200 protein-coding genes, 1 other RNA gene and 2 pseudogenes (2 of these 203 running past the window's edge) are annotated in these 228,916 nt (G+C 64.1%); 123 read left to right on the top strand and 80 right to left on the bottom strand.

Annotation, left to right across the window (positions count from 1 at the left end; all coding sequences use genetic code 11):
- From fliF to MKK04_RS18980, 31 genes are all read left to right on the top strand, one after another.
- Positions 1–636: the 3' portion of a flagellar basal-body MS-ring/collar protein FliF gene (gene fliF / locus MKK04_RS19130; protein ID WP_207829745.1), read on the top strand. Its footprint begins 1,143 nt before the window's first position; the window shows 636 of its 1,779 coding nt (coding positions 1,144–1,779); its start codon lies off the left edge, out of view; it ends in the stop codon at positions 634–636.
- Positions 629–1,648, top strand: a complete 1,020-nt coding sequence (fliG, locus tag MKK04_RS19125; protein ID WP_013973604.1) for a flagellar motor switch protein FliG — start codon at positions 629–631, stop codon at positions 1,646–1,648. Before fliF ends, fliG begins: the two co-directional genes overlap by 8 nt.
- Before the next feature lie 161 nt (positions 1,649–1,809).
- The gene (fliH, locus tag MKK04_RS19120) at positions 1,810–2,604 is read left to right on the top strand and encodes a flagellar assembly protein FliH (protein WP_207829747.1); all 795 of its coding nucleotides are present in this window, start codon (positions 1,810–1,812) and stop codon (positions 2,602–2,604) included.
- Complete coding sequence (gene fliI, locus MKK04_RS19115; protein WP_207829750.1) at positions 2,594–3,949, top strand: flagellar protein export ATPase FliI; 1,356 nt, start codon at positions 2,594–2,596, stop codon at positions 3,947–3,949. The genes fliH and fliI overlap by 11 nt, the downstream gene beginning before the upstream one ends.
- A 6-nt stretch (positions 3,950–3,955) precedes the next feature.
- Positions 3,956–4,408, top strand: a complete 453-nt coding sequence (fliJ, locus tag MKK04_RS19110; protein WP_233693723.1) for a flagellar export protein FliJ — start codon at positions 3,956–3,958, stop codon at positions 4,406–4,408.
- A gap of 350 nt (positions 4,409–4,758) precedes the next feature.
- On the top strand, positions 4,759–5,064 hold the full coding sequence (locus MKK04_RS19105; protein ID WP_013973600.1) for an STAS domain-containing protein: 306 nt from the start codon (positions 4,759–4,761) through the stop codon (positions 5,062–5,064).
- 8 nt (positions 5,065–5,072) lie between these two features.
- Entirely contained in the window at positions 5,073–6,764 is a 1,692-nt protein-coding gene (locus tag MKK04_RS19100; RefSeq protein WP_233693722.1) for a fused response regulator/phosphatase, read from the top strand.
- Positions 6,765–6,812: 48 nt separating this feature from the next.
- Complete coding sequence (locus tag MKK04_RS19095) at positions 6,813–7,160, top strand: Hpt domain-containing protein (protein ID WP_207829760.1); 348 nt, start codon at positions 6,813–6,815, stop codon at positions 7,158–7,160.
- Positions 7,161–7,232: 72 nt separating this feature from the next.
- Complete coding sequence (locus MKK04_RS19090) at positions 7,233–8,504, top strand: flagellar hook-length control protein FliK (protein ID WP_241105887.1); 1,272 nt, start codon at positions 7,233–7,235, stop codon at positions 8,502–8,504.
- A 156-nt stretch (positions 8,505–8,660) separates the two neighbouring features.
- Entirely contained in the window at positions 8,661–9,158 is a 498-nt protein-coding gene (gene fliL, locus MKK04_RS19085) for a flagellar basal body-associated protein FliL (protein WP_207829775.1), read from the top strand.
- 9 nt (positions 9,159–9,167) lie between these two features.
- The gene (fliM, locus tag MKK04_RS19080) at positions 9,168–10,136 is read left to right on the top strand and encodes a flagellar motor switch protein FliM (protein ID WP_207829787.1); all 969 of its coding nucleotides are present in this window, start codon (positions 9,168–9,170) and stop codon (positions 10,134–10,136) included.
- 47 nt (positions 10,137–10,183) lie between these two features.
- On the top strand, positions 10,184–10,654 hold the full coding sequence (gene fliN, locus MKK04_RS19075) for a flagellar motor switch protein FliN (protein WP_207829790.1): 471 nt from the start codon (positions 10,184–10,186) through the stop codon (positions 10,652–10,654).
- A 12-nt stretch (positions 10,655–10,666) separates the two neighbouring features.
- Positions 10,667–11,101, top strand: coding sequence for a flagellar biosynthetic protein FliO (gene fliO / locus MKK04_RS19070; protein WP_207829801.1), 435 nt, complete (start codon positions 10,667–10,669; stop codon positions 11,099–11,101).
- Entirely contained in the window at positions 11,101–11,868 is a 768-nt protein-coding gene (fliP, locus tag MKK04_RS19065) for a flagellar type III secretion system pore protein FliP (protein ID WP_207829813.1), read from the top strand. The genes fliO and fliP overlap by 1 nt, the downstream gene beginning before the upstream one ends.
- 21 nt (positions 11,869–11,889) lie before the next feature.
- Positions 11,890–12,159, top strand: coding sequence for a flagellar biosynthesis protein FliQ (gene fliQ / locus MKK04_RS19060; RefSeq protein WP_063912833.1), 270 nt, complete (start codon positions 11,890–11,892; stop codon positions 12,157–12,159).
- Between the two features lie 7 nt (positions 12,160–12,166).
- On the top strand, positions 12,167–12,943 hold the full coding sequence (gene fliR / locus MKK04_RS19055; RefSeq protein WP_025340075.1) for a flagellar biosynthetic protein FliR: 777 nt from the start codon (positions 12,167–12,169) through the stop codon (positions 12,941–12,943).
- Positions 12,944–12,945: 2 nt separating this feature from the next.
- Complete coding sequence (gene flhB, locus MKK04_RS19050) at positions 12,946–14,088, top strand: flagellar biosynthesis protein FlhB (protein WP_207829815.1); 1,143 nt, start codon at positions 12,946–12,948, stop codon at positions 14,086–14,088.
- 218 nt (positions 14,089–14,306) lie between these two features.
- Positions 14,307–16,436 (top strand): flagellar biosynthesis protein FlhA, encoded by a 2,130-nt coding sequence (flhA, locus tag MKK04_RS19045; protein WP_063912829.1) that lies wholly within the window; start codon positions 14,307–14,309, stop codon positions 16,434–16,436.
- 11 nt (positions 16,437–16,447) lie between these two features.
- Positions 16,448–17,758, top strand: coding sequence for a flagellar biosynthesis protein FlhF (gene flhF, locus MKK04_RS19040; RefSeq protein WP_233687578.1), 1,311 nt, complete (start codon positions 16,448–16,450; stop codon positions 17,756–17,758).
- 93 nt (positions 17,759–17,851) lie between these two features.
- Entirely contained in the window at positions 17,852–18,685 is an 834-nt protein-coding gene (gene fleN, locus MKK04_RS19035) for a flagellar synthesis regulator FleN (RefSeq protein WP_207829841.1), read from the top strand.
- Positions 18,682–19,422, top strand: coding sequence for an RNA polymerase sigma factor FliA (fliA, locus tag MKK04_RS19030; RefSeq protein ID WP_063912826.1), 741 nt, complete (start codon positions 18,682–18,684; stop codon positions 19,420–19,422). The genes fleN and fliA overlap by 4 nt, the downstream gene beginning before the upstream one ends.
- 118 nt (positions 19,423–19,540) lie before the next feature.
- Positions 19,541–19,915, top strand: coding sequence for a chemotaxis response regulator CheY (locus MKK04_RS19025; protein ID WP_207829844.1), 375 nt, complete (start codon positions 19,541–19,543; stop codon positions 19,913–19,915).
- A 20-nt stretch (positions 19,916–19,935) separates the two neighbouring features.
- Entirely contained in the window at positions 19,936–20,724 is a 789-nt protein-coding gene (locus MKK04_RS19020) for a protein phosphatase CheZ (protein WP_207829847.1), read from the top strand.
- Positions 20,725–20,736: 12 nt separating this feature from the next.
- The gene (locus MKK04_RS19015; protein WP_233687579.1) at positions 20,737–22,971 is read left to right on the top strand and encodes a chemotaxis protein CheA; all 2,235 of its coding nucleotides are present in this window, start codon (positions 20,737–20,739) and stop codon (positions 22,969–22,971) included.
- A 46-nt stretch (positions 22,972–23,017) separates the two neighbouring features.
- Positions 23,018–24,151, top strand: coding sequence for a protein-glutamate methylesterase/protein-glutamine glutaminase (locus MKK04_RS19010; protein ID WP_207829857.1), 1,134 nt, complete (start codon positions 23,018–23,020; stop codon positions 24,149–24,151).
- Positions 24,151–24,891 carry a flagellar motor protein gene (locus MKK04_RS19005; protein ID WP_063912822.1) on the top strand — a complete coding sequence of 247 codons (741 nt, stop codon included), beginning with the start codon at positions 24,151–24,153 and terminating at the stop codon, positions 24,889–24,891. Before MKK04_RS19010 ends, MKK04_RS19005 begins: the two co-directional genes overlap by 1 nt.
- A 3-nt stretch (positions 24,892–24,894) precedes the next feature.
- On the top strand, positions 24,895–25,752 hold the full coding sequence (motD, locus tag MKK04_RS19000; RefSeq protein WP_207829866.1) for a flagellar motor protein MotD: 858 nt from the start codon (positions 24,895–24,897) through the stop codon (positions 25,750–25,752).
- A gap of 222 nt (positions 25,753–25,974) precedes the next feature.
- Positions 25,975–26,763, top strand: a complete 789-nt coding sequence (locus MKK04_RS18995; RefSeq protein ID WP_063912820.1) for a ParA family protein — start codon at positions 25,975–25,977, stop codon at positions 26,761–26,763.
- Entirely contained in the window at positions 26,763–27,656 is an 894-nt protein-coding gene (locus MKK04_RS18990) for a CheW domain-containing protein (RefSeq protein WP_241105886.1), read from the top strand. Before MKK04_RS18995 ends, MKK04_RS18990 begins: the two co-directional genes overlap by 1 nt.
- 41 nt (positions 27,657–27,697) lie before the next feature.
- A complete protein-coding gene (locus MKK04_RS18985) occupies positions 27,698–28,177 on the top strand; it encodes a chemotaxis protein CheW (RefSeq protein WP_119143286.1) in 480 nt (159 codons plus the stop codon).
- Position 28,178: 1 nt separating this feature from the next.
- Positions 28,179–28,574 (top strand): DUF2802 domain-containing protein, encoded by a 396-nt coding sequence (locus MKK04_RS18980; RefSeq protein ID WP_207829878.1) that lies wholly within the window; start codon positions 28,179–28,181, stop codon positions 28,572–28,574.
- A gap of 11 nt (positions 28,575–28,585) precedes the next feature.
- Here MKK04_RS18980 and MKK04_RS18975 read toward each other — a convergent pair.
- From MKK04_RS18975 to fliK, 3 genes and pseudogenes are all read right to left on the bottom strand, one after another.
- Positions 28,586–31,338: pseudogene (locus MKK04_RS18975) on the bottom strand (dermonecrotic toxin domain-containing protein).
- 69 nt (positions 31,339–31,407) lie between these two features.
- Complete coding sequence (locus MKK04_RS18970; RefSeq protein ID WP_207829897.1) at positions 31,408–31,746, bottom strand: EscU/YscU/HrcU family type III secretion system export apparatus switch protein; 339 nt, start codon at positions 31,744–31,746, stop codon at positions 31,408–31,410.
- A complete protein-coding gene (fliK, locus tag MKK04_RS18965; RefSeq protein WP_207829899.1) occupies positions 31,743–33,299 on the bottom strand; it encodes a flagellar hook-length control protein FliK in 1,557 nt (518 codons plus the stop codon). The genes MKK04_RS18970 and fliK overlap by 4 nt, the downstream gene beginning before the upstream one ends.
- A 267-nt stretch (positions 33,300–33,566) precedes the next feature.
- Here fliK and ccmA point away from each other — a divergent pair, with 267 nt between their 5' ends.
- The 16 genes from ccmA (at position 33,567) to MKK04_RS18885 (ending at position 45,435) form a co-directional block, all read left to right on the top strand.
- The gene (ccmA, locus tag MKK04_RS18960) at positions 33,567–34,199 is read left to right on the top strand and encodes a cytochrome c biogenesis heme-transporting ATPase CcmA (RefSeq protein ID WP_207829901.1); all 633 of its coding nucleotides are present in this window, start codon (positions 33,567–33,569) and stop codon (positions 34,197–34,199) included.
- On the top strand, positions 34,196–34,864 hold the full coding sequence (gene ccmB / locus MKK04_RS18955; RefSeq protein WP_064491604.1) for a heme exporter protein CcmB: 669 nt from the start codon (positions 34,196–34,198) through the stop codon (positions 34,862–34,864). Before ccmA ends, ccmB begins: the two co-directional genes overlap by 4 nt.
- 46 nt (positions 34,865–34,910) lie before the next feature.
- Positions 34,911–35,678: a heme ABC transporter permease gene (locus MKK04_RS18950; protein ID WP_012273476.1), complete on the top strand. Its 768-nt coding sequence runs from the start codon at positions 34,911–34,913 to the stop codon at positions 35,676–35,678.
- Positions 35,675–35,851, top strand: a complete 177-nt coding sequence (ccmD, locus tag MKK04_RS18945; RefSeq protein ID WP_013973562.1) for a heme exporter protein CcmD — start codon at positions 35,675–35,677, stop codon at positions 35,849–35,851. Before MKK04_RS18950 ends, ccmD begins: the two co-directional genes overlap by 4 nt.
- Positions 35,848–36,303 (top strand): cytochrome c maturation protein CcmE, encoded by a 456-nt coding sequence (gene ccmE, locus MKK04_RS18940; protein WP_019096399.1) that lies wholly within the window; start codon positions 35,848–35,850, stop codon positions 36,301–36,303. Before ccmD ends, ccmE begins: the two co-directional genes overlap by 4 nt.
- Positions 36,304–36,314: 11 nt before the next feature.
- On the top strand, positions 36,315–38,288 hold the full coding sequence (locus MKK04_RS18935) for a heme lyase CcmF/NrfE family subunit (protein ID WP_015271186.1): 1,974 nt from the start codon (positions 36,315–36,317) through the stop codon (positions 38,286–38,288).
- Complete coding sequence (locus MKK04_RS18930; RefSeq protein WP_063912812.1) at positions 38,285–38,821, top strand: DsbE family thiol:disulfide interchange protein; 537 nt, start codon at positions 38,285–38,287, stop codon at positions 38,819–38,821. Before MKK04_RS18935 ends, MKK04_RS18930 begins: the two co-directional genes overlap by 4 nt.
- On the top strand, positions 38,818–39,306 hold the full coding sequence (locus tag MKK04_RS18925; RefSeq protein WP_233687583.1) for a cytochrome c-type biogenesis protein: 489 nt from the start codon (positions 38,818–38,820) through the stop codon (positions 39,304–39,306). Before MKK04_RS18930 ends, MKK04_RS18925 begins: the two co-directional genes overlap by 4 nt.
- Positions 39,299–40,489 (top strand): c-type cytochrome biogenesis protein CcmI, encoded by a 1,191-nt coding sequence (ccmI, locus tag MKK04_RS18920; RefSeq protein ID WP_233687584.1) that lies wholly within the window; start codon positions 39,299–39,301, stop codon positions 40,487–40,489. Before MKK04_RS18925 ends, ccmI begins: the two co-directional genes overlap by 8 nt.
- A gap of 12 nt (positions 40,490–40,501) precedes the next feature.
- On the top strand, positions 40,502–40,915 hold the full coding sequence (locus MKK04_RS18915; RefSeq protein WP_144174388.1) for a hypothetical protein: 414 nt from the start codon (positions 40,502–40,504) through the stop codon (positions 40,913–40,915).
- A 617-nt stretch (positions 40,916–41,532) separates the two neighbouring features.
- Positions 41,533–41,790, top strand: coding sequence for a hypothetical protein (locus MKK04_RS18910; RefSeq protein ID WP_241105885.1), 258 nt, complete (start codon positions 41,533–41,535; stop codon positions 41,788–41,790).
- Positions 41,791–41,841: 51 nt separating this feature from the next.
- Positions 41,842–42,780, top strand: coding sequence for a 2-hydroxyacid dehydrogenase (locus tag MKK04_RS18905; protein ID WP_233687586.1), 939 nt, complete (start codon positions 41,842–41,844; stop codon positions 42,778–42,780).
- A 51-nt stretch (positions 42,781–42,831) separates the two neighbouring features.
- Positions 42,832–43,620 carry a PhzF family phenazine biosynthesis protein gene (locus MKK04_RS18900; protein WP_241105884.1) on the top strand — a complete coding sequence of 263 codons (789 nt, stop codon included), beginning with the start codon at positions 42,832–42,834 and terminating at the stop codon, positions 43,618–43,620.
- Positions 43,621–43,714: 94 nt separating this feature from the next.
- A complete protein-coding gene (locus MKK04_RS18895) occupies positions 43,715–44,122 on the top strand; it encodes a GFA family protein (protein WP_207829946.1) in 408 nt (135 codons plus the stop codon).
- Positions 44,123–44,196: 74 nt separating this feature from the next.
- Positions 44,197–44,535, top strand: coding sequence for an FKBP-type peptidyl-prolyl cis-trans isomerase (locus MKK04_RS18890; RefSeq protein ID WP_003254365.1), 339 nt, complete (start codon positions 44,197–44,199; stop codon positions 44,533–44,535).
- Between the two features lie 237 nt (positions 44,536–44,772).
- Entirely contained in the window at positions 44,773–45,435 is a 663-nt protein-coding gene (locus MKK04_RS18885) for a histidine phosphatase family protein (RefSeq protein WP_233687588.1), read from the top strand.
- Between the two features lie 154 nt (positions 45,436–45,589).
- Here the strand turns inward: MKK04_RS18885 and MKK04_RS18880 are convergent, their stop codons facing one another.
- The 3 genes from MKK04_RS18880 to MKK04_RS18870 form a co-directional block, all read right to left on the bottom strand.
- The gene (locus MKK04_RS18880; protein WP_207829951.1) at positions 45,590–46,318 is read right to left on the bottom strand and encodes an aspartate/glutamate racemase family protein; all 729 of its coding nucleotides are present in this window, start codon (positions 46,316–46,318) and stop codon (positions 45,590–45,592) included.
- A 16-nt stretch (positions 46,319–46,334) separates the two neighbouring features.
- Complete coding sequence (locus MKK04_RS18875; RefSeq protein WP_241105883.1) at positions 46,335–47,867, bottom strand: NCS1 family nucleobase:cation symporter-1; 1,533 nt, start codon at positions 47,865–47,867, stop codon at positions 46,335–46,337.
- 557 nt (positions 47,868–48,424) lie between these two features.
- Positions 48,425–48,862, bottom strand: a complete 438-nt coding sequence (locus MKK04_RS18870; protein WP_063913077.1) for an Lrp/AsnC family transcriptional regulator — start codon at positions 48,860–48,862, stop codon at positions 48,425–48,427.
- Between the two features lie 134 nt (positions 48,863–48,996).
- Between MKK04_RS18870 and MKK04_RS18865 the strand changes: the two genes are divergently transcribed.
- Positions 48,997–49,893, top strand: coding sequence for a DMT family transporter (locus MKK04_RS18865; protein WP_024087447.1), 897 nt, complete (start codon positions 48,997–48,999; stop codon positions 49,891–49,893).
- A 145-nt stretch (positions 49,894–50,038) separates the two neighbouring features.
- Positions 50,039–50,965: a class I SAM-dependent methyltransferase gene (locus MKK04_RS18860; RefSeq protein ID WP_087503272.1), complete on the top strand. Its 927-nt coding sequence runs from the start codon at positions 50,039–50,041 to the stop codon at positions 50,963–50,965.
- Positions 50,966–51,089: 124 nt separating this feature from the next.
- Here MKK04_RS18860 and MKK04_RS18855 read toward each other — a convergent pair whose 3' ends face one another.
- Positions 51,090–52,091: a sulfate ABC transporter substrate-binding protein gene (locus MKK04_RS18855; RefSeq protein ID WP_046615020.1), complete on the bottom strand. Its 1,002-nt coding sequence runs from the start codon at positions 52,089–52,091 to the stop codon at positions 51,090–51,092.
- Positions 52,092–52,290: 199 nt separating this feature from the next.
- Entirely contained in the window at positions 52,291–53,112 is an 822-nt protein-coding gene (locus tag MKK04_RS18850; protein ID WP_207829957.1) for an ion transporter, read from the bottom strand.
- Between the two features lie 161 nt (positions 53,113–53,273).
- Between MKK04_RS18850 and MKK04_RS26725 the strand changes: the two genes are divergently transcribed.
- A complete protein-coding gene (locus tag MKK04_RS26725; protein ID WP_207829959.1) occupies positions 53,274–54,044 on the top strand; it encodes an RHS repeat-associated core domain-containing protein in 771 nt (256 codons plus the stop codon).
- Positions 54,045–54,059: 15 nt separating this feature from the next.
- Here MKK04_RS26725 and MKK04_RS18840 read toward each other — a convergent pair whose 3' ends face one another.
- The 6 genes from MKK04_RS18840 to gcl form a co-directional block, all read right to left on the bottom strand.
- The gene (locus tag MKK04_RS18840; protein ID WP_241105882.1) at positions 54,060–54,935 is read right to left on the bottom strand and encodes an urea transporter; all 876 of its coding nucleotides are present in this window, start codon (positions 54,933–54,935) and stop codon (positions 54,060–54,062) included.
- Between the two features lie 187 nt (positions 54,936–55,122).
- Positions 55,123–56,538: a pyruvate kinase gene (gene pyk / locus MKK04_RS18835; RefSeq protein WP_207829964.1), complete on the bottom strand. Its 1,416-nt coding sequence runs from the start codon at positions 56,536–56,538 to the stop codon at positions 55,123–55,125.
- Complete coding sequence (locus tag MKK04_RS18830) at positions 56,535–57,809, bottom strand: glycerate kinase type-2 family protein (RefSeq protein ID WP_233686986.1); 1,275 nt, start codon at positions 57,807–57,809, stop codon at positions 56,535–56,537. Before MKK04_RS18830 ends, pyk begins: the two co-directional genes overlap by 4 nt.
- 243 nt (positions 57,810–58,052) lie before the next feature.
- Positions 58,053–58,946, bottom strand: a complete 894-nt coding sequence (locus tag MKK04_RS18825) for a 2-hydroxy-3-oxopropionate reductase (RefSeq protein WP_207829968.1) — start codon at positions 58,944–58,946, stop codon at positions 58,053–58,055.
- Between the two features lie 177 nt (positions 58,947–59,123).
- Complete coding sequence (gene hyi, locus MKK04_RS18820; protein WP_085625472.1) at positions 59,124–59,906, bottom strand: hydroxypyruvate isomerase; 783 nt, start codon at positions 59,904–59,906, stop codon at positions 59,124–59,126.
- A gap of 54 nt (positions 59,907–59,960) precedes the next feature.
- Positions 59,961–61,736, bottom strand: coding sequence for a glyoxylate carboligase (gcl, locus tag MKK04_RS18815; RefSeq protein WP_207829970.1), 1,776 nt, complete (start codon positions 61,734–61,736; stop codon positions 59,961–59,963).
- Positions 61,737–61,993: 257 nt separating this feature from the next.
- On the opposite strand from gcl, the gene MKK04_RS18810 reads away from it, so the two are divergent.
- Complete coding sequence (locus tag MKK04_RS18810; RefSeq protein ID WP_241105881.1) at positions 61,994–62,434, top strand: GlcG/HbpS family heme-binding protein; 441 nt, start codon at positions 61,994–61,996, stop codon at positions 62,432–62,434.
- A 122-nt stretch (positions 62,435–62,556) separates the two neighbouring features.
- On the opposite strand, the gene MKK04_RS18805 is transcribed toward MKK04_RS18810, so the two are convergent.
- The gene (locus MKK04_RS18805; RefSeq protein ID WP_013973538.1) at positions 62,557–63,168 is read right to left on the bottom strand and encodes a TetR/AcrR family transcriptional regulator; all 612 of its coding nucleotides are present in this window, start codon (positions 63,166–63,168) and stop codon (positions 62,557–62,559) included.
- Between the two features lie 132 nt (positions 63,169–63,300).
- On the opposite strand from MKK04_RS18805, the gene MKK04_RS18800 reads away from it, so the two are divergent.
- Positions 63,301–64,215, top strand: a complete 915-nt coding sequence (locus tag MKK04_RS18800) for a DUF808 domain-containing protein (RefSeq protein ID WP_241105880.1) — start codon at positions 63,301–63,303, stop codon at positions 64,213–64,215.
- Between the two features lie 241 nt (positions 64,216–64,456).
- On the opposite strand, the gene MKK04_RS18795 is transcribed toward MKK04_RS18800, so the two are convergent.
- From MKK04_RS18795 to puuE, 8 genes are all read right to left on the bottom strand, one after another.
- A complete protein-coding gene (locus MKK04_RS18795) occupies positions 64,457–65,392 on the bottom strand; it encodes an IS110 family transposase (RefSeq protein ID WP_241105879.1) in 936 nt (311 codons plus the stop codon).
- 259 nt (positions 65,393–65,651) lie between these two features.
- Positions 65,652–66,434 carry an outer membrane protein OmpK gene (locus MKK04_RS18790; RefSeq protein WP_025340033.1) on the bottom strand — a complete coding sequence of 261 codons (783 nt, stop codon included), beginning with the start codon at positions 66,432–66,434 and terminating at the stop codon, positions 65,652–65,654.
- Positions 66,435–66,785: 351 nt separating this feature from the next.
- The gene (locus MKK04_RS18785) at positions 66,786–67,571 is read right to left on the bottom strand and encodes an outer membrane protein OmpK (protein ID WP_075045891.1); all 786 of its coding nucleotides are present in this window, start codon (positions 67,569–67,571) and stop codon (positions 66,786–66,788) included.
- A gap of 137 nt (positions 67,572–67,708) precedes the next feature.
- Positions 67,709–69,064 carry a nucleobase:cation symporter-2 family protein gene (locus tag MKK04_RS18780; protein WP_207829976.1) on the bottom strand — a complete coding sequence of 452 codons (1,356 nt, stop codon included), beginning with the start codon at positions 69,062–69,064 and terminating at the stop codon, positions 67,709–67,711.
- A gap of 210 nt (positions 69,065–69,274) precedes the next feature.
- Complete coding sequence (locus MKK04_RS18775; RefSeq protein ID WP_207829978.1) at positions 69,275–70,603, bottom strand: urate hydroxylase PuuD; 1,329 nt, start codon at positions 70,601–70,603, stop codon at positions 69,275–69,277.
- A gap of 59 nt (positions 70,604–70,662) precedes the next feature.
- On the bottom strand, positions 70,663–71,166 hold the full coding sequence (locus tag MKK04_RS18770; RefSeq protein WP_241105878.1) for an ureidoglycolate lyase: 504 nt from the start codon (positions 71,164–71,166) through the stop codon (positions 70,663–70,665).
- A gap of 49 nt (positions 71,167–71,215) precedes the next feature.
- A complete protein-coding gene (gene uraD / locus MKK04_RS18765) occupies positions 71,216–71,731 on the bottom strand; it encodes a 2-oxo-4-hydroxy-4-carboxy-5-ureidoimidazoline decarboxylase (protein WP_207829980.1) in 516 nt (171 codons plus the stop codon).
- The gene (gene puuE, locus MKK04_RS18760; RefSeq protein WP_207829982.1) at positions 71,731–72,657 is read right to left on the bottom strand and encodes an allantoinase PuuE; all 927 of its coding nucleotides are present in this window, start codon (positions 72,655–72,657) and stop codon (positions 71,731–71,733) included. The genes uraD and puuE overlap by 1 nt, the downstream gene beginning before the upstream one ends.
- A gap of 397 nt (positions 72,658–73,054) precedes the next feature.
- Here puuE and uraH point away from each other — a divergent pair, with 397 nt between their 5' ends.
- Positions 73,055–73,408, top strand: coding sequence for a hydroxyisourate hydrolase (gene uraH / locus MKK04_RS18755; RefSeq protein WP_003259496.1), 354 nt, complete (start codon positions 73,055–73,057; stop codon positions 73,406–73,408).
- A gap of 60 nt (positions 73,409–73,468) precedes the next feature.
- On the opposite strand, the gene MKK04_RS18750 is transcribed toward uraH, so the two are convergent.
- Both MKK04_RS18750 and MKK04_RS18745 read right to left on the bottom strand, forming a co-directional pair.
- Positions 73,469–74,236: an RHS repeat-associated core domain-containing protein gene (locus MKK04_RS18750; RefSeq protein WP_207829985.1), complete on the bottom strand. Its 768-nt coding sequence runs from the start codon at positions 74,234–74,236 to the stop codon at positions 73,469–73,471.
- Between the two features lie 199 nt (positions 74,237–74,435).
- Positions 74,436–75,785 (bottom strand): NCS2 family permease, encoded by a 1,350-nt coding sequence (locus MKK04_RS18745; RefSeq protein WP_207829987.1) that lies wholly within the window; start codon positions 75,783–75,785, stop codon positions 74,436–74,438.
- A gap of 282 nt (positions 75,786–76,067) precedes the next feature.
- Between MKK04_RS18745 and MKK04_RS18740 the strand changes: the two genes are divergently transcribed.
- Together MKK04_RS18740 and aqpZ are read left to right on the top strand one after the other, a co-directional pair.
- The gene (locus tag MKK04_RS18740; protein WP_207829990.1) at positions 76,068–76,823 is read left to right on the top strand and encodes a GntR family transcriptional regulator; all 756 of its coding nucleotides are present in this window, start codon (positions 76,068–76,070) and stop codon (positions 76,821–76,823) included.
- A gap of 232 nt (positions 76,824–77,055) precedes the next feature.
- The gene (aqpZ, locus tag MKK04_RS18735) at positions 77,056–77,754 is read left to right on the top strand and encodes an aquaporin Z (protein ID WP_063912782.1); all 699 of its coding nucleotides are present in this window, start codon (positions 77,056–77,058) and stop codon (positions 77,752–77,754) included.
- On the opposite strand, the gene guaD is transcribed toward aqpZ, so the two are convergent.
- From guaD to xdhA, 4 genes are all read right to left on the bottom strand, one after another.
- Complete coding sequence (guaD, locus tag MKK04_RS18730; protein ID WP_087499863.1) at positions 77,751–79,055, bottom strand: guanine deaminase; 1,305 nt, start codon at positions 79,053–79,055, stop codon at positions 77,751–77,753. The genes aqpZ and guaD overlap by 4 nt on opposite strands.
- Positions 79,056–79,065: 10 nt before the next feature.
- Positions 79,066–79,911: a xanthine dehydrogenase accessory protein XdhC gene (xdhC, locus tag MKK04_RS18725; protein ID WP_063912780.1), complete on the bottom strand. Its 846-nt coding sequence runs from the start codon at positions 79,909–79,911 to the stop codon at positions 79,066–79,068.
- A 118-nt stretch (positions 79,912–80,029) separates the two neighbouring features.
- A complete protein-coding gene (xdhB, locus tag MKK04_RS18720) occupies positions 80,030–82,429 on the bottom strand; it encodes a xanthine dehydrogenase molybdopterin binding subunit (protein ID WP_207829993.1) in 2,400 nt (799 codons plus the stop codon).
- A complete protein-coding gene (gene xdhA, locus MKK04_RS18715; RefSeq protein WP_207829995.1) occupies positions 82,422–83,876 on the bottom strand; it encodes a xanthine dehydrogenase small subunit in 1,455 nt (484 codons plus the stop codon). Before xdhA ends, xdhB begins: the two co-directional genes overlap by 8 nt.
- Positions 83,877–84,143: 267 nt before the next feature.
- On the opposite strand from xdhA, the gene MKK04_RS18710 reads away from it, so the two are divergent.
- From MKK04_RS18710 to ffs, 5 genes are all read left to right on the top strand, one after another.
- Positions 84,144–84,803: a GntR family transcriptional regulator gene (locus MKK04_RS18710; RefSeq protein WP_063912777.1), complete on the top strand. Its 660-nt coding sequence runs from the start codon at positions 84,144–84,146 to the stop codon at positions 84,801–84,803.
- A 3-nt stretch (positions 84,804–84,806) separates the two neighbouring features.
- On the top strand, positions 84,807–88,295 hold the full coding sequence (gene smc, locus MKK04_RS18705) for a chromosome segregation protein SMC (RefSeq protein WP_241105877.1): 3,489 nt from the start codon (positions 84,807–84,809) through the stop codon (positions 88,293–88,295).
- A gap of 206 nt (positions 88,296–88,501) precedes the next feature.
- Positions 88,502–89,392, top strand: a complete 891-nt coding sequence (gene zipA, locus MKK04_RS18700; RefSeq protein WP_063912775.1) for a cell division protein ZipA — start codon at positions 88,502–88,504, stop codon at positions 89,390–89,392.
- Positions 89,393–89,630: 238 nt separating this feature from the next.
- Positions 89,631–91,961 (top strand): NAD-dependent DNA ligase LigA, encoded by a 2,331-nt coding sequence (gene ligA, locus MKK04_RS18695; protein ID WP_241105876.1) that lies wholly within the window; start codon positions 89,631–89,633, stop codon positions 91,959–91,961.
- 280 nt (positions 91,962–92,241) lie between these two features.
- An RNA gene (gene ffs, locus MKK04_RS18690) (signal recognition particle sRNA small type) lies at positions 92,242–92,338 on the top strand.
- Between the two features lie 28 nt (positions 92,339–92,366).
- Here the strand turns inward: ffs and MKK04_RS18685 are convergent.
- Entirely contained in the window at positions 92,367–92,786 is a 420-nt protein-coding gene (locus tag MKK04_RS18685) for a helix-turn-helix domain-containing protein (RefSeq protein ID WP_241105875.1), read from the bottom strand.
- A gap of 82 nt (positions 92,787–92,868) precedes the next feature.
- Here MKK04_RS18685 and MKK04_RS18680 point away from each other — a divergent pair, with 82 nt between their 5' ends.
- On the top strand, positions 92,869–93,357 hold the full coding sequence (locus tag MKK04_RS18680; protein ID WP_207830004.1) for a DUF2938 domain-containing protein: 489 nt from the start codon (positions 92,869–92,871) through the stop codon (positions 93,355–93,357).
- A 163-nt stretch (positions 93,358–93,520) separates the two neighbouring features.
- On the opposite strand, the gene MKK04_RS18675 is transcribed toward MKK04_RS18680, so the two are convergent.
- Positions 93,521–94,288: a substrate-binding periplasmic protein gene (locus MKK04_RS18675; protein WP_241105874.1), complete on the bottom strand. Its 768-nt coding sequence runs from the start codon at positions 94,286–94,288 to the stop codon at positions 93,521–93,523.
- A 122-nt stretch (positions 94,289–94,410) separates the two neighbouring features.
- On the opposite strand from MKK04_RS18675, the gene dnaX reads away from it, so the two are divergent.
- The 3 genes from dnaX to recR all read left to right on the top strand — a co-directional run bounded on the left by dnaX (position 94,411) and on the right by recR (position 97,790).
- Positions 94,411–96,489: a DNA polymerase III subunit gamma/tau gene (gene dnaX, locus MKK04_RS18670; protein WP_207830009.1), complete on the top strand. Its 2,079-nt coding sequence runs from the start codon at positions 94,411–94,413 to the stop codon at positions 96,487–96,489.
- Positions 96,490–96,553: 64 nt separating this feature from the next.
- The gene (locus MKK04_RS18665) at positions 96,554–96,889 is read left to right on the top strand and encodes a YbaB/EbfC family nucleoid-associated protein (protein WP_003259671.1); all 336 of its coding nucleotides are present in this window, start codon (positions 96,554–96,556) and stop codon (positions 96,887–96,889) included.
- 298 nt (positions 96,890–97,187) lie between these two features.
- Positions 97,188–97,790 (top strand): recombination mediator RecR, encoded by a 603-nt coding sequence (gene recR, locus MKK04_RS18660; RefSeq protein ID WP_003259670.1) that lies wholly within the window; start codon positions 97,188–97,190, stop codon positions 97,788–97,790.
- A gap of 41 nt (positions 97,791–97,831) precedes the next feature.
- Here recR and MKK04_RS18655 read toward each other — a convergent pair whose 3' ends face one another.
- From MKK04_RS18655 to ccoN (MKK04_RS18580), 16 genes are all read right to left on the bottom strand, one after another.
- Positions 97,832–98,380 carry an adenine phosphoribosyltransferase gene (locus MKK04_RS18655; RefSeq protein WP_009683910.1) on the bottom strand — a complete coding sequence of 183 codons (549 nt, stop codon included), beginning with the start codon at positions 98,378–98,380 and terminating at the stop codon, positions 97,832–97,834.
- A 55-nt stretch (positions 98,381–98,435) separates the two neighbouring features.
- A complete protein-coding gene (gene fnrA, locus MKK04_RS18650) occupies positions 98,436–99,170 on the bottom strand; it encodes a Crp/Fnr family transcriptional regulator FnrA (protein ID WP_016711709.1) in 735 nt (244 codons plus the stop codon).
- A 185-nt stretch (positions 99,171–99,355) separates the two neighbouring features.
- The gene (gene hemN, locus MKK04_RS18645) at positions 99,356–100,738 is read right to left on the bottom strand and encodes an oxygen-independent coproporphyrinogen III oxidase (RefSeq protein WP_063912765.1); all 1,383 of its coding nucleotides are present in this window, start codon (positions 100,736–100,738) and stop codon (positions 99,356–99,358) included.
- A 142-nt stretch (positions 100,739–100,880) separates the two neighbouring features.
- Positions 100,881–101,564: a sulfite exporter TauE/SafE family protein gene (locus MKK04_RS18640; protein ID WP_207830012.1), complete on the bottom strand. Its 684-nt coding sequence runs from the start codon at positions 101,562–101,564 to the stop codon at positions 100,881–100,883.
- On the bottom strand, positions 101,557–101,772 hold the full coding sequence (gene ccoS, locus MKK04_RS18635; protein ID WP_087499884.1) for a cbb3-type cytochrome oxidase assembly protein CcoS: 216 nt from the start codon (positions 101,770–101,772) through the stop codon (positions 101,557–101,559). The genes MKK04_RS18640 and ccoS overlap by 8 nt, the downstream gene beginning before the upstream one ends.
- Positions 101,751–104,225 (bottom strand): heavy metal translocating P-type ATPase, encoded by a 2,475-nt coding sequence (locus tag MKK04_RS18630; RefSeq protein WP_241105873.1) that lies wholly within the window; start codon positions 104,223–104,225, stop codon positions 101,751–101,753. The genes ccoS and MKK04_RS18630 overlap by 22 nt, the downstream gene beginning before the upstream one ends.
- A gap of 150 nt (positions 104,226–104,375) precedes the next feature.
- Positions 104,376–104,900: a FixH family protein gene (locus MKK04_RS18625; RefSeq protein ID WP_207830018.1), complete on the bottom strand. Its 525-nt coding sequence runs from the start codon at positions 104,898–104,900 to the stop codon at positions 104,376–104,378.
- 15 nt (positions 104,901–104,915) lie between these two features.
- Positions 104,916–106,331: a cytochrome c oxidase accessory protein CcoG gene (ccoG, locus tag MKK04_RS18620; RefSeq protein ID WP_207830021.1), complete on the bottom strand. Its 1,416-nt coding sequence runs from the start codon at positions 106,329–106,331 to the stop codon at positions 104,916–104,918.
- A gap of 322 nt (positions 106,332–106,653) precedes the next feature.
- A complete protein-coding gene (ccoP, locus tag MKK04_RS18615; RefSeq protein WP_207830023.1) occupies positions 106,654–107,631 on the bottom strand; it encodes a cytochrome-c oxidase, cbb3-type subunit III in 978 nt (325 codons plus the stop codon).
- Positions 107,628–107,825, bottom strand: coding sequence for a cbb3-type cytochrome oxidase subunit 3 (locus tag MKK04_RS18610; RefSeq protein ID WP_241106816.1), 198 nt, complete (start codon positions 107,823–107,825; stop codon positions 107,628–107,630). Before MKK04_RS18610 ends, ccoP (MKK04_RS18615) begins: the two co-directional genes overlap by 4 nt.
- A 5-nt stretch (positions 107,826–107,830) precedes the next feature.
- Positions 107,831–108,439, bottom strand: coding sequence for a cytochrome-c oxidase, cbb3-type subunit II (gene ccoO, locus MKK04_RS18605; protein WP_207830025.1), 609 nt, complete (start codon positions 108,437–108,439; stop codon positions 107,831–107,833).
- Positions 108,439–109,881, bottom strand: a complete 1,443-nt coding sequence (gene ccoN / locus MKK04_RS18600; protein WP_063912758.1) for a cytochrome-c oxidase, cbb3-type subunit I — start codon at positions 109,879–109,881, stop codon at positions 108,439–108,441. The genes ccoO (MKK04_RS18605) and ccoN (MKK04_RS18600) overlap by 1 nt, the downstream gene beginning before the upstream one ends.
- Before the next feature lie 457 nt (positions 109,882–110,338).
- Positions 110,339–111,277, bottom strand: a complete 939-nt coding sequence (ccoP, locus tag MKK04_RS18595) for a cytochrome-c oxidase, cbb3-type subunit III (RefSeq protein WP_207830027.1) — start codon at positions 111,275–111,277, stop codon at positions 110,339–110,341.
- Entirely contained in the window at positions 111,274–111,468 is a 195-nt protein-coding gene (locus tag MKK04_RS18590; RefSeq protein ID WP_063912756.1) for a cbb3-type cytochrome oxidase subunit 3, read from the bottom strand. Before MKK04_RS18590 ends, ccoP (MKK04_RS18595) begins: the two co-directional genes overlap by 4 nt.
- 5 nt (positions 111,469–111,473) lie before the next feature.
- On the bottom strand, positions 111,474–112,082 hold the full coding sequence (gene ccoO / locus MKK04_RS18585) for a cytochrome-c oxidase, cbb3-type subunit II (RefSeq protein ID WP_207830029.1): 609 nt from the start codon (positions 112,080–112,082) through the stop codon (positions 111,474–111,476).
- 13 nt (positions 112,083–112,095) lie between these two features.
- A complete protein-coding gene (gene ccoN, locus MKK04_RS18580) occupies positions 112,096–113,520 on the bottom strand; it encodes a cytochrome-c oxidase, cbb3-type subunit I (RefSeq protein ID WP_233693699.1) in 1,425 nt (474 codons plus the stop codon).
- 50 nt (positions 113,521–113,570) lie between these two features.
- Between ccoN (MKK04_RS18580) and MKK04_RS18575 the strand changes: the two genes are divergently transcribed.
- Positions 113,571–114,263, top strand: coding sequence for an alpha/beta family hydrolase (locus MKK04_RS18575; RefSeq protein WP_233693698.1), 693 nt, complete (start codon positions 113,571–113,573; stop codon positions 114,261–114,263).
- Between the two features lie 113 nt (positions 114,264–114,376).
- Here the strand turns inward: MKK04_RS18575 and ppnP are convergent, their stop codons facing one another.
- Both ppnP and MKK04_RS18565 read right to left on the bottom strand, forming a co-directional pair.
- A complete protein-coding gene (gene ppnP, locus MKK04_RS18570; protein ID WP_003259920.1) occupies positions 114,377–114,661 on the bottom strand; it encodes a pyrimidine/purine nucleoside phosphorylase in 285 nt (94 codons plus the stop codon).
- A 73-nt stretch (positions 114,662–114,734) separates the two neighbouring features.
- Positions 114,735–115,286 (bottom strand): exonuclease domain-containing protein, encoded by a 552-nt coding sequence (locus MKK04_RS18565; RefSeq protein ID WP_207830033.1) that lies wholly within the window; start codon positions 115,284–115,286, stop codon positions 114,735–114,737.
- A gap of 173 nt (positions 115,287–115,459) precedes the next feature.
- Here MKK04_RS18565 and MKK04_RS18560 point away from each other — a divergent pair, with 173 nt between their 5' ends.
- Positions 115,460–116,260 (top strand): substrate-binding periplasmic protein, encoded by an 801-nt coding sequence (locus tag MKK04_RS18560; protein WP_207830034.1) that lies wholly within the window; start codon positions 115,460–115,462, stop codon positions 116,258–116,260.
- 63 nt (positions 116,261–116,323) lie between these two features.
- Positions 116,324–117,337, top strand: coding sequence for a GNAT family N-acetyltransferase (locus tag MKK04_RS18555; protein WP_207830038.1), 1,014 nt, complete (start codon positions 116,324–116,326; stop codon positions 117,335–117,337).
- Between the two features lie 115 nt (positions 117,338–117,452).
- Here the strand turns inward: MKK04_RS18555 and MKK04_RS18550 are convergent, their stop codons facing one another.
- Positions 117,453–117,983, bottom strand: a complete 531-nt coding sequence (locus MKK04_RS18550; RefSeq protein ID WP_207830039.1) for an RNA polymerase factor sigma-70 — start codon at positions 117,981–117,983, stop codon at positions 117,453–117,455.
- Positions 117,984–118,353: 370 nt separating this feature from the next.
- On the opposite strand from MKK04_RS18550, the gene MKK04_RS18545 reads away from it, so the two are divergent.
- Positions 118,354–131,307 carry a non-ribosomal peptide synthetase gene (locus tag MKK04_RS18545; protein ID WP_241105872.1) on the top strand — a complete coding sequence of 4,318 codons (12,954 nt, stop codon included), beginning with the start codon at positions 118,354–118,356 and terminating at the stop codon, positions 131,305–131,307.
- Between the two features lie 286 nt (positions 131,308–131,593).
- Here the strand turns inward: MKK04_RS18545 and dsbG are convergent, their stop codons facing one another.
- From dsbG to dsbD, 3 genes are read right to left on the bottom strand one after another with little or no spacing between them, the layout of a single operon-like run.
- Complete coding sequence (gene dsbG, locus MKK04_RS18540; RefSeq protein ID WP_207830044.1) at positions 131,594–132,352, bottom strand: thiol:disulfide interchange protein DsbG; 759 nt, start codon at positions 132,350–132,352, stop codon at positions 131,594–131,596.
- 1 nt (position 132,353) lies between these two features.
- Positions 132,354–133,190, bottom strand: coding sequence for a TlpA disulfide reductase family protein (locus MKK04_RS18535; RefSeq protein ID WP_207830046.1), 837 nt, complete (start codon positions 133,188–133,190; stop codon positions 132,354–132,356).
- Positions 133,190–134,905, bottom strand: coding sequence for a protein-disulfide reductase DsbD (gene dsbD, locus MKK04_RS18530; RefSeq protein ID WP_207830048.1), 1,716 nt, complete (start codon positions 134,903–134,905; stop codon positions 133,190–133,192). The genes MKK04_RS18535 and dsbD overlap by 1 nt, the downstream gene beginning before the upstream one ends.
- A gap of 217 nt (positions 134,906–135,122) precedes the next feature.
- Here dsbD and MKK04_RS18525 point away from each other — a divergent pair.
- From MKK04_RS18525 to MKK04_RS18505, 5 genes and pseudogenes are all read left to right on the top strand, one after another.
- Positions 135,123–135,263: pseudogene (locus MKK04_RS18525) on the top strand (XdhC family protein); the annotation flags it as partial.
- A gap of 23 nt (positions 135,264–135,286) precedes the next feature.
- Positions 135,287–135,856: a nucleotidyltransferase family protein gene (locus tag MKK04_RS18520; protein ID WP_207830050.1), complete on the top strand. Its 570-nt coding sequence runs from the start codon at positions 135,287–135,289 to the stop codon at positions 135,854–135,856.
- A 113-nt stretch (positions 135,857–135,969) separates the two neighbouring features.
- Entirely contained in the window at positions 135,970–136,653 is a 684-nt protein-coding gene (locus tag MKK04_RS18515) for a response regulator (RefSeq protein ID WP_013973469.1), read from the top strand.
- Entirely contained in the window at positions 136,650–137,972 is a 1,323-nt protein-coding gene (locus MKK04_RS18510; RefSeq protein ID WP_233693696.1) for an ATP-binding protein, read from the top strand. The genes MKK04_RS18515 and MKK04_RS18510 overlap by 4 nt, the downstream gene beginning before the upstream one ends.
- Before the next feature lie 216 nt (positions 137,973–138,188).
- On the top strand, positions 138,189–139,580 hold the full coding sequence (locus MKK04_RS18505; protein WP_233686964.1) for an aspartate aminotransferase family protein: 1,392 nt from the start codon (positions 138,189–138,191) through the stop codon (positions 139,578–139,580).
- Positions 139,581–139,835: 255 nt separating this feature from the next.
- On the opposite strand, the gene MKK04_RS18500 is transcribed toward MKK04_RS18505, so the two are convergent.
- Positions 139,836–140,957 carry a cupin-like domain-containing protein gene (locus MKK04_RS18500; RefSeq protein WP_207830061.1) on the bottom strand — a complete coding sequence of 374 codons (1,122 nt, stop codon included), beginning with the start codon at positions 140,955–140,957 and terminating at the stop codon, positions 139,836–139,838.
- Positions 140,958–141,099: 142 nt separating this feature from the next.
- Between MKK04_RS18500 and MKK04_RS18495 the strand changes: the two genes are divergently transcribed.
- Positions 141,100–142,068: an alpha/beta hydrolase gene (locus MKK04_RS18495; protein WP_233686962.1), complete on the top strand. Its 969-nt coding sequence runs from the start codon at positions 141,100–141,102 to the stop codon at positions 142,066–142,068.
- 37 nt (positions 142,069–142,105) lie between these two features.
- Here MKK04_RS18495 and pvdN read toward each other — a convergent pair whose 3' ends face one another.
- A complete protein-coding gene (gene pvdN / locus MKK04_RS18490) occupies positions 142,106–143,392 on the bottom strand; it encodes a pyoverdine-tailoring periplasmic protein PvdN (RefSeq protein ID WP_207830067.1) in 1,287 nt (428 codons plus the stop codon).
- A gap of 17 nt (positions 143,393–143,409) precedes the next feature.
- The gene (gene pvdM / locus MKK04_RS18485) at positions 143,410–144,756 is read right to left on the bottom strand and encodes a pyoverdine-tailoring dipeptidase-like protein PvdM (RefSeq protein ID WP_063912737.1); all 1,347 of its coding nucleotides are present in this window, start codon (positions 144,754–144,756) and stop codon (positions 143,410–143,412) included.
- A gap of 238 nt (positions 144,757–144,994) precedes the next feature.
- Here pvdM and pvdP point away from each other — a divergent pair, with 238 nt between their 5' ends.
- A complete protein-coding gene (gene pvdP, locus MKK04_RS18480) occupies positions 144,995–146,614 on the top strand; it encodes a pyoverdine maturation tyrosinase PvdP (protein ID WP_233693693.1) in 1,620 nt (539 codons plus the stop codon).
- Between the two features lie 124 nt (positions 146,615–146,738).
- On the opposite strand, the gene MKK04_RS18475 is transcribed toward pvdP, so the two are convergent.
- The 3 genes from MKK04_RS18475 to MKK04_RS18465 are packed head-to-tail and all read right to left on the bottom strand — an operon-like array spanning position 146,739 to position 151,283.
- Positions 146,739–148,142: an efflux transporter outer membrane subunit gene (locus MKK04_RS18475; protein ID WP_241105871.1), complete on the bottom strand. Its 1,404-nt coding sequence runs from the start codon at positions 148,140–148,142 to the stop codon at positions 146,739–146,741.
- 3 nt (positions 148,143–148,145) lie between these two features.
- On the bottom strand, positions 148,146–150,110 hold the full coding sequence (locus MKK04_RS18470; protein WP_207830074.1) for a MacB family efflux pump subunit: 1,965 nt from the start codon (positions 150,108–150,110) through the stop codon (positions 148,146–148,148).
- A complete protein-coding gene (locus tag MKK04_RS18465; protein WP_241105870.1) occupies positions 150,111–151,283 on the bottom strand; it encodes an efflux RND transporter periplasmic adaptor subunit in 1,173 nt (390 codons plus the stop codon). It lies immediately after the preceding gene.
- A 481-nt stretch (positions 151,284–151,764) separates the two neighbouring features.
- Here MKK04_RS18465 and MKK04_RS18460 point away from each other — a divergent pair, with 481 nt between their 5' ends.
- The 5 genes from MKK04_RS18460 to MKK04_RS18440 all read left to right on the top strand — a co-directional run bounded on the left by MKK04_RS18460 (position 151,765) and on the right by MKK04_RS18440 (position 155,081).
- On the top strand, positions 151,765–152,241 hold the full coding sequence (locus MKK04_RS18460) for a sigma-70 family RNA polymerase sigma factor (protein ID WP_207830078.1): 477 nt from the start codon (positions 151,765–151,767) through the stop codon (positions 152,239–152,241).
- 168 nt (positions 152,242–152,409) lie between these two features.
- Positions 152,410–152,889, top strand: coding sequence for a histidine kinase (locus MKK04_RS18455; protein ID WP_207830080.1), 480 nt, complete (start codon positions 152,410–152,412; stop codon positions 152,887–152,889).
- A gap of 72 nt (positions 152,890–152,961) precedes the next feature.
- On the top strand, positions 152,962–154,287 hold the full coding sequence (locus tag MKK04_RS18450) for an MFS transporter (protein WP_241105869.1): 1,326 nt from the start codon (positions 152,962–152,964) through the stop codon (positions 154,285–154,287).
- Between the two features lie 94 nt (positions 154,288–154,381).
- On the top strand, positions 154,382–154,678 hold the full coding sequence (locus MKK04_RS18445) for a type II toxin-antitoxin system MqsR family toxin (protein ID WP_241105868.1): 297 nt from the start codon (positions 154,382–154,384) through the stop codon (positions 154,676–154,678).
- Position 154,679: 1 nt separating this feature from the next.
- Positions 154,680–155,081, top strand: coding sequence for a type II TA system antitoxin MqsA family protein (locus MKK04_RS18440; protein WP_207830085.1), 402 nt, complete (start codon positions 154,680–154,682; stop codon positions 155,079–155,081).
- 71 nt (positions 155,082–155,152) lie between these two features.
- Here MKK04_RS18440 and MKK04_RS18435 read toward each other — a convergent pair whose 3' ends face one another.
- Positions 155,153–156,835 carry an electron transfer flavoprotein-ubiquinone oxidoreductase gene (locus tag MKK04_RS18435; RefSeq protein ID WP_272493135.1) on the bottom strand — a complete coding sequence of 561 codons (1,683 nt, stop codon included), beginning with the start codon at positions 156,833–156,835 and terminating at the stop codon, positions 155,153–155,155.
- Between the two features lie 538 nt (positions 156,836–157,373).
- On the opposite strand from MKK04_RS18435, the gene MKK04_RS18430 reads away from it, so the two are divergent.
- From MKK04_RS18430 to MKK04_RS18390, 9 genes are all read left to right on the top strand, one after another.
- On the top strand, positions 157,374–158,123 hold the full coding sequence (locus tag MKK04_RS18430; RefSeq protein ID WP_207830090.1) for an electron transfer flavoprotein subunit beta/FixA family protein: 750 nt from the start codon (positions 157,374–157,376) through the stop codon (positions 158,121–158,123).
- Positions 158,124–159,053 carry an electron transfer flavoprotein subunit alpha/FixB family protein gene (locus tag MKK04_RS18425; protein WP_013973453.1) on the top strand — a complete coding sequence of 310 codons (930 nt, stop codon included), beginning with the start codon at positions 158,124–158,126 and terminating at the stop codon, positions 159,051–159,053.
- A 188-nt stretch (positions 159,054–159,241) separates the two neighbouring features.
- Positions 159,242–160,063: a substrate-binding periplasmic protein gene (locus tag MKK04_RS18420; RefSeq protein ID WP_207830092.1), complete on the top strand. Its 822-nt coding sequence runs from the start codon at positions 159,242–159,244 to the stop codon at positions 160,061–160,063.
- Positions 160,064–160,072: 9 nt separating this feature from the next.
- The gene (locus MKK04_RS18415; protein ID WP_063912724.1) at positions 160,073–160,426 is read left to right on the top strand and encodes a DUF4398 domain-containing protein; all 354 of its coding nucleotides are present in this window, start codon (positions 160,073–160,075) and stop codon (positions 160,424–160,426) included.
- Positions 160,423–161,235: an OmpA family protein gene (locus MKK04_RS18410; RefSeq protein WP_207830094.1), complete on the top strand. Its 813-nt coding sequence runs from the start codon at positions 160,423–160,425 to the stop codon at positions 161,233–161,235. Before MKK04_RS18415 ends, MKK04_RS18410 begins: the two co-directional genes overlap by 4 nt.
- Before the next feature lie 200 nt (positions 161,236–161,435).
- Complete coding sequence (locus MKK04_RS18405) at positions 161,436–162,878, top strand: aminotransferase-like domain-containing protein (RefSeq protein ID WP_063912722.1); 1,443 nt, start codon at positions 161,436–161,438, stop codon at positions 162,876–162,878.
- Positions 162,879–162,941: 63 nt separating this feature from the next.
- Positions 162,942–163,433 (top strand): hypothetical protein, encoded by a 492-nt coding sequence (locus tag MKK04_RS18400; protein ID WP_241105866.1) that lies wholly within the window; start codon positions 162,942–162,944, stop codon positions 163,431–163,433.
- A 130-nt stretch (positions 163,434–163,563) separates the two neighbouring features.
- Entirely contained in the window at positions 163,564–163,818 is a 255-nt protein-coding gene (locus MKK04_RS18395) for a YkgJ family cysteine cluster protein (RefSeq protein ID WP_046615097.1), read from the top strand.
- A 33-nt stretch (positions 163,819–163,851) separates the two neighbouring features.
- Positions 163,852–164,457, top strand: a complete 606-nt coding sequence (locus MKK04_RS18390) for an START domain-containing protein (protein ID WP_207830098.1) — start codon at positions 163,852–163,854, stop codon at positions 164,455–164,457.
- Positions 164,458–164,632: 175 nt separating this feature from the next.
- Here the strand turns inward: MKK04_RS18390 and gltA are convergent, their stop codons facing one another.
- Positions 164,633–165,922 carry a citrate synthase gene (gltA, locus tag MKK04_RS18385; protein WP_013973445.1) on the bottom strand — a complete coding sequence of 430 codons (1,290 nt, stop codon included), beginning with the start codon at positions 165,920–165,922 and terminating at the stop codon, positions 164,633–164,635.
- A gap of 352 nt (positions 165,923–166,274) precedes the next feature.
- On the opposite strand from gltA, the gene sdhC reads away from it, so the two are divergent.
- The 11 genes from sdhC to MKK04_RS18330 all read left to right on the top strand — a co-directional run bounded on the left by sdhC (position 166,275) and on the right by MKK04_RS18330 (position 180,417).
- Positions 166,275–166,661 carry a succinate dehydrogenase, cytochrome b556 subunit gene (gene sdhC, locus MKK04_RS18380; protein WP_012315350.1) on the top strand — a complete coding sequence of 129 codons (387 nt, stop codon included), beginning with the start codon at positions 166,275–166,277 and terminating at the stop codon, positions 166,659–166,661.
- The gene (gene sdhD, locus MKK04_RS18375) at positions 166,655–167,023 is read left to right on the top strand and encodes a succinate dehydrogenase, hydrophobic membrane anchor protein (RefSeq protein ID WP_003254214.1); all 369 of its coding nucleotides are present in this window, start codon (positions 166,655–166,657) and stop codon (positions 167,021–167,023) included. The genes sdhC and sdhD overlap by 7 nt, the downstream gene beginning before the upstream one ends.
- A 3-nt stretch (positions 167,024–167,026) precedes the next feature.
- Positions 167,027–168,799 carry a succinate dehydrogenase flavoprotein subunit gene (gene sdhA / locus MKK04_RS18370; RefSeq protein ID WP_063912719.1) on the top strand — a complete coding sequence of 591 codons (1,773 nt, stop codon included), beginning with the start codon at positions 167,027–167,029 and terminating at the stop codon, positions 168,797–168,799.
- An 11-nt stretch (positions 168,800–168,810) separates the two neighbouring features.
- Positions 168,811–169,515 carry a succinate dehydrogenase iron-sulfur subunit gene (locus MKK04_RS18365; protein WP_063912718.1) on the top strand — a complete coding sequence of 235 codons (705 nt, stop codon included), beginning with the start codon at positions 168,811–168,813 and terminating at the stop codon, positions 169,513–169,515.
- A gap of 245 nt (positions 169,516–169,760) precedes the next feature.
- Positions 169,761–172,592: a 2-oxoglutarate dehydrogenase E1 component gene (locus tag MKK04_RS18360; RefSeq protein WP_063912717.1), complete on the top strand. Its 2,832-nt coding sequence runs from the start codon at positions 169,761–169,763 to the stop codon at positions 172,590–172,592.
- 42 nt (positions 172,593–172,634) lie between these two features.
- Positions 172,635–173,855 carry a 2-oxoglutarate dehydrogenase complex dihydrolipoyllysine-residue succinyltransferase gene (odhB, locus tag MKK04_RS18355; protein ID WP_063912716.1) on the top strand — a complete coding sequence of 407 codons (1,221 nt, stop codon included), beginning with the start codon at positions 172,635–172,637 and terminating at the stop codon, positions 173,853–173,855.
- A 93-nt stretch (positions 173,856–173,948) separates the two neighbouring features.
- Positions 173,949–175,385, top strand: a complete 1,437-nt coding sequence (gene lpdA / locus MKK04_RS18350) for a dihydrolipoyl dehydrogenase (RefSeq protein ID WP_013973439.1) — start codon at positions 173,949–173,951, stop codon at positions 175,383–175,385.
- Between the two features lie 172 nt (positions 175,386–175,557).
- Positions 175,558–176,724 carry an ADP-forming succinate--CoA ligase subunit beta gene (sucC, locus tag MKK04_RS18345; protein WP_003254205.1) on the top strand — a complete coding sequence of 389 codons (1,167 nt, stop codon included), beginning with the start codon at positions 175,558–175,560 and terminating at the stop codon, positions 176,722–176,724.
- Entirely contained in the window at positions 176,724–177,608 is an 885-nt protein-coding gene (gene sucD / locus MKK04_RS18340; protein ID WP_004376004.1) for a succinate--CoA ligase subunit alpha, read from the top strand. Before sucC ends, sucD begins: the two co-directional genes overlap by 1 nt.
- Before the next feature lie 481 nt (positions 177,609–178,089).
- The gene (gene brnQ, locus MKK04_RS18335) at positions 178,090–179,403 is read left to right on the top strand and encodes a branched-chain amino acid transport system II carrier protein (protein WP_015271095.1); all 1,314 of its coding nucleotides are present in this window, start codon (positions 178,090–178,092) and stop codon (positions 179,401–179,403) included.
- A gap of 264 nt (positions 179,404–179,667) precedes the next feature.
- Positions 179,668–180,417 (top strand): DUF599 domain-containing protein, encoded by a 750-nt coding sequence (locus tag MKK04_RS18330; protein WP_207830100.1) that lies wholly within the window; start codon positions 179,668–179,670, stop codon positions 180,415–180,417.
- A 68-nt stretch (positions 180,418–180,485) separates the two neighbouring features.
- Here the strand turns inward: MKK04_RS18330 and MKK04_RS18325 are convergent, their stop codons facing one another.
- On the bottom strand, positions 180,486–180,797 hold the full coding sequence (locus MKK04_RS18325; protein ID WP_063912714.1) for a hypothetical protein: 312 nt from the start codon (positions 180,795–180,797) through the stop codon (positions 180,486–180,488).
- Between the two features lie 153 nt (positions 180,798–180,950).
- On the opposite strand from MKK04_RS18325, the gene MKK04_RS18320 reads away from it, so the two are divergent.
- From MKK04_RS18320 to MKK04_RS18305, 4 genes are all read left to right on the top strand, one after another.
- A complete protein-coding gene (locus MKK04_RS18320) occupies positions 180,951–181,427 on the top strand; it encodes a PaaI family thioesterase (RefSeq protein WP_063912713.1) in 477 nt (158 codons plus the stop codon).
- Entirely contained in the window at positions 181,424–181,906 is a 483-nt protein-coding gene (locus tag MKK04_RS18315; protein ID WP_207830103.1) for a PaaI family thioesterase, read from the top strand. Before MKK04_RS18320 ends, MKK04_RS18315 begins: the two co-directional genes overlap by 4 nt.
- Positions 181,907–181,976: 70 nt before the next feature.
- Complete coding sequence (htpG, locus tag MKK04_RS18310; protein ID WP_207830106.1) at positions 181,977–183,881, top strand: molecular chaperone HtpG; 1,905 nt, start codon at positions 181,977–181,979, stop codon at positions 183,879–183,881.
- A 78-nt stretch (positions 183,882–183,959) separates the two neighbouring features.
- The gene (locus MKK04_RS18305; RefSeq protein ID WP_207830109.1) at positions 183,960–184,685 is read left to right on the top strand and encodes a dienelactone hydrolase family protein; all 726 of its coding nucleotides are present in this window, start codon (positions 183,960–183,962) and stop codon (positions 184,683–184,685) included.
- 31 nt (positions 184,686–184,716) lie between these two features.
- Here MKK04_RS18305 and MKK04_RS18300 read toward each other — a convergent pair whose 3' ends face one another.
- The gene (locus tag MKK04_RS18300; RefSeq protein WP_207830111.1) at positions 184,717–185,580 is read right to left on the bottom strand and encodes a pirin family protein; all 864 of its coding nucleotides are present in this window, start codon (positions 185,578–185,580) and stop codon (positions 184,717–184,719) included.
- A gap of 117 nt (positions 185,581–185,697) precedes the next feature.
- Here MKK04_RS18300 and MKK04_RS18295 point away from each other — a divergent pair, with 117 nt between their 5' ends.
- Positions 185,698–186,696 carry an amidohydrolase family protein gene (locus tag MKK04_RS18295; RefSeq protein WP_207830113.1) on the top strand — a complete coding sequence of 333 codons (999 nt, stop codon included), beginning with the start codon at positions 185,698–185,700 and terminating at the stop codon, positions 186,694–186,696.
- Positions 186,697–186,872: 176 nt separating this feature from the next.
- Here the strand turns inward: MKK04_RS18295 and fabB are convergent, their stop codons facing one another.
- From fabB to MKK04_RS18270, 5 genes are all read right to left on the bottom strand, one after another.
- On the bottom strand, positions 186,873–188,093 hold the full coding sequence (gene fabB / locus MKK04_RS18290; protein WP_013973429.1) for a beta-ketoacyl-ACP synthase I: 1,221 nt from the start codon (positions 188,091–188,093) through the stop codon (positions 186,873–186,875).
- 11 nt (positions 188,094–188,104) lie between these two features.
- Entirely contained in the window at positions 188,105–188,620 is a 516-nt protein-coding gene (gene fabA / locus MKK04_RS18285) for a 3-hydroxyacyl-[acyl-carrier-protein] dehydratase FabA (RefSeq protein WP_003251509.1), read from the bottom strand.
- 207 nt (positions 188,621–188,827) lie between these two features.
- Positions 188,828–190,759 (bottom strand): ATP-binding protein, encoded by a 1,932-nt coding sequence (locus MKK04_RS18280; protein ID WP_241105865.1) that lies wholly within the window; start codon positions 190,757–190,759, stop codon positions 188,828–188,830.
- Positions 190,756–191,646 carry an ABC transporter substrate-binding protein gene (locus tag MKK04_RS18275; RefSeq protein WP_207830116.1) on the bottom strand — a complete coding sequence of 297 codons (891 nt, stop codon included), beginning with the start codon at positions 191,644–191,646 and terminating at the stop codon, positions 190,756–190,758. Before MKK04_RS18275 ends, MKK04_RS18280 begins: the two co-directional genes overlap by 4 nt.
- A complete protein-coding gene (locus MKK04_RS18270; protein WP_207830118.1) occupies positions 191,646–193,793 on the bottom strand; it encodes a TonB-dependent receptor plug domain-containing protein in 2,148 nt (715 codons plus the stop codon). Before MKK04_RS18270 ends, MKK04_RS18275 begins: the two co-directional genes overlap by 1 nt.
- Before the next feature lie 221 nt (positions 193,794–194,014).
- Between MKK04_RS18270 and MKK04_RS18265 the strand changes: the two genes are divergently transcribed.
- From MKK04_RS18265 to MKK04_RS18205, 13 genes are all read left to right on the top strand, one after another.
- Positions 194,015–195,040: an NAD(P)H-dependent glycerol-3-phosphate dehydrogenase gene (locus tag MKK04_RS18265; RefSeq protein WP_063912705.1), complete on the top strand. Its 1,026-nt coding sequence runs from the start codon at positions 194,015–194,017 to the stop codon at positions 195,038–195,040.
- A 36-nt stretch (positions 195,041–195,076) separates the two neighbouring features.
- Positions 195,077–195,424 (top strand): DUF4389 domain-containing protein, encoded by a 348-nt coding sequence (locus MKK04_RS18260; RefSeq protein WP_027592856.1) that lies wholly within the window; start codon positions 195,077–195,079, stop codon positions 195,422–195,424.
- Positions 195,421–195,879 carry a phosphohistidine phosphatase SixA gene (gene sixA / locus MKK04_RS18255; RefSeq protein ID WP_063912704.1) on the top strand — a complete coding sequence of 153 codons (459 nt, stop codon included), beginning with the start codon at positions 195,421–195,423 and terminating at the stop codon, positions 195,877–195,879. The genes MKK04_RS18260 and sixA overlap by 4 nt, the downstream gene beginning before the upstream one ends.
- Before the next feature lie 301 nt (positions 195,880–196,180).
- The gene (locus tag MKK04_RS18250) at positions 196,181–196,969 is read left to right on the top strand and encodes an alpha/beta fold hydrolase (RefSeq protein WP_207830120.1); all 789 of its coding nucleotides are present in this window, start codon (positions 196,181–196,183) and stop codon (positions 196,967–196,969) included.
- Positions 196,966–197,820 carry an alpha/beta hydrolase gene (locus tag MKK04_RS18245; protein ID WP_207830122.1) on the top strand — a complete coding sequence of 285 codons (855 nt, stop codon included), beginning with the start codon at positions 196,966–196,968 and terminating at the stop codon, positions 197,818–197,820. Before MKK04_RS18250 ends, MKK04_RS18245 begins: the two co-directional genes overlap by 4 nt.
- Positions 197,821–197,929: 109 nt before the next feature.
- Positions 197,930–198,724 (top strand): DUF4892 domain-containing protein, encoded by a 795-nt coding sequence (locus MKK04_RS18240; RefSeq protein WP_233686955.1) that lies wholly within the window; start codon positions 197,930–197,932, stop codon positions 198,722–198,724.
- 12 nt (positions 198,725–198,736) lie between these two features.
- Complete coding sequence (locus MKK04_RS18235) at positions 198,737–199,789, top strand: AI-2E family transporter (RefSeq protein ID WP_207830128.1); 1,053 nt, start codon at positions 198,737–198,739, stop codon at positions 199,787–199,789.
- Positions 199,790–199,964: 175 nt separating this feature from the next.
- Positions 199,965–200,054 (top strand): K(+)-transporting ATPase subunit F, encoded by a 90-nt coding sequence (gene kdpF, locus MKK04_RS18230; protein ID WP_003251485.1) that lies wholly within the window; start codon positions 199,965–199,967, stop codon positions 200,052–200,054.
- Between the two features lie 9 nt (positions 200,055–200,063).
- Positions 200,064–201,758, top strand: coding sequence for a potassium-transporting ATPase subunit KdpA (gene kdpA / locus MKK04_RS18225; RefSeq protein ID WP_241105864.1), 1,695 nt, complete (start codon positions 200,064–200,066; stop codon positions 201,756–201,758).
- A gap of 9 nt (positions 201,759–201,767) precedes the next feature.
- Positions 201,768–203,822 (top strand): potassium-transporting ATPase subunit KdpB, encoded by a 2,055-nt coding sequence (gene kdpB, locus MKK04_RS18220; RefSeq protein WP_241105863.1) that lies wholly within the window; start codon positions 201,768–201,770, stop codon positions 203,820–203,822.
- A 10-nt stretch (positions 203,823–203,832) separates the two neighbouring features.
- Positions 203,833–204,384: a potassium-transporting ATPase subunit KdpC gene (kdpC, locus tag MKK04_RS18215; RefSeq protein WP_241105862.1), complete on the top strand. Its 552-nt coding sequence runs from the start codon at positions 203,833–203,835 to the stop codon at positions 204,382–204,384.
- Between the two features lie 155 nt (positions 204,385–204,539).
- Positions 204,540–207,194, top strand: a complete 2,655-nt coding sequence (locus tag MKK04_RS18210) for a sensor histidine kinase (protein ID WP_207830988.1) — start codon at positions 204,540–204,542, stop codon at positions 207,192–207,194.
- The gene (locus MKK04_RS18205) at positions 207,191–207,886 is read left to right on the top strand and encodes a response regulator (RefSeq protein WP_207830990.1); all 696 of its coding nucleotides are present in this window, start codon (positions 207,191–207,193) and stop codon (positions 207,884–207,886) included. The genes MKK04_RS18210 and MKK04_RS18205 overlap by 4 nt, the downstream gene beginning before the upstream one ends.
- A 159-nt stretch (positions 207,887–208,045) precedes the next feature.
- Here MKK04_RS18205 and MKK04_RS18200 read toward each other — a convergent pair whose 3' ends face one another.
- Both MKK04_RS18200 and MKK04_RS18195 read right to left on the bottom strand, forming a co-directional pair.
- The gene (locus tag MKK04_RS18200) at positions 208,046–208,951 is read right to left on the bottom strand and encodes a LysR family transcriptional regulator (protein ID WP_241105861.1); all 906 of its coding nucleotides are present in this window, start codon (positions 208,949–208,951) and stop codon (positions 208,046–208,048) included.
- Positions 208,952–209,314: 363 nt separating this feature from the next.
- Complete coding sequence (locus tag MKK04_RS18195; RefSeq protein WP_241105860.1) at positions 209,315–212,245, bottom strand: aminotransferase; 2,931 nt, start codon at positions 212,243–212,245, stop codon at positions 209,315–209,317.
- 208 nt (positions 212,246–212,453) lie between these two features.
- Here MKK04_RS18195 and MKK04_RS18190 point away from each other — a divergent pair, with 208 nt between their 5' ends.
- Positions 212,454–212,912: a hypothetical protein gene (locus tag MKK04_RS18190; protein WP_207831272.1), complete on the top strand. Its 459-nt coding sequence runs from the start codon at positions 212,454–212,456 to the stop codon at positions 212,910–212,912.
- Here the strand turns inward: MKK04_RS18190 and MKK04_RS18185 are convergent.
- The 9 genes from MKK04_RS18185 to gloB form a co-directional block, all read right to left on the bottom strand.
- Positions 212,909–213,475: an HD domain-containing protein gene (locus MKK04_RS18185; RefSeq protein WP_241105859.1), complete on the bottom strand. Its 567-nt coding sequence runs from the start codon at positions 213,473–213,475 to the stop codon at positions 212,909–212,911. The two genes, MKK04_RS18190 and MKK04_RS18185, sit on opposite strands and share 4 nt — an antisense overlap.
- A 64-nt stretch (positions 213,476–213,539) precedes the next feature.
- A complete protein-coding gene (locus MKK04_RS18180; protein ID WP_063912691.1) occupies positions 213,540–214,109 on the bottom strand; it encodes a helix-turn-helix domain-containing protein in 570 nt (189 codons plus the stop codon).
- 225 nt (positions 214,110–214,334) lie between these two features.
- Positions 214,335–215,945 carry an ABC transporter ATP-binding protein gene (locus MKK04_RS18175; protein ID WP_063912690.1) on the bottom strand — a complete coding sequence of 537 codons (1,611 nt, stop codon included), beginning with the start codon at positions 215,943–215,945 and terminating at the stop codon, positions 214,335–214,337.
- 1 nt (position 215,946) lies between these two features.
- Entirely contained in the window at positions 215,947–216,966 is a 1,020-nt protein-coding gene (locus MKK04_RS18170; protein WP_063912689.1) for an ABC transporter permease, read from the bottom strand.
- 1 nt (position 216,967) lies between these two features.
- Entirely contained in the window at positions 216,968–218,041 is a 1,074-nt protein-coding gene (locus tag MKK04_RS18165; protein WP_009686399.1) for a microcin C ABC transporter permease YejB, read from the bottom strand.
- A 1-nt stretch (position 218,042) separates the two neighbouring features.
- Positions 218,043–219,878, bottom strand: a complete 1,836-nt coding sequence (locus tag MKK04_RS18160) for an extracellular solute-binding protein (protein ID WP_241105857.1) — start codon at positions 219,876–219,878, stop codon at positions 218,043–218,045.
- A complete protein-coding gene (locus MKK04_RS18155; RefSeq protein ID WP_233686949.1) occupies positions 219,875–221,704 on the bottom strand; it encodes an extracellular solute-binding protein in 1,830 nt (609 codons plus the stop codon). Before MKK04_RS18155 ends, MKK04_RS18160 begins: the two co-directional genes overlap by 4 nt.
- 278 nt (positions 221,705–221,982) lie before the next feature.
- Complete coding sequence (locus MKK04_RS18150) at positions 221,983–223,413, bottom strand: lytic transglycosylase domain-containing protein (RefSeq protein WP_207830999.1); 1,431 nt, start codon at positions 223,411–223,413, stop codon at positions 221,983–221,985.
- 100 nt (positions 223,414–223,513) lie between these two features.
- The gene (gloB, locus tag MKK04_RS18145) at positions 223,514–224,293 is read right to left on the bottom strand and encodes a hydroxyacylglutathione hydrolase (RefSeq protein ID WP_233686948.1); all 780 of its coding nucleotides are present in this window, start codon (positions 224,291–224,293) and stop codon (positions 223,514–223,516) included.
- Between the two features lie 85 nt (positions 224,294–224,378).
- On the opposite strand from gloB, the gene MKK04_RS18140 reads away from it, so the two are divergent.
- The 4 genes from MKK04_RS18140 (at position 224,379) to MKK04_RS18125 (ending at position 228,847) form a co-directional block, all read left to right on the top strand.
- A complete protein-coding gene (locus tag MKK04_RS18140; protein WP_207831006.1) occupies positions 224,379–225,152 on the top strand; it encodes a class I SAM-dependent methyltransferase in 774 nt (257 codons plus the stop codon).
- Positions 225,153–225,165: 13 nt separating this feature from the next.
- Positions 225,166–225,612 (top strand): ribonuclease HI, encoded by a 447-nt coding sequence (gene rnhA / locus MKK04_RS18135; protein WP_016711609.1) that lies wholly within the window; start codon positions 225,166–225,168, stop codon positions 225,610–225,612.
- A 51-nt stretch (positions 225,613–225,663) separates the two neighbouring features.
- Positions 225,664–226,422, top strand: a complete 759-nt coding sequence (gene dnaQ / locus MKK04_RS18130) for a DNA polymerase III subunit epsilon (RefSeq protein ID WP_063912683.1) — start codon at positions 225,664–225,666, stop codon at positions 226,420–226,422.
- Positions 226,423–226,597: 175 nt separating this feature from the next.
- On the top strand, positions 226,598–228,847 hold the full coding sequence (locus MKK04_RS18125) for an Orn/Lys/Arg decarboxylase N-terminal domain-containing protein (protein WP_233693794.1): 2,250 nt from the start codon (positions 226,598–226,600) through the stop codon (positions 228,845–228,847).
- On the opposite strand, the gene MKK04_RS18120 is transcribed toward MKK04_RS18125, so the two are convergent.
- Positions 228,831–228,916 carry the 3' portion of a hypothetical protein gene (locus MKK04_RS18120; RefSeq protein ID WP_207831012.1) on the bottom strand. Its footprint extends 133 nt past the window's final position, so 86 of the gene's 219 nt are visible here — the last part of the coding sequence; the start codon falls outside the window, past its right edge; the stop codon is at positions 228,831–228,833. The genes MKK04_RS18125 and MKK04_RS18120 overlap by 17 nt on opposite strands.

Raw genomic sequence — 228,916 nt, 5'->3', positions numbered from 1 at the left:
TCGGACAAGCGCCAGCAAAGCACCAAGAACTTCGAGCTGGACCGTTCCATCAGCCACACCCGCCAGCAGCAGGGGCGCATGACCCGCCTGTCGGTGGCGGTGGTGGTGGACGACCAGGTCAAGATCGACCCGGCCACCGGCGACACCACCCGTGCGCCGTGGGGCGCCGAGGACCTGGCACGCTTCACCCGCCTGGTGCAGGATGCGGTCGGCTTCGATGCCAGCCGTGGCGACAGCGTGACGGTGATCAACGTGCCATTCGCCGCCGACCGTGGCGAAGAGATCGCCGACATCGCCTTCTACCAGCAGCCGTGGTTCTGGGACATCGTCAAGCAGGTGCTGGGCGTAGTGTTCATCCTGGTGCTGGTGTTCGGTGTGCTGCGGCCGGTGTTGAACAACATTACAGGGGGCGGCAAGCAGGCTGCCCCGGACAGCGACATGGAGCTGGGCGGCATGATGGGTCTGGATGGCGAACTGGCCAACGACCGCGTCAGTCTGGGTGGCCCGACAAGCATTCTGCTGCCTAGCCCGAGCGAGGGTTACGAGGCACAGCTCAACGCAATCAAAGGCCTGGTGGCCGAAGACCCGGGCCGCGTTGCCCAGGTCGTGAAAGAGTGGATCAACGCCGATGAGTGATAACCGAGCCGTTACCGCCAAGCTGAGCCGCGTCGACAAGGCGGCGATCCTCCTGCTTTCGCTGGGCGAGACCGATGCGGCCCAGGTGCTGCGGCACATGGGGCCCAAGGAAGTGCAGCGGGTGGGCGTGGCCATGGCGCAGATGGGCAATGTGCACCGTGACCAGGTCGAGCAAGTGATGAGCGAGTTCGTCGAAATCGTCGGCGACCAGACCAGCCTGGGCGTGGGCTCCGATGCCTACATCCGCAAGATGCTCAACCAGGCCCTGGGCGAGGACAAGGCCAACGGCCTGGTCGACCGCATCCTGCTCGGTGGCAACACCAGTGGCCTGGACAGCCTCAAGTGGATGGAGCCGCGCGCCGTGGCCGACGTGATCCGCTACGAGCACCCGCAGATCCAGGCCATCGTGGTCGCCTACCTCGACCCCGACCAGGCCGGCGAAGTGCTGAGCAACTTCGACCACAAGGTGCGCCTGGACATCGTCTTGCGCGTGTCGTCGCTGAACACCGTGCAACCGGCGGCATTGAAGGAGCTGAACCAGATCCTCGAGAAGCAGTTCTCGGGCAACTCCAACGCGGCGCGTACCACCCTGGGCGGCATCAAGCGTGCTGCCGACATCATGAACTTCCTCGACAGCTCGGTGGAAGGTGCACTGATGGACGCGATCCGCGAGATCGACAGCGACCTGTCGGAGCAGATCGAAGACCTGATGTTCGTCTTCAACAACCTGGCCGATGTCGACGACCGTGGCATCCAGGCGCTGCTGCGCGAAGTGTCGTCCGACGTGCTGGTGGTGTCGCTCAAGGGCGCCGACGAGCGGGTCAAGGACAAGATCTTCAAGAACATGTCCAAGCGTGCCTCGGAGCTGCTGCGCGACGACCTGGAGGCCAAGGGGCCGGTACGGGTCAGCGATGTGGAAACGGCGCAGAAGGAAATCCTCACCATCGCCCGCCGCATGGCCGAGGCCGGCGAGATCGTGCTCGGCGGCAAGGGCGCCGAGGAAATGATCTAAGGTATTCGCGATCTGAAGACCGACGCCGCCCCTTGTGGGAGCGGGTTTACCCGCGAAGGCGTCGGACCTGGCGATAGAGGTTGTCGCTGCCGACGCTTTCGCGGGTAAACCCGCTCCCACAGGGACCGTGTCGGCTGAACATGGTTTGAGAACATGACAGCATGCCCACCAAAGAACATCACCCCAGCGACCTGATCCGTGCCCGCGACCTCGAGGGCGTGGACGTGTGGGCGCTGCCCAGCTTCGACCCGGAACCGGAGCCTGAACCCGAACCAGAGCCGGAACCCGAGGTCATCGAGGAAGAAGTCGAGGAAGTGCCGCTGGAAGAAGTCCAGCCGCTGACCCTGGAAGAACTCGAGGCCATCCGCCAGGAAGCCTACAACGAAGGCTTCGCCACCGGTGAGCGCGAGGGCTTCCACAGCACCCAGCTCAAGGTTCGCCAGGAAGCCGAAGAGGCCCTGAAAGCCAAGCTGGAAAGCCTTGAACGGCTGATGGCCAACCTGATGGAGCCGATCGCCGAACAAGACACGCAGATCGAGAAAGCCCTGGTCCACCTGGTGGCGCACATGACCCGCCAGGTGATCGGTCGCGAACTGCGGGGCGATTCCAGCCAGATCACCCAGGTACTGCGCGAAGCGCTCAAGCTGCTGCCCATGGGCGCGGACAATATCCGCATCCACCTCAACCCGCAGGATTTCGAGCTGGCCAAGGCCCTGCGCGAACGCCATGAGGAAAGCTGGCGGCTGCTGGAAGACAGCGCGCTGCTACCGGGCGGTTGCCGCATCGAGACCGCCCACAGTCGCATCGACGCGACCATGGAGACTCGCATCGAGAAGGCCGTGGCGCAACTGTTCGACCAGTTGCACGACCATTCGCTGCACCCGGCGGCACCGGACATGTCGATAGACCTGGACACCCCGCCAGACCGCACCGTGGACAGCCCAGATGCACCTTGAGCGCACCAGTTTCGGCAAGCGCCTGGGCAGTTATGCCGAGGCCATCGAACTGCCGGTCCAGCCCATCGTCGAAGGCCGCCTGCTGCGCATGGTCGGCCTCACCCTGGAAGCCGAAGGCTTGCGCGCCGCAGTCGGCAGCCGCTGCCTGGTGATCAATGACGACAGCTACCACCCGGTGCAGGTCGAAGCCGAAGTCATGGGCTTTGCCGGGCCCAAGGTATTCCTCATGCCCGTCGGCAGCATCGTCGGTATCGCCCCCGGCGCCCGTGTGGTGCCGCTGGATGACGGCGGTCGCCTGCCCATGGGCATGAGCATGCTCGGCCGGGTGCTCGACGGCGCTGGCCGCGCGCTGGATGGCAAGGGCGGGATGAAGGCCGAGGACTGGGTGCCGATGGACGGCCCAGTGATCAACCCGCTGAACCGCGACCCCATCAGCAAGCCGCTGGACGTTGGCATTCGCAGCATCAATGGGTTGTTGACCGTCGGTCGCGGCCAGCGTCTGGGCCTGTTCGCCGGTACCGGTGTGGGCAAGTCGGTGTTGCTGGGCATGATGACCCGCTTCACCGAAGCCGAGATCATCGTCGTTGGCCTGATCGGTGAGCGGGGCCGCGAGGTCAAGGAATTCATCGAGCATATTCTGGGTGAAGAAGGCCTCAAGCGCTCGGTGGTGGTGGCTTCGCCCGCCGACGATGCGCCGCTGATGCGCCTGCGCGCCGCCATGTACTGCACACGTATTGCCGAGTACTTCCGCGACAAGGGCAAGAACGTGTTGCTGCTGATGGACTCGCTGACCCGTTTCGCCCAGGCCCAGCGGGAAATTGCCCTGGCCATCGGCGAACCGCCGGCTACCCGGGGTTACCCGCCGTCGGTGTTCGCCAAGCTGCCCAAGCTGGTGGAGCGGGCGGGCAATGGCGAGCCGGGGGGTGGTTCGATCACCGCGTTCTACACCGTCTTGTCCGAGGGCGATGACCAGCAGGACCCGATTGCCGACTCGGCGCGCGGCGTACTCGATGGCCACTTCGTACTGTCGCGCCGGCTGGCCGAGGAGGGTCATTACCCGGCCATCGACATCGAAGCCTCGATCAGCCGGGTCATGCCCCAGGTGGTCGATGCCGACCATCTGCGCCAGGCGCAGAAGTTCAAGCAGTTGTGGTCGCGCCTGTCGCAAAGCCGCGACCTGATCAGCGTGGGCGCCTATGTGGCCGGAGGCGACCCGGAAACCGACCTGGCCATTGCCCTGCAATCGAAGCTGGTGGATTTTTTGCGCCAGGGCCTGCGCGAAAACGTGGGCATGGCGCAAAGCCGCGAACAGTTGGGGGCGATCTTCACGCCCCCGGCAGGCTGATAGGCCGTGGCGCTGCCCGGACGCGCCGCGCGCCTGGCGCCGGTGGTGGACATGGCCGAGGAGGCCGAGCGCAAGGCAGCCCAGCGCCTCGGGCATTTCCAGCAGCAGGTGGCCACAGCCCAGGCCAAGCTGGCCGAGCTCGAGCGGTTTCGTGAGGATTACCAGCTGCAGTGGATCAACCGTGGCGGGCAGGGGGTCAATGGCAGCTGGCTGGTCAATTACCAGCGCTTCCTCGGGCAGCTGGAAACGGCCATGACCCAGCAGCGCCAGAGCCTGGTCTGGCACCAGAACAACCTCGACAACGCACGCGGCACCTGGCAGCAGGCCTACGCCCGGGTCGAAGGCTTGCGCAAGCTGGTGCAGCGCTACCTGGACGAAGCCCGGCGCGCCGAAGACAAGCGCGAGCAGCGGCTGCTCGACGAGCTGTCGCAGCGCCTGCCGCGGCAAGCTCACCTATAGGTTTGTCACGGGCCTTGCAGCGCCTGTGAGATCGCGCGCCGCCCGCGCGGCGCATCGCGAGCAAGCTCGCTCCTACATCTGTTTCGGGCCAGTTATTCCTGAGGCAGAGGCGCGCGGTCCTTTTGGTGGCCACCTCGATATTGTGCCGGACAAACAAGGCGGTCGCGCGCGCCGGTACAGGTGTTACTGGCCCGAAACAGATGTAGGAGCGAGCTTGCTCGCGAAGCGCCGCGCGGGCGGCGCTCGACCTTGCAGGCGCTGCAAAGCCTATGACGAATACTTGCCACCCCTATTACCGCCTGCTAAACCTTTAAGGAGTTGCATCCGCCATCATCGAAGGAATCGCTAGCATGGCAGTCGAGACTGATTTTTCGCAGGACGGGAAAAAACTGACGATCAAGATCAAGGGGCGTTTCGATTTCGGCAAGCATCAGGAATTCCGTGACGCCTACGAACGCCAGCCCAGCCGGCCCGATTCGGTGGTCGTCGACCTGAAGGACACCACTTACCTCGACAGTTCCGCACTCGGCATGCTGCTGTTGCTGCGCGACCACGCGGGCGGCGATGAGTCGGATGTGCGCGTGGTACATGCCAGCTCCGATGTGCGCAAGATCCTCGCCATCTCCAATTTCGAAAAACTCTTCGATATCAGTTGAGCGCCGACATGCCGGCCGAACAGGCGTTGACCGTGCTGGTCGCCGAAGACGGTGCCGCCGACCGCATGCTGCTGGCGCAGATCGTCCGCCGACAGGGCCATCAGGTATTCACCGCGGAAAACGGCGAGCAGGCGGTGGCGCTGTTCATCGAGCGGCGCCCGCAGCTGGTGCTGCTGGATGCGCTGATGCCGGTGATGGATGGTTTCGAGGCGGCGCGGCAGATCAAGGCCCTGGCCGGCGAGGCGCTGGTGCCGATCATTTTCCTGACCTCGCTGAATGAGGAGGAGGGCCTGGTGCGCTGCCTGGAGGCCGGTGGCGATGACTTCATGGCCAAACCTTACAGTGCGGTGATCCTTGGTGCCAAGATCCGCGCCATGGACCGCCTGCGCCGGTTGCAGGCCACCGTGCTGGAGCAGCGCGACCAGATTGCCCGGCACCACCACCACCTGCTCAACGAGCAGCGAGTGGCCAAGGCGGTGTTCGACAAGGTGGCCCACTCCGGGTGCCTGACCGCGCCCAACATCCGCTACCTGCAATCGCCCTATGCGCTGTTCAATGGTGACCTGATGCTGGCCGCGTTCACCCCGTCCGGCGACATGCGCGTGCTGCTCGGCGATTTCACCGGCCACGGCTTGCCGGCGGCGGTAGGGGCCATGCCGTTGGCCGACGTGTTCTACGGCATGACCGCCAAGGGCTACGGCATGGCGCAGGTCCTGCGCGAGATGAACGCCAAGCTCAAGCGCATCCTGCCGGTGGACATGTTCTGTTGTGCGCTGCTGCTCAACCTCAGCATGCAGCGCGGTTCGGTGGAAGTGTGGAACGGTGGCATGCCTGACGGCTATCGCCTGGCGGTGGATGGCCAGGTGCTGTCGGCGCTGAGTTCACGACACCTGCCGCTGGGCATTCTGGATGCCGAGCGTTTCGATGACAGCACCGAGGTGTTGCCGTTGGCGCCCGGCGAGCGCCTGCTGCTGCTGTCGGACGGCGTGCTCGACACTGCCGACGACCAGGAGCGCTTGTTCGGCGTGCAGCGCCTGCGCAGGGTGCTGGCCGACAACCGTGACCCGGTACGGCTGTTCGACGAAGTGATGCAGGCCCTGGAGCGCTTTGGCGGGCGACCGCGCGATGACATCAGCCTGTGCGACATCCGGATGTTCAGCGCCGAGGAGCGGGTGCCGGCGCCAATGATCTACTCTGATAGCGGCCGCTCCAGCCCGCTGGACTGGTCGCTGGGGTTCGAGGTGCGGGGCGAGAGCCTCAAACGCTTCAACCCGGTGCCGTACCTGGTGCAATTGTTGCAAGAGATTCACGGCCTGCGCGCGCGTACCGGCAACCTGCACAGTGTGCTCAGCGAATTGTATTCCAATGCCCTGGAGCATGGTGTGTTGGGCCTGGACTCGCAGCTCAAGTGCGATGGGCAGGGCTTTGCCGACTATTATCAGGAGCGCGCCCGGCGCCTGGGGTTGCTGACCGACGGTTACGTGCGCGTCGATTTCAAGGTTGAACCGCTTGCCGAGGGTGGGCGTCTGAAGATCGAGGTCCGTGACAGTGGTGCCGGGTTCGATGTGCAGCGGGTGCTGTCGCGGCCCGCGCTGGAGCAGGGGCTGAGCGGGCGTGGCCTGAACCTGGTGCGGCGGCTGACCAGCAGCGCGCGCTGGAGTGAGGGCGGGCGCTGCGCGCATGTGGAGTTCGTCTGGTGAGCCGCAGGCTGGCTCGGGCATAATCTGGCTTGATCAAGGAGTGAACAAGTGACTGACATGCATATTGACCACAAGGTGCTCAGTGACCTGCGTGAGGTCATGGAAGAGGGCTACCTGCAGTTGGTGCAGACTTTTCTCGACGACTCCGAAAGGCGCCTGGGCCAGCTGCACGCGGCCAAAAGTGCCGAAGAGCTTGGTTCCGCGGCCCACAGTTTCAAGGGCAGCAGCAGCAACATGGGCGCAGTTGCGTTGGCCAGCCTGTGCCAGCAGCTGGAGGAGCGCGCGCGGCGGCCCCCGCTGTATGGCATCGAGGACTTGATCAACCGTATCGACCAGGAGTTCCTTGAGGTGCAGCGCTTCTACCGAGGTGAGCAGCAACGCATTTCGGCGGGTTGATACACGACTTGGCGCGAGTCTTGCCTGTCTGTGGCTGGATGATTTTTTTGTTTCTGGCGCGGAGACCGCTCGATGCCTGTCGCACCCAACCCATTGCTGCAAGGCAACACTGTTGCCAAGACCTCGCGTTCGGCCAACGCACAGGCCGACAAACCGCTGCAGGCGCCGGGCGACAAGGGTGACGGCTTTGGTCAGGTGATGGCCAGGCAGGGTCGCGACAAAGTCGCCGGGCAGGACGATAAGGTGGCTCAGGCCAGGCCCAAGGACAAACCCGAGGCGGCGCAGGGCGGCAAGAAAGACCCTGCCGACAAGCCCGCGGTTGCCGATGACGGCAAACAATTGCCAGCCGATGACCAGGTCCAGGCCGATACCGGCTTGCGCGATGCCAGCCTGGTGGCCGGCCAGATCACCGACGCCCAGCCAGGCGCACAACTGATCCAGGCCCAGGCCGAGGCGGTGGCACCGGTGCTTCAAGCCGCCACGGCGCAGGTGCAGACGTCGGTCACGGCCGCGCTGCCCGAGGAGCCGGCCGCCGAGGAAGCCTTCGACCCTGACGCCGACCCTTTGGCCAACCTGCCGACCTTGCGTCTGGCGCTGGAGCACAGCGCCCAGGCCAAGGGGGCGACCTCGGCGCATGCCCTGGACCCTGCGCAGGCTCAAGGCGAGGAGGGGCAGGTGGCCGTCAATACCTTGGCGAATCTGGTCGAGCCTGCCGAGGGTGAAAAAGGTGAGCCTGGCGACAGGGCCTTTGGTGCCTTGCTCGAAGATGGCCTGAAGGACACCAAGAGCGCCGGCAGCGATACGCGCGTCGACGATTTCGCCAACCGCCTGGCCAACCTGACCCAGGCCGCCACGGCCAAGACCGCCAATGCCGTGCCGGCCAATGCCAGCCCATTGCATCAGCCGCTGCCGATGAACCAGAACGCCTGGGCCGAGGGCCTGGTCAACCGGGTCATGTACCTGTCCAGCCAGAACCTCAAGTCGGCGGATATCCAGCTGGAGCCGGCGGAACTGGGCCGCCTGGACATTCGCGTCAATGTTGCGACGGACCAGTCGACCCAGGTCACCTTCATCAGCGGCCACGCCGGCGTGCGTGACGCCCTCGACAGCCAGGTGCACCGCCTGCGCGAGCTGTTCGCCCAGCAAGGGCTGGCGCAGCCGGATGTCAACGTGGCCGACCAGTCGCGCGGGCAGCAACAGCAGCAGGGGCAGGCGCAAGGCAGCAACCTGTCCGGGGTGGCGGCGCGCCGGGCCGAGCAGGGGGACACCGAGACGGTCGATAGCGCCCGGCCTGTGGCGCAGCAGGTGGTAGTGGGTGACAGTGCGGTCGATTATTACGCTTGATGTAGGGCTCGGTTTTTTTGGCGCCTGTGAGATCGAGCGCCGCGCGGGCGGCGCTCGATCTCACAGGCGCAACATCCCCCAAGCCAAAATCTGGCATAACACTTGCTCAGCCAAGCCATCCTCCCTTGAACCCCCGATGGACGACGGATTATTGGCATGGCGAAGAGCGAAGCAGTCAAAGACCCCGCCACTAAAGGCAAACTCAAGCTGATCCTGCTGGCCGTAGTGGGCCTGTTGCTGGCGATCGGCCTTTCGGTGGGCGCTACCTGGTTCATCATGCACAAGAGCGAGCCGGCCCCGGCCGCCGAACCTGCAGCCAGCAACGTCAAGCCTGCGGCCATCTACGAAGCGCTGGCCCCGGCCTTCGTGGTCAACTTCAACCAGAACGGTCGCCAGCGCTACATGCAGGTGAGCATCACCCTGCAAGCGCGCAACCAGGCCGACCTGGATGCCCTCAAGGTGCACATGCCGGTGATCCGCAACAACCTGGTGATGATGTTCTCCGGGCAAGGCTTCGACACCTTGGCCGGTAGCCCGGTGGGGCAGGAAATGCTGCGCCAGAAGGCCACCGCGGTGGTCCAGGAAGTGGCGCAGAAGGAAGTCGGCAGGCCGGTCGTCGACCAGTTGCTGTTCACCAATTTCGTATTGCAGTAGGAGTCCGCAATGGCCGTACAGGACCTGCTGTCCCAGGATGAAATCGATGCCCTGTTGCATGGCGTTGACGACGGGCTGGTGCAGACCGAGAGTGCATCCGAGCCTGGCAGCATCAAAAGCTACGACCTGACCAGTCAGGACCGTATCGTGCGGGGTCGCATGCCGACCCTGGAAATGATCAACGAGCGCTTCGCCCGTTACACCCGTATCAGCATGTTCAACCTGCTGCGCCGCTCCGCCGACGTGGCGGTGGGTGGCGTGCAGGTGATGAAGTTTGGCGAATACGTACACTCGCTGTACGTGCCGACCAGCCTCAACCTGGTCAAGATCAAGCCGCTGCGCGGCACCTCGCTGTTCATCCTCGACGCCAAGCTGGTGTTCAAGCTGGTGGACAATTTCTTCGGTGGCGACGGCCGCCACGCCAAGATCGAAGGCCGTGAGTTCACGCCCACCGAGTTGCGGGTGGTGCGCATGGTGCTGGACCAGTGCTTCGTCGACCTCAAAGAAGCCTGGCAGGCCATCATGCCGGTCACCTTCGAGTACATGAACTCCGAGGTCAACCCGGCCATGGCCAACATTGTCGGCCCCAGCGAGGCGGTGGTGGTGTCCACCTTCCACATCGAGCTGGACGGCGGTGGCGGCGACCTGCACGTGACCATGCCGTACTCGATGATCGAGCCGGTGCGGGAAATGCTCGATGCCGGTTTCCAGTCCGACCTCGACGACCAGGACGAGCGCTGGATCAAGGCCTTGCGCGAGGACGTGCTGGACGTGGCCGTGCCGCTGTCTGCCACGGTCGCCCGGCGCCAGTTGAAGCTGCGCGACATCCTGCACATGCAGCCTGGCGACGTGATCCCGGTGGAGCTGCCCGAGCATCTGGTGCTGCGCGCCAACGGCGTGCCGTCGTTCAAGGCGCGCCTGGGCTCGCACAAGGGCAACCTGGCGCTGCAGATCATCGACCCGATCGAACGCCGCTGACGGCGTGCCGGTCGCTCATAACGAATTGAATGCCTGTCGAGGAAACCATGGCTAACGAAAACGAGATCACCTCCCCAGAGGACCAGGCACTGGCCGATGAGTGGGCTGCGGCACTGGAAGAAACCGGTGCAGCCGGCCAGGCTGACATCGATGCACTGCTGGGTGGCGACACCGGTAGCAGCACCGGCGGCGCGGGTCGCCTGCCGATGGAGGAGTTCGCCAGCTCGCCGAAGCCGAGCGAAAACGTCAGCCTGGAAGGCCCTAACCTGGATGTGATCCTGGACATTCCGGTGAGCATTTCCATGGAAGTGGGCAGTACCGAAATCAACATTCGCAACTTGCTGCAGCTCAACCAGGGCTCGGTGATCGAGCTCGATCGCCTGGCCGGCGAGCCGCTTGACGTGCTGGTCAACGGCACGCTGATCGCCCATGGCGAAGTGGTGGTGGTCAACGAAAAGTTCGGCATCCGCCTGACCGACGTGATCAGCCCCAGCGAACGTATCAAGAAGCTGCGCTGAGTGAAGGGCACGATGCGCGCCATCGCGGCCTTCGCCGCGCTGCTCGCCAGCCAGGCTTGCCTGGCCGCGGCTACGCCGGCGGCGACCCCGGTAGCTGCGCCTGGCAGCCTCGGCGGGCAACTGGCGCAGATGGTCTTCGGCCTGCTGCTGGTGGTCGGCCTGATCTTTTTCCTGGCCTGGTTGCTGCGGCGTCTGCAGAGCACGGCGGTCAAGGGCGGGCAGGTGATCGAGATCGTCGGCAGCCGGGCCATCGGCCCGCGTGACCGCCTGCTGCTGGTGCAGGTGGGCAAGGAGCAGATCCTGATCGGCCATACCCCCGGCAGCATCGAGGCCCTGCATGTGCTGGCCGAACCCGTGGAAGTGCCGGAAAGCGCCCGCCAGGCGACGCCGGAGTTTGCCCAGCGGCTGATGGAGCTGATGGGCAAGGACCCTAAGGACAAGTTGTGATGAGCGGCGCGCTGCGTACGTTGTTGAGCTCTTTATTGGGTGTGGCGCTGCTGCTGGTTGCGCCGCTGGCCCTGGCCGCCGACCCGCTGTCGATCCCGGCCATTACCCTGTCCAATACCCCGGACGGGCAGCAGGAATATTCGGTCAGCCTGCAAATCCTGCTGATCATGACGGCGCTCAGTTTCATCCCGGCGTTCGTCATCCTGATGACCAGCTTCACCCGCATCATCATCGTGTTCTCGATCCTGCGCCAGGCGCTAGGCTTGCAGCAGACACCGTCGAACCAGTTGCTCACCGGCATGGCGTTGTTCCTGACCATGTTCATCATGGCCCCGGTATTCGACCGGGTGAACCAGGACGCGCTGCAGCCGTACCTGAAGGAGCAGATGACCGCCCAGCAGGCCATCGACAAGGCCCAGGGGCCGCTCAAGGACTTCATGCTGGCGCAAACCCGGCAAAGCGACCTCGACCTGTTCATGCGCCTGTCCAAGCGCACCGATATCGCCGGCCCGGACCAGGTGCCGCTGACGATTCTGGTGCCTGCGTTTGTCACGTCCGAGCTGAAGACCGCGTTCCAGATCGGTTTCATGATCTTCATTCCGTTCCTGATCATCGACATGGTGGTGGCCAGTGTGCTGATGGCCATGGGCATGATGATGTTGTCGCCGCTGATCATCTCGCTGCCGTTCAAGATCATGCTGTTCGTGCTGGTCGATGGCTGGGCGCTGATCATGGGCACCCTGGCCAGCAGTTTCGGCGGCGTCTGACGCCGTCAAGGAGAGCCGCCGATGACACCTGAAGTTGCTGTCGACCTGTTCCGTGATGCCTTGTGGCTGACCACCCTGATGGTCGCCGTGCTGGTGGTGCCGAGCCTGCTGGTGGGCCTGGTGGTGGCGATGTTCCAGGCTGCCACGCAGATCAACGAACAGACCCTGAGTTTCCTGCCGCGCCTGCTGGTGATGCTGATCACGCTGATCATCGCCGGGCCGTGGCTGGTGCAGAAGTTCATGGAGTACATCACCAGCCTCTATACCAACATCCCGCAGCTGATCGGTTGACGCGGCGATGCTTGAGCTGACCGACACGCAGATCGGCACCTGGGTCGCCACCTTCATCCTGCCCTTGTTCAGGGTGACCGCGGTGCTGATGACCATGCCGATCTTCGGCACTCGCATGCTGCCGGCGCGGGTGCGCCTGTACGTGGCGGTGGCGATTACCGTGGTGATCGTGCCGGCGCTGCCACCCCTGCCGGAATTCGACCCGCTGAGCCTGCGTGGTTTGCTGCTGTGCGCCGAGCAGATCATTGTCGGCGCGCTGTTCGGCCTGGCCTTGCAGCTGCTGTTCCAGGTCTTCGTGATAGCCGGGCAGATCGTCGCGGTGCAGATGGGCATGGCCTTCGCTTCGATGGTCGACCCAGCCAATGGTGTCAACGTCACGGTGATCAGCCAGTTCATGACCATGCTGGTGAGCGTGTTGTTCCTGCTGATGAACGGCCACCTGGTGGTGTTCGAGGTGCTGACCGAAAGCTTCACCACCTTGCCGGTGGGCAACGCGCTGGTGGTCAACCACTTCTGGGAGCTGGCCGGGCGCCTGGGGTGGGTGTTCGCCGCCGGCCTGCTGCTGATTCTGCCGGTGATCGCCGCGCTGCTGGTGGTGAACATTGCCTTCGGTGTGATGACTCGCGCCGCACCGCAGTTGAACATCTTCTCTATCGGTTTCCCGCTGACCCTGGTCATGGGCATGTTCATTTTCTGGGTCGGCCTGGCCGATGTGCTGTCCCACTACCAGGCGTTGGCCAGCGAAGCGCTGCAATGGCTTCGTGAACTGGCGAGGGCGCGCTGAGCATGGCGGAGAGCGAGAGCGGTCAGGACAAGACAGAAGACCCCACCGAGAAACGCAAGCGCGATGCCCGCGAGAAAGGCGAGATCGCGCGCTCCAAGGAGCTGAACACGGTGGCGGTGACCCTGGCCGGCGCCGGTGGCCTGCTGGCGTTCGGTGGCCACCTGGCCGAGACGCTGCTGGAGATGATGCGCATGAACTTCAGCCTGACCCGCGACATCATCGTCGACGACCGGGCCATGGGCGCCTTCCTGCTGGCCTCGGGCAAGATGGCGATATGGGCGACGCAGCCGGTGCTGATCCTGTTGTTCGTGATCTCCTTCGTGGCGCCTATCGCCCTGAGCGGTTTCCTGTTCTCCGGCAGCCTGTTGCAGCCCAAGTTCAGCCGCATGAACCCGTTGTCGGGGATCAAGCGCATGTTCTCGATGCATGCTCTGACCGAGCTGCTCAAGGCGCTGGCCAAGTTCTTCGTGATCCTGGTGGTGGCCGTGGTGGTCCTGGTCAACGACCGCCAGGCCTTGCTGTCGATTGCCAACGAGCCGCTGGAGCAGGCGATCATCCACAGCCTGCAGGTGGTTGGCTGGAGTGCGCTGTGGATGTCGGCCGGGCTGCTGCTGATTGCTGCGGCGGACGTGCCGTTCCAGCTGTGGCAGACGCACAAGAAAATGAAGATGACCAAGCAGGAAGTCCGCGACGAGTACAAGGACAGCGAGGGCAAGCCCGAGGTCAAGCAGCGTATTCGCCAGCTACAGCGCGAGGTGTCGCAGCGGCGCATGATGGCGGCGGTGCCGCAGGCCGATGTGATCATCACCAACCCGACGCACTATGCGGTGGCCCTGCAGTACGACCCGGAGAAGGGTGGGGCGGCGCCGTTGCTGCTGGCCAAGGGTACCGACTTCATGGCCCTGAAGATTCGCGAAATCGGTGTGGAGCACAAGATCCAGATCCTCGAATCGCCGGCCCTGGCGCGGGCGATCTACTACTCCACCGAACTTGAGCAGGAAATCCCTGCCGGGCTGTACCTGGCGGTGGCGCAGGTGCTGGCCTATGTGTTCCAGATCCGCCAATACCGGGCTGGCAAGGGCAAGCGGCCGGAGCCGCTGAAGGATGACCTGCCGATTCCGCCGGACCTGCGCCGCGACAGTTGACCTTGCATCAGGGCTTCTGGCCCTTTCGCGGGTGAACCCGCTCCTACAGGTCCTCAGCAGGCCTTGAAGGCTGTTCGGTCCCTGTGGGAGCGGGTTCACCCGCGAAGAGGTTGGAACAGGCAACATAAATCCCCCGTCGAGCAAAGTTGGAAAGCTTCTTGCAAAGCCAGCGCCAGGCGCCCCCTGTGCGTCAAAGTTTTGCATCAAGAGGACTCGCGGTGGATCGCACTCAGTTAATCAGCAACGCCCGTAACAACCTGGCCGGGCTCGGCCGGGGCAACCTGGGTGTGCCGCTGTTGCTGCTGGTGATGTTGGCAATGATGATGTTGCCGATACCGCCGTTCCTGCTCGACGTGTTCTTCACCTTCAACATCGCCCTGTCGATCGTGGTCCTGCTGGTCTGCGTGTACGCCTTGCGCCCGCTCGACTTCGCGGCGTTCCCCACCATCCTGCTGGTGGCCACGCTGTTGCGCCTGGCCCTGAACGTGGCCTCCACCCGGGTGGTCATGCTGCATGGCCAGGAGGGCCACGGTGCTGCCGGCAAGGTGATCCAGGCCTTCGGCGAGGTGGTGATCGGCGGTAACTATGTGGTCGGTGGCGTGGTGTTCGCCATCCTCATGATCATCAACTTCGTGGTGGTGACCAAGGGCGCCGGGCGTATCTCGGAAGTGAGCGCGCGTTTCACCCTCGACGCCATGCCCGGCAAGCAGATGGCCATCGACGCCGACCTCAATGCCGGCCTGATCGACCAGGCCCAGGCCAAGCACCGTCGTGCCGAAGTGGCGCAGGAAGCCGAGTTCTACGGTTCGATGGACGGTGCCAGCAAGTTCGTCCGCGGTGATGCCATCGCCGGCCTGCTGATCCTGTTCATCAACCTGATCGGCGGCATGCTGATCGGCATGCTGCAGCACGGCATGAGCTTCGGCGACGCCGGCAAGGTGTACGCCTTGCTGACCATCGGTGACGGTTTGGTGGCGCAATTGCCATCACTGCTGCTGTCCACCGCTGCCGCGATCATGGTTACCCGGGCCTCGGGCTCCGAGGACATGGGCAAGCTGATCAACCGGCAGATGTTCGATTCGCCCAAGGCCCTGGCGGTGTCCGGCGCGCTGATGATCGTCATGGGCCTGGTGCCGGGCATGCCCCACGTGGCCTTCCTCAGCCTCGGCCTGCTGGCCGGTGGCGGTGCCTACCTGGTGTGGAAGAAACAGCAGAAAGCCAGGCTGCAGGCGCAGCAGGAGGCGCAGCGCCAGCAGGACCTGCTGCCCTCGCCGCAGCGCGCACTGGAGACCAAGGAACTGGGCTGGGACGACGTCACGCCCATCGACATGATCGGCCTGGAGGTTGGCTACCGGCTGATCCCGCTGGTCGATCGCAACCAGGGTGGCCAGCTGCTGGCGCGGATCAAGGGCGTGCGCAAGAAGCTGTCGCAAGACCTGGGCTTCCTCATGCCCACCGTGCACATCCGCGACAACCTCGACCTGCAGCCCAGTGCCTATCGCCTGACCCTGATGGGGGTGATCCTGGCCGAGGCCGAGATCTACCCGGACCGCGAGCTGGCAATCAACCCGGGGCAGGTGTTCGGTACCCTCAACGGTATTGCCGCACGTGACCCGGCGTTTGGTCTGGAGGCCGTGTGGATCGACGTTGGCCAACGCTCCCAGGCGCAGTCGCTGGGCTACACCGTGGTCGACGCCAGTACCGTGGTGGCCACCCACCTCAACCAGATCCTGCAGAAGCACTGCCACGAGCTGATCGGCCACGAAGAGGTCCAGCAGCTGCTGCAAGTGCTGGCCAAGGCATCGCCTAAACTTGCAGAAGAACTGGTGCCTGGTGTCATTTCCTTGTCAGGCCTGCTCAAGGTGCTGCAAGCGCTGTTGTCGGAACAGGTACCAGTGCGCGATATTCGCAGTATCGCCGAGGCGATCGCGAACAACGCCGGCAAGAGTCAAGATACCGCCGCGCTGGTGGCGGCGGTGCGCGTCGGATTGTGTCGCGCCATCGTGCAAAGCATTGTCGGCGTTGAGTCGGAGCTGCCAGTGATTACCCTGGAGCCAAGGTTGGAACAGATTTTGCTGAATAGTCTGCAAAGGGCCGGGCAAGGTCAGGAAGATGGTGTTCTTCTGGAGCCGAGCATGGCCGAGAAGCTGCAGCGTTCGTTGATCGAAGCGGCCCAGCGCCAGGAAATGCAGGGCCAGCCGGCCATCCTCCTGGTCGCCGGCCCGATCCGTGCCATGCTGTCGCGTTTCGGTCGCCTGGCTGTACCGAATTTGCATGTTCTGGCGTATCAGGAAATACCTGACAACAAGCAAGTCACCATCGTTGCCACCGTGGGCCCTAACGGCTGAGGTAGGGGATAATGCAAGTTAAGCGATTTTTCGCCGCCGATATGCGTCAGGCCATGAAGCTGGTCCGCGATGAGCTGGGCGCCGATGCCGCCATCATTGGCAACCGCCGCATCGCCGGCGGTGTCGAACTGACTGCTGCGCTGGACTACAAGCTGTCCGCCCTGGCCCCGCGTGTGCCCAACGCCGAGCTGGAAGAAGAGCTGCGCAAGACCCATACGCGCATCGCCACTGCCCAGGCCGAGCTGGACCACCGCCCGGACACCAGCGACAACAACCGCCAATTGTTCGCCGGGCAGTCGCTGACCGCCGCCGAGCCGTTGATCGAACCCCATGTCGATGCTCCCGAGGCCGCTGCTGCAGCCCCTGCGTCGGCACCGGTCGACCCGCGCCTGTTCGATGCCATGCGCTCCGAGCTGTCGGGCCTGCGCGAGCTGCTGGAAGTGCAGCTCGGTTCGCTGGCCTGGAATCAGCTGCAGGGCAGCAAGCCGCAACAGGCCACCGTCTGGCGCCGGCTGCAGCGCATCGGCCTGTCCGGGCCGATCGCCCGCGAGCTGCTGGACCTGACCGCCGAGATCGATGAGCCACGCCACGCCTGGCGCATGCTGCTGGCGCACCTGGCGCGGATGATCGAAATCCCCGAGATCGAGCCGATCGAAGAGGGCGGGGTGATCGCCATGGTCGGCCCGGCCGGCATGGGCAAGACCACCACCCTGGCCAAGCTGGCCGCCCGCTACGTGCTCAAGTACGGCGCGCAGAACCTGGCGCTGGTGAGCATGGACAGCTTCCGCATTGGTGCCCAGGAGCAGCTCAAGACCCTGGGTCGTATCCTCAACGTGCCGGTGACCTATGTCGACCCGGGCCAGTCGCTGGCCGCGGCGCTGGAGCCGCTGCTGCGCAAGCGCGTGGTGCTGATCGATACCGCCGGCCTGCAGGCCAGCGACCCGGCCCTGCGCATGCAGCTGGAAACCCTGGCTGGGCGTGGCATTGCCGCGAAGAACTACCTGGTACTGGCCACCACCAGCCAGAAGCAGGTGCTGACCGCCGCCTACCACAGCTACAAGCGCTGCGGCCTGGCCGGCTGCATCCTGACCAAACTCGATGAAACGGCGAGCCTTGGCGACGTGCTGAGTCTTGCCATCAGTCATGAACTGCCAGTGGCCTACCTGACCGATGGGCCGCGCATTCCTGACGACCTGCACCTGCCTCGGGGGCACCAGTTGGTTACCCGTGCGGTCAATGTGCAGCAGCAGGACGAGCCCAGCGAAGAGGCCATGGCCGACATGTTCGCTGATCTCTATCACAACCCACGGCGAGCGGGTTGATGATGAAGCGTGTGCAAGGTAGCTATGCCAAAGGGTACGCAGAATTGCCCTACGTGTGGCCTGAGTCCCAGCGAGACAAGGTAAAGAACAGACATGGGTAGCATGCATCCCGTACAGGTGATCGCCGTGACCGGTGGCAAAGGTGGCGTCGGCAAGACTAACGTTTCAGTGAACCTGTCCCTGGCGCTGGCCGAGCTTGGCCGCAGGGTCATGCTGCTCGACGCCGACCTGGGCCTGGCCAATGTCGACGTGCTGCTGGGCCTTACACCCAAGCGGACCCTGGCCGATGTCATCGAAGGGCGCTGCGAGCTGCGCGACGTGATGCTGCAGGGCCCGGGTGGTGTGCGCATCGTGCCGGCGGCCTCGGGCACGCAGAGCATGGTGCACCTGGCCCCGGCCCAGCATGCCGGGTTGATCCAGGCGTTCAGCGAAGTTGGCGACAACCTTGACGTGCTGGTGATCGACACCGCAGCCGGTATCGGCGACTCGGTGGTCAGCTTCGTTCGCGCCGCCCAGGAAGTGCTGCTGGTGGTATGCGACGAACCGACCTCGATCACCGATGCCTACGCCCTGATCAAGCTGCTCAACCGCGACTACGGCATGAACCGTTTCCGTGTGCTGGCCAACATGGCGCAGAGCCCGCAGGAAGGGCGCAACCTGTTCGCCAAGCTGACCAAGGTCACCGACCGCTTCCTTGACGTTGCCCTGCAGTACGTGGGTGCCGTGCCGTATGACGAGTGCGTGCGCAAGGCGGTGCAGAAGCAGCGTGCGGTCTACGAAGCCTTCCCGCGCTCCAAGTGCGCACTGGCCTTCAAGGCGATTGCCCAGAAGGTCGACAGCTGGCCGCTGCCGGCCAACCCGCGCGGCCATCTGGAGTTCTTTGTCGAGCGCCTGGTGCGGCCCACCAGCGCGGGACCTGTGCTATGAATGCCAGCGGCTTCAAGATGTACAGCCGGGCGTCGAAAGACGCCCAGTACGAGCTGATCGAACGCTATGCCCCGCTGGTCAAGCGCATCGCCTACCACCTGCTGGCGCGGTTGCCGGCCAACGTGCAGGTCGAGGACCTGATCCAGGCCGGCATGATCGGCCTGCTGGAAGTGGCCAACAAGTACGACGCCAGCAAGGGCGCCAGCTTTGAAACCTACGCCGGCATCCGCATCCGCGGAGCCATGCTGGACGAAGTGCGCAAGGGTGACTGGGCACCGCGTTCGGTGCACCGCAACACGCGCATGGTCAGTGACGCGATGCGTGCAGTGGAAGCAAGAACCGGCCGCGACGCTAAAGATCATGAAGTTGCTGCCGAACTCCAATTGAGTCTCGATGATTACTACGGGATCCTGAACGATACCCTGGGCAGCCGCCTGTTCAGCTTCGACGACCTGTTGCAGGACGGCGAGCACGAAGGGCTGCATGAGGATGGCGCCAGTGGCCACGTCGAGCCTGCGCGTGGCCTGGAGGACGAGCGCTTCCAGGTTGCCCTGGCCGAGGCCATCGCCAACCTGCCGGAGCGTGAACGCCTGGTACTGGCGCTGTACTACGACGAAGAGCTGAACCTCAAGGAAATCGGAGAGGTGCTTGGGGTCAGCGAGTCGCGGGTCAGCCAGTTGCACAGCCAGTGTGCCGCGCGCCTGCGCAGCCGCCTGGGGGAATGGCGGGCGCGTTGAGCCCGGAGTCGTTGCAGTCGTTTTCCACGTGCGTTTTCCATGTTGCACCGATTTGATTGAATGCGCGCTCGCAGCCGAGCGCGTTTGAGACTGCTTGGAGGTCTACTTGAACAAAGACATGAAAATCCTCATCGTTGACGACTTTTCGACGATGCGGCGGATCATCAAGAACCTGTTGCGTGACCTGGGCTTCACCAACACCGAAGAAGCCGATGACGGCACCACGGCGCTGCCGATGCTGGAAAACGGCCATTACGACTTCCTGGTGACCGACTGGAACATGCCCGGCATGTCCGGTATCGACCTGCTGCGCAAGGTGCGTGCCAGCGACAAGCTGAAAGGCATGCCGGTACTGATGGTGACAGCCGAGGCCAAGCGCGACCAGATCATCGAAGCGGCCCAGGCCGGCGTCAACGGCTATGTGGTCAAGCCGTTCACCGCCCAGGTGCTCAAAGAAAAGATCGAGAAGATCTTCGAACGCGTCAACGGCTGAGTCACGTCAGGGGGCGCGCCATGGATTCATCACAAACGTCTTTGGGCGAGTTCGAATCGACCCTGAAGAAACATGCCCAGGAGCTGGTCGAAAGCCTGGAGCGGGGCCGTTTCGGCGAGGCGGTGCAGCTGATTCACGAGCTGAACCAGACCCGCGACCGCGGCCTGTACCAGGAAGTCGGCAAGCTGACCCGCGAGCTGCACAGTGCCATCGTCAGTTTCCAGATCGACCCGACCATGCCGCAGGCCGAGGAGGTGTCGCAGATAACCGACGCCACCGAGCGCCTGTCGTACGTGGTCAGGCTCACCGAGGGCGCGGCCAACCGCACCATGGACCTGGTCGAGGAAAGCACCCCGGTGCTCAACGACCTGGCCAGCGAGGCCAAGGCCCTGAGCACCGACTGGCAGCGCTTCATGCGCCGTGAAGTGGCCGCGCCGGAGTTCCGGGAGCTGGTCAAGCGCGTCGACAGTTTCCTGACGCACAGCGCCGAAGGTAATCGCAAGGTCGCCGGCCACCTCAACGACATTCTGCTGGCCCAGGACTATCAGGACCTGACCGGTCAGGTGATCAAGCGCGTCACCAACCTGGTCACCGAGGTGGAAAGCAACCTGCTCAAACTGGTGCTGATGGCCAGCCAGGTCGACCGTTTTGCCGGTATCCAGCATGACCACGATCAACTGCGCGCAGAAAAAGATCTAGAAAAACATCCGACTCGGGGTGAAGGTCCGCAGATTCATGCCGATAAGCGTGAAGACGTCGTGTCCGGTCAGGACGATGTCGATGATCTGCTGTCCAGCCTGGGTTTTTAAGGAGCACCTTTGATGAGCTTCGGCGCCGATGAAGAAATCCTCCAGGATTTCCTGGTAGAAGCCGGCGAAATTCTTGAGCAACTGTCCGAGCAACTGGTCGAGCTGGAAAGCCGGCCCGACGATGCCGACCTGCTCAATGCGATCTTTCGCGGTTTCCACACTGTAAAAGGGGGCGCCGGCTTCCTTCAGCTGAACGAGCTGGTGGAGTGCTGCCATATCGCCGAGAACGTGTTCGACGTCCTGCGCAAAGGTGAGCGCCGGGTCGACGCGGAACTGATGGATGTGGTGCTCGAGGCACTGGACACGGTCAACAGCATGTTTGGCCAGGTGCGCGAGCGTGCCGAAGTGACCGCAGCCACCCCCGAGCTGCTGGCGGCGCTGTCGCGCCTTGCCGAGCCGGGGGGCGCCGAAGCCGTTGAAGCGCCTGCCGCTGCGGCGCCGGAGCCGGTTGTCGAGGCGCCGGCCGAGGAGCAGGACATCACTGACAGCGAGTTCGAGCAGTTGCTCGATTCGCTCGATGCGGTCAAGGCACAAGCTGCGGCCGAGGAGCAGATGCAGGGCGAAACCGTCAGTGGCGAAGGTGACGAAATTACCGACGCCGAGTTCGAGTCGCTGCTTGACCAGTTGCACGGCAAAGGCCAGTTCAGCGCCGAGGTTGCCGCACAGCCGGTTGCCAGCGCGCCGGAAGCGGCCAGCGACGAAATTACCGACGCTGAATTCGAATCGCTGCTGGACCAGCTGCATGGCAAGGGCACCTTCCAGGCCGATGCCTTGCCCGCCGCCAAGGCACCGGCGCCTGCCGCAGCTGACACCAGTGCAGCCGGCGACGAAATCAGCGAACACGAGTTCGAGGCGCTGCTGGACCAGTTGCACGGCAAGGGCAAGTTTGGCGGCGATGTTGCCGCCGTCGATGCCCCGGCTGCGGGCAAGGTGCAAGCGCAGGCTGCGGCCAAGGCCGACAGCCAGCTGGTAGCCAAGCCAGCTGCGGCACCGGCACCGGCACCGGCGGCAGCCAGCAAGCCTGCCTCGGCGCCGCGCGCCCCGGCTCCGGCCGCCGACAAGCATGGCGTCAGCGAAGCAGAAACCACCGTGCGGGTCGATACCGCGCGTCTGGACGAGATCATGAACATGGTCGGCGAACTGGTGCTGGTGCGTAACCGCCTGGTGCGCCTGGGCCTGAACAGCGGCGACGAGGCCATGTCCAAGGCCGTGTCCAACCTCGACGTGGTCACCGCCGACCTGCAGACCGCGGTCATGAAAACCCGCATGCAGCCGATCAAGAAAGTCTTCGGCCGCTTCCCGCGTCTGGTTCGCGACCTGGCTCGCCAGCTGAAGAAAGAGATCAACCTGGAGCTGGTAGGCGAAGAGACCGACCTCGACAAGAACCTGGTCGAGGCCCTGGCCGACCCGTTGGTGCACCTGGTGCGCAACGCCGTCGACCATGGCGTGGAAATGCCCGATGAGCGTGAAGCTTCCGGCAAGGCGCGCACCGGCCGCGTGGTGCTGTCGGCCGAACAGGAAGGCGACCACATCCTGCTGTCGATCTCTGACGACGGCAAGGGCATGGACCCCAACATCCTGCGCGCCAAGGCCGTGGAAAAGGGCCTGATGGACAAGGACGCCGCCGATCGCCTGAGCGAGTCGGACTGCTACAACCTGATCTTCGCCCCGGGCTTCTCGACCAAGACCGAGATTTCCGACGTGTCCGGTCGTGGCGTGGGCATGGATGTGGTGAAGACCAAGATCTCCCAGCTCAACGGCTCGATCAACATCTTCTCGGCCAAGGGCCAGGGCTCGAAGATCGTCATCAAGGTGCCGCTGACCCTGGCGATCATGCCCACCCTGATGGTGATGCTGGGCAACCAGGCGTTCGCTTTCCCGCTGGTCAACGTCAACGAAATCTTCCACCTCGACCTGTCGCGCACCAACGTGGTCGACGGCCAGGAAGTGGTGATCGTGCGTGACAAGGCGCTGCCGCTGTTCTACCTCAAGCGCTGGCTGGTCCAGGGCCAGGTGCACGAAGAGCAGCACGAGGGCCACGTGGTGATCCTGTCGGTCGGCACCCAGCGTATCGGCTTTGTCGTCGATCAACTGGTTGGCCAGGAGGAAGTGGTAATCAAGCCGCTGGGCAAGATGCTGCAGGGCACCCCGGGCATGTCCGGGGCCACCATCACCGGTGACGGTCGCATCGCGTTGATTCTCGATGTCCCGAGCATGCTCAAGCGTTACGCCGCGCGGCGTATTTGATTTCGGTGGCGCACCCTGGCGGGTTGCGCCGCCTAATGGAGTGTTTATGGCAGTCAAGGTCCTGGTGGTGGATGATTCCGGTTTCTTCCGCCGCCGCGTCTCGGAAATCCTCTCGGCAGATCCGACGATCCAGGTAGTGGGTACCGCGACCAACGGCAAGGAAGCAATCGACCAGGCGCTGGCGCTCAAGCCCGATGTCATCACCATGGACTACGAAATGCCCATGATGGATGGCATCACCGCGGTGCGGCACATCATGCAGCGCTGCCCGACGCCGGTGTTGATGTTCTCGTCGCTGACCCACGAAGGCGCCCGTGTCACCCTCGATGCGCTGGATGCCGGAGCAGTGGATTACCTGCCGAAGAACTTCGAGGACATTTCACGCAATCCCGAAAAGGTCAAGCAGCTGCTGTGCGAGAAGGTGCATACCATTTCCCGCAGCAACCGCCGTCTCGGCAGCTACGCGAGCCATGCGCCGGTCGCAGCGCCTGCGCCAGCAAGCAGCAGCCACGCACCCACCAGCAGTTTCGCCAGCCCGGCAGTGGCGCGCTCGCCTGTGCCTGCCCGCGCGGCGGCCCCGGCAGCGGCGCCAGCGCACTCGCCGGCACCCAAGCGAAAGCCTTACAAACTGGTGGCCATCGGCACTTCCACAGGCGGCCCGGTCGCCCTGCAGCGGGTGCTGACCCAACTGCCGGCCAACTTCCCGGCGCCGATCGTGCTGATCCAGCACATGCCGGCGGCCTTCACCAAGGCCTTTGCCGAGCGCCTGGACAAGCTGTGCCGCATCAGCGTCAAGGAAGCCGAGGACGGCGACATGCTGCGCCCTGGCCTGGCCCTGCTGGCCCCCGGCGGCAAGCAGATGATGATCGACGGCCGTGGCGCAGTGAAGATCCTGCCCGGTGACGAGCGCCTGAACTACAAGCCGTGCGTGGACATCACCTTCGCCTCGGCGGCCAAGTCGTATGGCGACAAGGTGCTGTCGGTGGTGCTTACCGGCATGGGCGCCGATGGCCGCGAAGGTGCGCGCCTGCTCAAGCAGGGCGGCAGCACGGTGTGGGCCCAGGATGAAGCCAGCTGCGTGATCTATGGCATGCCCATGGCCATCGTCAAGGCCAACCTGGCCGACGCGGTGTACAGCCTGGACGAAATCGGCAAGCACCTGGTGGAGGCGTGCGTCTGATGGACGTGCTCAGCCTGATCGGCCTGATCCTCGCCTTTGTCGCCATCGTCGGTGGCAACTTCCTCGAAGGCGGCCATGTCGGTGCCCTGATCAATGGTCCGGCGGCGCTGATCGTGCTGGGCGGCACCCTGGCGGCGGCCTTGCTGCAGTCGCCACTGTCGTCGTTCAAGCGTGCCTTGCAGATTCTGCGCTGGATCCTGTTTCCGCCACGGGTCGACCTGGCGGGCGGGGTCGACCGCGTCGTCAACTGGAGCCTGACCGCGCGCAAGGAAGGCCTGCTGGGCCTGGAAGGGGTGGCCGACAGCGAGCCTGACCCGTATGCGCGCAAGGGCCTGCAGCTGCTGGTGGATGGCGCCGAGCCAGAGGCCATCCGCAGCATTCTTGAAGTCGATTTCCTGACCCAGGAAAGCCGTGATATCCAGGCCGCCAAGGTATTCGAGAGCATGGGGGGCTATGCGCCCACCATTGGCATCATCGGTGCGGTGATGGGCCTTATCCACGTGATGGGCAACCTGGCCGACCCGTCGCAGCTGGGTAACGGCATTGCCGTGGCCTTTGTCGCGACCATCTACGGGGTGGCCAGCGCCAACCTGGTGCTGCTGCCGATCGCCAACAAGCTCAAGGCCGTCGTCATGCGCCAGTCGCGCTACCGCGAGATGCTGCTCGAGGGCTTGCTGTCGATTGCCGAGGGTGAGAACCCGCGCTCGATCGAGCTGAAGCTGCAAGGCTTCATGGAGTAACCCATGCGTCGCCGTCGTCATACCGAGGAACACGAAAACCACGAACGCTGGCTGGTGTCGTACGCCGACTTCATCACCTTGCTGTTCGCTTTTTTCGTGGTGATGTACTCGATTTCCTCGATCAACGAGGGCAAGTACAAGGTCATTTCCCAGGCCTTGCTCGGCGTGTTCAACGACCCCGAGCGCAGCATGAAGCCGATCCCCATCGGCGAAGAGCGGCCGCTGAGCGTGCGCCCGGCCGAGCCGTTGGTGAAGGACAGCGAGCAGACCGAGGCGGGCCTGGGGGCGACCAGTGTCGACCCGCTGAAAACCATCAGCGATGACGTGCGCGATGCCTTTGGCGACCTGATCAACAGCGACCAGATGACCGTGCGCGGCAATGAGCTGTGGATCGAGATCGAACTCAACTCATCGTTGCTGTTCGGCAGCGGCGATGCCATGCCCAGCGACAAGGCATTTGCCATCATCGAGAAGGTGGCCGGCATTCTCAAACCGTTCGCCAACCCGGTGCATGTCGAAGGCTTTACCGACAACCTGCCGATCCGCACCGCGCAGTACCCGACCAACTGGGAGCTGTCGTCGGCGCGGGCGGCGAGCATCGTGCGCCTGCTGGCCATGGAAGGGGTCAACCCGGCGCGCATGGCCTCGGTCGGCTACGGCGAGTACCAGCCGGTGGCGAGCAATGACACTGCCGAGGGCCGGGCGCGCAACCGCCGCGTGGTGCTGGTGATTTCGCGCAACCTCGAAGTGCGCCGCAGCCTGACTGGCTCGGGCAGCGCCAATGCCACGCCGGATGCCGCATTGCGCCGGGCTGGCACACAAAGTGCACCGGCAACGCCAGCAACGGTGGCGGGGCAGTGAACCGTCAATTCCCCGACGTTGCTACGAACACAAATTTGAATGCAGTACTGTCCCCTGTGGGAGCGGGTTCACCCGCGAAGAAGGTGACACGGTGCATGGCACCGGCTGGGCCGGTGTTCGCGGGTAAACCCGCTCCCACACTGATCGCGCGAGCTTTCAAATGTTGAGCAAGACAGTTGCCCCAGCAGTGTCCCTGCCAAATCAATAGATAGAGTTTGCTTGATGAGAGTCTGGGCAGTAGCCAATCAAAAAGGTGGCGTCGGCAAGACCACCACTACCATCGCCCTGGCCGGCCTGCTGGCCGAGGCCGGCAAGCGCGTGGTCGTCGTCGACCTCGACCCGCACGGCTCGATGACCAGCTATTTCGGGCACAACCCCGATGCCCTGGAGCACAGCTGCTACGACCTGTTCCTGCACAAGGGCGCGGTGCCCGAGGGCCTGCCCGGGCAATTGCTGCTGCCCACCAGCGACGAACGCATCTCGCTGTTGCCGTCGAGTACCGCGCTGGCGGTGCTGGAGCGCCAGTCACCGGGGCAGAACGGCCTGGGCCTGGTGATCGCCAAGAGTCTGGCGCAGCTGTGGCAGGATTTCGACTATGCCCTGATCGACAGCCCACCCTTGCTCGGTGTGCTGATGGTCAATGCGCTGGCAGCCAGCCAGCAGCTGGTGATTCCGGTGCAAACCGAATTTCTCGCGGTCAAGGGCCTGGAGCGCATGGTCGGTACCCTGGCCATGGTCAACCGCTCGCGCAAGCAGGCGCTGCCGTACCAGATCGTGCCGACCCTGTTCGACCGCCGTACACAGGCTTCGCTGGGCACGCTCAAGCTGCTGCGTGACACCTACGGCCAGCATGTGTGGCAGGGCTACATCCCGGTGGATACGCGCCTGCGCGATGCCAGCCGCAAGGGCGTTACGCCCTCGCAATTCGACAGCAAGAGTCGCGGGCTGATTGCCTATCGGGCGCTGCTCAAGCACCTGCTGACCTACAAGACTGCAGCGCAGGTGGCCTGATGACCCAGACCCGGCAAACCAGCACCCGGCCACAGATGGCCCTGCAGTCGTACCTCGACGGCCTGCTGCAGGAGGCCACCGAAGCCGAAGACCTGTTCGAGGCGCCGGACGCGGCGGACACGTTCGCCGAAGCCGTGCGCGAAGAGCAGGCGCGTGATGCCTTGCAGCAGGCCAGGCCGGCGTCAGCCGAAACAGCCGCCAGCCCTGCACCGCGGCCCTTCGCCGAGCCCAGGCTGGCGGTGCTGCCCAGCGTGATGCCGGTGGAAGCACCGGTGGTGACGGTGGTCGAGCGCGAGGTGGTGGCCGAGGCCAGCATCCCGGTGCTGGTAGAAGAGCAAACAGTGGAACCTGCAGTGCCGCTGGTGGATGTGCACCTGCCGGCACCCAACCTGCCAGTGCCCCCGGCCATGATCGATGGCCGCCCGGCCTGGGCCGCCGAGCCGTTCGAATGCCTGCTGTTCGACGTGGCCGGCTTGACCCTGGCGGTGCCGCTGGTGTGCCTGGGCTCGATCTACACCTTGGCCGGCCAGGAACTGACGCCGCTGTTCGGCCAGCCCGACTGGTTCCTGGGCATCCTGACCTGCCAGGCCGGCAACCTGAAGGTGCTGGACACCGCGCGTTGGGTGATGCCCGACCGCTACCGCGATGATTTTCGCCAGGGCCTGCAATACGTGATTTCCGTGCAGGGCTACGAATGGGGGCTGGCCGTGCACCAGGTCAGCCGCTCGCTGCGCCTGGACCCGTCCGAGATCAAGTGGCGCAGCCAGCGTGGCCAGCGCCCGTGGCTGGCCGGCACGGTGATTGAACACATGTGTGCACTGCTCGACGTCGCCGCACTGGCCGAGCTGATCGCCAGTGGCGCGGTCAAGCAGATGCACGCCAAACAGAAATGACACCGAACACACCGCCGATGGCGGATTTTGAGGGTAGGGGAATGAAAAAGTCGTCTGCACAAGGTTCCGAAGATCCGATCCTGCAGTGGGTTACCTTCCGTCTGGACAATGAGTCCTACGGCATCAATGTGATGCAGGTGCAGGAAGTGTTGCGCTACACCGAAATTGCCCCGGTGCCGGGTGCGCCAAGCTACGTGCTGGGCATCATCAACCTGCGCGGCAACGTGGTGACCGTGATCGACACCCGCCAGCGCTTTGGCCTGGTGCCGACCGAAGTCACCGACAACACCCGTATCGTCATCATCGAGGCCGACAAGCAAGTGGTCGGTATCCTGGTCGACAGCGTGGCCGAGGTGGTGTACCTGCGCCAGTCCGAGATCGAGACTGCGCCGAACGTGGGTAACGAAGAGTCGGCCAAGTTCATTCAGGGCGTGTGCAACAAGAACGGCGAGCTGCTGATCCTGGTCGAACTGGACAAGATGATGACCGAGGAAGAATGGTCCGAGCTGGAGAACATCTGAGTTGATCCTAGAGGTTGCTGTCATCTTTCTGGCGCTGGTCTGGGCGCTGAGCCTGTGGTTTTTCCTCAACTACAGCAAGCGCCAGCGCGAGCTGGCTGCGCAGCAGGCCGAGGGTGATGCCCTGCGTGACCAGCGCATCAAGGACCTGGCCAAGCGCCTGGACGACTACCAGAACGGTACCGTGCGCATGGGCGAGGCGCTGCACGACCTGCGGGTGGCGGTTGCCCCGCTGCCTGACAAGATCCAGCAACTGGAGCAGCGCGACCCGCACAATGTCACCTTCACCCAGGCGGCCAAGCTGGTGGGCATGGGGGCCAGCGTGGCCGAGCTGACCGAAAGCTGCGGCCTGACCCAGGCCGAGGCAGAGCTGATGAGCAAGCTGCATCGCAGCGGCTGATGCTGCAAGGCTCACGTCCTGCTCCAGGAATGGTTGCCGCCTACCTTGGCAAAGCGGTTGAGTGGCAGCAGTTCATGCATGGCCTGCTGGCTGCCAGGCAGGTCGATGAAAGGGTGCTCGTTGATCCGCGGTGTGCCATAGAGGTTTATGACCTGGCGCAGGGTACGTAACCCAGGCAAGTGGCGGTCGACCACATCGCTGAGCATGGCCGGGCCCGTCAGGCGGCTGAGGCGGTTGGCGTAACGGTAGAAGTTTGCCGGGTCATCGGCGAGGCTGGGTTTGCTGTCGTAGAAGTCCGGGTTGGTCTGGAAGCGTGCGAGCATCTCTTCGGAAATGGCTTCCAGCGTCGGGTTGCCGGGGTGGCTACCGATCAGGCTGGTGTTGTACAGGCAGTTCATGCCCATCTTTTCATTGGACATGGGCGGTGCCAGCAACAGGCCGTCGGGCGTTGTGCGCAACTCCACCTGATCGATGGCTTCGCCAGGGCTGCCGGCGGGATGCCCGTCGATGACCTGCGGGTACTCCCCGGGGGCGAGCAGGGTATCGTCCACGTCCATGTACACCCCCCCTTCGTGGTGCAACATCGGGTAGCGCAGCACATCGGATGCCGAGGCATAGTTGGTGGCGATCCCGCCGTTGCCGTCCAGCGCGGCATCGTACTGCGCGTAGTACCTGCTCTGGCGAAAAGCCCTGAAAAACGCCTGCTCCTCCAGTGGCAACACTTGCAGGCCGGGGGCCTGCCGGGCCAGCAGGTGCAGGTTTTCGGCGTAGGCTTCGGGCGCGGCGCTGGAAAGGAACAGCCGCAGGGTATATTCGCTGCCTTTCAGTCGCTCGGCATTCTGGCCCAGGTTGGCCAGCAATTGCGCGCTGAGGCGCTTGTCGCCAACCCACAGGCAGGTGATCCTCTTCGGGATCGGGTAACGGTTGGCAGCCAGCGTCGGGGCATGCACCGGGAGGGGAAGGTCGATACCCAACGCCCGCAGGCTGCGGGTGCGCATGGCGTTGGTGACGGTGCGGGAAACGGGGGCCGGGATCAGGTCCCTGCTGCCAGCGGTGGCCATGTAGCCGACCGGATCGACCTCGTTGAGGTCGTCCTCGCGGATGAAGACGTCCCGTTCCATGTCATAGACCACCCGGTCGCTGTAGCCGTCGATTTGCGCTTCCAGCATGTCGAAGCCGCTGTCATAGCGAGGTACCCGTATGACCGAGTCGGCGATGGCCTGGTCACCTTCGGGCAATGGCATGATCGAGTCCGGGATGTGGAAATAACGGGCACCTTCCGGCGACGGTATACGCGGTGGCGAGACCGGACTCAACGGGTAGCCGATCTGTTCGTTCAACCGTATGGGCGGCACGAATACATCGCTTTTGAACACGAACAAGGCCTTTGCCTGGTTGGCACCTGCCATTGCCAGCGGCAGGGCGTTGAACAGGCCCCAGGTAATATTGCCAATGCCGGCCTGCCTTTGCTGCAGCGTCTTGCCGTTGATTGCCTGGTCAAGCCCCAGGCCCAGTTGCGCGATGCCGCCCATCGCCAGGAGGGGGGCCAGCCCTGGCACCACCAGGCACAAAGGCGCCAGCAGGTTGAGCGTGGTGGTCAGGTAGCCGAGCCAGCGGGCCTTGCTGACCTGGCTGTCGCGGCTAATCAGGAAGTCCGCATCTTCGTAGCTGCGTTGGCGCTGGCGTTCGGCTAGCGCCTGGAACAGGTCACCCTCGATCCTGGGGTTGTACTTGCCGGGCCGGAATTGACGTAGGTGCGGGGTGGCCAGGTACCGTCGTCGTTGAAGAAACCGTGTTCGGGGGGGAGCGAGTGTTGGCTCGGGTAGGCGCCCAGGCCCTCCAGGGCGGTGTCCAGGCCGCTGAAGTCGATGCCTTGCGGAAGGTCGGCGAGGCGGAAATGCTGTTTGAGTGCCTGGCGCCTGGCGGGGTCTTTGCACTGCTGGCCGACCCAGTCCTTCAGGTGGTTTTCGCTGGCGAACTCCAGCAGGGGTGAGCTGTTGCCGGGCACGTATAGCACGGTCAGGTCGCTGGCGGCGTCGTTCAGGTAGAGGATGTCGGTGGCGGCGTAGCCATAGATGTTCAGCGTGCTCTTGCGCAGCTTTGCGCCAGCTGGCATCAACCCTGCGGCTTGCCAGACGAGTCTTCTGGCCGCTTCACCAAGGCTGCCTTCGCCGACCTGCTTGTTGCAGGCCGCGATGAAATTGAGTTTGCAGGCCAGCCGGTGGTCTTGCAGGTGTTCGCCCCAGTAGCGGTCCAGCTGGGCTTTGAATGGCATGTGGAAGTCCAGTGCCTCGATGAAGCGCTGGAAGGCTTCAGCGGCGATCGGCAGGTGGGTCGAGGCGTCATAGCGCTGCGGTGTGGTGCGACGGAATAGCCCATTGAACACCTCGAATGCGGTGCCGTAAGCGTTGAAAGCTGGCGCTGGCAGGGTCTCGACCAGGTGCAGCGGCTGGTCGGGCAGGGTGCCGGCCCAGGGAGCATGGAACAAGGCGCCGAACAGGTCGTTGTTGGACGCTCCCTGCCAGTTGCCCAGCAATGCCTGGGTCAGGCTGACGCATTGGCTGACCGCCGCCAGGTAGCGGGCCGGGCCATCGGGGCGGTAGTGCAGGGTCACGACGTCGATCTGGTCGGGGTCGAGATCAAAGCCCTGCTGCGCCAGCCATTGCCGGATCGCCCGGTTGGCTTCGCGGTCCGGGCGCGGCACGTGGCTCAAGTGGTCGCGGACGTAGCTCACGCCGGCGGTGTTGATGTGGCTTGGAGACATGCGGTTTACCTTGCTCATCGGAGAAAATGGCAAGGCTGAACGGCTGGCGCTGGCGAAGGTGGTAGATAACTACCGGTCGGCTGGTGGCAGCAGGGCGGTAACGGGGGTGATGTCCCGTGGTGCAGCGGGTTCGTCGCTGAAGCCGGCGGGCACCTTGCCGCGCAGCTGCCAGGCAAAGGCGATGATTTCGGCAATGGTCAGGTACAGTGCTTCCGGGATCTGCTCGCCCAGCTCCAGGCGCGCCAGCAGGCGCACCAGCTCGGCGTTTTCGTAGATCGGCACCTCGTGTTCGCGGGCCAGGGCCAGGATGGCTTCGGCCAGCGCGTCGTCGCCCTTGGCGCTGAGGGTCGGGGCCTGCTGGCCATCGTAGCTCAGGGCGATGGCCTGGCGTGTGTGCTTCTGAGTCATGCGTTTTCATCCACCCAGCGTTGTTCTACCCGTGTGCGCGGGCCTTGTGGCGGTATGCCGGGGTGGCATTCCAGGTCGCCAACGTCCAGGCCGCGGGCCAGCAGGCGTTCACGCAGGGCACCGAGCTGGGTGTCGATGAGCCGGGCGGTTTGTTCGCGTTCTGCCCACAGCTGCCCGCTCAGGCGGCCCTGGCTCAGTTGTGCCTGCACCTGCAACGGGCCAAGGGGCGACAGGTCGAAGGCCAGTTCGATACGCCACAAGGCTTGCAGCGGGTCTTGCACGTCGTGCTGGCGGTCGGCCTGCTGTTGTGGCGTTTCCTCGCGCTGCAGCTTGACCTGCAACGGGATGAACTCCTGGCCGTGACGGATCGGCACTTCGGTTTGCCAGGTGGTCTGCAGGTTGCCGTTTTCCAGGGTGCCGGTTTGTTGCAGGCTGCTCATGGCATGGCTTTGCAGGCGCGATACGGCAGCGGCGGCCAGGCGCAGCAGTTGTTGCAGGTCGCCTTCGTCCTCCATGGCCTTGAGCAGGCGCGACGGCAGCGGGAATGCGCCCGGCTGCGGCTTGGGGCTGACCCGTTCGAGCATGCCCAGCGCGCTGCGGGCCAGGGCCGGCATGGTAACGGCCAGGCTGGCGGGCGCCAGGTTGGGCGCCCCGGGTACGCTTGCCGGCGTGATGGTGATCAGCCGCAGCAAGTGGGCCTTGAGGTCGGTGGCGACGCTGGCCGGGAAACCGCCCAGCAGTTTGGCTTCGAGAAAGGCACCGCTGTTGTTCAGGGCCTGCGCCACTGCCTTGGCATCACCCAGTTGCCGGGCTTCTGGCAGGCTCGCCAGCAGGCGTTCGGCGCTGGCTCGCAATTCGCCATCGGCGCCCGGGTCGCGGGCCACCTGTTGCAGGGCATTGAGCAGGCCGGGCAGCGAAGCCTGGCGGTTTTGCTGGGTCAGCAGCTGCTGGGCAATGCTGAGCTGGTCCTGGCGGCCGCTGAGCGGTACGAAACGCAACGACTGGTCGCCCTGCACCAGCGCGCTGAGCAGGCTGCCGACGGCCAGCGGTCGCGGGCTGTCCACGCTCAGGGTTGCGCCCGCCTGGGCACTGTTGAGCAGGCTGACCAGCGCCCGGTAGACGGCGGGCTGGCCGGGTGTTTGGGCCAGCGCCTGGTTGGTCAGGACCTTGCCCTGCAGCAGGGTGCCGACCGGCACCTTGCTGGTGTCCAGGCGGGTGAGGGTGGCGACCTGGCTGGCGCTGGCCTGCTGCAGCATGACCGCCAGGCGATTGCTTTCGGTCTGGCTGACCGTGACCTGGCTACCTTGGGGCAGGGGCTGGCTGGCGCTGGCTTGCAGCTGGGTCTGAGTGCCGTTGGCCTGAATCAGTCGCAGTACCAGCTGGAAGTCCTGGCCCACCTGGCGTAACGACATGACCTCGGCCTGCGCGGTCTCGCCGGGGGCCATCAATCCGGGCTGCGGTTGCGTCAGGCGTAGCAGTTCGCCGGTCATGCCCGCCTTGAGAGCCTGGGGGCTGATCGCGGTTTGTGCGCCGAGACTATTGATTTCAGTCATGATTGTATACAACCTGTCGAACCCGCCCTCTTGGCAGCGCGGCGGTGCGTGTAATAATGCCGACCGTCCGTCGTTGCCAGTATAACGGCAGCGAGGGGGGCGACTTGAGACACAAGGGTTCTGGAGCGGTGTCGTCTGCTTCGCGGGCACGCCCGCTCCCACAGGGTTTTGCGCACCTATCGAGCACTGCGTAAAACCTTGTGGGAGCGGGCGTGCCCGCGAAGCAGACGACACCGCTCCAGAACCCTACAAAGATAAGGCGAAACCGTGACCCTTCACCTCCAAGCCGCGGGCCTGGCCTGCGAGCGCGACTGGCGCCTGCTGTTCGAGCATCTCGCTTTCGAGCTGCGGCCGGGCGACATGCTGCAGATCAGCGGCCCCAACGGCAGCGGCAAGACCAGCCTGCTGCGCCTGCTGGCCGGCTTGATGCAGCCGACGGCCGGGCAGATCCTGCTGGGCGGCAGGCCACTGGCCGAGCAGCGCCACGCCCTGGCCAGCATCCTGCTGTGGATCGGCCACGCCGCCGGCATCAAGGACCTGCTCACCGCCGAAGAGAACCTTACCTGGCTGTGCGCCCTGCACCAGCCGGCCAGCCGCGAGGCAATCTGGGCGGCACTGGCGGCCGTCGGCCTGCGTGGTTTCGAAGATGTGCCCTGCCACACCCTGTCTGCCGGCCAGCAGCGCCGCGTGGCCCTGGCCCGGCTGTACCTGGCCAGCCCGCCGCTGTGGATCCTCGACGAACCGTTCACCGCCCTCGACAAGCAGGGCGTGGCGCAGCTCGAAGCGCACCTGGCGGCCCACTGCGAGCAGGGTGGCACAGTGGTGCTGACCACCCACCACACGCTGGAACGCAAGCCCTCCGGATACCGTGAACTGAACCTGGGGCAATGGGCGGCATGAGCGTATTCATCCTGTTGTTGCGCCGCGAAGCGCGCCTGTTGTTCCGCCGCCCGGCCGAGCTGGCCAACCCGTTGGTGTTCTTCGCTATCGTGGTTGCCTTGTTCCCGCTGGCGGTCGGCCCGGAAAGCCAATTGTTGCAAACCTTGTCGCCGGGCCTGGTCTGGGTGGCGGCACTGTTGGCAGTGCTGCTGTCGCTGGACGGCCTGTTCCGCAGCGACTTCGAGGACGGCTCGCTGGAGCAGTGGGTGCTGTCGCCGCACCCGTTGCCGCTGCTGGTGCTGGCCAAGGTGCTGGCGCACTGGATCTTTTCCGGGCTGGCGCTGGTATTGTTGGCGCCGCTGCTGGCGCTGATGCTGGGGCTGCCGAGCCATTGCCTGCCGGTGCTGCTGGGCTCGCTGCTGCTGGGCACGCCGGTGCTGAGCCTGCTGGGCGCGGTGGGCGCGGCGCTGACAGTCGGTCTGAAGCGCGGCGGTTTGCTGCTGGCATTGCTGATTCTGCCGTTGTATATCCCTGTATTGATCCTGGGCAGTGGTGCGTTGCAAGCGGCGTTGCAGAATATGCCGGCAACCGGCCACCTGCTCTGGCTCGCCAGCCTGACGGCCCTGGCCGTGACCCTGGCACCCTTTGCGATAGCGGCCGGCCTGAAGATCAGCGTCGGCGAATAACGAGTCCCGGGCTTTCAAGCCCGGCCAACACCCTGGATGTACCCTGATGAAAATAAGCTGGACGTGGTTCCACAAGCTGGGCTCTCCCAAATGGTTCTATGCCATCAGCGGCCGCATGCTGCCGTGGCTTGCCGGCGCAGCCGTGCTCCTGCTGCTGGTGGGCATCACCTGGGGCCTGGCCTTCGCTCCCCAGGACTACCAGCAAGGCAACAGCTTCCGCATCATCTACATCCACGTGCCGGCGGCGATGCTGGCGCAGTCCTGCTATGTGCTGCTGGCAGTGGCCGGGGTGGTGGGGCTGGTGTGGAAGATGAAACTGGCCGACGTCGCCTTGCAATGCGCCGCACCGATCGGTGCCTGGATGACCGCCGTGGCGCTGGTCACCGGCGCCATCTGGGGCAAGCCGACCTGGGGTAGCTGGTGGGTCTGGGATGCTCGCCTTACGTCCATGCTCATCCTGCTGTTCCTGTACTTCGGCATCATTGCGCTGGGCCAGGCAATCAGTAATCGTGACAGTGCAGCCAAGGCCTGTGCGGTACTGGCGATTGTCGGTGTGGTGAACATCCCGATCATCAAGTACTCGGTGGAGTGGTGGAACACCCTGCACCAGGGGGCCACCTTCACCCTCACGGAAAAACCGGCGATGCCCGCGGAAATGTGGCTGCCGCTGCTGTGCACGGCGCTGGGCTTCTACTGCTTCTTTGGCGCGGTGCTGTTGCTGCGCATGCGCCTTGAAGTGCTCAAGCGCGAGGCGCGCGCCAGTTGGGTCAAGGACGAAGTATTGAACAGCCTGGGGCGGAGGGCCGCACAATGAGTTTTGCCACCTTCGGTGACTTTCTCGCCATGGGCCACCATGGCCTGTACGTGTGGACGGCCTATGGCATCTGCCTGGCGGTGCTGGCGCTGAACGTCGCCGCGCCCGTGCTGGCCCGCCGTCGCTACCTGCAAGATGAGGCGCGCCGTTTGCGCCGGGAGAACAACCAGTGAATCCGCAGCGCAAGAAACGCCTGTTGCTCATCGTCGGCCTGCTGGTCGGCGTCGGGGTTGCCGTCGGCTTTGCCTTGAGCGCATTGCAGCAGAACATCAACCTGTTCTACACCCCGACCCAGATCGCCAACGGCGAGGCGCCGCTGGACACCCGCATCCGCGCCGGCGGCATGGTCGAGAAAGGCTCGGTGCAGCGTTCGTCCGATTCGCTGGACGTGCGCTTCGTGGTCACCGACTTCAACAAGTCGGTACCGATTACCTACCGTGGCATCCTCCCCGACCTGTTCCGCGAAGGCCAGGGCATCGTCGCCCTTGGCAAGCTCAACGCCGACGGTGTGGTGGTGGCCGATGAAGTACTGGCCAAGCACGACGAGAAGTACATGCCGCCCGAGGTCACCAAGGCCCTGAAGGAAAGCGGCCAGGCCGCCACCGGCGGGGAGGCCAAACCATGAACGCGGCGCTGGTGATCCCCGAACTGGGCCAGCTGGCGATGATCCTGGCGATCTGCTTTGCCGCCGTGCAGGCCAGCGTGCCGCTGCTCGGTGCCTGGCGTGGCGACAGCCTGTGGATGAGCCTGGCGCGGCCGGCGGCATGGGGGCAGTTCGCCTTCCTGGCTTTTGCCTTCGCCTGCCTCACCCATGCCTTCATGACCGACAACTTCTCGGTCGCCTATGTGGCCAGCAACTCCAACAGCGCCTTGCCCTGGTACTACAAGTTCAGCGCCGTGTGGGGCGCCCACGAAGGTTCGCTGCTGCTGTGGGCGCTGATCCTCGGCGGCTGGACCTTCGCCGTGTCGGTGTTCTCGCGGCAGTTGCCGCAGGTGATGCTGGCCCGCGTGCTGGCGGTAATGGGCATGATCAGCGTGGGCTTCCTGAGCTTCCTGATCATCACCTCCAACCCGTTCCAGCGCTTGCTGCCGCAGGTGCCGACCGATGGCCGTGACCTCAACCCGCTGCTGCAGGACTTTGGCCTGATCGTCCACCCGCCGATGCTGTACATGGGCTACGTCGGTTTCTCGGTGGCCTTCGCCTTTGCCATCGCCGCCTTGCTCGGCGGCCGCCTGGACGCCGCCTGGGCGCGCTGGTCGCGGCCCTGGACCATCGTTGCCTGGGCCTTCCTCGGCGTCGGCATTACCTTGGGCTCGTGGTGGGCCTACTATGAACTGGGCTGGGGTGGCTGGTGGTTCTGGGACCCGGTGGAAAACGCCTCGTTCATGCCTTGGCTGGTGGGCACGGCGCTGATCCACTCGCTTGCGGTGACCGAGAAGCGCGGGGTGTTCAAGAGCTGGACCGTGCTGCTGGCAATTGCCGCGTTCTCGCTGAGCCTGCTGGGTACCTTCCTGGTGCGTTCCGGTGTGCTGACCTCGGTGCACGCGTTTGCCGCCGACCCGTCGCGGGGCATTTTCATCCTGATCTTCCTGCTGTTCGTGGTCGGTGGTTCGCTCACCCTGTTCGCCCTGCGCGCACCGGTGGTCAAGAGCCAGGTCGGCTTTGCCCTGTGGTCGCGCGAGACACTGCTGCTGGCCAATAACCTGGTGCTGGTAGTGGCGGCCTCGATGATTCTGCTCGGCACCCTGTACCCACTGGTGCTCGATGCGCTGACCGGGGCCAAGCTGTCGGTCGGCCCACCGTATTTCGATGCCTTGTTCCTGCCGCTGATGGCGCTGCTGATGGTGGTGCTGGGCGTGGGCGTGGTGGTGCGCTGGAAAGACACCCCCGGCAAATGGCTGGCCAGCATGATGACCCCGGTGCTGCTTGGCAGCGCCATCCTTGCGCCGGTGGCGGGCTTTATCGTCGACGACTTCGACTGGCCGACCCTGACCGCCTTCGCCCTGGCTGCCTGGGTGGTGCTGGGCGGGCTACGTGACATACTCGACAAGACCCGCCACAAAGGCCTGCTCAAGGGCCTGCCCGGCCTGGGCCGCAGCTACTGGGGCATGCAGCTGGCGCACCTGGGCCTGGCGGTGTGCGCGCTGGGCGTGGTGCTGTCGAGCAACAACAGTGCCGAACGCGACCTGCGCATGGCGCCGGGCGAGAGCGTGGAGCTGGGCGGCTACCACTTCCTGTTCCAGGGGGCGAGGCACTTCGAAGGGCCGAACTTCATTTCCGACAAGGGCACTGTGGTGGTCAGCCGCGATGGCCGTGAAGTGACCACCCTGCACCCGGAAAAACGCCTGTATACCGTGCAGCAGTCGATGATGACCGAAGCCGGTATCGATGCCGGCTTTACCCGTGACCTGTATGTCGCCCTCGGCGAACCGCTGGAGAACGGCGCCTGGGCGGTGCGCGTACATATCAAGCCTTACGTCCGCTGGATCTGGCTGGGTGGTCTGCTGACCGGCCTGGGCGGGTTGCTGGCGGCCCTCGACCGGCGCTATCGCGTCAAGGTCAAGACCCGGGTGCGTGATGCCCTGGGCGTGTCTGGAGCAGCTGCATGAAGCGTTGGATCATGGTAGTCCCCCTGGCGGTATTCCTGCTGGTGGCGGTGTTCCTCTACAAGGGGCTTTTCCTCAAGCCCGACGAGCTGCCCTCGGCAATGATCGGCAAGCCTTTCCCGGCGTTTTCCCTGGCCTCGACCCAGGGCGACCGTACCCTGACCGAGGCCGACTTGCAGGGCCGCCCGGCACTGGTCAACGTGTGGGCCACCTGGTGCCCGTCGTGCAAGGTCGAGCACCCGTACCTGAACCAGCTGGCCCAGCAAGGCGTGGTGATCCACGGCGTCAACTACAAGGACGACAATGCGGCAGCCCTGAAGTGGCTGGCAGAGTTCCACAACCCCTACCAGCTGGACATTCGTGACGAGCAGGGCAGCCTGGGCCTGGACCTGGGCGTTTATGGCGCGCCGGAAACCTTCCTGATCGATGCCAAGGGCATCATCCGCTACAAGCACGTGGGCGTGGTCGATGCCACGGTCTGGCGTGAGCAGCTGGCGCCGCTGTACCAGGGCCTGGTCGACGAGGCCAAGCCATGAAGCGGGGGTTGGCAGCTGCCATGCTGGGGCTCTTCATGGGGTTGAGCCTGGCTGGCGTGGCCAAGGCGGCCATCGACACCTACCAGTTCCGCGACGATGCCGAGCGTGAGCGCTACCAGCAACTGACCAAGGAACTGCGTTGCCCCAAGTGCCAGAACCAGGATATCGCCGACTCCAATGCGCCAATTGCCGCCGACCTGCGCCGGGAAATCTTCCGCATGCTCGGCGAGGGCAAGAGCAACCAGCAGATCGTCGACTTCATGGTTGACCGCTATGGCGACTTCGTGCGCTACAAGCCGGCGCTCAGCGGGCGCACCTGGCTGCTGTGGTTCGGCCCGGGGATTTTGCTGGCCGGTGGTTTCGTGGTGCTGGCGCTGATCGTGCGCCGGCGCCGCAGTGCGGCCGTGCAGGGCGCCAATGAGTTGTCCGCCGAAGAACGCGAGCGTCTCGCCAAACTGCTGGAAAAAGAACAGACCCATGATTGAATTCTGGCTTAGCGCGGGCCTGCTGCTGCTCGCTGCCCTCAGCTTCCTGCTGATCCCGATCCTGCGTGGCCGTAGCCGTCAGCTGGAAGAAGACCGCACCGCCCTGAACGTGGCCCTGTACCAGGAACGCGTCGCCGAACTGGCTGCCCAGCAGGCCGCTGGCGTGCTCGACGAGGCGCAGATGGCCAAGGGCCGTGACGAGGCCGCCCGTGAGCTGCTGGCCGATACCGAAGGTGCCGAGCCCCCGCGCCAGGGCCACCTGGGCAAGGCCCTGCCGTTGCTGGCGGCGCTGCTGGTACCGCTGCTGGCATTGGGGCTGTACCTGCATTTTGGCGCAGCCGACAAGGTGCAACTGACCCAGGAGTTTGCCGAGGCGCCCAAGTCGATGGAAGAAATGACTGCCCGCCTTGAACGGGTAGTGCAGGCCCAGCCGGATTCGGCCGAGGCCATGTATTTCCTGGGCCGCGCCTATATGGCCGAGCAACGCCCCGCCGATGCTGCGCGTACCTTCGAGCGCGCCGTAGCCCTGGCCGGTCGCCAGCCCGAATTGCTCGGGCAGTGGGCACAGGCGCTGTACTTCGCCGCTGACAAGCAGTGGAGCCCGCAGTTGCAGGCGCTGACTGACGAGGCGCTGAAAGCCGACTCCAACGAAGTGACCAGCCTCGGTCTGCGTGGTATCGCCGCCTTCGAGGGTGAGCGTTACCAGGAGGCCATCGATTACTGGAAGCGCCTGCTGGCGCAGTTGCCGGAAGGCGATGCGTCGCGTGCGGCGTTGCAGGGCGGCATCGACCGTGCTGCCGAGCGCCTGGGTGGATCGCCAGGGCAGGCTACGGCGCCGGTGGCGGCTCGCTTGAAGGTGCGCGTGGAACTGGCGGCGGCGCTGAAGGACAAGGTCAAGCCGGACGACACGGTGTTCATTTTCGCCCGCGCCAGCAATGGCCCGCCCATGCCGCTGGCGGCCAAACGGGTGACCGTGGCGCAGTTGCCGATCGAGGTGGAATTGTCCGATGCTGACGCCATGATGCCGCAGATGAAACTGTCGGACTTTGCCGAAGTCCAACTCGTTGCACGTGTATCACGCGCTGGCCAGCCAACCCATGGCGAGTGGATTGGCCAGGGCACACCACTGCCCAGCGCCACCCAGGCCATTCAGCACCTGACCATCGACAGCCCCGATCCGTAAGAGAGCAATACCATGCACAGCATCGTCCGCCTGACCCTGATCACCCTGGCCCTGGGTTTGTCTGCGTGTACGGTGCATGAGCCGTACGAGCAGCCCGAACCACCGATCGAACGCCTGCCGCCGCAGCCGGGGCCAGCGGTCAAGCCCTTGCCGGACCGGCAGCCGGCCCCGAGCAAGCCTGCGGCTACGCCCAAGCCGATGCCACGTACCTCGGCCAGCTTCGCGCCGCCACCGGGCGGGGCGAGCCATTGGGACCCGAAGCTGGGCGTGTATGTGCTGGAGAAGAAGCCCAATACCTTCTACCGCCAGCGGACCTACTACCGCTTCGACAACGGCTGGAGCTGGTCGCTGAGCCCGGATGGTCCGTGGCAGGAAACTGACAGTAGCGGTGTACCCGGTGGCCTGGGGCGTGCGTTCGCCCAATAACTGCAACGGTGCTTTTGCTTTTGCTTTTGCTTTGCTTCTAAGCGCGCGACAGTTCAGGCGCCGCCGATTGCGACTTCAGGAGGCCGAGCGAAGGGCTTGCGGAGGGAGGTGACGGGCATGGATGCCCGTCAAGCGCTGAGGCCCCATGGATGGGGCCTGCAGCGCGTACTCCCGGGAGCAAGCCCGTAGCGAGGGGACCCCGTAGCGCAGCGGAGGGGCCGGATGATAGGAGCCAGCGTTTTTTGGTTACTTTTTGTCGCGTTTGACAAAAAGTGACCCGCCGTAAGGGCGGAAAGGTGACTTGGCGCCACCCGCTTGAATGAATGTCTACTCGATGTGAATGCCCACATCCAAAAAGCCAAAAAGCCAAAAAGCCAAAAAGCTTAAGCGACGGTTTTGATACAGCGAACAGTCCATTTACGATGGCGACGCTTACTCACCTTTTCGCCCTTACGGCGAGTCACTTTTTGCCAAACGCGGCAAAAAGTAACCAAAAAACGCTGGCTCCCATCATCCGGCCCCTACGCTGCGCTCCGGGGTCCCCTCGCTACGGGCTTGCTCCCGGGAGTACGCGCTGCAGGCCCCATCCATGGGGCCTCAGCGCTTGACGGGCATCCATGCCCGTCACCTCCCTCCGCAATACCTCTGCTCGGCCTCCTGAAGTCGCGAAGATCAAGATCAAGATCAACGGCAAGATCAAGATCAAGATCAAGATCAAGATCAAGATCAAGAGCAAGAGCAAGAGCAAGAGCAAGAGCAAGAGCAAGAGCAAGAGCAAGAGCAAGAGCAAGAGCAAGAGCAAGAGCAAGAGCAAGAGCAAGAGCATGCGCGGAGCTAAGCAGAACAGTGCAGTTTCACCTCGTTATTTCGGTTGACTGTACTGGCCAGTGACTCCGCATAATGCCCCTTCAAGAAAAGGAGGTGGCATGCACAAGACTGTCCTGGTGCTGGTGGAAACCGTCGACGACTACCTGCCCCTGCTGGAGCAGGCCGGCTACCGCTTGATCCGTGCCCCCTCGCCGCAACTTCGGGCCGAGGCCATCCAGCGCCATGCCCATGAAATCGAGGCCGTGCTCACCCGCGGCCCGCTGGGCCTGACTGGCGGCGAAATCGACGCTCTGCCCAAACTGCAGATCATCTGCGTGATCGGTGCCGGCTACGAGCAGGTCGACCTGGCCGCCGCCGCTGCGCGCGGCATCACCGTCACCAACGGCGCCGGGGCCAATGCCGACGCGGTCGCCGACCACGCCCTTGCCCTGCTGCTGGCGCTGTTGCGCGACATTCCCCGCGCCGATGCCAGTACCCGCCGGGGCGAATGGAACCGGGTGATCAGCCCCTCGGTGAGTGGCAAGCGCCTGGGCATTCTCGGCCTTGGTGCGGTGGGGCTGGCGATCGCCAGGCGCGCCCATCTGGGCTTCGCCATGCCCGTCAGCTACCACAGCCGCACGCCGCGCCAGGATGTGCCCTACACCTGGTACGACAGCCCGCTGCACCTGGCCGATGCCGTTGACATCCTGGTGGTGGCCACCCCCGGCGGTGCCAACACTCGCCACCTGGTCGATACCCAAGTGCTCGAGGCACTAGGGGCCGAGGGCTACCTGGTGAATATCGCCCGTGCCAGCGTGGTCGACACCCAGGCCCTGGTGACCGCGCTGCAGCACGGCCGGCTGGCGGGTGCGGCACTGGATGTGTTCGATGACGAGCCGGCTGTGCCCGATGCCCTCAAGGCGCTCGGCAACACCGTCCTCACGCCCCATGTGGCCGGCCAGTCGCCGGAGGCGGCGCGCGACACGGTGGCCCTGGTGCTGCGCAACCTGCAGGCGTTCTTTGCCGGTGAAGCCGTGTTGACCCCGGTACGCCAATAACCCTTTTTCATACATTTGCCTGGCCGTGATCGGGCAACAAGGAGTGTGTGCATGCAACTCGATATCTTCCAGGTCGATGCGTTTTCCACCAAACCGTTCGGGGGCAACCCGGCGGCAGTGATCCCGCTGCAAAGCTGGCTGCCGGACGATGTGCTGCAGCGCATCGCCGAAGAGAACAACCTGTCGGAAACCGCCTACTTCGTGCGCAACGGCGAAACCTTCGACTTGCGCTGGTTCACCCCGACCGTGGAAGTCGACCTGTGCGGCCATGCCACCCTGGCCTCGGCCTATGTGCTGTTCGAACAACTGGGCGAGCAGGCGCAGGTGCTGCGCTTCAACACCCGCAGTGGCGAGCTGCGTGTCAGCCGCAATGCCGATGGGCTGCTGGCCATGGACTTCCCGGCCAAGCAGCCGGTCGCCGTGGACATCCCGCCGGGCCTGTTGCAGGCGCTGGGCCTTAGCCAGGCACAGGCGCTGTACCGCAGTGACGACTATTTGGTAGTGATCGATGACGCCCTGTTGCTCGACACCCTGAAGCCGGACTTCGTTGCGCTGTCGGCCTTCGACGTGCGCGGTATCGCCGTGACGGCGGCAGGCGGTGGCTTTGATTTCGTCACCCGCTGGTTCGGCCCGCGGGTTGGCGTGAACGAAGACCCGGTGACCGGCTCGGCGCACACCTCGCTGGCGCCGGTATGGGCCGAGCGCCTGGGTAAAAACGCGCTGCGCTGCGAGCAGGGTGGGGCGCGCAAAGGTCAGTTGCAGTGCGAAGTGCCGGGTAATGGCCGGGTGATCATCAGCGGGCGGGCGGCGTTGTACCTGCGCGGTACGGTGTACATCTGATTCCCGGGTAACTGTCTTGTGCTGCCTGTGCCGGCCTCATCGCCGGCACAGGCATCTATACTTGCTGGCCCATCCACCGCTCAAGGAGCCAGCCATGGCCCTGGAAAAACACGGCACCTGCCTGTGCGGCGCCACCCGGCTCAAGGTCACCGTCGACAACACCCATATCAGCGCCTGCCACTGCAGCATGTGCCGCAAATGGACCGGCGGCCCGTTGCTGGTGGTGCACTGCAGCCAGCCACCGGTGATCGAAGGGCGCGCCCCCAGCGTGTACGAGTCCTCCGAGTGGGCTCAGCGCGGCTTCTGCGGCCAATGCGGTACGCACCTGTACTACCGGCTCAAGGCCAATGACTTCCATGCCGTGCCGGTCGGCCTGCTCGACGGCGACCAGGAGTGGGATTTCGACCTGCAGATTTTCGTCGAAGAGAAACCCGCCTGGTACTGCTTTGCCAACCAGACCAAGGAACTGACCGGCCAGGAAGCCTTCGAGCAGCTCGGCTGATCAAGACCAGACTTGCCAAACCGTTGCGTACCTGAGAAAACGGCGGCTTTGTTTCCAGCGTTGGAGTATGCCCCGTGAGCCAAGAACTGCAGATCATCGACCTTGTGGAGGGGGATGGCAAAGCCGCCGTCAAAGGCGCCCTGATCACCACCCAATACACCGGCTGGCTGGCCGACGGCAGCGAGTTCGACTCGTCGTGGTCACGTGGCAAACCGTTCCAGTGCGTGATCGGCACTGGCCGGGTGATCAAGGGCTGGGACCAGGGCTTGATGGGCATGCGCGTGGGCGGCAAGCGCAAGCTGCTGGTACCTGCGCATCTGGGCTATGGCGAACGCAGCGTCGGGGCGATTCCGCCGAATTCGGATTTGACCTTCGAGATCGAATTGCTGGAAGTGCTGACGCGGGACGATTGACTGGCCTATTGCAACCCGATGTTCTTGCGCCCTACACAATTCAGCAACACCCATCCTCTAGCGTAAGCCAGGCCCAGGGAACGGCATCCACCTCCAGGGAGGAACCAAACGGGTTCAGGGCACTCTCACCCTCACTCGTTGCCAAGGACGGCATTCACTACAAGGATGCCCCGCCGTGCTGTTGGCGGGGTGATGTGGCGGGTCAACCCGATTTTTCTGCCACACGAGCCTGCCTTGATGAAGTTGCCAACATTCTTCCGCCGTCGTCGCCACTGGTTGCTGAGCCTGGTGCTGACAGCCCTCGCCGTACCGCTGGCGCTGGAGGCTGTCGAAAGCCGTGCGCAGCCGGTGGATGGCACCCAGACCCTGGTATTCCTGCGCCACGCCGAGAAACCGGGCGAAGGGTTGGGCCAGTTGAACTGCCAGGGCCTCAACCGTGCGCTGGACCTGGCTAGCGTGCTTCCCGAGCGTTTTGGCAAGGCCGATTACGTGTTCGCTGCCAACCCCTCGCGGCATGTGGAGGAAGGCAGCAAGGACGAGAGCTACAGCTATATCCGCCCGCTGATGACCATCAGCCCCAGTGCCATTCGCCTGGGCTTGCCGGTAAACATCGACTACGGCGCCAACGACACTGACGAACTGGCCGAAGAGCTGCTGCGCGACAAGTACCGTAACGCGACCGTGTACACCGCCTGGTCGCACGGCTATCTCCCCGACCTGATCAATGCCGTGGCTGGCAAGGCCCTGGGTGAAGAGCGGGTGATCACCGAGGACTGGAGCGGCGACGACTTCGATACCCTCTACGTGCTGACCCTGACCTGGCACGACGGCAAGGCCAGCCTGCTCAGCCGCAACGTGCGCCAGGGCCTGAATGATGGTGCACATAGCTGCCCGACCTGATCCGCTGGTACTGCTCTGCCAGGAAGCCTGAATAATGATGCCGGCCTCTTCGCGGGTAAACCCGCTCCCACAGGTACTGCACAAGCCCCGAGAGCAATGCGGTCCCTGTGGGAGCGGGTTTACCCGCGAAGAGGCCAGGTCAGGCGAAAGATGCCTAACGCCCGAACCGCATCGGCCAACCCACCACTTTCTTCGCCCGTGGCGTGGCATAGGTACGTACCTTGGAGGTACTCAAGCCCATGCGCACCAGCGATTCGGCAATGGTCACCGCTGCGCTCACACCATCCACCACCGGCACGCCGGTGCGCTGGCGGATCTGCTCGTCCAGCCCGGCCATGCCGCCGCAACCCAGGCAGATCACCTCGGCCTTGTCCTCACGCACGGCGCGTTCTGCCTGCTCGACAATCGCCTCCACGGCGCGCTGCGGGTCGGCTTCCAGCTCCAGCACCGCCAGCCCGCTGGCCCGTACCGATGCGCAGCGCTCATACAGGCCGGAGAGCTTCAGGCGGTCTTCGATCAGCGGCACGGTGCGGTCCAGGGTGGTTACCACCGAGTAGGCATGGCCCAGGTACATCGCCGTGCTGGCGGCAGCATCGGTAATGTCCACCACTGGCACATTCAGCAGTTCCTGCAGGCCTTCGCGGCCGTGTTCGCCATAACCCGCCTGGATCACGGCGTCATAGGGGCCCTCATAGGCCAGCACACGGTCCATCACCGCAATGGCGGCCAGGTAACTTTCGAAGTTGCCTTCCACCGACTCGGCACCGAACCACGGGGTGAGGCCGATGATCTCGGTACCGGGTGCGGCCACCGCACGGGCCTGTTCGGCAATGGCTTCGGTGATGGCTTCGGTGGTGTTGACGTTGGCGATCAGAATACGCATGGGCGGTCCTCCCTGACTAATGGCTGCTGTGGTCAACGGCGATGCACTCGCCGCTGACGTCGTGGTATTGGCGTTTGCGTGGTGCGATCAGCAGGTACAGGGCGGCGGCGATGCCGGCACCGATCAGCCAGGAGAATGGCGCCACGCTGTGGAAGTTGGGCACCAGGGCCAGGACGATGGCCAGCAGCGCGGCCGGCACGAAGGCGGCCACCGCGCGCAGGTTGATGCCCTTGGTGTAGTGGTAGGCGCCGGCCGGGTCTTCGCTGTACAGCTGCGGCACGTTGATGCAGCCTTTGCGCAGCAACCAGTAGTCGGACATGATCACCCCGTACAGCGGGCCGAGCAGGGCACCCAGGCCGGACAGGAAGTACACGATCACCAGCGGGCTGTTGTACAGGTTCCACGGCAGGATCAGCACCGCCAGGGTGGCGCTGATCAGCCCGGCGCGGCGGAAGTTCAGGTGGCGTGGTGCCAGGTTGCTGAGGACGAAGGCCGGGGCGACGAAGTTGGCCATGATGTTCACCGCCACGGTGACGATCAGGAAGGCCAGGCAGCCCAGGACCAGGAACGCTGTGCTGGGGATGGCGGCGACGATCTGGGTCGGGCTGTCGATGATCTGGCCGTTGATCCGGAACTGCGCGCCGCACAGCACCACGGTGATCATGGCGAACACCAGGATGTTCACCGGCAGGCCCCAGAAGTTGCCGACGCGGATGGTCTTGCGGCATGGCGAGGAGCGGGCGAAGTCACAGAAGTTCAGCACCAGGGTGCCGTAGATCGCCAGCCACAGTGCGCCGCCGGCAAAGATGTTGCGCCACATCTCGGAGCCGGTCAGCGGTTCGGCCACCGACCAGGCGATGCGGGCGTCGGCCTTGAAGTACATGAACACCGCCAGGGCGGCGACGGTCAGCAAAATCACCGGGCCGGCGAAGGCCTCGTAGCGGCGCACCATCTCCATGCCGTAGGCCAGGATCACCAGTTGCACCAGCCAGATCGACACGAAGCACACCCAGCCCAGGCTCGACAGGCCGAGGATGCTGTCATGGTCGTAGGCTGCCATTTGCGGCCATACGGCGGTGAGCAGCACGCGCAGCACCACCGAAGCCAGGTAAGTCTGGATGCCGAACCAGGCGATGGCGATGACCGCGCGGATCAGCGCCGGGATCTGCGCGCCGTGGATACCGAAGGCGATGCGGCTGATGACCGGGAACGGCACGCCGGTCTTCTGGCCCATGTAGCCGGAGAGGTTCATGAAGAAGTACACCAGCGCCGCGCCGATGGCCAGCGACAGCAGGATCTGCCAGCCACCCAGGCCGAGGGCGAACAAGCCCATGGCGAACGAGTAGTTGGCGATGTTGTGCACATCGTTGGTCCACAGCGCGAAGATGCTGTAGCGGCCCCAGCGACGGCCTTCGACGCGTGTCGGGGCGAGGTCGCGGTTGTGCAGGCGCGGGCTCAGGGCAAGTTCCGGCTGGTGGCCGGCAAGAGGGGAAGCGGGGTGGGTGCTGGCGACGGATAGTTCAGGGGCAAGGTCGAGGCTGGTACTCATTCCGGCGGGCTCCTGATGCACGTGACTGCGATGAGCGGGCATGCGCACGGGCTCGCCATCTCGTCGGTGCAGCGTTGGCATCTCAGGGTTTGGGGCGCGGCGGCCGATGTTGGGTCGGCGTCGCGGGTTCTTGTGTACTTATGTTTTGATTGGTTTGTATACAAAACACGAACACACAAAAGCGAGTTCCATGCCAAGGGAAAAGCAACTTTCAGCTGGTCATAATTTCTAATCTATATATTTCAAGTATAAGTTAATGAAATAAATGGAATATAAGTTGACCAAGTGAACAGATTTAAATTCCTGGCGGGCTTATTAGTTGATCGATTGGTCAAAATTAGTTGTGGGAAGTGTGTAACGTATTGGGGCGCTATTTTGAAAAGTGCACACAAGAATGGCACCTATGGTGACATTCTTGTGTACAAAAATTAGTCAGCTTTTCCCTGTGCCGGCCGCTTCGCGGGCGCGCCCGCACCCACAGGGACCGCACAGCATCCTGGACTGTGGAGATCCTGTGGGAGCGGGCGTGCCCGCGAAGAGGCCGGCACAGGTGAAACTCAGTCCATCGGCGGCAACCGCCGCTTCACCGGGGTCTTCTTGATGATGGCGGTATTGGTCTCGGCCACCGTATAGAGGCGGTCGAGCAGGGTGTCCAGTTGCTCCATCGAGCGTACATGCAGGCGGGCAATGAAGCAGTCTTCGCCAATAACCTTGTCGCACTCGGTGAATTCGGGAATGGCGATGATCTGCCGCTCCACCTCTTGCAACTGCCCCGGTAGCGGGCGGATGCGCACGATGGCCTGCAACTGGTAGCCAAAGGCGCGCGGGTCGATCTCTACGGTGTAACCGCGCAACACGCCGCGCTCCTCCAGGCGGCGCAGGCGTTCGCTGACGCTGGGCGCCGACAGCCCGCTGATTTGCGCCAGGGCCTTGAGCGAGCGGCGCGAGTCTTCCATCAGCGCGTTGATCAGCAGTTGGTCGATGGCATCGGTCATGGTCACCTCGATAAGGTTATTCGCGTGATTTACCTTGATAGTAAAGGCAAGCACCCAGATCTTCCTTCGTTATCCGCTGGAAGGCCGGCCGGCAACCTTTGCATACTGTGTCCATCGTCAACAGGAGGTGTGAGATGGACAGTTCATTGCGTCGTGGCTCGCTGGAAATGGTTGCCGCCATGCTGATTTCCGGGACCATCGGCTGGTTCGTGCTGGTGTCCGGCCAGCCGGTGCTCGAGGTGGTGTTCTGGCGCTGCGTGTTCGGTGCCGTGACCTTGCTGGCGATTTGCGCGGGGTTCGGCTTCCTGCGGCCAGGCGTGATCAGCCGCACCGCATTCCTGCTGGCGATTGCCAGCGGTGTGGCCATCGTCGGCAACTGGGTGCTGCTGTTCGCCTCCTACTCGCGGGCGTCGATTGCCATCGGCACGGCGGTGTACAACGTGCAGCCGTTCATGCTGGTGGGGCTGGCGGCAGTGTTCCTGGGCGAGAAGATCACCTTGGCCAAGGTTACCTGGCTGAGCGTGGCGTTCCTCGGCATGCTGGCGATCGTGAGTGCCCATGGTGCGGGGCAGGGTGGCGGTGAGGATTATTTGCTGGGCATTGCGCTGGCGCTGGGGGCGGCCTTCCTGTATGCCATTGCGGCATTGATCATCAAGCGCCTGAGTGGCACGCCGCCGCACCTGATCGCGCTGATCCAGGTGGCCACGGGTGTGCTGTTGCTGGCTCCGTGGGTGAAGCTGGGCGGGTTGCCGGGTGAAGTGCCGGCGCTGGCCAGCCTGGTGACCTTGGGCATGGTGCACACCGGCTTGATGTATGTGCTGCTGTACAGCGCCATCCAGCGCCTGCCCACGGCGTTGACCGGGGCGCTGTCGTTCATTTACCCGATTGCGGCGATTCTGGTGGACTGGGTGGCGTTCGGGCACCGGCTGGCGCCGCTGCAGTGGCTGGGGGTGGCGTTGATCCTGTTGGCGGCAGCGGGGATGCAGCAGGGGTGGTGGTTCCGGCCAGCGCGGGTTGTGGCCGAGGAATGAGGTGGTCTTGCCGGCCTTTTCGCGGGTAAACCCGCTCCCACAGGTGCTGCACATGCTTCGGGCCTGTGCTGTACCTGTGGGAGCGGGTTTACCCGCGAAAGGGCTCGCAAGGTAGAATGCCGCTTTTGCCTGCCTGCGACCCATGATGACTTCGCCGATCCAGACTCTGGAGCAACACCTGCTCGCCGCCCTCGACCCTGCCCCGCAGGAAACCCGCCGCCTGTTCCACGGCCGTGGTCGCTGCTGGGCGGGCCTGGAGCAGGTCACTGTCGACTGGTTGCAAGGGGTGCTGTCGGTCGCCCTGTTCCGCGAGCCGCCTGAAGGCCAGCTGGCCGAACTGGAGGCCATGCTGCGCACGCTCGCCGAGCGCCCGCAGTGGGCTGGCCAGGCCATCCTTGTCCAGCATCGCTACCTGCCCGACAGCCCGGGCCAGTGGCTGCTGGGCGAGCCGTGCCAGCAGCGCGAGGTGGTCGAGGACGGCCTGACCTACCTGCTGGACCTGGGCGTGCGGCAGAACAATGGCCTGTTCCTCGACATGCGCTATGGCCGGCGCTGGGTGCGCGAGCAGGCGGCAGGCAAGCGCGTGCTGAACCTGTTCGCCTACACCTGCGGTTTCTCGGTGGCGGCGATTGCCGGTGGCGCCGAGCAGGTGGTGAACCTGGACATGGCCAAGTCGGCGTTGTCCCGGGGCCGCGACAACCACCGCCTGAATGGCCACGATGCGTCGCGGGTGGCGTACCTGGGGCACGAGCTGTTCAAGTCGTGGGGCAAGGTGCGCAAGTACGGGCCTTACGACCTGATCATCATCGACCCGCCGACCTTCCAGCGCGGTAGTTTTGTGCTGACCCAGGATTACGCGAAGATCCTGCGGCGCTTGCCGGAGCTGTTGAGCGAGGGTGGGACGGTGCTGGCGTGCGTGAACGACCCGGGCATCGGGCCGGAGTTCCTGATCGAGGGAATGGCGGAGCAGGCGCCTTCGCTGGCATTCGTCGAGCGGCTGGAGAACCCGCCGGAATTTCCTGACGTGGACCCGGCGGGCGGCTTGAAGGCCCTGGTATTCCGCCAGGTTTGATGTTGCCCTTGCCGGCCTCTTCGCGGGCACGCCCGCTCCCACCGGTACCGTGCAAAACCTGAGGGCTGTGGGGTACCTGTGGGAGCGGCTTTAGCCGCGAAGAGGCCGGTAAGGCTTACATCAATTACTGATTGTTGGTGTAGATCTGGTCAAACACCCCACCATCATTGAAGTGGGTCTTCTGCACGGTGCGCCAGTCACCAAAGGTCTTCTCCACCGACAGGAAGTCCACTTTCGGGAAGCGGTCGGTGTACTTGGCCAGTACCGTCGCATCACGCGGGCGCAGGTAGTTCTGTGCGGCGATTTCCTGGGCGGCTGGCGACCACAGGTACTTCAGGTATTCCTCGGCCGCGGCCTGGGTGCCTTTCTTCGCCACCACCTTGTCGACCACGCTGACCGGCGGTTCGGCTTCGGCGGAAACGCTCGGGTAGACCACTTCGAACTGGTCGCGGCCAAACTCGCGGGCGATCATCTCGGCTTCGTTCTCGAAGGTCACCAGCACGTCGCCGATCTGGTTGGTCATGAACGTAGTGGTGGCGGCACGGCCACCAGTGTCCAGCACCGGCGCCTGCTTGAACAGCTTGCCGACGAAGTCCTTGGCCTTGTTTTCATCACCGCCTTGCTTGAGCACATAGCCCCAGGCCGACAGGTAGGTGTAGCGGCCGTTACCCGAGGTCTTGGGGTTGGGCACGATCACCTGTACGCCATCCTTGAGCAGATCGGGCCAGTCTTTCAGCGCCTTGGGGTTACCCTTGCGCACGATGAACACAGTGGCCGAGGTGAACGGCGCGCTGTTGTTCGGCAGGCGGCTTACCCAGTTGTCCGGCACCAGCTTGCCGTTGTCGGCCAGGGCGTTGATGTCGGTGGCCATGTTCATGGTGATGACATCGGCCGGCAGGCCATCGATCACCGCTCGCGCCTGTTTGCTCGAACCGCCGAAGGACATCTGCACGTTGACCTTCTCGTTGTGCTCGGCTTCCCAGTGTTTCTGGAAGGCCGGGTTGTAGTCCTTGTAGAAGTCGCGCATCACGTCGTAGGACACGTTCAGCAGGGTGGGGGCAGCCTGGGCGAAATTGCCCAGGGCAAGGCCTGCGGCGAGCAGCGAGGCGGTGAAGAGTTTTTTCACGTTGCTTCCTTGTTATCGAGAAGGTGTTGGCAGTTTGCCTGCGACTATAGCGGGTGGGTTTGTAGGGTTTAAAGAACAAAAAACACTTTGGTTATGCCACTGCCAGTGCCGGCTTCTTCGCGGGTGAACCCGCTCCCACAGGGACCGCACACCACCTGTGGGAGCGGGTTTACCCGTGAAAGGGCCGGTCCGGGCAACATCATTGCTTGGGAAACAGCACATTCCCACATCGGGAACAGAACGCCGCGCCATGCTCATGGTTCTTCTTGCTGCATGTCGGGCAATCATGCTGCAGCTGCTCCCCGCGCATGGCGTTGGCCAGCTCGGCGGTAAAGATCCCGGTTGGCACGGCAATGATCGAATAACCGGTAATCATCACCAGCGATGACAGCACCTGCCCCAGCGGTGTCTTCGGCACGATGTCGCCAAAGCCCACGGTGGTGAGGGTAACGATGGCCCAGTAGATGCCCTTGGGGATGCTGGTAAAGCCATGCTCAGGCCCCTCGATCACATACATCAAGGTGCCGAACACCGTCACCAGGGTCGATACCGTCACCAGGAACACGATGATCTTCTGCTTGCTGCCGCGCAGTGCCTCCATCAGGTAATGGGCCTGCTTGAGGTACGGGCTGAGCTTGAGCACACGGAAAATCCGCAGCATCCGTATCACGCGGATGATCAGCAGGTACTGGGCGTCGCTGTAGTACAGCGCGATGATCCCCGGCAGGATCGCCAGCAAATCCACCAGGCCATAAAAGCTGAAGGCATAGCGCAGCGGTTTGGGCGAGCAGTACAGGCGGGTGAGGTACTCGGCCAGGAAGATAGCGGTAAAGCCCCACTCGATGCCGGCCAGCAGGCCGGCATAGCCCTGATGCACTTCGTCGATGCTGTCGAGGATGACGGTGACCAGGCTGGCCAGGATGATCAGCAGGAGGATCTTGTCGAAGCGGCGGCCGGCTACGGTGTCGGTCTGGAAGACCATGATGTAGAGGCGTTCGCGCAGGGATTGCGGGGTGGGCATGTGAAGAAGATTCCGGTGGCGTGAAAGTCAAGCCTAGAAGGTCTTTGCCTAGGCTAGCAACGTAACGAAGATCGGAGCCAACCTGGTAGAAATGCCAGTTTCGTTTATCTGCCCTGCGATACAGCATAAGCGTATAGGTGGCGCCGCTTTTGGAGAAGGGAATGAATGATAGGACCGGCTCGGCCCAAAGGACAATCAAGTCATCAGCCTATTCAGTCTATGGCTACTTGGGTAAAGGCATACGTGGTCATCGACTGGGTTACAACGGGCAGTTACTGGATTGCGTAGTGCAGGGGTATCTGCTAGGGAACGGGAATCGAATATACAGCCCGGTTCTGATGCGTTTCTGCAGTCCGGATGTATTGAGCCCTTTCAAGGCCGGAGGGGTAAATGCTTATGCATATTGTGGAGGCGATCCGGTCAATTTCATTGATCCCAAAGGTAGCAACCGATTTGCCAAGAACTGGACGGCTTTCGAACCGGTTTTTAAAAAAATCAACAACACGAAGTTTCGAGTTCAGGGTTTTTCCTATAACCCGGCAGCCCCTGAAGGCAAACGCATCCAGCCGTTTAGGGCAAAGTCGGTGAATGGGATTACTTGGGATCGTCCGGATCCGGATGCAGAGCTCAGTGGACAATTCTATGTAGATAAGGATCGAAGCCTGTTCATCAGTGAGAATTTTGTTCTTGCTGACGATGTTGGTACGAAACCATTGGTACCCACCGAAGAATTAATCAATCAGGGATTCACTCTGCTGGACGTCAATCCCACTCACATAGCACTACGGAAAAATGGCCAAGTGAAACCTGGCTCCAACGTGATTTTCATTAACAGCTCAGGCATGACTGATTACTCGAAACAAGACCTGACCATGCCTGGGCTGGCAGCTGCCATCCGCAAGGGGCGCCCCGGGACACCACCTCTTAGCTAGCAGCCAGCATAATGTTCAGTTGGGGATGCCTTTGCTATTGCGTCGTTCGCCAAACGGTTTGAGGTGGCAGCCCAAGTGCATCAGCCAGCAGGCGGCGACGAAGGGCGCGGTCAGGCCGGGCACCGGTAGCAGCTTGAACAGCGGTTGCAGCAGCAGGGCCAGGGCGATGGCCAGCAGCGTCAGCCACGGCTTTTCACCTTGCCTGCTGAACGCCAGCGCCGCCAGTGCTGCGTTGAAGCCATACAGGCCCAGCCAGGCAGCTTGCGTCTGGTCGGCAAGCAGTGCCACGCCGCCGCCGATGGCCGAACCGATCACTGCCCACATTGCGGCATAGGGGTTGGCGATGAACATGCCGCCGATGATCAGCAAACCGGCCAGGGGCTGGTCGAGCAGGAAGATCTGGCCCACGCCACGCGCCAGGGCATACAGCGGGTCGGCTTCGACGAAGCCGCTGGGCGAGGGGCTGGCGATCAGCAGGGTGGCCCAGCCCAGCAGCACGAAGGGTGCGGTGTAGGCGACCAGCAGTTTGCCGCCGCGCTTGCGCCACTGGTGGGTGATGATGCTGGACAGGCCGCCGGCGGCGATGATCAGTGGCGGCAGGATGGCCGACCAGGGCAGCACGGCGCTGATCAGGATGCCGATCAGCACGCCGTTGTAGCAGTACAGCCCGGCCTGGCGGTCGGCACGGTCGTAGCTGCGTGCCTGGGCGGTGAGCAGGCCGGCCAGGGCGCCGAGCAGGGCGCCGCCGACCAGGTTGGGCGCGGTCAGCAGGATGGCCAGCAGGCAGCACAGGCCGCACAGGGGATTACGCAGCAGCAGCACCTGGCTGAAGCCGTTGAGTAACGCCGTGGCCCAGTCGGGGCACGGGTTGACGAAATTTTTGGTGTACATCGGGGCAGTCAGTGAGGTTGATGGGGCGCGGTGGGCCTCTTTGGGCCTCGGGTTTTCCGCAGTTGGGTGCAACACCACCTACCCTGTGGGAGCGGGCGTGCCCGCGAATGCGTCAGCTCAGGCAACATCGTTGTCCCTGCTGGCCTCTTCGCGGGCACGCCCGCTCCCACAGGCGAGATGCGGTGATTTAGATCAAGGTCTCGATCCGCAGCGTGTTAGTCGAACCTGGCTTGCCGAAAGGCACACCGGCGGTGATCAGCAGGGTGTCGCCGCGGCTGGCCATACCTTGTGCCTGGGCAATCTCCAGCGCGGTGGAAACCACCTCGTCCACCTGGCGCAGGCGGTCGTTGACCACCGAGTGCACGCCCCACGCCACGCTCAGGCGGCGCGCGGTGGCCAGGTTCGGCGTCAGGTTGAGGATCGGTGCCCGTGGCCGCTCGCGTGCCGCGCGCAGGGTCGAGGCGCCCGACTCGCTGTAGTTGACCAGCACCGCCACCGGCAGGATTCCGCTGATACGGCGGATGGCGCAGCTGATGGCGTCCGACACGGTGGCCTCGGCCTTTGGCCGGCCAACATCGAGCTGGGCCTGGTAGTCCGGGCCGTTCTCCACCTGGCGGATGATCTTGCTCATCATCTGCACGGCTTCCAGCGGGTAGTCACCCGAGGCGGTCTCGGCCGACAGCATCACCGCATCGGCACCTTCGGCCACGGCGTTGGCCACGTCGGTGACTTCGGCGCGGGTCGGCGCCGGCGAGAAGCGCATGGATTCGAGCATCTGCGTGGCCACCACCACCGGTTTGCCCAGCTGGCGGCAAGTGCCGATGATGCGTTTCTGGATCTGCGGCACGCTTTCAGCCGGCACTTCCACGCCCAGGTCGCCACGGGCCACCATGATCGCATCCGCAAGTTCCGCGATGGCTTGCAGTTGCTCCACCGCCGATGGCTTCTCGATCTTGGCCATCAGGTAGGCACGGTCACCGATCAGCTGGCGTGCTTCAACAATGTCTTCAGGGCGCTGCACGAACGACAGGGCCACCCAGTCCACGCCCAGCTCCAGGCCGAAGGCCAGGTCGCGGCGGTCCTTTTCGGTGAGCGGGGAGAGGTCGAGCACCGCTTGCGGTACGTTGACGCCCTTGCGGTCGGACAGCTCGCCACCGTTGAGTACTTCGGTGTCGATCGCGTCGCTGTGCTTGGCGGTGACGCGCAGGCGCAGCTTGCCGTCGTCCAGCAGCAGGTCCATGCCCGGCTCGAGGGCGGCGATGATCTCGGGGTGCGGCAGGTTGACCCGGCGGCTGTCGCCCGGGGTGTTGTCCAGGTCCAGGCGCAGGGCCTGGCCGCGTTGCAACTGCACTTTGCCGTCGGCAAAGCGGCCAACGCGCAGCTTCGGCCCCTGCAGGTCCATGAGGATGCCCAGCGGGTAGTTCAGCTGCTGCTCGACTTCGCGGATCCACTGGTAGCGCAGGGCATGGTCGGCGTGCTCGCCGTGGCTGAAGTTGAGGCGGAAGATGTTCACCCCGGCTTCGACCAGTTGGCGGATATCGTCGATGCCTTTGATCGCAGGGCCAAGGGTGGCGAGGATTTTGACTTTTTTATCAGGCGTCATGATTGGGCAGTCTCGAGGATCAGGATGGCGCGGAAGTCGTTGACGTTGGTGCGGGTCGGCTCGGTGACGATCAGCGCATCCAGCGCGGCGAAGTAGCCGTAGCCGTTGTTGTTGTCCAGCTCGTCGCTGGCCGACAGGCCCAGGGCTTCGGCGCGGGCGTAGCTGGCCGGGGTCATGAAGGCGCCGGCGTTTTCTTCCGAGCCATCGATGCCGTCGGTGTCACCGGCCAGGGCGTACACGCCCGGCAGGCCCTTGAGGCTTTCGGTGAGGCTGAGCAGGAACTCGGCGTTGCGCCCGCCACGGCCGTTGCCGCGCACGGTCACGGTGGTTTCGCCGCCAGACAGGATCACGCAGGGCGCTTTCAGCGGCTGGCCGTGCTGGACGATCTGCCGGGCGATACCGGCGTGCACTTTGGCCACTTCGCGCGATTCGCCTTCCAGGTCGCCGAGGATCAGTGGGCTGAACCCGGCCTGGCGGGCTTTGACTGCGGCGGCTTCAAGCGATTGCTGAGGTTTGGCGATCAGCTGGAAGTGGCTGCGGGCCAGTGCCGGGTCGTCGGCCTTGACGGTTTCCGAGGCTGGGTTGTTGAGCCAGTCGATAACGGCCTTGGGCGCTTCGATGTTGTAGCGCTTGAGGATGGCCAGGGCATCGGCCGAGGTGCTCGGGTCGGCCACGGTAGGGCCGGAGGCGATCACCGTGGCGAGGTCGCCCGGCACATCGGAAATGGCATAGGTGTACACCGTGGCCGGCCAGCAGGCCTTGGCCAGGCGGCCGCCCTTGATCGCCGAGAGGTGCTTGCGCACGCAATTCATCTCGCCGATGGTGGCGCCGGATTTCAGCAGCGCCTTGTTGATCTGCTGCTTGTCGGCCAGGGTCAGGCCTTCGGCGGGCAGGGCCAGCAGCGCCGAGCCACCGCCGGACAGCAGGAAGATGACGCGGTCGTCTTCACTGAGGTTGCTGACCAGTTCCAGCACGCGCTTGGCCACGGCCAGGCCGGCGGCGTCGGGGACCGGGTGGGCGGCTTCGACCACCTCGATCTTCTGGCAGTTGGCGCCATGGCCGTAACGGGTTACGACCAGGCCAGAGACTTCGCCCTGCCAGTTTTTCTCGACCACTTCGGCCATGGCGGCTGCGGCCTTGCCGGCGCCGATGACGATGACCCGGCCGCTGCGGTCGGCGGGCAGGTAGGGTTCGAGGACTTGACGGGGGTGGGCGGCGGCGATGGCTGTGTCGAACAGCTCGCGGAGAATTTTTTGCGGATCGACCGACATGGCAGGCTCCCAATTATTGTTGTTCTGCAGAATCAAAAACGCCCCTGGAACTGCCTCCGTGCAGGCCGAACCAGGGGCGGGTGTTGCTCGGTACCACCTTTGAACCTGTGGTCGCAGGTTCAAAGGTGTTGGCTTCTTCGCGGGTAAACCCGCTCCCACAGGGGCCTCACAGAGGCTGAAGACGGCGTAAAACCTGTGGGAGCGGGTTCACCCGCGAAGAGGCCGGTGAAGGCTAAAAATTACTTACTTGTCGTCGCGGATCGAGAAGTTGGCCATGTGCTCCAGGCCTTTGATCAGCGCCGAGTGGTCCCAGTTGCCGCCACCCAGGGCCTGGCAGGTGTTGAACACTTGCTGGGCATTGGAGGTGTTGGGCAGGTTGATGCCCAGTTCCTTGGCACCTTGCAGGGCCAGGTTCAGGTCCTTCTGGTGCAGGTTGATGCGGAAGCCTGGGTCGAAGGTGCCCTTGATCATGCGCTCGGCGTGCACTTCAAGGATTTTCGACGAGGCGAAGCCGCCCATCAGTGCTTCACGTACCTTGGCCGGGTCGGCGCCGTTCCTGGCGGCGAACAGCAGGGCTTCGGCAACGGCCTGGATGTTCAGGGCAACGATGATCTGGTTGGCCACCTTGGCGGTCTGGCCGTCGCCATTGCCACCGACGCGGGTGATGTTCTTGCCCATGGCTTCGAACAGCGGCAGGGTGCGCTCGAAGGCTTTCGGGCAGCCACCGACCATGATGCTCAGGGTCGCAGCCTTGGCGCCGACTTCGCCGCCGGACACCGGGGCGTCCAGGTAGGCAGCGCCGGTAGCCTTGATTTTCTCGGCAAAGGCTTTGGTAGCGGTAGGGGAGATCGAGCTCATGTCGATCACCACCTTGTTCGGACCCACGCCTTCGGCCACGCCGTTGTCACCGAACAGGACGCTCTCGACCTGTGGGGTGTCGGGGACCATGACGATGATGAACTCGGCTTCCTGGGCAACTTCTTTCGGGTTGGCCAGGGCCACGGCACCGGCGGCGATCAGGTCGGCCGGGGCAGCGTCGTGGTGAGTGGAAACGAAGATGCTGTGACCTGCTTTCTGCAGGTTCTGAGCCATGGGCTTGCCCATGATGCCGGTGCCGATGAAACCGATTTTAGCCATGAGAGATTACCTCGTTGTATTTGTTGAATCTCAATGGGGCAGGCTGCACGGGCCCCCTGTGGGAGCGGGTTCACCCGCGAAGCAGGCACCGCGGTGGATGGCACCGGCTTCGCCGGTGTTCGCGGGTGAACCCGCTCCCACAGTGTCCTGCGTCTCGCAGAGGGCTGTGCTTAGCCTTCAGATTGCATTGTGCGTCTTCAGCCAGCCCAGGCCCGCTTCGGTGGTGGTCAGCGGCTTGTACTCCGCGCCCACCCAGCCCTGGTAGCCGATGCGGTCCAGGTGCTCGAACAGGAAGCGGTAGTTGATTTCGCCGGTGCCTGGCTCGTTGCGGCCGGGGTTGTCGGCCAGCTGGATGTGATTGATCAGTTTCAGGTTGGCTTCCATGGTGCGAGCCAGGTCACCTTCCATGATCTGCATGTGGTAGATGTCGTACTGCAGGAACAGGTTGTCGCTGCCCACTTCGGCCTGGATTTCCAGGGCCTGTTTGGTGGTGTTCAGGTAGAAACCGGGGATGTCGCGGGTGTTGATCATTTCCATGACCAGGCGGATCCCGGCGGCTTTGAGCTTGTCGGCGGCGTAGCGCAGGTTTTCCACGAAGGTCTTGCGCACGGTGGCGCAGTCCGGGCCTTGTGGGCGAATGCCGGCCAGGGCGTTGACCTGGGTGTTGCCCAGTACCTTGGCGTATTCGATGGCCTTGTCGACCCCGGCGCGGAATTCTTCGACGCGGTCAGGGTGGCAGGTGATACCGCGCTCACCCTTCGACCAATCGCCCGCCGGCAGGTTGAACAGCACTTGGGTCAGGCCGTTGGCGTCCAGCTGCTGCTTGATTTCGGCTGCGCTGAAATCGTACGGGAAGAGGTATTCGACGCCGCTGAAACCCGCATCGGCGGCAGCCTTGAAGCGGGCCAGGAAGTCCTGTTCGGTGAACAGCATGGACAGGTTGGCAGCGAAGCGAGGCATGAGTTGTCTCCTTGCGATGAAGGCCCCCAGGACATGCCTGGGGGCGTCAGGCGATCAGTCCAGCAGCGAGATGGCGGTTGGCGCGTCGTTGCCGACCAGGGCCAGGTCTTCGAACTCGTTGACCGCGTTGATCTCGGTGCCCATGGAAATGTTGGTCACACGTTCGAGAATCACTTCGACCACCACCGGCACGCGGAACTCTTCGGCCATCTTCTGGGCCTTGAGCAGGGCAGGGGCGATCTCGGCCGGCTCGAACACGCGGATGGCCTTGCAGCCCAGGCCTTCGACCACGGCAACGTGGTCGACACCGTAGGTGGCGGCGTCGGTCGAGTTGATGTTCTCGAACGCCAGTTGTACACAGTAATCCATGTCGAAGCCACGTTGCGCCTGGCGGATCAGGCCCAGGTAGGCGTTGTTCACCAGTACGTGCACGTAAGGCAGGTTGAACTGCGCACCCACCGCCAGCTCCTCGATCATGAACTGGAAGTCGTAGTCACCCGACAGCGCGACCACCTTGCGCTTCGGATCGGCTTTCACCACGCCCAGAGCGGCAGGGATGGTCCAGCCCAGCGGGCCGGCTTGGCCGCAGTTGATCCAGTGGCGTGGCTTGTACACGTGCAGGAACTGCGCGCCGGCGATCTGCGACAGGCCGATGGTGCTGACGTAGCAGGTGTCCTTGCCGAATACCTGGTTCATCTCTTCGTACACGCGCTGCGGCTTGACCGGCACGTTGTCGAAGTGGGTCTTGCGCTGCAGGCTGGCCTTGCGCTGCTGGCAGTCTTCCAGCCAGGCCTTGCGGCACTTCAGCTTGCCGGCGGCTTTCCACTCGCGGGCCACTTCGAGGAACACGTCCAGTGCCTTGCCGGCGTCGGAAACGATACCCAGGTCCGGGGTGAACACACGGCCGATCTGGGTCGGTTCGATGTCCACGTGCACGAACTTGCGGCCTTCGGTGTAGACGTCGACCGAGCCGGTGTGGCGGTTGGCCCAGCGGTTGCCGATACCGAACACCAGGTCGGATTTCAGCAGGGTGGCGTTGCCGTAGCGGTGCGAAGTCTGCAGGCCGACCATGCCGACCATCTGTGCGTGGTCGTCCGGGATGGTGCCCCAGCCCATCAGGGTCGGGATTACCGGTACGCCGGTCAGTTCGGCGAACTCGACCAGCTTGTCGCTGGCGTCGGCGTTGATGATGCCGCCACCTGCAACCAGCAGTGGGCGCTCGGCGTCATTGAGCAGGGTCAGGGCTTTTTCGGCCTGTACGCGGGTGGCGGACGGCTTGTGCACTGGCAGCGGTTCGTAGGCGTCGATGTCGAACTCGATTTCGGCCATCTGCACGTCGAACGGCAGGTCGATCAGTACCGGGCCTGGGCGGCCGGTGCGCATTTCATGGAAGGCCTTCTGGAAGGCGTAAGGCACCTGGCCTGGCTCCAGAACGGTAGTGGCCCACTTGGTGACCGGCTTGACGATGTTGGTGATGTCGACGGCCTGGAAGTCTTCCTTGTGCAGGCGGGCACGTGGAGCCTGGCCGGTGATGCAGAGAATCGGGATGGAGTCGGCGGAGGCACTGTACAGGCCGGTGACCATGTCGGTGCCGGCTGGGCCGGAGGTGCCGATGCACACGCCGATGTTGCCCGGGTTGGCACGGGTGTAACCCTCAGCCATGTGCGAGGCGCCTTCGACGTGACGAGCGAGGACGTGATCGATGCCACCGACTTTCTTCAGGGCCGAGTACAACGGGTTGATGGCAGCCCCCGGGATGCCGAACGCGGTATCTACACCTTCACGGCGCATGACCAGAACGGCTGCATCGATTGCTCTCATTTTGCTCATGGTTTGTGCCTCATCGATTTTGTAATTGTATACAACTTGCTTTGTGCCAGAGTGTATTCACGGCTGGCCGCTCAGGTCAACGGGTTTTCGTCGGCGGATGTCGCTTTCGTTCGAGCGCCCATGAAAAAGGAGGTTTGCGTCATCGCATACGATCGTTTCAAAATATTGTATACAAAAATATCTTTCGTTGTGTTCTATTTGCTCTATCGGCTTTCAACTGCCCTCAGGGCTTCTCACAACAAGAAGAGGACCTTTTCATGAACACTTTGAACCTGAAAGTCGCGGTCAGCCTGGTGAATGCCGCGCTGGCGGCGGGCCGCAAGATCAACGCCGCGCCACTGACCGTGGCGGTGCTGGATGCCGGTGGCCACTTGCTGGCGCTGCAACGCGAGGATGGCGCCAGCCTGATCCGGCCGGAGGTAGCCACCGGCAAGGCCTGGGGGGCGATTGCCCTGGGCAAGGGCTCGCGCTTGCTGGCGCTGGACGCGCAGCAACGGCCGGCGTTTTTTGCCGCGCTGAACGGGCTGGGCGAGCGGCCGGTGGTGCCGGCACCGGGTGGCGTGCTGGTGCGTGATCAGGATGGCAAGGTGCTGGGTGCGGTGGGGATCAGCGGCGATACGTCGGATATCGACGAGCAGTGCGCGATCAGTGCGATCGAGGAGGTGGGGTTGAAGGCGGATGCGGGTGTAGCAGCCTGAGTCTCTATTGCCTGATCCGGCCTATTCGCGGGTGAACCCGCTCCCACAGGATCATCACAGGCTTGAAGCTCGTGGTGTCCCTGTGGGAGCGGGTTCACCCGCGAAGAAGCCAGCGCCGGGGCTCAGGCTACCTCGGGCTCACAGCCCTTGAGCACCATGCGGATGATGGTCTCGGCTGCCGCGTCATAATCGCTGTCGGCCAGCTTGGCCTTGCCGGTCACCGCGGAAATCTGCCAGTCGAAATCGGCATAGGTCTGGGTCGCTGCCCAGATGCTGAACATCAGGTGATGCGCGTCCACATGGGCGATCTGCCCGCGGTCGATCCAGCGCTGGATGCACTCGATGTTATGCCGCGCCTGCTCGTTCAGCTGCGCCACCTGGTTCGGCGACAGGTGCGGGGCGCCGTGCATGATCTCGCTGGCGAACACCTTGGACGCATGCGGCAGGTCGCGGGAAATGCGGATCTTCGAGCGAATGTACGCACTCAGCACTTCTTTCGGGTCGCCGTCGGCATTGAACGGGGTCGACGCCTGCATGATCGGTGCGATGATACTTTCCAGGACTTCGCGGTAGAGGTTGTCCTTGGATTTGAAGTAGTAATACACGTTCGGCTTGGGCAGGCCGGCCTTGGCCGCGATATCGCTGGTCTTGGTGGCGGCGAAGCCCTTGTCGGCGAATTCCTCGCTGGCCGCGCGCAGGATCAGTTCCTTGTTGCGCTCGCGAATGGTGCTCATGGTCAGGGATCTTCCTCGTGTCTGGCCACCTCTAAGAGGGATCGGGCATGGTAGCACCGGGCTTGACGGGCGCTCAAGGCAGCGGCTTTGGGCTAGAATCCTGGACACTTATTCTTCTGGATGCAGGCAAACATGGCAGGAAGCAGTCTACTGGTACTGATCGACGACATTGCCACGGTGCTCGATGACGTCTCGGTGATGACCAAGGTGGCGGCGAAAAAGACCGCAGGCGTGCTCGGCGATGACCTGGCGCTAAACGCCCAGCAGGTCACCGGGGTACGTGCCGAACGCGAGATCCCGGTGGTGTGGGCGGTAGCCAAGGGCTCGATGGTGAACAAGGCCATCCTGGTGCCGGCGGCGCTGCTGATCAGTGCGTTCATCCCCTGGGCGGTGACGCCGCTGTTGATGCTGGGCGGTGCCTACCTGTGCTTCGAGGGCTTCGAGAAGCTGGCGCACAAGTTCTTGCATAGCAAGGCCGAGGATGACGCCGAACATGCAGCGCTCAAGGAGGCAGTGGCCGATGCCAATGTCGACCTGGTGGCATTCGAGAAAACCAAGATCAAGGGTGCGGTGCGTACCGATTTCATCCTGTCGGCGGAAATCATCGCCATTACCTTGGGCATTGTCGCTGACTCACCGTTGAGCCAGCAGATCATCGTGCTGTCCGGGATCGCCATTGTCATGACCATCGGCGTTTACGGGCTGGTGGGTGGCATCGTCAAGCTCGATGACCTGGGGTTGTGGCTGACCCGGAAGGCGTCGCGCCTGGCCCAGGCGGTCGGTAACGGCATCCTGCGAACCGCGCCATACATGATGAAGAGCCTGTCGGTGATCGGTACGGCGGCCATGTTTCTGGTCGGTGGCGGGATTCTGGTACATGGCATCGAGCCGCTGCATCATGCCATCGAGGCGTTCAGCGAAGGGCGTGGCGGGGCATTGACCGTGGCGCTGCTCAACGGCGGTGTCGGGGTTGTGGCCGGTGCGGTGGTGCTGGCGGTGGTGGGTATTGCGGGGAAATTGTGGCGGGCGGTTCGGCCGGCCACTTGAGTGCCTGGCCGGGGCGTTGCCCCGGTTCGCGGGTAAACCCGCTCCCACAGGTGCAGCGCATGCCTTGAATCCGGCGCTGACCCTGTGGGAGCAACTGTCTTGCTCAATTTCTAAAAGCTGGCGCGCCCCCTGTGGGAGCGGGCTTGCCCGCGAACACGGGCGAAGCCCGTGCCATCCTCCGCGGTGTCGTCTCGCGGGTAACCCGCTCCCACAGGATCACGCTGTGATTTGCGCCATGTTTTCATGGCTGCGGTAAGTCATCCCGCCACGGCGTGCCCGTTCTGAGCATCGCATTGAGGCGCACGATGAAGATTCTCATGCAGGCTACAAGCGCAACCTTGGCAAGTTTCCCTCGCCCACGCAGCGCCTCATATCGGGCTTTGAGCGTTGGATTATGTTTCACCGCTACCAGGCACGCCATGTACAGCGCACGCCTGACCTCAAATCGGCCTCCTGAGATAAAGCGCTTGCCCACGGACTTTCCGCTGTCGTGATTGAAGGGGGCCACACCGACCAAAGAGGCTATTTCCCGGGACTCCACGTGCCCCAGTTCCGGCAAGAGCGCTACCAGCTTGGTCGCGGTTACCATCCCGATGCCTTTGACTTCGTCCAGTTTGGCTATCCGTTCATCGCTGAGCACTGTGGCCTGCCGCTTGATCGCTTGCTCCACCAACTTTATCTGCGATGCAAAGTGCTGAAGATTGGTTTTCAGGAAATTGGCGACCATTGCTGACTGGGCCTGCTTCAGGCGCCGCCGATCGTCATCTCGCTGTTGGACCAGGCGATCACGCTGCTGAAGGAGTTCTCGTAACAGGGCCCTTTCAGGGCTTGTTTTCAGGGTTGGCTTGTCAGGAATGACCTCAGCGAAATGGGCCAGCACTGCGGCGTCGATGGCATCGGTCTTGGCCTTGATGCCCAAGGAATCCGCGAACGATCTGGCTCGCTTGGGGTTCACGCGTATGACCTTGTAGCTGGCGTTCTGGAGAAAGCGCATGACATCAAGCTCGTAGCCGCCTGTAGCTTCCAGAAGGATGCGCTTGATGCTGAGCCCTCGAAGGCTCTTCACCAGTTCCTCAAAGCCCGCTGGATCATTGCGCACGCTGATCCTGATGCCCTGGGGCCGCACCAGTGCATCAAGGGAAAGACTGGAAACATCGATACCCAAGAAGGAAGCCATCGCCAAAACCTCCTAGACTCAACAGTGTGAGAGAGCTTTGGCTTGGCCCACGCTTGTGGTTCGAGATTAGGCCCTCATCCAACTGTTCGGGCTCTCGCCAAAGTGGAACGGTGAATGGCAGCTTGTGCTCCCACACGTGCTCAAGGCACCTCTGGCATTCAGCTTGCCATTCACCGCTCTCACTCCAGATTCTAATCCCCTCTCAAGACACAAGCTGGTTTGCCTGCGATGGGCAGCAGCGCGGCCCCAACGCTTCACATCAGAAGTGAACCTTGAGCAGGAAGCTCATGGTGTTCTGGTCGGTGGTGAAGGCATCGCTGTCCTTGATGCCGTACTTGTTCTTCCAGTAGTCGTACTCCACACCCACATACAGCTGCTTCTCGCCCAGGTGCAAGGCCTTGCCCAGGTCATACTTGATCTGCGGGTTGAAGTGCAGGTTGGCCTGGTAGGTACCGCGGCGGTTCTCGTCGTTGTCGACCACCCAGTCCATGAAACCGTCGATCAGCACGTCGGACGAACCGACCGGAATGGTGTACGACCACACCGGGGTGATCTGCCACACGTTGTCGCCGGCGCGGCTGCCGTCGGTGGTGCGGTTGTAGAAGTTCAGCTGGAAGTAGTCGAAGCCAGGGATGTCCAGGTCGAAGCCAGGGCCGATCAGGTACGACTCGGTATCACCTTCGCCGAACTCGTAGGTCATCGCCAGCAGCACGTCCTTGACCGGGCCGAATGCCAGCTTCTGGTCGAAGATCTTGCCGAACGACAGGCGCGGGCTGATTTCGCCATAGTAGGTGTTCGGGCCATTGCCCTCATCTTTCTGGCCCTGGTAGAAGATCTTGTCGACAAAGATGAAGTTATCGCCGTACTTCCAGCCATCGGCGTGCTCGAAGGTGACGGTTTGCTGGATCGACGGGTTGACCTTGAAGTTCTTGCCCCACAGGTAGGTCAGGCTGTTGTTCTGCCATTGCAGCAGGTCGCCGCCGAAGGTGGTGCCACAGGCCAGCAGGCCGCCGGCGAGGATCAGGCTGTTGATGGTACGCATTGCGAGTGTCGCTCCCTTGATTGGTCTATTGTCAGCGTTTGTTTTGGCGCTTTTTTGTCTTTCGAGTCAGCTTTTTTCGATAGGCCACAGCTGTTTGGCAAGGGTTGAGCCAACTTTCCTGGGCTGGCAAAACCTTCCTGCTCGACTTCGTTCTGAACGGATGAAAAGGGTCTTTCAGGCTGGCAACACGTTGGCCAACCGCCCGTATTCATTGACTGAGCGGTCAGTAAACGCAGGCAGAATCCCTCCTGCCCTGATCGAGGGGGCGCGCAGATTACTGGCTTGCGCGCCTTGCCTCAAGTGCTCCGTCCTGGAGCAGAGTGGAACAAACTTGTGCGTTTGGTCAGTTTTTTAGAAGTGCACCTTGATCAGGGCACTGGTGACGCTCTGGTTACTGTCGATGTTGCCTTGGCTGTCGATGCCGTACTTGTCCTTCCAGTAGCTGTATTCGATGCCCACATACAGCTGCTTGGCGCCAAGGTTCAGTGCTTTGCCCAGGTCGTACTTGACCTGTGGGTTGAACTGCAGGTTGGCGTGGTAGGTGCCACGGCGGGTCTGGTCGTTGTCGACCACCCAGTCCATGTAACCGTCGATCAGAATGTCGGATTTGCCCACCGGGATGGTGTACGAGAAGGCCGGGGTGATCTGCCAGACGTTGTCACCGGGGCGGCTACCTTCGGTGTTGCGCAGGTAGAAATTGAGAGTGAAGTAGTTGAAGCCGGGGATATCCAGGTCGAAGCCGGGGCCGATCAGGTAGGCCTCGTTATCGCCTTCGCCACGCTCGTAGGTCATGGCCAGCAGCACATCCTTGATCGGGCCGAACGCCAGCTTCTGGTCGAAGATCTTGCCGAACGACAGGCGCGGGCTGAACTCGCCATAGTAGCTGGTCACGCCTTTGCCAGGGTCGGGTTTGCCGTTGTAGAAGACCTTGTCGACGAACATGAAAGTGTCGCCGTACTTCCATTTGTTGGCGTGCTCGAAGGTTACCGTCTGCTGGATGCGTGGGTTGACCTTGAAGTCCTTGCCGTACAGGTAGGTCAGGCTTTCGCCATGCCACTGCAGCCATTCGCCAGCATGGGCGGGGAGGGTGGCCAGCAGGCTGCTGCCCAGCAAGAGGGACGAGGTGATGCGTTTCATGTTGTGGTTCCCGGACTTATTGTTTTTGTTGGATTTATTTGGCGCGCAGGCGCCCCGGACGGCCCATTCCGGCGGGCCGACGGTGAAGCATTTACGGCGAGGTCAAGGCGGGGGCGACAGCGCGCCGCCCCCTTTGCTCAATGCTGGTGACAGACTTCGTTGTGCACCGCGCGGTCGGCGCCACCGAGGATGTTGAACAGTACGTTCAACACCAGGGCACTGACCGTGGCCATGGCGATGCCACTGTGGGTGATGGGTTCCATCCACTGGGGCATCTGGGCGAAGAACTCCGGTCGCACCACGGGGATCAGCCCGAAGCCGACGCTCACCGCAACCAGCAGCTGGTTGCGACGGTCGCCGATGTCCGCCTCCTGGAGAATCTTGATCCCGGTGGCGGTGACCATGCCGAACATGGCGATGGACGCGCCGCCCAGTACCGCAGGCGGGATCGAGGCAATCAGGAAGGCCGCCTTGGGCAGCAGGCTGAGCAGGATCAGCAGCGCACCGGCCACGATGGTGACGTAGCGGCAGCGCACCCCGGTCATCTGCACCAGGCCGATGTTCTGGGCGAACGAGGAGTGGGTGAAGGTGTTGAAGAAGCCGGCGATGAACGACGCACCGGCATCGCACAGCAGGCCGCGACGCAGCATCCCGGGGGTCACTTCACGATCGGTCACCTTGCCCAGGGCCAGGAACATGCCGGTGGACTCGACGAAGATGATCACCACCACCAGGCACATGGACAGGATCGGCGCCAGGCTGAAGGTCGGCATGCCGAAGTGCAATGGGGTCACCACTTGCAGCCACGGTGCGTCGTTCAGGCCCGACAGGTCGACCATGCCGATGGAACCGGCCAGGATGTAGCCCAGGCCCATGCCCACCAGCACCGACACGTTGACCCAGAAGCCGCGCATGAAACGGTTGATCAGCAGGATTACCGCCAGCACCAGGCCGGCCACCAGCAGGTAGATCGGCGAGCCGAAGGTGTCTGCCTGGTGGCCGCCACCGGCCCAGTTGACTGCCACCGGGAACAGCGACAGGCCAATCGAGGTGATCACCGTGCCGGTGACCAGTGGCGGGAAGAAGCGTACGACCTTGGACATGAACGGCGCGATCAGCATGCCGAAGAACCCGGCGGCGATGGTCGCGCCGAAGATCCCCTGCAGGCCCACGCCGGGCATGCCGGCCATGGCCACCATGCTGCCGACGGCAGCGAAACTGGCACCCATCATCACCGGCATGCGGATGCCCACCGGGCCGATGCCGAATGACTGGATGATGGTAGCGACGCCGGCGACCAGCAGGTCGGCGTTGATCAGGAAAGCGACTTCTTCACGGGACAACCCGGCGGCCTGGCCGATGATCAACGGCACGGCGATCGCGCCGCCGTACATCAGCAGAACGTGTTGCAGGCCAACCAGGATCAGTTGGAACAGGGGCAAGGGCTCGCGCGGCGGCGCAACTGGGATGTACGCCTTGCGTGACTCGGACATGCAGCACCTCGAGTTTTGTTTTTATTCTCGGATCCAAGCGGCAGCGCCAGGCGGCAGGCTCCCGGTGAAGAGAGCCTGGGGTTCCCGCCTGACGCTGAACGCTCGATGCTTGCTTGTTGCGTGAATCTTCAAGTTCGAGGCCGGGATTGCCGGCCTCTTCGCGGGTGAACCCGCTCCCACAGGGAGCGGTGTTATCCCGACCATTGTGTTTCAGTTGACCGGGGCGCCTTTGGCGATCCAGTCGCCGACGAGCTTGCGCTCTTCGGTGGTCATCTGGGTGATGTTGCCCAGCGGCATGATCTGGCTGGCGACCGCTTGCGCCTGGATGCGCGCGGCCTGGGCCTGGATCTGTTGCGGGGTGTCGAACATCACGCCGGCAGGGGCGGCGCTGAACAGTGGGCTGGTCGGCTTCGACGAGTGGCACACGGTGCAGCGTTCCTGGATGACATTGTGGATCTTGTCGAAGCTCTCGCCGCCAGCCTGGGCCGTGGCCTGGGCAGGGGCTGCAGCCGGCGCGGCAGGCGCTGCGGCAGCCTTGGCGGCGTCCTCGGCGCGTTGCTCGGCAGCGGTCTTGCCACCTACTGCGGTCGCGGGCAGTGGCTGGTACTCGATCTTCGCCGCGGCTTGCTCAGGGCTCACGGCCATCGGTTTCGGACCGGTGACGTAGGCCAGGCAGATCATCGCCAGGGCGCCGACCGGCAGGGTCCAGGCGTACTTGTTGCTGTCGTGGCGGGTGTTGAAGTAGTGGCGGATCAGGACCGCGGCTACAGCGATACCGGCCAGGATCAGCCAGTTGTACTGGCTACCGTAGGTGCTCGGGAAGTGGTTGCTGATCATGATGAACAGCACCGGCAGGGTGAAGTAGTTGTTGTGGCGCGAGCGCAGCAGGCCCTTGGCCGGCAGTACCGGGTCGGGCGTCTGGTTGTTCTCGATAGCCGCCACCAGCTGGCGCTGGGCCGGCATGATGATGCGGAACACGTTACCGACCATGATGGTGCCGATGATCGCGCCGGTGTGCAGGTATGCACCACGGCCGCTGAACACCAGGCTGAAGCCCCAGCATGCGGCGATGATCAGCACGAACAGTACGGCACCGAGCAGCGCTGGCTTCTTGCCCAGGGGCGAGTCGCACAGGAAGTCATAGATGAACCAGCCGGCGATCAGCGAGCCGATACCGATGGCCACGCCTTCGGCACCGCTAAGGGTGCTGCCAGGGGCCAGCAGGTACAGGGCCGGGTTCCAGTAGAACACCACGCACAGCAGGGCGATACCGGACATCCAGGTGAAGTAGGCTTCCCATTTGAACCAGTGCAGGTTCTCGGGCATTTTCGGGGGGGCGAGCTTGTATTTCTCCAGGTGGTAGATACCACCGCCGTGAATTGCCCAGAGATCACCCGACAACCCATCGCGCGGGTTGCTTCGGTTCAGGTGGTTCTCCAGCCAGACGAAGTAGAACGATGCACCGATCCAGGCTACGCCGGTGATCATGTGAACCCAGCGAATGCTCAGGTTCAGCCATTCGTGAAGGTGTGCTTCCACAGTATGTACCTCTTGCCGGTCACCCGCTCGGGCAATGCCCTTGAATGACCGACCTTTTCTTATTGGTGGGGATTGAGGATCAGCATCTGTTCCTCGGTGAAGTAATGCTCGTCGCAGTTGTTGCCGGAACCACTGCGATCAACCACCAGGAAGTCATCCCGCTTTTCGATCGTCAGCACCGGGTGGTGCCAGACGCCGCGATGGTAATTAACGCCCTGCCTGCCGTTGCTGCGGAAGGCGCGGACCAAGCCTGATACAGGTGCATCGCCAACGGGCGCGACCACGATCAGAAAGGGGTTGCCGAGCAGCGGGATGAAAGCCTGGCTGCCCAGCGGATGGCGTTCCAGCATGCGCACGGTCAGCGGCATGTCCAGCGCGTCGGCGCGGAAGATGCTGATGATCGCCTTGTCTTCAGGCTCGGCGGTTTGGACCGTGGCGAGCTTGTGGAAGCGCATGGTCGAGCCGTTGTTGATCATGAAGTGGTCGCTGCCGTCGGTTTCGATCACGTCTCCGAAGGGGGCGAAGGCTTCTTTGGTCAGGGGCTCGATCATCAGGGTGCGCATGCGGATATCTCTTCTATTGTTCGTGTTCTGAATAAGGTTCGGCGGTCGCTTACAGCTGCAACAGGCGGAACAGGGCGATCAGGTTGATCTGCGCCAGGGCTTCCTTGAATTCGGCATCGGCATCGTTGTGGATGCGTTTTTCGAAGGAGGCGAGGATCTGGTGCCGGTTGCTGCCCTTGACCGCCATGATGAACGGGAACTGGAACTTGGCCTTGTAGGCATCGTTCAGTTCGGTGAAGCGGGCGAACTCTTCGGCGGTGCACTGGTGGATCCCGGCGCCAGCCTGTTCATTGGTGCTTGATTCGGTCAGCTCGCCCTGGATGGCGGCCTTGCCGGCCAGGTCCGGGTGAGCGTTGATCAGCGCCAGCTGGTCGGCGTGGTTGGCACTGAGCAGGATGTCGCTCATGCGCTGGTGCAGCGCCTCGATCTCGTCCAGCTCGCCCAGCTGGCCCAGGTCATAGGCCCTTTCGGCGACCCACGGCGAGTGCTCGTAGATGTCGGCGAAAGCCTTGACGAAGGCGTCACGGCCCAGGGTGGATGGCTTGAGGGTGTTGAAGGCGGTCATCAGGCATTCTCTTTCTTGTACGGGTGGGTGGCGTGCCAGTGGCGGGCGATGTCCACGCGACGGGCGAACCAGACCTGGTCATGGCTTTTTGCGTAATCGACGAAGCGCTTCAGTGCGGCCAGGCGCGCCGGGCGGCCGACCAGGCGGCAGTGCAGGCCGATGGACAGCATCTTCGGTGCCTCGGCACCTTCGGCGTACAGCACATCGAAGGCGTCCTTCAGGTACTGGAAGAACTGCTCGCCGCAGTTGAAACCCTGTACCTGGGTGAAGCGCATGTCGTTGGTGTCCAGGGTGTAAGGGATCACCAGGTGCGGCTTGCCGGTAGGGTTGTTCGGCTCCCAGTAGGGCAGGTCGTCGTCATAGGTGTCGCTGTCGTACAGGAAGCCGCCTTCCTCCATCACCAGGCGACGGGTGTTCGGGCCGGTGCGGCCGGTGTACCAGCCCAGCGGGCGCTCGCCGGTGATTTCGGTGAGGATGCGGATGGCTTCGAGCATGTGCTCGCGCTCCTGGGCCTCGTCCATGTACTGGTAGTCGATCCAGCGGTAGCCGTGGCTGCAGATTTCATGGCCGGCCTGGGCCATGGCGCGGATCACGTCGGGGTGGCGCTGGGCGGCCATGGCCACGGCGAAGATGGTCAGCGGCACGCCGCTGTCCTTGAACAGCTTCAGCAGGCGCCACACACCGGCGCGGCTGCCGTATTCGTACAGCGATTCCATGCTCATGTTGCGCACGCCCTGCAGTGGCTGGGCGGCGACCATTTCAGAGAGGAATGCTTCGGATTCCTTGTCTCCGTGCAGGATGTTGCGTTCGCCACCTTCCTCGTAGTTGAGGACGAAAGACAGCGCGATGCGAGCGTTGCCCGGCCATTGCGGGTGAGGAGGGTTGTTGCCGTAACCGATCAGGTCGCGAGGGTAGTCAGCGCTCACTGCAGTCTTCCTTCTTGTGCGTTTGTGCGGGGGTGGGCGGGCCGCGTCGGGATGTCGCACCACCGGATGGGCTGATTGTATACAACTTCTGAAATCTTTTGTAAGCCTGTTTTTCCGCATTTCTTCCCTTTTGTCGCCTTGCAGCGACCTGGAAAAACAGTGCAAGAAACCTGCCTGATTGGTCAGCAAATGACATCGGGGTCGGCCAGGTGCCTGCATTTGCGACCGATGGGTCGTTTATGGGCATGAAACCTGGGTCGTGACAGAAGGGATCAAAAAATTGTGTACAATTTTGCGATGGAATGTCTTAATGGGGCATTCCCGCACATCGCAGGCCCTTTGGCGTGATGATGGCCGTGTATTTTTTGCCCACAGATTGAACAAGAGGCGACAAGCAATGGGACGTTTGACCACACACGTACTGGATGCCGCGCATGGCTGCCCGGGCAGCTCGATCAAGGTCGAGCTGTACCGTGTCGAAGGCCAGCAGCTGGAGCTGGTGAACACCGCCCTGACCAACAGCGATGGCCGCGTCGACGCGCCGCTGCTGCAGGGGGACGACTACCGCACGGGTGTTTATCAACTGCAGTTCAGTGCTGGCGACTACTATCGCGCCCGTGGCGTGCAACTGCCGGCCCAGGCGTTTCTGGATGTTGTCGTGCTGCGCTTTGGCATCGACGAGCAGCAGGAGCACTACCACGTGCCGCTGCTGATCTCGCCGTACAGCTATTCGACCTATCGTGGAAGCTAGTTGGTCGCTAGAAGAATCTTCGTAGGTCCTTTGGCCCGCTCTCACACTGGCGGGCTTTTTTTATTGTCGGATTGACGCGGTTTGTCGCGTGAAGTCTTGTGTCAGCATGCTTCCGGTCTTGTAGCTCACATGGTCCAGGACGCCTGCGCCGGCCGCGCCCGCAGCATTGAACAGGGCCCCGGTCAAGGTGCCGGGTTGACGGGTTTTGGCGAAGCCAATGAGCCAGCCTGCAGCGCTGTAACCGTAAAGGGTGGTATTGCTCTGGTCCGACCAGGTCCCGTCTATGTAGTACCGGGCCTGGCGCTCGGTCAGCGAGGCATCACCCCAGGTCGCCAGATTGAAGTTGACGCCGTTTACCGAGTCGTTGAACGGTCGTCTAGCCTGATTGGCGTTTTGCATGAGGGTGGTTCGTTCCAGGGGGAACTCGTGCTGCGGTACTGGCCCTCGCGTCAGTGCATGCTTGCCTGTCGTGTACACATCGCCGACAAACTCTGCGTTCATCTTGCCTGCTGCCGCAGCGCCGCCACCCACTGCAATCTTCAGCGCAGTTTTCACGAGTTGTCGCCATTTCCCGCTTGGGTCCCGCCAGTTGACCGGGTCGTTGCCACAGTAGGCATAGTGGTTTATCCCGCCTCGGTTGAAGGGGGCCTGGGTGTCAGGGCTGTGGAACCTCTGCAGCGTCGGGCTGTACATGCGATGGCCGTTACCCAGCGGGTAAAGACCGCTAATGACGTGTTGAATTTCGCCATTGAAACCCAGCAGGTTGTTGGCGGGCGTAGCGTGACCAAAAGGTGCATAGGCGCGGGCGGACTTTGTCGAATCTCGCATTGGGCCAGCCTCCACTCGTATTCGGTAGCATTTGTATCAAGCCCCTGCGCACCTTGCACCTGACAGAAATATCAGCCTGACGCGGTCAATGTGAGAGCGGCCTTGCGTCGCGAAAGGGCTGCGCAAGGCCGCTCCCACAGGGGGCCGCGCCGAGGAGGACAAAAGGGCGCCGAAGCGCCCTTGTCTGGTGCGGTGAGGGTCAGAGGAACACGAACTTGGCAATGAAGATCGCGCACAGCACCCACAGGCTGGCGGAGATTTCCTTGTACTTGCCGGTACCTGCCTTCAACGCCACATAGCTGATGAAGCCCAGGGCAATACCATCGGCGACCGAGAAGGTCAGCGGCATCATGATCACTGTGACGATCGCCGGAATGCTGTCGGTGGCTTCGTCCCAGTGGATGTGCGCCATGCTGCCCATCATCAGCATTGCCACGTAAATAAGCGCGCCGGCCGTCGCGTAGGCTGGAATCATCCCGGCCAGCGGGGCGAAGAACATCGCGGCGATGAACAGCAGGCCGACCACCACTGCAGTCAGGCCAGTACGACCGCCCGCCGCTACACCCGCAGCACTTTCCACATAGCTGGTCACCGGCGGCACGCCCACCACGGCACCGAACACGCTCGAAGCACTGTCCGCCTTCAACGCCCGCGACAGGTTTTCAATCCGCCCGTCCGGCGCCACCAGGTTGGCCCGCTGGGCCACGCCCATCAGGGTGCCAGCGGTGTCGAACATGTGCACGAACAGGAACGCCAGCACCACGCTGATCATGCTGACGTTGAACACGCCGGCCACGTCCATGGCCATCCAGGTCGGTGCCAGGCTCGGCGGCATCGACATCACACCGCCGAATTTCACCAGGCCCAGGCCCCAGCCGGCCAGGGTGACGCCGATGATGCTGATCAGGATGGCGCCGAATACCCGCTTGTAGCTGAGGATGGCGATCAGCAGGAAGCACACGGCCGCCAGCAGCGGCCCCGGCTCATGCAGCGAGCCCAGCTTGATCAGGGTGGCCGGGCTGTCGACGATGATGCCTGCCGTCTTCAGGCCGATCAGCCCGAGAAACAATCCGACGCCGGCCCCCATGGCATGGCGCAGGCTGACCGGGATGCTGTTGAGCAACCATTCGCGCACTTTCGACAAGGTCAGGAACATGAACAGCACGCCCGAGACGAATACCGCCCCCAGTGCCGTTTCCCAGTTGTAGCCCATGGTGCCGACCACGGTGTAGGTGAAGAAGGCGTTAAGCCCCATGCCCGGCGCCAGGCCCACCGGCCAGTTGGCGTACAGGCCCATCAACAGGCAGCCCAGCGCGGCGGCGATGCAGGTGGCGACAAAGGCGGCACCGTGGTCGATGCCAGCGTCGGCCATGATGTTGGGGTTGACAAAGATGATGTAGGCCATGGTGATGAAGGTGGTCACCCCGGCGATCATTTCGGTTCTGACGGTGCTGCCGTGTTGCTTGAGTTTGAAAATCCGCTCCAGCCAGCTCGTTTCGAGCGGTGGAGCGAGATCCAGCGTAGGGGCTTCGGATTTGCGGCTTTCCACAGCGGGTACTCCTCAAGTCTTTCTTGTTGTTCTGGAGCCGGGGGCCTGCGCAATGCACTTGGCGGCTCCGCGAGGGAAGGCAGACGTCTGACCTGTTTGTTGACTTGTGGGTCAAGAAGTTGCTCGGTGGATTATGCTTTTGTGTACAAAGAATGCAAATACTGTTTTATCTTTTGTGTGCGCAATGCGTCGTACAACGGCTATATAGGTAAAAGGCCACCTGCAGAAACGGCTCAGCCTGTGTACAATGGCGCCATACTTTCCTTCGTGCCTCGAGAGCCCATGAACGAACAGCTGCAACCTCTGAAGAAACCTGCGCGTACCGGCAAGGCTGGCCGCAGTGGTACCCAGGACGACATCGTCTACGCGCATATTTTCGAGGCGATCCTCGAGCAGCGTCTGGCACCGGGCACCAAGTTGAGCGAGGAAGCGCTGGGCGAGATCTTCGGTGTCAGCCGCACCATCATCCGCCGTGCCTTGTCGCGCCTGGCCCACGAAAGCGTGGTGCTGTTGCGGCCGAACCGCGGCGCGGTGGTCGCCAGCCCGACGGTGGAAGAGGCTCGCCAGGTGTTCTTCTCGCGGCGCATGGTCGAACGGGCCATTACCGAACTGGCCGTGCAGCACGCTACCGTCGAGCAGCTCAACGAGCTGCGGCAGATGGTGCGTGAGGAGCGCGACAGCTTTTCCCGTGGCGACCGCGGTGCGGGCATTCGCCTTTCCGGCGAATTCCACCTCAAGCTGGCCGAGGCCGCAGGTAATGCGCCGCTGGTCAGCTTCCAGCGCAGCCTGGTGTCGCAGACCTCGCTGATCATTGCCCAGTACGAAAGCGGCAACCGCTCGCATTGCTCGTATGACGAGCACATGCAGTTGATCGATGCCATCGAGGCGCGCGATGCCGAGCAGGCGGTGAGCCTGATGATGCACCACATGGACCACATCGACAGCAAGCTGAACCTGGACGAGGAGAGTGCCTCGGACGATCTGCATGCGGTGTTCTCGCATCTGCTGAAAAAGCCCAAGGTTTCTGCCAAGGGTTGATCGTTTGCTGAAGTGAAAGTAGTGCGCCGTTGTGGGAGCGGGTTCACCCGCGAACACCGGCGCAGCCGGTGCCATGCACCGTGTCGCCTTGTTCGCGGGTAAACCCGCTCCCACAAGCAGTACGGCCATCTCTCGCAGTTGACCAAACGTCTGCTAAATTCTTGTGAGCAAACCTTCATCAAGCAGTTGGGCTTGCGCGTCCGTTGCGTTCAACTTCTTGAGGAAAGGATTCATGAGCATGTCCCTCGGTAAACGCATGGGGGCCGAACTGGTCGGCACCTTCTGGCTGGTACTTGGTGGCTGTGGCAGTGCGGTACTCGCCGCCAGTTCCCCCGTCGGCATCGGTGTACTCGGTGTCGCCTTCGCCTTTGGCCTCACCGTGCTGACCATGGCCTTCGCCATTGGCCATATCTCCGGCTGTCACCTCAACCCCGCCGTGTCGTTCGGGCTGGTGGTGGGCGGGCGCTTCCCGGCCAAAGAGCTGCTGCCCTACGTGATCGCCCAGGTGATCGGCGCCATCCTGGCGGCGGGCGTGATCTACCTCATCGCCAGCGGCAAGGCAGGTTTCGAGCTGTCTTCGGGATTGGCCTCGAACGGCTACGCCGACCACTCGCCTGGCGGCTACACGCTCGGGGCAGGTTTTGTCAGTGAAGTGGTGATGACGGCGATGTTTCTGGTGGTGATCATGGGCGCCACCGACGCCCGGGCACCGGCGGGCTTTGCGCCGATCGCCATCGGCCTGGCCCTGACCCTGATCCACCTGATTTCGATCCCGGTGACCAACACCTCGGTCAACCCCGCGCGTAGCACGGGGCCGGCCTTGTTCGTCGGTGGCTGGGCCCTGCAACAGCTGTGGCTGTTCTGGGTGGCGCCGCTGATCGGTGCTGCAATTGGCGGCGCGCTGTACCGGGGCCTGGCAAAAGAACCTTAGCGCTGATGCACGCAACGCCCTGCGGCGTAGGTTTCGCGCACAGTGCGGTCGTCACCGAGGGTGGTGAGCACGAACAGGGTTTCTTCGATGCTGTTGGACTGCTGGATGCGGTAGTCCAGCAGTGGTGTGGCCTTGTAGTCCAGCACCACGAAGTCGGCATCGTTACCCGGGCGCAGGCTGCCGATGCGGTCGTCCAGGCGCAGCGCGCGGGCGCCGCCGAGGGTGGCCAGGTACAGTGACTTGTAAGGGTGCAGGCGCGCGCCCTGCAGTTGCATCACCTTGTACGCTTCGTTCAGGGTGTTGAGCAGCGAGAAACTGGTGCCGGCGCCAACGTCTGTGCCCAGGCCCACGTTGACCTTGAAGCGCTCGGCCTGGGGCAGGTTGAACAGGCCGCTGCCGAGGAACAGGTTGGAGGTGGGGCAGAAGGCCACGGCCGAGCCGGTTTCGGCCAGGCGCTGGCATTCGTCATCGCACAGGTGCACGCCATGGGCGAACACCGAGCGCTCGCCCAGCAGCTCGAAGTGGTCGTATACGTCGAGGTACCCCTTCTGCTCAGGGAACAGCGACTTGACCCAATCGATTTCCTTGAGGTTTTCCGACAGGTGCGTGTGCATGTACACGCCCGGGTGCTCCTTGAGCAGTTGGCCCGCCAGTGCCAGCTGTTCAGGCGTACTGGTCGGGGCGAAGCGCGGGGTGACTGCATAGTGCAGGCGGCCCTTGCCATGCCAGCGTTCGATCAGTGCCTTGCTTTCGGTATAGCCGGACTCGGCGGTGTCGGTCAGGTAGTCCGGAGCGTTGCGGTCCATCATTACCTTGCCGGCGATCAGGCGCAGGTCCAGGCGCTCGGCCTCTTCGAACAGGGCATTGACCGATTCCGGGTGCACGCTGCCGAACACCAGGGCGGTGGTGGTGCCATTGCGCAGCAGTTCCTTGAGGAAGATCTTCGCCACCTGGTCGGCGTGATCCTTGTCGGCGAACTGCTTTTCGCAAGGGAAGGTGTAGGTGTTCAGCCAGTCCAGCAGCTGTTCGCCGTAGGAGCCGATCATGCCGGTCTGCGGGAAATGGATGTGAGTGTCGATGAAGCCCGGGGTGATCAGCGCGTCCTGGTAGTGTTCGACCGGGATATCGGCGTCCAGGGTCGGCAGCAGTTCGGCAGCGTGGCCAACGGCGCGAATGCGGCCATCGTCGACCACCAGCAGGCCGTCCTCGAAATATTCATGGGAAGCCTCCAGGCCCACCTCGGCCGGGTCGGCGATGCTGTGCAGGATGGCGGCACGGTAGGCTTTGCGGGTAACGGTCATAACACACTCGTCAAATGGCTTGGCTGCGCCGGGAGGGCGGCAGCAACTGGGCAATGGGGCCGGCATTGGCGGCAGCGTCGTGCTGGCCGAAGCAGGCGTTGTAGGTGGCGATGATTTCACCGGCGATGGATACGGCGATCTCGATGGGCAGCTTGCCCTTGACCTCGGCCAGGCCCATCGGGCAGCGCATGCGCGCCATCACCGCATCGTCGTAGCCGCGCTCGCGCAGGCGGTGCTCGAACTTGACCCGTTTGGTCTTCGAGCCGATCAGGCCGAACCAGGTGAAGTCGTTGCGCTTGAGAATGGCGGCAGTCAGTTCCAGGTCGAGCTGGTGGTTGTGGGTCATGACGATGCAATAGCAGCCTGGCGGTAGCTCGGCCACTTCGTCGACCGGCTCCTCGCTGACCACCTTGGTCACCCCGTCGGGGATCAGGGCAGGGAACTCCTGCTCGCGCGAATCGATCCAGCGCACCCGGCAGGGCAGCGCGGCGAGCAAGGGTACCAGAGCGCGGCCGACATGGCCCGCGCCGAACACGGCGATCTGCGCCTGCACCGCGGCCATGGGTTCGAACAGCAGCACAGTGACGCCGCCGCAGCACTGGCCAAGGCTGGCACCGAGGCTGAAGCGTTCCAGGTGCGGGGTGGTGCGGTGCTCTTCGAGCATCTGCCGGGCGATGTGCAGGGCCTTGTATTCCAGGTGGCCGCCGCCGATGGTGTCGAACAGGCCGCTGGCGCTGACGACCATTTTCGAGCCGGCATTGCGCGGGGTCGAGCCGCGTTCCTCGATGATGGTAACGAGCACGCAGGCTTCGCCACGGGACTGGTGGTCGGCGAGGGCGTTGATCCATTGGTGCATGATGCAACCTCTCTATAGTTGCGTCGCGATCCCTGTGGGAGCGGGTTCACCCGCGAATGCGACGGTGAATCCACCATCGCATTCGCGGGTAAACCCGCTCCCACAGGGCCCTGCATTGTCAGTGAGACACGGTTTCCAGTTCCGGCTCGGCAGGTTGCGCGGCAGCCACCGCCTTGCGCATCTGCTCGCACCCCCACAACACCCGCTCCGGCGTCGCCGGTGCATCCACCTGTGGCTGCACGCGGTAATCGGCGATGCTGGCCACGGCGTCCTTGATCGCGCACCAGGCGGCGATGCCGAGCATGAACGGCGGCTCGCCCACGGCCTTGGAGTGGAACACGGTGTCTTCGGGGTTCTTGCGGTTCTCCACCAGCTTTACCCGCAAATCCAGCGGCATGTCGGCCACTGCCGGGATCTTGTAGCTGGCCGGGCCGTTGGTCATCAGCTTGCCCTTGGCATTCCACACCAGCTCTTCGGTGGTCAGCCAGCCCATGCCCTGGATGAAGCCGCCTTCCACCTGGCCGATGTCGATGGCCGGGTTCAGCGAATCACCCACATCGTGCAGGATGTCGGCGCGCAGCATCTTGTACTCGCCGGTCAGGGTGTCGACCAGCACTTCCACGCAGGCAGCGCCGAAGGCGAAGTAATAGAACGGCCGACCGCGCGCCTGGCTGCGGTCGTAGTAGATCTTCGGCGTGCGGTAGAAACCGGTGCTGGACAGTGACACCTGGGCGAAGTAGGCCTGTTGCACCAGCTGCTCGAAGCTGACGATCTGGTCGCGCACGCGCACATGACCGTTGCGGAACTCGACGTCTTCCTCGGTCACCTGATAGTGCCGCGCAGCGAACTCGGTCAGGCGCTTCTTGAGGATTTCGGCCGCGTTCTGCGCCGCCTTGCCGTTCAGGTCGGCACCGCTGGAGGCTGCGGTCGGCGAGGTGTTGGGCACCTTGTCGGTATTGGTGGCGGTGATCTGGATGCGGCTGAAATCGACCTGGAAGATCTGCGCCACCACCTGCGCCACCTTGGTGTTCAGGCCCTGGCCCATTTCGGTGCCACCGTGGTTCAGGTGAATGCTGCCGTCGGTGTAGATATGGATCAGCGCACCGGCCTGGTTGAGGAAGGTGGCGGTGAACGAAATGCCGAACTTGACCGGCGTCAGCGCCAGGCCCTTCTTCAGGATCGGGCTGTTGGCGTTGAAGCGGCGGATCGACTCGCGGCGCTCGGCATAGTCGCTGCTGGCCTCCAGCTCGGCGGTCATCTCTTCGAGCATGTTGTGCTCGACGGTCTGGTAGTAGTGGGTGACGTTGCGCTCGGTCTTGCCGTAATAGTTGGCCTTGCGCACCGCCAGTGGGTCGCGGCCCAGGTGGCGGGCGATGTGGTCCATCACCTGCTCGATGGCGACCATCCCCTGTGGCCCGCCGAAGCCGCGGTAGGCGGTGTTGGAGGCGGTGTTGGTCTTGCAGCGGTGGCCGTGCACGGTGGCATCGCCCAGGTAGTAGGCGTTGTCGGAGTGGAACATGGCGCGGTCAACGATCGAACCGGACAGGTCGGGCGAGTAGCCGCAGTTGCCGGCCAGGTCGAAGTTGATGCCGTGCAGGCGCCCGTCATCGTCGAAGCCCACGTCGTACTCGACGTAGAACGGGTGGCGCTTGCCGGTCATGGTCATGTCTTCGACCCGTGGCAGGCGCATCTTGGTTGGCTGGCCGGTCAGGCGCGCCACCACGGCGCACAGGCACGCCGGGCTGGCGGCCTGGGTTTCCTTGCCGCCAAAACCACCACCCATGCGGCGCATGTCCAGCACCACCTTGTTCATTGGCACGTCGAGTACTTCAGCGACCAGTTTCTGCACTTCGGTGGGGTTCTGCGTGGAGCAGTAGACGATCATGCCGCCGTCTTCGGTGGGCATCACCGAGGAAATCTGCGTCTCCAGGTAGAAGTGCTCCTGGCCACCGATGTGCAGGGTACCCTGGATGCGGTGTGGGGCACTGGCCAGGGCAGCAGCGGAATCGCCACGCTGGTGGGTGTGGCTGTCGAGCACGAAGTGCTTCTTGCGGAACGCCTCTACCACATCCAGCACCGGCTCCAGGTCTTCATACTCGACGATGGCGGCCATGGCCGCACGGCGTGCGGTGTCGAGGTCGCGGGCGGCCACGGCGAGCACCGGCTGGCCGAAGAACTCGACCTTGTCGATGGCCAGCAGCGGGTCGCCGGCCACCACCGGGCCGATGTCCTTGAGGCCGGGAATGTCTTCGTGGGTGATGGCGATGCGCACGCCCTCGAAGGCATAGCACGGCGTGGTGTCGATGCGCAGGATGCGTGCATGGGCGCGGTCGGCGGTGCGCGCATAGACGTGCAGCTGGTTGGGGAATTCCAGGCGATCGTCGATGTACACCGCCTCGCCGGACACATGCTTGTCGGCGCTGTCGTGCTTGACGCTGCGGCCGACCCCGGTGGTCAGGTCCTGGCTGAACAGTTCGGCCATCTCGGCCTGGCTCTTGGCTACGTGATGGTTAGACATAAGCGGTCACCCGGGTCTCGATGTACGGCGTTTGCTGTTCGATAAAGTACTTGCGCAGCAGGTTCTGCGCGGTCAGCAGGCGGTATTCCTTGCTGGCGCGGAAGTCGCTGAGCGGGGTGAAGTCTTCGGCCAGGGCCTGGCAGGCGCGCTCGATGGCCGCCTGGTTCCATGGCTTGCCGCGCAGCGCCGCTTCGCAGGCACGGGCCCGTTTGGGGATTGCCGCCATGCCGCCGAAGGCAATGCGCACGCCGCTGACCACGCCGTCTTCGATGCTGAGGTTGAAGGCACCGCACACGGCGGAAATGTCATCGTCCAGTCGCTTGGACACCTTATAGGCGCGGAACGCCCAGTCGCTGGTGGCGCGCGGCACGATGATCTTCTCGATGAACTCGCTGTCCTGGCGGGCAGTGATGCGGTAGTCGATGAAGTAGTCTTCCAGTGGCATCACTCGCTGACGCTCGCCCTGGCGCAGGACGATCTGCGCGTCCAGGGCAATCAGCAGGGGTGGTGAGTCGCCAATCGGCGAGGCGTTGCCGATATTGCCGCCCAGGGTGCCCTGGTTGCGGATCTGCAGCGAGGCGAAACGGTGCAGCAGGGCACCGAAGTCGGGGTATTCCTCGTTCAGCGCGCCGTAGCAGTCGGTGAGCGGGGTGGCGGCGCCGATTTCCAGGTGGCTGGCGGTTTTCTCGATGCGCTTGAGTTCGGCCACATGGCCGACGTAGATCATCACCGGCAAGGTCTTGTGGAACTGGGTGACTTCCAGGGCCAGGTCGGTGCCGCCGGCCAGCAGCCGCGCTTCGGGGTGCGAGCTGTACAGGTCGGCCAGGTCGGCCACGGTCAGTGGCACCAGGCAGCGCTTGTCGCCGCTGTTGAGCTCGCCGGTCTGGGTTGGCGCAATGGCCTTGAGGCGGCTGATGGTCTGCGCCTGCTGGGCGTCGAACTGGTCGCGGCAGGGCTGGCGGCAGCTCTGCTCGGCGGCATCGAGGATCGGCCGGTAGCCGGTGCAGCGGCACAGGTTGCCGGCCAGGGCTTCCTGGGCCTGGTGCAGGTCGGGGCCGTTGCTGTTCTTCTGCAGGGCGAACAGCGACATGACGAAGCCGGGGGTACAGAAGCCGCACTGCGAGCCATGGCAATCGGCCATGGCCTGTTGCACGCTGTGCAGCTGGCCCTGGTGCTTGAGGCCCTCGACGCTGATCAGTTGCTTGCCGTGCAGCGACGAAACGAAGGTCAGGCACGAGTTGAGGCTGCGGTAGCGCAGGCTGTCGTTGCCCTGGTCGTCCTGGGTCAGCTCGCCGACCACCACGGTGCAGGCGCCGCAGTCACCACTGGCGCAGCCCTCCTTGGTGCCAGGTTTGCCCAGGTGCTCGCGCAGGTACTGCAGCACCGTCATGTTCGGGTCCAGGGCATGCTCACTACGCAATTCCTGGTTGACGAGAAACTGGATCACGGGGATGGCCTCGCAATGGTTTTATTGTTGTTGGGCGGACTCTAAGCAAGACCTGTCCTGCTGGTCAATAATTTTCTGACTCAAAGGTCAGGAAATTGCTCGTGCCGCTGCCCAACGGCTCACATTGCCATATGCCAAGCATAGATCGCGCCGGGCACGTGGCTGCCTTGCAGGTCAAATAAACCGCCAGGCCCCTCTGCGCGATTACCGGCCAAGTACGCTACAATCCGCCACTTGTGCCCAGTTCAATGATTTTGAAGGAAAACCATGACGTTCAAGGCCCCGGACAGCCTCTCCGAGCAGATTGCCGATTACCTGGCCGAACGCATCATCCGTGGCGAGCTGGCGCCAGGCGAGCGTATCCAGGAGCAGAAGGTCACCCAGGCACTCAACGTCAGCCGCGGCTCGGTGCGCGAAGCGCTGCTGATCCTCGAACGCCGCCACCTGGTGGCAATCCTGCCGCGCCGTGGTGCCCACGTGACCGTGCTCGACGAGCGCAGTGTGCGCAGCCTGTGCGCACTGATGGGTGAGTTCTACATCCTGCTGGGTAACGCGGTTGCGCAAAAATGGCGCACCGATGCCGACCTGCGCCCGTTCCTGGAGATCCAGCAGCGCCTGCAGCGGGCCCATGACCAGCTGGACATCAAGGCCTTCGTCGCCGACAGCTTCGCGGTCATGCGGGCGGCCTATCCGTTCGCCGACAACCCGTTCCTGCAGGAAACCGTGGAAAACCTGCAGCCGGCCATGAGCCGTGCCTACTACCTGTCGCTGGACCAGCGCCAGGCCAACATGATCGACTACCTGGACCTGTTCGCCCGCCTGCTCGACGCAGTGGTCGCCCGTGACCTGCCGCGCATTCGCGAGGTGCTCACCGCCTATGGCCAGCGCAGCTGCGAACTGGTGCTGGCGGCGTTGGCCCGAGGCTGACCGATGCGCCTGAAGTGCATTCGCCTGGCCGGGTTCAAGTCGTTCGTCGACCCGACCACAGTCAACTTCCCCAGCAACATGGCGGCCGTGGTCGGCCCCAACGGCTGTGGCAAGTCCAACATCATCGATGCCGTGCGCTGGGTGATGGGCGAGAGTTCGGCGAAGAACCTGCGCGGCGAGTCGATGACCGATGTCATCTTCAACGGCTCCAGTGGCCGCAAGCCGGTCAGCCAGGCCAGCATCGAGCTGGTGTTCGACAACAGCGAAACCACCCTGGTCGGCGAATATGCCGCCTACGCCGAGATCTCGATCCGCCGCAAGGTCGCCCGCGACGGGCAGAACAGCTACTACCTCAACGGTACCAAGTGCCGCCGGCGCGATATCACCGACATTTTCCTCGGTACCGGCCTGGGGCCGCGCAGCTACTCGATCATCGAGCAGGGCATGATCTCCAAGCTGATCGAGGCCAAGCCCGAGGAGCTGCGCAACTTCATCGAGGAAGCCGCCGGCATTTCCAAGTACAAGGAACGCCGCCGTGAAACCGAGAACCGCATCCGCCGCACCCAGGAAAACCTGGCGCGCCTGACCGACCTGCGCGAAGAGCTGGAGCGCCAGCTGGAGCGCCTGCACCGCCAGGCCCAGGCGGCCGAGAAGTACCGCGAATACAAGGCCCAGGAACGCCAGCTGAAGGCACGCCTGTCGGCCTTGCGCTGGCGCGACCTGGACGAGCGGGTGCGCCAGCGCGAGGCAGTGATCGGCGACCAGGATGTGTCCCATGAGGCGCTGGTGGCCGAGCAGCGCAATGCCGATGCCAGCATCGAGCGCCTGCGCGATGGCCATCACGAATTGTCCGAGCGCTTCAACCAGGTGCAGGGCCGCTTCTACTCGGTGGCCGGTGATATCGCCCGGGTCGAGCAGAGCATCCAGCACGGCCAGCAGCGCCTGCGCCAGTTGCAGGATGACTTCAAGGAGGCCGAGCGCACGCGCCTGGAGACCGAATCGCACCTGGGCCATGACCGTACCCTGCTGGCTACCTTGGGCGAAGAGCTGGCCATGCTCGAACCCGAGCAGGAAATGACCCTGGCCGCTGCCGAAGAAGCTGCCGCCGCCCTTGAAGAGGCCGAGCTGGGCATGCACGGCTGGCAGGAGCAGTGGGACAGCTTCAACAGCCGTTCCGCCGAGCCGCGCCGCCAGGCCGAAGTGCAGCAGGCGCGCCTGCAGCAGCTGGAAGCCAGCCTGGAGCGCCAGGCCGAGCGCCAGCGCAAGCTGGCAGAAGAGCGTGAGCTGCTGGGCAGCGACCCGCAGGATGCGGCCATGCTCGAACTGGCCGAGCAGCTGGCCAGCAGCGAAATGTTGCTGGAAGAGTTGCAGCTGTCCGAAGAGCAGGTGGTCGAGCGCCTGGAAGGCGCGCGTGAGCAATTGCAACAGGCCACCCAGGCCCAACAGCAGGCACAGGGCGACTTGCAACGCCTGGGCGGCCGCCTGGCCTCGCTCGAAGCCTTGCAGCAGGCTGCCCTGGAGCCGGGTGCAGGTGCTGCGGACTGGCTGCAGGGCCAGGGCCTGGAGCAGCAGCCGCGGCTGGCTGAAGGGTTGCGGGTAGAGCCGGGCTGGGAGCTTGCGGTAGAAACCGTGCTCGGTGCCGATCTGCAGGCTGTGCTGGTGGACGACTTCAATAACCTCGATTTTGCCGGCCTGGAGCAGGGCGAGTTGCGCTTGCTGGTGGCGAGCGGTACTGGCTCGTCGCTGCCCGGCAGCCTGCTGGAAAAGGTTGAAGGCCGTGTCGACCTGGCGCCCTGGCTGGGCCTGGTCAAGCCCGTGGAAGGCCTGGCCCAGGCGCTGGCACAGCGCGCGTCGCTCGGCGAAGGCCAGAGCCTGGTCAGCCGCGATGGCTACTGGGTTGGCCGACATTTCCTGCGGGTGCGCCGTGGCGGCGAAGCCGAAGGCGGCGTGCTGGCACGCGGCCAGGAGATCGAGCGCCTGGGCCAGGAGCAACTGGAGCAGGAAGCGGCGCTGGAGCAGTTGGAGCAGCAACTGCAGGCCCTGCGCGGGCAGCAGCTGGAGCTGGAAGAACAGCGTGAACAGCTGCGCCGTCGCACCCAGGAAGAAAACCGCCTGCACGGCGAGCTGAAGGCCAGCCTGTCGGCCAGCCGTGCGCGTGCCGAGCAGGTCGAGTTGCGCCGTCGGCGCCTGCAGGAAGAGCTGGCCGAACTGGAAGAGCAGCGTGCCTTGGAGCATGAGCAACTGGGCGAAGCCCGCTTGCTGCTGCAGGAGGCCCTGGAGCTGATGGCCCAGGACACCGAGCAGCGCGAGCAGTTGATGGCCCGCCGCGACACCCTGCGCGAAAGCCTCGATCGCGTGCGCCAGGAGGCCCGCCAGCACAAGGATCACGCCCACCAGCTGGCTGTGCGCCTGGGCTCGCTGCGTGCCCAGCACGACTCCACCCGGCAGGCCCTGGAGCGCCTTGAGCAGCAGGCCGCGCGCCTGACCGAGCGCCAGGAGCAACTGAGCCTGAACCTGGAGGAGGGCGAGGCCCCCCAGGAAGAACTGCGCCTGAAGCTGGAAGAGCTGCTGGAGCGGCGCATGAGCGTCGACGAGGAAATGCGCCAGGCCCGCCTGCACATGGATGAGGCCGACCGCGAACTGCGTGACGCCGAGAAGCGCCGCACCCAGGCCGAGCAGCAGGCTCAACTGCTGCGCGGCCAGCTGGAGCAGCTGCGCCTGGAGTGCCAAGGCCTGGATGTACGGCGCAAGACCTTGCAGGAGCAGTTGCTGGCCGATGGCTACGACCTGCAAGGCGTGCTTGCCACCCTTGAGGCCGAGGCCAGCGAGCAAGGCACCGAACAGGAGCTTGAGCAGCTCGAGGCGCGTATCCAGCGCCTGGGGGCGATCAACCTGGCGGCCATCGAAGAGTACGAACAGCAGTCCGAGCGCAAGCGTTACCTGGACGCCCAGGACGCCGACCTGGTCGAAGCGCTGGAGACCCTGGAAAACGTCATTCGCAAGATCGACAAGGAAACCCGCAACCGCTTCAAGGATACCTTTGATCAGATAAATGCCGGATTACAGGCACTTTTCCCAAAAGTTTTCGGTGGTGGCAGCGCTTATCTGGAACTGACGGGCGAAGATCTACTCGATACAGGGGTGACGATCATGGCGCGACCACCGGGCAAGAAGAACAGCACCATCCATCTGCTGTCCGGCGGCGAGAAGGCACTGACCGCATTGGCGCTGGTGTTTGCCATCTTCAAGTTGAACCCCGCACCGTTCTGCATGCTCGACGAGGTCGACGCGCCGCTGGACGATGCCAACGTCGGGCGTTATGCCCGCCTGGTCAAGGAAATGAGTGAAAGCGTGCAGTTCATCTACATCACCCATAACAAGATTGCCATGGAGATGGCGGATCAATTGATGGGGGTGACCATGCATGAACCGGGCTGTTCACGGCTGGTTGCCGTCGACGTGGAGGAGGCTATGGCCATGGTCGACGCCTGATGCTGGACGACAAGGGCACATTCTGTAGTGAAATGCCCCCGCCATGTGCGACAGACGGTGTAAAGTTGTCTTTGGTCGTGCTAGCTTAATGTCACTCGTTTTTTGCGTGGGTAAAAACGCCTGTCAGAACATAGAGTTGGCGCCACGTGTTAAAGGGCTTTGAACCCTTTGTTTTCAAGCATATTTTTATAGAGGCACGGGATTACATGGAAATCGGTCTGCGCGAGTGGCTGATCGTCATCGGCATCATTGTCATTGCCGGGATTCTTTTCGACGGCTGGCGCCGCATGCGCGGCGGAAAAGGCAAGTTGAAATTCCGTCTGGATCGCAGTTATTCCAACCTGCCGGACGAAGAGGGCAATGCCGAAGTGCTTGGCCCGTCGCGAGTGCTGGATACCCACAAGGAGCCTGAGCTGGACGAAAGCGACCTGCCGTCGCTCAGCGCTTCTGCGCGTGACCGCGAGCGCGAGCCCAAGCCGGCCAAGGCCAACAAGCGCGGCAAGCGCGCCACCGCTGCTGCGGATGCGCAGCAGGGTGACCTGAACCTGAGCGCCGAGCCACGCGAACCCGACCTGTTTGCCGAAAGCGATGACGACTTTGCCGCGGAAAATACCCGCAGCAATGGTGCGGCGCCTGCCAGCAGCAGCGTCAAGGAGCTGCCGCCGGCCGAGGAAGTGCTGGTGATCAGCGTGATCTCCCGCGACGAGGGCGGCTTCAAGGGCCCGGCGCTGCTGCAGAACATTCTGGAAAGCGGCCTGCGCTTCGGCGAAATGGACATCTTCCACCGTCACGAGAGCATGGCCGGTCACGGCGAAGTGCTGTTCTCCATGGCCAACGCCGTCAAGCCTGGCGTGTTCGACCTGGACGACATCGACCACTTCAGCACCCGTGCGGTGAGCTTCTTCCTCGGCCTGCCGGGCCCGCGTCATCCGAAGCAGGCCTTCGACGTGATGGTGGCTGCGGCGCGCAAGCTGGCCCATGAACTGAACGGTGAGCTCAAGGACGACCAGCGCAGCGTGCTGACCGCCCAGACCATCGAGCACTACCGCCAGCGCATCGTCGAGTTCGAGCGCCGTGCGCTGACCCAGAAGCGCTGACAGATCCAGACGAAAGAGCAGCCTGAGGGCGTGCTGGTCGGTTCGGGTGTTGTTATCGCCTGTTCCGGCCCCTTCGCGGGTAAACCCGCTCCTACAGGGACACCACAGCCCTTGAGGTTTGTGGTGTCCCTGTAGGAGCGGGTTTACCCGCGAAGAGGCCGGCACAGGCAATAAATACCTCAAACCCCCGGCACCACCCCCAGGCTGCTCTTTTGCTTTGCAAGAGAAGACAAATCCCATGACCGCCGAAACCCGCATCCACGAACTGCGTTCCCAGCTCGACCAGCACAACTACCGCTACTACGTGCTCGACGAGCCCAGCGTGCCCGATGCCGAATACGACCGCCTGTTCAACGAGCTCAAGGCGCTTGAAGCCGAATACCCGCACCTGGTAACCCCTGACTCGCCCACCCAGCGTGTCGGCGGTGCAGCCTTGGCCGCGTTCAGCCAGGTGCGCCACGAAGTGCCGATGCTCAGCCTGGGCAACGCCTTCGAAGAAGCCGACCTGCGTGAGTTCGGCCGTCGCGTGGTAGACGGCCTCGACCAGCCCGGTGCGGTCGACTACAGCTGCGAGCCCAAGCTCGACGGCCTGGCCGTAAGCTTGCTGTACCGCGACGGCCAGCTGGTACAGGGCGCCACCCGTGGCGACGGCACCACCGGCGAAGACATCAGTGCCAACGTGCGCACCGTGCGCAACATCCCGCTCAAGCTGCAAGGCGAGGGGTGGCCGGCGGTGCTGGAGGTGCGCGGTGAGGTGTACATGAGCAAGGCCGGTTTCGACCGGCTCAACGCCGCCCAGGCCGAAGCCGGCGGCAAGACCTTCGCCAACCCGCGCAACGCCGCCGCCGGCAGCCTGCGTCAGCTGGATTCGAAAATTACCGCCAGCCGCCCGCTGGAGTTCTGCTGCTATGGCGTCGGCCAGGTGTCCGCGAGCATCGCCGACAGCCACATCGGCATCCTCGAACAGCTAAAGGCCTGGGGCCTGCCGATCAGCCGCGAGCTCAAGCATGCCGCCGGCATCGAAGAATGCCTGGCCTACTACCGCGACATCGGCGAGCGGCGTAACAGCCTGCCCTACGAAATCGACGGTGTTGTGTTCAAGGTCAACAGCCTGGCCGCCCAGCGCGAACTGGGCTTCCGCGCCCGTGAGCCGCGCTGGGCGATTGCCCACAAGTTCCCGGCCATGGAAGAGCTGACCGAGGTGCTGGATGTCGAGTTCCAGGTCGGCCGCACCGGCGCGGTAACGCCCGTGGCACGCCTGAAGCCAGTCAAGGTCGCCGGTGTGACCGTGTCCAACGCCACCCTGCACAACATGGACGAAATCGCCCGCCTGGGCCTGCGCATTGGTGACACGGTGATCATCCGCCGCGCCGGTGACGTGATCCCGCAGGTGATGCAGGTGGTGCTGGAGCGCCGCCCGGAGGATGCCCGCCCGGTGCAGGTGCCGAGCGAGTGCCCGGTGTGCGGCTCGCAGGTCGAGCGTACCCAGCTGGTCAAGCGTAGCAAGGGCAAGGAAACCACCAGCGAGGGCGCGGTGTACCGCTGTGTCGGTCGCCTGGCCTGTGGCGCCCAGCTCAAGCAGGCGATCATCCACTACGTGTCGCGCCGCGCCATGGATATCGACGGCCTGGGCGAGAAGAGCGTCGAGCAGTTGGTGGACGAAGGCCTGATTGGCTCGCCGGCCGACCTGTACAAGCTGGAGTTCGACCAGATCGTCGGCCTGGAAGGCTTTGCCGAAGTGTCCAGCAAGAAGCTGCTGGATGCCATCGAAGCCAGCAAGCGCCCGGTTCTGGCGCGCTTCATCTACGCCCTGGGCATCCCGGACGTAGGCGAGGAGACCGCCAAGGTACTGGCCCGCTCGCTGGGTAGCCTGGCGCGAGTGCAGCAGGCGCTGCCGCAGGTGCTCACCTACCTGCCGGACATCGGCCTGGAGGTGGCCTACGAGATCCACAACTTCTTCCAGGACGAGCACAACCGCAAGGTCATCAAGCAGCTGCTCGACAGCGGCATGCAACTGCAGGACGAAGGCGAGCTGGCTGCCGAATTCGCCGCCAGCACCACCCTGGCCGGGATGATCGCCAAGCTCGACATCGCCTCGGTTGGCCCGACCGGTGCCGAAAAGTTGGTGGCCAAGCTCGACAGCCTGGACAAGATCATCGCCGCCGACGGTATCGACCTGCGCCAGGCCCTGGCGGCCAAGCAGGCCGAAGCCGTGCGCGAGTTCTTCAAGGATGAAGCCAACCAGAAGCTGGCCCGGGACATCGAGGCACAATTACTGGCGTTCGGCATGCACTGGAGCAGCGAGAAGAAAGTGGCTGAAGGCTTGCCGCTGGCCGGCCAGACCTGGGTGCTGACCGGTACCCTGGAGCGCATGAGCCGCGATATTGCCAAGGAGAAACTGGAAAGTCTGGGGGCCAAGGTAGCGGGTTCGGTTTCCGGCAAGACCCACTGTGTGGTGGCGGGGCCGGGTGCTGGCTCCAAGCTGGCCAAGGCCAGTGAGTTGGGGGTGAAGGTGCTCGATGAAGATGCCTTTGTCACCTTCCTGGGCGAGCAGGGCATCGCTGTCTAGAAGTCCTTGCACGGTCCATGTGGGAGCGGGCGTGCCCGCGAACACGGGCGAAGCCCGTGCCATCCACCGCGGCGCCTGCTCCCACAGGTCCTGCGCTGGTCGTGCTGTCAGCGCTACCCCTGTAGGAGCGGGTTCACCCGCGAATTGGCGGCTCCTGGCCACCCCGGCCGGGACAAGTCATTGAGAAATGATGACTTTTTCTCCTCCAGAGGTTGTATCTGCCCCCAAGACCGGTACAATGGCGCCACTCGCTGCTCAGCGAGCCTTGTAGTGGTGGCCCCATCGGTCCCCCCGCATTGATTACCCGTTAACCTGGTCAGGCCCGGAAGGGAGCAGCCATAGCGGGAACATCGAGTGCCGGGGTGTGGCTGGTGGGGCCGCCTCCATTTCCGGGGGCCGAAAACCTCAATCTGCAGTGAACGCCTTAGTTCTGTCCTGCTTCTCGCCCAATACCCCCGCCGCCGACAGCTTCATCAGCCGCTGGAATTTCGGGCATGCCAGGTGATCTTCCTCAGGGCACTGCGCCGCATGCCGCAAGCCCTTGCTCATCGCCTGCAGGCGCCTGATCCGTGCATCCAGTTCGTCGGCCTTGGCGATCAGCATCTGCCGGTCGACCTGCAGCTCCACCAGCATCGCCCCCACTTCATCCAGCGAAAACCCCGCAGCCTGGCCTAGGGCGATCAGCGCCAGCCTGTCTGCCACATCGGCTGCGAACTGCCGCCGCTGGCCAGGTCCGGCGAGTGATTTGAGCAGGCCTTTCTTCTCGTAGTAGCGCAGCGTCGAGGCGGGTACGCCTGTGCGTTTGGCGACGTCGGCAATGTCCATTTCGGGCCCTTGACTTGAAGTTGACTTCAACTTCTATGCTGCGCGGCAGAGTGATGACCGTCAATCTTCGAGGGCTTGTTCAATGACGTTTGCTGCGATGGTTTCCGCTGCCTTGCCGATTGGCATTGGCGCCACGGTGATGATGGACCTGTGGGGGCTGCTGTTGAGGCGGCTGGGTGTCGCCACGCTGAACTTCGCCATGGTTGGGCGTTGGGCGGGGCATCTGTTGTACGGGCGTGTGCGGCACCAGGCGATTGCCAAGGCTGAGCCGGTCCGGCATGAGCTGGCGTTGGGGTGGGGGATTCATTACGCCATCGGCGTGCTGTTCGCGATGCTGCTGGTTGTGATCGTGGGCGAGGGTTGGCTACTGGCGCCTACAGTGTTGCCTGCGCTGGTTGTTGGTGTGGGGACCGTCGTGGCGCCGTTGTGCTTCATGCAGCCGGCGATGGGGGCGGGGTTCTTTGCGTCGAGGACGCCGACGCCGGCGCGCAACTGCCTGAAGAGCCTGGCTACGCATTTTGTGTTTGGCGTGGGGTTGTTCTTGAGTGCGGATTTGCTGGCTTTGGTGTGAGGGCCAACGGATCAAGATTTCTGGACGGTTCTGGGAATGGGCGTGCCCGCGAAGAAGGCGACGCGGTGGATGGCACCGGCGTTGCCGGTGTTCGCGGGCACGCCCGCTCCCACAGTGATCGCGCCGACTTCGAGATTGTTGTGCCTGCCGGTATTCCAGGAAATCAGGGGTGAGCCACAGACATGGTGGTCGGATAGCCCGCCCCACCATGGCGCTGCACAATTCGCTCGACTTCCCCCGACTGCTTCATCCGCACCAGCGCCCGCAACACTTCTTGTGCCGGAATCGCCGGGTCGTTACGCACCATGCACCCCAGGTCCTGTTCCTCCAGCACTGCCAGCGGCTGCAGGCGCTGTTCCGCCGGCAAGCCCTGGTTGAACCACTGCAACGATAACTGGTTGCTTACCGCATGCCGATACCGCCCGGCCTGCAGCTTCTGTAGCACCAGCAACTGGTTGCGGCTGTCTTCACGGTGCAGTCGGCCCTGGTCAAGCAATGGCTGCAGGGTCGAATAGGTGTAGCCCAGCACCGTGCCGATCGCCTGGGGTGGCAGTTGTTGCAGAGATAGCGGGGGGCTGTCGCCCGGGCGGCCGACCAGCAGGTCGCGCTGGTGAATCAGTGGAATGCTCCAGACAAAATTCCTTGGAGGGTCATCGAACCACTGGCTGCTGACATAGCAGCGCACGTCGATATCACCGTGGACCATGGCCTCCTGCAGGCGCAGGCGGGCCATCACATGGTAAACAGGGCGTGCGCCTACCTCTTTGGCTAACGCCTGCGTCAGGTCGTACAGCAGGCCTTCAACCGGCTGGTCACCTTCGATGCGCACCAACGGCATGCTCCAGCTCTCGGCCACGGAAAAGCGCAGCAGCGGCTGTTCGGCCATGCCCTGCGAGGTCCAGAGCAACAGCAAGGCCAGTAATCTTCGCAAGGCTTATCCTCCCTGGACAGCGTACAGTTTCATAGCTTAGCCGAGCTGCGCAGGGTGCAATTTTGCCCCCGCTCCGCTAGCATTAGCGATCTTCCGCTCGATCAGGCTACGATGGTTTTTCGATGAGTTATCAGGTTCTTGCACGTAAATGGCGTCCGCGCTCGTTCCGCGAAATGGTCGGCCAGGCCCATGTGCTCAAGGCCTTGATCAACGCCTTGGACAATCAGCGCCTGCACCATGCCTACCTGTTCACCGGTACCCGGGGCGTGGGCAAGACCACCATTGCGCGTATCATCGCCAAGTGCCTGAACTGCGAAACCGGTATCACCTCCACGCCCTGTGGCACCTGTTCGGTGTGCCGGGAGATCGACGAAGGCCGTTTCGTCGACCTGATCGAGATCGACGCCGCCAGCCGCACCAAGGTCGAGGACACCCGTGAACTGCTCGATAACGTGCAGTACGCCCCGAGCCGTGGGCGCTTCAAGGTCTACCTGATCGACGAAGTGCACATGCTCTCGACTCACTCGTTCAACGCCTTGCTCAAGACGCTGGAAGAGCCGCCACCCTACGTCAAGTTCATCCTTGCCACCACCGACCCGCAGAAACTGCCGGCCACCATCCTGTCGCGCTGCCTGCAGTTCTCGCTGAAGAACATGAGCCCGGAGCGGGTGGTCGAACACCTCAGCCATGTACTGGCCGCCGAGAATGTGCCGTTCGAGCCGGACGCCCTGTGGCTGCTGGGCCGCGCGGCCGATGGCTCGATGCGTGACGCGATGAGCCTGACCGACCAGGCCATTGCCTTTGGCGAAGGCAAGGTGCTGGCCGCCGATGTGCGGGCCATGCTTGGCAGCCTCGACCATGGCCAGGTCTACGGTGTGCTGCAGGCGCTGCTCGAAGGCGATGCCCGGGCCTTGCTGGAGGCCGTGCGCAACCTGGCCGAGCAGGGGCCGGACTGGGCTGGCGTGCTGGCCGAGATGCTCAATGTGCTGCACCGCGTGGCGATTGCCCAGGCGCTGCCGGAAGCGGTGGACAACGGCCAGGGCGACCGTGAGCGAGTGCTGGCGCTGGCCTCGGCACTGCCGGCCGAGGATGTGCAGTTCTATTACCAGATGGGCCTGATCGGCCGCCGTGACCTACCCTTGGCGCCGGACCCGCGTGGCGGTTTCGAAATGGTCCTGCTGCGCATGCTGGCGTTCCGCCCGGCCGACACCGACGATGCGCCGAAGCCGGTACTAAAGCCAGCGGGGATCAGCCAGGCCACAGCTGATCCTGCAACACCGGTGGCAGCGCCGGCGGTTGCCGTGGCGCCGCCGGCTGCTGCTGTCGTGGAGCCTGTTGCACCGGCTGCCGCGCCACAAGTGCAGGCGCCTGCACCGGTCGAGCCAGCGCCACAGCCGGTTGTAGAGCCTGTGGTGGCGGCTGAGCCTGCCCCGGTTTGTGAACCTGAGCCAGAACCCGAACCAGAGCCCGTGGCAGAGGCGGTTGACCTGCCATGGGAAGAGCCCGCACCAGCGCCCGCACCGGTAGTGGCCGAGCCTGCGCCGGCTCCTGCACCGCCCCCTGCGCTGGCGCCGGCGCCTGCCGCCCCGGCACACGACGACGAGCCGCCCTTCGACCCGTCCGCCTATGCCGCCGTGGGCATGGACCGCGACGATGAGCCGCCACTGGACGAAGACTATTACGGCGGCGAGAGCGACCCGGTCGGCTTCAGCTACCTGGACGAACTGGCCGAGCACGTCCAGGAAGAAGCACCCAGGCCGGCAGCCGAGCCGCTGCCAGCAGCCAAGCCAGCCACCGGCCTGGCCCTGCAATGGCTGGAATTATTCCCACAGTTGCCTGTGTCCGGGATGACAGGCAACATCGCGGCAAACTGTACGTTGATCGCCGCTGATGGCGACGACTGGTTACTGCACCTGGACCCTGGCCAGGGTGCGCTGTTCAACGCCACCCAGCAGCGGCGCCTGAACGAAGCGCTCAACCAGCACCTGGGGCGCACGCTGAACCTGCGTATCGAACTGATCCTGCCCGAGCAGGAAACCCCGGCCCAGGCAGCGGCGCGCAAGCGTGCCGAGCGCCAGCAGGACGCAGTCAACTCGATCGAACAGGATCCGTTGATCCAGCAGATGATCAAGTTGTTCGGCGCCAAGGTGCGGCAGGATACTATTGAGCCTGTAGAAGCCCTGGTGAATCAGGGCCAGTAACGGATAACCATGCGGCCGGCCCGGTGCCGGGCCGCATCACATGACCCAATCGAGGTATACCCCCATGATGAAAGGTGGCATGGCCGGCCTGATGAAGCAGGCCCAGCAGATGCAGGAAAAGATGCAGAAGATGCAGGAAGAGCTGGCCAACGCCGAAGTCACCGGCCAGTCCGGTGGCGGTCTGGTGAGCGTGGTGATGACCGGTCGTCACGACGTCAAGCGTGTCAGTATCGACCAGAGCCTGATGTCGACTGATGAAGACGACAAGGAAGTGCTGGAAGACCTGATCGCCGCCGCGCTGAACGACGCTGTGCGCAAGGTCGAGCAGAACAGCCAGGACAAGATGGGTAGCATGACCGCTGGCATGCAGCTGCCGCCGGGCTTCAAGATGCCGTTCTAAGGGCATTTGCGTTACCGAAAACCGCCGCTGACAACAGCGGCGGTTTTTTTGTTGGTGAGATTTCAACCCTGGTGCGGTCTGTTTTTTTGTGGGAGCGGCCTTGTGTCGCGAAAGGGCTGCGCAGCAGCCCCGGCAATTCACGCTGCGAAGCTGAAATCCCGGGGCCGCTGCGCGCCCCTTTCGCGACACAAGGCCGCTCCCACAAACAAGGCGGACCGCACAGGTCGCGGGGCCGATTTGACGCCATTGCCCCCCGCTGGGTATAAACCGCCTCTTATTTGTTTGTCAGGCCTTTCCCATGAGCTTCAGCCCTCTCATCCGCCAACTGATCGATGCCCTGCGTATTCTCCCGGGTGTCGGCCAGAAAACCGCCCAGCGCATGGCCCTGCAACTGCTCGAGCGTGACCGCAGTGGCGGCCTGCGCCTGGCCCAGGCCTTGACCCAGGCCATGGAAGGAGTTGGGCATTGCCGTCAGTGCCGCACCCTGACCGAGCAGGAGCTTTGCCCGCAATGCGCCGACACGCGCCGTGACGATACCCAGTTGTGTGTGGTCGAAGGGCCGACCGACGTGTATGCGGTGGAGCAGACCGGCTACCGTGGCCGTTACTTCGTGCTCAAGGGCCATTTGTCACCGCTGGATGGCCTGGGGCCGGAGGCGATCGGGATTCCGCAGCTGATGGCGCGGATCGAGGAACAGGGCACCTTCACCGAGGTGATCCTGGCGACCAACCCGACGGTGGAAGGGGAGGCGACGGCGCATTACATTGCCCAGTTGCTGAGCGAGAAGGGCCTGGTGGCGTCGCGGATTGCCCATGGCGTACCGCTGGGCGGCGAGCTGGAGCTGGTGGATGGTGGGACCTTGGCCCATGCCTTTGCGGGGCGGCGGCCAATTTCGCTCTGATTCAGAATTGCCGGGGCTGCAAAGCAGCCCCAAAATCAAACTCAGTACTCGCTGAGCGAAAACTCGGTCAGGCAGAAGGTCGGCACACCCGCCGCCTGCAAACGGCGCGAGCCGTCCAGTTCTGGCAGATCGATGATCGCCGCCGCCTCGAACACCTGCGCCCCGGTCCGACGCACCAGGTTGGCCGCTGCCAGCAGCGTACCGCCAGTAGCAATCAAATCATCGAAGATCAACACCGAATCCCCTTCGCACAGGCTGTCGGCATGCACTTCCAGGAAGGCTTCGCCGTACTCGGTCTGGTAACCCTCGCTCAGCACGTCGGCCGGCAGCTTGCCCTGTTTGCGGAACAGGATCAGTGGTTTGTTCAGCTGGTGGGCGATGATCGAGCCAATCAGAAAGCCCCGCGCATCCATGGCACCGATGTGGCTGAACTCGGCTTCGACATAGCGCTCGATGAACTGGTCGGCCACATAGCGCAGCCCGCGCGGCGACTGGAACAGCGGGGTGATGTCGCGGAAGATCACGCCGGGTTTGGGGAAGTCCACTACCGGGCGGATCAGGGCTTTGAGGTCGAAGGCGTCGCTGTGCATTGTTGCGGGTATCCTGGAAAAACGAATGCCCAAGTATACCCGCTAAACGCCGGCTTCAGGCCTCGATTGCACCACCGGCCAGCGCGCATAGCTGGATCGGGTCGAGGATGTGCACTTCCTTGCCTTCGGCACGGATCAGGCCGTTCTGCTGGAAGCGGGTGAACACCCGCGACACGGTTTCCACCGCCAGGCCCAGGTAGTTGCCGATTTCGTTGCGCGACATGCTCAGGCGGAACTGGTTGGCCGAATAGCCGCGGGCGCGGAAGCGCGCCGACAGGTTGACCAGGAAAGTGGCAATACGCTCGTCGGCGGTCTTTTTCGACAGCAGCAGCATCATTTGCTGGTCGTCGCGGATTTCCCGGCTCATTACCCGCATCAGCTGGCGGCGAAGCTGCGGCAGTTGCACCGACAGCTCGTCGAGGCGCTCGAACGGAATTTCGCACACCGAGGTGGTTTCCTGGGCCTGGGCCGATACCGGGTAAGCCTCGGTATCCATGCCCGACAGGCCGACCAGCTCGCTGGGCAGGTGGAAGCCGGTAATCTGTTCTTCGCCGCTGTCGCTGAGGCTGAAGGTTTTCAGGGCGCCGGAACGTACCGCGTAGACCGAGCCGAAATTGTCACCCTGGCGGAACAGGAACTCGCCTTTTTTCAGCGGCCGCCCACGCTTGACGATTTCGTCCAGTGCATCCATGTCTTCCAGGTTCAGTGACAGAGGCAGGCACAGGGGGGCCAGGCTGCAGTCCTTGCAATGGGCCTGGTTGTGTGGGCGCAGTTTGACTGGCTCGGACATTTTCATTCGATCCTTGTGGGAAAGCACACATAAGACGTAAGGGTAACTCACGGCGTAGGTTGTAGGCCAGCGTGCGCTGCTGTGGTGCGAGCTGGACTGGCCGCGGCGGGTGCGCGCCGGGGCCTTCGCTGTGCCCATGGTGTGCCTGGCAAGGAAACTTGTCCATGCGGTTGAACGACTCGGTTTCAGATCACCCGCGAAAAGCGCTGGCGGTTGTGCATTGCCAGGTAGGCGTCGAACACCATGCACACCGAGCGCGCCAGCAGGCGGCCGGCCGGCAGGATGCGGATGCCCTTGTCGTCCAGGCGGATCAGGCCGTCGCGCTGCAAGGTCAGCAGTTCCGGCCAGAGGTCGTTGAAGTAGCCGCGAAAATCGATGGTGAAGGCCTGTTCGATCGGCTCGAAATCCAGCTCGAAATGGCAGATCAGCTGCTGGATCACCGCGCGGCGTATGCGGTCGTCGTGGTTGCACAGCAGGCCGCGCTGGGTGGCCAGCTGGGCGTTGGACAAGCTGTCCTGATAGGTGTTGAGGTCGCTGCTGTTCTGGCAGTACAAGTCACCGATCTGGCTGATGGCCGACACGCCCAGGCCGATCAGGTCGCAGTGCCCATGGGTGGTGTAGCCCTGGAAGTTGCGCTGCAGGGTGCCTTCCTCCTGGGCGATGGCCAGCTCGTCGTCGGGCAGGGCGAAGTGGTCCATGCCGATGTAGCGGTAGCCGGCTGCGGTCAGTTGGTCGATGGTGGCGTGCAGCATCTCCAGCTTGGCGGCCGCGCTGGGCAGGTCATTGCTGTCGATGCGCCGTTGCGGCATGAAACGCTCGGGCAGGTGGGCGTAGTTGAACACCGACAGGCGGTCGGGTTGCAGGCGGATCACTTCTTCGACGGTGCGGGCAAAGCCTTCCGGAGTTTGCTTGGGCAGGCCGTAGATCAGGTCGAGGTTGATCGAGCGGAACTGCAGGGTGCGCGCGGCTTCGATCAGGGTGCGGGTCTGCTCCAGGCTCTGCAGGCGGTTGACCGCGCGCTGCACGGCCGGGTCGAGGTCCTGCACGCCCAGGCTGACGCGGTTGAAGCCCAGCTCGCGGAGCAGGCCCATGGTCGACCAGTCGGCCTCGCGCGGGTCGATCTCGATGCCGTAGTCGCCGGAATCGTCGTCCAGCAGATGGAAGTGCTGGCGCAGGGTGGCCATCAGCTGACGCAGTTCCACATGGCTGAGGAAGGTCGGTGTGCCGCCGCCGAAATGCAGCTGTTCAACACGTTGTTTAGGGGCGAGGTGGCAGGCGATCAGCTGGATTTCCTGCTCCAGGCGCTGCAGGTAGGGCGCGGCGCGGCCGCGGTCCTTGGTGATGACCTTGTTGCAGGCGCAGTAGTAGCAGATGTTGGCGCAGAATGGCACGTGCACGTACAGCGACAGCGGGCGCACGGCCCGACGGCTCTCGCGCAGGGCGTGGAGCAGGTCGAACGAGCCCACTTCGCTGTGCAGTTGCACGGCGGTCGGGTAAGAGGTGTAGCGTGGTCCGGCCAGGTCGTAGCGGCGGATCAGGTCGGTATCCCAACGTAGGTCGTCGAGCATGAGGGCGGTCCCCGGAAAGAGCAGCAGTGCCCCGGAGTCTATGGCCGTCTGTAGGAATCTGTGTTGATTTGTATCAAGGGCATTGGGGCTGCTCTGCAGCCCTTCGCAGGCTTGCCCGCGAAGGGTCGCAAAGCGGCCCCGATCAATGCCCCATCAACCAATGCTGGTGCGGTCCAGGCATGGTCCAGATACCAAACAGCATCACCAGCACCCCGCCAGCCACCCGCACACTGCGTCTTTTCAACAAAATGTTTACCCGCTCCGCGGCTAATCCGGTAGCCAGCAGCACCGGCCAGGTCCCCACGCCGAACGCCAGCATCAGCGCCGCGCTGTACCCGGCATTGCCTTGGCTGGCTGCCCACAGCAAGGTGCTGTACACCAGGCCGCATGGCAGCCAGCCCCACAGCGACCCCAGCAGCAACGCGCGGGGCAGGCTGGACACTGGCAGCAAGCGCGACGCCACTGGCTGGATATGCCGCCACAACCCACGGCCCAGCGCCTCGATGCGGGTCAGCCCGCTCCACCAGCCGGCCAGGTACAGCCCCATGGCGATCAACAGCAGCGCCGCCACCACCCGCAGTGCCAGCGCCGCCGGGCTGCTGGCCACGGCCCAGCCGGCCAGGCCCAGCAGCAGGCCGGCACAGGCATAACTGAGAATGCGCCCAAGGTTGTAAGCCAGCAGCAGGCGCAAACGCCGGCCACGCTGTTCGGGTGGGATGGCAAGGGTCAGCGCGCCCATCAGGCCGCCGCACATGCCCAGGCAGTGGCCGCCGCCGAGCAGGCCGAGGATCATCGCCGAGCCCAGCAGGGGCAGCAGGTCAGGCACGGGGTGGGGGTTCCTTGTCGGTGTCGGCCTGGCTGTCGTCAGGCTTCACCGCCGCCTGGTGGCGCGGGTCCTGGTCGTCGAACAGGATGCTGTGGGCCGGGCTTTCCAGGTCGTCGTACTGGCCACTGTCCACCGCCCAGAAGAAGATGTACACGGCCACGCCGACCAGCAGCAGGGCCGCGGGGATCATGACGTAGAGGGCGGGCATGGTGACTTCCTCCCAGGCAGGGGCGCTTCATTCGTTGGCAAGCCCGATGCCAAGGGCAGGCGGGTCAGGCGCAGGGCGTTGAGCACCACGATCAGTGAACTGACCGACATGCCGATGGCTGCCCATACCGGGGTGATCCAGCCGAGCGCGGCAAACGGCAACATCAGGCCATTATACAGGGTCGCCCACAGCAGGTTCTCGAGGATGTTGCGGCGGGTGCGGCGGGCCAGTTCGAAGGCCTGTACCAGCGCCTGCAGGCGGTTGGACAGCAGCACGGCGTCGGCGCTGGTCTTGGCCAGGTCGGTGGCGCTGCCCATGGCGATGCTGATGTCGGCGGCGGCCAGCACCGGCACGTCGTTGACCCCGTCGCCCAGCATCAGCACCTTGTGCCCGGCTGCCTGCAACGCCTTCAGCCGGTCCAGTTTGTCGTCCGGGCGCAGGCCGCCGATGGCCTGGTCAATGCCCAGCTGTGCGGCCACTTCGGCAACCATCGGCGAGCTGTCGCCGGACAGCAGCAGCGTGCGCCAGCCACGGGCCTTGCAGGCTGCCAGCAGGGCAGGGGCATCGTCGCGCAGGCGGTCGTCCAGGCCAAACCAGGCCAGCGGGCCCTGGCGGTCGCCCAGCAGCAGCCACTGTCCGCGTGGCTCCGGTACACTGGGGATCTCCGCGCCGCTCAGGGCACAGACGAAGGTGGCCTGGCCAATGCGCAGGTGCTGGCCTTCGACCAGCCCTTCCAGGCCCAGGCCAGGTACGGTCTGCACATCGTCAGCAGGCGTGGCGGTGCGGCCGAAGGCACGGGCGATGGGGTGTTCGGAGCGGTTTTCCAGCGCCGCGGCCAAGGCCAGGCAGCGGTCGGCGGGCAGGCTGCCGAGCGGGCGGATGCTGCGCAAGGTCAGGCGGCCTTCGGTCAGGGTGCCGGTCTTGTCGAAAATCACCGTGTCGATCTGGTTCAGGCCTTCCAGCACATGGCCGCGGGTCACCAGCAGGCCGAGCTTGTGCAAGGTGCCGGTGGCAGCAGTAAGCGCCGTTGGCGTGGCCAGGGACAGCGCGCAAGGGCAGGTCGCTACCAGCATGGCCAGTACGATCCAGAACGCCCGCGCCGGGTCCAGGTGCCACCACCACAGGCCGATGGCTGCGGCGGCCAGCAGCGAGAACAGCAGGAACCACTGCGAGGCCCGGTCGGCGATTTCGGCCAGGCGTGGTTTCTCGGTCTGGGCGCGTTCCAGCAGGCGGACAATGGCCGACAACCGCGAGTCGTGGCCGAGGGCTTCCACTTCCACGTTCAGGGTGCTTTCGACATTCAGGGTGCCGCCGGTAACCCGCTCGCCGACTCGGCGTGGTTGCGGCAGGTATTCACCGGTCAGCAGCGATTCATCGACGCTGGAGCGGCCTTCGACGATGCGCCCGTCGGCGGGGATTACTGCGCCTGGCAGCACCTGTACCGTGTCACCGCACTGCAGTTCGCTGAGCAGGATGCGCTCGCTGCGGCCGTGGGTGTCCAGGCGCAGGCACGAGGCCGGCAGCAGGTTGACCAGCTGCGCAGTGGCCGCGGCGGTGCGTTCGCGGGCGCGGCGCTCCAGGTAGCGGCCAGTGAGCAGGAACAGCGCAAACATGCCCACGGTGTCGAAATACAGCTCGCCGCTGCCGGTGATGGCGGTCCAGATGCCGGCGCCGAAGGCCAGGCCAATGGCCAGCGACACCGAAACGTCCATGGTCAGGTGGCGGGTGCGCAGGTCGCGTGCCGCGCCCTTGAAGAACGGCGCGCAGCTGTAGAACACGATGGGGATGGTGAGGAACAGCGCCACCCAGCGCAGGATGGTGTGCAGTTCGGGCGACAGGTCGATGTTGAATTCCGGCCAGGTGGCCATGGTTGCCATCATCGCCTGAAACCACAGCAGCCCGGCCACGCCCAGGCGGCGCAGGGCGCTGCGGTTCTCGCGGGCCAGTTGCTCGGTGGCCTGGTCGGGCTGGTAGGGGTGGGCGGCGTAGCCGATCTGGCGCAGCTCGGCGAGCAGGCGCGAGAGTGGCAGTAGCTTGTCATCCCAGTTCAGCAACAGGCGGTGGTTGGACAGGTTCAGGCGTGCTTCGGCAACACCGGGCAGGTTGCGCAGGTGCTTTTCGATCAGCCAGCCGCAGGCGGCGCAGCTGATGCCTTCGACCAGCAGGGTAGCTTCGGCCAGATCGCCGGCATGGCGCACGAAGGTTTGCTGTACGTCGCTGCGGTCGTAGAGGGCCAGTTCGTCCTGTAGCTGATTGGGCAGGGCCTCGGGGTTGGCGCTGTTGTCGCTGCGGTGCTGGTAGTAGTGCTCCAGGCCACCGGCAACGATCGATTCGGCCACCGCCTGGCAGCCGGGGCAGCAGAACTGCCGGGGTTGGCCGAGGACCACGGCGCTGAAGCGGTTGCCGGCGGGGACGGGCAGGGCGCAGTGGTAGCAGGGGGTGGGCTGGGTCATCACATCATTTGCCTTACACAAATCGGCTGGTTGGGCACGGTGCCTGTGGGAGCGGGTTCACCCGCGAAAGCGTCAGATCCGGCGATGATGCTTTCAGGTCTGACGCCTTCGCGGGTAAACCCGCTCCCACAAGGAGCGGCGGAGGTGCGTTTATCGGTGCTCGGCCCCCTGGAGCGCTTCATCACCCAGCTGCAAGGTCACACCATGCTCCACCTTTTCTTCCTCGAACAAGCGCCAAACCTGGCCACCTTCGCTACCCAGCAGCTCAACGAAACGGCGCCCGTCGACCTTGTCCTCCAGTTGCCCCACATAGCGCCCTGCCTCGACCCTGCTCAGCAGCACCTTGCGGTCTTTCTCCGGCTGGGTCGGCGAAATCAGGTTCAGCTCCAGGCTCTGCGGGTCGCTGTTGCCGGCCAGGCGCACGTCCACTTCGCCGGTCAGCTCGTCCAGGTGCACGCCGGCCTTCAGGCCCAGGTTCTGTGCCAGCAGTTCTCGGTCCAGCGAGCGGTTGATGCCCTTGCCGGCCTCGTAGTAGTTGTCGTTCACCAGGTTGTCCGGGTTGTGCACGGCGATGCTGACCATGGTCAGGCTCAGGCACACCGAGGTGGCGAGGATACCGATGATGATCCAGGGCCAGAGGTGCTTGTACCAGGGGCTGGCGGCGGTGGCAGGCATTGGTGGTTATCTCTCTTAGCGGATCTGTGGGCCGATGAAACGGCTCTTGGCTTCAACCTGGGCGTCGCTGTCATCGGCGCTCTTGAGGATGAAGGTGATTTCGTTGGTGGTCGACGGCAGTTTCTCGGGCGCGACCGACAGTTGCACCGGCAGGCTGACGATATCACCAGCGTCCACGCGGATCTCGCGCTGGCCTTCAAGCTTCAGGTCCGGCAGGCCAGTGGCGTCCAGCACGTAGACGTGGTCACGCTGGTCCTTGTTCATCACCTTCAGGCTGTACACGTTCTCGATCCGCCCCTGGGCGTTCTCGCGGTACAGCACACGGTCCTTGCTGACGTCGAAACCGACCAGCGAACGGGTGGCGAAGGCGGTGGCCAGGCCGACCATCATCACCAGCAGTACCACGGCGTAACCGATCAGCCGCGGGCGCAGCAGGTGGGTCTTCTGCCCGGACAGGTTGTGTTCGGTGGTGTAGCTGATCAGCCCTTTGGGGTAGTTCATCTTGTCCATGATGTTGTCACAGGCGTCGATGCACGCGGCGCAGCCGATGCACTCGATCTGCAGGCCGTCACGGATGTCGATGCCGGTGGGGCAGACCTGCACGCACATGGTGCAGTCGATGCAGTCGCCCAGGCCCGCAGCCTTGTAGTCCAGGTCCTTTTTGCGCGGGCCGCGGGTTTCGCCACGGCGCGGGTCGTAGGAAACGATCAGCGTGTCCTTGTCGAACATCACGCTCTGGAAGCGCGCGTAGGGGCACATGTACACGCACACCTGCTCGCGCAGCCAGCCGGCGTTGCCGTAGGTGGCGAGGGTGAAGAAGCCGACCCAGAAGTAGGCCCAGCCGTCGGCCTGACCGGTAAAGAATTCGGTGGCCAGTTCACGGATCGGCGAGAAATAGCCGACGAAGGTCATGCCGGTGACGAAACCGATCAGCAGCCACAGGCTGTGCTTGGCGAACTTGCGCAGGAACTTGTTGCCGCTCATGGGGGCTTTGTCGAGCTTCATGCGCTGGTTGCGGTCGCCCTCGGTGACCTTTTCGCACCACATGAAAATCCATGTCCACACGCTTTGCGGGCAGGTGTAGCCGCACCACACCCGGCCGGCGAACACGGTGATGAAGAACAGGCCGAAGGCAGCAACGATGAGGATGCCTGAAAGCAGAATGAAGTCTTGCGGCCAGATGGTGGCGCCGAAGATGTAGAACTTGCGCTCGGGCAGGTTCCACCACACGGCCTGGTGGCCGCCCCAGTTCAGCCACACGGTGCCGAAGTACAGCAGGAACAGCACTGCCCCGCCGACCATGCGCAGGCGTCGGAACAGGCCGGTGAAGGCACGGGTGTAGATCTTTTCCCGGGAGGCGTAGAGGTCGACGGAATCCTTCCCTTTGTTGGCAGGCGGGGTGACGTCATGTACCGGAATTTGCTTGCTCATCATCAAGTCCCACGGCAGTGGAGAAACGCCGCAGCCAGTGCGTGCCGGCCGCAGTCTCGCGCAATCTGCTAGCGCTCTGCGGCCCATGATACGCCGCTGATGGCGGTATGGGGCTGCACTGCGACCTTTAGTCGCGTTGGGTTCGTGGCACGAATCGTGTTATGGCAGGTGTCAATTGATCCAGGTCATGGAGCCTGCAACAAATGTGTTTTCAGTACCGGCCTCTTCGCGGGTGAACCCGCTCCCACAGGGACCGCACAGATTCTGACGCGAGCGCAGTGCCTGTGGGAGCGGGTTTACCCGCGAAGAGGCCGGGCCTGCCTTACTCGGCCTTGGCCGGTTCGGCCTGCTGCGACAGGCTGTAAACATACGCCGCCAGCAGGTGCACCTTGTCATTCCCCTGCAACTGCTCCTGGGCTGGCATCTGCCCCTGGCGGCCATAACGGATGGTCTGCTGCAGTTGTGCAAAGCTCGAACCGTAGATGAACGCCTGCGGGTGGGTCAGGTTTGGCGCGCCCATGGCCGGCGTACCCTTGCCCTCGGGCCCGTGGCAGGCCACGCAGTTGGCGGCGAAGATCTTCTGCCCGTTCTCGGCATCGGCCTTCACGCCTTCTGGCAGGGTACGGCCATCGAGCTTGCTGACCACGAACGCGGCCACGTCGGCCACGCCCTGGTCACCGATCACCTCGGCCCAGGCCGGCATCACGCCGTGGCGGCCGCCCATGATGGTGGTCTTGATGGTGTCCGGCTCGCCGCCCCAGCGCCAGTCGTTGTCGGTGAGGTTAGGGAAGCCGAAGGCACCCTTGGCGTCGGAGCCGTGGCACACCGAGCAGTTGGAAGCGAACAGCCGCGCGCCCATCTTCAGGGCCTGCGGGTCCTTGGCCACCTCAGTGATGGGCATGGCCGCGAACTTGGCGAAGATCGGCCCGAAGCGGGCGTCGGCCTTGGCCATTTCCTTTTCCCACTCGTGCACGCCGGTCCAGCCCGGCTGGCCGTTGGAGAACTCGGTCTGCTTGTCGTTATCCAGGTACGAGTAGCCCGGCAGGATGCCTTTCCAGTTGCCCAGGCCCGGGTACAGCACCAGGTAGCCGAGGGCGAAGACGATGGTGCCGACGAACAGCCAGAACCACCATTTCGGCAGCGGGTTGTCGTACTCCTCGATGCCATCGAAGGCATGCCCGACGGTTTCGTCGGTGACCTCTTCGCGCTGGCCCTTGCGGGTCGACAGCAGCAGCCAGGTCAACGAGAAGATGGTGCCCAGGGTCAGGACGGTAACGTACAGACTCCAGAAGGTTGTCATTGTTTTTTGCTCCCAGAAGCTTTTGCGTGCTCTTGCTCGACGTGGCGGCAGGCCTCGGTGTCATCCGCGAAGGGCAGTTGGGTGGCTTCGTCGAAGTCCTTTTTACGCCGTGGGTTGAACACCCACAGCGCCAGGCCCACGAAAGCCACCATCACCACGACGGTGCCCAGGCCGCGAATCATCCCGATATCCATCAGCGTCACCGTTTGCTCTTGATGATGGTGCCAAGACCCTGCAGGTACGCGACGATGGCGTCCATTTCGGTCTTGCCCTTGACCGCGTCGCGGGCCCCGGCGATGTCGGCGTCGGTGTACGGCACGCCGAGGGTGCGCAGTACTTCCATCTTCTTCGCGGTGTCCTTGCCGTCGAGCTTGTGCTCGACCAGCCATGGGTACGACGGCATCTTCGATTCCGGTACCACGTTGCGCGGGTTGTACAGGTGCGCGCGGTGCCAGTCGTCGGAGTAGCGGCCACCGACCCGGGCCAGGTCCGGCCCGGTGCGCTTGGAGCCCCACAGGAACGGGTGGTCCCACACGCTTTCACCGGCCACCGAGTAGTGGCCATAGCGCTCGGTTTCGGCGCGGAACGGGCGGACCATCTGCGAGTGGCAGCCCACGCAGCCTTCGCGGATGTAGATATCGCGGCCTTCCAGTTCCAGCGCGGTGCGCGGCTTCATGCCTTCCACGGGCTTGTTGGTGACGTCCTGGAAAAACAGCGGGACGATCTGGGTCAGGCCACCGACGCTCACGGCGATGACCATGAAGAAGGCCAGCAGGCCTATGTTCTTCTCGACGGCTTCATGCTTCATCAGTGCGCTCCCACGACGACGATCTTGGCGGCTTCCTCAGCCTGTGCCGGGTTGGCGGCACGTACGGTACGGAACACGTTGTAGGCCATCAGCAGCATGCCGGTGGCGAAGAACGCACCGCCCAGGGCGCGGACGATATAGCCAGGGTGGCTTGCCTGCAGGGCTTCGACGAAGGAGTAGGTGAGGGTGCCGTCATCGTTGATGGCGCGCCACATCAGGCCTTGGGTGATGCCGTTTACCCACATCGAGGCGATGTACAGCACAGTGCCGATGGTGGCCAGCCAGAAGTGCGCGTTGATCAGGCCGATGCTGTGCATCTGCTCGCGACCGTAGAGTTTCGGGATCATGTGGTACACGGCGCCGATCGAGATCATCGCCACCCAGCCGAGGGCGCCGGCGTGGACGTGGCCGATGGTCCAGTCGGTGTAGTGCGACAGCGAGTTCACGGTCTTGATGGCCATCATCGGGCCTTCGAAGGTGGACATGCCGTAGAACGCCAGCGACACCACCAGGAAGCGCAGGATCGGGTCGGTGCGCAGTTTGTGCCAGGCACCGGACAGGGTCATCATGCCGTTGATCATGCCCCCCCAGCTTGGTGCCAGCAGGATGATCGACATCACCATGCCCAGCGACTGTGCCCAGTCAGGCAGGGCGGTGTAGTGCAGGTGGTGCGGGCCGGCCCAGATGTACAGGGTGATCAGTGCCCAGAAGTGCACGATCGACAGGCGATACGAGTAGATCGGGCGTTCGGCCTGCTTGGGTACGAAGTAGTACATCATCCCCAGGAAGCCGGTGGTGAGGAAGAAGCCCACGGCGTTGTGGCCGTACCACCACTGGATCATCGCGTCGGTGGCGCCGGAGTAGGCCGAGTACGACTTGAACAGGCTTACCGGCAGCGAGATGTGGTTGACGATGTGCAGCATCGCGGTAACCACGATGAAGGCGCCGTAGAACCAGTTGCCGACATAGATGTGCTTGGTCTTGCGCTTGACGATGGTGCCGAAGAACACCAGCCCGTAGGTGACCCAGACGATGGCCAGCAGGATCGCCAGCGGCCACTCGAGCTCGGCGTATTCCTTGGTGGTGGTGTAGCCCATCGGCAGGGTGATCAGCGCGCCGACGATCACCGCCTGCCAACCCCAGAAGGTGAAGGCGGCCATGCTGTCGGAGATCAGCCGGGTCTGGCAGGTGCGCTGCACCACGTAGTAGCTGGTGCCGAACAGCGCACAGCCCCCGAAGGCGAAGATCACCAGGTTGGTGTGCAGCGGGCGCAGGCGGCCGAAGCTGGTCCAGGGCAGGTCCAGGTTCAGTTGCGGCCATACCAGCTGCGAGGCGATGAAGACGCCGAGGCCCATGCCAAGGATCCCCCAGACCACCGTCATGATGGCGAACTGGCGGACGACCTTATAGTTATAAGCAGTCGGACTGATTGCTGTGCTCATTGCTAAGGTTCCACGGTTTTGATGTTCTTGTTGGTCGAAAAATCGGCGCCAGTATTGATAACCACTGGGGTTACCGCAACGCAACTTTGGTACGCCGACCCGTGCCCGAGCCCGTTCACTGATGTCCCGCAGTAATCGGGTTCTGGCGATTGTACACAAATAAATATTTGTAATGTGTACCGTTTTTCGTCTTTTTCTGATCGATCGGTCAAGCTTTTTATCGGGACGGCAACAGGCTACGCGCCGCGTCTGCTTCGGTCCTTTCGGAGCGAGGCCCACTGAGGCAACAAGCTTAGTTCTGTTCGGAGGGGGTGCAAGGAGGGGAGAGCAGGGAGAGGGGCTGCTTTGCAGCTCTTCGCGGGCTTGCCCGTTCCCACAGGTTCACCACAATACTTGAAATCTGTGGTTGACCTGTGGGAGCGGGCGAGTCGGGACGCCGAACCGCCGCGAATGGGTGTTACTTGGCTGTCAGGTCTGGCGAAGCTTGATCCTGCGACAGGCTATACACATACGCCGCCAGCAGGTGCACCTTGTCGTTGCCCTGGATCTCGGCCTGCGCCGGCATCTGCCCCTGGCGACCATAGCGGATGGTCTGTTGCAACTGGGCAAAGCTCGAACCGTAGATGAACGCCTGCGGGTGGGTCAGGTCTGGCGCACCCATGGCCGGAGTGCCCTTGCCTTCAGGCCCGTGGCAGGCCACGCAGTTGCCGGCGAAGATCTCCTTGCCTTTGGCCGGGTCGGCCTTGACCCCTTCCGGCAGGGTGCGGCCAGCGAGGTCGGTGAGCACGAACGCGGCCACATCCGCCACGCCCTGCTCGCCGATCACTTCGGCCCAGGCCGGCATCACGCCGTGGCGGCCGTTCATGATGGAAGCCTTGATGGTTTCCGCCTCGCCGCCCCAGCGCCAGTCCTTGTCGGTGAGGTTGGGGAAGCCGTAGGCACCCTTGGCGTCCGAGCCGTGGCATACCGAGCAGTTGGAGGCAAACAGGCGGCTGCCCATTTTCAGCGCCTGCGGGTCCTTGGCCACTTCTTCCACGGGCATGGCAGCATACTTGGCGAAGATCGGGCCGAATTTTGCGTCGGCCTTGTCCATTTCCTTCTGCCATTCGTTGGCGCCGGTCCAGCCGTTTTCATAGCCTGGCAGGATGCCCTTCCAGTTGCCCAGGCCCGGGTAGAGGATCAGGTAGCCGACCGAGAACACCAGGGTGCCGACGAACAGCCAGAACCACCACTTGGGCAGCGGGTTGTCGTATTCCTCGATGCCGTCGAAGCTGTGGCCCATGGTCTGGTCGGTGGTGTTGCTCTGGCCCTTGCGGGTGGCGAGCAACAGCCAGGTCAGGCCAATCAGGCTACCGATGGTCAGTACGCAGATGTACGTACTCCAGAAGGTGGTCATTGCCCGTTACTCCTTTTTGCAGCAGGTTCCTGTCCGGCAGAGGGCAGGCGGTCGTCGACGAAGGGCAGCAGGCGCGCTTCGGCGAAATCATGGTCGCGGCGGCGGTTGAATACCCACAGGGTGAGGCCGATGAAGGCGATCATCACCACCAGGGTACCCAGGCCGCGGATCATGCCGATGTCCATTTCCATCGCACTCACCTCTTGTTCTTGATCGCGGTGCCGAGCACCTGCAGGTAGGCCACCAGGGCGTCCATCTCGGTCTTGCCCTTGACCGCGTCGCGGGCCCCGGCGATGTCGGCGTCGGTGTAGGGCACGCCCAGGCTGCGCAGGGTGCGCATCTTGGTGTCGGTGTGGCTATTGTCGACCTGCTGGGCGACCAGCCACGGGTACGACGGCATCTTCGACTCCGGGACCACGTTGCGCGGGTTGTACAGGTGCGCACGGTGCCAGTCGTCCGAGTAACGGCCACCGACCCGGGCCAGGTCCGGCCCGGTGCGCTTGGAACCCCACAGGAACGGGTGGTCCCACACGCTTTCACCGGCCACCGAGTAGTGGCCATAGCGCTCGGTTTCGGCGCGGAACGGGCGGATCATCTGCGAGTGGCAGCCTACGCAGCCTTCGCGGATGTAGATGTCGCGGCCTTCCAGTTGCAGTGCGGTGTAGGGCTTCATGCCTTCCACCGGTTTGTTGGTGACGTCCTGGAAGAACAGCGGGACGATCTGGGTCAGGCCGCCGATACTGACGGCAAACACCATCAGCAGGGCCAGCAGGCCGACGTTTTTCTCGATGACTTCATGTTTCATCAGGCAGGTCTCCTCAAGCCAGCTGGGCGTTCGCAGGGGCGACATCGAGCGCCGGCGAACGCACGGTGCGCCAGGTGTTCCAGGCCATCAGGAACATGCCGCTGAGGAAGATCGCACCACCGACGAAGCGCACGATGAAGCCTGGGTGGCTGGCCACCAGGGTTTCCACGAACGAGTAGGTGAGCGTGCCGTCACTGTTGACCGCGCGCCACATCAGGCCCTGGGCGATACCGTTGACCCACATCGAGGCGATGTACAGCACGGTGCCGATGGTGGCCAGCCAGAAGTGCGCGTTGATCAGGCCGATGCTGTACATGCGCTCTTTGCCGAACACTTTCGGGATGGTGTGGTACAGCGCGCCGATCGAGATCATCGCCACCCAGCCGAGGGCGCCGGCGTGCACGTGGCCGATGGTCCAGTCGGTGTAGTGGGACAGGGCGTTGACCGTCTTGATGGCCATCATCGGGCCTTCGAAGGTGGACATGCCGTAGAACGCCAGCGACACCACCAGGAAACGCAGGATCGGGTCGCTGCGCAGTTTGTGCCAGGCACCGGACAGGGTCATCATGCCGTTGATCATGCCGCCCCAGCTGGGTGCCAGCAGGATCAGCGACATCACCATGCCCAGCGACTGGGCCCAGTCAGGCAGGGCGGTGTAGTGCAGGTGGTGCGGACCGGCCCAGATGTACAGGGTGATCAGCGCCCAGAAGTGCACGATCGACAGGCGATAGGAATAAACCGGGCGTTCGGCCTGCTTGGGCACGTAGTAGTACATCATCCCCAGGAAGCCCGCGGTCAGGAAGAAGCCCACCGCGTTGTGGCCATACCACCACTGCACCATGGCATCGGTAGCGCCGGCATAGACCGAGTAGGACTTGGTCAGGCTGACCGGCAGTTCCAGGTTGTTGACGACGTGCAGCATCGCCACGGTGAGGATGAAGGCGCCGAAGAACCAGTTACCGACATAGATGTGCTTGGTGTTGCGTTTCATCAGCGTGCCGAAGAACACGATGGCGTAGCTCACCCAGACGATGGTGATCAGGATGTCGATCGGCCATTCCAGTTCGGCGTATTCCTTGGAGCTGGTGTAGCCCAGCGGCAGGCTGATGGCCGCCAGCAGGATCACCAGTTGCCAGCCCCAGAAGGTGAACGCGGCCAGGCCTGGTGCAAACAGGGTGGTCTGGCAGGTGCGTTGCACCGAATAATAGGAGGTGGCGAACAGCGCACAGCCGCCAAAGGCGAAGATCACCGCATTGGTATGCAGGGGACGCAGGCGGCCGAAGCTGGTCCAGGGGAGGTCGAAGTTGAGGGAAGGCCAGGCGAGCTGGGCGGCGATGAAGACGCCGAGCCCCATCCCGACGATTCCCCACACCACCGTCATGATGGCGAATTGGCGGACCACCTTGTAGTTATAGGCGGTACTGCTGGTTGTGTTCATGTATGGGTTCCCATCCACGGTTATTTGGCAGGCTTTACAGCGAGGCAAGCATGATTAATGGGCAAAGTGCCGGTATTGACGGGGATCAATGGGCGAAGGTCGGAAATGTCCCAGGCTTGCGCTGCGATCCTCCGCACGTTCAGGGCCAGGACGGCTACAAGGGTTGCCTGATCCTGGCCCATGGCGCAGGTGCACCGATGGACAGCGGGTTCATGGACGAAATGGCGCAAAGGCTTGCGGCGCTTGGGGTGGCGGTAGTGCGCTTCGAGTTCCCGTACATGGCCGAGCGCCGGGTTACCGGCGGCAAGCGGCCGCCGAACCCACAGAAGGTGTTGCTGGAGTGCTGGCGCGAGGTGTACCGGCAGGTGCGACCTTTGGTCACGGGCAAGCTGGCGGTGGGTGGCAAGTCCATGGGCGGGCGCATGGCCAGCCTGCTGGCCGATGAGTTGGGGGCTGATGCACTGGTGTGCCTGGGCTATCCGTTCTATGCGGTGGGCAAACCGGAGAAGCCACGGGTCGAGCACCTGGCCGAATTGAAGACGCCGACCTTGATCGTGCAGGGCGAGCGGGATGCGCTGGGTAACCGCGAGGCGGTGGCAGGGTATGCGTTGTCGCCGGCGATCGAGGTGAGCTGGCTAGTGGCGGGGGACCATGACCTGAAGCCGCTTAAGGCCTCGGGGTTCAGCCACGAGCAGCATTTGCAGGCGGCGGCTGAGAAGGTTGCAGCATTCCTGAAGGATTAGTGCCGGGTTCTTCGCGGGTGAGCCCGCTCCCACAGGTTCACCACAGGATCTGAAAACTGTGCAGTACCTGTGGGAGCGGGTTTACCCGCGAAGAGGCCGGACCAGGCTGACGCTTAGTCGCGGTACTCGCACAGGTAAGCGGTATCCACCTTCACCTGCAACTGGAACTTGCTGTCCGCCGGCACGTTGAACTTGTCGCCCGCCTTGAAGGTTTCCCAGTTGTCGCTACCTGGCAGTTTCACGGTCAGCGCACCCGAAACCACATGCATGATCTCGCGCTTGGCAGTGCCGAACTCGTATTCGCCCGGGGCCATCACACCGACAGTGGCCGGGCCTTCTTCGCCCGCGAATGCGATCGACTTGACGGTGCCGTTGAAGTACTCGTTGACCTGGAACATGGGCGACTCCTGAAAAGGGGGGATGAAAAGGGCTGGCCAGTATGCCCAAGCCCACGGGCCCCGTCATCTGCTTTCAGGTAGCCCCCGCAGGCAGGCTCAACGGCAGCAGTCGCGCGGTATTGCGCGCATCTTCCAGAGCCCGGTGCTGCTGCCCGCAAAAGTGCATGCCGGCCAGCTGCAGGGCACCGTTCAGGCCGGTGGGGCGCTGCAGGTGGCGAGCCTTGGCGAAGCGTTGCTTGAGGTTGATGTGCGGCAGGGTCCGCAGCAGGCTGTCCAGCCCATGCTGCTGCCATTCCTGATGCAGCTGCTGGCGGTCGTAGTCGCCCCAGCTGACCCAGGCCTGAAGCTGCCCACGGTGGTGCCCGAGCCAGCGCTCGAAGCTTGCCCACACCTCGCGGAACGATGCGGCACTGTCCACGCTGGCCTGGCTGATGTGGGTCAGCTCGCGGCAGAACGGGGTCAACTGCGGCCGCCGCCGAGGCTTGACGAAGCGCTGGAAGTGGTCGACCTCGCGGCCTTCGCGGGTAACCAGGCTTGCGCCGATTTCAATGACTTCCATCTCTGTGACCGGCCACCCACCATCGTCGGTGGTGGCTTCCAGGTCGATCACCAACCAATGGCCCATACCAGGCTCCCTTGCAGATCCTGCTAGAGCGTAGCCAAACTCCGGGCATCCGGCACCCCCTGGCAATTTGCCCGCGGCTTTGGCACAAAGGGCCACATAACCGGCAGTTGTATCCGGCCCGGAAAACGCCTAGCTTAGGCGGACCCAGGCATGAACCGTGATGAGTGTCCGTCTTGACTCCAGCGCCCGGCCTCAAGGCCTTGTCTTCCCTGATGCTGCTGGCTGTGTTCTGGCTGGCGGTGCCGTCATGGGCGGCTGGTACCGTCGAAGTGAAGATTGGCGCGGCGCATTTCCCGCCCTACACCGTGCGCCCGGAGCAGGGCGCCGACACCGGCCTGCTGCCGCAACTGGTCGACGCGCTCAATCGTGCGCAGCAGCACTACCGCTTCGTTCTGGTGCCCACGTCCATCCAGCGGCGTTTCGGTGACTTCCAGCAAGGCCGCACCGACATGGCCATTTTCGAGAACCCGCAATGGGGTTGGCAGCAGATAGCCCACCAGACCGTGGACATGGGCCTGGAAGACGCCGAAGTGTTCGTTGCCCGGCAGGCCAATGGCCGTGACCCGCATTACTTCGATGACCTGCATGGCAAGCGCCTGGCGCTGTTCAACGGCTATCACTATGCGTTCGCCGGCTTCAATCCCGACCCGGACTACCTGCGCAAGGCCTTCAACGCGACCCTGACCTACTCCCACGACAGCAACCTGCTGATGGTGCAGGCCGGCCGCGCCGATATAGCCCTGGTCACGCGTTCCTACCTCAGCGATTTCCTGGCGCGCAACCCGGCCAGCCGGGAGCGGTTGGTGCCTTCGCAGCGCATTGACCAGGTCTACCACCACTACGCCTTGCTGCGCCCGGGGGCACCCATCGGCGAGCAGTCGTTCGCGGCGCTGCTGCGCGCCCTGCGCGACAGCGGCGAGCTGGCGCGCATCTTCGAGCCCTACCGCATCACGGTGGCCGCACCACGCAACTAAATTCGCGCGTTGCGGCAACGTTCTCAGCAGTGAGCCTTTTCTTCATTGCCGTGAGTCAAGCCCATGCCGTTCGATGCCGCTTCGCAGCCCCTGTCAGTACCACGCTGGCGCAGCCTCAGTGCCGAGGAGGGCGACAGCTGGCTGAGCCTGTCCCTCGAAGGCCGCCCGCTGATCCAGTTGCGCCTGGAGGCGGGCGCTACCCTGCACCTTCACCTTGAGCGCCTGTGCCCCGAGCGCCCCTATCAGGCCTTGTGGGCCGCCTGTTATTGGCTGCTGTCCCGCGATCCGGCCTGTCAGCGCCTGGCCTGGCACCTACCCGAGGCGCTGCCCCAGGCATTGACCAGTGGCCTGCTGCTAGCCGGTGAGCAGCCAGGCCAGTACCTGTGCGAGCGAGCGCTGTTCTGGCAGCTGCCGCAGCCGTGGCTGGGCGAGTCGGCCACCGTGGCATACCCGCAGCAGATGCAGATCAGCAACGGCAAGCGCCACCCACGCCGCACGCCCAAGCCCCGTGGCGAGGTGTACCGGCGCTTCGATGCGCGCCTGGGCAGTTGGGTGTCGCTGCGGACCTTGGAGATCGAGCATGACCTGGAGCGCTTCAACCGCTGGCAGAACAACCCACGGGTGGAGGCGTTCTGGCAGGAGGGTGGCACCCTTGCGCAGCATCGCGAGTACCTGGGCAAGCTCGAGGCCGACCCGCATACCCTGACGCTGATCGGCTGCTTCGATGACCAGCCGTTTGCCTACTTCGAGGCGTACTGGGCCAAGGAAGACCGCATTGCGCCGTTCTACCCGGCCGATGACTACGACCGTGGCATCCACATGCTGGTAGGGGAGGAGAGCCACCGCGGGCCGCACAAGGTGGCCAGTTGGCTATCGGCGCTGGTGCACTACCTGTTCCTGGATGACCCGCGCACCCAGCGGGTGGTGGCCGAGCCGCGTGCCGACAACGGCAAGATGATCGGCTACATGCACGACCAGTGCTTCCATTGCGACAAGGAGTTCGACTTCCCGCACAAGCGTGCGGCGTTGATGATTCTGGGGCGGGAACGGTTTTTCGACCGCTGCAAACTGGCTTGATATCGAGGTGGCTTCTTCGCGGGCACGCCCGCTCCCACAGGTCCCCCTCAGTCTTTGAGGTCTGTGCTTATCCTGTGGGAGCGGGCGTGCCCGCGAAGAAGCGAACTCTGCTTGATCAGGCCTGCCGACTGGCCGTCTTGCGGCAATGTACCAGCGCATCGCGGATCATGAAGTTGACCAGCGTCGGCGACACGCCCAGCTCCTTGGCAATGTCTTTTTGCGGCACGCCATGCAGGCGGTACATCTCGAAGGCATAGCGGGTGCGCTGAGGCAGTTCGTTCAGCGCCTCGGCAATGTCATCCAGTGCGGCGAGGTTGATGTGGGTGGCTTCGGGGGAGGCGTTTTGCACGACCACGTTCAGGCCTTCCTCCTCGCTGCCGGAGTACTTCAACTCCATGGCCTGCTTGCGGTAGTGGTCGATGGCCAGGTTGCGCACGATCTGGAACAGGTAGCTCAGCTGCGCCTTGAACGACGAGGTGATGTGCGGAGCGGCGCCGAGCCGGAAAAAGGCGTCCTGCACCACATCTTCGGCGCGCGAGCGGCAGCCGGTGATGCGGGCGGCGATCTTGACCAGGATGCTGCGGTTGTCGACGAAGGCCTGCAGTAATGGTGAATCGCACTTACTTGTGGATAGTTGTTCCGCCATGGAAATCACCTTGTCACAGAGGGGAAAGGACGCACCCAAAGTTGGGAAGCTTCCTACGACGGGCGACAAGCTATTCAGAATGATAATAATTGTCAAATGCGAAATGTAATTAGTTTCATGTGATTTCGGTTCTAAGGCGTGAGGGTTGCTGGGTGCATGGCAGGGCGTTTTCAGCGCCTGTGAGATCGAGCGCCGCACCACCCAAGGCCTACCCCCAGCAGCCCAAATGCAGCCCCCAAACCCTTTCATACGCTAATTTATCCCCCCGCCCATCCGTTCCCCTGTGTACACCCCAGGCCGCCACACGCCGCCGCGCCCACGTTCGCGCAGCAGCCGGCCCGACCCAACCAGACACTGGCAGGAACACCCCATGACGGACGCCTTCGAACTCCCGCTCTCGCTGGTCCAGGCCCTGGCGCAACGCGCCGCGCAGAGCCCGGACAAAGTCGCCTTGCGCTTTCTGGCCGACGCGCCCGGCGAGCAGGCCGTGCTCAGCTATCGGGACCTCGACCAGCGTGCGCGCACCATCGCCGCTGCCTTGCAGGCCCGGGCCGGCTTCGGCGACCGTGCAGTGCTGCTGTTCCCCAGCGGGCCAGACTACGTGGCGGCGTTCTTCGGCTGTCTGTATGCCGGTGTGATTGCAGTGCCGGCCTACCCGCCGGAGTCCGCGCGCCAGCACCACCAGCAGCGCTTGTTGTCGATCATCGACGACGCCGAGCCGCGCCTGCTGCTGACCGTTGCGGCGCTGCACGGCAGCCTGCAGGGCCTGGAGGCCCTGGCGGCGCCCAACGCTCCCGAACTGCTGGCAGTGGATAGCCTGGACCCGGCGTTGGCTGCGAACTGGCGCGAGCCCGTACTCAAGGGTGATGACATCGCCTTCCTGCAGTACACCTCAGGCTCCACCGCATTGCCCAAAGGCGTGCAGGTCAGCCATGGCAACCTGGTGGCCAACGAACAACTGATCCGCCAGGGCTTTGGCCTCGACCTCAATCCTGATGACGTGATCGTCAGCTGGCTGCCGCTGTACCACGACATGGGCCTGATCGGCGGCCTGTTGCAGCCGATCTTCAGCGGCGTACCCTGCGTACTGATGTCGCCGGGCTACTTCCTGGCCCGGCCGCTGCGCTGGTTGCAGGCCATCAGTGAATACGGCGGTACCATCAGCGGCGGCCCCGACTTCGCCTACCGGCTGTGCAGCGAGCGGGTCAGCGAAGCCTCGCTGGCCGGGCTCGACCTCAGCCGTTGGCGGGTGGCCTATTCCGGCTCCGAGCCGATCCGCCAGGACAGCCTGGCGACCTTCGCCGACAAGTTTCAGGCCTGCGGCTTCGACTCACAGAGCTTCTTCGCCAGCTACGGCCTGGCCGAGGCGACCCTGTTCGTCAGCGGCAGCCGCCGTGGCCAGGGCATCGCTGAATTGGAGCTGGACGCCGAAGCCTTCGCCGCCAACCGTGCAGAACCTGGCAAGGGCAGTGTGCTGATGAGCTGTGGCTACCCGCAGCCCGGGCATGCCGTGCGCATTGTCGAACCACAACGCCTGCAGGTGCTGGGCGACAACCAGGTGGGCGAGATCTGGGCCGGCGGCCCGAGCATCGCCCTGGGCTACTGGCGCAACCCAGAGGCCAGCGCCCGCACCTTCGTCGAGATGGACGGCCAGACCTGGCTGCGTACCGGTGACCTGGGTTTCATGCGCGAAGGCGAAGTGTTCGTCACCGGGCGCCTGAAAGACATGCTGATCGTGCGTGGGCAGAACCTGTACCCGCAGGACCTGGAAAAAACCCTCGAGCGCGAAGTGGATGTGCTGCGCAAAGGCCGGGTGGCGGTGTTCGCCGTAGAGCAGCAAGGCGAGGAGGGCATCGGCGTGGCGGTGGAAGTCAGCCGCAACGTGCAGAAGGCGATCAAACCCCAGGACCTGATCAAGACCCTGCGCCAGGTGATCGCCGACGCCTGCCGCCAGGCCCCGGCCGTGGTCCTGTTGCTGAACCCGGGCGCGCTGCCCAAGACCTCCAGCGGCAAGCTGCAGCGTTCGGCCTGCCGCTTGCGCATGGACGATGGCAGCCTGGACTGCTATGCCCGCTTCCCTGAAGTGGGCGAGCCCGTTGCCACGGGGGCAGCCGGCGATGAACTACAGGCACGCATCGCCGCTGTGTGGCGCGACATCCTCAAGGTCGAGGCGGTGGCAGCAGACGACCACTTCCTGTTGCTGGGCGGCAACTCCATCGCCGCCACCCACGCCACCGCACGCCTGGCCGATGAACTGGGCATCAACCTGGGCCTGCGCACCCTGTTCGAGGCGCCGGTACTGGCTGATTACGCCAAGGCCGTGGCCGCGATCATCGCCGAAGGCGGTGGCCGGGTCGGGGCCATCGCCACCCTGGAGCGCACCCAGGCGCTGCCCCAGTCGCTGGCGCAAAACCGCCTGTGGCTGCTATGGCAGTTGGACCCGCAGTCGGCCGCCTATAACATTCCGGCCGGCCTGCAGTTGCGCGGTGAGCTGGACGAAAGTGCCCTGGAAGCGGCCTTCAAGGCGCTGGTGGCGCGCCACGAATCACTGCGTACCCTGTTTGCCGAAGAGAACGGCCAGGCCCTGCAGCGCATCCTGCCGCAACAGGCGTTCAACCTTCGCCGCCTGGACCTCGAAGGCCAGGCCGCCGAACAGGTCGCCGCCCAGCGGGAAACCGAGGCCCGCCAGCCGTTCGACCTGACCCATGGGCCATTGCTGCGGGTGACCCTGGCGCGCCTTGACGATGAACACCATCAGCTATGGGTGACCCTGCACCATATCGTCGCCGATGGCTGGTCGCTGAACATCCTGCTCGACGAATTCGCCAAACTGTACGCCGCCCGTTGCCAAGGCCTTGAGGCCAACCTGGCAGCGCTGACCCTGGGTTACGCCGACTACGGCACCTGGCAGCGACAGTGGCTGGCCGCAGGCGAAGCCGAGCGTCAGTTGCAGTACTGGCAGGTGCGCCTGGGAGATGAACTACCGGTGCTCGACCTGTGCACCGACCATCCACGCGCCAGCCAGCGCGACCACCGTGCCGCCCGCTTCAGCCTCAAGGTACCGGCCAGGCTCACCGAGGCGCTCAAGGGCCTGGCCCGCGAACAGCAGGCCAGCCTGTTCATGGTGCTGCTGGCCGGCTGGCAGGCGCTACTGCACCGCTACAGTGGCCAGGCCGATATCCGCGTCGGCGTGCCCAACGCCAACCGCCCGCGCCTGGAAACCCAAGGTATGGTCGGCTTCTTCATCAATACCCAGGTGCTGCGCGCGCAACTCGATGGCCGCCTGCCGTTCGATCAGTTACTGGCCCAGGTGCGCCAGGCCACCCTGGACGCCCAAGCCAACCAGGACCTGCCGTTCGAGCAACTGGTCGACGCCTTGCCCGAGGCACGCGAGCAAGGCCTGTTCCAGGTCATGTTCAACCACCAGCAACGTGACCTGTCTGCCCTGCGCCGCCTGCCGGGCCTGCTGGCCGAAGAACTGCCGTGGCACAGTCGCGAAGCCAAGTTCGACTTGCAGTTGCACAGTGAGGAAGACCACCAGGGCCGCCTGAGCCTGGCTTTCGACTATGCCGCAGAACTGTTCGACGCCAGCACCGTCCAGCGTCTGGCCCAGCACCTGCTGGCCCTGCTGGAGCAGGTGTGCGCCGAGCCGCAGCGGGCGCTGGGCGAGGTGCAATTGCTCGACGAGCCTGGCCGCGCGCAACTGCTGAGCTGGGGCCAGGCACCGGTAGCAGCACCGCAGCGTCTGCTGGTCGAGCAGCTCAATGAACAGGCACGCCTGACCCCGCAGCGCACCGCCCTGGTGTGGGACGGTGGCAGCCTGGAGTACGCCGAGCTGCACCAGCAAGCCAACCGTCTGGCCCACTACCTGCGTGACAAAGGCGTCGGCCCCGACACCTGCGTGGCCATCGCCGTAGAGCGTTCGCCGCAGCTGCTGGTCGGCCTGCTGGGCATTCTCAAGGCCGGTGGCGCCTATGTGCCGCTGGACGTCGATTACCCGGCCGAGCGCCTGGCCTACATGCTCGGCGACTGCAACGCTGGCCTGCTGCTGAGCCACAGCAGCCTGCTGGGCAGGCTGCCACAGGTCGAGGGCGTCAGCGCCATTGCCCTCGACCAGTTGCACCTGGACAGCTGGCCTACCCATGCGCCTGGCCTGCACCTGCATGGCGACAACCTGGCCTACGTGATCTATACCTCCGGCACCACTGGCCAGCCAAAAGGCGTGGGCAATACCCATGCAGCACTGGCCGAGCGCCTGCAGTGGATGCAGGCCAGCTATGCGCTGGACGACAGTGACGTGCTGATGCAGAAGGCGCCGATCAGCTTCGACGTTTCGGTGTGGGAATGCTTCTGGCCGCTGGTGACCGGTTGCAAGCTGGTGCTTGCCGGCCCCGGCGAGCACCGTGACCCGCAGCGCATCGCCGCGTTGGTGCAAACCCATGGCGTGACCACGCTGCACTTCGTGCCGCCGCTGTTGCAGGTATTCATCCAGGAGCCGCAGGCGGGTGCCTGCAGCAGCCTGCGCCGGCTGTTCTCCGGTGGTGAAGCGCTGTCCGTCGCGCTGCGTGACCGGGTGCTACAGGCGCTGCCACAGGTGCAACTGCACAACCGCTATGGCCCGACCGAAACCGCCATCAACGTCACCCACTGGCATTGCCAGGCTAGCGATGGCGAGCACTCGCCGATCGGCCGCCCGCTGGGCAATGTGCTGTGCCGCGTGCTGGACGACGAGCTGGAACTGACGGCCCCTGGTGTACCGGGCGAGCTGTACCTTGGCGGTGCAGGCCTGGCCCGTGGCTACCTGGGCCGCCCGGGCCTCACCGCCGAGCGCTTCGTGCCCCGGGCCGACGGCCATGGCGAACGCCTGTACCGCAGTGGCGACCGCGCCCGCTGGCAGGTGCAGACCGAGGCGCTGGAGTACCTTGGCCGCCTCGACCAGCAGGTCAAGGTGCGTGGCTTCCGGGTCGAGCCCGAGGAAGTCCAGGCCTGCCTGCTGGCGCAAGCGGGGGTCGAACAGGCGCTGGTGCTGATCCACAAGGATGCCGTCGGCGCACAACTGGTCGGTTACTACACCGGCAGCGCCCAGCCTGATGCATTGCTGACGGTGCTGGCTGAACAACTACCGGCTTACATGGTGCCGGCACAACTCATCCCGCTGGCGCAGATGCCGCTGGGCCCCAGCGGCAAGGTCGAGCGCAAGGCATTGCCGGCCCCGGTGTGGCAGCAGCGTGCGCACGTCGAGCCACAAACCGAGCTGCAGCAGCAGGTTGCCGCCATCTGGCGCGAGGTGCTGAACCTGCCGTGCATCGGCCTGCAGGATGACTTCTTCGCCCTCGGCGGCCATTCGCTGCTGGCCACTCAAATTGTTTCGCGCACGCGTCAGGCCTGCGATGTCGAGCTACCGCTCAAGGCCCTGTTCGACGCCAGCGAGCTGGGCGCCTTCTGTGCCGAGATCGCGCGTGTCCGCGCTGCCGGTGAGCACAACCTGCAAGGCGCAATCGCCCGTGTCGACCGCCGTCAGGCGGTGCCGCTGTCGTATTCTCAGCAGCGCATGTGGTTCCTCTGGCAAATGGAGCCGGACAGCCCGGCGTACAACGTCGGCGGCATGGCACGCCTGCGCGGCGCCCTGCATGTGGATGCCTTCGAGCGTGCGCTGCAGGCGCTGGTGGTGCGCCACGAAACCCTGCGCACCACCTTCCCCGGCATCGATGGCGTGCCGTACCAGTGCGTGGCCGAAGACAGCAGCCTGCACCTCGACTGGCAGGACTTCAGCGCCTTGCCCGCCGATGCCCGCCAACAACGCCTGCAACAACTGGCCGACGACCAGGCGCACCAGCCGTTCGATCTGGAGCGCGGCCCGCTGCTGCGCGCATGCCTGGTCAAAGCCGAAGAGCGTGAGCACTTCTTCGTACTGACCCTGCACCACATCGTCACCGAAGGCTGGGCCATGGACATCTTCGCCCGCGAACTGGGCGAGCTGTACGAGGCCTTCGTCGATGACCGCGAATCGCCGCTGGCGCCGCTGCCGGTGCAGTACCTGGACTACAGCGTTTGGCAACGGCAATGGCTGGAGAGCGGCGAGGGCGCCCGCCAGCTGGCCTACTGGAAGGATCGCCTGGGCGACGAACACCCGGTGCTGGCGTTGCCTGCCGACCGCCCGCGCCCGGCCGTGCAGAGCCACCGTGGCGAGCTGTACCGTTTCGAGCTCGACCCGGCGCTGGTTGCCCGCGTACATGCCTTCAACAGCCAGCGTGGCCTGACCCTGTTCATGACCATGGCAGCCACCCTGGCCGCCTTGTTGCACCGCTACAGCGGCCAGCGTGACCTGCGCATTGGCGCGCCGGTGGCCAACCGCATCCGCCCGGAAAGCGAAGGGCTGATCGGCGCGTTCCTCAACACCCAGGTGCTGCGTTGCGAGCTGGACGGCCAGATGACCGCCGCACAGTTGCTGGAGCAGATGCGCCAGGTTGCCATCGAAGGCCAGTCGCACCAGGACCTGCCGTTCGACCAGCTGGTGGAAGCCCTGCAGCCACCGCGCAGCAGCGCCTACAACCCGCTGTTCCAGGTGATGTGCAACGTGCAGCGCTGGGCCTTCCAGCAAAGCCGCCAGCTTGCTGGCATGCAGGTGGACTACCTGGTCAACGACGCCAGCGCCACCAAGTTCGACCTGTACCTGGAGGTGACCGACCTCGACGGCCGCCTGGGTTGCTGCCTGACCTACAGCCGTGACCTGTTCGACGAACCACGCATTGCACGCATGGCCGAGCACTGGCAGCAACTGCTGGCCGGCCTGCTCGACAACCCGCAGCAGCGCCTGTGTGAGCTGCCGATGCTGAGTAGCGCCGAGCAGCAGGTGCTGGCGGGCCAGTTGCAGGGCGAGCAGGACCTCGACCTCGGCCAGACCCTGCACGGCCTGTTCGCCGCCCAGGCTGCGCGCACGCCGCATGCAGGTGCGTTGACCTTCGCCGGCCAGCACATGACCTATGCCGAACTCGACCAGCAGGCCAACCGCCTGGCCCGCGCCCTGCGCGAGCGCGGCGTCGGCCCGCAGGTGCGCGTGGGCCTGGCGCTGGAGCGCTCGCTGGAAATGGTCGTCGGCCTGCTGGCCATCCTCAAGGCCGGTGGCGCCTACGTGCCGCTCGACCCCGAGTACCCGCTCGACCGCCTGCGCTACATGATTGAAGACAGCCGCATCGGCCTGCTGCTGAGCCAGCGCGCGCTGCTGCAAACCCTGGGCGAGCTGCCCGAAGGCGTGACGCGCTGGAGCCTGGAGGACGACAGCGCCAGCCTGTCGGCCTACAGCGATGCGCCGCTGGACAACCACAACCTGCCGCAGCACCAGGCCTACCTGATCTACACCTCCGGCTCCACCGGCAAGCCCAAGGGCGTGGTAGTCAGCCACGGCGAGTTCGCCATGCATTGCCAGGCGGTGATCGCGGCGTTCGGCATGCGCAGCGATGACTGCGAGCTGCACTTCTATTCGATCAATTTCGATGCCGCCAGCGAACGCCTGTGGGTGCCGCTGCTGTGTGGCGCCCGCGTGGTGTTGCGTGCCCAGGGGCAGTGGGGTGCCGAAGACATCTGTCAGCTGGTGCACGAGCAGCAGGTGAGCATCCTCGGCTTCACGCCCAGCTACGGTAGCCAGTTGGCGCAGTACCTGGCCGGGCAGGGCGAGCAGTTGCCCGTGCGCCTGGTGATTACCGGTGGTGAAGCGCTGACCGGCGAACACCTGCAGCGCATCCGCCAGGCCTTCGCGCCGCAGCAGTTCTTCAACGCCTACGGGCCGACCGAAACCGTGGTCATGCCGCTGGCCTGCCTGGCACCACAGACACTGCCAGCGGAGCTTGGCAGCGTACCGATCGGCCGCGTCATCGGTAGCCGCACGGCCTACATCCTTGACGAGGACCTTGCCCTGTTGCCACAAGGCGGTATTGGCGAGCTGTATGTCGGCGGTGCCGGCCTGGCCCAGGGGTACCACGACCGCCCGGGCCTCAGCGCCGAGCGCTTCGTCGCCGACCCGTTCAGCAGCGAAGGCGGGCGCCTGTACCGCACCGGTGACCTGGTGCGCCTGGGCAGCGATGGCCTGGTCGAGTACGTCGGCCGCGCCGACCAGCAGGTGAAGATTCGCGGTTTCCGCATCGAACTGGGCGAGATCGAAAGCCGCCTGCAGGCGCATGCCGATATCGACGAGGCCGTGGTGCTGGCCCTCGACCTGCCGGGCGGCAAGCAGTTGGTGGGCTACCTGGTGTGCAAGCAGGCCGCTGCCGACAGCGAGACCCAGGGCCTGCTGCGCGACGCGGTGAAGGCCGATGCCCGCCAGCATCTGCCGGACTACATGGTGCCAGCGCACCTGGTGCTGCTCGACAGCCTGCCGCTGATGGGCAACGGCAAGCTCGACCGCCGTGCGCTGCCGCTGCCGGACCTGGAGCAGGCTCGCCAGCAGTACCAGGCGCCCGGCAGCCCGGTAGAAGCGCAATTGGCGCAGATCTGGTGCGACGTGCTCAACGTTGCCCGGGTTGGCGTGCAGGACAACTTCTTCGAGCTGGGCGGCGACTCGATCCTGTCGATCCAGGTGGTCAGCCGGGCCCGTCAGGCCGGTTTGCAGTTCACCCCGCGCGACCTGTTCCAGCATCAGACCATCCAGACCCTGGCGGCCATCGTTCGGCACAGCGAAGCCGCCAGCAGCATCGAACAGGGCCAGCGCCAGGGCCAGACCGGCCTCACGCCGATCCAGCACTGGTTCTTCGACAGTGAAGTGCCACAGCCGCAGCACTGGAACCAGGCCGTTCTGCTGGAGGCGCGCGAGCCGCTGGATGAAGGGTTACTGGAGCACGCCTTGGCCGCCCTGGTGCAGCACCACGACAGCCTGCGTCTGCGCTTCAGCCAGGCCCAGGGCCGTTGGCAGGCCGAATATGCCCAGCCTGGCACCGGGCAATTGCTATGGACAGCCACGGTTGCCGACTTCGCCGATTGCCAACCGCTGTATACCGACCTGCAACGCAGCCTCGACCTGCAGCAGGGCCCACTGTTGCGCGCCTTGCTGGTAAAGGACGGGCAGGGCAGCCAGCGCCTGTTGCTGGCGATCCATCACCTGGTGGTCGATGGCGTGTCGTGGCGCGTGCTGCTGGAAGACCTGCAGGCGCTGTACCGTGGCCAGCCGCTGGCGGCCAAGACCCATGCCATGGGCGACTGGGCCGCACGCCTGGCCAGCTACGCCGGTAGCGATTCGCTGCGTGACGAGCTGGGCTGGTGGCAAGGCCAGTTGGGCAGCGTGCGCCGCGAACTGCCATGCGATCACCCGCAGGGCGGCAACCTGCACCGTCACGCCCGTACCCTGGCCATCGGCCTGGATGTGGTGCAGACCCGGCAGTTGCTGCAACAGGCCCCGGCGGCCTATCACACCCAGGTCAATGACCTGCTGCTGACCGCGCTGGCACGTGCCCTGTGCCGCTGGAGCGGCGACGAAGAAGTGCTGGTACAGCTTGAAGGCCATGGTCGCGACGGGCTGTTCGAAGACATGGACCTGACCCGCAGCGTCGGTTGGTTCACCAACGCTTATCCACTGAGCCTGCGCCCGCTGCCAGGCGAGGACGACGCGGCGCGGGCCGGTTCGATCAAGCGCATCAAGGAGCAGCTGCGCCAGGTGCCGCACAAAGGGCTGGGTTACGGTGTGTTGCGCTACCTGGCGGATGAGGCCGGGCGCGAGCAGATGGCGGCCTTGCCGCAGGCGCGTATCACTTTCAACTACCTGGGTCAGTTCGACCAGCAGTTCGACAGCTCTGCTCTGTTCCAGCCAATGGACGCCCCGGCCGGCCTGGCCCATGACCTCGATGCACCGCTGCCCAACTGGCTGAGTGTCGATGGCCAGGTGTATGGCGGTGCCCTGCAACTGCGTTGGACCTTCAGCACCGAGCGCTATGACGAGCGGACCATCGCCCGCCTGGCCGAGGCTTATCGCCAGGAGCTGCTGGCACTGGTCGAGCATTGCCTGGCGGATGGCAACGGCAGCTTCACGCCGTCGGACTTCCCGCTGGCACACCTGACCCAGGCGCAGATCGACGCGCTGCCGGTACCGGCTGCGCAGATCGAGGACGTCTACCCGCTGACGCCGATGCAGGAGGGCATGCTGTTGCACACCCTGCTGGAGCCGGGCACCGGCCTCTATTACATGCAGGACCGCTACCGCATCAACAGCGCGCTCGACCCCGAGCGCTTCGCCCAGGCCTGGCAGGCGGTAGTGGCGCGCCACGAAGCGCTACGTGCATCGTTCAGCTGGAATACCGGCGAGGCGATGCTGCAGATCATCCACAAGCCGGGCAACACACCGGTGGACTACCAGGACTGGCGCGGCCTCGATGACGACGCCCAGGAGCAGCGCCTGCAGGCCTTGCACAAGCAGGAACGCGAGGCGGGTTTCGCCCTGCTCAGCGAGGCGCCGTTCCACCTGCGCCTGGTGCGTGTGGCCGACGAGCGCTACTGGTTCATGATGAGCAACCACCACATCCTCATCGACGCCTGGTGCCGCTCGTTGTTGATGAACGACTTCTTCGAGGTCTACCAGGCCCTTGGCGAAGGCCGTCAGGCCCAGCTGCCGGTGCCACCGCGCTACCGCGACTACATCGGCTGGCTGCAACGCCAGGGCCTGGACGACGCGCGCGCCTGGTGGCAGGCCAACCTGGCCGGCTTCGAACGCGCCACCACCCTCCCCAGCGACCGCCCGCTGCGCCACGACCATGCCGGTAGCGGCATGATCGTCGGTGACTGCTACACCCGCCTGGCGGTAAGCGACGGCGTGCGCCTGCGCGAACTGGCCCAGGCCCACCAGCTCACCGTCAACACCTTTGCCCAGGCGGCCTGGGCCCTGGTGCTGGCGCGCTACAGCGGCGACCGCGACGTGATCTTTGGCGTGACCGTGGCCGGGCGCCCGGTGAGCATGCCGCAGATGCAGCGTACCGTCGGCCTGTTCATCAACAGCATTGCCTTGCGCGTGCAGTTGCCGGTGGCGGGTGAGCGCTGCAGTGTGCGCCAGTGGTTGCAAGGCCTGCTGGAGCGCAACATGGAGCTGCGCGAGTACGAATACCTGCCGCTGGTGGCGATCCAGGAATGCAGCGAGCTGCCCAAGGGTCAGCCGCTGTTCGACAGCCTGTTCGTGTTCGAGAACGCGCCGGTGGAAACCACCGTGCTCGACCACGCCCAGCACCTGAATGCCAGTTCCGACTCGGGCCGTACCCATACCAACTTCCCGCTGACAGCAGTGTGCTACCCGGGCGATGACCTCGGCCTGCACCTGTCGTTCGACCAGCGTTACTTCGACTACCCGACCGTCGAGCGCCTGCTGGCCGAGTTCAAGCGCCTGCTGCTGGCGCTGGTGCAGGGTTTTGAAGGGGAGGTGGGTGAACTGCCGTTGCTTGGCACCGAAGAACAGCGCTTCCTGCTGGAAGACTGCAACCGTACCGAACGGTCTTATCCGCTGGAGCAGAGCTACATCGCGCAGTTCGAAGCACAAGTGGCCGCGCATCCGCAGCGTACTGTGGCCCGTTGCCTGGAAGCCTCCTATGACTACGCCGGGCTGAACCTGGCGGCCAACCGCCTGGGCCATGCCCTGGTGGCTTCCGGGGTCCGCGTGGATCAGCCGGTGGCATTGCTGGCCGAACGCGGGTTGCCGTTGCTGGGCATGATCGTTGGCAGCTTCAAGGCTGGCGCTGGCTACCTGCCGCTGGACCCTGGCCTGCCGGCAGCGCGCCTGCAAAGCATCATCCAGCTCAGCGGCACGCCGGTGCTGGTGTGCAGTGCAGCCTGTGCTGAGCAAGGGCAGCTGTTGCTGGATGAGCTGGAGCTGGCGACACGGCCGCAGCTGCTGGTTTGGGAAGACATCCAGGCCAGTGCCGTTGCCAGCCACAACCCAGGCATCCACAGCGGGCCGGATAACCTCGCTTATGTGATCTACACCTCAGGCTCCACCGGCCTGCCGAAGGGGGTGATGGTCGAGCAGCGCGGCATGCTCAACAACCAGCTGAGCAAGGTGCCGTACCTGGCGCTCAGCGAGCAGGACGTGGTCGCCCAGACGGCCTCGCAGAGCTTCGACATTTCCGTGTGGCAGTTCCTTGCCGCGCCGTTGTTCGGCGCCAAAGTGGAGATTGTGCCGAACGCCATCGCCCATGACCCGCAGGGCCTGCTGACGCATGTGCAGGCTACCGGCATCACCGTACTGGAAAGTGTGCCGTCGCTGATCCAGGGCATGCTGGCCAACGACCATCAGGCGCTCGACGGGTTGCGCTGGATGCTGCCGACCGGCGAAGCCATGCCACCGGAGCTGGCAGCGCAGTGGCTGCAGCGTTACCCGCAGATCGGCCTGGTCAACGCCTATGGCCCGGCGGAGTGCTCCGATGACGTGGCGTTCTTCCGCGTAGATGCCGCCTCGACCCGTGGCAGCTACCTGCCGATCGGCACGCCGACCGACAACAACCGCCTGTACCTGTTCGGCGAGGACCAGACGCTGGTGCCGCTGGGGGCGGTGGGTGAGCTGTGCGTGGCTGGCACCGGCGTGGGCCGTGGCTATGTCGGCGACCCGATGCGTACGGCGCTGGCATTCATCCCCCATCCTCATGGTGCGCCGGGCGAACGCCTGTACCGCACCGGCGACCTGGCGCGGCAGCGTCCGGACGGGGTGCTGGAGTATGTCGGGCGCATCGACCACCAGGTAAAGATTCGCGGCTACCGCATCGAACTGGGCGAGATCGAAGCCCGTCTGCACGAGCAGGCGGAAATCCGCGATGCTGCCGTTGGCGTGCAAGAGGGCGTCAATGGCAAGCACCTGGTGGGCTACCTGGTGGCGCATCAGGGCATTGCAGCCGATGCTGCGTTGCTGGAGCAGCTCAAGCAGCGCCTGCGTGCCGAGTTGCCGGAGTACATGGTGCCGCTGCACTGGGGCTGGTTCGACAGCCTGCCGCACAACGCCAACGGCAAGCTCGACCGCAAGGCCCTGCCGGCCATCGACATCGGTGGCCAGCACAGCCAGGCCTACCAGGCGCCGCGTAACGAGCTGGAGGAGGTGTTGGCCGGTATCTGGGCCGATGTGCTGAAGGCCGAGCGGGTAGGGGTGCACGACAACTTCTTCGAGTTGGGCGGGCATTCGCTGCTGGCCACGCAGATCGCCTCGCGGGTGCAGAAGGAGTTACAACTGAACGTGCCGCTACGGGCGATGTTCGAGTGCAGCACGGTAGAGGAGCTGGCTGAATATGTGCAGGGGCTGCAGGGCAGTGCGCTGGATGACGACAAAGTCGACCGGCTCAGTGACCTGATGGCCGAGCTGGAGGGGTTGTAGGGTTAGGGTTTCGCCTTGAGTTTTGCGGGGCGGCGGAAATCGAGCGCCGCCCGCGCGGCGCATCGCGAGCAAGCTCGCTCCTACATTTGTTTCGGGCCAGTAACGCCTGTGCCAACGCGCCCGACCGCCTTGTTTGTTCGGCACAATAGCGTGATGGACGCCAAGGGACCGCGCGCCTCTGCCTCAGGAATTATTGGCCCGAAACAAATGTAGGAGCGAGCTTGCTCGCGATGCGCCGCGCGGGCGGCGCTCGATCTACGCCTCACCGCAAAACCCCCGACATGCGCTACCGCTTGCCGAGAATCTTCCCAAGCAACTCCGGCCGTGGTGCGCCTTGCTGGCTCTGCAGGTTGCCCTGGTCATCCTGATAGAAAATCGCCGGGGTCGCCTGCAAGCCCATTTCTTCCATCAGCGCCATGTTCGCCGCCAGCTTCTGCTGCACCGCCTCTGGCACCTGCTCCAGTGCCTTCAACTTGCTGGCCTTGCCTGCTTTTTCATGCTCGTGCAGTGCCTGGGCCGGGTCTTTCGCCGCCAGCAGCGCCGCCGACTTGCCCGGGCTGTCCTCGCGGATGATGCCGACCATGATATGGCGCAACTGCACCTTGCCCGACTCCACCCACGGCCGCGCCTGTTCCCAGAACATGTTGCAGTACGGGCAGTTGGGGTCGCTGAACAGGTACACCTTGCGCGGTGCATCGTCCTTGCCGTCGGCGATCCAGGCGGTTTTCTCCATCTTCGCCCAGATTTCCTTGCTCATCGGCGCATACACCAGCTTTTTCAGCGGCTCGGCACTGAGGTCCTTGCCCTGTTCGTCGAACAGGCTGCCGACCAGTACATGCTTGCCGTCAGGGGTGAGGTACAGGGCCAGGCCGTTATTCTGGTACTCGGCGGCATACCCGCGCAGGCCGTTGGGGGCGTCGAAGCTGCCTTTGATCACGGCGCCCTTGGCTTGCAGTTGTTGAATCGCCTTGGGCAACTCTTCGGCCCGCAGGCTGGGGGCAGCCAGCAGGGCCAGGGACAGGGGCAGCAGTGCAGTCAGTCGCATGTCAGTTTCCTTGTGCGGCAGGGGCGGGCACGGTGGCCCGGTCGAAAGGCTCCAGGGCGTGGCGCAGGCTGGCCCGGGACAGCTCGCCGAGGTGGCTGCCGACCAGCCGCCCGTCGGCGTCGTAGAACAGGGTGGTGGGCAGGGCCATGGAGCCGACGCGCTGGGCCAGCAGGCCGGTACCGTCGAACAGCACGTGGGTCAGGCTCAGGCCGGTGGTGGCGAGGAAGGTGCTGACGTTTTCCGGGGTTTCGCCCTGGTTGACGAACAGGAAGGTCACGTGCGGGTAAGCGCTTTGCGCCTGTTGCAGCACCGGCATTTCGCGTCGGCAGGGTGGGCACCAGGTGGCCCAGATGTTGATGACCAGCGGCTTGCCGCGGTAGCTGTGCAACGCTACGGATTGGCCGCTGGCGTTGCGCAGGCTCAGTTCCGGCAGTTCGGTGCCCTTGCTGTACAAATGGCCGCCGAGGCTGGCCAGGCCCCAGAACAGCGCCCCGCTGAACAGCGCCCAGCCCAGCGGGCGGCGCAGGCCCGGGTGGCGCCAGCCCTGCCAAAGGGCGCCGAGCACGATGCCGGCCAGGCCCGACCAGAACAGGAAGCCGCCATCACGGATATCGATGATCTGCAGCGGGTCGTCCTGGTACATCGGCCAGTAGGCCAGCACGAAGCCGGCACGTGCGCACAGCAGGCCGACCAGGAACAGGTTGAACAGTGCCGATTCCGGGCTCTCGCCGCCACGCCGGGCGACCCACCAGCCGACCACGCTGGCGATCACCAGGGCGGTGAGCATCAGCAGGTGGTTGAGGGCCATGGTCAGTGGCCCGAGGGTTACGGTCAGCATCAGCCTTGGCTCCTGGTCTGGGTCCAGTGTTGCAGGAAGGCGGCCGCATCCACTTCACCGGTGATGCGCCGCGCACGGCGTTCGTCGCCTTCCGGGCCGACCCAGATGATGCTGGGCGGGCCGGGTACCTGGTAACGCTGCAGCAGGGCCTGGCTGGCCGGGGTGTCGGCGGTCACGTCCAGGCGCAGCAGGTGCACGCCGGCCAGGCCGGCCTGCACGTCGCTGCGGGCGAACACCTGTTTTTCCATGACCTTGCACGACACGCACCAATCGGCATAGTAGTCGAGCATCACCCACTGGCCACGGGCCTTGGCCGCATCCAGTTCGCGTTGCAGGTCTTCGGGGCGGCTGACGGTGACGAAGGCGTCCTCGGCGTGCTGGCCGGCGGCCGGCGCAGCAGCGCCACCGGCGAACGGGCGCAGCGGCTGCCAGAGGTCGTCGCCACCGGCCGCAGCACCCACCAGCAGCAGGCCACCCCACAGGGCACCCAGCAGCGGCACTGCGCGCAACGCCGGCAACCGCTGCAGGGCCGGCCAGGCAGCCCAGGCCAGGGCGATCAGCAAGGCGCCGCTCAGGGCCAGCAGCAAGGCCGCGGGCAGCAGGCCGCGCACGGTGTACAGCGCCATGCCCAGGAACACGAAGCCGAACACGCCCTTGACCCGGTTCATCCAGGCGCCCGGGCGTGGCAGGTAGCGGTTGCCCAGGGTCACCAGCAACAGCAGCGGCACGCCCATGCCCAGGCCGAGGCTGAACAGCACCAGCGCCCCCTGCAGCACGTCGCCGCTCTGGGCGATGTACAGCAACGCGCCGGCCAACGGCGCGGTCATGCATGGGCCCATGAGCAGGCCGGACAGCGCGCCCAGCAGCGCCGCGCCATACAGGTTGCCGCCACGGGTGCCTTGCCCGGCGCGGTCGAGGCGGTCACGCACAGCGGCGGGCAGTTGCAGTTCGAAGGCGCCGAACATCGGCAGGGCCAGCAGCACGAACAGCCCCGCCAGGCTGCCCAGCAGCCAGGGTTGCTGCAGCCAGGCCTGCAGGCTGGCGCCCAGCAGCGCGGCAACCACGCCCAGGGCGGCATACACCAGGGCCATGCTCAGTACATAGACCCCAGCCAGTACCCAGCCGCGCCGGGCACTGGCGCCATTGCCCAGTACCAGCCCGGCGAGGATCGGCAGCATCGGCAGCGTGCAGGGGGTAAAGGCCAGCAACAGGCCCAGGCCGAAGAACGCCAGCAGGCTCCAGGCCAGGTGGCCTTGTTGCAGGTCGCTGGCCAGGGCCTGGTCAGAGGCTTGTTCGGCCGCTGGCGCCACACTGCCGCCCAGGTCGATCAGCGTGGTTTGCGGCGGGTAGCACAGGCCGGCGTCGGCACAGCCCTGCCAGCCCAGGCGCAGCTGACCCTGGGCATTGGCCGGGAGCAGCAGTTCGAGCTGGTCGCGGTACACCGCACTGTCACCGAAGAATTCGTCGTGGTGGTTGAGGGCGGTTGGCAGTTGCGGGTGCTGTTCGGCAGGCAGGCCGTCGAACTTCAGGCGCTTCTGATACAGGTAGTAGCCTGGCTGGATCTGGAAGAACAGGCGCATCTGGCCATCGGCCTGGCGGTCGTGGGTCAGCACGAAGGCCTGGTTGACCGGCAGGAATGCCGGTTTGACATCGAACGGGTTGGCCTGCAGCGGGCCGGCCAGCAGCAGTGTCAGGAAGAGCAGGAGGACGCGCATGTCTTCGCCTTGGCAGTACGTTGAAAGGGGTCATGCTGGCTTGGGTCGATTAACCCAAGGTTAACCCTTTCCTGTGGATGCAAATTCCTGCAGCCCGCACTGGCGCCGAGCCTGCTTGCAGGTGACTGACAGGTTCAACTGCCTGCGCCAGGCCTGGAGTGGATTGCCCGGCGACCTGGGCGTACAGTAGTTCGTCGAACTGAAGGCGGAGTAAAGCGTGCAGCATCTCGATCTCCAGGTGATCCGCCAGGCGTTGCAGTATGCGTGCGACCGCCAGCGGGTGTGGCTGTGCACGGTACTCGCCACCTATGGCTCGGCACCCCGTGCGCCGGGCTCGCTGCTGCTGGTGAACGCCAGCGCCGACACCGCGGTGGTGGCGCTGTGAGTGTGGTCGCGCTGGTGCTGGCGGCAGGCCGCGGCACGCGTTTCGGTTCCGACAAACGCCGGGCGGCCCTGGCCGATGGCCGCTGCCTGCTGGCACATAGCGTGGCGCGGGCGCGGGCAGTATTCGATGATGTACGCGTAGTGCTGCGCGAAGGGGAGCGGGGCGAGGATTTCGGGCTCTCAGCTGATTGCCGGGTTGTCGTGAGCCCTGGTGCGGCGTCGGGGATGGGGCATAGTCTGGCTGCCGGGGCTGGGGCGTTAGTCGACAGCAAGGCGCAGGCGGTGGCGATTTTGCTGGGTGATATGCCTTGGATCGAACCGGCCACTTTGCGGCAGTTGGCGGAAGCCGCCAGCGCTTCGAAAATCGTGTTGCCACGTCATGCCGGGCAGCACGGACACCCGGTGATTTTCGGGCGCGATTTCTGGCCGGCGCTGGGGCAACTGGCCGGGGATGAAGGGGCGCGTGCGGTGGTGCGGGCGCAGCGGGATTGTTGCGTGGTGGTTGAAGTGGAGGATGCCGGGGTTCTGCTGGATGTAGATACGCCGCAGGGGTTGATTCAGGCCTGATGTGCTCACTGCAAGCGTCAAGGTGAACACCCCTTCACGCCACAAAAGGTCCATAATCCCCCCTTAATCCGCCCAAGGTGCAATGCCAGCTACACCATTCCGGGAGCCCCACCATGCACGTTCTGCTCTGCGAGGACGACGACCTGATCGCCGCCGGCATCTGCGCCGGCCTTACCGCCCAGGGCCTGACCGTGGACCGTGTGGGCAACGCCGCCGATGCACGGGCGATGCTGCAGGCCGCGCAGTTCGACGTGATGATTCTCGACCTTGGCCTGCCCGACGAAGACGGCCTGAAGCTGTTGCGCCGCCTGCGCGAGAAAGGCGAGACACTGCCAGTGCTGGTGCTCACCGCCCGTGATGCGGTCACCGACCGGGTCGATGGCCTGCAGGCTGGTGCCGACGACTACCTGCTCAAACCCTTCGACCTGCGCGAGCTGGCCGCACGCCTGCACACCCTGCTGCGGCGGGTGGCCGGGCGGGCGGTGAATGTGATCGAACACGGCCCGCTGCGCTACGACCCGAGCAGCTGCGAGGCAACCCTGGCCGGCCAGCCGGTCGACCTGTCCCGGCGTGAACAGGCATTGCTCCAGGCGCTGCTGCAGAACCCCGGGCGGGTGCTGTCCAGCGAGCAGCTCAAAGACTGCGTGTACGGCTTCAGCGACGAAGTCGAGAGCAATGCCCTGAACGTGCATATCCACCATCTGCGGCGCAAGCTGGGCAACGGCATCGTCGAGACCGTGCGCGGCCTGGGCTACCGCCTGGGCCCGGCGCAGGCGCCGGAGGAGGCCGCATCATGAGCCTGCGGGTACGCCTGAGCCTGATCCTGGGCAGTGCCTTCGTGATCATCTGGGTGCTGGCTGCCGCGTGGATGCTGCGCGACCTGCGCCAGCAGATGATGTTCTCCCTCGACCAGCGCCTGGTGGCTTCTGCGCGCATGGTCGCCGGGCTGATCGACCAGCTGCCGCAGCCGTTGACTGCCAAGGGTGGGGAGGCGCACTTTTCCGCCGACCAGTTCAGCGTGCCGGACGGCATGGCCTGCCAGGTCAGCTCGCTGCGGGGTGAAATACTTGCCAGCAACCACAAGCATGATGGCGCCATGGATGATGAGCGCAGCGGTTTCCGTGACCAGACCATCGATGACGCGCTGTGGCGCACCTTCACCTACAACCATGGCGATGTGCGTATCACCACCGCTGACCGGCACATGGAGCGCGAGGCGCTGAACCAGTCGATCCTGCTGGCGGCCTCGGCGCCGGTGCTGATGGCCCTGCTTGGCAGCCTGGGGCTGTTGTGGATCGGCCTGGGCAAGGGCCTGGAGCCGCTCAACCGCATGCGCGATGCCCTGCGCCGCCGGCGCGCGGACAGCGTCGAGCCATTGCAGGTGGCGGGCATGCCCAGCGAACTGCAACCATTGCTGGAAACCCAGAACCAGCTGTTTTTGCGCATTGCCCAGACCATCGAGCGTGAGCGGCGCCTGACCGACGATGCCGCGCATGAACTGCGCAGCCCGCTGACGGCGATCAAGACCCACTTGCAGGTAGCGCGGATGACCGACGGCGCCGTGCGCGAGCAGGCGTTGGAGCATGCCGAGCAGGGCGCCGACCGCATGCACCGCACGCTGGAGCAGTTGTTGATGCTGGCGCGTGTGGAAGGCAGCCTGTCGTTCGAGGATGGCGTGCAGTGCAGCGCCGAGCAGGTGGCCCGGCAGGCGGTGCAGGATGCCGGCGGCGGCGACAACCGGCGCATCGTGCTGCGTTTGCCTGAAGCCGCTACGCAGATTTACCTGGGCATGCCGGGACCGTTGGCGGTGGCAGCGCTGCGCAACCTGCTGGACAACGCCTTGCGCCATGGCGGTGACGAGGTGGTGGAGCTTGAAGTGCAGATGGCTGACGGCCAGGTGGGCTTCATGGTGCGTGACCATGGGCCGGGGATTGCCGAGGCGGACCTGGAGCACCTGACCGAGCGTTTCTGGCGTAACGGGCAGAGTGGTGGCTGCGGGTTGGGGCTGGCGATCGTACAGGCGATCGTGCAGCGTTGTGCCGGTAGCCTGAAGTTCGACAGCCGCAGTGATGGGTTGCGGGTGCTTTTGCAAGTGCCGGCGCGCTCGGGGCATTAATTTTTATTGCCTGTGCCGGCCTCTTCGCGGGTAAACCCGCTCCCACAGGTGCAGCATCAACCCTGAGGTCCGTGCAAATCCTGTGGGAGCGGGTTTACCCGCGAAGGGGCCGGGCCTGCTTTCAAAAATCCCGCAGCAACCGCTAAATCCTCCCCGCACTCAAGCGTTTCCCAAGCGACGAACACCCGCACTTTCGCTTGCTTGCGAGGAATCACCATGTCCACTGCTTCCTGCCTTGCCCAGGTCCCGCCGGCCAGCGCGCCGCGTGCCTTGTACGAGTTCACCGATTCACCCTTGCTGCAACGCCAGCAGCAACAGGAGTCCAATGCCCGCAGCTACCCGCGCCGAATTCCGCTGGCGCTCAAGCGCGCCCGTGGCATCCATGTGGAAGATGTCGAAGGTCGCCAGTTCATCGACTGCCTGGCCGGCGCCGGCACCTTGGCGCTGGGCCACAACCACCCGGTGGTGGTCGAGGCGATCCAGCGGGTACTGGCCGATGAGCTGCCCCTGCACACGCTGGACCTGACCACGCCGGTCAAGGACCGCTTCGTCCAGGACCTGTTCGGCGTACTGCCCGAGGCGTTGCGCCGTGAGGCCAAGGTGCAGTTCTGCGGCCCGACCGGTACCGATGCGGTGGAAGCAGCGCTGAAGCTGGTGCGCAGCGCCACCGGCCGCAGCACCGTGCTGGCCTTCCACGGCGCCTACCATGGCATGAGCCAGGGTGCGCTGAGCCTGATGGGTAGCCATGGGCCGAAGCAGCCGCTGGGGGCCTTGCTCGGCAACGGTGTGCAGTTCATGCCGTACCCCTACGACTACCGTTGCCCGTTCGGCCTGGGCGGCGAAGCCGGGGTCAAGGCCAACCTGCATTATCTGGAAAACCTGTTGCTCGACCCGGAAAGCGGCGTGCCGCTGCCGGCGGCGGTCATTCTGGAAGTGGTGCAGGGTGAGGGCGGGGTGATCCCGGCCGATATCGAGTGGCTCAAGGGTGTACGCCGTATCACCGAGCAGGCCGGCGTGGCGTTGATCGTCGATGAGATCCAGAGTGGATTTGCCCGCACCGGGCGCATGTTCGCCTTCGAGCATGCCGGCATCGTTCCGGACGTGGTCACCCTGTCCAAGGCCATTGGCGGCAGCCTGCCGCTGGCGGTGGTGGTGTACCGCGACTGGCTGGACACCTGGAAACCGGGCGCCCACGCCGGCACTTTCCGTGGTAACCAGATGGCCATGGCGGCGGGCTCGGCGGTGATCGACTACCTGGTCGAGCATCGCCTGGCCGAGCATGCCGAGGCCATGGGGCAGCGCCTGCGCCAGCACCTGCAGCAGCTGCAGCGGGCTTATCCGCAGTTGGGTGATGTTCGCGGGCGTGGGCTGATGCTCGGGGTAGAGCTGGTGGACCCGCAAGGGCAGCGGGATGCACTTGGGTATCCGGCGGCCAACCGCGAGCTGGCGGCGAAGGTGCAGCGCGAATGCCTCAAGCGTGGGCTGATCCTGGAGCTGGGTGGGCGGCATGGGGCGGTGGTGCGCTTCTTGCCGCCGTTGATCATCAGTGGCGAGCAGATCGATGAGGTTGCGCAGCGCTTTTCCGAGGCGTTGATCGCGGCGGTCTGATCGATTGCCGGGGCCGCTGCGCGGCCCTGTCGCCGGCAAGCCGGCTCCCACAGAACTGCACATAACTCATTGAATTAGCAGGGACCCTGTGGGAGCGGCTTCAGCCGCGAACACCGGCGCAGCCGGTGCCATGCACTGCGTTGGATTCTTCGCGGCTAAAGCCGCTCCCACAGGGTACGAGGATCGCTTGCGAATTCAGTTATCTGTGCGACAGCGCAAGCCTTCCGGTCGGCGCAGTCCCCCTGGCAATCCCGGCTACCAGCCGCGCCCGGAGTTCACCCAGAAGTTCACCGACAGCGAGGTGGTCACAGACTCCACCTGGTGGAACCACCCTTCGGGCAGGAACAGCAGGTCACCAGCCTGCAGCACAACGCGCAGGAAAGGCACTTCGCGTGCCGCCGGGAAACGCTGGTAGTCCGGGGCGTCGGGGTTGAAGTCGCAGCCGTCCAGGCCGCCCTTGGGGCTGGTCGACCAGGTGCCCAGGGCTGGGCGATGGTGCGGTGCGGCAAGGATGAAAGACTTCTGTCCCCATACCTGCGCGAACAGGTTGTCGGTGTCATCGCGGTGCAGTGGCGTCAGGGTGCCCTTGGGGCCGATCCAGATACGCGGCGCAATGAACTTCTCGCGGGCGAAGTACTGCGGGTAGCGAATCAGCGCCAGCAGCTTTTCCGGCACGATGTTGTTGCCCATGTAGGCCGGGGTTTCGCCGGGTTTGGCCGGGGTGTCCAGCGAGGCGATGAAGTCGGCCATGGAAGTGGAACGGAAGTCGCGGTCGGTGGAGAAGGTCTTCTTCACGTAGTCGCCGTGCCGGGTGATGCCCTGCAGTTCGGCGAAATGCTCCAGCGAAGCTTCGCGGCCCATGCTGAACAGCGGCCAGTCCTGCAGGGCATCACTGATCACCACGGGTGTTCCGTGCTCCAGGTACTCTCCCTGGAAGCGCGCCGGCGGCATGTCGGCGCGGGCAATGCGTGCCACCTCGCGCTGCACCGGTTGCGCGGCCGACACCCGTTCGCTGAGGCGTGCCGGTGTCGGGTAGCGCTGGTTCATCGACACCTTGGTCGCCGGAGCGCCGCGCCGGGCGTTGCTGATGATCTGCGGCAGCAGGGTGGCCAGGCCCATGTTGCCGCTGATCTTCAGGCGGGCGCTGGCGAACAGCTCTTCGACGTTGGCGGTGCCGCCCATGATGCCCATGAAGTCACGCTCGGCCAGCTCGATGGTGACGTCCGGGGCGCTGTGCCGGCCGGCACCGGTGCGGCTGCTGTCGCGCACCTCCGACCAGAAGGCCCGGTCCTGGCTGAAGACGAACTGGAAAACGCCTTCGATGCCCACGGCATGAGCGTTGGCGAACAGTTTGCTGAGAATGCTCTGAAGGTCCACGGTATGCCTCTGGCGGTCTTTCGTTGTGCAGGGATAACGAGTGCCTGCACCAACGATTTAGCTGTGTGGGCGGGTAATTTTTCGGTGCGCTGCTACGTCCCGTAGGGAGGCTTGAGTCACATTGTTCACCCAAGGAACCCACATGGCACTGCACCCTGATCTGGCGGCATTTCTGGAACTGGTCGAATTTGGCCGGCTGACGGGCAGGAGCCTGCCCATGCACGCGATGGACGTGGCCCAGGCCCGTGCCGAGTTCGAAGGCAGCTCGCAGGTGCTCGACCCGAGCCCGCCTGGCAACGTCACGGCCAGCGAGCTGCAGATTACCGCACGCGACGGTGCTCGCCTGGCGGCTCGCTTGTACCGCCAGGGCGATGCCGGCGCTGCCTTGCAGCCGGTGATCCTGTACCTGCACGGCGGCGGCTACGTGGTCGGCAGCCTCGATTCGCACGACTCGGTGTGCCGTCGCCTGGCGGCCCTGGGCGAGTTCGCGGTGCTGGCGGCAGACTACCGGCTGGCACCGGAGCAGCAGTTCCCGGTGGCCCTGCACGATGCGCTGGACGCCGCCAACTGGCTGGCTGAGCAGGCGGCCTCGCTGGGCCTGGACAACCGCCGGGTGGTGCTGGCAGGGGACAGTGTGGGCGCCAGCCTGGCGGCGGTGCTGGCCATTACGGCGGTGGAGCAGCCCGAAGCGCTGGCGTTCAAGCCGCTGGCGCAGTTGCTGTTCTACCCGGTGACCGATATCTCCTGCCAGCGTGAGTCCCATCGCGAGCATGCCGAGGGTTACCTGCTGGAGACACCTACCCTGGCGTGGTTCTACCAGCACTATGCACCGCAGCGCGAACAGCGCCTGGACTGGCGGGTGTCGCCGTTGCTGTCGACGCTGCGCGAGCCATTGGCGCCGGCGTACCTGTTCGTGGCCGAGTATGACCCGTTGCACGATGAGGGCATGGCCTATCGTGACTGGCTGATGGCGGGCGGGACGGCGGTGACCTTTGCCCGGGTGGAGGGGTTGACCCATGACTTCTTGCGCATGTCGGGGATCGTGGGGCAGGTGGAGGGGATTTACCGGGATGTCGGGGAGTGGTTGAAGCGGGTCGGCGGCCAATCCTGACTTGAGCTCGCCGGGGCCGCAAAGCGGCCCCAGGGCTTCATCCGCGAACGTGCTTCTTCAATGCATCGACCAATCGCTCGATCTCCGCCTCGGTATTCAACAGCCCAGGCGCTGTCCGCACCACCGGCCCGACATCCCGCGACACCGCATCGACCACAATGCGCTGGCTGTTGAGATACCGGGCAATCTCGTCAGCATCCTGCCCCGTGACCCGGAAGAAGGTGAACCCCGCCGAATACTGCGCACTGCGCGGTGTCACCAGCTCGATCCCCGGCAGCGCTTCAAGCCGCTGCCTGAGATAGTCATTAAGCCCATGAATTCGCGCCTGGACCGCCGCCTTGCCCAACTGCAGGTGCAACTCGAACGCCTTGCCCAATGCCCAGCGATGCTCGAACGCGTGGTAACCCCCGGGCGTCATCACCGTGGCAAAGTCTTCATTCTCGGAAAACGTGGCAATGGTCGGGTTCAGCTGCTTCAGTTCGGTGGACGCCGCGCAGATGATCCCGGTACCGCGCGGTCCGAACATCCACTTGTGCGTGCCGGCGATGAAGTAATCGCAGTTGAGGTCGGCAAAGCGCATGTCTTCGACACCAAAGCCGTGCACGCCGTCGATCACGTAGATGATCCGGTCCTGCTCGTCACGCTGGCGATTGACCTCGCGCACCAGCGCGCCGATCTCGCCCACGGGCAGTTTCACGCCACTGCCCGAATGCACCCAGGTCATGCCCAGCACCCGGGTTTTCGGCCCGATGGCAGCCGCAATGGTGGCCAGTACCTGGTCGCTGTTGACCTTGGCGGGGTCTTCGAACAGGCGCAACCGGTGAACTGGCGTGCCATCGCGCGTGGTGCGAAAGCCCATGGTGTGACGGGCGGCCGAATGCTCGTGCACGGTGGTGAGAATTTCCTGCCCCGGGGCAATCTTCAGCCCGCCATAGATCAGCCCCAGGCCTTCGGTGGTGCTGCCGGTCAGGGCGATTTGCCGGGGCGTCACTTCGAGGTAGCGGGCTGCCCATTCACGCACGGCGGCTTCGTGCTTCCACTCCGACTGGCTGTCCCAGTCGACCATGCGGGCCGGGTGGCGGTCGAAGCGGGCGCGCAGCGCCTCGATGGCTTCGCGCACGGGCCTTGGGTGCGAGGTGATCAGGAAGTTGGCAAAGTGTGCGTAGGCCGGGTCCAGCTCGAACAGGCTGCGAAACGCGGCCCAGCCGTTGGCAGTGGCAGGCTGTGCAGGTGCCGCGTGGGCGGCAGGCAGCAGCGGGCCTGTGAGGGGCAGGGCGGCCGCCAGCAGGCCGGCCTGCTTGAGAAAGGTGCGACGATCGTTCATCAAGTTGCTCGCAAGAGTCAGGGGGATGAGGTGGCGACGGGTTGCGCGGTGCGCTGCACCTGCTCCCACACCCGCAGGAAGTTACCGCCCCAGAGCTTGGCAATATCGGCTTCGGAGTAGCCGCGGCTGATCAGTTCGGCGGTGACGTTGCGTGCTTCACTGGCGTTCTGCCAGCCGTCGATGCCGCCGCCTTCGTTGAAGTCCGAGCTCAGGCCGACATGGTCGATGCCGATCTTGCGCACGGTGTAGTCGATGGCGTCGCCATAGTCCTTGAGCGTGGCCGGCGGTTCTTCCTCGAGAATGCCATACAGCGCGTTGGCGTACTGGCCGACCTTCTGCTCGGGCCAGCCGGCGATCACCGGGTCGCCGGGCATCAGTGCGTAGTTCAGGTTGGCCAGCGGCGGCAGGTCGTAGCCGGCGCGCAGGGCGTCGAGTTTGTCCCGGGTCTTGCTGCTCAGGGGCTTGAGGTAGGTGGAGAAGGCCACCAGCTGGACCACGCCGCCACTGTCCTTGATCAGCTGCAGCTCCTTGTCGGAGAGGTTGCGGTCGATGTCGACCATCGCTCGTGGCGCCGAGTGCGAGGCCACCACCGGCGCCCGGCTGAGGGCGACGGCCTGGGCCAGCGCCTTGCTGGACATTTGCGACACATCGATGATCACGCCCAGGTCGTTCAGCCGCTGCACGGCGCGCTTGCCAATCGGCGACAGGCCGTCCAGGGCATCGGCGGTGTCATTGAAGAACGGCAGCGGGCGCGAGGAGTCGGCCCAGCTGTTGTTGCCCACGTAGCTGAAGCCGAACATGCGCACGCCGCGCGCGGCCCAGCGGTCGAGCTGGTCGATGTCGTCGCCCAGCGCATAGGCGTTGAGCATGCTGAGGAACACCGCGAACTTGCCTTCGCCGTGCAAGCGCCGCATGTCTTGCGGGGTGTAGGCAATACCCACCTGCTGCGGGAAGTCGCGGACCATGGCGGTGATGGCGTTGTAGCGCACTTCCTGGGTGTGGCGGGCGGCTTCGACGAAGCCTGGGGTGGGGCGGTGCGGGCCACCGTCACCAGTCCAGGATTCTGGCCAGGCGAAGATGGTCAGGGCCGCGCCGGACAATCGCCCGCGTGCGGCCTTGGCCAGGTCGAAGCGGCCATTGCCGTCCTTGTCGGCCTCGCTGCCCTCGGTGCCGAAAGTCAGCGGCAGGGTGACGTGGCTGTCAAACGAGATGATGCGTTCCTGCAGGTCGTCGGCCTGGCGGGTCACCTCCCTGGAATAGCCGGCAGGTGTGGCGAAGTAGTGCCAGGCGGCAAGCCCGGCGCCAGCGGCAACCGCCGCGGCCAGGCTGATAAACAGGGCTTTCTTCCAGCGTGGAGTCGTCATCTTGGTCTCAGTAGGTTCACCGTCGAGGGATGGGCACAGAGGCCGCCGCTACCTGCAGTGAACGAGCACGCACCCGGGAAATTTAGCCGCTATCAGGACTCCGGCGCAGGGCCCTGTAGGAGTGGCCGAGTAGCCCTCAAGGTTTGGGGTGGGTAAGCCGCTAAATTTCGCCTGCCGTGCAACGTTCTAGCCTTGGACGGGCCGTGCTCCATGGCCGCAATGAATGCACAGGTATGCAATGACGATTTCCCGACGCGGTTTCATCGCCGGTGTGGCATTGACGGGTGTGGTGGTGCCCGGTGCGCTGGGGGCGCTGTATGTGCAGCGCCAGCGTGCCGACGAGGAATTCCCGGCAACCCCTGGCGAGGCCGTCGTCGAACTGGCCGATACTCGCCTGCAGCAGTTGGGCGATACCCTGCGGGGTATCTGGCGCTGGACCCTGCAGGGCCAGGATGCGGGGCTGGACGGTCTACCCACAGGTGAGCTGGAGCTGTTCCTGGATGTGGCAACCAGCGGGCGAGCCCTGCGCGGCTACCTGGATACCCCCGAGCGCCTGCGTGGGCAGGAAGAGCCGCGCTACCGCGTGGTAGGTGACCTTCTGGCCGACAAACCGGGCACCTTGCGCTGGCGTCTGTGTTCGGCCCATGCCCGCTATGAATGCCATATCGTGCTCGACGAGGTCTGGGGCCGGTTCGGCAACGCCGGGCCGGCGACCCTCAACGGGCGTATTGCGCGCCTGGACCGCGCGCTGACATTGCCCGTGGAGGACAACCACTTCCTGGCCTTGAAGCGCACCTTCCCCGAGGCGCGCGAGCGTACCCCGCTGAACCCGCAACTGCTGGCCTGGCTGATCGCCCCGGAGCATCGCCTGTTCCACCAGCTGTGGCATGCCTCGCGGGACAAATGGCACAAACTGGACAAGGACAAGCAGGGCGCCCTGCGTGGCCTGGGCTGGCAGCCTGGGCCACGTGACCGCGAGCGTGACGCCCGGGGCCGGCACAAAGACCGCAACGGCTCGGGCGAGGACTTTTTCTTCATGCACCGGCACATGCTTGGCAATGCCCGTGCCTTGCAGGACTTGCCGTCATGGCCGCGCTTCCCGCTGCCGCAGCCGGAACTGGAGCGCGACCGCGCCGGGTTCGCCCGCTATTTCGACAACCATGACGGCAATGCCCTGCCGCCCACCTGGCTGGCCAGCGGTGATGCGGAATACACCCAGTGGGTGCGCGACATCAAGACGCCGGATACCTTCCATGGCAACTTCCAGGTCTGGGAGTCACGCTATACCGACCCGGAGTACCTGAGCACCTTGACCCTGGGCCAGTTCGGTTCGGAAGTGGAGCTGGGCCTGCACGACTGGCTGCACATGCGCTGGGCATCGGTGCCGCGCGACCCGTCCAACGGTATGCCGGTGCCGACGGCGCGTACGCCGGATGATTTTGCCGAACGCTGGTTCGCCGAGCAGAACGATTTTCTTGGTGACCCGTTTTCATCCCATGTGAACCCGGTGTTCTGGCAATTTCACGGCTGGATCGACGACCGCATCGAGGACTGGTTCCATGCCCATGAGCGGCTGCATCCGGGCGAGGTGCGGCGCCTGGAGGTCAATGGTGTGCCATGGTTTGCGCCAGGGCGCTGGGTGCAAGTGGCGGACCCGTGGCTGGGGCCGGATACCCACGGCTGCTCGACGGTGCCGGGTTTGCGGCCCGGGCGCAGTGTCGAGATGGACCCGGAGACCATGAAGCTGGCGTTGCGCATCATCTACAGCGATGACGACCTGCTCGACAAGCTGCGGCTCAAGGTACCGCAGCGGCCGTGGTATGCGCGCAACCTGAAGGTGGCGCAGCGCTCGCGTTGATTGGGGGCGCTCTGCGCCCTTTTCGCGACACAAGGCCGCTCCCACATGACGGTGCATGCTTGAACCTGTGGGAGCGGCCTTGCGTCGCGATGGGCTGCGCAGCAGCCCCGGAAAGCAACGCGGTTTACTGCCCGACCTGCCACCCACCCCCCAATGCCTTGTACAACGCCACACTGCCCTGCAACCGGGCCAGGCGCAATTGCACCTGCTGGTCCTGCGCCACATACAAGGTGCGCTGGGTCTCAAGCACGCTCAACAGCGTTTCCGCTCCCGCGCCATAACGCTGCTGCGCCAGTTCGAACGCCAGCCGCGCCTGCGCCACCTCTTCATCCTGCCACTGCCGCTGGCGGTCCACGCCCTGGATCGCATTGAGCGCTTTCTCGACATCGGCAAAACCGGCCAGGATGCTGCTGCGGTAGGTCTCCAGCAACTCTGCCTGTTCCGCCTCGGCCAGTTCACGCGCGGCGCGCAACCGGCCGTTGTTGAAGATCGGCGCGACCAGGCCGCTGGTGAGCGTGTAGTAGGCGCTGTCGAACAAATGGGCAAAGGTGTTGGCGCCAGCCCCCAGGTTGGCCCCGAGGGTGAGCTTGGGCAGCATGGCGGCGCGGGCGACCTGCAGGTTGGCGCTGGCGGCGGCCAGCCGTGCTTCCGCCGCGGCAATGTCCGGGCGACGGGTGAGCAGCTCGCTGGGTACGCCGCTGCCAATGGCGGGCCATTGCAGGGTGATGATCGCTTCCTGGCTGGCGGGTAGCGACTGCAACGGGTCGCCGAGCAGGGTTGCCAGGGTGACCCGGCTGTCCTGCCACTTCTGCTCCAGTAACGGCAGCTGGCGTTGCTGCGTGGCTACCAGGCTGCGTTGCTGGGCCAGTTCCAGGCGTGTGGCGGAACCGCTGCGCTGGCGTGCCTCGACCAGGCCCAGTACGTCCTGGGCATTGCGCAGGTTGAGGCGGGCAATGCGCAGCTGTTCTTGCAGGGCCAGGCCCTGCAGGTAACTGTCGGCCACCGCGCTGACCAGGGTCAGCTCCACGGTCTGGCGGTCGAAGCGGCTGGCATCCAGGTTGCGCAGGGCGCTGTCGCGGGTCGCCCGCAGGCCACCCCAGAAGTCGATTTCGTAGCTGGCGCTGAGCTGCATGTCGAACGAGGTACTGGTGGGTTCGTTGCGGCTGACATCCAGCTGGTCATTGCCGTCACCGTGCAGCAGGCGTTGACGGCTGCCGTCCAGGCCCAGCTTCAGCTCCGGCAGCAGCGGCGCGCCGGCGATGACTGCGCGGGCCCGGGCCTGGCGCACCCGCGCCGTGGCTGCAGCCAGGTCATGGGCATTGTGCAAGGCGTGCTGTACCAGGCGGTCGAGCTCGCGGCTGGCGAAGGCTTGCCACCACTGTGCCGTTGGCAGTTGTGCCGAGGGTGATGCGGCCTCGCCTTGCCAGGCAGGTGGCGTGGCGATACCGCTGGCAGGTGTGGGCGGCGTGCTGCAGGCGGCGAGGCATACGCATAAGGTCAACAGGCTGATGCGGCTAGGCAGAGTCATGGGTTATTCGCTGGTAAGGGCTTTGACCGGGTCGAGGCGGGCGGCCTTGCGCGCTGGCATGAAGCCGAACACGATGCCGGTGACGACGGCGCAGGCGAAGGCGCCGAGCATGGCGGGCAGGGCAAAGGCCACCGCCACTTCGGCCAGCATCAGGCCGCCACCGATGGCCAGGGCCAGGACGATGCCGGCCAGGCCGCCAACCATCGACAGCATCACCGCCTCGCTGAGAAATTGCCGCAGGATGTCGCGCTGGCGCGCGCCGGTGGCCATGCGGATGCCGATTTCACGGGTACGCTCGCGCACGGTCATCAGCATGATGTTCATCACGCCGATGCCGCCCACCAGCAGCGAGATCGCGGCGATCGCCCCCAGCATCAGCGACAGGCTGTTCTGCGTGCGCGCTTCGGCCTGGATCAGCGCCGCGTCATTGGTCAGCTCGAAGTCCTGGCGGCCGTTGTGGCGCTGGCGCAGCAGCTTGTCGATGGCCGCTTCGGCTTCGTTGACCCGCATGGAGTCGAGGGCGGCAACGGCGATGTAGTCCGGGTCACGCTGGCCGAACAGGCGGATGGCGGCGGCGGAGTAGGGCACCACGATGCGCCCGTCGCTGTCCTGGTCGCCAGAGCTGGCGCCCTTGCCGGCCAGGATACCGACCACCTGGAACGGCACATTGCCAATCAGCAGGTACTGCCCCAGCGGATCGCGCCCGGGGTCGAGCATCTTTTCCCGCACTTTCTGGCCGATCACCGCCACCGCCGCAGCGTTGGCTTCATCGGCATCGGTGTAGAAGCTGCCTTCCACCGCCGGCCAGTTGAAAATCTCGGGGAACCCGGTGTTGTTGCCGCCCACATAGAACCGCTGGCTGCTGTTGCCGTGGCGCACCATCATCTTTTCGCCGATCACCGGCATCACGTGCTTGACCTGCGGCAGTTGGCCGATGGCGGCGACATCGTCGAGGGTGATGGTGCCAGCCTGTTCGCCCAGGCTCGCCGGCTTGCCGTTGAGGTAGAGGATGTTCGAGCCGAAGGCGGCCATCTGCGCCATGACCTGGCGCTTGCTGCCTTCGCCCACGGCCAGCATCACCACCACCGAGGCTACGCCAATGACGATGCCCAGCAGGGTCAGGGCGGTGCGGAAGCGGTTGACCCACATCACCCGCCAGGCCGCCTGCAGGGCTTCGAGCAATTCGCCTTTCCACGCCCCGTGCAAGGTTGCGCCACGGTCCAGGCGCTGGCGCAGCTGGTCGGCCTGCAGCCCGCGGCCGTCGTGGGTCGTGGGCTTTTCGGCGGCGGAATCGCTGATGATCAGGCCGTCACGAATTTCGATCACCCGCTGCGCCCGCGCCGCCACGTTGCGGTCGTGGGTGATCAGGATGATCACGTGGCCCTGGCTGGCCAGCTCGTCGAGCAACGCCATCACTTCGGTGCCGCTGTGGCTGTCGAGGGCGCCGGTGGGTTCGTCGGCGAGGATGATATGGCCGCCGTTCATCAAGGCCCGGGCAATCGACACCCGTTGCTGCTGGCCGCCGGACAACTGGTGCGGGCGGTTGCCGGTGCGGCTGGCCAGGCCAAGGCGGGCGAGCAGGGCGCTGGCGCGGGCGTGGCGTTCGCTGGCGGCGACGCCGGCATAGATAGCCGGCATTTCGACGTTCTCCTGGGCCGAGCCCGAAGGGATCAGGTGGTAGCCCTGGAACACGAAGCCAAACGCCTCGCGGCGTAACCAGGCCAGTTCGTCGCTGCCCAGCTCGGCCACATCCTTGCCGGCGAAGCGGTAGCTGCCGGAAGTGGGGCGGTCAAGGCAGCCGAGGATATTCATCAAGGTCGACTTGCCGGAGCCGGAGGCGCCGACGATGGCGACGAACTCGCCGGGATGGATGCACAGGTTTATGCCATGGAGGATATCGACCTTGGGCGTTTCGACGCCGCCGTAGGATTTCCGGATGTCGACCAGCTCGATCAGGGGTGTGCTCATTCAACCTCCACTGACGCCAGGGGCGCCGATCACCAGGCGTTCGCCTTCGTTGAGGCCGTCCAGCACCTGCACCCGCAGGCGGTCGCTGAGGCCAGTGCGAACCTGGCGCTGTTCGACCTTGCCGTCGCGGGTCAGTACATGGGCCAGGCGCAGGCCATCACCGTCGTCCAGCGCAGCCAGTGGTACGGTCAGCACCTGGCTGGCTTTGCCTGCGACGAAGAACACCTGGGTGGTCATCTCGGCCATCAGCGCACCGTCCGGGTTGTCGACATCCAGCAGCACGCTGTACTGCACCACCTGGCTGCCGGCGCTGCCATTGTTGACGCTGGCCGGGCTGCCGCCGCCCTGGCTGGCCTGCTCCAGCGGCTTGGGCGGGATCGGCAGTACCTGCCGCACGGTGCTGGTCCAGCGGCGCTTGCCGCCGGCCAGGGTGGTGAAGTAGGCGGTCATGCCCGGGGTGACCTTGCCGATGTCGGCCTCCGACACCTGGGCCCACACGGTCATCGGCGAGAGCTTGGCGATGCGCAGGATCAACGGGGTTTGCTGCTGGGCATTGAGGGTTTGCCCTTCACGGGCATCCACCGCCACTACCGTACCGTCCATCGGCGCGTAGATGCGCGTGTAGCCCAGCTCGGCCTCGTCGCTGCGCAGGCTGGCCTGGGCCTGGTGGATCTGCGCCTGGAACATGTCGATGCGCGCCTGGGTGACCTTCAGCTGCGCTGCGGCCGTTTGTACGTCCTCGTCGCGGGTGGCACCGGCGGCGGCCAGGTCGCGTTGCCGTTTGAGCTGTTGCCGGGCCAGTTGGAACTGCGCGCGTTGTTCGGCCAACTGGGCCTTGAGGTTGTCGATCGAATAGCGGCCGGCATCCAGCCGGGCCTGCTGGGTCGACGGGTCGATCTCGACCAGCAACTGGCCTTTGCGCACCGTGTCGCCGACCTCGACGTGCAGGGTGTGGATCTGCCCGGACGCCTGGGCGCCAACGTCCACGTAGCGCCGTGGTTGCAGGGTGCCCAGTGCGGTGACGCTGCTTTCGATGTCGGCACGGGTTACGGCGACCGTACTGAGCGGCTGCGCGCCGTAGGGCAGGGCCTTCCAGGCCAGCAGGCTGCTCAGGCCGAGCAGGCCCAGGCCAGTGAGCAGGACCCGGCGACGGGTGTTGGTTAAAGGTCTCATGCAGACTTCCAGCCGAGGGGGTGCCAGATAGACGAAAGCGGCAGGAGGGGATTTAGCGAATGTTGGGTAGGGGCTGACAGGTGTATGGCGACAGGGTTGTGGCGCCTGCGAGATCGAGCGCCGCCCGCGCGGCGCATCGCGAGCGAAGCTCGCTCCTACATTTGTTTCGGGCCAGTTAATCCTGAGGCAGAGGCGCGCGGCCCTTTGGCGTTCACCTCGATATTGTGTGGAACAAACAAGGCGGTCGCGCGCGCTGGCGCAGGCGTTACTGGCCCGAAACAAATGTAGGAGCGAGCTTCGCTCGCGATGCGCCGCGCGGGCGGCGCTCGGTCTCCCAGGCGCTAACGCCCTCCAGCCATTCCCCTCTTGTTGCTGAGAATAATTATAATTTGTAAGATCGCACGTTGACATCACTCGGTCCCGCATTGCTGCCTGAAAGGGCTTTCTGGCATAGGCTGGCAGGACGATCTCAGGTAACGTCGTGGAACATTACTATCGCGAACTGGTGGGCTTCCTTTCCGCGCGCCTGGGCAATCGTCAGGCCGCCGAAGACGTGGCGCACGATGCCTACCTGCGGGTGCTGGAGCGCACCGACGGCGAGCGCATCGAGCACCCGCGTGCCTTCCTTTACCGTACCGCGCTCAACCTGGTGATCGACCGCCACCGGCGGCACCAGGTGCGCCAGGCCGAGCCGCTGGAGGTGCTGGACAGCGACGAGCGCTGGCACACCCCGGCACCGAGCCACGGCATGCAGCTCGACCAGCGCCTGGCGCTGATGCAGCGCGCCCTGGATGAGCTGAGCAAGGTCTGCCGCGACTGCTTCCTGCTGCGCAAGCTAGATGGCCTGTCACACCAGCAGATTGCCGAGCGCCTGGGTATTTCCCGCAGCCTGGTAGAAAAGCACATCGTCAATGCCATGAAGCACTGCCGGGTGCGCATGCGCGCGTGGGAATCCTGATTGCCGGGTTAAAGGCAAATGCAAATTCCGTCAGTCAGTCACTTGATTTCCGCGGTTTTCCCGACTTCTATCAAAGAAGACCCCTGCCAGGCATAACCTTGGCAGCAGCCGTTACTGGCGCAGTATGGTCAGGGAGCGTACCCATTACCCAACTGCCCAGGTCCGACCATGGCCAACAAGACCCTGCGCATCCTCATTGCCGACGCACACCCGTGCCAGCGCCTGCAGCTGGAGCGGCTGCTCAATGGCCTGGGCTACTACCGGATAGCGCCAGTGGACAGCTTCGAGGAGCTGCAGCGCCTGGTGCTGTGTGCCTTGCAGCCTTTCCACCTGCTGTTGGGCAATATCGAGCTGGCCAGCCATGCCGGGGTCGACCTGGTGCGCTTCTGCCGCGTCAGTACGCAGATCCAGCATGCCCTGCTGTATCACTCTACCCAGTTGATAGTGCCCTCGGTGCCGCAGACCGAGCGCCAGGCCGTCAGCCTGAGCCTGCCCCAGGTGCCCGATAACGAGGCGCTGGAGACGTTCATGGCGATCATCGATACACCGCTGCTGGTCGGCAAGCTGCCACTGCCGGGCGCCATGCCGGCTACTACGCCGCGGCCACGGCCGCGGGCCAATTTCGTCAATACCATGTTCAACCGCTAAAGCCGCAGCGGGCGGGGCAAGGGGGGCGCTATTTGCTATCCTCTTGCCCTTTGCCGATTTGCGGACCCTGCCATGACTGCCATCGATACCGCTCGCCCGCCCCGGTTCAGCCGCGGTGACCACCGGACCCTGGGCCTGGCGGCGTTGGGCGGCGCGCTGGAAATCTACGATTTCATCATTTTCGTGTTCTTTGCGCTGACCCTCAGCCAGCTGTTCTTCCCGCCCGAGATGCCCGAATGGCTGCGCCTGCTGCAAAGCTTCGGGATCTTCGTCACTGGCTACCTGGCGCGGCCGCTGGGCGGCATCCTGATGGCACACTTCGCCGACCACCTGGGACGCAAGCGGGTCTTCAGCCTGAGCATCCTGATGATGGCCCTGCCGTGCCTGTTGATCGGGGTGATGCCGACCTACGCCGACATCGGCTATGCGGCGCCGCTGATCCTGCTGGCCCTGCGCATCCTGCAGGGCGCGGCGGTGGGCGGCGAGGTGCCGAGTGCCTGGACCTTCGTCGCCGAGCACGCACCAGCCGGGCGCCGCGGCTACGCCCTGGGCTTCCTGCAGGCCGGGTTGACCTTCGGCTACCTGCTGGGAGCGCTGACCGCGACCTTGCTGGCACAGCTGTTCACAGCGCAGGAAATTCTCGACTACGCCTGGCGCTACCCGTTCCTGCTCGGCGGGGTATTCGGCGTGATCGGCGTGTGGTTGCGCCGTTGGCTCAGCGAAACACCGGTGTTCCTCGCCCTGCGCGCACGCCAGGGGCAGCCGGTGAGCTTCCCGCTACGGCGGGTGCTGGGCGAACACCGCCGGGCGTTGATCCCGGCGGCACTGCTGACTTGTGTGCTGACATCCGCCGTGGTGGTGCTGGTGGTGATTACCCCGACAGTGATGCAGCAGCGCTTCGGCATGAGTGCCGGGCACACCTTTGCCCTGAGCAGCGTGGGCATCGTCTTCCTCAACATTGGCTGCGTGCTGGCCGGGCTGCTGGTCGACCGTGTAGGCGCCTGGCGCGCGCTGATGCTCTATAGCCTGTTGCTGCCGGTGGGCATCGGTGCGTTGTACGCCAGCCTGGTGGGGCAGTGGGGCCTGACCTGGCTGGCCTATGCGCTGGCAGGTTTGTCCTGCGGCGTGGTAGGTGTGGTGCCGTCGGTGATGGTCGGGCTGTTCCCGGCCGAGATCCGCGTGTCGGGCATTTCCTTCACCTACAACGTGGCTTACGCGCTGTGGGCCAGCACCACACCGTTGGCGTTGATTGCACTGATGCCGTGGAGCCCGTGGGTGTGTGTCGGCTTTTGTCTGGTCATGGGTACGGTCGGGCTGCTGACAGCCCTGTATTTCGGGCGTCGTGAGCCATTGGCGTTTGCGGCGGAGCCGATGCCGATCATGTGCGGTGACAAATGAGCCGGTAACGGCTGCAGGGCATTGAGGCAGACTTCCGGGCCGGGGTTATTGGAATAACCTATTAGCCAAATTTAACCTGGAAGGTTAATTTCTCATGGAAAAGAGAATGCCTCACTGCCCGCTGCAGCGGGTGAAGGCGCTGTTGAGTCTAGGCAAAGTGCGTACTACCGGGGTAGCCACGCAGGGTGCGCGGGCACTTGGCATTGAGCCTTTCGCCATGCTGAACATTGTTCGCGAGCTAACGCCAGGCGACTTTCATAAGAGCATGACGACCTACAACAATCATCGAGTCTGGCAGGACGCCTATCGTCCCCAGACCGCTGTAGGAAGGGTTTACCTCAAGTTGATGGTGGTTGACGACCTGCTCATCGTGTCTTTCAAGGAGCTATGAAATGAAATGCCCACTGTGTGGAGGAGCGGAATTGGTCGCGCAATCCAAGGACATGCCTTATCGCTACAAGGGTGAAGCTACCGTTATTCCCGATGTTTATGGCGAATACTGCCCTGCTTGTGGTGAGGTGATACTGGGCATGGGAGAGGCGCAGCGCATGAGTGACCTGATGTCGGCCTTTGAGCGACAAGTCAATGGAGCCGTTGTTGACCCTGCCTTCATTGCAGCCATGCGCCGGAAGTTCGACCTCGACCAGCGTGAAGCGGGGGAAATTTTCGGTGGTGGGGTCAATGCGTTCTCTCGTTATGAAAACGGCAAGACCACGCCGCCAGTGGCGCTGGTGAAACTGCTCAAGCTGCTGGACCGCCACCCAGAGCTCTTCGAGGAAGTGCGAACTGCCTGATATTGGCAGGCAATAAAAAGCCCCCGGCTCGTGAGAACCGGGGGCTTTTCGTTAGCGCAAGAGCAGCGGCCTTACATGTTCGGGTAGTTCGGCCCGCCAGCGCCTTCAGGGGTGACCCAGGTGATGTTCTGGGCCGGGTCCTTGATGTCGCAGGTCTTGCAGTGCACGCAGTTCTGCGCGTTGATCTGGAAGCGCTTGCTGCCGTCTTCCTGGGTGACCACTTCGTACACGCCCGCCGGGCAGTAGCGCTGGGCCGGCTCGTCGTACAGCGGCAGGTTGCTGGCGATCGGCACGTTCGGGTCGGTCAGCTTCAGGTGGCAGGGTTGTTCCTCTTCGTGGTTGGTGCTGGAGAGGAATACCGAGCTGAGCTTGTCGAAACTGAGCTTGCCGTCCGGTTTCGGGTAGTCGATCTTCTGCGACTCGGCCGCCAGCTTCAGGCAGGCGTAGTCCGGCTTGGTGTCGTGCAGGGTGAACGGCAGCTTGCCGCCGAACCAGTTCTGGTCCACATAGTTGAACGCCGCGCCCAGCAGCGGGCCGAACTTGTGCATGGCCGGGCCGAAGTTGCGGCTGGCGAACAGTTCTTCGTACAGCCAGCTGGCCTTGAAGGCACTGACGTAGCCGTTCAGCTGGTCACCGCCTTCGCTGCCGGCGATCAGTGCGTCAGCCACTGCTTCGGCGGCCAGCATGCCAGACTTCATCGCAGTGTGGCTGCCCTTGATCTTGGCGAAGTTCAGGGTGCCCAGGTCACAGCCGATCAACGCGCCACCGTTGAATACCATCTTCGGCAGCGAGTTGAAGCCGCCCTTGCAGATGGCACGGGCACCGTAGCTGATGCGCTTGCCGCCTTCGAGGTACTGGCTCATCACCGGGTGGTGCTTCAGGCGCTGGAACTCGTCGAACGGCGACAGGTACGGGTTGGCGTAGGACAGGTCGACGATCAGGCCGACCACTACCTGGTTGTTTTCCAGGTGATAGAGGAACGAACCACCGGTGTTGTCCTTGGCCATCACGTCCAGCGGCCAGCCAGCGGTGTGCACCACCAGGCCCTGCTCGTGCTTGGCCGGGTCGATTTCCCAGATTTCCTTCAGGCCGATGCCGTAGTGCTGGACGTCGGCCTCGCTGTCAAGGTTGAAGCGCTTGATCAGTTGCTTGCCGATATGGCCACGGCAGCCTTCGGCGAACAGGGTGTACTTGGCGCGCAGTTCCATGCCCGGGGTGTACAGGCCGTCCTTCGGGTTGCCTTCACGGTCGACACCGAGGTCACCGGTGACGATGCCGCGGACCACGCCGTTGTCGTCGAACAGTGCTTCCTGGGCGGCGAAGCCCGGGTAGATTTCCACGCCCAGGTTCTCGGCCTGCTGGGCCAGCCAGCGGCACAGGTTGCCCAGCGAAATGATGTAGTTGCCCTGGTTGTGCATGGTCTTGGGCACGAACAGGTCAGGCACCTTGGTCGAGCTGCCGGCATCCTTGAGCACGTAGATGTCGTCGCGCTTCACTTCGGTGTTCAGCGGCGCGCCGAGCGCTTTCCAGTCGGGGAACAGCTCGTTCAGGGCACGGGGTTCGAACACCGCGCCGGAGAGGATGTGGGCGCCGACTTCAGAGCCTTTTTCCACCACGCAGACGCTGATTTCGCTACCGGTTTCGGCGGCCTTCTGCTTCAGGCGGCAGGCGGCGGACAGGCCCGCCGGGCCGGCGCCGACGATGACCACGTCGAATTCCATGTATTCGCGTTCCACTGGTTCTCTCCTACTCATCAAGGCTCGTGCTGTTGCTTTGTCTTATGGGTGCGCGGGGGCATTCGCAGCGGTTCTACGCAACGGCGGAACTGTAGCTGGGCAAATGACGGACTACACCGTTTTGTCTTGGCCGCGCATTATATCTACACCACTTGGCGGGTCCAATACAAACGTTTGTTTGAATTTGCCGCAGGCCAGTAAAATCACAGGAGCGCGGCTGGAGGGTGACCGATTTGCCGTATTGACCGGATTGGGTGTTACGGTCAAGATACGAGCGGTTTTACGTTCGCCGTAGGCTTGCAGCCGGGCGCAGGTACACCTCTAAAGACCAGGTGTGGAGCAGGGTTTTGCGGCCTTGGGCCGGTTTGTAGTGGAGTTTACACGCCACGACAGAAAATGACCCGTGAGTATTTGTCGCAAGAGTCCGGACAAGACTGTTCGGTCACTGTGAAGTTACCGCCTCCCGGTACGTTTTTAGAGGTGCCCTTGTACCCACGCGCATCGCAGGGCTCAGCCCCAGGCGACTATCTATTCACCGGAGAGTAACGAGGAATCCATGAAGGTTCTTGTAGCTGTCAAACGAGTGGTCGACTACAACGTCAAGGTTCGTGTCAAAGCGGACAACTCCGGCGTCGACCTTGCTAACGTCAAGATGTCCATGAACCCCTTCTGCGAAATCGCCGTGGAAGAAGCCGTACGCCTGAAGGAAAAGGGCGTTGCGACCGAGATCGTCGTCGTTTCCGTCGGCCCGGCCACTGCTCAGGAGCAGCTGCGTACCGCCCTGGCCCTGGGTGCCGACCGCGCCATCCTGGTCGAGGCCGCTGACGAACTGAACTCCCTGGCCGTGGCCAAGGCGCTGAAAGCCGTTGTCGACAAAGAGCAGCCGCAGCTGGTCATTCTCGGCAAGCAGGCCATCGACAGCGACAACAACCAGACCGGCCAGATGCTGGCTGCGCTGACCGGCTACGCACAAGGCACCTTCGCCTCCAAGGTGGAAGTGGCGGGCGACAAGCTGAACGTCACCCGTGAAATCGATGGCGGCCTGCAGACCGTTGCGCTGAACCTGCCAGCCATCGTCACCACCGACCTGCGCCTGAACGAGCCGCGCTACGCGTCGCTGCCGAACATCATGAAGGCCAAGAAGAAGCCGCTGGAGACCGTCACTCCAGACGCGCTGGGCGTTTCCCTCGCCTCCACCAACAAGACCGTGAAAGTTGAAGCCCCGGCTGCCCGCAGCGCGGGTATCAAGGTCAAATCGGTGGCCGAACTGGTCGAGAAGCTGAAGAACGAAGCGAAGGTAATCTAAATGACTATCCTGGTTGTCGCTGAATACGAGAACGGTGCCGTAGCCCCGGCCACCCTGAACACTGTTGCCGCTGCCGCCAAGATCGGTGGTGATGTGCACGTGCTGGTCGCTGGCCAGAACGTGGGCGGCGTTGCCGAGTCTGCTGCCAAGATCGCTGGCGTGGCCAAGGTGCTGGTTGCCGATAATGCTGCCTACGCCCATGTCCTGCCGGAAAACGTTGCGCCGCTGATCGTCGAGCTGGCCAAGGGCTACAGCCACGTGCTGGCCCCGGCCACCACCAATGGCAAGAACATCCTGCCGCGCGTTGCTGCGCTGCTGGATGTGGACCAGATTTCCGAGATCATCTCGGTCGAGTCCGCCGACACCTTCAAGCGCCCGATCTATGCCGGTAACGCCATTGCCACCGTGCAATCGAGCGCGGCCATCAAGGTCATCACCGTGCGTACCACCGGCTTCGACGCCGTGGCCGCCGAAGGTGGTTCGGCTGCCATCGAGGCCGTCGGCGCTGCCCACAACGCCGGCATCTCGGCCTTCGTTGGCGAAGAGCTGGCCAAGTCCGACCGCCCAGAACTGACCGCTGCCAAGATCGTCGTTTCCGGCGGCCGTGGCATGGGCAACGGTGACAACTTCAAGCACCTGTACAGCCTGGCCGACAAGCTCGGTGCTGCCGTCGGTGCTTCGCGCGCCGCCGTCGACGCCGGCTTCGTGCCGAACGACATGCAGGTCGGCCAGACCGGCAAGATCGTTGCGCCGCAGCTGTACATCGCCGTCGGCATCTCTGGCGCGATCCAGCACCTGGCCGGCATGAAAGACTCCAAGGTGATCGTGGCGATCAACAAGGACGAAGAAGCACCGATCTTCCAGGTAGCCGACTACGGCCTGGTCGCTGACCTGTTCGAAGCGGTTCCGGAGCTGGAAAAGCTGGTCTGATCCGCCTGCTTCACTTATAAAGAACCCGGCCCTCGCACAGGGGGCCGGGTTTTTTTGTGGTCTGTTCCGGCCCAATCACCGGCAAGCCAGCTCCCACAGGTACAGTACAGTTCTCAAGGGCGGCGCTGTGCCTGTGGGAGCTGGCTTGCCGGCGATTGGGCCAGGCCAAGCAATACAAGGAGTGAGCAATGGTGCTGCGTAAAGCAGGCAGGGTGCTGGCATGCACGGCGTTGTTGGTGTCGCCGCTGGTCATGGCGGCAGGCAAGTGCGAACGCCTGGTGGCAACCGGTAGCCCCGATGCGCCGCCCTATTCATGGCAAGACCCGAGCGACCCGAAACACCTGATCGGCGCCAACGTCGACCTGCTGCGCCAGGTGGCTGGCGAGCTGGGCGTGAAGGTGGAGGTGCTGAACGCCGGCCGTCGTGACCAGGCGCTGGAAGAAGTGCGTAGCGGGCGCATGGACCTGCTGCTCGACACCCCCATGCAGGTGGAGCAACTGACCGCGTTGGACTACCTCCACCCACCCCTGCAGCTCAACGAATACCTGGTGTGGACGCGCCACGACGCCACACTGGTCTTCGAAGGCCCGGCGGACCTGGCCCAGTATCAGGGCAGCTTGTCCGAGCGCGCGCGGCTGACCCCGGCCTTTACCGCTTTCGCCAAGGCCCAGCTGAAGCTGGTGCCGGCACAGAACCTGACCCAGGCGTTCCAGAAACTGGTGCTCGGCCAGGTGGATTATGTGCTCGCTGGCCGCTATTCAGGCATGGCCATGGTCCAGAGCCTGGGCATGAGCAATGACCTGATCGCCCGCGGCCTGCCGGTGGATCGGCCGGGCCTGTACCTGGCCCTGTCGCACAACTCGGCCTGCAATGACAGCTGGTTGCGTGGGCAACTGGCAAAAAAACTGACAGAATTGCCGATCTCCGGTGCGTCCGAGGCCGTGCTGCAACGTAATGTCGAGCGCTGGAAAGCACAGCTGCAGGTGCCGTCGGACGCCCCCAAACACTAGGAAGATTGCGTGAGAACCCAACCACTAATCCTTGCCCTGGCCGTGCTCGGCCTGGCTGGCTGCGCCAACGATCCGGCCCCTAACGAGCAGATGCGCATTTCCGAACAGGCACTGGAGCAGGCCAGGGCCGTCGGTGCCACCGAACAGGTCGAAGCGCTCAAGCTGGCCGAAGACAAGCTGGCCCGGGCCAAGACCAATATGCTCACCGAAGACTACCGCGACGCGCGCATGCGTGCCGAGCAGGCCGAGCTGGATGCGCGCCTGGCCGAGGCCCAGGTGCTGAACCAGAAGAGCGAAGAGCAGCTGCAACTGCTGCAGTCGCGGGTCAAGCGCCTGCGCAAGCAGCTGGAGGTGCAGCCATGATCCGTCGCATGCCATTGGCTGCGCTGGCAGTGCTGGCGCTGTCGGCAGGTCTTCAAGGTTGCGCCAGCCAGCGCAGCAGCGCAGCGCTGGATGAAGCCACCGCAGCCTTCCAGAAGGTCAAGGATGATTCCGATGTGCTGCGCAGCGCACCGCGTGACGTGATTCGCGCAGGCGAGTCGCTGGCTCGCGCCGAGCGCCTGTCCAGCTATATCGGCACCGGTGCCGACGTGCGCCATTACGCTTACCTGAGCCAGCGTTACAGCGAGATTGCCAGCGAGCATGCCAAGCTGGCGCTGAATCAGGAACGCCAGGCCAAGCTCGACCTGGAGCGCCAGCGCCTGCAGCTGGCCCTGCGCGAGGCCAAGCTGGCCAGTGTGCAGCAGCAGGGCAAGTGGATCGAGTCGCAGATTGCCGCGCTGGCCTCGGAGCAGACCGACCGTGGCCTGGTGATGACCCTGGGTGACGTGCTGTTCGACACCGGTCGTGCCGACCTGAAGAACTCGGCCAGCCGTACCGTGCTCAAGCTGGTGCAGTTCCTTCAGCTCAACCCGCGCCGGGTGGTGCGAATCGAGGGTTATACCGACAGCACCGGCCCGGCGGAGGACAACCTGAAGCTGTCCCGTGATCGGGCGCAGGCCGTGGCCGACATGCTGGTGGACCTGGGGATTGACGAAAAGCGCCTGCAGGTCGAGGGGTATGGCGACCAGTACCCGATCGAGGCCAATGCCTCGGAGCGGGGCAGGGCGCAGAACCGCCGCGTGGAGATCGTGTTCTCCGATGACAAGGGCAAGCTGGCGCCAGCGCGCTGAATCATGTGAAAAGGGGGCTGCGAAGCAGCCCCGGCTTTTCGTCGGGCTAGCCGGGCTTGATCGTTTCTATAGCTGTCACGCAACTGTATTGTTGACTATCCTGCGATCTGTCCCAGTACACTTTGCAACTGTTACGGTATTCTCTACTGTCAGTGAGCTACACAAGAATAACGAGCCAGTCCGCGCGTCGAGATAAAGCCATGACCAACCTGTTGCTGTACCAGCGTATCGCCCAGCAACTGGCCGATGACATCCGTCGCGGTGTCTACCAGCCAGGCGAGCGGGTACCCTCCGTGCGCAAGATGAGCGCCCAGCTCAATGTCAGCCATGCCACGGTGCTGCAGGCCTATGCCAATCTCGAGGATCAGGGGCTGATCCGTGCGCGGCCGCAGTCCGGCTACTACGTGCACCAGACCCCGGCCCTGACTGCGCAGACCCCGGACATCGCCCGGGTGGAGCGCCCCGGCCTGGTCACCCGTGCCAGTATCATCCAGCAGGTACTGACCGAAGCTCGCCGTGATGGCGTGTTCCCGTTCGGCGCCGCGGTGCCGCACGTCGACTACTTGCCGGTCCGGGCCCTGCACCAGCAGATCGCCAAGGTGACGCGCTTTCACAGCCCACGCGCCTTCAGCTACATGTTCAGCCCCGGTTTCGAGCCGCTGCGCCGGCAGATCGCCATACGCATGCGTGATGCCGGCGTGCTGGTCGACCCGCGTGAAGTGATCGTGACCCATGGCTGCGTCGATGCGCTGCAGATGTCACTGCGCGTGCTGACCCGTCCCGGCGACTTGATTGCCGCCGAATCACCCACCTATTACGGGCTGTTGCAGCTGGCCGACCTGCTGGGCCTGAAGGTGATCGAGATCCCCAGTGACCCGTCCACCGGCATCAGCCTCGAAGCCTTGCAGCTGGCGGCCAATCAGTGGTCGATCAAGGCCCTGGTGCTGACTGCGCGCCTTAGCAACCCGCTGGGCGGCACCGTCCCGGAGGAGCGACAGAAGCAGTTGCTGCGCCTGGCGTCGGACTTCGATATCCAGATCGTCGAGGATGACATCTATGGCGAGCTGATGTTCGAGCAGGGCAAGACCAAGGCGCTGAAGGCATTCGACCGGCTGGACCGGGTGATCTATTGCTCGAGTTTTTCCAAGACCCTGTCCCCCGGTGTACGCGTAGGCTGGATGATTGCCGGGCGCTATCGGGACGAAATCCAGCGCCTGCAAACCTTTACCACCCACTCGGCCTGCAGCGTGACGCAGATGGGTGTGGCGGCCTACCTGGAGAATGGCGGCTACGACCGGCACCTGCGTTACATCCGCCAGGAGTACCGCAAGAACCTCAGTGCCTATCAGCTGGCGGTGCAGCAGCACTTCCCCGAGGGTACCCAGATGACCCGGCCGACGGGCGGTTTCATCCTGTGGGTGAGCCTGCCCGGGCGGGTCAACACCCAGGAGCTGCATGTGCGCGCGCTGGAGCAGGGCATCAGTATTGCGCCCGGGCTGATCTTCAGTAACACCGAGCAATTCAACCACTGCATCCGCCTTAATTGCGGTATACCTTGGAACAAGGAAGCCGAGCGCGCGGTGATCACTCTCGGCCTGCTGGCCCAGCAATTGTGCCGGGAGCCAGCGGCCGCGCTTTTGTAGGCTTGCCACGCGCCTGCGGAACAGGGAGCATACGCACTTTTCCTGCCAGCCTGTCCATTTGCCATGAATGCTTTGCGCCGTATTGCCCTGATCTTGTGCCTTGTACCGCTCTGCACTCTGGCTGGTGCTACCCAGGCTGCGCAGCCGGCAGGCCAGGCGCAGGCGGCCAAACCGGTGCAGAAAGCCAAGCCGGTGCAGAAAGCCGCAGCCAAGCCAGCGCACAAGCAGGCGGCCAGGAAAGCCGGCAACAGCAAGGCCAGGCCGGCACGCAAGCCCGTGAGCAAAGAGGTTGCCCAGCCGTTGCCCAAGGCAAAGCTCGACCTCAGCCTGCCTGCCGATATGGTCAATAGCCTGGAGCCGAATGTGGGCAGCCTTGCGCCGATCCAGCGACGTAAACCTTTGCTGCCGCCCATGTTCACTGAAAAGCCAGAGGCCGATGACAGCCCGTTCCAGCTCAATGGTCGGCTGATCAGCAACGAAATGCAGCTGCAACTGCGCAATGACAGCCGTCGCGACGTGGAAGGGGCGGCCATCGATTTCGAGTACCGCCAGTAGTCAGCGAACTGACTGCCGGGTCATGGCAGATTTCATCGTGCCAGCAATTTCAAACGCCTGTTTGAGCGGTTACTATCCAGGGGCGTTCGTCCCGTTTTGTTCCAGGGAGTCCTGATTTTGGTGAATAGCCATGAATTGCCGTGAGGGCTGTGGTGCCTGCTGCATTGCCCCGTCCATCACCTCTGCGATGCCGCGCATGCCCAATGGCAAGCCGGCTGGCGAGCGCTGCCTGCACCTGACCGTAGACAACCTCTGCGACCTGTTCGGCAAGCCCGAGCGACCGGCGGTGTGTGGCGGTTTCAAGGCGGATGTCGAGGTGTGCGGCAATGACCGTGACGAGGCCATCAGGATTCTCGGTTGGTGGGAGCAGATGACGGCGGCGTGACAGGCTGGATCTTCGAAAACAAGGATAAACATGATGAGATCGTTCAAGCGTATTGCTCTGCTGTGTGGCATGGGTGTTCTGCTGTCGCCTGCGGCCTGGGCCGAAAACTGGCAGGTGGCCAAGGACGAGGAGGGGATCAAGGTTTCCCTCAGTGAAGTGGCCGGTTCCAAGTACAAGGCCTATCAAGGCGTCACCGTGATCAAGGCGCCGCTGGCCAAGGTGCAGGCGTTGCAGGAAGACGTGGTAGGTGCCTGCAAATGGATTCATGAGTGCAAGTCGCAGAAGCTGCTCAAGCATGAAGGTGACCAGAGCTGGACCTACACCCAGTTCAATACGCCATGGCCGGTGACGCCGCGGGACTCGGTATTGCATGTGACCACGGTGAAGCAGGCTGATGGCAGCCTGGTACGCAACCTGAAGGAAGAGCCGACCTACATCCCGGAAGAGAAGGGCTTTGTGCGGGTGGCGAAGGTCGAAGGCTTCTGGAAACTGGTGCCCAAGGGCGACAGCACGGAGGTGACCTATCAGGTACACACCGAGCCAGGTGGTAGCGTGCCAGCGATGGTGGCCAACAAGTTCGTGGTGGATGCGCCGTTCAATACCCTGAAAGGGTTGCGGGAACGAGCTGAGAAAAACTGAGGCTTTGTACTGTCTGTACTGGCCTCTTCGCGGGTAAACCCGCTCCCACAGGGTTCTCACAATCCTCCGGGTCTGTGAAGGCCCTGTGGGAGCGGGTTTACCCGCGAAGAGGTCGGCACAGGAGGAATAAAAAAGGCTGCCCGAGGGCAGCCTTTTTGCGTTCGGCTATGGAAGCTTACTTGCGGTCCTGCAGCGCAACGATGTCGCGCTTCTGCTCGCCGGTGTACAGCTGGCGCGGGCGGCCGATCTTGTACGGGCTGGAGAGCATTTCTTTCCAGTGCGAGATCCAGCCCACGGTACGTGCCAGGGCGAAGATCACGGTGAACATGCTGGTCGGAATGCCGATTGCCTTGAGGATGATCCCCGAGTAGAAGTCGACGTTCGGGTACAGCGAGCGCTCGATGAAGTACGGATCGGTCAGGGCGATCTCTTCCAGGCGCATGGCCAGTTCCAGCTGCGGGTCGTTCTTGATGCCCAGCTCGCGCAGGACTTCGTCGCAGGTCTGCTTCATCACGGTGGCGCGTGGGTCGCGGTTCTTGTACACGCGGTGACCGAAGCCCATGAGCTTGAACGGGTCGTTCTTGTCCTTGGCCTTGGCGATGAACTTGTCGATGTTCGAGACATCGCCGATTTCATCGAGCATGGTCAGGACCGCTTCGTTCGCACCGCCGTGGGCCGGGCCCCACAGTGCGGCGATACCGGCGGCGATACAGGCGAACGGGTTGGCACCCGACGAGCCGGCCAGACGAACGGTGGAGGTGGAGGCGTTCTGCTCGTGGTCGGCGTGGAGGATGAAGATCCGGTCCATCGCCTTGGCCAGCACCGGGCTGATCGGTTTGATCTCGCACGGGGTATTGAACATCATGTGCAGGAAGTTTTCCGCGTACGACAGGTCGTTGCGCGGGTACATCATCGGCTGGCCCATGGAGTACTTGTAAACCATCGCGGCCAGGGTCGGCATCTTGGCGACCAGGCGCACCGCGGAAATTTCGCGGTGTTGCGGGTTATTGATGTCCAGGGAGTCGTGATAGAACGCCGACAGGGCGCCGACCACGCCGCACATCACTGCCATCGGGTGAGCGTCGCGGCGGAAGCCGTTGAAGAAGGACTTCAGCTGCTCGTGAACCATGGTGTGGTTCTTTACGGTGCTGACGAACTGGGCCTTCTGCTCGGCATTCGGCAGTTCGCCGTTGAGCAGCAGGTAGCAGGTTTCGAGGTAGTCGGATTTTTCAGCGAGCTGCTCGATCGGGTAGCCGCGGTGCAGCAGGATACCTTTGTCGCCGTCAATGTAGGTGATCTTCGACTCGCACGAGGCAGTCGCCATGAAACCAGGGTCGAAGGTGAAGTGACCAGTGGCCCCCAACCCGCGGACGTCGATTACATCAGGACCAACGGTGCCGGTTAAAATGGGCAGCTCGACGGGGGCAGCGCCCTCGATGACCAACTGCGCTTTTTTGTCAGCCATGTGGCCTCCTATTAATGCTTGAAATCATCAGACAGACCCCCCACGCAGGGCCCGCACCACTATAGAGGGATAAATTCAGATGTCAATTTGCCTAAAGGCTTGTTGAAACAGGCATTGAGGCCTGATTTTTCACGAAATTCTCGCCCATTTACGCCTTTTGTCCGTTAAAGGCAATGCGCTATTTGGGCTACCCCCTCACGTTGTCATAAGCAGCCTAACTGTCTATACTCGCAACCCGACCGCCAGGGGCTTGCAAGCCCGAACTGCTGGGGGTCGCCGTTCCCTGGGTGGTGGGTACCTGACCAGTACACTTACCAACAACTTTGCCCTGATTCGCTAGGGGCTCTTCAGTGTGAAAAAAGCCGTGAAAAGCCAACGACCTGTAAACCTAGACCTAAGGACCATCAAGCTCCCCGTCACTGCGTACACGTCCATCCTGCACCGTATCTCCGGCGTCATCCTGTTCCTCGGCCTTGCCATCATGCTTTATGCACTGGGCAAGTCGCTGGGTTCCGAGGAAGGCTTTGGTGAGGTGAAGGCGTGTCTGACCAGCCCGCTGGCCAAATTCGTGACCTGGGGCCTGCTATCCGCCCTGCTTTATCACCTCGTGGCAGGTGTACGTCACCTGATCATGGACATGGGTATCGGTGAGACGCTGGAAGGCGGCAAGCTGGGCTCGAAAATCGTGATCGTCATCTCCGTGGTGCTGATCGTTCTGGTGGGAGTTTGGGTATGGTAACCAATGTCACGAACCTGTCGCGTTCGGGCCTCTATGACTGGATGGCGCAGCGCGTTTCTGCGGTCGTTCTCGCGGCTTACTTCCTCTTCCTGATCGGCTACGTGGTCGCCCACCCAGGCATCGACTACACCCAGTGGCATGGTCTGTTCTCCAACAACGCGATGCGGATCTTCAGTCTGCTGGCCCTCGTTGCCCTGGGCGCTCACGCCTGGGTCGGCATGTGGACCATTGCAACCGACTACCTGACGCCAATGTCGTTCGGCAAGTCGGCAACTGCGATTCGTTTCCTGTTCCAGGCGGTATGCGGCGTTGCGATGTTCGCTTACTTCGTCTGGGGTGTGCAGATTCTCTGGGGTATCTGATCCATGGCTAGCATTCCAACCATTTCCTTCGACGCCATCATCATCGGTGGCGGCGGTGCCGGCATGCGCGCTGCGCTGCAGCTGGCTCAAGGCGGTCACAAGACTGCCGTGGTCACCAAGGTCTTCCCGACCCGTTCGCACACTGTATCCGCCCAGGGCGGCATCACCTGCGCCATCGCTTCGGCCGACCCGAACGACGACTGGCGCTGGCACATGTACGATACCGTCAAAGGCTCCGACTACATCGGTGACCAGGACGCTATCGAATACATGTGTCAGGAAGGCCCGGCTGCGGTCTTCGAGCTGGACCACATGGGCCTGCCGTTCTCGCGTACCGAAACCGGTCGCATCTACCAGCGTCCGTTCGGTGGCCAGTCCAAGGACTTCGGTAAAGGTGGCCAGGCCGCCCGTACCTGTGCTGCTTCCGACCGTACCGGTCACGCGCTGCTGCACACCCTGTACCAGGGCAACCTGAAGGCCGGCACTACCTTCCTCAACGAGTACTACGCTGTTGACCTGGTGAAGAACCAGGACGGCGCGTTCGTCGGTGTGATCGCGATCTGCATCGAAACCGGCGAAACCATGTACATCAAGTCCAAGGCCACCGTTCTGGCCACTGGCGGTGCCGGTCGTATCTACGCCTCCACCACCAACGCCCTGATCAACACCGGTGACGGTATCGGCATGGCGCTGCGTGCAGGCGTGCCGGTGCAGGACATCGAGATGTGGCAGTTCCACCCGACCGGCATCGCCGGCGCCGGTGTACTGGTTACCGAAGGTTGCCGCGGTGAAGGTGGCTACCTGATCAACGCCCACGGCGAGCGCTTCATGGAGCGTTACGCGCCGAACGCGAAAGACCTGGCCGGCCGCGACGTGGTTGCCCGTTCCATGGTCAAGGAAATCATCGCCGGCAACGGCGTGGGCCCGAACAAGGACCACGTACTGCTGAAGCTGGACCACCTGGGCGAGGAAGTGCTGCACAGCCGCCTGCCAGGTATCTGCGAACTGTCCAAGACCTTCGCCCACGTCGACCCGGTGGTCGCGCCGGTTCCGGTCGTACCGACCTGCCACTACATGATGGGCGGCGTTGCCACCAACATTCATGGCCAGGCCATCACCATGGACGCCGAAGGCAAGGACCACATCATCCCGGGTCTGTTCGCCGTGGGTGAAGTGGCGTGCGTATCGGTCCACGGTGCCAACCGTCTGGGTGGCAACTCGCTGCTCGACCTGGTGGTATTCGGTCGTGCCGCTGGCCTGCACCTGGAAAAATCGCTGTCCGACGGCGTGGAATACCGCGACGCCAGCGACACCGATATCGATGTTGCCCTGAACCGCCTGAACAAGCTCAACGAGCGTACCACTGGCGAAGACGTTGCCAGCCTCAAGCGCGAACTGCAGAGCTGCATGCAGAACTACTTCGGTGTATTCCGTACTGGCGAATACATGCAGAAGGGTATCGAGCAGCTGGCCGGCCTGCGTGACCGTATTGCCAACGTCAAGATCAACGACAAGTCCCAGGCCTTCAACACTGCGCGTATCGAAGCGCTGGAGCTGCAGAACCTGCTGGAAGTCGCCGAAGCTACCGCCATCGCGGCCGAAGCCCGTAAAGAGTCCCGCGGCGCTCACGCCCGTGAAGACTTCGAAGACCGTGACGACGAAAACTGGCTGTGCCACACCCTGTACTACCCGGGTGAGAAGCGCGTTGCCAAGCGCGGCGTCAACTTTGCGCCGAAGACTGTTCCAGCCTTCGAACCAAAAGTCCGGACTTACTAAGGGTGGCTGCTATGTTGAAAGTCGAAGTTTATCGTTACAACCCGGACACCGACTCGGCGCCAAAAATGGAGTCGTTCGACGTCGATACCGGCGGCAAGGACCTGATGGTTCTCGATGTGTTGGCGCTGATCAAGGAAAAGGACGAAGGTTTCTCGTACCGTCGCTCCTGCCGTGAAGGCGTTTGCGGTTCCGACGGCATGAACATGAACGGCAAGAACGGCCTGGCCTGCATCACCCCGCTGTCGGCGGTGGTGAAGGGCAACAAGCTGGTTCTGCGCCCGCTGCCGGGCCTGCCGGTCATTCGTGACCTGGTCGTCGACATGAGCATCTTCTACAAGCAGTACGAGAAGGTGAAGCCGTACCTGCAGAACGACACCCCGGCGCCGGCCATCGAGCGCCTGCAGTCGCCAGAAGACCGCGACAAGCTGGACGGCCTGTACGAGTGCATCCTGTGCGCTTGCTGCTCGACTTCCTGCCCATCGTTCTGGTGGAACCCGGACAAGTTCCTGGGCCCCGCCGCACTGCTACAGGCCTATCGCTTCCTGGCCGACAGCCGTGACACCAAGACCCAGGAGCGCCTGGCGTCCCTGGATGACCCGTTCAGCGTATTCCGCTGCCGCGGGATCATGAACTGCGTCAACGTTTGCCCGAAAGGTCTGAACCCGACCAAGGCAATCGGCCACGTACGTAACATGCTGCTGCAAAGCGGTACCTGATACAAAGTGTTGTACCTGCAGTAAGCCGAGGTGCGGGTGGTGAGCCCGCACTGCGGTAAAACCCGAACAAGGGCCCACAAAGCCTGCGTTCATTACCTATGAAGATATGAGACCAGCAGGGGCTTCCGGGCTGGTACCCGGAAAATCAGCAGGATCCAAGTGGCGTGGTTCAGTCGCTGTATTCGGACTTTTCCAGGTTTGCTGTGGCTCTCGCCGATCAGTCCCCTAACCGAGGGTGACCAAGCATGCAAGAAAGCGTGATGCAGCGCATGTGGGAAAGCGCCCACCTTTCAGGTGGTAACGCTGCATATGTGGAAGAGCTTTATGAGCTCTACCTGCACGACCCTAACGCTGTGCCAGAAGAGTGGCGCACCTACTTCCAGAAGTTGCCCGCCGACGGCAGCACCGCTACCGATGTATCGCACTCGACAATCCGCGACCATTTCGTACTGCTGGCAAAGAACCAGCGCCGCGCCCAACCGGTATCCGCCGGGAGCGTGAGCAGTGAACACGAGAAGAAGCAGGTTGAAGTTCTGCGACTGATCCAGGCCTATCGTATGCGCGGCCATCAGGCTGCCAAGCTCGACCCGTTGGGGTTGTGGCAGCGTCCTGCGCCCGTAGACCTGTCGATCAATCACTACGGCTTGACCAATGCCGATCTTGATACGACCTTCCGTGCCGGCGACCTGTTCATCGGCAAAGAGGAGGCGAGCCTACGCGAGATCTTCGAGGCGCTCCAGAAGACATATTGTCGCACCATTGGCGCCGAGTTCACCCACATCGTCGATTCCGAGCAGCGCAGCTGGTTCCAGCAGCGCCTGGAAAGCGTGCGCGGCCGTCCGGAGTTTTCCGCTGACGTGCAGGCCCATTTGCTCGAGCGCGTAACCGCCGGTGAAGGCCTTGAGAAATACCTGGGCACCAAGTACCCGGGCACCAAGCGTTTCGGCCTCGAGGGCGGCGAAAGCCTGATCCCGATGCTGGACGAGATGATCCAGCGTTCCGGTTCCTACGGCACCAAGGAAGTCGTGATCGGCATGGCCCACCGTGGCCGTCTGAACGTTCTGGTCAACACCTTCGGCAAGAACCCGCGCGAGCTGTTCGACGAGTTCGAAGGCAAGAAGATGAACGAGCTGGGCTCCGGTGACGTGAAGTATCACCAGGGCTTCTCCTCGAACGTGATGACCCCGGGCGGCGAAGTGCACCTGGCCATGGCGTTCAACCCGTCCCACCTGGAAATCGTCTCGCCAGTGGTCGAGGGTTCGGTGCGCGCCCGTCAGGACCGCCGCAACGACACCGTTGGCGACAAGGTGCTGCCGATCTCGATCCACGGCGACGCAGCGTTCGCCGGCCAGGGCGTGGTCATGGAAACCTTCCAGATGTCGCAGACCCGCGGTTTCAAGACCGGCGGCACCGTGCACATCGTGATCAACAACCAGGTTGGTTTCACCATCAGCAACCCGCTGGACGCGCGCTCCACCGAGTACGCCACCGACGTTGCCAAGATGATCCAGGCGCCGATCCTGCACGTGAACGGCGACGACCCGGAAGCCGTGCTGTTCGTGACCCAGCTGGCCATCGACTACCGCATGCAGTTCAAGCGTGACGTGGTCATCGACCTGGTCTGCTACCGCCGCCGCGGCCACAACGAGGCCGACGAGCCGAACGGCACCCAGCCTCTGATGTACCAGCAGATCAGCAAGCAGCGCACGACGCGTGAATTGTACGCCGAGGCACTGATCCAGGCCGGCCGCATCGATGCCGAGCGCGCCCAGGCCAAGATCGACGAATACCGCAGCGCGCTGGACAACGGCCTGCACGTGGTGAAGAGCCTGGTCAAGGAGCCGAACCGTGAGCTGTTCGTCGACTGGCGTCCGTACCTGGGCCATGCCTGGACCGCGCGTCACGACACCCGCTTCGACCTCAAGACCCTGCAGGAACTGTCGGCCAAGCTGCTGGAGATCCCGGAAGGCTTCGTCGTCCAGCGCCAGGTCGCCAAGATCTACGAAGATCGCCAGAAGATGCAGGCCGGTGGCTTGCCGATCAACTGGGGTTATGCAGAGACCATGGCCTACGCCACCCTGCAGTTCGAAGGTCACCCGATCCGCATGACCGGTCAGGACATCGGCCGTGGCACCTTCTCGCACCGTCACGCGGTGCTGCACAACCAGAAGGACGCCAGCACCTACGTACCGCTGAAGAACCTGTTCCCGGGCCAGCCGCAATTCGAACTGTACGACTCCTTCCTGTCGGAAGAAGCGGTACTGGCCTTCGAATACGGCTACTCGACCACCACGCCGAACGCGCTGGTGATCTGGGAAGCCCAGTTCGGTGACTTCGCCAACGGTGCGCAAGTGGTGATCGACCAGTTCATCACCAGCGGCGAGCACAAGTGGGGCCGTCTGTGCGGTCTGACCATGCTGCTGCCACACGGTTATGAAGGGCAGGGCCCGGAGCACTCCTCCGCGCGCCTGGAGCGTTACCTGCAGCTGTGCGCCGAGCACAACATCCAGGTCTGCGTACCGACCACCCCGGCCCAGATCTACCACCTGCTGCGTCGCCAGGTCATCCGTCCGCTGCGCAAGCCGCTGATCGTCCTGACGCCGAAGTCGCTGCTGCGCCACAAGCTGGCCATCTCGACCCTGGAAGACCTGGCAGAAGGTTCGTTCCAGACCGTCATCCCGGAAATCGACAGCCTCGATCCGGCCAAGGTCGAGCGCCTGGTCCTGTGCGGCGGCAAGGTTTACTACGACCTGCTGGAAAAACGCCGTGCCGAAGGCCGCGAAGACATCGCCATCGTGCGTATCGAGCAGCTGTATCCGTTCCCTGAGGACGACCTGGTCGAAATCCTGGCGCCTTACACCAACCTCAAGCATGCGGTCTGGTGTCAGGAAGAGCCGATGAACCAGGGCGCCTGGTACAGCAGCCAGCACCACATGCGCCGTATCCTGGGCCGCCTCAACAAGGCACTGGTCCTGGAGTACGCCGGCCGCGACGCTTCCGCCGCGCCAGCCTGTGGTTACGCATCGAAGCACGCCGAGCAGCAGGAAAAACTGCTGCAAGATGCCTTCACTGTTTAATGCCTTCGCGCACCTGAAACCGAATTTAAGGAAACACAGATAATGGCTATCGAGATCAAAGCCCCAACCTTCCCGGAATCGGTTGCCGATGGCACCGTTGCCACCTGGCACAAACAGCCGGGCGATGCCGTCAAGCGTGACGAGCTGATCGTCGACATCGAGACCGACAAGGTCGTCCTGGAAGTGCTGGCCACCGCCGATGGCGTGCTGGGCGCCATCGTCAAGGGCGAGGGCGACACCGTCCTGTCCGACGAAGTGCTGGGTTCGATCGTTGAAGGCGGTGCTGCCGCCGCTGCACCAGCTGCCGCCCCGGCCGCTGCTGCCCCGGCTGCCGCTGCTGCCGACGCTGGCGAAGACGACCCGGTTGCCGCCCCGGCCGCGCGCAAGCTGGCTGAAGAGAACGGCATCGACCTGGCTACCGTTGCCGGCACTGGCAAAGGTGGTCGCATCACCAAGGAAGACGTCGTCGCTGCCGTCGCCAACAAGAAGTCGGCGCCTGCTGCGGCTGCCAAGCCTGCCGCTGCTGCCGCTGCTGCCCCGGTTGTGGTTGCCGCTGGCGACCGCACCGAGAAGCGTGTGCCGATGACCCGCCTGCGTGCCAAGATCGCCGAGCGTCTGGTCGAAGCCCAGTCGAGCATGGCCATGCTGACCACCTTCAACGAAGTCGACATGACCGAAGTCATGGCCCTGCGTTCGAAGTACAAGGACCTGTTCGAGAAGACCCACAACGGCGTACGCCTGGGCTTCATGTCGTTCTTCGTCAAGGCTGCCACCGAAGCCCTGAAGCGCTTCCCGGCTGTCAACGCCTCGATCGACGGCAACGACATCGTCTACCACGGCTACGCCGACGTCGGCGTTGCCGTGTCCAGCGACCGTGGCCTGGTGGTACCGGTACTGCGTAACGCCGAGTCGATGAGCCTGGCTGAAATCGAGAACGGCATCGCCACCTTCGGCAAGAAGGCCCGTGACGGCAAGCTGGCCATTGAAGAGATGACCGGCGGCACCTTCACCATCACCAACGGTGGTACCTTCGGTTCGATGATGTCGACCCCGATCGTCAACCCGCCGCAGGCCGCTATTCTCGGCATGCACAACATCATCCAGCGCCCGATGGCCATCAATGGCCAGGTAGTGATTCGCCCGATGATGTACCTGGCGCTGTCGTACGATCACCGCCTGATCGACGGCAAGGAAGCGGTAACCTTCCTGGTCACCATCAAGAACCTGCTGGAAGATCCGTCTCGCCTGCTGCTGGACATCTAACCCTCTGGCTGCGTACCGTGCCGGCCCTGGCTTCGCAGGAAGCCATGCCGCGCGGTCCGCGGCTTGTAGCTTGTAGCTGATAAGGAATCTTTTATGACCCAGAAATTCGACGTAGTGGTGATTGGTGCAGGTCCTGGCGGCTATGTGGCTGCCATCAAGGCCGCACAACTTGGTCTGAAGACTGCCTGTATCGAGAAGTACACCGACGCCGAGGGCAAACTGGCCCTGGGCGGCACCTGCCTGAACGTAGGTTGCATTCCTTCCAAGGCGCTGCTGGACAGCTCCTGGAAGTACAAGGAAGCCAAAGAGAGCTTCAACGTCCACGGTATCTCCACTGGCGAAGTGAAGATGGACGTCGCCGCGATGGTTGGCCGCAAGGCTGGCATCGTCAAGAACCTGACCGGTGGCGTTGCCACCCTGTTCAAGGCCAACGGCGTAACTTCGATCCAGGGCCACGGCAAGCTGCTGGCAGGCAAGAAAGTCGAAGTGACCAAGGCTGACGGCACCACCGAAGTCATCGAAGCCGAGAACGTGATTCTGGCTTCCGGCTCGCGTCCGATCGACATTCCGCCGGCTCCGGTCGACCAGAACGTCATCGTCGACTCCACCGGCGCCCTGGAATTCCAGGCCGTGCCGAAGCGCCTGGGTGTTATCGGTGCTGGCGTGATCGGCCTGGAACTGGGCTCGGTATGGGCTCGCCTGGGTGCTGAAGTCACCGTTCTGGAAGCCCTGGACACCTTCCTGATGGCTGCCGACACCGCAGTGTCGAAAGAAGCCCAGAAGACCCTGACCAAGCAAGGCCTGGACATCAAGCTGGGCGCGCGCGTCACCGGCTCGAAAGTCAACGGCAACGAAGTCGAAGTGACCTACACCGACGCCAACGGCGAGCAGAAGATCACCTTCGACAAGCTGATCGTCGCGGTCGGCCGTCGCCCGGTGACCACTGACCTGCTGGCTGCCGACAGCGGCGTGACCATCGACGAGCGTGGCTACATCTTCGTCGACGACTACTGCGCTACCAGCGTGCCGGGCGTCTACGCCATCGGTGACGTGGTGCGCGGCATGATGCTGGCCCACAAGGCTTCGGAAGAGGGCATCATGGTGGTCGAGCGCATCAAGGGCCACAAGGCCCAGATGAACTACGACCTGATCCCGTCGGTCATCTACACCCACCCGGAAATCGCGTGGGTCGGCAAGACCGAACAGGCCTTGAAGGCCGAGGGCGTTGAGGTTAACGTGGGCACCTTCCCGTTCGCGGCCAGCGGCCGTGCGATGGCTGCCAACGACACCGGTGGTTTCGTCAAGGTCATCGCCGATGCCAAGACCGACCGCGTCCTGGGTGTACACGTGATTGGCCCATCGGCTGCCGAACTGGTGCAGCAGGGCGCAATCGCAATGGAATTCGGCACCAGTGCCGAGGATCTGGGCATGATGGTCTTCAGCCATCCGACCCTGTCCGAAGCGTTGCATGAAGCAGCGCTGGCAGTGAATGGCGGCGCCATTCACGTGGCCAACCGTAAGAAGCGTTAATTATAAGAAACCACGGCGGGCTGCCCGTCGTGAGTCTTGCGTGCATGACTCACCGCGGAAAGTCCGCCGGACCGGATCACACGGGAAAACCCGGGGTCAACGGTCACAGGTGGTGCGGCGCCAGTGATGGCGCAGCGCCGAAGCGCAGTACCTAACGAAGACGGTAAAAAGCATGAATCTTCACGAGTATCAGGGTAAGCAGCTGTTCGCTGAGTACGGCCTGCCAGTTTCCAAGGGTTTCGCTGTCGATACCCCTGAGCAAGCTGCAGAAGCCTGCGACAAGATCGGCGGGAACGAGTGGGTGGTAAAAGCCCAGGTTCACGCCGGTGGTCGCGGTAAAGCGGGCGGTGTCAAGCTGGTTCGCAGCAAAGAAGACGCCAAGGCGTTCGCTGCACAGTGGTTGGGCAAGAATCTGGTTACCTACCAGACCGATGCCAACGGTCAACCCGTCTCCAAGATTCTGGTCGAATCCTGCACTGACATCGCCAAAGAGCTGTACCTGGGCGCTGTAGTCGATCGTTCGAGCCGCCGTATCGTGTTCATGGCCTCCACCGAAGGTGGCGTGGACATCGAGAAAGTCGCTCACGAAACGCCTGAGAAGATCCTCAAGGCCACCATCGACCCGCTGGTCGGCGCTCAGCCGTTCCAGGGTCGCGAGCTGGCATTCCAGCTGGGCCTGGAAGGCAAGCAAGTTCAACAGTTCGCCAAGATCTTCGTGGGTCTGGCCAAGCTGTTCAAGGATCACGATCTGGCCCTGCTGGAAGTGAACCCGCTGGTGATCAAGGCCGACGGCGACCTGCACTGCCTCGATGCCAAGATCAACATCGACGCCAACGCCATGTACCGTCAGCCGAAGCTGAAAACCTTCCACGACCCGTCGCAGGACGACGCCCGTGAAGCCCACGCTGCCAAGTTCGAACTGAACTACGTTGCCCTCGAAGGCAACATCGGCTGCATGGTCAACGGTGCCGGCCTGGCCATGGGTACCATGGACATCGTCAACCTGCACGGCGGCAAGCCGGCCAACTTCCTCGACGTTGGCGGTGGTGCTACCAAAGAGCGCGTTACCGAAGCGTTCAAGATCATTCTGTCCGACAGCAATGTCGCGGCCGTACTGGTCAACATCTTCGGCGGCATCGTTCGCTGCGACATGATTGCCGAAGGCATCATCGGTGCAGTGAAAGAAGTCGGCGTCAAAGTTCCGGTCGTCGTTCGCCTTGAAGGCAACAACGCCGAACTGGGCGCTAAAGTACTGGCAGAAAGCGGTTTGAACATCATTGCGGCAACCAGCCTGACCGACGCTGCTCAACAAGTTGTCAAAGCTGCGGAGGGCAAGTAATGAGCGTCCTGATCAATAAAGACACCAAAGTCATCTGCCAGGGCTTCACCGGCTCGCAGGGTACTTTCCACTCCGAACAGGCCATCGCCTACGGCACCAAGATGGTCGGCGGTGTAACCCCAGGCAAGGGTGGCACCACCCACCTGGGCCTGCCAGTGTTCAACACTGTGAAAGAAGCTGTAGAAGCTACCGGCGCTGACGCTTCGGTCATCTACGTTCCGGCTCCTTTCTGCAAGGACTCGATCCTGGAAGCTGCCTTCGGCGGCATCAAGCTGATCGTGTGCATCACCGAAGGCATTCCTACCCTGGACATGCTGGATGCCAAGGTCAAGTGCGACGAGCTGGGCGTGACCCTGATCGGCCCTAACTGCCCAGGTGTCATCACCCCGGGCGAGTGCAAGATCGGCATCATGCCAGGCCACATCCACCTGCCAGGCAAAGTCGGTATCGTTTCGCGTTCCGGCACCCTGACCTACGAAGCTGTGAAGCAGACCACCGACGCCGGTTTCGGCCAGTCGACCTGCGTCGGCATCGGCGGTGACCCGATCCCGGGCTCCAACTTCATCGACATCCTGAAGCTGTTCCAGGAAGACCCGAAGACCGAAGCGATCGTCATGATCGGTGAGATCGGCGGTTCGGCTGAAGAAGAAGCCGCGGCCTACATCAAGGCCAACGTCACCAAGCCTGTCGTTTCCTACATCGCTGGTGTTACTGCACCTGCGGGCAAGCGCATGGGCCACGCTGGCGCCATCATCTCCGGCGGCAAGGGCACTGCGGACGAGAAGTTCGCCGCCCTGCAGGACGCTGGTGTGAAGACCGTGCGTTCCCTGGCTGACATCGGCAAGGCCCTGGCCGAGCTGACTGGCTGGGAAGTCAAGAAGTAATACTGCTACACCCCCCACGCGCACAGAGGCCACCTTCGGGTGGCCTTTGTCGTTTCCGGGGTTTGGGTATTCCTGGGCCGGCCCCTTCGCGGGTAAACCCGCTCCCACCGGAAATCACTAACCTTGAGCATTGTGAAGTACCTGTGGGAGCGGGTTAACCCGCGAAGAGGCCAGTACAGTCAGCAAGGATTTTTCGATGGGTTTGATAGGGTTTTTCACGCAGACGAAAGTTTCAATGCGAGGATAATCCCCCCTGTCCCGGTTGCACAGACGACAAACAGATACGCACATCGGACAAGCAGCACTGTGCCAGTGCGTTTAGGTGACAAAACAGTTACCCTACGCGCTCACTCTGTGCCCGTCCCCCAAAAGGGAACGACACGCTAAACGGGTCTGGCTTATCAAGCCGGGCAGCATTTCCTCCACCCCATGGGGAAATCCCTTCTCGAATCCCGATTTCAGCAGTGTGGTACTACCTTAAATGAAAGTTTTAAAAGGCCAGGACATTCTGGCACTTGGCTTTATGACGTTTGCGCTTTTCGTAGGCGCGGGCAATATCATCTTCCCGCCTATCGTCGGCCTGCAGTCTGGTCCGCACGTGTGGATGGCCGCCCTGGGCTTCCTGGTTACTGCCGTGGGCCTGCCGGTCATCACCGTGGTTGCCCTGGCCAAGGTCGGCGGCGGCATGGATGCCTTGAGCAGCCCCATCGGCAAGTTCTTCGGTGGCCTGCTGGCGGCCGTGTGCTACCTGTCGGTCGGCCCGCTGTTCGCCACCCCGCGTACCGCGACCGTGTCGTTCGAAGTGGGTGTTGCACCGCTGACCGGCGAAAGCCCGCTGGCGCTGTTCATCTACAGCCTGGTGTACTTCCTGGTGGTACTGGCCGTGTCCATGTACCCGGGCAAGCTGCTCGACACCGTGGGTCGCTTCCTGGCGCCGTTGAAGATCATCGCCCTGGCGGTGCTGGGCATCGCTGCCTTCGCGCTGCCTGCCGGCACCATTGGTGAAGCGCAGCCGGCCTATGCTGCCGCGGCGTTCTCCAAGGGCTTCTCCGATGGTTACCTGACCATGGACACCCTGGGTGCCCTGGTGTTCGGTATCGTCATCGTCAACGCCATCCGCTCGCGCGGTGTCGAGTCGCCGAAGCTGATCACCCGCTATGCCATCATTGCCGGCCTGATCGCCGGTGTCGGCCTGGCCCTGGTGTACATCAGCCTGTTCCGCCTGGGCGCCACCAGCCACGAAATCGCCGCTGACGCCACCAACGGTGCGGCGGTACTGCATGCCTACGTGCAGCACACCTTCGGCTCGTTGGGCAGCGGCTTCCTCGCCGTGCTGATTGCGCTGGCCTGCCTGGTGACCGCGGTTGGCCTGACCTGCGCCTGCGCCGAGTACTTCAGCCAGATCCTGCCGCTGTCGTACCGCGCACTGGTGGTGATCCTGGCGGGCTTCTCGCTGCTGATCTCCAACCTCGGTCTGACCAAGCTGATCATGTTCTCGATCCCGGTGCTCACCGCGATCTACCCGCCGTGCATCGTGGTGGTCGGGCTGAGCTTCGTGAAGGACCTGTGGAACTCGCCAACCCGCATCCTGGCGCCAGTGATGCTGGTGTCGCTGCTGTTCGGCATGGTCGATGCGATCAAGGGCAGCAGCATTGCCCACGTGCTGCCGGACTTCATGGCGCACCTGCCGCTGAGCGACCAGGGCCTGGCCTGGCTGGTGCCTTCGGTGGTGACCCTGGTTGGCGCCGTGGCCTGCGACCGCATGCTCGGCAAGCCGCGCGAGGCGCTGGCCTGATAGTCGAAGCCTGAGGGCGGCACCGGCCACAAGCCGAAGGGTGCTCGCCAAGGGTGGAAACTTCAAAGCCCCGTATCCGAGAGGATACGGGGCTTTTTCTTTGCCTGTACCAGAATTGGCGCTGTACCTGTGGGAGCGGGCGTGGCCGCGAAGAGGCCGGGATGAGCAGTGCAAATATCAGGATGGATGTGTGCCTTTTGCCGCTTGCCAGCGTCGAAATCCGGTCCCTATCCTTCAGGTATCTGGCCCTCTCGGGAATCCTGCATGAACTTCATCCAAAGCAACTTCAACAACCTGTTGGCCATCGCCTGGTTCGCCCTGTGCTGGGGCGGGTACACCCGCTATGCCATCTGGAAGGGCCGCGACACCGCGTGCCTGGCCAGCGTGCTGCACCTGTACCGCGAAGACTGGATGCGCCGCATGCTGCTGCGCGACAACCGCATCGCCGATGCCAGCGTGATCGGCAACCTCGAGCGCAACGCCTCGTTCTTCGCCTCCAGCACCCTGATCATCCTCGCAGGCATCCTCACCGTGCTCGGGGCCTCCGACCGGGCGCTGTCGCTGCTGGCCGACCTGCCGCTGGTGCAGCAGACCTCCCAGGGCATGTCGGAGATCAAGCTGCTGTGCCTGGCCATGGTGTTCGTCTACGCCTTTTTCACCTTCAGCTGGTGCATGCGCCAATACAACTTCGCCGCAGTACTGGTGGGCTCGGCGCCGATGATCGGCGAACGGCTGGTCAATGAACTGGAGCGCAAGGCATTCGCCTCGCGGGCGGCTCGGGTGCTGTCACTTGCCGCCAACCAGTTCAACTTGGGCCTGCGTTCCTATTACTTCGGCATGGCCATGTTGAGCTGGTTCATCAGCCCTTGGTTGTTCATGGTCATGAGTGTCGGGGTAGTGCTGATTCTGTATCGCCGCGAGTTCCATTCGGATGTGCTGGATGTGATGGTGTTCACACCGACTGAAAGTATCTCGATCGAACCTGCCAAGGAAACCACCGCAGCGGGCACCTGAAACGTTTAATCCATAAGTTTCAGGCACAAAAAAACCCGACAATTGTCGGGTTTTCTTGTTTTAGCCGATTACTGCTTGGCAGGTTCGGCCGGTGCAGCTGGAGCAGCTTCTGTTGCCGGGGCGGCTGGCGCGGCTTCTGGAGCCGGAGTAGCCGGAGCGGCTTCTTCGGCGGCCTTCTGCTCGGCTTCGGCCTGATCTTTGGCGGCTTCGGCGTTTTCCTTGGCAGCCTCGTTCATCTTATCCTGAGCTTCGCCCGCTTTTTCCTGGGCTTGTTCGGCGTGTTGCTGTGCGTCCTGGGCTTTGTCTTCGCTCGCTTTATCGCAAGCGGCCAGGCCCATGGCTGCGGCCAGCATCAGAGCAAAAGCAAAAGGTTTACGCATGGGGGTGTTTCTCCTTGGTGGAATAAGTGACTTGTTCCTTCGAGTGCAACTACGCGGAATAAGTTCCGCGAAGATTACACATATATAACGCCCCGTTCTATATGGACTTTTTAACGATTTTATGCGCTGCGGCAGTGCGCGTGGAAACAGCCTATGAGCGAATCGACCTTGATGGCCATGGCCGAGCGTTTTCTCTCGGCCCTGAAACATTGTCAGTTGTTGCAAATGCGCGTGGCGCAAACCAATGCCGATGGCATGACTCTGGTCCTGCCCTGGTCGCCGGCCATCGTCGGCAACCCGCAGACCGGCGCCGTGCATGGCGGCGCGCTGACCACGCTGATGGACACCACCTGCGGCATGGCCACGCTGTGCGTGCTGCCGCGCTTCGAGGTATGCCCGACACTGGACCTGCGCATCGACTACATGCACCCGGCCGAGCCCGGCAAGGACATCTACGGCCACGCCCAGTGCTACCGGGTCACCCGCGATGTCATCTTCACCCGTGGCACGGCCTACCAGGACGACCCCGCCCAGCCGATCTGCCAGGTGGTGGGCACGTTCATGCGCCTGGGCCAGGAGATCAAGGGTGGCATCCGCTTCGGCAACAGCCTGAAGGAGGGCGGGGCATGATTCCACGCGAGGTTCGCCAACAGCTCAACGCCGCCCACGCGGTGGGCGACTATCGGCCTTTGCTGGCGCTGATCCCCTATGCCGGCCTGATCGGCATCGAATGCGAGCGCGAAGGCGATGACCTGCTGTTCCGTCTGCCAGCCAGCCAGGACAACATCGGCAACCCGCTGCTGCCGGCCATCCACGGTGGGGTGATCGCGGGCTTCATGGAGCTGTCGGCAGCGCTGTACCTGCTGATCTTCAGCGAGAGCGCGAGCATTCCGAAGATCATCGACTTCTCCATCGATTACCTGCGTGCCGGGCACTTTCGCGATACCTACGCCCAGTGCCAGCTATGGCGCCAGGGGCGGCGGGTGACCAATGTGGCCATCACCGCCTGGCAGGGTGACAGGCAGTCGCCGATTGCCACGGCTCGCGCACATTTCAAGATCGAACCGGAAAAGCCCTTGAAATCATCCGGGCAGCCCCCATCTGCATGACATCCGCCGCTAACGCAGGCCGAACCGGCCGCCAGGCGTCAACTGCCATCAGATCGGAGTTTTGAAGACCATGAGTGTGGAGACTCAAAAAGAAACGCTGGGCTTCCAGACCGAGGTAAAGCAGCTGCTGCACCTCATGATCCATTCCCTGTATTCGAACAAGGAGATCTTCCTGCGTGAATTGATCTCCAACGCCTCCGACGCCGCCGACAAGCTGCGTTTCGAGGCCCTGGCCAAGCCAGAGCTGTTCGAAGGCGACGCCGACCTGAAGATTCGCCTGAGCTTCGACAAGGACGCCGGTACCGTGACCCTCGAAGACAACGGCATCGGCATGAGCCGCGAAGACGTCATCGCCCACCTGGGCACCATCGCCAAGTCCGGCACTGCCGACTTCATGAAGAACCTCACCGGCGACCAGAAGAAGGACTCGCACCTGATCGGTCAGTTCGGTGTGGGCTTCTACTCTGCGTTCATCGTGGCCGACAAGGTCGATGTGTACAGCCGCCGCGCTGGCCAGCCGGCCGCTGAAGGCGTGCACTGGTCGTCGAAAGGCGAAGGCGAGTTCGAAGTCGCCACCATCGACAAGCCACAGCGCGGTACCCGCATCGTTCTGCACCTGAAGAAGGACGAACAGGAGTTTGCCGATGGCTGGCGCCTGCGCAACGTGGTCAAGAAGTATTCCGACCACATCGCCATGCCGATCCAGCTGCCAAAGGAGCAAGCAGCCGCCGAAGGCGAAGAACAGCCGGCCGAAGAGTGGGAAACCGTCAACCGCGCCAGCGCCCTGTGGACCCGTCCGCGTACCGAGATCAAGGACGAGGAGTACCAGGAGTTCTACAAGCACATCGGCCATGATTTCGAAAACCCGCTGACCTGGAGCCACAACAAGGTCGAAGGCAAGCTCGAATACAACTCGCTACTGTACGTGCCGGCCCGCGCGCCGTTCGACCTGTACCAGCGCGAAGCGCCACGCGGCCTGAAGCTGTACGTGCAGCGCGTGTTCATCATGGACCAGGCCGAGTCGTTCCTGCCGCTGTACCTGCGCTTCATCAAGGGTGTGGTCGATTCCAACGACCTGTCGCTGAACGTGTCGCGTGAAATCCTGCAGAAAGACCCGATCATCGATTCGATGAAGACCGCGCTGACCAAGCGCGTGCTGGACATGCTGGAGAAACTGGCGAAGAACGAGCCCGAGCAGTACAAGGGCTTCTGGAAGAACTTCGGCCAGGTGCTGAAGGAAGGCCCGGCCGAAGACTTCGCCAACAAGGAAAAGATCGCCGGCCTGCTGCGCTTCGCCTCCACCCAGGACGACAGCGGCGAGCAGAGCGTCGCGCTGGCCGACTACCTGGCCCGCGCCAAGGAAGGTCAGGACAAGATCTACTACCTCACCGGCGAGTCGTACGCGCAGGTCAAGAACAGCCCGCACCTGGAAGTCTTCCGCAAGAAAGGCATCGAAGTGCTGCTGCTGACCGACCGTATCGACGAGTGGCTGATGAGCTACCTCAACGAGTTTGACGGCAAGGCCTTCGTCGACGTCGCCCGTGGCGACCTGGACCTGGGCAAGCTGGATTCGGAAGAAGACAAGAAGGCCCAGGAAGAAGTCGCCAAAGACAAGGAAGGCCTGGTCGAGCGCCTGAAAGGCGCGCTGGGTGACAGCGTGGCCGAAGTGCGCGTGTCGCACCGCCTGACCGACTCGCCGGCGATCCTGGCCATCGGTGAGCAGGACCTCGGCCTGCAGATGCGCCAGATCCTCGAAGCCAGCGGGCAGAAGGTACCGGAGTCCAAGCCGATCTTCGAGTTCAACCCGACCCACCCGCTGATCGAGAAGCTGGACAACGAGCAGAGCGAAGACCGCTTCGCCGAACTGTCGCACATCCTGTTCGATCAGGCGGCCCTGGCGGCCGGTGACAGCCTGAAGGACCCGGCGGCTTACGTTCGTCGCCTGAACAAGCTGCTGGTCGAGCTGTCTGCTTGAGTTGATGCATAGGAAAGCCCGCTTCGGCGGGCTTTTTCATGACTGCCTTTTTCATGACGAGTGCCAAAGGAGTGCTTGATGAGCAAAGTAATCGTCGAATCGCTGGTTTATCACCTGTCCGGCAAGACCTACGAAAGCCGTCTGGTCCATGAGCCAGGGGCGCTGGGCCGCCCAGGCCTGGTGATGGCACCGAACTGGATGGGTATTGGCGAAGGGGCAGAGCGCATTGCCAAGGAAGTGGCCGAGAAGGGTTATGTGGTGCTGATTGCCGACCTGTATGGGCAATCGGTGCGCCCGTCCAATGCCGACGAAGCTGGCGCGGCGATGATGCCGTTGAAGAACGACCGGGGCGAATTGCGCAAGCGCATGCAGGAAGCCCTGGCGCAACTGTTGGGGCAGTCGAAGGCGCTGCTGGAGCCGGGCAAGGTGGGCACGTTTGGCTTCTGCTTTGGTGGCTGCTGCGCCCTGGAGTTGGCCCGTACCGGTGCCGATCTGCGTGCGGCGGTGTCGTTCCATGGCACGCTGGACACGCCGAACCCTGAAGATGCCAAGCGCATCAAGGGCTCGGTGCTGGTGCTGCATGGCGCTTCCGATCCGCTGGTGCCGAAGGAGCAGTTGCCGGCGTTCGAGGCGGAGATGAATGCGGCCAAGGTTGACTGGCAATTGCTGAGCTATGGCGGCGCGGTGCACTCGTTTACCGACCCGAGCGCCAACGTGCCGGGCAAGATGCAGTATGACCGGCGTACCTCGGAGCGGGCGTTCCGCTCAATGCACAACCTGCTGACCGAAGTGTTCCAGCGCTGACATTGCAGGGGGCCGCAGAGCGGCCCCCAAATCAGCGCGGCAGCTCGATCCTCGAAGTTTCCCCCGGCACCACCGGCCAATCCCCCGCAGCCCACCTGGCTCGGGCCTGTTCGATCAGTTCCACATCACTGGCGACAAAATTCCAGTTCATCCGCCGCGGCCCATCCAGTGGCGCGCCACCAATCAGCACCAACTGGCACTCACTTTCCGCGTACAGCGTCACCTCTTCGCCCTCCGGTAGCACCACCAGGCTGCACGGCTCCACGTCCTCATCGTTCATCATCAGCTCACCATCGAGCAGGTACAGCGCCCGCTGCGCATGCTCATTCGGCACCAGCAAGGTGGTTGCCGGCTGCATCCGCACATGCGCGTAAAGGGTAGGGGAGAGTACTGGCACCGGCGATTCCAGGCAGAACCCGCTACCGGCAATCATGCAGATGCGCACCCCGAGGCTGTCACTGACCGGCAGGCTCGCCGCCGGGTGATGACTGTAGCTGGGCGCGCCTTGCTCATGTTCGCGCGGCGAGGCCAGCCATACCTGCAACCCGTGCAGGCGTGAACCATGGGCCAGGGCATCTTCAGGCGTGCGCTCAACGTGGGCCACGCCGCTGCCAGCCGTCATCCAGCTGACATCACCAGGTAGCACCCGCTGGTCCGAGCCAAGGCTGTCCTTGTGCAGGATTGCCCCTTCGAACAGGTAGGTCAGGGTCGACAGGCCGATATGCGGATGCTGGCGGATGTCCATGCCATGCCCCGGGGCATAGTCGGTTTCGAGCATATGGTCGAAAAACACGAACGGGCCGACGCTGCGGCACTGGGCCGATGGCAGCGGGCGCAGGATCGGCTGGCCCTCGACCGATTCGGCGCGTGGGCGGATGACCAGGGGGCTGCTCATGGGTGCGGCTCCAGACGAGGTGGAAGTGCTTCAAGCATAACGGTTTGCCTGTTGTGGCTGAACCGTCTCGTTGGCCTGCCGGTCTACTCTTTTCGTACTCGAAGAAGGAAGCTGCCGATGTTTGCCAGAGCGCTGGCCTGCCTGCTGTTGTCCGGTTGTATGTGCCAGGCCCAGGCACGCGACTACCGCTACAGTGATGCCCACCTGCACTATGTCGACTTTTTCCAGGAAAGCGAGGGCATGCCGGCGTTGATCAAGGCCATGGATGCTGCGGGCATCGAGCAGTCGATGATCTCCGGCATCCCGGTGGCCAAGAAATGGCACGAGGATGAGCCCAAGCGCCCGCGCTATTACGCCGGGGATGACGCCGAAGCCTACTGGTACAGCGCCACCGACACCTACGTGGCCGCGGCGCTGCAGAAATTGCCCGACGAGCAGCGCCGGCGCTTTCATCCGTTCCTGGCCGGCTTCAACCCGGTGGACAAGAACGCTGCCAGCCATATCGAGCGCATGCTCGAACTGTACCCGGGGCTCTGGCAGGGCATTGGCGAGGTGTTCACCCGCCACGATGACCTGACGGCACTGACCAGCGGTGACACGCCGCGCGCCAACAACGAAGCGATGACACGTATCTACCACCTGGCGGCCGAGCGCGACCTGCCGGTGCTGCTGCATTCCAACATCACCTCCAAGCGTGAGCGCAACCCGCTGTACCTGGCGGAGATCGAAGAGCCGCTGCGCAATCACCCGCACACGCGGTTCATCTGGGCGCATGCCGGCAGCAGCATGGAGATACACCGGCACCAGACGCAGATGGATTTTCTGCTGCCGGTGCTGACGCGGTTGCTGGAGGACTACCCGAACCTGTATGTCGATTTGTCGTGGAGTGTGCTGGAGCCTTATCTGCTGGATGACCAGGGGGAGCCGCGCAAGGAGTGGCTGGCGCTGGTCGAGAAGTATCCGGAGCGTTTCATGCTGGGTTCGGATGTGGTGGGGCGGTTTGACAGCCTTGGGGAGCAGATGCACGGGTTCAGGCCGTTTCTGGATGCATTGCCGGAACAAGTTGCCAACAAAGTGGCCAGGGAGAATTTTCTGGCTGTGTTGCCTAAGCAATAGTATTTCGCCTGTGCCGGCCCTTTCGCGGGTAAACCCGCTCCCACAGGTACAGCGCCAGTTTCAAGAGCAGCGCGGTCCCTGTGGGAGCGGGTTTACCCGCGAAAGGGCCGGCACAGGCGATACAAATGAAAACGCCCCGAACCAGTCGGGGCGTTTTCGTCTACCGCAGCAGCGTCTTACTTGCCTTCCCAGCGCTTGAGCACCAGGGTGGCGTTGGTGCCGCCGAAGCCGAAGCTGTTGCTCATGACCGTGTCGATCTTGGCGTTTTCTTCGGTCTTGCGCAGGATCGGCAGGTCGGCGACCTCCGGGTCCAGCTCGTCGATGTTGGCGGAGCCGGCGATGAAGTTGTTTTCCATCATCAGCAGGCAGTAGATCGCCTCGTGTACGCCAGCAGCGCCCAGCGAGTGGCCCGACAGGCTCTTGGTCGAGCTGATCTTCGGTGCCTTGTCGCCGAACACGGCGCGAACGCCCTTGATCTCGGCAACGTCACCGACCGGGGTCGAGGTGCCGTGGGTGTTCAGGTAGTCGATCGGGGTGTCGACGGTCGACAGCGCCTGCTGCATGCAGCGGATGGCACCTTCGCCGCTCGGGGCAACCATGTCGTAGCCGTCGGAAGTGGCGCCGTAACCGACGATTTCCGCGTAGATCTTGGCGCCACGGGCCAGGGCGTGCTCCAGCTCCTCGACCACCACCATGCCGCCGCCACCAGCGATGACGAAGCCATCACGGTCGGCGTCGTAGGCGCGCGAGGCCTGTTCCGGGGTTTCGTTGCGCTTGGTCGACAGGGCGCCCATGGCATCGAACAGGAACGACTGGCTCCAGTGCTCTTCTTCACCGCCACCGGCGAAGACGATGTCCTGCTTGCCCCACTGGATCTGCTCCAGGGCGGTGCCGATGCAGTGTGCCGAAGTGGCGCAGGCCGACGAGATCGAGTAGTTGATGCCCTTGATCTTGAACGGGGTGGCCAGGCACGCCGAAACGGTGCTGCCCATGGTGCGGGTAACGCGGTACGGGCCGACGCGCTTGACACCTTTCTCGCGCAGGGTATCCAGCGCTTCCATCTGGTTCAGGGTCGAAGCGCCGCCGGAGCCAGCCACCAGGCCGGTACGCGGGTTGGAAACCTGCTCTTCGGTCAGGCCGGCGTCCTTGATCGCGTCCTGCATCGCCAGGTAGGCGTAGGCGGCAGCGTGGCCGACGAAGCGGTAGACCTTGCGGTCGATCAGTTCTTCGAGGTTGAGGTCGATGGACCCGGAAACCTGGCTACGCAGCCCCATTTCCTTGTATTCCGGGTTGTAACGGATACCCGGACGGCTGTTGCGCAGGTTTTCGGTGACGGTAGCTTTGTCATTGCCCAGGCACGATACGATGCCCAGACCAGTGATAACGACGCGGCGCATGCGAATAACCCTTAGAAATTGTCAGTGGAGGTGAACACGCCGACCCGCAGGCCTTCGGCAGTGTAGATCTCGCGGCCGTCGACGCTGACCGAGCCATCGGCGATGGCCATGTTCAGCTTGCCCTTCAGGACGCGCTTGATGTGAATGTTGTAAGTGACTTTCTTGGCTTCGGGCAGTACCTGGCCGAAGAACTTCACCTCGCCCGACCCCAGGGCGCGACCGCGGCCTGGCAGGCCCTGCCAGCCGAGGAAGAAGCCTACCAGCTGCCACATGGCGTCGAGGCCCAGGCAGCCCGGCATTACCGGGTCGCCTTCGAAGTGACAGGCGAAGAACCACAGGTCCGGATTGATATCCAGCTCGGCGACCAATTCACCTTTGCCGTACTTACCGCCTTCTTCACTGATATGGGTGATGCGATCGACCATCAGCATGTTCGGCGCGGGCAGTTGCGCATTACCTGGGCCGAACAGCTCACCGCGACTGCAGCGCAGCAGGTCTTCCCGAGTAAAGGCGTGTTGTTTGGTCATGCGAGCTCCTCAATAACCCCCTGCGGCAGGGGATGAATCTTCCCGGCCGGCCCGAAACGCATCGCGTCCGGGGCGGCAGCCTACAGGTAGACTATTGCGTTGTGGTGAAAGTCACAGTGCATCTGGTGAAAGAAGTACAGGTGTGCACTGAAACGTCTATTTTCAGGTCCGATGAAGGTCCTGTCCAGTGTTTAAGACTGCCGCACTTTAGCATTTATCGCCAGTCGCGGTTGTCTGACCGGGAAGCCAGCGCTGCAGTACCCGCTGCAGTTCGGTGCGGCGCAAGGGTTTGCTCAGGTAATCGTCCATGCCGGCTGCCATGCAACGCTCACGGTCGCCCTGCAAGGCATTGGCAGTCAGGGCGATGATCGGTAGTCCGGCACCGTTGGGCAGTTGGCGGATACGCCGGGTGGCTTCATAGCCGTCCAGGTGCGGCAGGCGGCAGTCCATCAGCACGGCGGCAAAACGCTGCCGGCTGACCCGGTCGACCGCCTCCAGGCCGTCCTCGGCGGTGCTTACCGCCAGTCCCAGGCTGCGCAGCATGGCCCCGATGACACTTTGGTTGACCGGATTGTCTTCTACCAGCAGCACCTGATCGTTGTCGGTCATCGCCGGTGGCGCAGCGCTTGGCAGCGTCAGCGAGACCGGGGCTGGGCTGGCCAGGGCCAAAGGCATCTCCAGGGTAAACGTGGAACCAAGCCCCTCACGGCTTTCGCCACGCAGCTTGCCGCCCATGCGTTCGGCCAGGGTGCGGGCGATCGACAGCCCCAGCCCGGTGCCGCCATAGCGGCGGGAAATCGAGCTGTCGGCCTGCTGGAAGGCGACGAACATCATTTCCAGGCGGTCGCTGTCGATGCCGATGCCGGTGTCGCGCACGCTGCAGGTCAGCCAGATCAGTTGCCGATCGAGCACCTGCCAGTGTGCCTCGACCTGTACCTGGCCGCGTTCGGTAAACTTCAGCGCGTTGCCGACCAGGTTCAGCAGGATCTGGCGGATGCGCGTGGGGTCGCCGTTTACCTGCAACTGCTCGATACCGGCCGGCAGCTGCAGGTGCAGGGCAAGGCCGCGCTGCTGGGCGCTGTGCTGGAACGACTGGACGCTGCTGGTGATCAGCTCACCCAGGTTGAAGTCGATGTGTTCCAGTTGCAGTGCGGCGCGCTCGATGCGCGAGAAGTCGAGGATGTCGTTGATGACCTTGAGCAGGTGCCCGGTGGACTCGCTGGCCACTGCGGTGTACTCGGCCTGTTCATTGCTCAGCGGCGTGGTTTCCAGCAACTGCAGCATGCCCAGCACGCCATTCATCGGCGTGCGCAGCTCGTGGCTCATCATCGCCAGGAAGTCCGATTTGGCGCGGTTGGCCTGTTCGGCCTCTTCGCGGGCCTGGATCAGCTCGGCAATGGCCTGCTTCTGTTCATCGCTGGCCTGCTCCAGGGCGTGGGCCAGGTTGTTGATGTGGCGCGCCAGGTGGCCCAGCTCGCTGTCGTCGACCACCGGCAACAGGGTGTTGTACTCGCCCTGCTGGATGGCCTTGACCGCATGGCCCATGTCGCTGATCGGCTTGGCCAGGCTCAGGGCCAGGCGCCGCGCCAGCAGGAAGGTGAACAGCAGGGCGAACAGCGCGAGGATGCCGGCCTTGATCACGATTTCCTGCTGGCGCTGGCTGAAGGCGTCATCGGACATGCCGACGATTACCCGGCCCAGATAGTCGTCGCCGATGGCCGGGGTGGTGGCCTTGCCCTGTTGCAGGAAGTCGCTGTCCAGGCGGATTTGCTGCAGGCGGATGGGCGCCTGGAACACTTCGACGCGCTGCGCGCGGTTGGCGCTTTCGTCGGACTGCTCGACGTAGACCAGGATGTGGTTGCGGCTGTCCTGCACCTCGAGGAAGCGCACGTGGGGGATGCTGAGCGTGGCGCGCATCAGGCCCTCGAGCACTTCGTTGTTGCCCGAGATCACCCCATACTCCGAAGCTGGCGCCAGCTGGTTGGCGATCAGTTGCCCGGTGTGGTTCAGTTCCTGGCGCAGGTCCTGGATGCGTACGAAGGTGAAGAAGCTGATAAGCAGCAGGGTCAGCAGCAGGGCAGGGCCGAGGCTGATGATCTGGGTGCGGGTGTGGATGTCCCAGCTCAGGCGCTTGCTCATGGGGTGGGTTCTCCTTCGGCCAGGGCCTTGGCGGCGGCGTTCGGATCGATCGGTTCAAGGCCCAGGGCGCGCGCAACCTGCTGGTTGCCGCTGACGCCGAAGCGTGCCGGGTAGAGGTTGCGCGGCCAGCGTGCCGGTGGCTGGTCGAGCAACTGGTCGAGCACCGCCAGCCAGTCGTCCTGGTCGCTGAAGGTGCTGGCCAGGGCGCCGGCGCGGACGAACCCGGCGTTCGGGCCGATCAGCGCCATCTGTCGGCCATAGCTGCTCAACAGCACGTTCTTTGCGGTCTTGGAGTTGTACAGGTTGGTGTCGTCCAGGCCCAGCAGCACGTCACTGTTGGCCAGCAAATGTTGCAGAGGACGGCTGTCGCGCGGGTCGGGCCAGTCCTGGGCAATGATCTCCAGGCCCAGCTGGTGGGCGGCATGGCGCAACTCTTCGAGCAAAAAGCTGCTGTGCTCACCGTACAGCACACCAATGCGCTGGGCCTGTGGCAGCAGGTAGCGCGCCAGGCGCAGCTGCCGGCCCAGTGGTGGGTCGCTCCACAACAGGGTGAGGAACGCGGGACGCGACTTTCCCAGGCGCTGTTCAGCCTGTACCCGGCTGACCCGCATGGCCAGGGCCGGCGGGCCGGCGGTTTCCCCAAGGCGCCATTCCAGTGCGGCGTTGTCCAGCAGGATCAGGCGCAGGTCAGTCCTGAGCTTGCCCGGGCGTGGCAGGTCGGCGGTGGTCTGGAAATGCACATGATCCTGGGGCCGGCGGCTTTCCAGCGCAGCGACGAAACTGCGAATGCCGGGCTGGTCTTCCGCGCCTACCAACACGATTTCGCTGGCGGACAGCGGCCCCAATGGCCACAGGCACAGCAGCAACAGGCGCAGCAGCAGGGCCATCAGAACTCCAGCTCCGCGCTGACGCTCAGGCGGTGGCGGCTGTCGAAGCGGTTCTGGATTGCCGTGGTCGGCTCATCGTCCAGGCGCTGTTGCCACAGCGCCGCCAGTTCCAGGTTGCTGCCATGCACCCGGAAACGCTTGGCCAGGCGCAGGTCCAGGCGCTCGTAGCGGTACTGGTTGAGCGCATCGTCGCCGTAATAGAACAGTGCGCTGGACCAGCCGTCGCCCCATTCGCGCATCCACCCGGCCGAGCCGCTGTTGCGGGCGCTGAGGCGGCGGTCGTCGGGGTTGCTGGCCCAGGCATCGACATAGGCGTAGGTCAGGCGCAGGCGGTCGCGCAGGGTCGGGCGCCAGTCCAGTTGCGCCTCGCTGCCGCTGAAGCGGGCCTTGTTGGCGTTGCTGGCGATGTACTGGTTGTTCTTCAGGGGCTCGCTGATCATTCCGGTGATCTCGTCGTAGAACAGCTTCACATCCATGTTCAGGTCGATGTCGCTGAAGTAGCCGTTGTAGCCCAGTTCGCGCGAGCGCATGCGTTCCTGGTCGAGGTCGCCCGGGCCGCGGGTCTTGACGAAGTACTCGCCGTTTTGCAGGCCGAATGCGTTGGGGGTCAGGTTCTTGACCGTGTAGCTCCAGTTGATGTTGTTCTCGAACATGTCGGGCGAGCGTACCGCCTCGGAATACACCGCTCGCAGGCCATGGCGCGGGGTGATCAGGTAGTTGACCGCCACCCGCGGGGTCAGCGAGCTGCCGGACAGGCGCGAGTCCTCGAACATGGCGCCGCCCTGCAGGATCCAGTGCTCGTCGGCGCGCCACTCCAGCTGGCCGAACAGGCGCCAGGTCTGGTCGTCGATGCTGCCGTTGAAGTAGGTCTGCGAGTCGGCTCGATCATAGCGGTAGTTCATGCCGCTGAGCAGGCGCAGGCTGTCGGTCAGGCTCAGGGTGTCCTGGATTTCCAGGTCGTAGCGGGTTTCGCGGGTGCTCTGGTCGACGTCGCCGCAAACTTGCTGCTTGCCACCGTTTGCCCATTGCTGCTGGACCTTCTCCAGAAGCCCGCTCATGACGGGATCGTTGGTTGAAAGGGGGGCGCCGGTAGCAATGCCGCGCGCCACCTTTTCGGCGAAGTCAGGGTTCATTTGCCAGAGCTGGGTCAATTCCGGGCTGAACGACTGCAAGGCGTCACAGGCACGCCACACCTGCTGGCGGTCGAAATGCTGGGCCGAGCCCTGGATATAGAGGCTGTGCTCGGAACTGAAGTCCTTTGTCCAGCGCAACGAGCCGGCGTAGTCCTTGGCATTGACGTCAGCATTGTTACCGGCTTCGTATCTGGCGAACACCGGCTGATAGGTATACGGCCGCTGGTTGCTGCCTTCCTTCGCCGCCAGTTGCCATTCCAGTGTCTGGTCGTGCGTCAGGTTGTGGCTGGCATTGAGGGTGAAGCGCGTCAGCCGGCGGCTGTCACGGTAGTCCTGGCCGAACTGGTTTTCGTCGAAGCCATCGTCCTGCTGGCCGGACAGCGACAGGCGCATGTCGCCGCCCTCCCAGCCGAAGCCGTGGCTGGCGTAGAAGTCGTTGATGCCATCCTGGCCGCGGGTCATCTTCAGCCGCGTGCCATGGCTGTCGGCGGGGTTGCGGGTAAGGATGTTGACCACCGCCATCAGCGCGTTGGCGCCGTAGCTGACAGTGTTGGGGCCGCGGAACACCTCGATGCGCTCGATGTCCTCCATGGCCAGGGGGATGTCGCTCCAGTCCACCGTGGCCAGGCCGGCGCGGTATACCGAGCGGCCATCGATCAGCACCTGCATGCGCCGGGCGTCGTTGACGTTGCTGCCATGGTAGTTGACCGTGGGTTGGTTGCCGGCGTTGTAACCCACCATCATGCCCGGCACCAGGCGCAGCAGCTCGGGGATGTCACGGGCGCCGCTGGCGCGGATCAGCTCGCTGTCGAGCACGGTCATGCTGCCTGGCACTGCGGCCGGGGACTGTTTCAGGCGCGTGGCGGTCAGAACCTGCGGCAGGTCCGTGTTGTCGATGAACAGATCATCGGCCATGGCCGGGCCACCGAGCAGGGCGGTCAGTATGAGCAGGCGCGGGTACGGGGGCGTGCCAGGGAACACAAAGCGGCCTTGTATCAGGATTGAAACAGGCATGGTAACTGACCGTGGCGTATTTGCCAGTGATCTGCATTACCCGTGATGGCCCTTTCGCGGGTAAACCCGCTCCCACAAGGACCGCACCGCTACTGAAGGCTTCGTTGTACCTGTGGGAGCGGGTTTACCCGCGAAGAGGCCAGTACTGACACTGGTTCTGTAGCAGGCGAGCCGTATAATGGCTGGGTCGCCACTTAACTTTTGGCTTTAACGGATTGGATATGACTGAACAGCAACCTGTTGCAGTTCTGGGAGGCGGCAGCTTCGGCACCGCCGTGGCGAACCTGCTGGCGGAAAACGGTGTGCCGGTGCGCCAATGGATGCGCGACCCGGATCAGGCCGAGGCCATGCGCGTCAATCGCGAGAATCCGCGCTACCTCAAGGGCATCCGCCTGCACGACGGCGTCGAGCCGGTCAGCGACCTGCTGGCCACCCTGCAGGCCAGCGACCTGGTTTTCGTCGCCCTGCCATCGAGCGCCTTGCGCAGCGTGCTGGCCCCGCATGCCGAGCTGCTGCGTGGCAAGGGCCTGGTCAGCCTGACCAAGGGCATCGAAGCGCAAAGCTTCAAGCTGATGAGCCAGATCCTCGAGGAAATCGCCCCCGAGGCGCGCATCGGCGTGCTGTCCGGCCCCAACCTGGCCCGTGAAATCGCCGAACATGCGCTGACCGCCACGGTGGTCGCCAGCGAGGACGAAAAACTCTGCCAGCAGGTGCAGGCCGTGCTGCATGGGCGTACCTTCCGCGTCTACGCCAGTGCCGACCGCTTTGGCGTCGAACTGGGCGGGGCGCTGAAGAACGTCTATGCCATCATCGCCGGCATGGCAGTGGCCCTGGGCATGGGCGAGAACACCAAGAGCATGCTGATTACCCGCGCCCTGGCCGAGATGACCCGCTTTGCCGTAAGCCAGGGCGCCAACCCCATGACCTTCCTCGGCCTGGCCGGTGTCGGTGACCTGATCGTCACCTGCTCCTCGCCCAAGAGCCGCAACTACCAGGTCGGCCACGCGCTGGGCCAGGGCCTGAGCCTGGAGCAGGCGGTCAACCGCCTGGGCGAAGTGGCCGAAGGCGTCAACACCCTCAAGGTGCTCAAGGCCAAGGCGCAGGAAGTGCAGGTGTACATGCCGCTGGTGGCGGGCCTGCATGCCATCCTGTTCGAAGGCCGCACGCTGAACCAGGTGATCGAGCACCTGATGCGTGCCGAGCCGAAGACCGATGTCGATTTCATTTCCATCAGCGGTTTCAACTGAGCCTTGAGCGGCTCTGACAACAGCAAGGAGCAACACATGAACGATACGCCCGAGCGCGCCCAGCGCGAGTCGATCATCCTGCGGGTCCTGTGGATGCTGGTGTTCCTGGTGGTCTGGCAGTTGGCCGAGCTGCTGCTCGGTGGCCTGGTACTGGTACAACTGATCTACCGTCTGGTGTACGGCGCCCCAAGCGCCAGCCTGATGAACTTCGGCGACAGCCTCAGCCAGTACCTGGCGCAGATCGGCCGCTTTGGCAGCTTCCACAGCGACCAGAAACCGTGGCCGTTCGCCGACTGGCCGGCACCGCGTGCCCCGGAAGGCGAGGCCCCGCACGCCGTGGCCCCGGCCCCGCACCCGGTGCGTGATGAGGAGCCCAAGCTGTGAAACTATGGGTGCTGCGCCACGGCGAAGCGGAGCCGCGGGCCAACAGCGATGCCGAGCGCCGGCTGACCGCCCACGGCCGCGAGCAGGTGCTGCACAGCGCCGCCCGCCTGCTGGGGCAACCGTTGCAGGCGATCATCGCCAGCCCTTACGTACGTGCCCAGCAAACGGCCGCCCTGGTGCATGACACCCTGGGCTTCGCCGAGCCGGTGCGCACCGTGCCCTGGCTGACGCCCGACACGGATGTGCAGCAGGTCATCGGCGAAATCGAGCGCCTGGGCCTGGAGCATGTGCTGCTGGTCAGCCATCAGCCGCTGGTGGGTACCCTGGTCGGGGTGCTGGAGCATGGCCACCAGCAACACCCGGCGGGCATGAGCACGGCAAGCCTGGCGGAGCTGGACGGGGACTGGCCGTTGGCTGGGCTGATGACCCTTCGGGCGATCAACTCGCCGGCGTGAACTCACGGGGCCGCTGCGCCGACAGGTACCGCCCACGCCCTGAACGGTGGGAGCGGCTTTAGCCGCGAACACCGGCGCAGCCGGTGCCATGCACCGTGTTGGATTCTTCGCGGCTAAAGCCGCTCCCACAGGGTTCGCGGATTGCTTGCGAACTCAGTTATCTACGCGACAGCGCAGCCCAAAGGGCTGCGATCTCCCACAAGCCTGACCTGATAGCCCTCGCCGATGACCTTTCCGGACGTTGCCGAACCGCCCCGGGATACCGACAATGGGCCATCATCCCCGATCCGGACCCGGTGCCATGTCGCAGCAGATCTTCTTCGCCCATGCCAACGGTTTCCCCTCGGCCACCTACGGCAAGCTGTTCGCTGCCCTGGCACCGGACTATCAGGTGCAGCACCTGGCCCAGCACGGGCACGATCCGCGCTTTCCGGTGGACGACAACTGGCAGAGCCTGGTCGACGAACTGTTGCACCACCTGGCCCGGCAGGACCAGCCGGTATGGGGTGTCGGCCATTCGCTGGGCGGGGTGTTGCACCTGCACGCCGCCTTGCGCTGCCCCGAGTACTACCGTGGCGTGGTGATGCTCGACTCGCCGGTGCTCACCCGCGCCGACCAGTGGCTGCTGCGCACCGCCAAGCGCTTCGGCTTCATCGACCGCATCACCCCGGCTGGCCGCACCCTGGGGCGCCGCGAAACCTTCAATGACCGCGACAGCGCCCGGGACTATTTTGCCGGCAAGTCACTGTTCCGCCATTTCGACCCCGACTGCCTCGATGCCTACATAGAGCACGGCCTGCAGGCGAAGGAGCAGGGGCTGCAGTTGCGCTTCGACCCGGCCACGGAAATCAGCATCTACCGCAGCATCCCGCATACCAGCCCTGCACCTGCGCGGCAGTTGCAGGTGCCACTGGCCATGGTTCGCGGCGAGCGCAGCAACGTCATTCGCCACCACCACACCTTGGCCGTACGCGGCATGCCCAAGGGCGAATTCCACAGCGTGCCGGGTGGACACATGTTCCCGCTGGAGCGGCCAACCGACACCGCCAGCCTGATCAAGGGCCTGTTCGACCGCTGGAGCCAGGCATGAGCGCGCAGGTCGAGGAAATTCGCCTGAGCCTGGGGCATATCGAACTGGCGGCGCACCTGTTCGGCCCTGAGGACGGGTTGCCGGTGATCGCCCTGCATGGCTGGCTGGACAACGCCAACAGCTTCGCCCGCCTGGCGCCGCAGCTCAAAGGCCTGCGCATCGTCGCCCTGGACCTGGCCGGGCATGGTTACTCGGAGCACCGGCCGCTCGGCGCCGGCTATGCCCTGGCCGACTACGCCCATGACGTGCTGCGGGTGGCCGAGCAGCTGGGTTGGCAACGTTTCGCCCTGCTGGGCCATTCGCTGGGGGCAATCATTTCGGTGCAACTGGCTGGTGCGTTGCCGGAGCGGGTCAGCCATCTGGCCCTGATCGACGGCGTCATCCCGCCGACTGGCGCCGAGCAGGACGCCGGTGAGCGGCTGGGCATGGCCCTGCAGGCCCAGTTGCGCCTGGATGGCAAGCGCAAGTCGGTGTACACGACCCTGGAGCAGGGCGTGCAGGCGCGCATGAAAGGCATGGTCGCGGTCAGCCGCGAGGCAGCCGAGTTGCTGGCCCAGCGAGGCCTGATGCCGGTGCCTGGTGGTTACAGTTGGCGCAGCGACAGCCGCCTGACCCTGCCTTCGCCAGTGCGCCTGAGCGAGGCCCAGGCCATGGCCTATGTGCGCCGGGTAAGCTGCCCGGCGCGCCTGGTGGTGGCCGCCGATGGCATGCTGGTGCGCCACACCGGGTTGCTGGAGCAGCTACCCTTTGAGCAGGTGACGCTGCCCGGTGGCCATCACCTGCACCTGAACGATGAGCAGGGCGCGGCCCTTGTCGCAGACTGTTTCAATCGCTTCTTTGGCTTTGCTTGACTTGCACCGGACAAGTGTCGAGGCTTGGCGGGTTGAACAGGGAGACAACCATGCAACTGCCAGACATCCTGGAGCTTCACCTCGGCGCTGAGCGCCGCCTGGGTCGCCAATGAGCGCGCCTGTAGCCATCCGTAATGCCTTCGCTGCCTGCCTGGTGTTCGCCAGCCCCGTGCTGTGGGCCGGTAGCCTGCCGGTACCGGTGGACGCCAAGGTGGTCGACCAGCGCCCGGCCGTGGAGCAGGAGCGTGTCTACCCCATGGGCCCGCTGCGCAAGATAAGCGGCCGCCTGCGGGTCGAGGACAAGGTCGAAAGCCGCGGCCAGGTCAGCTCGGTCACCTATGAACTGCCGGTGGAACGTACCGCCCGCGAAGCCTTCACCAGCGCTCGCGAAGCACTGCAGCGCGACGGCGGCTACCCGCTGTTCTGGTGCCAGGGCCGCGATTGCGGCGAGGCCAGCCTGTGGGCCAATGATGTGTTCGGCAATGCCCGCCTCAACGGCGGCGACGAGCAGCAGGCGTTCATCCTGCTGCGCCGCTCGGCGGAGCAGGCCGACACCCTGGTCGCGCTGTACAGCGTCACCCGCGGCAACCGCCGCGCCTACCTGCACGTGGAAGAGTTCGTCGCCGGCAGCCCGCTGGGCGAACTGCTGCCGACCGCTGCCACGGTGCTGCGGGAAATGCGCGATACCGGCAAGCTCGACTACCCTGACCTGGCCGCGCCGCAAGACACCTGGGCGAACCTGCTGGCCCGCAGCCTGAACCTCGACAGCACCCTGCGTGCCAGCCTCAGTGGCGCCCAGGCCGAAGCCTGGCGCGAAGCGCTGGTCAAGGCGGGGGTACGCAGTGGCCGCCTGGAAGTCGGTAGCGCGCCTACCGACGGCCTGCACCTTGAACTGATCCGTTGAACGAGCACCACCATGGCTAACAATGACCGCTTGCTGGTCCAGATTCTGCTGCTGGCGCTGCTGGGGGCCGGCCTGTGGGTAATGGCACCGTTCATTTCAGCGCTGTTGTGGGGGGCCATCCTGGCCTTTGCCAGCTGGCCCTTGATGCGCTTGCTGACGCGTGTGCTGGGCGGTCGCGAAACCCTGGCGGCAAGCCTGCTGACCAGCGCCTGGATCCTGATCGTGGCGTTGCCGCTGGTGTGGTTGGGGTTCAACCTGGCCGATCACATTCGCGATGCGACGGCATTTGTGCGTGACGTGCAGGTGGACGGCCTGCCCGATGCACCGGCCTGGCTGGGTGGTATCCCGTTGGTTGGCGAGCGCCTGGTCAGCTGGTGGCAATCGCTGGACCAGCAGGGCGCAGCCTTGCTGGCCTCGGTCAAACCGCACCTGGGGCAGGTGGGCAACTGGTTGCTGGCGCGCAGCGCGCAGATCGGCAGCGGCGTGCTGGAGCTGACCCTGAGCCTGGTGTTCGTGTTCTTCTTCTACCGCGACGGCCCACGCCTGTCGGCATTCGTCCTGCGCTTGCTGCACCGCTTGATGGGCGACCGCGCCGAGTACTACCTGGAACTGGTGGCCGGTACGGTGCAGCGAGTGGTCAACGGGGTGATCGGTACGGCCGCCGCGCAGGGCGTGCTGGCGTTGATCGGCTTCCTGATCGCCGGTGTGCCCGGGGCCATCGTGCTGGGCCTGGTCACCTTCATGCTCAGCCTGATCCCCATGGGCCCGCCACTGGCCTGGATCCCGGCCACCGGCTGGCTGGTATGGAAGGGCGAGTACGGCATGGCGGTGTTCCTGGGGGTTTGGGGCACCTTCATCATCAGTGGCGTGGACAACGTGCTCAAACCGTACCTGATCAGCCGTGGCGGCAACCTGCCGTTGGTGATCGTGCTGCTGGGCGTGTTCGGCGGTCTGATTGCCTTTGGCTTCATTGGCCTGTTCATCGGGCCGACCTTGCTGGCTGTCGGTTACAGCCTGCTGTTGGACTGGAGCCGCAACGCGGCGCAGCAGCCGCCCCAGCGGTAACCTGTACTGGCCTCTTCGCGTCGAACCGCCGCGAAGAGGCCGGTACCGACAACCGAAAAGCCTGATCTTTACACCTTCTTTATTCCCATCCCCACCCCCGATCTCGCCCCTTTACGCCCCTCCCTCGGACAATTTCCCCAAAGCGGCCCAAGCCGCACCACGGGGAGAACCACACATGAACATGCTCGACGGGCTGTCACTGCTGCTGGCAGTGGCATTGGCGTTTTATCTGCTGGTGGCGCTGCTGCGCGCCGATCGCAGCTAGGGAGCGGCCATGCACAGTTACGACTTCGCCTTGCTCCTGGCATTTTTCGCCATCGTGCTGCTACCGGCACCCTGGCTCGGGCGGTTCTACTTCAAGGTCATGGAAGGCCAGCGCACCTGGCTGTCGCCCGTGCTGGGCCCGGTCGAGCAGGCCTGCTACCGGCTGGCAGGCGTGCGCGCCGGCCAGGAACAGAACTGGCAGCAGTACACCCTGGCCCTGCTGGCCTTCAACCTGGCCGGGTTCCTGCTGCTGTTCACGGTGCTGCTGTTACAGGGCTACCTGCCATTCAACCCGCAGCATCTCCCAGGCCAGGAATGGTCGCTGGCGTTCAACACCGCGGTCAGCTTCGTCACCAACACCAACTGGCAGGCCTACAGCGGTGAGGCGTCGGTCAGCTACCTGAGCCAGATGCTCGGCCTGACCGTGCAGAACTTCGTCAGCGCTGCCACGGGCCTGGCCGTGCTGGTTGCGCTGTGCCGTGGCATTGCCCGGCGCAGTGCGACGACACTGGGCAACTTCTGGGTCGACATGACCCGCGCCACCCTCTACGGCCTGCTGCCGCTGTGCCTGCTGCTGGCATTGTTGCTGGTGTGGCAAGGTGTGCCGCAAACCCTGGCCGACTACGCCCACGCGGTGACTCTGCAAGGCACCGAACAGACCATCCCGCTGGGCCCGGCCGCCAGCCAGATCGCCATCAAGCAACTGGGCACCAATGGCGGTGGCTTCTTCGGCGTCAACTCGGCGCACCCGTTCGAAAACCCCACGGCCTGGAGCAACCTGTTCGAGGTGGCTTCGATCATCCTCATTCCGGTGGCGCTGGTGTTCACCTTTGGCCACTACGTGAAGGACCTGCGCCAGAGCCGCGCCATCCTCGCCTGCATGCTTGTCCTGTTCCTGATCGGCGGCAGCACGGCGTTGTGGTCCGAGCACCAGCCCAACCCGGCCCTCGAGAGCGCGCAGGTACAGCAAAGCGCCCCCATGGAGGGCAAGGAAAGCCGCTTCGGCACCACCGGTTCGGTGCTGTGGACGGTGACTACCACTTCCGCTTCCAACGGTTCGGTCAATGCCATGCACGACAGCCTCAACCCGCTGACCGGCATGGTGGCAATGGTCAACATGATGGTCGGTGAGGTGATCTTTGGCGGCGTTGGCGCAGGGCTGTACGGCATGCTGTTGTTCGTGCTCATCGCAGTGTTCCTGGCAGGGCTGATGATCGGCCGCACCCCGGAATACCTCGGCAAGAAACTGCAGGCACGCGAGGTGCAGTTGCTGGTGGCGACCCTGCTGGTGATGCCGGTCGGCGTGTTGGTGCTCGGCGCCATCGCCGCCAGCCTGCCAGGCCCGGCGGGTGCGGTCAGCAACCCGGGTGCGCATGGCTTCAGCCAGCTGCTGTACGCCTACACCTCCGGTACGGCCAACAACGGCTCGGCCTTCGCCGGCTTCGGTGCCAACACGGTGTTCCACAACCTGATGATCGGCCTGGCCATGCTGGTCGGCCGTTTCGGCTACATCCTGCCGGTGCTGGCCTTGGCCGGCAGCCTGGCGGCGAAGAAAAGCGCGCCCCAGGGCCTGAACAGCTTCCCCACCCATGGCCCACTGTTCACCGGCCTGCTGCTGGTCACCATCCTGCTGGTCGGTGGCCTGACTTTCCTGCCAACCCTGGCCCTTGGGCCGATCGCCGAACACTTGAGTCTGGGTTTTTGAGGACCGACCATGAACATGCCCATTCCTGAAGTACAAGCCCGGCACAGCGCCAAGGACCAGACCCGCTTCGCCGCGTTGTGGCGCCCGGCGCTGGTGCAGGCCTTCGTCAAGCTCGACCCGCGCCAGCTCAAGCGCTCGCCGGTGATGCTGGTAGTCGCCCTGACTGCTGTGCTGACCACTGTCCTGTGCTTTGCCCCTGGCAGCGGTGTGAGCACCGGCGTGGCCGTGCAGATCGCCCTGTGGCTGTGGTTCACCGTGCTGTTCGCCAACTTCGCCGAGGCCCTGGCCGAAGGCCGTGGCAAGGCCCGCGCCGACAGCCTCAAGGCTGGCAGCCAGGGCCTGACTGCCCAGCGTCGCAAGCGCGATGGCAGCTACGAGACCGTCGCCGCCAGCGCGCTGCGCAAGGACGATGTGGTGCGCGTGGTGGCCGGCGAAATGATCCCCGGTGACGGTGAGGTGCTTGAAGGCATCGCTGCGGTCAACGAGGCCGCCATTACCGGCGAGTCCGCGCCGGTGATCCGCGAATCCGGCGGCGACCGCTCGGCGGTGACCGGCAATACCCGGCTGGTCTCCGACTGGCTGTTGATCCGCATCACCAGCAACCCGGGCGAGTCGACCCTCGACCGCATGATTGCCCTGGTCGAAGGCGCCAAGCGGCAGAAGACCCCGAACGAGATCGCCCTCGACATCCTGCTGATCGGCCTGACCCTGATCTTCCTGATCGTGGTGGTGACCTTGCAGCCGTTCGCCCACTTCGTGGGTGGCAGCTTGCCGCTGATCTTTCTCGCTGCGCTGCTGGTGACGCTGATCCCCACCACCATCGGCGGCCTGCTGTCTGCCATCGGTATCGCCGGCATGGACCGGCTGGTGCGGTTGAACGTTATCGCCCGCTCGGGCCGCGCGGTGGAAGCGGCCGGTGACGTGCATACACTGATGCTCGACAAGACCGGCACCATCACCTTCGGCAACCGCCGTTGCAGCGCGCTGCACGCCGCACCGGGCATCACCGCCCGCGAGCTGGGGGAGGGCGCCTTGCTGGCCTCGCTGGCGGACGACACCGCCGAGGGCAAGTCGATCGTCGAGTACCTGCGTCAGTTGCACGACTTCGTCGAACCGTCCACCGGGCAGTTCGAGGCCGTGGCCTTCAGCGCCGAGACGCGCCTGTCGGGCATCGACTTGCAGCAGCACCGCTACCGCAAGGGCGCCGTGGATGCCGTGTTGGCGTTTGTCGGCATGCAACGCCTGGAAATGCCTCAGGCACTGGCCCGTGAAGTGGAGCGCATCGCCCAGAGCGGCGGTACACCATTGCTGGTGTGCCTCGACAAGCGCCTGCTCGGCGTGATCCACCTCAAGGACGTGGTCAAGCCCGGCATCCGCGAGCGCTTTGCCGAGCTGCGCAAACTGGGCATCCGCACGGTGATGGTGACCGGCGACAACCCGCTGACCGCCGCCGCCATCGCCGCCGAGGCCGGCGTGGATGACGTGCTGGCCGAGGCCACGCCAGAGAAGAAGCTGGCACGCATCCGCCAGGAGCAGAACGACGGCCGCCTGGTGGCCATGTGCGGCGACGGTGCCAACGACGCCCCGGCACTGGCCCAGGCTGACGTGGGCATGGCCATGAACGACGGCACCCAGGCCGCGCGCGAGGCGGCCAACATGGTCGACCTGGACAGCGACCCGACCAAGCTGCTGGACGTGGTGCAGGTCGGCAAGGAGTTGCTGGTGACTCGCGGCGCGCTGACCACCTTCTCCATCGCCAACGATGTGGCCAAGTACTTCGCCATCCTGCCGGCGCTGTTCGCTGCCATCTACCCGCAGTTGGGCGTGCTCAACCTGATGCACCTGGCCAGCCCGCAGAGTGCGATTTTGTCGGCCATCGTGTTCAACGCGCTGATCATCATCGTGCTGATCCCGCTGGCGCTGCGCGGTGTGCGGGTGCAGGCGGCCAGTGCGGCGCACCTGCTGCGGCGCAACCTGTTGATCTACGGGCTGGGCGGCATTGTCGTGCCGTTTGCCGGGATCAAGCTGATCGATCTGCTGCTCAATGCCCTGCACCTGGTCTGAGGAGGCCACCATGAATGCTTATGTACGCCCGGCGCTGAGCCTGGCCTTGTTGATGACCCTGGTGACTGGCGCGCTGTATCCGCTGGCAGTGACCGGCATTGCCCAGGTCGCTTTCCCGAGCCAGGCCAACGGCAGCCTGGTGCGCGACGACCAGGGCCAGGTGCGCGGTTCGGCGCTGATCGCCCAGGACTTCCAGGGTGATGGCTGGTTCCACCCGCGCCCGTCGGCGGGCGCCTACGCCACCGTGGCCAGCAGCGCCAGCAACCTGTCGCCGAGCAACCCGGCGCTGGCCGAGCGGGTCAAGGGCGATGCGGCTGCGTTGTACCAGGCGCAGCAGGGGCCGGTGCCCCAGGCGCTGCTGACCACCTCGGGCAGCGGCCTCGACCCGCACCTGCCGCCGGAGGCCGTGGCCTACCAGATCCCTCGGGTGGCGGCGGCACGGCAATTGCCGGTGGAGCGCTTGCAAGGCTTGCTGGAAGAGGCCACCCTCCACCCATTGATCGGCCCGCCGGTGGTCAATGTGCTGGCCTTGAACCAGGCCGTGGAAAACCTCAGCCATTGATAGATGGCTTGAGGGGCTGGCAGGGACCCTGTGGGAGCGGGTTTACCCGCGAATGCGTCGGTGGCGCTACTACGCATTCGCGGGTAAACCCGCTCCCACAGGTACGGTGATGGTCCCTGGATTTGCTGCTTGCTGGAAATGGCAAAGGATGAAAGATGAGTGACTCCGCCCGCGCAGACGCGCTGTTGGCTACCCTCCCGCGATCCGGCCGGGGCCGGTTGAAGGTGTTCCTTGGCGCCGCCCCCGGCGTCGGCAAGACCTTCGCCATGCTCCAGGCCGCCCACGCCCAGCAACGCCAGGGTGTGCAGGTGCTGGCCGGGGTGGTGGAAACCCATGGCCGCGCCGAAACCGAAGCCCTGCTTGGCGGCCTTCACCAGCAGCCCCTGCTGCGCAGCCAGTACCGCGGCGTCACCCTCGAAGAAATGGACCTCGACGGCCTGCTCAAGGCCGCCCCGGCCTTGGTGCTGGTCGACGAACTGGCCCACACCAATGCCCCTGGCAGCCGCCACGCCAAACGCTGGCAAGACGTACAGGAACTGCTCGCCGCCGGCATCGATGTGTACACCACGGTCAACGTCCAGCACCTGGAAAGCCTCAACGACAAGGTCCGCGACATTACCGGCGTGCAGGTGCGCGAAACCCTGCCGGACTGGGTGCTGCAGGAAGCCTTCGAGCTGGTGCTGATCGACCTGCCACCCCGTGAACTGCTCGAACGCCTGCGCGAAGGCAAGGTGTACGTGCCCGAGCAGGCGCGGGCCGCCATCGATGCGTTCTTCTCGCAAACCAACCTTACCGCCCTGCGCGAGCTGGCCATGCAGACCGCTGCGGCCCAGGTGGATGCCGACCTGGCCCACGGCTATCGCCAACGCGGCCAGGAAGCCCCGGCCCTGCGAGGGCGCTTGCTGGTGGGCGTGGATGGCGACGACCAGGCAGAGCGCCTGGTGCGTCATGCCAGCCGTGTGGCCCAGCGCCGCCACCTGCCTTGGAGCCTGGTGCATGTGGACAACGGCCGCCTGCGCGACGAAGCTGCGCGCCAGCGCCTGCAAGCTGCCCAGCAACTGGCCGAACGCCTGGGCGGGGAGGTGGTGCTGCTGCGCGCCGGCGAAGTGGTACGCACGCTGATCCAGCACGCCGCCGAGCGGCGGGCCAGTCTGGTGCTGGTCGGGCAGTCTCGCGACCGCCTGCGCCGGCGCCTGTTCGGTGCCGGTGTGGCCACGCGGCTGCTGCGCGAAAGCCACGGCCTGGAAATCAACGTGCTGGACCGCGACGTGCAGCCGCAAGCGCCACGTTCGGCCGTGCGGCGGGTGTGGGTCTGGCGCCATTACCTGCTGGCGCTGCTGGCCACGGTCATGGCCGCGGGCCTGGCCTGGGCGGTGTCGAGTGTGCTGGCCTTGCCCAACATCTCGCTGGTGTTCCTGGCCGCGGTGTTGCTGGTGGCGGTGCGCAGCAGCCTGGGGCCTGCGCTGGCCTGCGCGGTGCTGTCGTTCCTGACCTACGATTTTCTGTTCATCCCACCCAACCTTTCGTTCAGGATCCAGCGCGAAGAAGACGTGCTGACCCTGGTGTTCTTCCTGTTGATGGCCGCGCTCACCGGCAACCTGGCCGCCCGCCAGCGCCGCCAGTTGCAGGCACTGCGCGAGACCCAGGCGCAGACCAGCCAGCTGCTCGACCTTTCGCGCCGGCTGACCGTGGCCACCGACCGCCAGGCGGTGTTCAACGCCGCCGGCCAGCATCTGGACGGCTGGCAGGACATGCAGGTGTGCCTGCTGGAGCGCAATGTCGAAGGCCAGTTGCAGGTGGTCAGCGGCGAAGCGCATGCCTTTAGCGATAATGAGCGCGCGGCCGCAGAGTGGGCCTGGCAGCATGTCCAGGCCGCCGGGCATGGCAGCGACACCCTGCCCAATGGCCGCTGGTGGTGGTGGCCGCTGGCGGTGGATGAACAGCCTCTGGCATTGCTCGGTGTGCGCCCACGCTCCGGCCAGCCGCTCAGCGACCCGCGCCGGCGCCTGCTCACCGCCCTCGGTCAGCCACTGGCCCAGGCCCTGGCCCGCGCCCGGCTGGCTGAACAGCTGGAGGCCGCGCGCCTGCACGGCGAAACCGAGCAACTGCGCAGCGCCTTGCTCGCGTCCGTTTCCCATGACTTGCGTACCCCGCTGACCGCCATGCGCGGCAGCATTGACAGCCTGTTGGCGTTGGGCGAGGCGATTCCCGCTGCAGACCGTCGTGAACTGCTGGAAGGGACCCGCAACGAAGCCGAACGCCTCGACCGCTACATCCAGAACCTGCTCGACATGACCCGCCTGGGCCACGGCGGCCTCAAGCTGGCCCGCGACTGGGTGGCCCCGGCCGACATCGTCGGCAGCGCGCTCAACCGCCTGCGCGTGGTGCTGGCACCGCTGCGCGTGCACACCGACGTGCCGGCCGAGCTGCCGTTGCTGTTCGTGCATGCGGCGTTGATCGAGCAGGCACTGGTCAACGTGCTGGAAAATGCCGCGCGTTTCTCGCCAGACAATGGCCGGCTGGAGTTGCAGGTGTCGGTGCAGGACGCCCAGTTGCGCTTCGCCGTCAGCGACCAGGGCCCCGGCATTCCCGTGGCCGACCGCGAGAAGATCTTCGACATGTTCTACACCGCCGCCCGCGGCGACCGCGGTGGGCAGGGCACCGGCCTGGGCCTGGCGATCTGCCAGGGCATGATCGGCGCCCATGGCGGGCAGATCCTGGTGGGCGAAGGCATCGATGGCCAGGGCACCAGCATCACTTTATGCTTGCCGCTGCCCCCTCAACCTGAAGCCGAAAGCGAAACCCCATGAGTCAGTCCGCCACCCTCCTGGTCATCGACGATGAACCGCAGATCCGCAAGTTCCTGCGCATCAGCCTGGCCTCCCAAGGCTACAAGGTGCTCGAGGCCGCCACAGGTGCGCAAGGGCTGGCCCAGGCCGCTTTGGGCAAGCCGGACCTGGTGGTGCTCGACCTTGGCCTGCCGGATATGGACGGCCAGCAGGTGTTGCGTGACCTGCGCGAATGGAGCGCGGTGCCGGTAATGGTGTTGTCGGTGCGTGCCAGTGAGCTGCAGAAGGTCGATGCGCTGGATGGCGGTGCCAACGACTATGTAACCAAGCCGTTTGGCATTCAGGAGTTTCTGGCGCGGGTGCGTGCCTTGCTGCGCCAGGTGCCGCAGGCGGGTGGCTCGGAAGTGGCGGCCAGTTTTGGGCCGCTGACCGTGGACTTTGCCTTTCGCCGGGTGACCCTGGATGGCGTGGAAGTGGCGTTGACGCGCAAGGAGTATGCGCTGCTGGCGCAGCTGGCCGGGCACCCGGGGCGGGTGATTACCCAGCAGCAGCTGCTCAAGGATATCTGGGGGCCTACCCATGTGGATGACACCCATTACCTGCGGATCGTGGTCGGGCACCTGCGACAGAAGCTGGGCGATGACCCGACGGCGCCGCGGTTCATCATCACCGAGGCAGGGGTGGGGTACAGGCTGGTGGCACCTGCTGCATAGTCCGGGTTCACGCCCACCTTGTGGGAGCGGGTTTACCCGCGAAGAATGTGACACGGTGCATGGCACCGGCTTCGCCGGTGTTCGCGGGTGAACCCGCTCCCACAGGGAGGGTGCAAACCCAGGAAGCCTGAGCAGTACAGTTACTCCCGCGAGGGGGCATCAGGCCCTCGGTGGTTCCTTCTCGAACAGCTGGCGCATGACTTCCAGGTAACGCCGTGCACCCAGCCCCAGCGGGCGCGGCTTGACCCAGATGATGTCGACCCACAAGCGCAACCGGCTGGCCATGTTGTCGAAGCGCACCTCCGCCAGCGCGCCCGAAGCAATCAACGGTTCAACCAACGGCTGCGGCAGATATGCCCACCCGAGGCCTGATTGCACCAGGTCCAGAGTGGCCAGGTAGCTGTCGGTCAGCCAGATGCGCCGCGACAGCACCATGCGCGGGTCCGACCCGGTGGCCTTGCCGGACGCCACGATGATCTGCCGCTGTTCGGCGAAAGCCTCTTCCGGCAACGGCGTGCCGCTGTTCTGACCGGCCGGATGGCGGGGCGAGGCAACGGCCACCAGCAACTGGCTGCCGGCCTCCAGGAACGACTCGCGCTCGTCGATACCGGGCCGTTCGAAGACCAGTGCCAGTTGCACGCTGCCGTCATGCAGCAGGCGGATGGCTTCTGCCTGGGTGGCTGAGCGCACTTCGATTTCCAGGCTGGGAAATTCCTGGGCGAGGGTTTCCAGCGGCTGGCTCCAGCGGCCGGTCTGCAGCTCGGGGGCCATGGCGATGGTCAGGCGCTTTTCCAGGCCCTTGTGCAGTTGCAGGGCCTGGGCGTCGAGCAGGTTGAGCTGGCAGATCACCTGCCTGGCCTGAGGTTCCAGGGCCAGGGCGGCGCTGGTGGGCAATGCTTTGCGCGTGGCCCGGTCGAACAGCACCAGGTCCAGCTCAGCCTCCAGTTGGGCGATGGCCATGCTCACGGCCGAAGGCACACGCCCCAGCTTGCGCGCGGCGGCAGAGAACGAGCCTGCCTCCAGCACCGCGAGGAAGATTGCCAGGGAGTCGCTGGTAAAGGCCATTGTTGGTAAACCTGATGACGGGGGAGTTTTATGGAAGAAAATTATGGGGCTTTTGTTTGAGAATGCACCAGGGCGCAGAGTGGTTCGGCGGGGGATTGTCAGCGCCTGTGAGATCGAGCGCCGCCCGCGCGGCGCATCGCGAGCGAAGCTCGCTCCTACATTTGTTTCGGGCCAGTAACGCCTGTCGCAGCGCGCGCGACCGCCTTGTTTGTTCCTCACGATATGGAGGTGGACGCCAAAGGGCCGCGCACTTCTGCCTCAGGAATAACTGGCCCGAAACAAATGTAGGAGCGAGCTTCGCTCGCGATGCGCCGCGCGGGCGGCGCTCGATCTCACAGGCGCTGAAAAACCAAAGCCAAGCACCTACAGCCCTTCACCCAGCACCCGATCAATGCTGTCGACAAAGTAGTCCACGCTCGCCCGGGTGGTGCACATCGGCGGCTTGATCTTGAGGATGTTCAGGTAATCACCGGTCGGCTGCATGAAGATGCCCAGGTCACGCAGGCGGTTGCACAGGGCCATGGTTTCCTCGGTTGCCGGTTCCAGCGTTGCGCGGTCGCGCACCAGTTCCAGCCCCAGGTAGAAGCCCGAACCATGTGCCGCGCCGGCCAGCGGGTGCTTGTCCACCAGGGCCTGCAGGCGCGCCTTGAAATAGCGCCCGGTGTCGCGGGCGTTGTCCCACAGGCCTTCTTCCTGCATTACATCCAGCACCGCCATGCCGATGCGGCAACTGACCGGGCTGCCACCGGCCGAGGAGAAGAAGTAGCCCTCGGCTTCCAGTGCTTCGGCGATCTCGCGGCGGGTGATGACTACGCCCAGCGGTTGGCCGTTGCCCATGCCCTTGGCCATGGTGATGATGTCGGGCACCACACCCTGTTCCTCGAAGCCCCAGAAGTACTCGCCCAGGCGGCCATAACCGACCTGTACCTCGTCGGCGATGCACACGCCGCCCCGCGCACGGACCTTGGCATAGGCTTCGCGCAGGTAACCGGCCGGCAACGAAATACCACCAGCATTGCCGTATACCGGTTCGCAGATGATGCCCGCCAACTGGCGGCCACGGGCGTCGAGGTCGGCCAGCTTGGCATCGACGTCGCGCAGGTAGTCGGTGGCGCTGTCGGCGCCACGGAAGCGGCCACGGAAGGTGTTCGGTGCCTCGACCGGGTGCACCCAGTCCGGGCGGGTTTCCAGGGCCTGCGGGTTGTCGGCGATGGAGGTGGAAATGGCATCGGTGGCCACCGACCAGCCGTGGTAGGCCTCCAGCACGCTGAGCAGGTCGCGCCCGCCGCTGTAGGCCCAGGCCAGGCGAATCGCCAGGTCGTTGGCTTCGGTACCGCTGTTGACCATGAACACCCGGTCGAAACCTTCGGGCGCCAACGCCAGCAGGCGTTCGGAGAACTCGCTGATGGCCGCGTAATGGAAGCGCGAGTTGGTGTTCAGCAGCGACCATTGCCGCGCCGACTCGGCGACCATGCGCGGGTGGCCGTGGCCCAGTACCGCGACGTTGTTGAGCATGTCCAGGTACGAGCGGCCCTGCATGTCGATCAGGTAGTTGCGCCAGCCGCGTTCGATGTGTGGTGGTTGGGCGTAGTAGTGCTTCTGTGAGCGAGCGAAGCTGGCGTCGCGGCGGGCCAGCAGGGCCTGCGGGTCAGGGAGCGGCTCGGCGTTGCAGTCGAAGCCCAGCAGCGCAGCTGGCGACGGGCACAGGGCCAGCCAGGCGGTCGCCTGGGACGGGGTGGCGAAGAACGGTGGCTGGATGCCGTTATCCAGGCACAGCTGCACACTGAGGAAGCCACAACTGCTGCCCAGCGACTGGCCTTTTTCCACGGTCTGGCCATCTGCCGGCGCGTCTTCCAGGCCCTGTAGCCACAAGGCCCAGTGCGCGCTGCGCAGGCAGCCACGGCCGTCGCCATGGCGCTGCCAGGTGCCGGTATCTGGCGCTTGCACCAGGCTGCCGTTGGGCACGTGCAGCTCGACGCCCAGGGCGCAGGTGGCGGGCTCTTCAGGGCGGTCGATATGGGTTTGCGACAGGCGATACTGCCCATGCAGGCTGCAGGCCGGGGCCGGTTGCGTGGTCAGCAGGTGCTGGTCGAAGCCCGGTTGTTCCCAGTTGCCCGCCTCGCAATGCACGCTGAGTACGCCCAGGTCGACCCGTGTCACTGGATGCCCTTTCAGTTCAGGGAGCAGGGGGGCGCAGCCGCTCAGGTCCGGCGTGGCGGGGTGCAGGCCCGCAGCTTGCAGGATGGCCGCTTCCATCAACGCGAAAGGTACGGCGGTGGCCGTGTCGAAGATTTCCCATTCATGGGCGATGTTGTCGCGGGTGTACTGGTTGCCGGGGTCGACGGCGAGCTGCTGCTCGCTGCTCAGCACCAGTACGGCGGCGCGGTTGAGCACCAGTGGCCACAGCGCCCGCAGTTCGGCTTCGCTCAGTGGGTTGAGCGCCTGGTAGGCCTGCACTGCAGGCAGGATGCGCAGTGGGTCACCCTCGGCGTGGTGCAGCAGCGCAGCGCAGGTCACCGACAGGTCGGCGATGCGCCAGGTGCGCAGCAGGTCACCGAAATCGATCACCCCTTGCAGTTGCCACTGGCGCTGGGCATCACGGGCCCACACGGTGTTGTCGTCGGTGATGTCCAGATGCACGGCCTGGCTTGGCAGTTGATCAACCAGCGGCATCAGACGCTCGCAGGCCTGGCGGGTGGCGTGTTCGATGCGGGCGCGCTGCCCGCTGTCCTGCAGCACCGGCAGCAGGTGATCGATCAGTGCCTGGGCATGCTGCGGGTCCCATTGCAGGGTGCGCGCCAGGCCTGGGTGATCGAAATCGGCAAGCGCCTTGTCCAGCTTCGCACAGAGCCCGCCCAGTTCAGCCATCAGGCGTGGCTCCATGTGCTTGAGGCGGGTCAACGGTTGGCCTTCGATGTAATCGAGCAGGCGCAGGCGCAGTGGTTGCGCGTCAATGTCCAGGTCCAGCAATCCCGTGCCGTTGTGCGCTGCGCGCACGGCAGGTACCGGCAAACCTTGATCGCGCAGGAAGGCCAGGGCGGCGTGTTGCGCTTCCAGTTCCAGCTGGGCATAGCTGCCGTGGCAGGCCTTCAGCACATAGCCACCCTGCGGTGTGCTCACACGGAAGTTCAGGTCTTGCTGGCTGCCCAGTACCGAAAGGTTACCGGCAAGGCCGTAGTGGGCCTGCAGCACGGTGTGTGCCTGCGCTTCGCTCAGCGTTGGGCTGGGCAGGCCGGAGCGCTGGATCAGAGTGGCCAAGGCAGGGGAGGTGGGCTGGTTCTGTGGGCTGGACATGGGCTCTACCGTTGGTGCTGGGAGTTGACGGTTGAGAATTTATGCCCGATCCGGCTGATGATGGAAGACGATTGTTGTCAAAAAAACTGATAACAAGGCTGAGTTATAGAAAATCCGATACTTGCGTTGATGCTCTTCCTCGGGCTTGACCTTGGAGCGTACTCCAGGCTTTAGGCTGCAGCCTTCGTTGATTGAGAGGGCAGTGGACATGTGGAGTGACACGCAGTATCGCAAGCTGGTGCGGGCCAGTGGTATCTATGATCTGGTGGTTACCATCGGCTTTGCGACACCCTGGAGTTTTGCCCTGTTGCATGGGTGGTTGAGTGGGCTGCATGACACGTTTGGGCTGGCGGGTGAAATTCCGCTGTTTGGAGCGATGCACGTCATGATGGCCAACCTGATGGGGTCGATTGTGTGCGTGTGGGCGTGGTTGCGGATTCGCCACCCTGAGTATCGGTTTGGTCGTTACGATGCGGCGGGGAGGGTGCTGTTTTCGGCGTGGCAGGTGTATGCGTTGGTCAATGGCGCCTCAGCGCTGATCTGGGGTGTCCTGGTGCTGGAAGTGCTGTGGGCTATTGCCCAGTTGGCACCGGTCTCACGAACGCCCGCTATCCCTGTGGGAGGGGCCTTTCGCGACACAAGGCCGCTCCCACAAAGACCGCGCTAGCGGGCCATGCGTTTGCGTGTTTCTTCATCGAGTGTGCGCCTCAAGGAGGCCAGAAACGGTAAGGCATCGGTATAGCGGCGGCCATATTCCAGGTTGAACGCGTAGTCGAAGCCAGGCGGGTTATCGCCTTGGGTGTGCTGCAGGATGGTTTCGATCTTGTCCAGTGCCTTGACCACTTTGGCTTCTGGCGAGTCCGCCGCTTCATACTCGTCGAACAGGGCAACGATGTTGTCCTGCATCGAGGGTTCGAGCATCGAGGTCATGGAGATGAGGTCCTGTCGTTCACTCATGCTCTTGTTTGGCGTTGCCTGCGCTTGAGGCGCAGGAACATCGCCACTCAACGCTTCCCCAAGGTCATGAACCAGGCACAGCTTGAGCACCTTGCAGATATCGACATCACCCAGTTCTTCCTCGAACACCAGCGCCAGCAACGCCAGCCGCCAACTGTGCTCGGCCGTGCTTTCCCGCCGGCCTGTCGACGTGTGGGCACTGCGTGTCACGCTCTTGAGCTTTTCGGCTTGGCGCAGGAATTCGAGTTTTCCATGAAGGTTGTGATTCGGCACGACGGGTGACCTCTTGCTGTTGCAGAGGTAAATCATCGGCTCGCCGTTTGCCGGCGTCCACGCATTAAATATGCGCCAGGGTTTCGACCAGCCTGGCAGTCGACCCATCCGACAGTGTGAATCGGGTCCACCGGCACAGGCTGTGCTGGATGGGCACCACTGCCGAGTCATTTGTGCCGGTGGAGAACTCCAGCGCCGGGGAGGCCAGGTTGTCGCGCCAGCCGATGCCTGCCAAGCGCTGTTCCTGGCTGGCGATTTCCTCTGTTGCGAATGGCCACAGCGAGACACCCAGCAAGTCACTGACGGGCACACTGAACTCAGCCTCGCGGGAAGATGAGCAGGCCAGCAGGCGGTGGGTGAGGTCGCACACCAGGTGCACAGGTTGCGAACTGCCCGACACAAGGCGCGCCAGTGCGTGGTCCGCGGCACTGCTGAGCCTGGCTTTGAGCAAGGCTTCGATACGCGCTCGCTGCTCGGGCTCGGCGTCCTGCACGCCCGACTCCCAGCGAGAAATGGTCGACTGGCACACCCCGAACATCTGCGCGGCATGCAGCTGTTTGACCCGGTTCAGCACGCGCCAGTGTTTTAGCATCGGGCCGATGGGTGTGTTGCGAAGTGAAGGTGAGATGTTCATATCTGTCTTCCATGCTTGCGCCAAAGGTCTACATGCATATAGGCCTTTGGCGCGGTACTTCGAGCGTGTAAGCGGCCATTCTCAGCGCATCATGCCCAGCTCGGCTCATCCATCAGATCCGAAGATTGCTCGCGGGCCTCTTCGCGGGCACGCCCGCTCCCACAGGCGCTGTGCAGGTCTTGAAGTCTGTGGTGACCTTGTGGGAGCTGGCTTGCCGCACAAAAGCTAACTGGCCGCATCCACCTCCAGAAACGCCGCCTCCAGCAACTGCCGGGTATACGGATGCTGCGGTGCATGGAAGATCGCCTGCGCATCCCCTTGTTCCACCACATGCCCGTGCTTGATCACCATCAACTGGTGGCTCAACGCCTTGACCACCGCCAGGTCATGGCTGATGAACAGGTAGGTCAGGTTGTATTTCTGCTGCAGATTGCGCAGCAGCTCCACCACCTGCCGCTGCACCGTGCGGTCCAGCGCTGACGTAGGCTCGTCCAGCAGGATCAGCGCCGGCTTCAACACCAACGCCCGGGCAATCGCAATGCGTTGGCGCTGCCCACCGGAAAACTCATGTGGGTAGCGATGCCGCGTGCGCGGGTCCAGCCCCACTTCCTCCAGGGCCGCAATAATCGCAGCTTCCTGTTCCTGCGCTGTGCCGATGCGGTGAATGCGCAGCCCTTCACCGACGATGTCCTCCACGCACATGCGTGGGCTCAGGCTGCCAAACGGGTCCTGAAACACCACCTGCATTTCCCGGCGCAACGGGCGCACGGCCTTCTGGTTCAGCCCTTCCAGGTTCTGCCCATGGAAGCGAATGCCGCCCTGGCTGGAGATCAGCCGCAAGATCGCCAGACCCAAAGTCGACTTGCCCGATCCGGACTCGCCGACAATCCCCAGCGTCTGCCCCTGTGGCAAGCTGAAGTTGACCCCGTCCACCGCCTTCACATGGTCGACCGTGCGCCGCAGCAAGCCCTTCTTGATCGGGAACCACACCTTGAGGTCATCCACCTCCAGCAACGGCGCGCCCACCGGGTTGTGCGCCGGTAGCCCGCTGGGCTCGGCATTGATCAGCATCTGCGTGTAATGGTGTTGCGGTGCACTGAACAGCCTGGCGCATTCGGCCTGCTCGACAATCTGCCCGCGCTGCATCACGCACACGCGGTGGGCGATGCGCCGCACCAGGTTCAGGTCATGGCTGATCAGCAGCAGGGCCATGCCCAAACGCGCCTGCAGTTCCTTGAGCAGGTCGAGAATCTTCAACTGCACGGTCACATCCAGCGCCGTGGTCGGCTCATCCGCAATCAGCAGCTCCGGCTCGTTGGCCAGGGCCATGGCGATCATCACCCGCTGGCGCTGCCCGCCGGACAGTTCGTGGGGCAGGGCCTTCAGGCGCTTGCGTGGCTCGGGAATGCCGACCATCTCCAGCAGTTCCAGGGTGCGCGCGGTTGCTTCCTTGCCGGTCAGGCCTTTGTGCAGCAGGAGGATTTCGTTGATCTGCTTCTCGATGCAGTGCAACGGGTTCAGCGAGGTCATCGGTTCCTGGAAGATCATCGCAATGCGGTTGCCGCGAATGCGCTGCATGGTCTTCTCGTTCTGCTGCAGCAGGTCCTTGCCTTCGTAGCGGATGCTGCCGCTGGGGTGGCGGGCCAGGGGGTAGGGCAGCAGGCGCAGGAGCGAGTGCGCGGTGACCGATTTGCCCGAGCCACTCTCGCCCACCAGTGCCAGCGTCTCACCCTTGCGGATATCGAAGCTGATGCCGTCCACCACGCGGTGGGCCTGGTCACCGGTGACGAACTCCACCGACAGGTCGCGCACTTCGATCAGGTTCTGTTCACTCATGTCACTTCCTCGGGTCGAAGGCATCGCGGGCGGATTCGCCGATGAACACCAGCAGGCTCAGCATCAGCGCCAGCACGGCGAAGGCGCTGATGCCCAGCCATGGGGCCTGCAGGTTGGACTTGCCCTGGGCCACCAGCTCGCCCAGCGACGGCGCGCCCGGCGGCAGGCCGAAGCCGAGGAAGTCCAGGGCGGTGAGGGTGCCGATGGCGCCGGTGAGAATGAACGGCATGAAGGTCATGGTCGAGATCATGGCGTTGGGCAGGATGTGCCGGTACATGATCGCGCCGTTGCGCATCCCTAACGCGCGGGCGGCGCGCACGTATTCCAGGTTGCGCCCGCGCAGGAACTCGGCGCGCACCACGTCCACCAGGCTCATCCACGAGAACAGCAGCATGATGCCCAGCAACCACCAGAAGTTGGGCTGCACGAAGCTGGCCAGGATGATCAGCAGGTACAACACCGGCAGGCCTGACCAGACTTCCAGGAAGCGCTGCCCGGCCAGGTCGACCCAGCCGCCATAGAAGCCCTGCAGGGCGCCGGCGATCACGCCGACGATGGAACTGAGCAGGGTCAGCGTCAGGGCGAACAGCACCGAAATGCGGAAGCCGTAGATCACCCGTGCCAGCACGTCGCGGCCCTGGTCGTCGGTGCCCAGCCAGTTGTCCGCCGAAGGCGGGGCCGGGGCGGGTACGCGCAGGTCGTAGTTGATGCTCTGGTAGCTGAACGGGATCGGCGCCCAAAGCACGAAGCTGTCTTTCTTCTCAAGCAGTTCGCGGATGTACGGGCTCTTGTAGTTGGCTTCCAGCGGGAATTCGCCGCCGAAGGTGGTCTCCGGGTAGCGCTTGAAGGCCGGGAAGTACCATGCGCCGTCGTAGCGCACGGCAATCGGCTTGTCGTTGGCAATCAGCTCGGCGCCCAGGCTCAGGCCGAACAGGATCAGGAACAGCCACAGCGACCACCAGCCACGGCGGTTGGCCTTGAAACGCTCGAAGCGCCGGCGGTTGAGGGGGGACAAGGCCATGTCAGTGCTCCCGGCTGGCGAAGTCGATGCGTGGATCGACCAGGGTGTAGGTCAGGTCGCCGATCAGTTTCACCACCAGCCCCAGCAGGGTGAAGATGAACAGGGTGCCGAAGACCACCGGGTAGTCGCGGTTGATGGCCGCCTCGAAACTCATCAGGCCGAGGCCGTCGAGGCTGAAGATCACCTCGATCAGCAAGGAGCCGGTGAAGAAGATGCCGATGAACGCCGAAGGGAAACCGGCAATCACCAGCAGCATGGCGTTGCGGAACACATGGCCGTACAGCACCCGTGGCCGGCTCAGGCCCTTGGCCTTGGCGGTGACCACGTACTGCTTGTTGATCTCGTCGAGGAAGCTGTTCTTGGTCAGCAAGGTCATGGTGGCGAAGTTGCCGATGACCAGCGCGGTGATCGGCAGCACCAGGTGCCAGAAGTAGTCCAGCACCTTGCCGGTGGTGCTCAGTTCGTCGAAATTGTTGGAGGTGAGGCCACGCAGCGGGAACCAGTCGAAGTAGCTGCCGCCGGCGAACAGCACGATCAGCAGGATGGCGAACAGGAACGCCGGGATGGCGTAGCCGACGATGATCGCCGAGCTGGTCCACACGTCGAAATGGCTGCCGTGGCGCACGGCCTTGGCGATGCCCAGCGGGATCGACACCAGGTACATGATCAAGGTGCTCCACAGCCCCAGCGAAATCGACACCGGCATCTTCTCGATGATCAGGTCGATGACCTTGGCATCGCGGAAGAAGCTGTCGCCGAAGTCCAGCCGGGCGTAGTTCTTGATCATGATCCACAGGCGCTCGGGCGGCGACTTGTCGAAGCCGTACATGCGTTCGATCTCGGCGATCAGCGCCGGGTCCAGGCCCTGGGCGCCACGGTAGTTGGAGCCGGCAACGGACACTTCGGCACCGCCGCCGGCAATGCGGCTGGTGGCGCCTTCGAAGCCTTCGAGCTTGGCGATCATCTGCTCGACCGGGCCGCCGGGGGCGGCCTGGACGATGATGAAGTTGATGATCAGGATGCCGAACAGGGTCGGGATGATCAGCAGCAGGCGGCGCAGGATGTAGGCCAGCATCTTAGTTGGCCTCGTCTGCAGGGGCTTCGCTGACGGCCGGGGTTACCCCGGGCTTGATCCACCAGGTGTCGATGCCGATGTCGTACCTGGGCGAGACGTCCGGGTGGCCTATGTGGTTCCAGTAGGCCACGCGCCAGGTCTTGATGTGCCAGTTGGGGATCACGTAATAGCCCCACAGCAGCACCCTGTCGAGGGCGCGGCAGTGGTCGATCAGGCTTTGCCGCGAGTCGGCGTTGATCAGTTGGTCCACCAGCTGGTCGATGGCCGGGTCGCGCAGGCCGATGAAGTTGCGGCTGCCTGGGTTATCGGCAGCGGCACTGGACCAGAATTCGCGTTGCTCGTTGCCTGGCGAGTTGGACTGCGGGTAGCCGCCGACGATCATGTCGTAGTCGCGCGAGCGCAGGCGGGTGATGTATTGCGACACGTCGACCCGGCGGATGTTCAGCTCGATGCCCAGATCGGCGAGGTTGCGCTTGAATGGCAGCAGAATGCGTTCGAATTCGGTCTGCGCGAGCAGGAATTCGATGCTCACCGGCTTGCCCTGGGCGTCGACCATCTTGTCGTCGACGATTTTCCAGCCGGCTTCCTGCAGCAGCTTGTAGGCCTGGCGCTGTTGCTCGCGGATCATGCCGCTGCCGTCGCTGACCGGGTTGTGGAAGGCTTCGCTGAACACCTGGTCGGGGATTTTGCCGCGCAGCGGTTCGAGAATCTTCAGCTCGCCAGGGCCGGGCAGGCCGCGAGCGGCCATTTCCGAGTTGTCGAAGTAGCTGCCGGTACGGGTGTAGGCGCCGTTGAACAGCTGCTTGTTGGTCCATTCGTAGTCCAGCAGCAGGCTAAGTGCCTGACGCACGCGCACATCCTGGAATACCGGGCGGCGGATGTTGAAGATGAAGCCCTGCATGCCGGTGGGGTTGCCGTTGGGCAGCTCTTCCTTGATCAGCCGGCCGTCGCGCACGGCGGGCACGTTGTAGGCGGTGGCCCAGTTTTTTGCGCTGACTTCCAGGCCATAGTCGAAGGCCCCGGCCTTGAGGGCCTCGAGGGCGACGGTGGTGTCACGGTAGGAGTCGAACGTCATGACGTCGAAGTTGTAGAAGCCGCGGTTGATCGGCAGGTCCTTGGCCCAGTAGTCCTTGACCCGTTCGTAGCGCACCGAGCGCCCGGCCTTGACTTCGGCGACCTTGTACGGGCCGCTGCCCAGCGGGATTTCCAGGTTGCCGCGGTTGAAATCGCGGTTTTCGTACCAGTGCCTGGGCAGTACCGGCAACTGGCCGAGAATCAGCGGTAGCTCGCGGTTGTTCTTGTGCTTGAACTTGAACAGCACCTTCAGCGGGTCTTCGGCGACCACTTCGGCGACGTCGGCATAATACTGGCGGTACAGCGGCGCACCGTCCTTGATCAGGGCATTGAAGGTGAACACCACGTCGTCGGCACGCATCGGGTGGCCGTCATGGAAGCGGGCTTCCGGGCGCAAGTAGAAGCGTACCCAGCTATTGTCGGGTGCTTTCTCGATCTTGCCGGCAACCAGGCCGTATTCGGTGAATGGCTCGTCCTGGCTCTGACGCATCAGGGTGTCGTAGATGATGCCGATGTTCTCGGCCGGCACGCCCTTGTTGATGAACGGGTTGAGGCTGTCGAAGCCGCCGAAGCTGGACTGGCGGAAGGTGCCGCCCTTGGGCGCATCAGGGTTGACGTAGTCGAAGTGCTTGAAGTCGGCCGGGTACTTGGGCGGCTCGTCGTACAGGGTGAGCGCGTGTTGCGGTGCGGCCAGGGCGGGAAGGCTCAGGCAGGCGAGCAACAGGCTGCCTGCCAGCCGGCGCAGTCGGTGCGTTGGCGTCATTGGGCTTTCTCCGAAGTCTTGATCCACCAGCTGTTCAGCCCGAGGGTGTAGGGCGGCGTGGTGACGAAGGCGAACCGGTTGCGGTAGGCCAGGCGATGATTGTCGAGGTACCAGTTGGGAATCATGTAGTACTGCCATGAGAGCACGCGGTCCAGGGCGCGGGCGGCGGCGACCTGGTCATCGCGGGTGCGGGCGGCGAGCAGGGTGTCGAGCAGATGGTCGACCACCGGGTCCTTCACCCCAGCATAGTTCTTGCTGCCCTTGGTCGCGGCCTGGCTGGAATGGAAATACAGCCACTGTTCGAGGCCCGGGCTCAGGGTCTGGTTCAGGGTCATCAGAATCATGTCGAAATCGAACTGGTCCAGGCGCTGTTTGTACTGGGCGCGGTCCACGGTGCGCAAGCGTGCATCGATGCCGATGCTGGCCAGATTTTCGACATAAGGTTGCAGGATGCGTTCAAGGTTGGGGTTTACCAGCAGCAGCTCCATGTGCAGCTGCTGGCCCTTGCTGTCGACCAGGCGCTGGCCGTTCAGCTTCCAGCCGGCCTCGGCGAGCAGGCCGAGGGCCTGGCGCAGAGTCTGACGGCTGATGCCACGGCCATCGGTCTGGCTGACCGTGTAGGGCTCGCTGAACAGTCTGGCTGGCAACTGGTCACGGAACGGCGCCAGCAGCAGCCACTCCTTGCCGGTGGGCAGGCCGGTGGCGGCGAATTCGCTGTTGGGGTAGTAGCTGGTCGAGCGGCGGTAGGCGCCGCTGAACAGCGCGCGGTTGGTCCACTCGAAGTCGAGCATCAGCCCCAGCGCCTGGCGTACCCGTGGGTCGCTGAAGGTGGCCCGGCGGCTGTTCATGAACAGGCCCTGGGTTTGCGTGGGGATGCGGTGCGGGATCTGTACCTTGATTACCTCGCCGCGGCGCACGGCCGGGAAGTTGTAACCGTTGGCCCAGTTCTTCGCCTGGTGCTCTATGTAGATGTCGAACTCACCGGCCTTGAACGCTTCGAAGGCCACCGTGGCGTCGCGGTAGAACTCATATTCCACGCGGTTGAAGTTGTACTTGCCACGGTTCACTGCCAGATCCTTGCCCCAGTAGTTCTTCACCCGTTCGAACACCAGCCGGCGCCCAGGCTGGACCTGGGTGATGCGGTAGGGGCCGCTGCCCAGCGGGGGTTCGAAGGTGGTGGCCTTGAAGTCGCGCTTTTGCCAGTAGTGCTTGGGCAGCACCGGCATTTCGCCCAGGCGCAGGATCAGCAACGGGTTGCCGGCGCGCTTGAACACGAAGCGGATGCGCAGCGGGCCAAGGATGTCCACCCGCTGCACTTCCTGCAGGTTGGTGCGGTAGATCGGGTGGCCATCCTTGAGCAGCGTGCGGTAGGAGAAGGCCACGTCTGCCGAGGTGATCGGCTTGCCGTCATGCCAGTGGGCTTCCGGGCGCAGGTTGAACACCACCCAGCTGCGGTCCTCGCTGTACTCCACCGAGCGGGCGATCAGGCCGTAGCTGGAGGTCGGTTCGTCGCCGGACGGGTCGTACTGGCCGGTGCCGACCATCAGCGGCTCGTTCAGCTCGCTGATGCCGTATTGCTGGAAATTGGGCGTGGTGATCGGGCTCGACCCCTTGAAGGTATAAGGGTTGAGGGTGTCGAAGGTACCGAAAGCCATGGCCCGCAAGGTGCCGCCCTTGGGCGCTTGCGGGTTGACCCAGTCGAAATGGGTGAATGTGGCTGGGTACTTGAGCGTGCCGAACTGCGCGTATCCGTGGCTTTCGCTCACCATCGCGGCTGCGGGAAAGCTCAAGGCCAGGCTGAGTGACAGCAGGAGGGGACGTATCAAGTCGGCATCCGATCCAGAGGCGTTGGGCTTTGATCGGGGTACAGTAACAGCTTGGTGGGGTTGGAAAAAGAGCGGTTTTGAAGGTGGGGCGAGTGGTTCAGCCAGTTGCCGGTCGCTGCGGGTGACGCGGTACCTGTGGGAGCGGCCTTGCATCGCGAAAGGGCTGCAAGCAGCCCTGGCAGTTTACGCGGCGAAGCTGAAATCCTGGGGTCGCTTCGCGCCCCTTTCGCGACACAAGGCCGCTCCCACAGGGCCGCGCAAAGGCCCCGGGCTTCGTATCAATGCGAGAGGTAGACGGTGAGGGTCTGGCCTGGCTTCAGGGCATGGCCGCTGCGTGGGTTCCAGCGCTTGAGGTGTTTCATTTCCACGTTGAAGCGCTTGGCCACCAGGTACAGCGAATCGCCTTTGCGTACCTTGTACTGCGTGGAGCGCTGCCCGGAGGCGGCTACTCGATTGCCGGCAGCGCTCGGGGCGTCGCCACCACGCAGGGCCAGGACCTGGCCTGCGCGCACGCTGTTGCCGGAGAGGCGGTTCCAGCGCTTGATGTCCTTGACCGAAACGCGGTTGGCCTTGGCGATGCTGCCCAGGTTGTCGCCGCGCTTGACCCGGTAGCTGCGCGCCGCCACCGGTGCCTTGGCTTCGGCCACGGCGCGGGCGAACACGGCCTTGTTCGGCTGCAGGCTGACCAGTTGCTCGGGCTTGAGGTTGGACAGGCTGTCGCTCAGCAGCTGCGCCTTGGCGGTCGGTACCAGCAGCTGTTGCGGGCCGTCCACGGTCATGCGCTTCTTGAATGCCGGGTTGAGCTGGATCAGCTCGTCTTCGTCGATGTTGGCGAAGGCCGCTACCCGCGACAGGTCGAGGCGGTCGTTGATGGCCACCGCCTCGAAGTAGGGTTCGTTGGCGATCGGGTTCAGGTTCACGCCATAGGCTTCCGGCGTGAGTACCACTTGCGACAGGGCCAGCAGCTTGGGCACGTAGTCACGGGTTTCCTGCGGTAGCGGCAGGTTCCAGTAATCGGTGGGCAGGCCGAGCCGTTCGTTGCGCTCGATGGCGCGGCTGACGGTGCCTTCGCCGGCATTGTAGGCAGCCAGGGCCAGCAGCCAGTCGCCGTTGAACATGTCGTGCAGGCGGCTGAGGTAGTCCAGTGCGGCGTTGGTCGAGGCGGTCACGTCGCGACGGCCATCGTAGAAGTTGGTCTGGCGCAGGTTGAAGTGGCGGCCGGTGGACGGAATGAACTGCCACATGCCCGCGGCATGCGCGCGCGAGTAGGCCATCGGGTTGTAGGCACTTTCGATGGCTGGCAGCAGCGCCAGCTCCAGCGGCATGTCGCGCTCTTCGAGGCGTTCGACGATGTAGTGCAGGTAGAGGCTGCCACGCTCGCCGGCACTTTCGATGTAGCTTGGGTTGCTGGCGAACCACAGGCGTTGCTGCTCGATGCGCGGGTTGACGTCGATGTTGTCCTGCAGGGCAAAGCCCTGGCGCATGCGTTCCCATACGTCCTGTGGTGCCTGCTCGGCCGGCTTGGCCAGCAGTGGCGAAGGCTTGTGCTTGATCCGCGCCTGGTAGTTGTGCGCGCGAACGCTATCGGATTCGTCGAGCTGACGGGTGCTCTGGCAGCCCACCAGGGTGGCGGCCAGGGCCAGCGCACTGATTTGGGCCAGGCGCGTCAGGGCGACGGAATGAGAGGTTCTGCGGCTACGGGAAGACATCGGCTGACACAGGTTTCCGGGCGAAAAATTTCGGCGATTCTAGAAACCGCTCCGGGCCTGGTCAACCTTTGACCATCGCTTGCGATATATCTTGAGGTTATCAGAAGGTGTCCTTCCAAGACCTCAAGGCAGCAAAAACAGCGACATGCGTGGGGTTTGAATGCCCCTTCCATTCGTCTGCTTTTTGTTTAACTAATGTTTCAGAGGTGCGCAGGAAGGGGTTGGTCAGGCGTTCCAGGCCAATCGTTGATGGTAAGGTGATGCGATTGTCGGCGCGCAAACGGGTAACGTCTTCGAACCGCTGCTGAACATGCGGGTTTCCGGGCTCCACCGCCTTGGCGAAACGCAGGTTGCTCAAGGTGTATTCGTGGGCGCAATACACCTCGGTCTGCTCTGGCAGGGCCGCCAGGCGGGCGAGGGCGGGCTGCATCTGTTCAGGGGTGCCCTCGAACATGCGCCCGCAACCGGCGGCGAACAGGGTATCGCCGCAGAACAGCAGTGGCGTTGCCGGCTGGTCGCTGAACAAGGCGATATGCCCCAGGGTATGGCCGGGCACGGCCAGCACCTGGAAAGTCACGCCCAGCACCGTCACCTGGTCGCCTTCGTCCAGCGCCAGGTCACGGCAGGGGATGCGCTCGTGGGCCGGGCCGCAGACCCGCGCGCCGGTCAGTTGCCGGAGCCGTTCCACCCCGCCGACGTGGTCGTTGTGGTGGTGGGTGACCAGGATGTCGCTCAGTACCCACTCGGGGTTGGCTGACAGCCAGCGTTCCACCGGGCCGGCGTCACCCGGATCGACCACCGCGCAGCGGCGTTTGGCAGTATCCTGTAACAACCAGATGTAGTTGTCGGAGAAAGCGGGGAGAGCATCGATCTGTATCATGGTGCGGATCCGATTCGCCTAGCGTGGCACATGAGGGCATCTTAGCCGCGATGGCGCGGTGCGAGAACCTTCGAGGGAGAGCGCAATGACCGACCAAGCCTTTGCCCAGGCCGACCCGGACTGGGTCGAGCTGATCAGCCTGGCCCGTGAGTGGTTCAATGGCCCACTCGGCCAACTGATGCTCAAGGAGGAGGAAAAACTGCTGGAAGAAGAGCTCGGGCGCTTCTTCGGCGGTTACCTTGTGCACTACGGGCCCTGTGCCGAGCCGCCGCCCAGCGCGCCCCAGGTGCAGCGCAACGTGCGCCTCGGTGCGCCGCTGCCGGGGGTGGAGATTGTCTGCGAGGAGCAGGCCTGGCCGCTGAGCGAGCATGCCGCCGACGTGGTGGTGCTCCAGCATGGCCTGGATTTCTGCCTGTCGCCCCATGGCCTGCTGCGCGAGGCGGCCAGCGCCGTGCGCCCTGGCGGGCACCTGCTGATCGTCGGGATCAACCCGTGGAGCAGTTGGGGCATGCGCCATTTCTTCAGCCACGACGCCCTGCGCAAGGCCCGTTGCATCTCGCCGTCGCGGGTGGGCGACTGGCTCAACCTGCTGGGCTTCGCGCTGGAGAAACGCCGCTTCGGGTGCTATCGTCCGCCGCTTGCCTCCCCGGCCTGGCAGCAACGCCTGGCGGGCTGGGAGCGGTTGGCCGGCGGCTGGCAGAGTTCCGGCGGCGGGGTATACCTGCTGGTGGCGCGCAAGATGGTGGTGGGCCTGCGGCCGTTGCGCCCGGAGCGTCGCGAGCCGATGGGCAAGTTGCTGCCGCTGCCACTGGCCAAGGTCAACCGCACGGCGGTCAACCCGGATACCGAAAAGCACTGAACATGAGTGGTACATGAGCGAAAGCGTCGAGATGTTTACCGATGGTGCCTGCAAGGGCAACCCTGGCCCAGGCGGCTGGGGCGTCCTTATGATCTACAAGGGCGTCGAGAAGGAACTGTGGGGCGGCGAACGCGAAACCACCAACAACCGCATGGAACTGATGGCTGCGATCCAGGGGCTGATGGCGCTGAAGCGCGAATGCGAGGTGGTGCTGACTACCGACTCGCAGTATGTGATGAAAGGCATCAACGAATGGATGGTCAACTGGAAGAAGCGTGGTTGGAAAACCGCGGCCAAGGAACCGGTGAAGAACGCCGACCTTTGGCAGCAGCTGGACGAGCAGGTCAACCGCCACAAGGTGACCTGGAAGTGGGTGCGTGGCCATATCGGCCACCCCGGCAACGAACGCGCCGACCAGCTGGCCAACCGTGGGGTCGATGAGGTGCGCGCGCAGCGTTGAGCTGGGGTACAATTCCGGCCTTTGTAACTGATGCAAGTTGGAGCGCCCCGCGTGGAGCAGCAGCAAGATAAGCGGTTCGTCATTCTCGATACCGAAACCACGGGTATGCCGGTCAGCGAAGGCCACCGGATCATCGAGATCGGCTGTGTCGAGGTCATCGGCCGGCGCCTGACCGGGCGGCACTTCCACGTATACCTGCAGCCGGACCGCGAGAGTGACGAGGGCGCCATCAACGTCCACGGCATCACCGATGCCTTCCTGGTCGGCAAGCCACGCTTTGGCGATGTCGCCGAGGAGTTCTTCGAGTTCATCCAGGGCGCCACCCTGGTCATCCACAACGCGACGTTCGACGTTGGCTTCATCAACAACGAATTTGCCTTGCTGGGCCAGCAGGACCGCGCGGACATTTCGCAGCACTGCACCATCCTCGACACCCTGCTGCTGGCGCGCTCGCGCCACCCGGGGCAGCGCAACAGCCTGGACGCGCTGTGCAAACGCTACGACATCGACAACTCGGGTCGTGAACTGCACGGCGCATTGCTCGACTCGGAATTGCTGGCTGACGTCTACCTGGCGATGACCGGTGGCCAGACCAGCCTGTCGCTGGCCGGGCACGGGGCCGAAGCCGAGAGTGAAGGGTCGGGTGCTGGTGGCAGCGAGATTCGCCGTATTACCGGGCGGGCGCCCGGGCGGGTGATCATGGCCAGTGCCGAGGAGCTGGAAGCGCATGCCGAGCGCCTGGCGGCCATTGCCAAGTCGGCGGGCGGGCCGTCCATGTGGCAGGCTCTGACCGAGACACCTGCTGGCTGATCTTTCGCCTGTACCGGCTTCTTCGCGGTCGCGCCCGCTCCCACAGGAATTCGACTGGCCTTGAATGCAATGCGGTACCTGTGGGAGCGGGTTCACCCGCGAAGAGGCCAGCACAGGCAATACAAGGCTCAACTACCCTGAAATGGACGACATGTCCTTCGGAGGTAGCCACCTGATGTACAAGGACCTCAAGTTCCCCATCCTCATCGTCCATCGGGCCATCAAGGCCGACAGCGTCGCTGGCGAGCGCGTGCGGGGCATCGCCGAGGAACTGCGCCAGGACGGCTTTGCCATCCTCGCCGCCGCCGACCATGCCGAGGCCTGCCTGGTCGCCGCCACCCACCATGGCCTGGCCTGCATGCTGATTGCCGCCGAGGGCGTCGGCGAGAATACCCACCTGCTGCAGAACATGGCCGAGCTGATCCGCCTGGCTCGCCTGCGCGCCCCCAACCTGCCGATTTTCGCCTTGGGCGAACAGGTGACCCTGGAAAACGCCCCCGCCGAAGCCATGAGCGAGCTCAACCAGCTGCGCGGCATTCTCTACCTGTTCGAAGACACCGTGCCGTTTCTCGCCCGCCAGGTGGCGCGTGCCGCACACGCTTACCTCGACGGCCTGCTGCCACCGTTCTTCAAGGCCCTGGTGCAGCACACCGCGCAGTCCAACTATTCCTGGCACACTCCGGGCCACGGCGGTGGTGTGGCCTACCGCAAAAGCCCGGTGGGCCAGGCCTTTCACCAGTTCTTCGGGGAAAACACCCTGCGCTCGGACCTGTCCGTTTCCGTGCCGGAACTGGGCTCGCTGCTCGATCACACCGGCCCCTTGGCCGAAGCCGAGGCCAGGGCCGCGCGCAACTTCGGTGCCGACCACACCTTCTTCGTCATCAATGGCACCTCCACGGCCAACAAGATCGTCTGGCACGCCATGGTCGGCCGCGACGACCTGGTGCTGGTGGACCGCAACTGCCACAAATCGGTGGTGCACGCGATCATCATGACCGGTGCCATTCCGCTTTACCTGTGCCCCGAGCGCAACGAGCTGGGCATCATCGGCCCTATCCCGCTCAGCGAGTTCAGCCCCGAGGCGATCCAGGCGAAGATCCAGGCCAACCCCCTTGCCCGTGATCGCGGGCAGCGTATCAAGCTGGCGGTGGTGACCAACTCCACCTACGACGGCCTGTGCTACCACGCCGGGCTGATCAAGCAGACCCTGGGCGCGAGTGTCGAGGTGCTGCACTTCGACGAGGCCTGGTTCGCCTATGCGGCGTTCCACGAGTTCTTCACCGGGCGCTATGCCATGGGCACGGTCTGTGCGGCAGACAGCCCGCTGGTGTTCAGCACTCACTCCACCCACAAGCTACTGGCTGCGTTCAGCCAGGCCTCGATGATTCATGTACAGGACGGGGCCAGGCGCCAGCTGGACCGTGACCGCTTCAACGAAGCGTTCATGATGCACATCTCGACATCGCCGCAGTACAGCATCCTCGCCTCGCTGGACGCGGCCTCGGCCATGATGGAAGGGCCGGCCGGGCGTTCGCTGCTGCAAGAAATGTTCGACGAGGCGCTGAGCTTTCGCCGTGCCTTGGCCAACCTGCGCGAGCACATAGCCGCCGACGACTGGTGGTTCAGCATCTGGCAGCCGCCGAACGCCGAGGGCATCGACCGCCTGGCCGCGCAGGACTGGCTGCTGCAGCCGGGGGCGGAGTGGCATGGCTTTGGCGAGGTGGCAGACGACTATGTGTTGCTCGACCCGCTGAAGGTGACCTTGGTAATGCCGGGCCTGAGCGCGGGCGGTGCGCTGGGCGAGCATGGCATCCCGGCGGCGGTGGTCAGCAAGTTCCTCTGGGAGCGGGGGCTGGTGGTGGAGAAAACCGGCCTGTACAGCTTCCTGGTGCTGTTCTCCATGGGTATCACCAAGGGCAAGTGGAGTACCTTGCTTACCGAGTTGCTGGAGTTCAAGCGCCACTATGACGGCAATACTGCCCTGAGCAACTGCCTGCCGAGCGTGGTGGCTGCCGATGCCTCACGCTACCAGGGCATGGGCCTGCGCGACCTGTGCGACCAGTTGCATGGCTGCTACCGCGCCAATGCCACGGCCAAGCAGCTGAAGCGGCTGTTCACGCGCTTGCCGGAGGTGGCCGTGAGCCCGGCACGTGCCTATGACCAGATGGTGCGCGGTGAGGTGGAGGCGGTGCCGATCGAGGCGTTGTCGGGACGGGTGGCGGCGGTGATGCTGGTACCGTACCCGCCGGGTATTCCGTTGATCATGCCGGGGGAGCGGTTCACCGAGGCGACCCGCTCGATACTCGATTACCTGGCATTCGCCCGGGCGTTCAACCAGGGCTTCCCTGGGTTTGTCGCCGACGTGCATGGCCTGCAGAACGAAAGTGGCCGCTACACGGTGGACTGCATCAAGGAATGCGAATGATCTCGACGCCGCTGCGCGCCAGTTCGAAGCGGTTTTCACCCAGGTGGTTGACCTTGTCGCCGATGGCCA

Source organism: Pseudomonas sp. LS.1a, from assembly GCF_022533585.1.
Taxonomy (GTDB): Bacteria; Pseudomonadota; Gammaproteobacteria; order Pseudomonadales; family Pseudomonadaceae; genus Aquipseudomonas.
Note: the sequence above shows the minus strand (reverse complement) of the source record. Positions and strands in the feature narration are given on the sequence as shown.

What these genes read in the sequence shown, in the direction of transcription:
- MKK04_RS18180 (WP_063912691.1), bottom strand. Translation starts at nt 214,109, where the DNA reads ATGAACATCTCACCTTCACTTCGCAACACACCCATCGGCCCGATGCTA.
- MKK04_RS18895 (WP_207829946.1), top strand. Translation starts at nt 43,715, where the DNA reads ATGGCCCTGGAAAAACACGGCACCTGCCTGTGCGGCGCCACCCGGCTC.
- MKK04_RS18245 (WP_207830122.1), top strand. Translation starts at nt 196,966, where the DNA reads ATGAGCGCGCAGGTCGAGGAAATTCGCCTGAGCCTGGGGCATATCGAA.
- MKK04_RS18295 (WP_207830113.1), top strand. Translation starts at nt 185,698, where the DNA reads ATGTTTGCCAGAGCGCTGGCCTGCCTGCTGTTGTCCGGTTGTATGTGC.
- MKK04_RS18470 (WP_207830074.1), bottom strand. Translation starts at nt 150,110, where the DNA reads ATGAGCACACCCCTGATCGAGCTGGTCGACATCCGGAAATCCTACGGC.
- pvdM (WP_063912737.1), bottom strand. Translation starts at nt 144,756, where the DNA reads ATGACGACTCCACGCTGGAAGAAAGCCCTGTTTATCAGCCTGGCCGCG.
- MKK04_RS19100 (WP_233693722.1), top strand. Translation starts at nt 5,073, where the DNA reads ATGCCGGCCGAACAGGCGTTGACCGTGCTGGTCGCCGAAGACGGTGCC.
- ccoS (WP_087499884.1), bottom strand. Translation starts at nt 101,772, where the DNA reads ATGCCCGCCCTCTACGTCATGATCCCCGCGGCCCTGCTGCTGGTCGGC.
- MKK04_RS18190 (WP_207831272.1), top strand. Translation starts at nt 212,454, where the DNA reads ATGTGGAGTGACACGCAGTATCGCAAGCTGGTGCGGGCCAGTGGTATC.
- pvdN (WP_207830067.1), bottom strand. Translation starts at nt 143,392, where the DNA reads ATGAACGATCGTCGCACCTTTCTCAAGCAGGCCGGCCTGCTGGCGGCC.
- MKK04_RS18825 (WP_207829968.1), bottom strand. Translation starts at nt 58,946, where the DNA reads ATGGCTAAAATCGGTTTCATCGGCACCGGCATCATGGGCAAGCCCATG.
- MKK04_RS18900 (WP_241105884.1), top strand. Translation starts at nt 42,832, where the DNA reads ATGCAACTCGATATCTTCCAGGTCGATGCGTTTTCCACCAAACCGTTC.
- MKK04_RS18750 (WP_207829985.1), bottom strand. Translation starts at nt 74,236, where the DNA reads ATGCGAGATTCGACAAAGTCCGCCCGCGCCTATGCACCTTTTGGTCAC.
- ccmI (WP_233687584.1), top strand. Translation starts at nt 39,299, where the DNA reads ATGATTGAATTCTGGCTTAGCGCGGGCCTGCTGCTGCTCGCTGCCCTC.
- lpdA (WP_013973439.1), top strand. Translation starts at nt 173,949, where the DNA reads ATGACCCAGAAATTCGACGTAGTGGTGATTGGTGCAGGTCCTGGCGGC.
- sdhA (WP_063912719.1), top strand. Translation starts at nt 167,027, where the DNA reads ATGGCTAGCATTCCAACCATTTCCTTCGACGCCATCATCATCGGTGGC.
- ccoP (WP_207830023.1), bottom strand. Translation starts at nt 107,631, where the DNA reads ATGACAACCTTCTGGAGTCTGTACGTTACCGTCCTGACCCTGGGCACC.
- fliG (WP_013973604.1), top strand. Translation starts at nt 629, where the DNA reads ATGAGTGATAACCGAGCCGTTACCGCCAAGCTGAGCCGCGTCGACAAG.
- MKK04_RS18925 (WP_233687583.1), top strand. Translation starts at nt 38,818, where the DNA reads ATGAAGCGGGGGTTGGCAGCTGCCATGCTGGGGCTCTTCATGGGGTTG.
- MKK04_RS18840 (WP_241105882.1), bottom strand. Translation starts at nt 54,935, where the DNA reads ATGTACACCAAAAATTTCGTCAACCCGTGCCCCGACTGGGCCACGGCG.
- gloB (WP_233686948.1), bottom strand. Translation starts at nt 224,293, where the DNA reads ATGATACAGATCGATGCTCTCCCCGCTTTCTCCGACAACTACATCTGG.
- MKK04_RS18445 (WP_241105868.1), top strand. Translation starts at nt 154,382, where the DNA reads ATGGAAAAGAGAATGCCTCACTGCCCGCTGCAGCGGGTGAAGGCGCTG.
- MKK04_RS18265 (WP_063912705.1), top strand. Translation starts at nt 194,015, where the DNA reads ATGACTGAACAGCAACCTGTTGCAGTTCTGGGAGGCGGCAGCTTCGGC.
- MKK04_RS18930 (WP_063912812.1), top strand. Translation starts at nt 38,285, where the DNA reads ATGAAGCGTTGGATCATGGTAGTCCCCCTGGCGGTATTCCTGCTGGTG.
- brnQ (WP_015271095.1), top strand. Translation starts at nt 178,090, where the DNA reads ATGAAAGTTTTAAAAGGCCAGGACATTCTGGCACTTGGCTTTATGACG.
- ccoN (WP_233693699.1), bottom strand. Translation starts at nt 113,520, where the DNA reads ATGAACACAACCAGCAGTACCGCCTATAACTACAAGGTGGTCCGCCAA.
- MKK04_RS18390 (WP_207830098.1), top strand. Translation starts at nt 163,852, where the DNA reads ATGAGATCGTTCAAGCGTATTGCTCTGCTGTGTGGCATGGGTGTTCTG.
- pvdP (WP_233693693.1), top strand. Translation starts at nt 144,995, where the DNA reads ATGACGATTTCCCGACGCGGTTTCATCGCCGGTGTGGCATTGACGGGT.
- MKK04_RS18430 (WP_207830090.1), top strand. Translation starts at nt 157,374, where the DNA reads ATGAAGGTTCTTGTAGCTGTCAAACGAGTGGTCGACTACAACGTCAAG.
- fliN (WP_207829790.1), top strand. Translation starts at nt 10,184, where the DNA reads ATGGCTAACGAAAACGAGATCACCTCCCCAGAGGACCAGGCACTGGCC.
- MKK04_RS18555 (WP_207830038.1), top strand. Translation starts at nt 116,324, where the DNA reads ATGCCGTTCGATGCCGCTTCGCAGCCCCTGTCAGTACCACGCTGGCGC.
- xdhB (WP_207829993.1), bottom strand. Translation starts at nt 82,429, where the DNA reads ATGTCTAACCATCACGTAGCCAAGAGCCAGGCCGAGATGGCCGAACTG.
- rnhA (WP_016711609.1), top strand. Translation starts at nt 225,166, where the DNA reads ATGAGCGAAAGCGTCGAGATGTTTACCGATGGTGCCTGCAAGGGCAAC.
- MKK04_RS18905 (WP_233687586.1), top strand. Translation starts at nt 41,842, where the DNA reads ATGCACAAGACTGTCCTGGTGCTGGTGGAAACCGTCGACGACTACCTG.
- MKK04_RS18860 (WP_087503272.1), top strand. Translation starts at nt 50,039, where the DNA reads ATGACTTCGCCGATCCAGACTCTGGAGCAACACCTGCTCGCCGCCCTC.
- fabA (WP_003251509.1), bottom strand. Translation starts at nt 188,620, where the DNA reads ATGACCAAACAACACGCCTTTACTCGGGAAGACCTGCTGCGCTGCAGT.
- MKK04_RS18970 (WP_207829897.1), bottom strand. Translation starts at nt 31,746, where the DNA reads ATGACTCAGAAGCACACACGCCAGGCCATCGCCCTGAGCTACGATGGC.
- ccoP (WP_207830027.1), bottom strand. Translation starts at nt 111,277, where the DNA reads ATGACCACCTTCTGGAGTACGTACATCTGCGTACTGACCATCGGTAGC.
- MKK04_RS18140 (WP_207831006.1), top strand. Translation starts at nt 224,379, where the DNA reads ATGACCGACCAAGCCTTTGCCCAGGCCGACCCGGACTGGGTCGAGCTG.
- MKK04_RS19005 (WP_063912822.1), top strand. Translation starts at nt 24,151, where the DNA reads ATGGACGTGCTCAGCCTGATCGGCCTGATCCTCGCCTTTGTCGCCATC.
- MKK04_RS18810 (WP_241105881.1), top strand. Translation starts at nt 61,994, where the DNA reads ATGAACACTTTGAACCTGAAAGTCGCGGTCAGCCTGGTGAATGCCGCG.
- MKK04_RS19105 (WP_013973600.1), top strand. Translation starts at nt 4,759, where the DNA reads ATGGCAGTCGAGACTGATTTTTCGCAGGACGGGAAAAAACTGACGATC.
- fliK (WP_207829899.1), bottom strand. Translation starts at nt 33,299, where the DNA reads ATGACTGAAATCAATAGTCTCGGCGCACAAACCGCGATCAGCCCCCAG.
- MKK04_RS18395 (WP_046615097.1), top strand. Translation starts at nt 163,564, where the DNA reads ATGAATTGCCGTGAGGGCTGTGGTGCCTGCTGCATTGCCCCGTCCATC.
- MKK04_RS18205 (WP_207830990.1), top strand. Translation starts at nt 207,191, where the DNA reads ATGAGTCAGTCCGCCACCCTCCTGGTCATCGACGATGAACCGCAGATC.
- MKK04_RS18995 (WP_063912820.1), top strand. Translation starts at nt 25,975, where the DNA reads ATGAGAGTCTGGGCAGTAGCCAATCAAAAAGGTGGCGTCGGCAAGACC.
- MKK04_RS18505 (WP_233686964.1), top strand. Translation starts at nt 138,189, where the DNA reads ATGTCCACTGCTTCCTGCCTTGCCCAGGTCCCGCCGGCCAGCGCGCCG.
- aqpZ (WP_063912782.1), top strand. Translation starts at nt 77,056, where the DNA reads ATGAGCATGTCCCTCGGTAAACGCATGGGGGCCGAACTGGTCGGCACC.
- MKK04_RS18495 (WP_233686962.1), top strand. Translation starts at nt 141,100, where the DNA reads ATGGCACTGCACCCTGATCTGGCGGCATTTCTGGAACTGGTCGAATTT.
- MKK04_RS18915 (WP_144174388.1), top strand. Translation starts at nt 40,502, where the DNA reads ATGCACAGCATCGTCCGCCTGACCCTGATCACCCTGGCCCTGGGTTTG.
- gcl (WP_207829970.1), bottom strand. Translation starts at nt 61,736, where the DNA reads ATGAGCAAAATGAGAGCAATCGATGCAGCCGTTCTGGTCATGCGCCGT.
- ccmB (WP_064491604.1), top strand. Translation starts at nt 34,196, where the DNA reads ATGAGCGTATTCATCCTGTTGTTGCGCCGCGAAGCGCGCCTGTTGTTC.
- MKK04_RS18830 (WP_233686986.1), bottom strand. Translation starts at nt 57,809, where the DNA reads ATGTCGGTCGATCCGCAAAAAATTCTCCGCGAGCTGTTCGACACAGCC.
- MKK04_RS18235 (WP_207830128.1), top strand. Translation starts at nt 198,737, where the DNA reads ATGGCTAACAATGACCGCTTGCTGGTCCAGATTCTGCTGCTGGCGCTG.
- hemN (WP_063912765.1), bottom strand. Translation starts at nt 100,738, where the DNA reads ATGCTCGACGACCTACGTTGGGATACCGACCTGATCCGCCGCTACGAC.
- fleN (WP_207829841.1), top strand. Translation starts at nt 17,852, where the DNA reads ATGGGTAGCATGCATCCCGTACAGGTGATCGCCGTGACCGGTGGCAAA.
- MKK04_RS18175 (WP_063912690.1), bottom strand. Translation starts at nt 215,945, where the DNA reads ATGAGTGAACAGAACCTGATCGAAGTGCGCGACCTGTCGGTGGAGTTC.
- MKK04_RS18950 (WP_012273476.1), top strand. Translation starts at nt 34,911, where the DNA reads ATGAAAATAAGCTGGACGTGGTTCCACAAGCTGGGCTCTCCCAAATGG.
- fliM (WP_207829787.1), top strand. Translation starts at nt 9,168, where the DNA reads ATGGCCGTACAGGACCTGCTGTCCCAGGATGAAATCGATGCCCTGTTG.
- MKK04_RS18610 (WP_241106816.1), bottom strand. Translation starts at nt 107,825, where the DNA reads ATGGATATCGGGATGATTCGCGGCCTGGGCACCGTCGTGGTGATGGTG.
- flhB (WP_207829815.1), top strand. Translation starts at nt 12,946, where the DNA reads ATGGCGGAGAGCGAGAGCGGTCAGGACAAGACAGAAGACCCCACCGAG.
- ccmD (WP_013973562.1), top strand. Translation starts at nt 35,675, where the DNA reads ATGAGTTTTGCCACCTTCGGTGACTTTCTCGCCATGGGCCACCATGGC.
- MKK04_RS18510 (WP_233693696.1), top strand. Translation starts at nt 136,650, where the DNA reads ATGAGCCTGCGGGTACGCCTGAGCCTGATCCTGGGCAGTGCCTTCGTG.
- MKK04_RS18850 (WP_207829957.1), bottom strand. Translation starts at nt 53,112, where the DNA reads ATGCCCACCCCGCAATCCCTGCGCGAACGCCTCTACATCATGGTCTTC.
- MKK04_RS18680 (WP_207830004.1), top strand. Translation starts at nt 92,869, where the DNA reads ATGACGTTTGCTGCGATGGTTTCCGCTGCCTTGCCGATTGGCATTGGC.
- uraD (WP_207829980.1), bottom strand. Translation starts at nt 71,731, where the DNA reads ATGACCGCCTTCAACACCCTCAAGCCATCCACCCTGGGCCGTGACGCC.
- ligA (WP_241105876.1), top strand. Translation starts at nt 89,631, where the DNA reads ATGACCGCCGAAACCCGCATCCACGAACTGCGTTCCCAGCTCGACCAG.
- MKK04_RS18325 (WP_063912714.1), bottom strand. Translation starts at nt 180,797, where the DNA reads ATGCGTAAACCTTTTGCTTTTGCTCTGATGCTGGCCGCAGCCATGGGC.
- MKK04_RS18160 (WP_241105857.1), bottom strand. Translation starts at nt 219,878, where the DNA reads ATGACGCCAACGCACCGACTGCGCCGGCTGGCAGGCAGCCTGTTGCTC.
- MKK04_RS18475 (WP_241105871.1), bottom strand. Translation starts at nt 148,142, where the DNA reads ATGACTCTGCCTAGCCGCATCAGCCTGTTGACCTTATGCGTATGCCTC.
- MKK04_RS18330 (WP_207830100.1), top strand. Translation starts at nt 179,668, where the DNA reads ATGAACTTCATCCAAAGCAACTTCAACAACCTGTTGGCCATCGCCTGG.
- fabB (WP_013973429.1), bottom strand. Translation starts at nt 188,093, where the DNA reads ATGCGCCGCGTCGTTATCACTGGTCTGGGCATCGTATCGTGCCTGGGC.
- MKK04_RS18870 (WP_063913077.1), bottom strand. Translation starts at nt 48,862, where the DNA reads ATGACCGATGCCATCGACCAACTGCTGATCAACGCGCTGATGGAAGAC.
- guaD (WP_087499863.1), bottom strand. Translation starts at nt 79,055, where the DNA reads ATGACCGTTACCCGCAAAGCCTACCGTGCCGCCATCCTGCACAGCATC.
- dsbG (WP_207830044.1), bottom strand. Translation starts at nt 132,352, where the DNA reads ATGCGACTGACTGCACTGCTGCCCCTGTCCCTGGCCCTGCTGGCTGCC.
- pyk (WP_207829964.1), bottom strand. Translation starts at nt 56,538, where the DNA reads ATGACGCCTGATAAAAAAGTCAAAATCCTCGCCACCCTTGGCCCTGCG.
- MKK04_RS18315 (WP_207830103.1), top strand. Translation starts at nt 181,424, where the DNA reads ATGATTCCACGCGAGGTTCGCCAACAGCTCAACGCCGCCCACGCGGTG.
- MKK04_RS18165 (WP_009686399.1), bottom strand. Translation starts at nt 218,041, where the DNA reads ATGCTGGCCTACATCCTGCGCCGCCTGCTGCTGATCATCCCGACCCTG.
- MKK04_RS18545 (WP_241105872.1), top strand. Translation starts at nt 118,354, where the DNA reads ATGACGGACGCCTTCGAACTCCCGCTCTCGCTGGTCCAGGCCCTGGCG.
- MKK04_RS18805 (WP_013973538.1), bottom strand. Translation starts at nt 63,168, where the DNA reads ATGAGCACCATTCGCGAGCGCAACAAGGAACTGATCCTGCGCGCGGCC.
- odhB (WP_063912716.1), top strand. Translation starts at nt 172,635, where the DNA reads ATGGCTATCGAGATCAAAGCCCCAACCTTCCCGGAATCGGTTGCCGAT.
- MKK04_RS18435 (WP_272493135.1), bottom strand. Translation starts at nt 156,835, where the DNA reads ATGAGTAGGAGAGAACCAGTGGAACGCGAATACATGGAATTCGACGTG.
- kdpA (WP_241105864.1), top strand. Translation starts at nt 200,064, where the DNA reads ATGCACAGTTACGACTTCGCCTTGCTCCTGGCATTTTTCGCCATCGTG.
- MKK04_RS18455 (WP_207830080.1), top strand. Translation starts at nt 152,410, where the DNA reads ATGGCCAACAAGACCCTGCGCATCCTCATTGCCGACGCACACCCGTGC.
- kdpB (WP_241105863.1), top strand. Translation starts at nt 201,768, where the DNA reads ATGAACATGCCCATTCCTGAAGTACAAGCCCGGCACAGCGCCAAGGAC.
- MKK04_RS18655 (WP_009683910.1), bottom strand. Translation starts at nt 98,380, where the DNA reads ATGCACAGCGACGCCTTCGACCTCAAAGCCCTGATCCGCCCGGTAGTG.
- MKK04_RS18990 (WP_241105886.1), top strand. Translation starts at nt 26,763, where the DNA reads ATGACCCAGACCCGGCAAACCAGCACCCGGCCACAGATGGCCCTGCAG.
- MKK04_RS19010 (WP_207829857.1), top strand. Translation starts at nt 23,018, where the DNA reads ATGGCAGTCAAGGTCCTGGTGGTGGATGATTCCGGTTTCTTCCGCCGC.
- MKK04_RS26725 (WP_207829959.1), top strand. Translation starts at nt 53,274, where the DNA reads ATGAATGATAGGACCGGCTCGGCCCAAAGGACAATCAAGTCATCAGCC.
- MKK04_RS18590 (WP_063912756.1), bottom strand. Translation starts at nt 111,468, where the DNA reads ATGGAAATGGACATCGGCATGATCCGCGGCCTGGGTACCCTGGTGGTG.
- fliL (WP_207829775.1), top strand. Translation starts at nt 8,661, where the DNA reads ATGGCGAAGAGCGAAGCAGTCAAAGACCCCGCCACTAAAGGCAAACTC.
- htpG (WP_207830106.1), top strand. Translation starts at nt 181,977, where the DNA reads ATGAGTGTGGAGACTCAAAAAGAAACGCTGGGCTTCCAGACCGAGGTA.
- MKK04_RS19025 (WP_207829844.1), top strand. Translation starts at nt 19,541, where the DNA reads ATGAAAATCCTCATCGTTGACGACTTTTCGACGATGCGGCGGATCATC.
- MKK04_RS18535 (WP_207830046.1), bottom strand. Translation starts at nt 133,190, where the DNA reads ATGCTGACCGTAACCCTCGGGCCACTGACCATGGCCCTCAACCACCTG.
- fnrA (WP_016711709.1), bottom strand. Translation starts at nt 99,170, where the DNA reads ATGTCCGAGCCAGTCAAACTGCGCCCACACAACCAGGCCCATTGCAAG.
- MKK04_RS18320 (WP_063912713.1), top strand. Translation starts at nt 180,951, where the DNA reads ATGAGCGAATCGACCTTGATGGCCATGGCCGAGCGTTTTCTCTCGGCC.
- MKK04_RS18880 (WP_207829951.1), bottom strand. Translation starts at nt 46,318, where the DNA reads ATGCGTATTCTGATCGCCAACGTCAACACCACCGAAGCCATCACCGAA.
- zipA (WP_063912775.1), top strand. Translation starts at nt 88,502, where the DNA reads ATGGAAATCGGTCTGCGCGAGTGGCTGATCGTCATCGGCATCATTGTC.
- MKK04_RS18875 (WP_241105883.1), bottom strand. Translation starts at nt 47,867, where the DNA reads ATGAGTACCAGCCTCGACCTTGCCCCTGAACTATCCGTCGCCAGCACC.
- xdhC (WP_063912780.1), bottom strand. Translation starts at nt 79,911, where the DNA reads ATGCACCAATGGATCAACGCCCTCGCCGACCACCAGTCCCGTGGCGAA.
- hyi (WP_085625472.1), bottom strand. Translation starts at nt 59,906, where the DNA reads ATGCCTCGCTTCGCTGCCAACCTGTCCATGCTGTTCACCGAACAGGAC.
- ppnP (WP_003259920.1), bottom strand. Translation starts at nt 114,661, where the DNA reads ATGTTCCAGGTCAACGAGTACTTCAACGGCACCGTCAAGTCGATCGCA.
- recR (WP_003259670.1), top strand. Translation starts at nt 97,188, where the DNA reads ATGAGCTTCAGCCCTCTCATCCGCCAACTGATCGATGCCCTGCGTATT.
- MKK04_RS18710 (WP_063912777.1), top strand. Translation starts at nt 84,144, where the DNA reads ATGACGTTCAAGGCCCCGGACAGCCTCTCCGAGCAGATTGCCGATTAC.
- ccoO (WP_207830025.1), bottom strand. Translation starts at nt 108,439, where the DNA reads ATGAAGCATGAAGCCGTCGAGAAGAACATAGGCCTGCTGGCCTTCTTC.
- MKK04_RS18305 (WP_207830109.1), top strand. Translation starts at nt 183,960, where the DNA reads ATGAGCAAAGTAATCGTCGAATCGCTGGTTTATCACCTGTCCGGCAAG.
- MKK04_RS18550 (WP_207830039.1), bottom strand. Translation starts at nt 117,983, where the DNA reads ATGGCGGAACAACTATCCACAAGTAAGTGCGATTCACCATTACTGCAG.
- MKK04_RS18800 (WP_241105880.1), top strand. Translation starts at nt 63,301, where the DNA reads ATGGCAGGAAGCAGTCTACTGGTACTGATCGACGACATTGCCACGGTG.
- ccoG (WP_207830021.1), bottom strand. Translation starts at nt 106,331, where the DNA reads ATGAGCAAGCAAATTCCGGTACATGACGTCACCCCGCCTGCCAACAAA.
- MKK04_RS18625 (WP_207830018.1), bottom strand. Translation starts at nt 104,900, where the DNA reads ATGCCTGCCACCGCCGCCAGCCCCTGGTACAAGCACCTCTGGCCCTGG.
- MKK04_RS18985 (WP_119143286.1), top strand. Translation starts at nt 27,698, where the DNA reads ATGAAAAAGTCGTCTGCACAAGGTTCCGAAGATCCGATCCTGCAGTGG.
- fliR (WP_025340075.1), top strand. Translation starts at nt 12,167, where the DNA reads ATGCTTGAGCTGACCGACACGCAGATCGGCACCTGGGTCGCCACCTTC.
- MKK04_RS18200 (WP_241105861.1), bottom strand. Translation starts at nt 208,951, where the DNA reads ATGGCCTTTACCAGCGACTCCCTGGCAATCTTCCTCGCGGTGCTGGAG.
- sucD (WP_004376004.1), top strand. Translation starts at nt 176,724, where the DNA reads ATGAGCGTCCTGATCAATAAAGACACCAAAGTCATCTGCCAGGGCTTC.
- MKK04_RS18365 (WP_063912718.1), top strand. Translation starts at nt 168,811, where the DNA reads ATGTTGAAAGTCGAAGTTTATCGTTACAACCCGGACACCGACTCGGCG.
- fliA (WP_063912826.1), top strand. Translation starts at nt 18,682, where the DNA reads ATGAATGCCAGCGGCTTCAAGATGTACAGCCGGGCGTCGAAAGACGCC.
- MKK04_RS19020 (WP_207829847.1), top strand. Translation starts at nt 19,936, where the DNA reads ATGGATTCATCACAAACGTCTTTGGGCGAGTTCGAATCGACCCTGAAG.
- fliP (WP_207829813.1), top strand. Translation starts at nt 11,101, where the DNA reads ATGAGCGGCGCGCTGCGTACGTTGTTGAGCTCTTTATTGGGTGTGGCG.
- MKK04_RS18260 (WP_027592856.1), top strand. Translation starts at nt 195,077, where the DNA reads ATGAACGATACGCCCGAGCGCGCCCAGCGCGAGTCGATCATCCTGCGG.
- MKK04_RS18685 (WP_241105875.1), bottom strand. Translation starts at nt 92,786, where the DNA reads ATGGACATTGCCGACGTCGCCAAACGCACAGGCGTACCCGCCTCGACG.
- sucC (WP_003254205.1), top strand. Translation starts at nt 175,558, where the DNA reads ATGAATCTTCACGAGTATCAGGGTAAGCAGCTGTTCGCTGAGTACGGC.
- MKK04_RS18170 (WP_063912689.1), bottom strand. Translation starts at nt 216,966, where the DNA reads ATGGCCTTGTCCCCCCTCAACCGCCGGCGCTTCGAGCGTTTCAAGGCC.
- MKK04_RS18785 (WP_075045891.1), bottom strand. Translation starts at nt 67,571, where the DNA reads ATGAAACGCATCACCTCGTCCCTCTTGCTGGGCAGCAGCCTGCTGGCC.
- MKK04_RS19015 (WP_233687579.1), top strand. Translation starts at nt 20,737, where the DNA reads ATGAGCTTCGGCGCCGATGAAGAAATCCTCCAGGATTTCCTGGTAGAA.
- MKK04_RS18740 (WP_207829990.1), top strand. Translation starts at nt 76,068, where the DNA reads ATGAACGAACAGCTGCAACCTCTGAAGAAACCTGCGCGTACCGGCAAG.
- motD (WP_207829866.1), top strand. Translation starts at nt 24,895, where the DNA reads ATGCGTCGCCGTCGTCATACCGAGGAACACGAAAACCACGAACGCTGG.
- MKK04_RS18515 (WP_013973469.1), top strand. Translation starts at nt 135,970, where the DNA reads ATGCACGTTCTGCTCTGCGAGGACGACGACCTGATCGCCGCCGGCATC.
- gltA (WP_013973445.1), bottom strand. Translation starts at nt 165,922, where the DNA reads ATGGCTGACAAAAAAGCGCAGTTGGTCATCGAGGGCGCTGCCCCCGTC.
- MKK04_RS18575 (WP_233693698.1), top strand. Translation starts at nt 113,571, where the DNA reads ATGATTAATGGGCAAAGTGCCGGTATTGACGGGGATCAATGGGCGAAG.
- flhF (WP_233687578.1), top strand. Translation starts at nt 16,448, where the DNA reads ATGCAAGTTAAGCGATTTTTCGCCGCCGATATGCGTCAGGCCATGAAG.
- MKK04_RS18795 (WP_241105879.1), bottom strand. Translation starts at nt 65,392, where the DNA reads ATGGCTTCCTTCTTGGGTATCGATGTTTCCAGTCTTTCCCTTGATGCA.
- MKK04_RS18420 (WP_207830092.1), top strand. Translation starts at nt 159,242, where the DNA reads ATGGTGCTGCGTAAAGCAGGCAGGGTGCTGGCATGCACGGCGTTGTTG.
- MKK04_RS18270 (WP_207830118.1), bottom strand. Translation starts at nt 193,793, where the DNA reads ATGCCTGTTTCAATCCTGATACAAGGCCGCTTTGTGTTCCCTGGCACG.
- MKK04_RS18865 (WP_024087447.1), top strand. Translation starts at nt 48,997, where the DNA reads ATGGACAGTTCATTGCGTCGTGGCTCGCTGGAAATGGTTGCCGCCATG.
- uraH (WP_003259496.1), top strand. Translation starts at nt 73,055, where the DNA reads ATGGGACGTTTGACCACACACGTACTGGATGCCGCGCATGGCTGCCCG.
- ccoN (WP_063912758.1), bottom strand. Translation starts at nt 109,881, where the DNA reads ATGAGCACAGCAATCAGTCCGACTGCTTATAACTATAAGGTCGTCCGC.
- fliO (WP_207829801.1), top strand. Translation starts at nt 10,667, where the DNA reads ATGCGCGCCATCGCGGCCTTCGCCGCGCTGCTCGCCAGCCAGGCTTGC.
- MKK04_RS18630 (WP_241105873.1), bottom strand. Translation starts at nt 104,225, where the DNA reads ATGACCCAGCCCACCCCCTGCTACCACTGCGCCCTGCCCGTCCCCGCC.
- MKK04_RS18195 (WP_241105860.1), bottom strand. Translation starts at nt 212,245, where the DNA reads ATGTCCAGCCCACAGAACCAGCCCACCTCCCCTGCCTTGGCCACTCTG.
- MKK04_RS18885 (WP_233687588.1), top strand. Translation starts at nt 44,773, where the DNA reads ATGAAGTTGCCAACATTCTTCCGCCGTCGTCGCCACTGGTTGCTGAGC.
- MKK04_RS18770 (WP_241105878.1), bottom strand. Translation starts at nt 71,166, where the DNA reads ATGCGCACCCTGATGATCGAGCCCCTGACCAAAGAAGCCTTCGCCCCC.
- MKK04_RS18125 (WP_233693794.1), top strand. Translation starts at nt 226,598, where the DNA reads ATGTACAAGGACCTCAAGTTCCCCATCCTCATCGTCCATCGGGCCATC.
- MKK04_RS18300 (WP_207830111.1), bottom strand. Translation starts at nt 185,580, where the DNA reads ATGAGCAGCCCCCTGGTCATCCGCCCACGCGCCGAATCGGTCGAGGGC.
- MKK04_RS18250 (WP_207830120.1), top strand. Translation starts at nt 196,181, where the DNA reads ATGTCGCAGCAGATCTTCTTCGCCCATGCCAACGGTTTCCCCTCGGCC.
- MKK04_RS18465 (WP_241105870.1), bottom strand. Translation starts at nt 151,283, where the DNA reads ATGAGACCTTTAACCAACACCCGTCGCCGGGTCCTGCTCACTGGCCTG.
- MKK04_RS18910 (WP_241105885.1), top strand. Translation starts at nt 41,533, where the DNA reads ATGCCCGTCACCTCCCTCCGCAATACCTCTGCTCGGCCTCCTGAAGTC.
- MKK04_RS18150 (WP_207830999.1), bottom strand. Translation starts at nt 223,413, where the DNA reads ATGTCTTCCCGTAGCCGCAGAACCTCTCATTCCGTCGCCCTGACGCGC.
- kdpF (WP_003251485.1), top strand. Translation starts at nt 199,965, where the DNA reads ATGAACATGCTCGACGGGCTGTCACTGCTGCTGGCAGTGGCATTGGCG.
- MKK04_RS18400 (WP_241105866.1), top strand. Translation starts at nt 162,942, where the DNA reads ATGAATGCTTTGCGCCGTATTGCCCTGATCTTGTGCCTTGTACCGCTC.
- smc (WP_241105877.1), top strand. Translation starts at nt 84,807, where the DNA reads ATGCGCCTGAAGTGCATTCGCCTGGCCGGGTTCAAGTCGTTCGTCGAC.
- MKK04_RS18450 (WP_241105869.1), top strand. Translation starts at nt 152,962, where the DNA reads ATGACTGCCATCGATACCGCTCGCCCGCCCCGGTTCAGCCGCGGTGAC.
- MKK04_RS18280 (WP_241105865.1), bottom strand. Translation starts at nt 190,759, where the DNA reads ATGAGCAAGCGCCTGAGCTGGGACATCCACACCCGCACCCAGATCATC.
- MKK04_RS18410 (WP_207830094.1), top strand. Translation starts at nt 160,423, where the DNA reads ATGATCCGTCGCATGCCATTGGCTGCGCTGGCAGTGCTGGCGCTGTCG.
- MKK04_RS18665 (WP_003259671.1), top strand. Translation starts at nt 96,554, where the DNA reads ATGATGAAAGGTGGCATGGCCGGCCTGATGAAGCAGGCCCAGCAGATG.
- dsbD (WP_207830048.1), bottom strand. Translation starts at nt 134,905, where the DNA reads ATGCGCGTCCTCCTGCTCTTCCTGACACTGCTGCTGGCCGGCCCGCTG.
- MKK04_RS18790 (WP_025340033.1), bottom strand. Translation starts at nt 66,434, where the DNA reads ATGCGTACCATCAACAGCCTGATCCTCGCCGGCGGCCTGCTGGCCTGT.
- sdhD (WP_003254214.1), top strand. Translation starts at nt 166,655, where the DNA reads ATGGTAACCAATGTCACGAACCTGTCGCGTTCGGGCCTCTATGACTGG.
- MKK04_RS18565 (WP_207830033.1), bottom strand. Translation starts at nt 115,286, where the DNA reads ATGGGCCATTGGTTGGTGATCGACCTGGAAGCCACCACCGACGATGGT.
- MKK04_RS18240 (WP_233686955.1), top strand. Translation starts at nt 197,930, where the DNA reads ATGAGCGCGCCTGTAGCCATCCGTAATGCCTTCGCTGCCTGCCTGGTG.
- MKK04_RS18405 (WP_063912722.1), top strand. Translation starts at nt 161,436, where the DNA reads ATGACCAACCTGTTGCTGTACCAGCGTATCGCCCAGCAACTGGCCGAT.
- fliH (WP_207829747.1), top strand. Translation starts at nt 1,810, where the DNA reads ATGCCCACCAAAGAACATCACCCCAGCGACCTGATCCGTGCCCGCGAC.
- MKK04_RS18780 (WP_207829976.1), bottom strand. Translation starts at nt 69,064, where the DNA reads ATGTCCGAGTCACGCAAGGCGTACATCCCAGTTGCGCCGCCGCGCGAG.
- MKK04_RS18275 (WP_207830116.1), bottom strand. Translation starts at nt 191,646, where the DNA reads ATGGCCCTGCTGCTGCGCCTGTTGCTGCTGTGCCTGTGGCCATTGGGG.
- ccoO (WP_207830029.1), bottom strand. Translation starts at nt 112,082, where the DNA reads ATGAAACATGAAGTCATCGAGAAAAACGTCGGCCTGCTGGCCCTGCTG.
- dnaX (WP_207830009.1), top strand. Translation starts at nt 94,411, where the DNA reads ATGAGTTATCAGGTTCTTGCACGTAAATGGCGTCCGCGCTCGTTCCGC.
- fliI (WP_207829750.1), top strand. Translation starts at nt 2,594, where the DNA reads ATGCACCTTGAGCGCACCAGTTTCGGCAAGCGCCTGGGCAGTTATGCC.
- MKK04_RS19090 (WP_241105887.1), top strand. Translation starts at nt 7,233, where the DNA reads ATGCCTGTCGCACCCAACCCATTGCTGCAAGGCAACACTGTTGCCAAG.
- MKK04_RS18360 (WP_063912717.1), top strand. Translation starts at nt 169,761, where the DNA reads ATGCAAGAAAGCGTGATGCAGCGCATGTGGGAAAGCGCCCACCTTTCA.
- fliQ (WP_063912833.1), top strand. Translation starts at nt 11,890, where the DNA reads ATGACACCTGAAGTTGCTGTCGACCTGTTCCGTGATGCCTTGTGGCTG.
- MKK04_RS18440 (WP_207830085.1), top strand. Translation starts at nt 154,680, where the DNA reads ATGAAATGCCCACTGTGTGGAGGAGCGGAATTGGTCGCGCAATCCAAG.
- MKK04_RS18210 (WP_207830988.1), top strand. Translation starts at nt 204,540, where the DNA reads ATGAGTGACTCCGCCCGCGCAGACGCGCTGTTGGCTACCCTCCCGCGA.
- kdpC (WP_241105862.1), top strand. Translation starts at nt 203,833, where the DNA reads ATGAATGCTTATGTACGCCCGGCGCTGAGCCTGGCCTTGTTGATGACC.
- MKK04_RS18425 (WP_013973453.1), top strand. Translation starts at nt 158,124, where the DNA reads ATGACTATCCTGGTTGTCGCTGAATACGAGAACGGTGCCGTAGCCCCG.